177 protein-coding genes and 1 pseudogene (1 of these 178 cut by a window edge) are annotated in these 230,686 nt (G+C 69.3%); 98 read left to right on the forward strand and 80 right to left on the reverse strand.

Translation table 11 applies throughout. The features are described from left to right. The 3 genes from ACN469_RS34515 to ACN469_RS34525 form a co-directional block, all read right to left on the reverse strand. Positions 1-2,854 (reverse strand): helicase HerA domain-containing protein (locus ACN469_RS34515; protein WP_498775052.1); only part of this gene is annotated, 2,854 nt, incomplete at its 3' end. Positions 2,855-2,875: 21 nt separating this feature from the next. After that, the gene (locus tag ACN469_RS34520) at positions 2,876-3,880 is read right to left on the reverse strand and encodes a hypothetical protein (protein WP_498775054.1); all 1,005 of its coding nucleotides are present in this window, start codon (positions 3,878-3,880) and stop codon (positions 2,876-2,878) included. Next, a complete protein-coding gene (locus ACN469_RS34525; protein ID WP_498775056.1) occupies positions 3,867-5,105 on the reverse strand; it encodes an endonuclease domain-containing protein in 1,239 nt (412 codons plus the stop codon). The genes ACN469_RS34520 and ACN469_RS34525 overlap by 14 nt, the downstream gene beginning before the upstream one ends. Positions 5,106-5,384: 279 nt before the next feature. On the opposite strand from ACN469_RS34525, the gene ACN469_RS34530 reads away from it, so the two are divergent. Further along, a complete protein-coding gene (locus ACN469_RS34530; RefSeq protein WP_498775058.1) occupies positions 5,385-6,350 on the forward strand; it encodes an HNH endonuclease in 966 nt (321 codons plus the stop codon). 21 nt (positions 6,351-6,371) lie between these two features. Here ACN469_RS34530 and ACN469_RS34535 read toward each other — a convergent pair whose 3' ends face one another. The 3 genes from ACN469_RS34535 to ACN469_RS34545 all read right to left on the reverse strand — a co-directional run bounded on the left by ACN469_RS34535 (position 6,372) and on the right by ACN469_RS34545 (position 9,401). Beyond that, the gene (locus ACN469_RS34535; protein WP_498775060.1) at positions 6,372-7,571 is read right to left on the reverse strand and encodes a cupin-like domain-containing protein; all 1,200 of its coding nucleotides are present in this window, start codon (positions 7,569-7,571) and stop codon (positions 6,372-6,374) included. A gap of 67 nt (positions 7,572-7,638) precedes the next feature. After that, entirely contained in the window at positions 7,639-8,583 is a 945-nt protein-coding gene (locus ACN469_RS34540; RefSeq protein WP_498775062.1) for an NAD-dependent epimerase/dehydratase family protein, read from the reverse strand. Further along, entirely contained in the window at positions 8,580-9,401 is an 822-nt protein-coding gene (locus ACN469_RS34545; protein ID WP_498775463.1) for a lysophospholipid acyltransferase family protein, read from the reverse strand. Before ACN469_RS34545 ends, ACN469_RS34540 begins: the two co-directional genes overlap by 4 nt. Positions 9,402-9,502: 101 nt before the next feature. On the opposite strand from ACN469_RS34545, the gene ACN469_RS34550 reads away from it, so the two are divergent. The 4 genes from ACN469_RS34550 to ACN469_RS34565 are packed head-to-tail and all read left to right on the forward strand — an operon-like array spanning position 9,503 to position 14,173. Beyond that, positions 9,503-10,453, forward strand: a complete 951-nt coding sequence (locus tag ACN469_RS34550; protein WP_498775064.1) for an ABC transporter ATP-binding protein — start codon at positions 9,503-9,505, stop codon at positions 10,451-10,453. Further along, positions 10,453-11,481, forward strand: a complete 1,029-nt coding sequence (locus ACN469_RS34555) for an ABC transporter permease (RefSeq protein ID WP_498775465.1) — start codon at positions 10,453-10,455, stop codon at positions 11,479-11,481. The genes ACN469_RS34550 and ACN469_RS34555 overlap by 1 nt, the downstream gene beginning before the upstream one ends. Before the next feature lie 10 nt (positions 11,482-11,491). After that, on the forward strand, positions 11,492-12,985 hold the full coding sequence (locus ACN469_RS34560) for a class I SAM-dependent methyltransferase (protein WP_498775066.1): 1,494 nt from the start codon (positions 11,492-11,494) through the stop codon (positions 12,983-12,985). A 21-nt stretch (positions 12,986-13,006) separates the two neighbouring features. After that, complete coding sequence (locus tag ACN469_RS34565) at positions 13,007-14,173, forward strand: aminotransferase class I/II-fold pyridoxal phosphate-dependent enzyme (RefSeq protein ID WP_498775068.1); 1,167 nt, start codon at positions 13,007-13,009, stop codon at positions 14,171-14,173. Positions 14,174-14,175: 2 nt separating this feature from the next. Here the strand turns inward: ACN469_RS34565 and ACN469_RS34570 are convergent, their stop codons facing one another. Together ACN469_RS34570 and ACN469_RS34575 are read right to left on the reverse strand one after the other, a co-directional pair. Then, a complete protein-coding gene (locus ACN469_RS34570; protein WP_498775070.1) occupies positions 14,176-15,144 on the reverse strand; it encodes a fatty acid desaturase in 969 nt (322 codons plus the stop codon). 134 nt (positions 15,145-15,278) lie between these two features. Continuing rightward, a complete protein-coding gene (locus ACN469_RS34575; RefSeq protein ID WP_498775072.1) occupies positions 15,279-16,775 on the reverse strand; it encodes a class I SAM-dependent methyltransferase in 1,497 nt (498 codons plus the stop codon). Between the two features lie 190 nt (positions 16,776-16,965). On the opposite strand from ACN469_RS34575, the gene ACN469_RS34580 reads away from it, so the two are divergent. Genes ACN469_RS34580 through ACN469_RS34590 form a run of 3 tightly spaced genes read left to right on the forward strand, consistent with a single transcriptional unit; the run spans position 16,966 to position 21,122 of the window. Then, positions 16,966-19,011 (forward strand): FtsX-like permease family protein, encoded by a 2,046-nt coding sequence (locus ACN469_RS34580; protein ID WP_498775074.1) that lies wholly within the window; start codon positions 16,966-16,968, stop codon positions 19,009-19,011. 3 nt (positions 19,012-19,014) lie between these two features. Beyond that, positions 19,015-20,319: an ABC transporter permease gene (locus tag ACN469_RS34585; protein ID WP_498775076.1), complete on the forward strand. Its 1,305-nt coding sequence runs from the start codon at positions 19,015-19,017 to the stop codon at positions 20,317-20,319. Next, positions 20,319-21,122 carry an outer membrane lipoprotein-sorting protein gene (locus ACN469_RS34590; RefSeq protein ID WP_498775078.1) on the forward strand — a complete coding sequence of 268 codons (804 nt, stop codon included), beginning with the start codon at positions 20,319-20,321 and terminating at the stop codon, positions 21,120-21,122. Before ACN469_RS34585 ends, ACN469_RS34590 begins: the two co-directional genes overlap by 1 nt. On the opposite strand, the gene ACN469_RS34595 is transcribed toward ACN469_RS34590, so the two are convergent. After that, on the reverse strand, positions 21,088-39,789 hold the full coding sequence (locus tag ACN469_RS34595) for a non-ribosomal peptide synthetase (protein ID WP_498775080.1): 18,702 nt from the start codon (positions 39,787-39,789) through the stop codon (positions 21,088-21,090). The two genes, ACN469_RS34590 and ACN469_RS34595, sit on opposite strands and share 35 nt — an antisense overlap. A 12-nt stretch (positions 39,790-39,801) precedes the next feature. Continuing rightward, the gene (locus tag ACN469_RS34600; RefSeq protein ID WP_498775082.1) at positions 39,802-41,862 is read right to left on the reverse strand and encodes a hypothetical protein; all 2,061 of its coding nucleotides are present in this window, start codon (positions 41,860-41,862) and stop codon (positions 39,802-39,804) included. Between the two features lie 111 nt (positions 41,863-41,973). On the opposite strand from ACN469_RS34600, the gene ACN469_RS34605 reads away from it, so the two are divergent. The 5 genes from ACN469_RS34605 to ACN469_RS34625 all read left to right on the forward strand — a co-directional run bounded on the left by ACN469_RS34605 (position 41,974) and on the right by ACN469_RS34625 (position 47,326). Next, positions 41,974-42,147: a Xan family putative trans-acting RiPP leader peptide gene (locus ACN469_RS34605; protein ID WP_498775084.1), complete on the forward strand. Its 174-nt coding sequence runs from the start codon at positions 41,974-41,976 to the stop codon at positions 42,145-42,147. Continuing rightward, complete coding sequence (locus tag ACN469_RS34610) at positions 42,144-43,160, forward strand: Rieske 2Fe-2S domain-containing protein (protein ID WP_498775086.1); 1,017 nt, start codon at positions 42,144-42,146, stop codon at positions 43,158-43,160. The genes ACN469_RS34605 and ACN469_RS34610 overlap by 4 nt, the downstream gene beginning before the upstream one ends. 56 nt (positions 43,161-43,216) lie before the next feature. Next, the gene (locus ACN469_RS34615) at positions 43,217-44,188 is read left to right on the forward strand and encodes a c-type cytochrome (RefSeq protein WP_498775088.1); all 972 of its coding nucleotides are present in this window, start codon (positions 43,217-43,219) and stop codon (positions 44,186-44,188) included. 100 nt (positions 44,189-44,288) lie between these two features. Then, positions 44,289-46,190, forward strand: coding sequence for a hypothetical protein (locus ACN469_RS34620; RefSeq protein WP_498775090.1), 1,902 nt, complete (start codon positions 44,289-44,291; stop codon positions 46,188-46,190). A 17-nt stretch (positions 46,191-46,207) separates the two neighbouring features. Further along, a complete protein-coding gene (locus ACN469_RS34625) occupies positions 46,208-47,326 on the forward strand; it encodes a hypothetical protein (protein WP_498775091.1) in 1,119 nt (372 codons plus the stop codon). Between the two features lie 30 nt (positions 47,327-47,356). Here ACN469_RS34625 and ACN469_RS34630 read toward each other — a convergent pair whose 3' ends face one another. After that, a complete protein-coding gene (locus ACN469_RS34630) occupies positions 47,357-48,637 on the reverse strand; it encodes a TldD/PmbA family protein (protein WP_498775093.1) in 1,281 nt (426 codons plus the stop codon). A gap of 119 nt (positions 48,638-48,756) precedes the next feature. On the opposite strand from ACN469_RS34630, the gene ACN469_RS34635 reads away from it, so the two are divergent. Next, complete coding sequence (locus ACN469_RS34635) at positions 48,757-50,178, forward strand: metallopeptidase TldD-related protein (RefSeq protein WP_498775095.1); 1,422 nt, start codon at positions 48,757-48,759, stop codon at positions 50,176-50,178. Positions 50,179-50,182: 4 nt separating this feature from the next. Here the strand turns inward: ACN469_RS34635 and ACN469_RS34640 are convergent, their stop codons facing one another. Next, positions 50,183-51,505 carry a cupin-like domain-containing protein gene (locus tag ACN469_RS34640; protein WP_498775097.1) on the reverse strand — a complete coding sequence of 441 codons (1,323 nt, stop codon included), beginning with the start codon at positions 51,503-51,505 and terminating at the stop codon, positions 50,183-50,185. A gap of 194 nt (positions 51,506-51,699) precedes the next feature. Here ACN469_RS34640 and ACN469_RS34645 point away from each other — a divergent pair, with 194 nt between their 5' ends. Both ACN469_RS34645 and ACN469_RS34650 read left to right on the forward strand, forming a co-directional pair. Further along, positions 51,700-52,530 (forward strand): pirin family protein, encoded by an 831-nt coding sequence (locus ACN469_RS34645; protein ID WP_498775099.1) that lies wholly within the window; start codon positions 51,700-51,702, stop codon positions 52,528-52,530. 91 nt (positions 52,531-52,621) lie between these two features. Continuing rightward, on the forward strand, positions 52,622-53,266 hold the full coding sequence (locus ACN469_RS34650) for a hypothetical protein (protein ID WP_498775101.1): 645 nt from the start codon (positions 52,622-52,624) through the stop codon (positions 53,264-53,266). An 18-nt stretch (positions 53,267-53,284) separates the two neighbouring features. On the opposite strand, the gene ACN469_RS34655 is transcribed toward ACN469_RS34650, so the two are convergent. The 3 genes from ACN469_RS34655 to pdxR all read right to left on the reverse strand — a co-directional run bounded on the left by ACN469_RS34655 (position 53,285) and on the right by pdxR (position 55,961). After that, positions 53,285-53,713, reverse strand: a complete 429-nt coding sequence (locus tag ACN469_RS34655) for a 2TM domain-containing protein (protein WP_498775103.1) — start codon at positions 53,711-53,713, stop codon at positions 53,285-53,287. 71 nt (positions 53,714-53,784) lie between these two features. Next, entirely contained in the window at positions 53,785-54,261 is a 477-nt protein-coding gene (locus tag ACN469_RS34660) for a carboxymuconolactone decarboxylase family protein (RefSeq protein WP_498775105.1), read from the reverse strand. Between the two features lie 161 nt (positions 54,262-54,422). Beyond that, positions 54,423-55,961 carry a MocR-like pyridoxine biosynthesis transcription factor PdxR gene (pdxR, locus tag ACN469_RS34665; protein WP_498775107.1) on the reverse strand — a complete coding sequence of 513 codons (1,539 nt, stop codon included), beginning with the start codon at positions 55,959-55,961 and terminating at the stop codon, positions 54,423-54,425. Positions 55,962-56,135: 174 nt separating this feature from the next. Here pdxR and ACN469_RS34670 point away from each other — a divergent pair, with 174 nt between their 5' ends. From ACN469_RS34670 to ACN469_RS34695, 6 genes are all read left to right on the forward strand, one after another. Beyond that, positions 56,136-56,372 (forward strand): TetR/AcrR family transcriptional regulator, encoded by a 237-nt coding sequence (locus ACN469_RS34670; RefSeq protein ID WP_498775109.1) that lies wholly within the window; start codon positions 56,136-56,138, stop codon positions 56,370-56,372. A gap of 350 nt (positions 56,373-56,722) precedes the next feature. Then, positions 56,723-56,929, forward strand: a complete 207-nt coding sequence (locus tag ACN469_RS34675) for a cold-shock protein (RefSeq protein WP_498775111.1) — start codon at positions 56,723-56,725, stop codon at positions 56,927-56,929. Positions 56,930-57,004: 75 nt separating this feature from the next. Beyond that, positions 57,005-57,187: a hypothetical protein gene (locus ACN469_RS34680; RefSeq protein WP_141643683.1), complete on the forward strand. Its 183-nt coding sequence runs from the start codon at positions 57,005-57,007 to the stop codon at positions 57,185-57,187. A 208-nt stretch (positions 57,188-57,395) separates the two neighbouring features. Beyond that, positions 57,396-57,602, forward strand: coding sequence for a cold-shock protein (locus ACN469_RS34685; protein ID WP_498775113.1), 207 nt, complete (start codon positions 57,396-57,398; stop codon positions 57,600-57,602). Between the two features lie 90 nt (positions 57,603-57,692). Then, positions 57,693-58,568, forward strand: coding sequence for an ABC transporter ATP-binding protein (locus ACN469_RS34690; protein ID WP_498775115.1), 876 nt, complete (start codon positions 57,693-57,695; stop codon positions 58,566-58,568). Between the two features lie 20 nt (positions 58,569-58,588). Then, positions 58,589-62,188 carry a M1 family aminopeptidase gene (locus tag ACN469_RS34695; protein WP_498775117.1) on the forward strand — a complete coding sequence of 1,200 codons (3,600 nt, stop codon included), beginning with the start codon at positions 58,589-58,591 and terminating at the stop codon, positions 62,186-62,188. Here ACN469_RS34695 and ACN469_RS34700 read toward each other — a convergent pair. The 3 genes from ACN469_RS34700 to ACN469_RS34710 all read right to left on the reverse strand — a co-directional run bounded on the left by ACN469_RS34700 (position 62,185) and on the right by ACN469_RS34710 (position 65,499). Then, on the reverse strand, positions 62,185-62,949 hold the full coding sequence (locus ACN469_RS34700) for an MBL fold metallo-hydrolase (protein ID WP_498775119.1): 765 nt from the start codon (positions 62,947-62,949) through the stop codon (positions 62,185-62,187). The genes ACN469_RS34695 and ACN469_RS34700 overlap by 4 nt on opposite strands. An 83-nt stretch (positions 62,950-63,032) precedes the next feature. Continuing rightward, positions 63,033-64,709: a long-chain-fatty-acid--CoA ligase gene (locus tag ACN469_RS34705; protein ID WP_498775121.1), complete on the reverse strand. Its 1,677-nt coding sequence runs from the start codon at positions 64,707-64,709 to the stop codon at positions 63,033-63,035. A 145-nt stretch (positions 64,710-64,854) separates the two neighbouring features. After that, positions 64,855-65,499: a helix-turn-helix transcriptional regulator gene (locus ACN469_RS34710; protein ID WP_498775123.1), complete on the reverse strand. Its 645-nt coding sequence runs from the start codon at positions 65,497-65,499 to the stop codon at positions 64,855-64,857. Positions 65,500-65,555: 56 nt separating this feature from the next. Between ACN469_RS34710 and ACN469_RS34715 the strand changes: the two genes are divergently transcribed. The 3 genes from ACN469_RS34715 to ACN469_RS34725 all read left to right on the forward strand — a co-directional run bounded on the left by ACN469_RS34715 (position 65,556) and on the right by ACN469_RS34725 (position 68,986). Continuing rightward, positions 65,556-68,042 (forward strand): DNA polymerase domain-containing protein, encoded by a 2,487-nt coding sequence (locus ACN469_RS34715; RefSeq protein ID WP_498775467.1) that lies wholly within the window; start codon positions 65,556-65,558, stop codon positions 68,040-68,042. 129 nt (positions 68,043-68,171) lie between these two features. Further along, positions 68,172-68,828 (forward strand): trimeric intracellular cation channel family protein, encoded by a 657-nt coding sequence (locus ACN469_RS34720; RefSeq protein ID WP_498775125.1) that lies wholly within the window; start codon positions 68,172-68,174, stop codon positions 68,826-68,828. Positions 68,829-68,833: 5 nt separating this feature from the next. Further along, positions 68,834-68,986, forward strand: coding sequence for a hypothetical protein (locus ACN469_RS34725; RefSeq protein WP_498775127.1), 153 nt, complete (start codon positions 68,834-68,836; stop codon positions 68,984-68,986). 4 nt (positions 68,987-68,990) lie between these two features. Here the strand turns inward: ACN469_RS34725 and ACN469_RS34730 are convergent, their stop codons facing one another. Both ACN469_RS34730 and ACN469_RS34735 read right to left on the reverse strand, forming a co-directional pair. After that, complete coding sequence (locus ACN469_RS34730) at positions 68,991-70,829, reverse strand: hypothetical protein (protein WP_498775129.1); 1,839 nt, start codon at positions 70,827-70,829, stop codon at positions 68,991-68,993. A 4-nt stretch (positions 70,830-70,833) separates the two neighbouring features. Further along, positions 70,834-71,931: a DUF2304 family protein gene (locus ACN469_RS34735; protein WP_498775131.1), complete on the reverse strand. Its 1,098-nt coding sequence runs from the start codon at positions 71,929-71,931 to the stop codon at positions 70,834-70,836. A 328-nt stretch (positions 71,932-72,259) separates the two neighbouring features. Here ACN469_RS34735 and ACN469_RS34740 point away from each other — a divergent pair, with 328 nt between their 5' ends. Then, positions 72,260-73,957 (forward strand): dihydroxyacetone kinase family protein, encoded by a 1,698-nt coding sequence (locus tag ACN469_RS34740; protein WP_498775133.1) that lies wholly within the window; start codon positions 72,260-72,262, stop codon positions 73,955-73,957. Here the strand turns inward: ACN469_RS34740 and ACN469_RS34745 are convergent. Next, positions 73,947-74,942, reverse strand: coding sequence for a hypothetical protein (locus ACN469_RS34745; protein ID WP_498775135.1), 996 nt, complete (start codon positions 74,940-74,942; stop codon positions 73,947-73,949). The genes ACN469_RS34740 and ACN469_RS34745 overlap by 11 nt on opposite strands. A gap of 188 nt (positions 74,943-75,130) precedes the next feature. Between ACN469_RS34745 and ACN469_RS34750 the strand changes: the two genes are divergently transcribed. From ACN469_RS34750 to ACN469_RS34760, 3 genes are all read left to right on the forward strand, one after another. Next, positions 75,131-75,745, forward strand: coding sequence for a hypothetical protein (locus tag ACN469_RS34750; protein WP_498775137.1), 615 nt, complete (start codon positions 75,131-75,133; stop codon positions 75,743-75,745). Positions 75,746-75,887: 142 nt separating this feature from the next. Then, the gene (locus ACN469_RS34755) at positions 75,888-78,002 is read left to right on the forward strand and encodes an endo-1,3-alpha-glucanase family glycosylhydrolase (protein ID WP_498775139.1); all 2,115 of its coding nucleotides are present in this window, start codon (positions 75,888-75,890) and stop codon (positions 78,000-78,002) included. Positions 78,003-78,041: 39 nt separating this feature from the next. Further along, positions 78,042-78,941, forward strand: a complete 900-nt coding sequence (locus ACN469_RS34760) for a WG repeat-containing protein (protein ID WP_498775141.1) — start codon at positions 78,042-78,044, stop codon at positions 78,939-78,941. Positions 78,942-78,948: 7 nt separating this feature from the next. On the opposite strand, the gene ACN469_RS34765 is transcribed toward ACN469_RS34760, so the two are convergent. Continuing rightward, positions 78,949-80,409, reverse strand: a complete 1,461-nt coding sequence (locus ACN469_RS34765) for an RCC1 domain-containing protein (RefSeq protein WP_498775143.1) — start codon at positions 80,407-80,409, stop codon at positions 78,949-78,951. Positions 80,410-80,532: 123 nt separating this feature from the next. Between ACN469_RS34765 and ACN469_RS34770 the strand changes: the two genes are divergently transcribed. The 3 genes from ACN469_RS34770 (at position 80,533) to ACN469_RS34780 (ending at position 83,451) form a co-directional block, all read left to right on the forward strand. Continuing rightward, the gene (locus ACN469_RS34770) at positions 80,533-81,579 is read left to right on the forward strand and encodes a sensor histidine kinase (RefSeq protein ID WP_498775144.1); all 1,047 of its coding nucleotides are present in this window, start codon (positions 80,533-80,535) and stop codon (positions 81,577-81,579) included. Beyond that, the gene (locus ACN469_RS34775; RefSeq protein WP_498775146.1) at positions 81,576-82,361 is read left to right on the forward strand and encodes a LytR/AlgR family response regulator transcription factor; all 786 of its coding nucleotides are present in this window, start codon (positions 81,576-81,578) and stop codon (positions 82,359-82,361) included. The genes ACN469_RS34770 and ACN469_RS34775 overlap by 4 nt, the downstream gene beginning before the upstream one ends. Before the next feature lie 115 nt (positions 82,362-82,476). Further along, positions 82,477-83,451, forward strand: a complete 975-nt coding sequence (locus ACN469_RS34780) for a TolB family protein (RefSeq protein ID WP_498775148.1) — start codon at positions 82,477-82,479, stop codon at positions 83,449-83,451. A gap of 111 nt (positions 83,452-83,562) precedes the next feature. Here ACN469_RS34780 and ACN469_RS34785 read toward each other — a convergent pair whose 3' ends face one another. Then, positions 83,563-84,363: an intradiol ring-cleavage dioxygenase gene (locus ACN469_RS34785; RefSeq protein ID WP_498775150.1), complete on the reverse strand. Its 801-nt coding sequence runs from the start codon at positions 84,361-84,363 to the stop codon at positions 83,563-83,565. A 529-nt stretch (positions 84,364-84,892) separates the two neighbouring features. Here ACN469_RS34785 and ACN469_RS34790 point away from each other — a divergent pair. Both ACN469_RS34790 and ACN469_RS34795 read left to right on the forward strand, forming a co-directional pair. Next, the gene (locus tag ACN469_RS34790) at positions 84,893-86,050 is read left to right on the forward strand and encodes a hypothetical protein (RefSeq protein WP_498775152.1); all 1,158 of its coding nucleotides are present in this window, start codon (positions 84,893-84,895) and stop codon (positions 86,048-86,050) included. Continuing rightward, positions 86,050-86,403: a DUF2019 domain-containing protein gene (locus tag ACN469_RS34795; protein ID WP_498775469.1), complete on the forward strand. Its 354-nt coding sequence runs from the start codon at positions 86,050-86,052 to the stop codon at positions 86,401-86,403. The genes ACN469_RS34790 and ACN469_RS34795 overlap by 1 nt, the downstream gene beginning before the upstream one ends. Before the next feature lie 48 nt (positions 86,404-86,451). On the opposite strand, the gene ACN469_RS34800 is transcribed toward ACN469_RS34795, so the two are convergent. After that, the gene (locus ACN469_RS34800; RefSeq protein WP_498775154.1) at positions 86,452-87,282 is read right to left on the reverse strand and encodes a DUF6597 domain-containing transcriptional factor; all 831 of its coding nucleotides are present in this window, start codon (positions 87,280-87,282) and stop codon (positions 86,452-86,454) included. A gap of 200 nt (positions 87,283-87,482) precedes the next feature. On the opposite strand from ACN469_RS34800, the gene ACN469_RS34805 reads away from it, so the two are divergent. After that, the gene (locus tag ACN469_RS34805) at positions 87,483-87,887 is read left to right on the forward strand and encodes a DUF3224 domain-containing protein (RefSeq protein ID WP_498775156.1); all 405 of its coding nucleotides are present in this window, start codon (positions 87,483-87,485) and stop codon (positions 87,885-87,887) included. Between the two features lie 18 nt (positions 87,888-87,905). On the opposite strand, the gene ACN469_RS34810 is transcribed toward ACN469_RS34805, so the two are convergent. From ACN469_RS34810 to ACN469_RS34825, 4 genes are all read right to left on the reverse strand, one after another. Continuing rightward, complete coding sequence (locus tag ACN469_RS34810; RefSeq protein WP_498775158.1) at positions 87,906-88,505, reverse strand: hypothetical protein; 600 nt, start codon at positions 88,503-88,505, stop codon at positions 87,906-87,908. A 90-nt stretch (positions 88,506-88,595) separates the two neighbouring features. After that, positions 88,596-91,055, reverse strand: a complete 2,460-nt coding sequence (locus ACN469_RS34815; protein ID WP_498775160.1) for an ABC transporter permease — start codon at positions 91,053-91,055, stop codon at positions 88,596-88,598. A gap of 204 nt (positions 91,056-91,259) precedes the next feature. After that, complete coding sequence (locus tag ACN469_RS34820) at positions 91,260-92,135, reverse strand: NAD(P)-dependent oxidoreductase (RefSeq protein ID WP_498775162.1); 876 nt, start codon at positions 92,133-92,135, stop codon at positions 91,260-91,262. A gap of 23 nt (positions 92,136-92,158) precedes the next feature. Continuing rightward, positions 92,159-92,905 (reverse strand): SDR family oxidoreductase, encoded by a 747-nt coding sequence (locus tag ACN469_RS34825; protein ID WP_498775163.1) that lies wholly within the window; start codon positions 92,903-92,905, stop codon positions 92,159-92,161. A 169-nt stretch (positions 92,906-93,074) separates the two neighbouring features. On the opposite strand from ACN469_RS34825, the gene ACN469_RS34830 reads away from it, so the two are divergent. From ACN469_RS34830 to ACN469_RS34850, 5 genes are all read left to right on the forward strand, one after another. Continuing rightward, a complete protein-coding gene (locus ACN469_RS34830; protein WP_498775165.1) occupies positions 93,075-93,887 on the forward strand; it encodes a helix-turn-helix domain-containing protein in 813 nt (270 codons plus the stop codon). A gap of 47 nt (positions 93,888-93,934) precedes the next feature. Beyond that, positions 93,935-94,501 carry a hypothetical protein gene (locus ACN469_RS34835; RefSeq protein WP_498775167.1) on the forward strand — a complete coding sequence of 189 codons (567 nt, stop codon included), beginning with the start codon at positions 93,935-93,937 and terminating at the stop codon, positions 94,499-94,501. Positions 94,502-94,569: 68 nt separating this feature from the next. After that, positions 94,570-95,010 carry a GFA family protein gene (locus tag ACN469_RS34840; protein ID WP_498775169.1) on the forward strand — a complete coding sequence of 147 codons (441 nt, stop codon included), beginning with the start codon at positions 94,570-94,572 and terminating at the stop codon, positions 95,008-95,010. A 150-nt stretch (positions 95,011-95,160) separates the two neighbouring features. After that, a complete protein-coding gene (locus ACN469_RS34845; protein ID WP_498775171.1) occupies positions 95,161-96,024 on the forward strand; it encodes a DUF2381 family protein in 864 nt (287 codons plus the stop codon). After that, positions 96,021-97,817: a serine/threonine protein kinase gene (locus tag ACN469_RS34850; protein WP_498775173.1), complete on the forward strand. Its 1,797-nt coding sequence runs from the start codon at positions 96,021-96,023 to the stop codon at positions 97,815-97,817. Before ACN469_RS34845 ends, ACN469_RS34850 begins: the two co-directional genes overlap by 4 nt. 598 nt (positions 97,818-98,415) lie before the next feature. Here ACN469_RS34850 and ACN469_RS34855 read toward each other — a convergent pair. Continuing rightward, the gene (locus ACN469_RS34855) at positions 98,416-99,045 is read right to left on the reverse strand and encodes a TetR/AcrR family transcriptional regulator C-terminal domain-containing protein (protein ID WP_498775175.1); all 630 of its coding nucleotides are present in this window, start codon (positions 99,043-99,045) and stop codon (positions 98,416-98,418) included. Between the two features lie 67 nt (positions 99,046-99,112). Between ACN469_RS34855 and ACN469_RS34860 the strand changes: the two genes are divergently transcribed. Together ACN469_RS34860 and ACN469_RS34865 are read left to right on the forward strand one after the other, a co-directional pair. Further along, positions 99,113-99,718, forward strand: a complete 606-nt coding sequence (locus tag ACN469_RS34860; protein ID WP_498775177.1) for a peroxiredoxin-like family protein — start codon at positions 99,113-99,115, stop codon at positions 99,716-99,718. 124 nt (positions 99,719-99,842) lie between these two features. Further along, positions 99,843-101,666 carry a M4 family metallopeptidase gene (locus tag ACN469_RS34865; RefSeq protein WP_498775179.1) on the forward strand — a complete coding sequence of 608 codons (1,824 nt, stop codon included), beginning with the start codon at positions 99,843-99,845 and terminating at the stop codon, positions 101,664-101,666. A 20-nt stretch (positions 101,667-101,686) separates the two neighbouring features. Here ACN469_RS34865 and soxR read toward each other — a convergent pair whose 3' ends face one another. Beyond that, positions 101,687-102,172 (reverse strand): redox-sensitive transcriptional activator SoxR, encoded by a 486-nt coding sequence (soxR, locus tag ACN469_RS34870; RefSeq protein ID WP_498775180.1) that lies wholly within the window; start codon positions 102,170-102,172, stop codon positions 101,687-101,689. Positions 102,173-102,311: 139 nt separating this feature from the next. On the opposite strand from soxR, the gene ACN469_RS34875 reads away from it, so the two are divergent. Continuing rightward, complete coding sequence (locus tag ACN469_RS34875) at positions 102,312-103,283, forward strand: zinc-binding dehydrogenase (protein WP_498775182.1); 972 nt, start codon at positions 102,312-102,314, stop codon at positions 103,281-103,283. A 60-nt stretch (positions 103,284-103,343) separates the two neighbouring features. Here the strand turns inward: ACN469_RS34875 and ACN469_RS34880 are convergent, their stop codons facing one another. After that, complete coding sequence (locus tag ACN469_RS34880) at positions 103,344-104,897, reverse strand: DOMON domain-containing protein (RefSeq protein WP_498775184.1); 1,554 nt, start codon at positions 104,895-104,897, stop codon at positions 103,344-103,346. A gap of 277 nt (positions 104,898-105,174) precedes the next feature. Between ACN469_RS34880 and gad the strand changes: the two genes are divergently transcribed. Continuing rightward, entirely contained in the window at positions 105,175-106,566 is a 1,392-nt protein-coding gene (gad, locus tag ACN469_RS34885; RefSeq protein WP_498775186.1) for a glutamate decarboxylase, read from the forward strand. A 174-nt stretch (positions 106,567-106,740) separates the two neighbouring features. On the opposite strand, the gene ACN469_RS34890 is transcribed toward gad, so the two are convergent. Then, the gene (locus ACN469_RS34890) at positions 106,741-108,216 is read right to left on the reverse strand and encodes an MDR family MFS transporter (protein WP_498775188.1); all 1,476 of its coding nucleotides are present in this window, start codon (positions 108,214-108,216) and stop codon (positions 106,741-106,743) included. A gap of 219 nt (positions 108,217-108,435) precedes the next feature. On the opposite strand from ACN469_RS34890, the gene ACN469_RS34895 reads away from it, so the two are divergent. The 8 genes from ACN469_RS34895 (at position 108,436) to ACN469_RS34930 (ending at position 121,348) form a co-directional block, all read left to right on the forward strand. Further along, the gene (locus tag ACN469_RS34895) at positions 108,436-109,074 is read left to right on the forward strand and encodes an SRPBCC family protein (RefSeq protein ID WP_498775190.1); all 639 of its coding nucleotides are present in this window, start codon (positions 108,436-108,438) and stop codon (positions 109,072-109,074) included. A gap of 169 nt (positions 109,075-109,243) precedes the next feature. Next, positions 109,244-111,286, forward strand: coding sequence for an alpha-amylase family glycosyl hydrolase (locus ACN469_RS34900; protein ID WP_498775192.1), 2,043 nt, complete (start codon positions 109,244-109,246; stop codon positions 111,284-111,286). A 137-nt stretch (positions 111,287-111,423) separates the two neighbouring features. Next, positions 111,424-113,892: a carboxylesterase family protein gene (locus tag ACN469_RS34905; protein ID WP_498775194.1), complete on the forward strand. Its 2,469-nt coding sequence runs from the start codon at positions 111,424-111,426 to the stop codon at positions 113,890-113,892. Between the two features lie 126 nt (positions 113,893-114,018). After that, positions 114,019-115,560, forward strand: coding sequence for a fibronectin type III domain-containing protein (locus ACN469_RS34910; RefSeq protein WP_498775196.1), 1,542 nt, complete (start codon positions 114,019-114,021; stop codon positions 115,558-115,560). 62 nt (positions 115,561-115,622) lie between these two features. Continuing rightward, positions 115,623-116,012, forward strand: coding sequence for a BlaI/MecI/CopY family transcriptional regulator (locus ACN469_RS34915; RefSeq protein ID WP_498775198.1), 390 nt, complete (start codon positions 115,623-115,625; stop codon positions 116,010-116,012). Further along, positions 116,009-117,622, forward strand: a complete 1,614-nt coding sequence (locus ACN469_RS34920; protein ID WP_498775200.1) for a M56 family metallopeptidase — start codon at positions 116,009-116,011, stop codon at positions 117,620-117,622. Before ACN469_RS34915 ends, ACN469_RS34920 begins: the two co-directional genes overlap by 4 nt. A gap of 228 nt (positions 117,623-117,850) precedes the next feature. After that, positions 117,851-119,797: an erythromycin esterase family protein gene (locus tag ACN469_RS34925; RefSeq protein WP_498775202.1), complete on the forward strand. Its 1,947-nt coding sequence runs from the start codon at positions 117,851-117,853 to the stop codon at positions 119,795-119,797. A gap of 138 nt (positions 119,798-119,935) precedes the next feature. After that, entirely contained in the window at positions 119,936-121,348 is a 1,413-nt protein-coding gene (locus tag ACN469_RS34930; RefSeq protein ID WP_498775204.1) for a hypothetical protein, read from the forward strand. 63 nt (positions 121,349-121,411) lie between these two features. Here ACN469_RS34930 and ACN469_RS34935 read toward each other — a convergent pair whose 3' ends face one another. From ACN469_RS34935 to ACN469_RS34945, 3 genes are all read right to left on the reverse strand, one after another. Continuing rightward, positions 121,412-122,623, reverse strand: coding sequence for a PAS domain-containing sensor histidine kinase (locus tag ACN469_RS34935; RefSeq protein ID WP_498775206.1), 1,212 nt, complete (start codon positions 122,621-122,623; stop codon positions 121,412-121,414). A 208-nt stretch (positions 122,624-122,831) separates the two neighbouring features. Continuing rightward, the gene (locus ACN469_RS34940; RefSeq protein WP_498775208.1) at positions 122,832-124,580 is read right to left on the reverse strand and encodes an isovaleryl-CoA dehydrogenase; all 1,749 of its coding nucleotides are present in this window, start codon (positions 124,578-124,580) and stop codon (positions 122,832-122,834) included. A gap of 106 nt (positions 124,581-124,686) precedes the next feature. Beyond that, positions 124,687-126,408, reverse strand: a complete 1,722-nt coding sequence (locus tag ACN469_RS34945) for a glycoside hydrolase family 18 protein (protein WP_498775210.1) — start codon at positions 126,406-126,408, stop codon at positions 124,687-124,689. Positions 126,409-126,445: 37 nt separating this feature from the next. Here ACN469_RS34945 and ACN469_RS34950 point away from each other — a divergent pair, with 37 nt between their 5' ends. Then, positions 126,446-126,676 (forward strand): hypothetical protein, encoded by a 231-nt coding sequence (locus ACN469_RS34950; RefSeq protein WP_498775211.1) that lies wholly within the window; start codon positions 126,446-126,448, stop codon positions 126,674-126,676. Positions 126,677-126,820: 144 nt separating this feature from the next. On the opposite strand, the gene ACN469_RS34955 is transcribed toward ACN469_RS34950, so the two are convergent. Next, positions 126,821-127,651, reverse strand: coding sequence for an NIPSNAP family protein (locus tag ACN469_RS34955; RefSeq protein WP_498775213.1), 831 nt, complete (start codon positions 127,649-127,651; stop codon positions 126,821-126,823). Positions 127,652-127,740: 89 nt separating this feature from the next. Beyond that, positions 127,741-128,133 carry a RidA family protein gene (locus ACN469_RS34960; protein WP_498775215.1) on the reverse strand — a complete coding sequence of 131 codons (393 nt, stop codon included), beginning with the start codon at positions 128,131-128,133 and terminating at the stop codon, positions 127,741-127,743. A gap of 197 nt (positions 128,134-128,330) precedes the next feature. Between ACN469_RS34960 and ACN469_RS34965 the strand changes: the two genes are divergently transcribed. Beyond that, positions 128,331-132,242 carry a Kelch repeat-containing protein gene (locus tag ACN469_RS34965; RefSeq protein ID WP_498775217.1) on the forward strand — a complete coding sequence of 1,304 codons (3,912 nt, stop codon included), beginning with the start codon at positions 128,331-128,333 and terminating at the stop codon, positions 132,240-132,242. 47 nt (positions 132,243-132,289) lie between these two features. Further along, entirely contained in the window at positions 132,290-134,047 is a 1,758-nt protein-coding gene (locus tag ACN469_RS34970; protein ID WP_498775218.1) for an OmpA family protein, read from the forward strand. Between the two features lie 312 nt (positions 134,048-134,359). On the opposite strand, the gene ACN469_RS34975 is transcribed toward ACN469_RS34970, so the two are convergent. Then, positions 134,360-136,864 carry a cellulose binding domain-containing protein gene (locus ACN469_RS34975; RefSeq protein WP_498775220.1) on the reverse strand — a complete coding sequence of 835 codons (2,505 nt, stop codon included), beginning with the start codon at positions 136,862-136,864 and terminating at the stop codon, positions 134,360-134,362. Between the two features lie 103 nt (positions 136,865-136,967). Beyond that, the gene (locus tag ACN469_RS34980; RefSeq protein WP_498775222.1) at positions 136,968-137,573 is read right to left on the reverse strand and encodes a LysE family translocator; all 606 of its coding nucleotides are present in this window, start codon (positions 137,571-137,573) and stop codon (positions 136,968-136,970) included. Between the two features lie 121 nt (positions 137,574-137,694). Between ACN469_RS34980 and gcvA the strand changes: the two genes are divergently transcribed. Then, positions 137,695-138,612, forward strand: a complete 918-nt coding sequence (gcvA, locus tag ACN469_RS34985) for a transcriptional regulator GcvA (protein ID WP_498775224.1) — start codon at positions 137,695-137,697, stop codon at positions 138,610-138,612. Between the two features lie 35 nt (positions 138,613-138,647). Further along, positions 138,648-140,168 (forward strand): alpha/beta hydrolase, encoded by a 1,521-nt coding sequence (locus ACN469_RS34990; RefSeq protein WP_498775225.1) that lies wholly within the window; start codon positions 138,648-138,650, stop codon positions 140,166-140,168. A 17-nt stretch (positions 140,169-140,185) separates the two neighbouring features. Here ACN469_RS34990 and ACN469_RS34995 read toward each other — a convergent pair whose 3' ends face one another. Next, positions 140,186-141,685 carry a hypothetical protein gene (locus ACN469_RS34995; protein WP_498775226.1) on the reverse strand — a complete coding sequence of 500 codons (1,500 nt, stop codon included), beginning with the start codon at positions 141,683-141,685 and terminating at the stop codon, positions 140,186-140,188. A 153-nt stretch (positions 141,686-141,838) separates the two neighbouring features. Beyond that, positions 141,839-142,777 carry a LysR family transcriptional regulator gene (locus ACN469_RS35000; protein WP_498775227.1) on the reverse strand — a complete coding sequence of 313 codons (939 nt, stop codon included), beginning with the start codon at positions 142,775-142,777 and terminating at the stop codon, positions 141,839-141,841. 90 nt (positions 142,778-142,867) lie between these two features. Between ACN469_RS35000 and ACN469_RS35005 the strand changes: the two genes are divergently transcribed. Continuing rightward, positions 142,868-143,923, forward strand: coding sequence for an alkene reductase (locus ACN469_RS35005; RefSeq protein WP_498775228.1), 1,056 nt, complete (start codon positions 142,868-142,870; stop codon positions 143,921-143,923). Between the two features lie 19 nt (positions 143,924-143,942). Here the strand turns inward: ACN469_RS35005 and ACN469_RS35010 are convergent, their stop codons facing one another. The 4 genes from ACN469_RS35010 to ACN469_RS35025 form a co-directional block, all read right to left on the reverse strand. Beyond that, complete coding sequence (locus tag ACN469_RS35010) at positions 143,943-145,238, reverse strand: WD40 repeat domain-containing protein (protein WP_498775229.1); 1,296 nt, start codon at positions 145,236-145,238, stop codon at positions 143,943-143,945. Positions 145,239-145,415: 177 nt separating this feature from the next. Then, a complete protein-coding gene (locus tag ACN469_RS35015) occupies positions 145,416-146,165 on the reverse strand; it encodes a DUF2652 domain-containing protein (protein ID WP_498775231.1) in 750 nt (249 codons plus the stop codon). 57 nt (positions 146,166-146,222) lie between these two features. Continuing rightward, positions 146,223-147,281, reverse strand: coding sequence for a fatty acid desaturase (locus tag ACN469_RS35020; RefSeq protein ID WP_498775233.1), 1,059 nt, complete (start codon positions 147,279-147,281; stop codon positions 146,223-146,225). A 283-nt stretch (positions 147,282-147,564) separates the two neighbouring features. Then, a complete protein-coding gene (locus ACN469_RS35025) occupies positions 147,565-149,607 on the reverse strand; it encodes a radical SAM protein (protein ID WP_498775235.1) in 2,043 nt (680 codons plus the stop codon). A gap of 191 nt (positions 149,608-149,798) precedes the next feature. Here ACN469_RS35025 and ACN469_RS35030 point away from each other — a divergent pair, with 191 nt between their 5' ends. The 3 genes from ACN469_RS35030 (at position 149,799) to ACN469_RS35040 (ending at position 153,144) form a co-directional block, all read left to right on the forward strand. Then, entirely contained in the window at positions 149,799-150,842 is a 1,044-nt protein-coding gene (locus tag ACN469_RS35030) for a hypothetical protein (protein ID WP_498775237.1), read from the forward strand. Between the two features lie 189 nt (positions 150,843-151,031). Further along, complete coding sequence (locus tag ACN469_RS35035) at positions 151,032-152,339, forward strand: alpha/beta hydrolase (RefSeq protein ID WP_498775239.1); 1,308 nt, start codon at positions 151,032-151,034, stop codon at positions 152,337-152,339. A 118-nt stretch (positions 152,340-152,457) separates the two neighbouring features. Beyond that, the gene (locus tag ACN469_RS35040) at positions 152,458-153,144 is read left to right on the forward strand and encodes a macro domain-containing protein (RefSeq protein ID WP_498775241.1); all 687 of its coding nucleotides are present in this window, start codon (positions 152,458-152,460) and stop codon (positions 153,142-153,144) included. Positions 153,145-153,159: 15 nt separating this feature from the next. Here ACN469_RS35040 and ACN469_RS35045 read toward each other — a convergent pair whose 3' ends face one another. The 3 genes from ACN469_RS35045 to ACN469_RS35055 form a co-directional block, all read right to left on the reverse strand. Further along, on the reverse strand, positions 153,160-153,903 hold the full coding sequence (locus ACN469_RS35045) for a LytR/AlgR family response regulator transcription factor (protein WP_498775243.1): 744 nt from the start codon (positions 153,901-153,903) through the stop codon (positions 153,160-153,162). After that, positions 153,869-154,987, reverse strand: coding sequence for a sensor histidine kinase (locus tag ACN469_RS35050; RefSeq protein WP_498775245.1), 1,119 nt, complete (start codon positions 154,985-154,987; stop codon positions 153,869-153,871). Before ACN469_RS35050 ends, ACN469_RS35045 begins: the two co-directional genes overlap by 35 nt. Positions 154,988-155,062: 75 nt before the next feature. Beyond that, a complete protein-coding gene (locus ACN469_RS35055) occupies positions 155,063-156,193 on the reverse strand; it encodes a pyridoxal phosphate-dependent aminotransferase (protein WP_498775247.1) in 1,131 nt (376 codons plus the stop codon). Between the two features lie 142 nt (positions 156,194-156,335). Between ACN469_RS35055 and ACN469_RS35060 the strand changes: the two genes are divergently transcribed. Beyond that, positions 156,336-157,235, forward strand: a complete 900-nt coding sequence (locus ACN469_RS35060) for an FAM151A/B family protein (protein ID WP_498775249.1) — start codon at positions 156,336-156,338, stop codon at positions 157,233-157,235. Between the two features lie 63 nt (positions 157,236-157,298). Here the strand turns inward: ACN469_RS35060 and ACN469_RS35065 are convergent, their stop codons facing one another. Further along, on the reverse strand, positions 157,299-158,207 hold the full coding sequence (locus ACN469_RS35065) for a hypothetical protein (RefSeq protein WP_498775251.1): 909 nt from the start codon (positions 158,205-158,207) through the stop codon (positions 157,299-157,301). Positions 158,208-158,370: 163 nt separating this feature from the next. On the opposite strand from ACN469_RS35065, the gene ACN469_RS35070 reads away from it, so the two are divergent. Further along, positions 158,371-159,006 (forward strand): NlpC/P60 family protein, encoded by a 636-nt coding sequence (locus ACN469_RS35070; RefSeq protein ID WP_498775253.1) that lies wholly within the window; start codon positions 158,371-158,373, stop codon positions 159,004-159,006. Here ACN469_RS35070 and ACN469_RS35075 read toward each other — a convergent pair. Together ACN469_RS35075 and ACN469_RS35080 are read right to left on the reverse strand one after the other, a co-directional pair. Next, positions 158,974-160,194, reverse strand: a complete 1,221-nt coding sequence (locus ACN469_RS35075; RefSeq protein WP_498775255.1) for a sensor histidine kinase — start codon at positions 160,192-160,194, stop codon at positions 158,974-158,976. The genes ACN469_RS35070 and ACN469_RS35075 overlap by 33 nt on opposite strands. Continuing rightward, entirely contained in the window at positions 160,178-160,852 is a 675-nt protein-coding gene (locus ACN469_RS35080; RefSeq protein WP_498775257.1) for a response regulator transcription factor, read from the reverse strand. Before ACN469_RS35080 ends, ACN469_RS35075 begins: the two co-directional genes overlap by 17 nt. A 147-nt stretch (positions 160,853-160,999) precedes the next feature. Here ACN469_RS35080 and ACN469_RS35085 point away from each other — a divergent pair, with 147 nt between their 5' ends. Continuing rightward, complete coding sequence (locus ACN469_RS35085; protein WP_498775259.1) at positions 161,000-161,779, forward strand: alpha/beta hydrolase; 780 nt, start codon at positions 161,000-161,002, stop codon at positions 161,777-161,779. On the opposite strand, the gene ACN469_RS35090 is transcribed toward ACN469_RS35085, so the two are convergent. Together ACN469_RS35090 and ACN469_RS35095 are read right to left on the reverse strand one after the other, a co-directional pair. After that, positions 161,766-162,137 carry a type II toxin-antitoxin system PemK/MazF family toxin gene (locus ACN469_RS35090; RefSeq protein ID WP_498775261.1) on the reverse strand — a complete coding sequence of 124 codons (372 nt, stop codon included), beginning with the start codon at positions 162,135-162,137 and terminating at the stop codon, positions 161,766-161,768. The two genes, ACN469_RS35085 and ACN469_RS35090, sit on opposite strands and share 14 nt — an antisense overlap. A 40-nt stretch (positions 162,138-162,177) precedes the next feature. Then, complete coding sequence (locus tag ACN469_RS35095) at positions 162,178-163,638, reverse strand: hypothetical protein (RefSeq protein WP_498775263.1); 1,461 nt, start codon at positions 163,636-163,638, stop codon at positions 162,178-162,180. Between the two features lie 307 nt (positions 163,639-163,945). On the opposite strand from ACN469_RS35095, the gene ACN469_RS35100 reads away from it, so the two are divergent. Both ACN469_RS35100 and ACN469_RS35105 read left to right on the forward strand, forming a co-directional pair. Continuing rightward, positions 163,946-165,382, forward strand: a complete 1,437-nt coding sequence (locus ACN469_RS35100; protein WP_498775265.1) for a tectonin domain-containing protein — start codon at positions 163,946-163,948, stop codon at positions 165,380-165,382. Between the two features lie 92 nt (positions 165,383-165,474). Continuing rightward, complete coding sequence (locus ACN469_RS35105; RefSeq protein WP_498775267.1) at positions 165,475-166,215, forward strand: hypothetical protein; 741 nt, start codon at positions 165,475-165,477, stop codon at positions 166,213-166,215. Between the two features lie 3 nt (positions 166,216-166,218). On the opposite strand, the gene ACN469_RS35110 is transcribed toward ACN469_RS35105, so the two are convergent. Together ACN469_RS35110 and ACN469_RS35115 are read right to left on the reverse strand one after the other, a co-directional pair. After that, positions 166,219-166,947 (reverse strand): hypothetical protein, encoded by a 729-nt coding sequence (locus tag ACN469_RS35110; protein ID WP_498775269.1) that lies wholly within the window; start codon positions 166,945-166,947, stop codon positions 166,219-166,221. Between the two features lie 110 nt (positions 166,948-167,057). Beyond that, positions 167,058-167,627, reverse strand: coding sequence for a cysteine hydrolase family protein (locus ACN469_RS35115; RefSeq protein ID WP_498775271.1), 570 nt, complete (start codon positions 167,625-167,627; stop codon positions 167,058-167,060). 111 nt (positions 167,628-167,738) lie between these two features. On the opposite strand from ACN469_RS35115, the gene ACN469_RS35120 reads away from it, so the two are divergent. Next, the gene (locus ACN469_RS35120; RefSeq protein WP_498775273.1) at positions 167,739-168,722 is read left to right on the forward strand and encodes a GlxA family transcriptional regulator; all 984 of its coding nucleotides are present in this window, start codon (positions 167,739-167,741) and stop codon (positions 168,720-168,722) included. Positions 168,723-168,888: 166 nt separating this feature from the next. Here the strand turns inward: ACN469_RS35120 and ACN469_RS35125 are convergent, their stop codons facing one another. Together ACN469_RS35125 and ACN469_RS35130 are read right to left on the reverse strand one after the other, a co-directional pair. After that, complete coding sequence (locus tag ACN469_RS35125; protein ID WP_498775275.1) at positions 168,889-169,923, reverse strand: hypothetical protein; 1,035 nt, start codon at positions 169,921-169,923, stop codon at positions 168,889-168,891. Between the two features lie 220 nt (positions 169,924-170,143). Then, positions 170,144-170,290 carry a hypothetical protein gene (locus tag ACN469_RS35130; RefSeq protein ID WP_498775277.1) on the reverse strand — a complete coding sequence of 49 codons (147 nt, stop codon included), beginning with the start codon at positions 170,288-170,290 and terminating at the stop codon, positions 170,144-170,146. Here ACN469_RS35130 and ACN469_RS35135 point away from each other — a divergent pair. Continuing rightward, entirely contained in the window at positions 170,277-171,236 is a 960-nt protein-coding gene (locus ACN469_RS35135) for a M91 family zinc metallopeptidase (protein ID WP_498775279.1), read from the forward strand. The genes ACN469_RS35130 and ACN469_RS35135 overlap by 14 nt on opposite strands. Before the next feature lie 42 nt (positions 171,237-171,278). Here the strand turns inward: ACN469_RS35135 and ACN469_RS35140 are convergent, their stop codons facing one another. Beyond that, positions 171,279-173,165: a hybrid sensor histidine kinase/response regulator gene (locus ACN469_RS35140; protein ID WP_498775281.1), complete on the reverse strand. Its 1,887-nt coding sequence runs from the start codon at positions 173,163-173,165 to the stop codon at positions 171,279-171,281. Between the two features lie 411 nt (positions 173,166-173,576). Between ACN469_RS35140 and ACN469_RS35145 the strand changes: the two genes are divergently transcribed. The 3 genes from ACN469_RS35145 (at position 173,577) to ACN469_RS35155 (ending at position 177,301) form a co-directional block, all read left to right on the forward strand. Further along, positions 173,577-174,425, forward strand: coding sequence for a helix-turn-helix domain-containing protein (locus tag ACN469_RS35145; protein ID WP_498775283.1), 849 nt, complete (start codon positions 173,577-173,579; stop codon positions 174,423-174,425). Between the two features lie 75 nt (positions 174,426-174,500). Then, positions 174,501-175,307: a GNAT family N-acetyltransferase gene (locus tag ACN469_RS35150; protein ID WP_498775285.1), complete on the forward strand. Its 807-nt coding sequence runs from the start codon at positions 174,501-174,503 to the stop codon at positions 175,305-175,307. A gap of 143 nt (positions 175,308-175,450) precedes the next feature. Beyond that, a complete protein-coding gene (locus ACN469_RS35155) occupies positions 175,451-177,301 on the forward strand; it encodes a M48 family metallopeptidase (RefSeq protein WP_498775287.1) in 1,851 nt (616 codons plus the stop codon). A gap of 72 nt (positions 177,302-177,373) precedes the next feature. On the opposite strand, the gene ACN469_RS35160 is transcribed toward ACN469_RS35155, so the two are convergent. Together ACN469_RS35160 and ACN469_RS35165 are read right to left on the reverse strand one after the other, a co-directional pair. Continuing rightward, a complete protein-coding gene (locus ACN469_RS35160) occupies positions 177,374-178,699 on the reverse strand; it encodes an IS701 family transposase (RefSeq protein WP_498763318.1) in 1,326 nt (441 codons plus the stop codon). A 167-nt stretch (positions 178,700-178,866) separates the two neighbouring features. Then, a pseudogene (locus tag ACN469_RS35165) lies at positions 178,867-179,574 on the reverse strand (NADPH-dependent F420 reductase); the annotation flags it as partial. Between the two features lie 187 nt (positions 179,575-179,761). Here ACN469_RS35165 and ACN469_RS35170 point away from each other — a divergent pair. Continuing rightward, positions 179,762-181,804 carry a sensor histidine kinase gene (locus ACN469_RS35170; RefSeq protein ID WP_498775289.1) on the forward strand — a complete coding sequence of 681 codons (2,043 nt, stop codon included), beginning with the start codon at positions 179,762-179,764 and terminating at the stop codon, positions 181,802-181,804. Between the two features lie 31 nt (positions 181,805-181,835). On the opposite strand, the gene ACN469_RS35175 is transcribed toward ACN469_RS35170, so the two are convergent. Beyond that, on the reverse strand, positions 181,836-185,576 hold the full coding sequence (locus ACN469_RS35175; RefSeq protein WP_498775290.1) for an RICIN domain-containing protein: 3,741 nt from the start codon (positions 185,574-185,576) through the stop codon (positions 181,836-181,838). Between the two features lie 199 nt (positions 185,577-185,775). On the opposite strand from ACN469_RS35175, the gene ACN469_RS35180 reads away from it, so the two are divergent. Beyond that, positions 185,776-186,372, forward strand: coding sequence for an FHA domain-containing protein (locus ACN469_RS35180; RefSeq protein ID WP_498775292.1), 597 nt, complete (start codon positions 185,776-185,778; stop codon positions 186,370-186,372). A 66-nt stretch (positions 186,373-186,438) separates the two neighbouring features. Here the strand turns inward: ACN469_RS35180 and ACN469_RS35185 are convergent, their stop codons facing one another. The 4 genes from ACN469_RS35185 to ACN469_RS35200 form a co-directional block, all read right to left on the reverse strand. Then, entirely contained in the window at positions 186,439-187,614 is a 1,176-nt protein-coding gene (locus tag ACN469_RS35185) for a 50S ribosomal protein L11 methyltransferase (RefSeq protein ID WP_498775293.1), read from the reverse strand. A 41-nt stretch (positions 187,615-187,655) separates the two neighbouring features. Next, positions 187,656-188,435: a bactofilin family protein gene (locus ACN469_RS35190; RefSeq protein WP_498775295.1), complete on the reverse strand. Its 780-nt coding sequence runs from the start codon at positions 188,433-188,435 to the stop codon at positions 187,656-187,658. Between the two features lie 42 nt (positions 188,436-188,477). Continuing rightward, positions 188,478-189,131 carry a PAQR family membrane homeostasis protein TrhA gene (gene trhA, locus ACN469_RS35195; RefSeq protein ID WP_498775471.1) on the reverse strand — a complete coding sequence of 218 codons (654 nt, stop codon included), beginning with the start codon at positions 189,129-189,131 and terminating at the stop codon, positions 188,478-188,480. A gap of 263 nt (positions 189,132-189,394) precedes the next feature. Beyond that, positions 189,395-189,673, reverse strand: a complete 279-nt coding sequence (locus tag ACN469_RS35200; protein WP_498775297.1) for a hypothetical protein — start codon at positions 189,671-189,673, stop codon at positions 189,395-189,397. 144 nt (positions 189,674-189,817) lie between these two features. Between ACN469_RS35200 and ACN469_RS35205 the strand changes: the two genes are divergently transcribed. Next, positions 189,818-190,246, forward strand: coding sequence for a PaaI family thioesterase (locus tag ACN469_RS35205; RefSeq protein WP_498775299.1), 429 nt, complete (start codon positions 189,818-189,820; stop codon positions 190,244-190,246). A gap of 67 nt (positions 190,247-190,313) precedes the next feature. On the opposite strand, the gene ACN469_RS35210 is transcribed toward ACN469_RS35205, so the two are convergent. Further along, complete coding sequence (locus tag ACN469_RS35210) at positions 190,314-191,270, reverse strand: GlxA family transcriptional regulator (RefSeq protein WP_498775301.1); 957 nt, start codon at positions 191,268-191,270, stop codon at positions 190,314-190,316. Positions 191,271-191,362: 92 nt separating this feature from the next. Here ACN469_RS35210 and ACN469_RS35215 point away from each other — a divergent pair, with 92 nt between their 5' ends. Beyond that, a complete protein-coding gene (locus ACN469_RS35215; RefSeq protein ID WP_498775303.1) occupies positions 191,363-192,205 on the forward strand; it encodes a dienelactone hydrolase family protein in 843 nt (280 codons plus the stop codon). Between the two features lie 239 nt (positions 192,206-192,444). On the opposite strand, the gene ACN469_RS35220 is transcribed toward ACN469_RS35215, so the two are convergent. Next, positions 192,445-193,425, reverse strand: a complete 981-nt coding sequence (locus ACN469_RS35220; protein ID WP_498775305.1) for a hypothetical protein — start codon at positions 193,423-193,425, stop codon at positions 192,445-192,447. A 136-nt stretch (positions 193,426-193,561) separates the two neighbouring features. Here ACN469_RS35220 and ACN469_RS35225 point away from each other — a divergent pair, with 136 nt between their 5' ends. From ACN469_RS35225 to ACN469_RS35260, 8 genes are all read left to right on the forward strand, one after another. Next, positions 193,562-193,930: an ArsR/SmtB family transcription factor gene (locus tag ACN469_RS35225; protein WP_498775307.1), complete on the forward strand. Its 369-nt coding sequence runs from the start codon at positions 193,562-193,564 to the stop codon at positions 193,928-193,930. Then, positions 193,927-194,391, forward strand: a complete 465-nt coding sequence (locus ACN469_RS35230; RefSeq protein ID WP_498775309.1) for an SRPBCC family protein — start codon at positions 193,927-193,929, stop codon at positions 194,389-194,391. The genes ACN469_RS35225 and ACN469_RS35230 overlap by 4 nt, the downstream gene beginning before the upstream one ends. A 16-nt stretch (positions 194,392-194,407) precedes the next feature. Then, positions 194,408-194,968 carry an SMI1/KNR4 family protein gene (locus tag ACN469_RS35235; protein WP_498775311.1) on the forward strand — a complete coding sequence of 187 codons (561 nt, stop codon included), beginning with the start codon at positions 194,408-194,410 and terminating at the stop codon, positions 194,966-194,968. A 289-nt stretch (positions 194,969-195,257) separates the two neighbouring features. Next, positions 195,258-196,373 carry a fatty acid desaturase family protein gene (locus ACN469_RS35240; RefSeq protein WP_498775313.1) on the forward strand — a complete coding sequence of 372 codons (1,116 nt, stop codon included), beginning with the start codon at positions 195,258-195,260 and terminating at the stop codon, positions 196,371-196,373. Further along, positions 196,370-196,741, forward strand: coding sequence for a hypothetical protein (locus ACN469_RS35245; protein ID WP_498775315.1), 372 nt, complete (start codon positions 196,370-196,372; stop codon positions 196,739-196,741). Before ACN469_RS35240 ends, ACN469_RS35245 begins: the two co-directional genes overlap by 4 nt. 218 nt (positions 196,742-196,959) lie before the next feature. Further along, entirely contained in the window at positions 196,960-197,793 is an 834-nt protein-coding gene (locus ACN469_RS35250; protein ID WP_498775316.1) for a hypothetical protein, read from the forward strand. A 73-nt stretch (positions 197,794-197,866) separates the two neighbouring features. Then, positions 197,867-198,247 (forward strand): GFA family protein, encoded by a 381-nt coding sequence (locus ACN469_RS35255; protein WP_498775317.1) that lies wholly within the window; start codon positions 197,867-197,869, stop codon positions 198,245-198,247. Between the two features lie 16 nt (positions 198,248-198,263). Continuing rightward, positions 198,264-200,405: a M28 family peptidase gene (locus ACN469_RS35260; RefSeq protein ID WP_498775319.1), complete on the forward strand. Its 2,142-nt coding sequence runs from the start codon at positions 198,264-198,266 to the stop codon at positions 200,403-200,405. A gap of 14 nt (positions 200,406-200,419) precedes the next feature. On the opposite strand, the gene ACN469_RS35265 is transcribed toward ACN469_RS35260, so the two are convergent. Then, entirely contained in the window at positions 200,420-201,031 is a 612-nt protein-coding gene (locus ACN469_RS35265) for a hypothetical protein (RefSeq protein ID WP_498775321.1), read from the reverse strand. Positions 201,032-201,260: 229 nt separating this feature from the next. On the opposite strand from ACN469_RS35265, the gene ACN469_RS35270 reads away from it, so the two are divergent. From ACN469_RS35270 to ACN469_RS35280, 3 genes are all read left to right on the forward strand, one after another. Then, the gene (locus ACN469_RS35270; RefSeq protein WP_498775323.1) at positions 201,261-203,102 is read left to right on the forward strand and encodes a bifunctional metallophosphatase/5'-nucleotidase; all 1,842 of its coding nucleotides are present in this window, start codon (positions 201,261-201,263) and stop codon (positions 203,100-203,102) included. Positions 203,103-203,462: 360 nt separating this feature from the next. Next, complete coding sequence (locus ACN469_RS35275; RefSeq protein WP_141640366.1) at positions 203,463-203,666, forward strand: cold-shock protein; 204 nt, start codon at positions 203,463-203,465, stop codon at positions 203,664-203,666. Positions 203,667-203,780: 114 nt separating this feature from the next. Next, complete coding sequence (locus ACN469_RS35280) at positions 203,781-204,032, forward strand: DoxX family membrane protein (protein WP_498775325.1); 252 nt, start codon at positions 203,781-203,783, stop codon at positions 204,030-204,032. Here ACN469_RS35280 and ACN469_RS35285 read toward each other — a convergent pair whose 3' ends face one another. Then, entirely contained in the window at positions 204,033-205,244 is a 1,212-nt protein-coding gene (locus ACN469_RS35285; protein ID WP_498775327.1) for an SGNH/GDSL hydrolase family protein, read from the reverse strand. A gap of 161 nt (positions 205,245-205,405) precedes the next feature. Here ACN469_RS35285 and ACN469_RS35290 point away from each other — a divergent pair, with 161 nt between their 5' ends. Beyond that, positions 205,406-207,736 (forward strand): arylsulfatase, encoded by a 2,331-nt coding sequence (locus tag ACN469_RS35290; RefSeq protein WP_498775329.1) that lies wholly within the window; start codon positions 205,406-205,408, stop codon positions 207,734-207,736. A gap of 5 nt (positions 207,737-207,741) precedes the next feature. On the opposite strand, the gene ACN469_RS35295 is transcribed toward ACN469_RS35290, so the two are convergent. Both ACN469_RS35295 and ACN469_RS35300 read right to left on the reverse strand, forming a co-directional pair. After that, positions 207,742-208,434, reverse strand: coding sequence for a RibD family protein (locus tag ACN469_RS35295; RefSeq protein WP_498775331.1), 693 nt, complete (start codon positions 208,432-208,434; stop codon positions 207,742-207,744). A gap of 69 nt (positions 208,435-208,503) precedes the next feature. Beyond that, positions 208,504-209,493 (reverse strand): aldo/keto reductase, encoded by a 990-nt coding sequence (locus ACN469_RS35300; protein ID WP_498775333.1) that lies wholly within the window; start codon positions 209,491-209,493, stop codon positions 208,504-208,506. A gap of 314 nt (positions 209,494-209,807) precedes the next feature. Here ACN469_RS35300 and ACN469_RS35305 point away from each other — a divergent pair, with 314 nt between their 5' ends. After that, complete coding sequence (locus ACN469_RS35305; RefSeq protein ID WP_498775335.1) at positions 209,808-210,284, forward strand: DUF2147 domain-containing protein; 477 nt, start codon at positions 209,808-209,810, stop codon at positions 210,282-210,284. An 85-nt stretch (positions 210,285-210,369) separates the two neighbouring features. Here ACN469_RS35305 and ACN469_RS35310 read toward each other — a convergent pair whose 3' ends face one another. Together ACN469_RS35310 and ACN469_RS35315 are read right to left on the reverse strand one after the other, a co-directional pair. Further along, complete coding sequence (locus tag ACN469_RS35310) at positions 210,370-210,852, reverse strand: (2Fe-2S)-binding protein (protein ID WP_498775337.1); 483 nt, start codon at positions 210,850-210,852, stop codon at positions 210,370-210,372. A gap of 2 nt (positions 210,853-210,854) precedes the next feature. After that, positions 210,855-213,017, reverse strand: a complete 2,163-nt coding sequence (locus ACN469_RS35315; RefSeq protein WP_498775339.1) for a xanthine dehydrogenase family protein molybdopterin-binding subunit — start codon at positions 213,015-213,017, stop codon at positions 210,855-210,857. Positions 213,018-213,315: 298 nt separating this feature from the next. Between ACN469_RS35315 and ACN469_RS35320 the strand changes: the two genes are divergently transcribed. After that, on the forward strand, positions 213,316-213,606 hold the full coding sequence (locus ACN469_RS35320; RefSeq protein WP_498775341.1) for a hypothetical protein: 291 nt from the start codon (positions 213,316-213,318) through the stop codon (positions 213,604-213,606). A 73-nt stretch (positions 213,607-213,679) separates the two neighbouring features. Here ACN469_RS35320 and ACN469_RS35325 read toward each other — a convergent pair whose 3' ends face one another. Continuing rightward, complete coding sequence (locus tag ACN469_RS35325; protein ID WP_498775343.1) at positions 213,680-214,504, reverse strand: NAD(P)H-dependent oxidoreductase; 825 nt, start codon at positions 214,502-214,504, stop codon at positions 213,680-213,682. Next, on the reverse strand, positions 214,501-215,529 hold the full coding sequence (locus ACN469_RS35330; RefSeq protein ID WP_498775345.1) for a zinc-dependent alcohol dehydrogenase family protein: 1,029 nt from the start codon (positions 215,527-215,529) through the stop codon (positions 214,501-214,503). The genes ACN469_RS35325 and ACN469_RS35330 overlap by 4 nt, the downstream gene beginning before the upstream one ends. 74 nt (positions 215,530-215,603) lie before the next feature. Here ACN469_RS35330 and ACN469_RS35335 point away from each other — a divergent pair, with 74 nt between their 5' ends. From ACN469_RS35335 to ACN469_RS35345, 3 genes are all read left to right on the forward strand, one after another. Next, on the forward strand, positions 215,604-215,948 hold the full coding sequence (locus ACN469_RS35335; RefSeq protein WP_498775346.1) for a winged helix-turn-helix transcriptional regulator: 345 nt from the start codon (positions 215,604-215,606) through the stop codon (positions 215,946-215,948). Positions 215,949-216,285: 337 nt separating this feature from the next. Next, positions 216,286-217,656 carry a DOMON domain-containing protein gene (locus tag ACN469_RS35340; protein ID WP_498775348.1) on the forward strand — a complete coding sequence of 457 codons (1,371 nt, stop codon included), beginning with the start codon at positions 216,286-216,288 and terminating at the stop codon, positions 217,654-217,656. Between the two features lie 72 nt (positions 217,657-217,728). Continuing rightward, positions 217,729-219,351, forward strand: a complete 1,623-nt coding sequence (locus ACN469_RS35345) for a Na+/H+ antiporter (RefSeq protein ID WP_498775350.1) — start codon at positions 217,729-217,731, stop codon at positions 219,349-219,351. A 34-nt stretch (positions 219,352-219,385) separates the two neighbouring features. Here ACN469_RS35345 and ACN469_RS35350 read toward each other — a convergent pair whose 3' ends face one another. The 3 genes from ACN469_RS35350 to ACN469_RS35360 form a co-directional block, all read right to left on the reverse strand. Continuing rightward, positions 219,386-220,939 (reverse strand): pectate lyase, encoded by a 1,554-nt coding sequence (locus ACN469_RS35350; RefSeq protein WP_498775352.1) that lies wholly within the window; start codon positions 220,937-220,939, stop codon positions 219,386-219,388. Between the two features lie 18 nt (positions 220,940-220,957). After that, a complete protein-coding gene (locus tag ACN469_RS35355) occupies positions 220,958-222,388 on the reverse strand; it encodes an FAD-dependent oxidoreductase (RefSeq protein WP_498775354.1) in 1,431 nt (476 codons plus the stop codon). Positions 222,389-222,479: 91 nt separating this feature from the next. Further along, entirely contained in the window at positions 222,480-223,187 is a 708-nt protein-coding gene (locus ACN469_RS35360) for a phytanoyl-CoA dioxygenase family protein (protein ID WP_498775356.1), read from the reverse strand. A 136-nt stretch (positions 223,188-223,323) separates the two neighbouring features. Between ACN469_RS35360 and ACN469_RS35365 the strand changes: the two genes are divergently transcribed. Continuing rightward, positions 223,324-224,460: a hypothetical protein gene (locus tag ACN469_RS35365; RefSeq protein WP_498775358.1), complete on the forward strand. Its 1,137-nt coding sequence runs from the start codon at positions 223,324-223,326 to the stop codon at positions 224,458-224,460. Positions 224,461-224,538: 78 nt separating this feature from the next. Here ACN469_RS35365 and ACN469_RS35370 read toward each other — a convergent pair whose 3' ends face one another. Next, positions 224,539-225,297: a 2OG-Fe(II) oxygenase gene (locus tag ACN469_RS35370; protein WP_498775360.1), complete on the reverse strand. Its 759-nt coding sequence runs from the start codon at positions 225,295-225,297 to the stop codon at positions 224,539-224,541. A gap of 171 nt (positions 225,298-225,468) precedes the next feature. On the opposite strand from ACN469_RS35370, the gene ACN469_RS35375 reads away from it, so the two are divergent. Together ACN469_RS35375 and ACN469_RS35380 are read left to right on the forward strand one after the other, a co-directional pair. Next, positions 225,469-226,650: a sensor histidine kinase gene (locus ACN469_RS35375; RefSeq protein WP_498775362.1), complete on the forward strand. Its 1,182-nt coding sequence runs from the start codon at positions 225,469-225,471 to the stop codon at positions 226,648-226,650. Beyond that, positions 226,647-227,453 carry a LytR/AlgR family response regulator transcription factor gene (locus tag ACN469_RS35380; protein ID WP_498775364.1) on the forward strand — a complete coding sequence of 269 codons (807 nt, stop codon included), beginning with the start codon at positions 226,647-226,649 and terminating at the stop codon, positions 227,451-227,453. The genes ACN469_RS35375 and ACN469_RS35380 overlap by 4 nt, the downstream gene beginning before the upstream one ends. A gap of 248 nt (positions 227,454-227,701) precedes the next feature. On the opposite strand, the gene ACN469_RS35385 is transcribed toward ACN469_RS35380, so the two are convergent. Further along, positions 227,702-227,857, reverse strand: a complete 156-nt coding sequence (locus ACN469_RS35385) for a hypothetical protein (RefSeq protein WP_498775366.1) — start codon at positions 227,855-227,857, stop codon at positions 227,702-227,704. Between the two features lie 11 nt (positions 227,858-227,868). On the opposite strand from ACN469_RS35385, the gene ACN469_RS35390 reads away from it, so the two are divergent. The 3 genes from ACN469_RS35390 to ACN469_RS35400 all read left to right on the forward strand — a co-directional run. Beyond that, positions 227,869-228,621, forward strand: a complete 753-nt coding sequence (locus ACN469_RS35390; protein WP_498775367.1) for a LolA-like protein — start codon at positions 227,869-227,871, stop codon at positions 228,619-228,621. A gap of 129 nt (positions 228,622-228,750) precedes the next feature. After that, entirely contained in the window at positions 228,751-230,121 is a 1,371-nt protein-coding gene (locus tag ACN469_RS35395; RefSeq protein ID WP_498775369.1) for a TolC family protein, read from the forward strand. Further along, a protein-coding gene (locus ACN469_RS35400; RefSeq protein ID WP_498775371.1) for an efflux RND transporter periplasmic adaptor subunit crosses the window boundary here: on the forward strand, positions 230,109-230,686 show its 5' portion. 580 nt of this gene lie beyond the right edge of the window; only the first 578 of its 1,158 coding nucleotides appear in the window; its start codon is at positions 230,109-230,111; its stop codon lies off the right edge, out of view. The genes ACN469_RS35395 and ACN469_RS35400 overlap by 13 nt, the downstream gene beginning before the upstream one ends.

Here is a 230,686-nt window from a genome sequence, read left to right on the forward strand (position 1 = left end):
GCTCTTCGGCGGGCAGCGTCTCCATGCCGTGAGGGACGATGGGAATGGCCAGGGGCCTGCCATCCGAGCGCCCCGGCGTGTACAGCGCCACGTCCACGTGCTCGCGCAGCAGCCGGCGACGCTCGCGGAGCACGGCGTCTTCCAGTGGTTCGTTCCAGGACTCGGGGCGGGCGTAGGTGGCGAGGTCGCCCTTCCTGTCCACGAGGATGACGGGGATGCCGCGCAGCAGGAGCTGCTCCAGGATGTTGAGCGCGAGCGTCGTCTTGCCGCTGCCCGAGCCACCCAGGAAGGCACTGTGCCGCGTCAGCTCGGAGGGTTCGAGGGTGATGGGCTGCGTGAGGAGTCCCTCCGAGGCGCCTATCCCCAGCGGGCCCGTGAGGACTTCGCGATGAACCGGAGTGCCGGATGCGGGAGTGACCCGAGGCGCCGTGGGGCCCGATGCGGGAGGGACGCGAGCCACCAGAGTGCCGGACGAGGGAGTGGGGCGAGGCCCCGGAGGGCCGGAGACGGGAGTAGCGCGAGGCACCGGGGGGCCGGAGACGGGAGTAACGCGAGGCACCGAAGTACCGGACGCGGGAGTGGGGCGAGCCTTCGGCGTGAGCCCTCCCGGAACAGAAGGACCAGCGGGCTTCGCGGCGGGGGCGGGCGGACGGGACTCGTGCCCGGTCAACAGCTCACTCACCGCCTTCATGTTCCGTGTGGCGATTTCGGCGGCGTCGTCCACGGAGACGGGGGGCTGGCTCGGCGGGCGCGGTGCGGTGGGAGCACTGGCCGGGCTCGCTGACGCCTTGTCCATGGCGCCACTTGTGGCTTCCGCACGAGGGGGTGGCGCGACGTCCTCGCTTGTGGCGTCGCGAAGCGGCCTGCCGAAGGGAGAAGTCACCGAGTCATTGAAGAGCGTGGTCTGCCTCGGGATGAAACCGTTCTCCGTCCTGGCTCGCGGCGGAGCGGGCGGAGCGGGCACCTCGGCGCTCTTCGTGGTGCGGCTCGTGGGCTCTCCCTCTGTCTTGGGCCGCGCGGGCCCCGTGGGCGGAGGCGGGAGCCCGAGTCGCTCCAGCCCGAGAATGTCGCCCATCGACTTCAATCGCGTGACGGGACGCGCCGTGCGGCTCCACTCCGCGAGGGCCGCCTGTCCCACGTGCTGGGCACGGAAGTCTCGCAGGGCCGACAGGTCCCTCAAGTCGCTGTCGCCGAGGACCACGCGGCGTCCACCCTGGCGGAAGAGCCGTCCCAGTTGCTCTTCCACCACTGTTCCCGTGGTGGAGGGGAACTCGGAGGTTCGGACCAGGACGGGTGTCTTGCCGGCCGCGGCCTTGAGGGCCTCCGCCATCTGTCGACCCAGGTGACCACCCCGCGAGCTGTGCTCACATAGCGCGAGGATGAGCTTGTTGCCCGACGGATGGACGCCGACGTCCAGCAGGTCGTCACCGTTGCGAGTCTTCACCAGGAAGCGGGGCGAGCCGTTCAGCTCCTCGCTGCCCATCTCGATGGCCCAGGCGAGCAGGGCGGTCACATCGGAAGGGTCCTCGGGCAGCTTCTCCTTGTAGGCGGCGCGGAAGTCCGTCCACGCCTGGTCCATGTCGATGGGCCCGGAGCCAGGAGGCGGCTTCACGTCGTTATCGCCCGCGCGCCTGTTGGGAGACGGGAGCGGGAAGGAGTCCGGCAACTGTTGCAGGTCGATGGCGCGTTCGCGATACCGGCGGCACTCGTTGAGGACATCGCGGGCACGCTGTCCACCGAGCGCCTCGAAGCCCTCGGAAGGAATGGGATGAGTCGGGGTGTTGGCGTCGAACGTCACGCCGCGCTGCTCGTAGAGGGAGCGGAGCCTGCGGGTCGCGATGTCTCGCGCGGTGCTTGCGGTGACGGTGCGCTCCAGTGTCACGGGCTCCGGGTCGTTCTCGATGCGATCGACCATTGCGCGCGTGAGCAGGGGTCGCATCTTCTCCCAGTAGTCGGAGAGGCAGCAGACGACGACCACGGCCCTGGGCACCTTGCCCGCGATGGCGGCCAGCGTGTTCATCGCCCGGCGGAACGAGTTCTCCATCTGCGGGCGCTGATCGAAGTCGCTGATGTCCTCGACCTGGTCCACGCAGAGCACCAGTGCATGGCCCAGCGCGCCCATGAGTCGGCCCAGGTGCTCCACCATCCGCGCGGGGCCGTCGTCCGACGTGCGGGGGATGAGCTCTCCAATGACCTTCCGGTCCTCCGTGGAGATCTCCTCGCAGCGCAGCCAGTTGAAGATGCGGCGGTTGATGCGAGGGTCCCTGCGCTGGAAGTAGATGAGCGCGCGCAGCAGGTCCACTTCCACGTTCCGGAAGCGCGCGTCCGCGAGCAGTTCATCCGCGACGGCTCGGACGGTGCCGTGCAGTTCATCGTCTTCGAGGATCTTCTGCTCGTGTTCGATGAGCGGCGCGAAGAGGCTGGTGCACTGGCTCATCAGGGTGTTGGACAGGTGCATCAGGCCGCTGTCGTCGCCCTGGGCCACGTCGTAGGGATGGTCCAGCGAGTCGATGAGGCTGGAGAGGAGGTAGCGGTCGTAGTGCGCGGCATCGACGGTCATCGGCATGTAGCCGGTGAAGCCGCGCTTCTGCCCGTGCGCGTGATTGCGGAAGGCTCGCACGAGGTGCGTCTTCCCGCTGCCGGACTCTCCGAGCAGGAGCAGGAGTTTGCCGGTGTCGGGAGCGGGCGTGGTCGTCGCGCGGTCCAGCAGGCGCTTGAAGGCGCGGCGCGCCGGAGCGTTGAGCGTCTCCACGTCGAACGGGTCGGGTTGCCAGAGGTACTGGCCCTGTTGGACGCCGCTGAAGACCTCTCCGCTGTCGGAGAGGAAGACCTTGAGTCGAGGGTCGCTGGACATGCGCGCTCCTGGAAGGGCGAATCAGACGACGACGAAGTGGAAGCTGGCGCCGTAGGAGCGCACCTCGGACTCGGCGACGTCCGTGGGGTTCATGGCGGAGACGAGGTCGGCGCGAGTCAGGGACAGGCGTTGGGTGCGGTTGGCTTCCAGCAGCGCGGCATCGAAGGCTTCACGGTGGGGCCACTCGGGCTGGAGGGCCTTCCACACGTGGGAGATGAACACCTTGTCGCGGCCGAAACGGCCGGTGGGCAGGGCTCGGGCCACGGAGAGGACGCGGTCGGCGAAGTCCTCCTTGCGAGGTGGCGGTGGCTCCGCGTTCCGGGTCGTCGGCGCGGTGGACACCACTGTGGGAATAGCAGGCTGCTCGGGAAGGAACCATTTGCGCAGGAGGGTGAGGCGCACGGCCTCCGCGTCGGCGCGCGTGGCTCCCGCGACTCGGGCCGTGAGCTGCTCCACGGCCTTGCGAGGGTCCTTCACCTCCGTGCCGAGCAGCTTGCCGAGGAGGTGCGCCTGCACGGCGGCGAGGGAGAAGGGGCGCTCGGTGTCGACGCCGAGCTGACGCCAGAGGAGCCGGTCGCGGAGCTGAGGGAGGGAAGGGTCTCCCGCGCTCACGGCGGGGTACTGTCTGCCGAGCACCGCCGCGCGCACGCCGTCCGCGTCGGCGAGTCGGGTCAGCACGGCCTTGGATGGGGTGAGCTCCAGGCTGTTGGCGAGCAGGTAGGTGGCCTTGAGCTTCTTCCAGGTGAGCCCCTTGGGGAGCTGTTCGAGGCGCAGGAACTGGAGGACGCGGGTGAGGCCGGCGCTGGTCAGCTCCAGGCCGGCTTTGTTCTTCCGGGCCACGAGCTGTTCTTGGAGCAGGTGCTCCAGCACGGAGTCGAGGCGGGTCTTCCACTCGGAGCGGCTGAGGCGGTGTTCCACGAAGGGGCGCAGGGCCTTGTCGAGCTCCGCCCGGGTGCCGGTGCGGTGGGGACGGGGAGCGAGCCAGGTGAGTGCGAGTCCCGCCAACCGGTTGTCAGGGCTGTCCATGCGTTGTCCTCTGTGCGGCGGCTTCCTGCCGCCGGGCGGCCATCAGTGCTTCGATTGTCTTGAGAATCTCTTCGTACCGAGGCACGACGTCTTCTTCAAGGAAGCGAGCGACCCAGTACCCGGCGCGCTGGAGGGCAAGGTCCTTGCGTCTGTCGCGGCGGAAGCGCTCGGGGTCGAGGAAGTGGTGGTAGCCGTCGATCTCCACGGCGAGCCGCAGCTCGCGGCAGAGGAAGTCCACTTCCAGGGGGCGACTGCCATCGCCGAGGTCCAAGGTGGCATTGAGGGCGAAGAGGCCCCGGGTGGCGGGGTGGACCTGGAGAATCTTGTTGTAGAGGAAGCGCTCGGCCTTGCTGCGGGCACGGGCTTCATCTTTCTGGCGAGCGACGTGGACGGCCTGCGCGCTTTCACGAAAGCGTTCGAGGAGGGGCTCGACTTTGGCGTCCTGCGCGTGTGGCCGCGCGGAGGGAGCCTGCTCCGGGGAGGGTGTTCGCGGAGCGAGGGGGGCGGACGTGCTGCTGGGGTCGGGGAGTTCGAGCAGGCCCTCACGCAGCATGGCGAGGGCATGGGTTTCCTTGCGACCACGAGGTTCGCCGAGCGCCTCGGGAGGCAGCATGCAGGCGATGTGAAGCATAGGGGCCGCGGTGCAGAGGGCGGTCGCAGTGCGCAGGCTGCGCGAGTCGGAAGGGGAGACGCGAAGGTGGAGCGCGGGGGCACGGCCCTCGGGGATGAGGCAGAGGAGGGCGTGGAGGAGGCGGAGAGGGTCGCGAGTGATGGCTTCGCGAACCTCGGCGGAGAGTTCGCCGGGCGCAGCAGGCGAAGGGGTTACGAGGAGCTGTCGGCACAAGGCCCAGGTGGCGGGCTCGGAGTGGGGTGGCTCCAATCGCTCGAAGAGGACGTGGCGCTCGTGAGGCGTCTTGCCCTCGAAGTGCAGCTCGCGAGGGGAGAAGGCGCGCTGGGAGAGGACGACGTAGCTCTCAGCGTCGCGCGAGAGGTTGCGCTCGATGGTGAGGGCGGAGGCCCAGGTGGAGACGGTGGTGCGAAGATCTTCGCTTCCCGAGGACGCGGCCTTCAATCCGCTGCGGTGAAGCCATTCATCCCAGAGGAGGCGGGCGCGGTCTTGAGGGCCGACCAGGACGCTCAGCGTGGGGATGCCCTCCGCGCGCCGCCGGGCATGCCGGTCCAGCGAGTCCAGGAGCGCGGTGTCCGCCGGTGACAGCAAGCCCATTCCCCCACGGGTCTCCTGTGATGGACCCGTCGTACTGGGATGGAAGCCTGCTCCTGCATGGATACCGCTGGCAAGCCGGGGGCACAGGCTCCATCCAATGGCGCACAACCTGCGCGGCAGGGTCTGCAACCACCCCTCTCTGTGTGCTCGATTCACGCCCGAGGAAGAAAGACAGGGCGATGTCACGGGTCGTCTCTGCACGAGCCTATTTCACGAATCCTTCAGTACCTTGCCTCAAGACATTCCACTGTCGGGATGGACTCAGGACGTACGTGGCTGGTGCTTTCGTATGGAGAAGAGCGTGGTTACGCGGGTAACGAGGGGTATGCCGACGAGTTGGCGTCGGTCTATCGCTATGACAGCAAAGTCCAGAACCACCTTCAAATCGTCAAAGGGGACCTGCTGATTATCTGCGACAAAAGGCAGGTTCTGGGAGTTGCCAGTATCGAGAGAATCGACGCCGTCGCGGGGACAAAGCTCCAGCGCAAGTGCCCGAAGTGTGGTGCAACTGTCAGCGTTGAGCGGAAGACGCTTCGCCCTCGCTTCAAGTGCGATGCGGGGCACCTGGTCGATGACGTGAACTCCATCAACGCGCCTTGTACCAAGTTCTCTGCTTGGTTTGGTGACACATTCAGAGGCGTCCCTTCGGGTACGCCGATCTCAATTGCACAGGCACGAGCTGCTTGTCGTAAGTTCAATCGGCAGATGGCTATGCAGGAGGTGGTACTTTCTCGATTGAGTGACTCCGCTCCCGGGTTGCTTCCCTTGATTCAGGAGCTTGCTTCACCTGGGCCTGTCCATGGACTCGGTCTCATTGCCGCCGACGCATTGGAGGAGCCCTATGTTCCAAATCATGAGGACGAAAGGGAGCGTGTGTCGCGGGCGATTCGTGCACGTCGAGGGCAGAAAGCCTTCCGGCAGAGTTTGCTCAAGCAGTTCGACAACAAGTGTCTCGTCACGAAATGTCACCTCCTGGATTTGCTGGAAGCGGCGCACATAATTCCCTATCGCGGAGAAAAAGATAATCACGCCTCGAACGGGCTTTTGCTGCGCGCGGACATCCATACTCTCTTCGATCTGGACCTGCTGGGTATCGATCCCGTGACTTTGAAAATCCAGCTCCATCGGCGGGCGAAGGGCATGGGCTACGAAGCCTGGGATGGTGCTGTGCTCGCCTGTGATGCCCGATTGCTGAGCAAGGAGGCACTGCAGGCGCGCTGGAAGCAGTTCCAAATGCGCGCCTGACACATCGGCCCGGGGCCGCGGCTACCGCGGGTCCGGGTCCCCCTGAGGCAGCTCCAGCACATCCGGCATCTCCGCCAGCATGTTGGCGTTCGGGTAGAGCGTGAGCTGTCCCTCCTGTCGCTCCAGGAGTCCCTCAATCCCTCCCGGCGTCGCCTCGAACGGCGTCCCGTGCACCTGGAAGGCGAACGCCTCCCACAACCTGGCCACATGCTCCCGCCAGGAGCGCGGCAGTGCCTGGAACGTCTTCCGTGCCTGCTCCGCCAGCGGTGACGTGTCCCCACCCTCCTCGTTCCCGAACACGCGCCGCCGGAAGATGTCCCGCTCCCGGCTCCGCTCCTCCGGCGTGGCCCTCGCCAGCGCCCGCACTCCCGCCGACAGGTCCTTCCACAGCTCCAACGTCGCCGAGGACGGAATCGTCGTGATGAAGCTGTTCACCATCACATGCATCGCCCCGAACGACTCCACGTGGTGCCACCAGAAGGGCGGAATCAACAGCGCATCCCCGGGCTCGACGACCGCGACACACGCATGCTCCAACGCCGTGCGGAACCGTGGATGCCTCTCCAAATCCAGGTCCAACAACTGCACGCTCGTCGTCGGCGCTCCGCCCCCCAGCACGTCGAACGGCGCGTGGTACATGTTCGCCAGTTGCTCCGGCGGGAACATCGTCACCCGCTTGGTGCCCTCGAACATGCAGATGAAGTTGATGCAGTCGTCGTAGTGCAGGTTCACCACCTGCCCATCCGAACCAATCCAGAACTTGCTCTCCACCCCGAGCGGCTCGGTGAACCGCAGGAAGTCGAAGCGCAGCTTCTCCCGGACGTGCGACTGCTCCAGCATCCCGTTCTGCATGTAGACGTACTCGCCCGTCTCCACCGCCGCCTTCAGGCGCCCCGCGAAGTCCGCGAACGTGCCCTGCTCCGGCATCACCGCCGCCGCCCCATCCGCGTCATTCACCACGAGCTTCGGCCGGTACTGCCCCCGCGACTCCGGCGGCAACACGCAGAAGTAGTGCGTGCGCTCTCCGAGCTGCGCCTCCAGCGCCGCCAGCTTGCCGTCCAACGTCGACCGCGAGCGCAGCTCCCCGAGCAGCCCCGAGTCCTCCAGCAACCCCCGCACGATGACGGGCTCCCGGTAGTGCCACTCCCGGAGCTCCTCCAGCGATGGGCGCTCCAACCTGCGAACCGATGGGGCGGAAAAGGGCAGGGGCTTCAGGGGCATGGGCTCCGACTCGCGGCACGAGGGGGCCTCCACGCTAGCATGTCTCCCCGAGCCCTCCGGAGCACCCCTAGAGCCATCCCCCCGACACGGGCACCGGCGCCGCCTCGCGGTAGATGCGCAGCGTGTCCGCCACGCTGTGCTGGAACTCGAAGCCCGTCGCCTCCAGGAAGCGCCGGTTGTCCACGACGATGGGATAACGCAGGTGGTCCAGCGCCCCCACAGAGAGCCGGGGGAAGCCCGCCCGCCCCAACAGGAACGACAACACCCGCGAAGGCAACGGCACCCCCATGCGCCCCGTCTCCCTCACGATGACCGAGAGCGGAATCGGCGCGGGCCCGGCGATGTTGAAGATGCCCCGCACCTTCTTCTCCAGCGCGAGCTGCAACGCCGTCACCACGTCCTCTTCCTGCATCACATGGAACAGCGGGTCATACCCCAGCACCAGCGGCACCCGTCGGCCCTTCAGGAACGACGCCAGCGTCCCCGTGCCCGGCGCGCCCAGGGTGTACGGCAGCCGCAGCACCCCCGTCGTCACCTCCGGCAGCCGCCACAGCGCCGTGGCCGCGTACAGGTCGGCGGCCACCAGGTCCGCCAGCTCGGGGATGGCCTCCAGCGCGCGCGGTGGTTCGTCCTCGGAGTGGTACAGCGGCGAGTCCGGCGCCGCCCCGTAGAACGTGTGCCGTCCCACGAAGAGCAGCTGCTTCACGCCGTGTGTCGCGCAGTGGTCGAACACCGCCTTGGTGCCGTCCAGGTTGATGCGTCCCCGCTCCGCCCCCGGCACCGTGAAGGCCGTGACGGTGGCCATGTGCACCACCGCCTCCGGACGCCAGCGGCGGAAGACGTCCTCGGCCACGCGCTTGCGCACGTCGCCCCGGAACACCTCGATGCCCGCCTCCTTCGCGTTCTCCCATGGGCGGATGTCCACCCCCGCCACATCGTGGCCGGCGAGCTTCAACCGCAGCGCCAGCTTGCGCGCGATTCCTCCAGAGATACCCGGGATGAGCACCCTCATGGCAGCAGCTTCCTCGCCAGCCCGCGGTCCTGTCGCCCCGCCCGGCCAACCTCGATGAGACCCGCGATGCGCTCCTTCACCTTCGCCACATACCCCTCGATGACGTGGTCGTCCTCGTCCCCGGTGCCGTGGAAGACGAGCGGCTCGCCATAGTGGATCTCCAGCTGCACCGGCAACGGCACCGGGAGCAGGTACGGCGTCAGCGGGATGTACGGCACCCCCAGCAGCTTGCCCAACGTGTACGCGTTGAACACCGTGGGGATGGCCGAGCCACCTCCCAGGAACGCGAAGGGGATGATGGGCGAGCGCGTCTGCAACGCGAGCCGCACGAAGCCCGTGCCGAAGTCCACCAGCGAGTACCGGTCCGGATACAGCTTGGCCGTGCCGCGCGCGCCCTCCGGGAAGATCATCAACAGCCGGTCGTCCTCCAAGAGCCGCTTCGCATGCTCGGGCAGCCCGGTGAACTGGCCGGTGCGGCTGGCCCAGAGGGAGGAGACGGGGAACTTGTGGAGGAAGCGCTCCACCATGCCCTGCGACAGCCGGGGCGGGTCCATCTCCAGCATGGTGGACGTCAGCACCATGGCGCCGTCCACCGCCACGCCGCCGGAGTGGTTGCCCACCAGCATCCCGCGCCCTCGGGCGGGAATGTGGTGGATGCCATGGCAGCGCACCCGGAAGTAATACCGGTAGATGAGCGTGAAGAGGCGCAGCGCGTCCCTCACGTGCCTCTTGGAGATTCCGTACGGGTCCACGCCGTACTCGTTGAACGGCAACTCCAGCCGGTCAACCCGCGCTTCCAATCCGTCGCTCAGGGCCACGGCGCGGGACCGTAGCACCCCCGGGTGAGTCCCGCTGCATTCCGCGCCGAGTGCATTGGGCCAAGACCCCTCCCTGGTCCATACTGCCGCCACATCCCCCCATGACATCCCCAGACGAGCTCGCCATCGAGGTGAAGGGACTGGTCAAACGCTTCGGTGACGTCGTCGCCGTGGACGGCATTGACCTCGACATCCGCCGAGGTGAGTGCGTGGGTCTGCTCGGCCCCAACGGCGCCGGCAAGACGACCACCGTCGAAATCCTCGAGGGACTCCAGGAGCCGACCTCCGGCCACGTGCGCCTGCTCGGTCTGGACTGGAAGCGCTCCGCCACGCAGCTGCGCCAGCGCATCGGCCTGACGCTCCAGGAGACGCGGCTGGTGGAGCACCTCACGGTGGAGGAGACGGTGAAGATGTTCGCCTCCTTCTATCCACGCCCGCTCCCCGTCGAGGAGCTCATTGGAATGGTGCAGCTCGGCGAGAAGCGCGCGGCGCGGGTGGGCAAGCTGTCAGGCGGGCAGCGGCAGCGGCTGGCCCTGGCGCTGGGCCTGGCGGGAGACCCCGACCTGTTCTTCCTGGACGAGCCGACGACGGGCCTGGACCCCCAGTCGCGCCGGGCGCTGTGGGACGTGGTGTCGGCGCTCAAGGCTCGAGGCCGCACGGTGGTGCTGACCACGCACTACATGGACGAGGCCGAGGTGCTGTGCGACAGGCTGGTCATCATCGACAAGGGCCAGGTCATCACGCGCGGGACACCCGGGGACATTATCGCCTCGCTGGGGGCCGAGCAGGTCATCGAGCTGGAGGCGGACCCCGCGCTGGACCTGGAGCGGCTGCGCCCGCTGCCGGCGGTCGTCTCGGCGCAGCGCCACGCGGACCGGCTCTCCCTGCGGGTGAAGGAGCTGCATGTGGCGCTGCCCTCGGTGCTGCGCGAGGTGGAGGCGGCGGGCGCCCGGCTGCGGCACCTGTCCACTCGAAGGCCCACGCTGGATGACGTGTTCATCGGACTGACGGGACGCTCGCTGCGCGAGGGCGTCGAGGAGAAGGCGGCGTGATGGGCTCGTTGGGACAACTGCTGCTGATGCGGCTGCGGGTGTTGTGGCGCCAGCCCGAGGTGCTCTTCTGGACGTTCATCTTCCCCATCGTCACCACGCTGGTGCTGGGGCTGGCCTTCCGCAACGAGTCGCTGTCGCCCGTGCGCGTGGCCGTCACCGATGGGCCGGGGGCCCCGGCGCTGCTCGCCCGGTTGGAGGGGACGCCGGAGCTGGAGGCCCAGGTCCTGGACGCCGCCGAGGCGCGGCGCCTGCTCGCCCGAGGGCGGGTGTCGCTGGTGCTCGTGTCCGGTGGCTCGAGTCCGGAGGCGCTGGTGGACCCCAGCCAGCCCGAGGGCCGCACCGCGCGGCTGCTGGTGTCCCAGGCCCTGGCGCGGGCGCCGGACGCCCCCCGGCTGGAGTCGGTGAAGACGACGCCCGTGTCGGAGCCGGGCAATCGCTACATCGACTTCCTCATCCCCGGGCTGCTCGGCATGTCGCTGATGTCCTCCAGCCTGTGGGCGCTGGCGGTGCCGCTGGTGTCGATGCGCGGCGGCAAGCTGCTCAAGCGCCTGGCGGGCACACCCATGCCCCGCTCGCACTTCTTCCTGGCCTTCCTCCTGGGGCGCACCGTCTTCGCGGTGCTGGAGGTCGCCTTCTTCTGCGTCTTCGCGCGCTGGCTCTTCGGCGTGCCGATGTTCGGCAGCTACTTCGCGTTGCTGGGCGTGGGCCTCTTGGGCGCCATGTGTTTCGCCTCGCTGGCGCTGCTGGTGTCCATCCGGGCGCGCAGCGAGGAGTCGGTGGGTGGCCTCGTCAACCTGGTCTCCATGCCGATGATGTTCCTGTCCGGCGTCTTCTTCGCGTCGGAGAACTTCCCCGGCTGGATGCAGCCGCTCATCCGCGCGCTGCCGTTGACGGCGCTCAATGACTCGCTGCGCTCCATCATGCTGGAAGGCACGTCGCTGATGACGCTGGGAGTGCCCATGGCGGTGCTCGCCGCCTGGACGGTCCTTCCGATGGTCGCCGCGCTGCGCTGGTTCCGCTGGGTCTGAGGGAGAGTCCATGTCGAAGCCCGCCGTGTCACCTGCCTTCGTCCAGCAGCTCAACTTCCTGGCCCGCGACGCGAGCAACGAGTCCGCGGCGCTCCAGGCCGCGTTCTCGCTCGGGTTGCTGGACAGGCTTCCCCGGGGGCCCGGCGCGGTGCCCGTGTCGCTGGAGGCCCTGGCTCGACAGCTGGGTGCGAACTCGCGCGGAGTGCGCTCCGTCATCGAGCCCCTGGTGGGCCTGGGCTTCGTGCGACTGGAGGAGGGGCGGGGCTACGCGCTCGCGGACGCCACGGCGGCCTTCCTCGCGGAGGACTCCTTCACCGCGCGGCTGCGGGACGTCCTTGGCTGGTGGCACGTGACGGCGAAGCTGCCGGAGGCGGTGCGCACCGGTGGCGCGGTGGACGGGCGAGATTTGCTCGGCTGGTACAGCGCGCTGTTCCTTTCGCCCTCGCCGCCCGCGCCTGGCCCCGAGGCGGAGGACTTCCATGACCGCTTCGCGCGCAACTTCGCGCGCACCCAGGCGCTGGTGACGGCGGCCGAGCTGGGCCTGCTGGCGCGCCTGGTGGAGTCGTCCGCGCCGAAGGCCACGCTGGCTGCCGAGCTGGGCGCGCATCCGGAGGGGCTGGGCGTGTTGTTGGGCGTGCTCGCCACGCTGGACGTCACGCGCGAGGAGGACGGGCGCTGGGGCTTCACGGAGTCCGCGGCGCGGATGCTGGATGCGACGAGCCTGCCGTACTTCCAGCGCGCGCTGCCGGCGACGATGGCCTACTGGGAGGCCTTCGGGCACCTGGACGAGGCGGTGCGCGAGCATCGCTTCCGGTTGGACTTGAGGGAGCCCGAGACGGCGCGCCGCATCTACCAGGAGAACGCGTCGCGCATCTCCAGCATCTTCGCCTCGCACCTGCGGCTGAGTCGCAAGGCGGCGGAGCTGGTGGGCTCCATGCGCTCGCTCGCGGGCGCGCGGGTGCTGGACGTGGGCACCGGCTCCGGCGTGTGGGGCGCGGCCTTCGGGCTGGCGGCGCCCACGACGCACGTGACGTACCTGGACTCGCCCCATGTGCTGGACGCGGTGCGCCCGCACCTGACGAAGCTGAAGCTGGAGGCCCGCTCGCGGCTGTGGGAGGGCGACTGCCTCACGGTGGACTACGGCGAGGCGGAGTACGACGTCATCCTCCTGCCGCAAATCATCCCCGCGCTGCCGCCCGAGGCCCTGCCGGGCTTCTTCGCGAAGCTCGCGCGGGCGCTGCGGCCCGGAGGGCTCCTGCTCATCTCGGGCTACCTGCTCACGGACCGGCGGGACGGGCCGCTCGACGCGCTCTACTTCTCGCTGCGGCGCTACGTGTCCAACGAGGGCGACGTGTTGTCCCTGCCTGAGTTCCGCGCGCTGCTGACGCCCGTGGGACTGTCGTCCGCGCGGGGCTTCGACATGCCCATCCAACAGGTGGTCGTGGCTCATCGCGGCGACGTCGCCTGGCCCGTGGTCCCCAGCGCAGCCGTGACGGCCGCGTAAGTCCTCACTTCCGGAGTCGAGATGGAACCGCTGCGTTCATTCTTCATGGAGGACTACCTGGAGGGCTCGCGGTTCACCGCGCGCTACAACCTGGGGGAGTCCGGTGGCCGTCCCGTCACGGTGGGCGAGCTCCTGACGGGCTCGGGGGTGAGTCCCGCCGAGGCGGCGGACGTCTTCCTGTCCACGCTCTTGCGCGACAGTCCCAACTGGGGGCGCGCGGACCTGAGGGATTTGGTGGCCGCCATGCACCCGGGCGCCACGCGGGACAACGTGCTCATCACCACCGGCACCAGCGAGGCGCTGCTGCTGCTGTTCCGCCAGCTGCGTCCGCGCAAGGTGGCGCTGGCGTGGCCCGCGTTCCAGCTCCTCTACGAGCTGCCTATGCAGCAGGGCGCGAAGCTGGTGAAGCTGCCCGTGCGTTGGAATGCCAAGGGCCAGCCGTCCATCGACGCGGGCGAGTGGCTGGAGCGACTGGAGCGTGAGCGTCCGGACGCCGTCATCATCAATACGCCCCACAACCCGAGCGGCCTGGTGCTGGACGCGGGGCTGCTGGACGCGGTGACGGCGTGGGCCGAGGCCAACGGGGCCACGGTGGTGGGCGACGAGCACTACCGGTTCCTGTCCTCGGAGGACGCGGTGCTGGGGGCCACGGTGTGGCGGCCGGGCACGCGCTCGTTCGTCACGGGCTCGTTCATCAAGTGCCTGGGGTGTCCGGGGCTGCGCATCGGCTGGTGCGTGGGCGACACGAAGATGCTGGCGTTGATGCAGAACGAGAAGAACTACACGACGCACACGGTGAACCCGGTGACGGAGTGGATTTCGTACGAAGTCCTCAAGGACCTGCACAGCCCCGCGCTGCACCGCGCGCGTGAGGACTGGCTCCAGAACCGACGCACGCTGGCCGCGTTCCTGGAGCGCTCGCGGGGCGTGTACGGCACCGCGCCGCAGGGGGGCCTCGTCACCTGCATCGGCGTGCGGGACGCCATGGAGCCTGCGGTGTTCTCTGCCCGGTTGGAGGCCCTGGCGGCGGCGGATGTGTTCGTGCTGCCGCTGAGCGCCATGGAGGTCGGCGAGCCCCGCGGCGCGCATCCCCTGGAGCGGGGGCACGGCTTCCGGCTGGGGTTGGGCGCGGCACCGGCGCACTTCGCGGAGGCGCTCGCGGTGATTGAGCGGGCGACGGCCCGGTAGCGCTACCGCAGCAGCGCGGTGAAGGAGTGGTCGCGGGCGGAGTAGTCCGCGTCCTCCAGCAGCATCTGGTGCACGCGGCCCTGGAACGCGGTGGGCACGGCGGGGAACAGGTGGTGCGTCAGGTGGTACTGGTCGTGCCGGGGGAACAGCACCCGGTTGAGCCAGCCCCATGCGAAGATGTGATTGCGCGAGCGGTGGAACTCGTCCGGCGAGCCGATGACGCCCGCGTGGTCCACCGCGTCGGACCAGTAGCGGATGACCTGGTACGGCACCATGTACGGCAGCGCGTAGAAGAGGGCGAACGCCTTCCAGCCGATGCCCCACTGAGCCAGCGCCACCAGTCCCGCGAGGAACGCCCACCGCGTGAGCGTCACCGCCCACGGGTCCGTGCGGTGGAAGAGCACCGGCCGCAGGAAGGCGGGCAGGTGCATCAGCGAAAGGGGCCGCAGCAGATGGTCCTTCACGAACGGCCGGTCCGCCTCCGCGAAGCCGAAGCGGCGCCGGGGCGCGAAGTCCAAATCCTTCTGTGCGTCACCCAGGTGCAGGTGGTGCGTGAAGTGCTCGCGCGTGTACGGCTCCAGCGCTGTCAGGTCGATGACGGCCAGCAGGTGGCCGAAGACGCGGTTGCGGCGCTTGCCGCGCACGAACATGCCGTGACAGGCCTCGTGCAGCATGTTGCCCAGCGCCCGGAAGCGCGTGCCGATGAAGAAGGCGACGAGCGGGTAGACGACCCAACCCGCCACGGGGTGGTCCGCCATCAGCCGCGCCGTGCCCAGGGCCGCCGCCACCGCGAGGCCGACGTGCAGGAGCAGGTGCCCCACGCCCGCCGGCAACGAGTGCGAGTGGTAGCCCAGCGTGGCGACCCGCCGGGCGAACTGGCCGCGCAGCTTCGTGGCGATGGACGCGCCGCGCTCGCCCGTTTCGGGCAAGGCCACGGAGCCAGGACTGTCCATCTTCGGCACGGCGCGCATCAGGACCTTTCAGGGGTCTGACTCGAACGCGAGGGAGGAGCGACGCTAGTCGGGGTATCGCGCCACGAGCAAGCGAGTGGCCCGGATTCGCGGGGGATATGCCCCGAGTGGAAAGCCCGTGACGCGGTGCGTGCTCAGTCCGCCAGCCGCGTGGGCAGGCTGACCCCGGGGCGCGCGGCGAGAATCATCTCCTGCGTGGGCAGGGGGATGCAGACGGACGAGGACAGGCCCACCGCCTCCAGCAGCCGCGCGTACTCGGAGGCGGACAGCAGGTCGCCCTCGTTGGTCATGAACCGACGCAGGCCGAAGTACAGGTGGTCCAGGGGCCCGTCGCGGCGCTCGTTGAGCACGTACTCGGCGATGAGCAGCACGCCGTCGGGCTTGAGCGCCCGGGCCACGCGCGCGAACAGGCCCGGCAGGCTCTCCGGCCTCAGGACGTTGAGCACCTGGGGGAGGATGATGACGTCGAAGGCAGCCTCCCCGAAGTCGTGGGTGAACAAGTCTCCAGGCCAGAAGCGCGCCCGGTCCGCCACCTGGAGCCGTTTCAGGTTGGCGCTCACCTGCTCGAGCACCACCGCCTGGTCGAAGTAGGTGACGTGCGTCGTCGGCGTCGCGCGCGCGAAGGCCGCGCCCCACACGCCGGAGCCCGTGCCGATATCCAGCACCGCCGCGCCCTCCAGCGGGTGCGCGCGAGCGAGCGTGGTGGCCGCCTTGCGACTGAGCTGGAAGTGCGACGCGAAGACCGCCGTAATCTGGTTGGAGTTGTCCGCGTAGAAGCGCCGGCTCACCTCCGGGTCCTTCAGGTCCAGGATGAAGCGCTCCTCGCGCACCGTCTCGCCCAGCCGCCCCAGCGCCTCCGTGTACTGCGCGGACACGCTCAGCGAGCGCACCAGGTACGCCAGCGCCTTGCCGTCCAGCAGCCGTCGCGCCTCCGCGCTCAGCCCGAAGGCCTCGCCCTCCCGCGTCGCGAGGCCCAGCTTCTCCAGCACCTCCACCACGACGCGCAGCCCGGTCGTGCTCAGGTAGGTGGCCGCGCCCAGCTCCGGCAACGTGCGCGGCGCGGACGCGAGCAACTCCAGCAGGCCCAGCCGCCCCGAGGTGATGAGCACCTGCGTGCGCGCGCCGCTCCGGGCGAAGCGGTCGAAGAAGTCCTCCGCCTCCGCGCTGGAGGCGGGCGCGGCGGCCTCGAGGAGCAGCGCGCGGAGGTGTCCAAGCACATCCCAGCGACGTCCCGCGTGCTCCACGGGCTCGCCGTGTTTCACCGCCTCGTCGAGCAGGGCCACCGGGCTCCACCACGCCTGCTCGGCCTGGAGTCGCTGGAGGAAGGCGCTGTCTCGCAGGAACGCCGCGGTGCCTTGCGTCAGGGCGAAGCGCCGCGCGTCAGCGTCCTCCTGCTGGGCGACGTAACCCAGGCACACCAGCAGCTCGAGCAGGGCCCGCAGTCCTCGGGCGGAGGTGCTCGTCGTGGTGGCGAGCGCCTCGACGGAACCTGGAGTGGAGATGCCCTGCACCGGAAGTGCGTCGAAGAGGCCCAGGCGAAGGGAGGCCTGCAGGAGCGCTGACTCGTTGGCGGCGTTGCGCGCCCAGAAATGGAGTGACTGCGCGAGGGAGGGGCTGGGGGAGGCCGTCATGCGCTGTCTCGAAGGAGGGAGGAGGCGGCGTGCAGCTTGGTCTGTCCTTCTTGCGTCGCGCAACCAGCCAGGGCGTATGGCTTGTATCGCTCGAAGGGGTTCTCTATCGTCCGAGGCTCCACGTCCGGTCGAGGACGCCGCCCGCCCCGCCGGGGCGAGTGTGCAGGGTCCGCATCGCGAGGAGTCTCCAGTGACGTTGCTGTCGTTCGCGCTCCAGAGCGTCGTGGCCCGACCTCGGAGCTGGGTGGTGGCCCTGCTGGCGCTCGGCTCAGCGCTGCTGCTCACCCTGGGCTTCGCGATGGTGGCGGGCATCTCCGAGGGCACCCAGCGCAGCGTCATCGAGAGCGGAGCAGGCCACTTCCTCGTCTACAACTCCCAGTCCACCGAGTCCGCCGTGGTGGTGACGGGCCCCACGGGCGCGCCGGTGCTGGTGCCGCTGCCGGACTATTCCGCCACCGAGGCCCGCGTGCGCGAGACGCCCGGGGTGAGCGACGTCGTGCCGCTGGAAGTGGGCATGGGCGCCACGTTCCGCGGCAACTACCTGGACGACAAGCTCTCCACCGCGCGTGCCGTGGCGCGTCAGCCGCCCTCGCCGGAGCGCGATGCCCGGCTGGTGAGGCTGGGGGTGGACCTGCAACGCACGCTGCGGGACGTGGCGCGTGACGCGGACCGGCAAGCGGAGGCCTTCCTCACCGCCGACGAGGCGCGCATGGACCGCGCGGCGCTGGAGGAGGCGACGACGCCCGCCTTCTGGGAGCGCTTCGGAGCCCAGCCGCTCGCCGCGCTCGAGTACCTGGAGAACCACGTCGCCCGGCAGGTGGGCGAGGGCGAGTCCATCGACATCGAGTACCTGGGCAGTGACTTGAACCAGTTCGTCCGCGCCTTCCCGCGCTTCGAACTGGTGACGGGCACGCTGCCGCCCCCGGGACACCGGGGCCTGCTGTTGGGACACGGCCTGTACGAGCAGCGCTTCAAGCTGCCGGTCGCCGCGCGGCTGGACGAGCTGAAGCGGGAGCTGGACCGGGGCGCGTTGCTCGCGGAGGACGAGCGGCTGCGCACGCTGGTGGACCGCGCGTCGGCGGAGCTGCCGGACCTGCTGGCGCGCGTGGACGCGGAGCGCTCGGACGCCGCGAGCGCGGTGCTCACCCGCGTGCTGGGACACCCCGGCGAGGCGGAGGCCCTGTGGCGCGAGTTCCTGAAACTCGATGACGCCAACTTCGCCACCCGTCACCAGCTCTTCTACGCGGAGCTGGCCCCGCTGTTGCCGCTGTACCGCGTGAAGCCCGGGGACACCGTGGTGCTCAAGGGTCTGGACTCGCTCGTCAACGGCGTGCCTCTCAAGGTCTGGGGCACGTACCGCTTCCGGGGGCTCGGCGGAGACGCCAGCCGCGTCAACACTCTCAGCCTCATGGACCTGGTGAGCGCGCGCTACCTGTCGGGCCGCCTGTCGCCGGAGCTGGTGGAGGAGGCGAAGCGCGACGCCCAGTCGCTCGGCCTGGACTTCCTGCCGGAGTCGGAGGTGGACCTGCTCAAGCCGGCCACCGTGGTGGAGGTCGATACGCCGGAGAAGCCCTCGTCGGGGATACCGGACTTCCCGCGCGCCCGCGCGTGGCCGGAGACATTCTCCGCGACCGAGCTGCGCGGAGGCAGCGTGCTCCAGGCGGCCGTGGTGGTGACACCGGAGGCGAACCCGGAGGCGGTGGCCCTGGACGTCGTCCAGCGCGCGACGAGCGCGTCGGTGCCGCTGACGACGGTGGACTGGGAGGCGGCGGGCGGCTTCGTCAGCGAGGTGGTGGGCCTGACGCGGGTGGTGCTGCTCGCGTTCTCCGTCATGTTGTGTCTGTTCGTCGTGCTGGTCTCCGCCGGTACGCTGCTGCTCCTCGCGCAGGAGCGCGTGGGCGAGGTGGGGACGATGCGCGCGGTGGGAATGCAGCGGCGCGACGTGTTCGGCTCGCTGTTGACCGAAGGGCTGCTGCTGGGCGGACTGGGCGCGGGCGTGGGCCTGGCCATCGCGGCGGCGCTGCTGTTCGGGATGATGGGAGACGGCATCGGCGTCACGGACGAGTCCCTCCAGTTCTTCATGGGAGGCCCGGTGCTGATGCCCCGGCTGTCCCTGGGGCAGGGCGCGGCGGTGTGGCTGGGCGTGGTGGGCGTGGTGGTGGTGGCCTCGCTGGTGCCCGCGTGGCGCGGCAGCTCGGTGCCTCCCGCCGTGGCGATGCGAAAGAGGGAGGACTGACCCATGCTCTCCCTCATCCAACTCGCCCTGCGCAACCTCTTCGCCCACCGCGAGCGCGCGCTCCTGCTGCTGGGCATCGCCGCCGCGGCCAGCGGCGTCATCGTCTCCGTGTCGTCGCTGTCGGCCGGAGTGGCCGCGGCTCAGCGCGAGGCCATCACCACGTTCATCAGTGGCGACCTGAATGTCGGTGGCTTCTTCAAGGTGCACCCGGACTCCATCGCGCCGGTGGTGGGCGACGCGGCGAAGGTGCGAAGCGTGCTGGCGACGAACGTCCCGGCGGGCTGCTCCGTGCGCGAGCGTGGCCGCAGCTTCGCGCTGGCGGGCGCGGGTCGTCGACGCACGGGCTCCTTCCTGGTGGGCATGGACGTCGTGAGCGAGCGCGGTGCGATGGAACGCTTCCGCGTGACGTCCGGCAGCCTGGAGTCGCTGACCCGGCCGCGCACCCTGGCCATCTCCACCACGCTGGCCGAGCGCCTCCAGGTGAAGCTGGGCGACCTCGCCACCCTCTTCGCGCAGCCGGTGGGCGGTGGTCGCCGCAACGCGCTGGACGTGGAGGTGGTGGCCATCACCGAGAAGGCGGGCCTCTTGGGTGAGTCCGCGGGCCTGCTCGTCTCCAACGACACGCTGCGCGAGCTGGACGGCTACAAGCCGGGCTCCGCGGGCGTGTTGCAGTTGGTGTGCGGTGACACGCCGGTGGACGTGGACGCGCTGGGCGTCACCCTGCGCGAGTCGCTGCGCGGCGCGGGCTTCGACGTGCTCCCCGCCGCGAACGAGTCCTACGCGGAGAAGCAGATGCCCCTCTTGCGCGAGGGCTGGCGCGGGCAGCGGCTGGACGTCAGCACGTGGGAGGACGAGTCCTCCTTCCTGTCCTTCGTCACCCTGGGCCTGGCGGCGCTGGCGGTGCTGGTGAGCGCGGTGGTGCTGGTGCTGGTGGTGATAGGGCTGTTCGTCGCGCTCAGCGTCGCGGTGCGGGAGCGCACGCGGGAGATTGGCACGCTGCGCGCCATGGGCATGCATCGCCGGAGCGTGGTGGCCCTGTTCCTCATGGAGGGAGTGCTGTTGGGGCTGGTGGGCTCGACGCTGGGGGCCTTGTTCGCCTCGAGCCTGTGTGTGGCGCTGCGCGGCGCGGTGCCGCTGCAGGGTGAGATTTCCAACCTGTTCTTCAGTGGCACGCTGCCCCTGGCGCCCAGCCTGGGCCTGGGCCTGCTGTCGGTGGTGCTCGTCACCGTCGGCGCGGGGCTTGCCACCATCGTTCCGGCGGCGCGTGCCGCTTCGCTGACCCCGCGGTCCGCCATGGAGTCCCTGTGATGCTCACGTCTGTCCGCCGTGTCGCCGTCCTGCTCGCCGTCGTGCTCGCCCCTCTGGCCGGGGCCGAGGAGAAGACCCCGAAGCCGGCGGAGACGAAGGCCGCCCTGTCCGCCGAGGACGTGATTCGTCGGGTGGACGAGCGCATGGCGCTCAAGAGCGACTTCAAGAGCACGGTGCGCCTGCGTGAGAAGCGCAAGGACGGCACGGAGGCGCTCCTGGAGATGTTGGTGTTCCGCCGCGACTCCTCGCGTGACCTGCTCATCTACATCACCAAGCCGCGCAACATGGCGGGTGGCGGATACCTGCGCATCGGCCGCAACCTGTGGGAGTACGACCCGTCCGTGGGCCACTGGCAGCGCACCACATCGCGGGGCAACATCGTCAACACCATCTCCTGCGAGGAGGACTTCGACCGCTCGCACCTGCTGGAGACCTACGAGGTGCAGGACGAGGGCGAGGAGGCGGCGGCGGGCACGAAGTTCCGCAAGCTGCTCCTCAAGGTGCGGCCGGGCATGGAGGCGTCCTTCCCGCAGCTGCGCATCTGGGTGGACCCCGACTTCAACATCGTCAAGCGCGTGGGCTACGCGCCCTCGGGCCGCACCCTGCGCACCGACATCATTCGCGGCTACCAGAAAATCAAGGACCCGGCCGCGGACAACCGGCCGGTGTACCTGATGCGCGAGGTGCTCGAGGTGGAAGAGGCCGAGGGCACCCAGCTCACCGTGCGCTACGACGAGGTGGAGCTGGCGCCGCTCAGCCCCAACATCTTCACGAAGACCTGGTTGGAAGGCCGCTTCCGCTGAGGAGCTGTTCCGCCAGGAGGTCCACTTCTGGCGGGTGAAGCACCGTGGCGTGTTCGCCCTCCAGCTCCACGACGTCCAGGTGCTCGGCGGGGAGGTGGCGCGTCCAACCCAGGAGCGCGTCACCCACCTGCTGACGCAGGGCCCGGCTGGTGAGCAGGCGCGGACGCACCCGAGTCAGGGGGATGCTCCACGCGCGGGCCTGCGGCGTCAGCACCTCGCCCAGCACGCGCCAGATGCGAGCGAAGTCGCTGCCCCGGAAGTGCGGCGCCGCCGTGCCGCGCTCGCGGGCGCGCCAGGCCACGTGCTCCCACTGCTGGGGCCGGGGCATCGTGGACAGCTCCTGCTCCAGCGCCTCGTCCCGCACGCCGAACTCACTGGCCAGCACGAGCACCGGGTCCTCGCTGGAGGACGGCGCCACGGCCTGGATGGCCTCGGCCGTGGCGGTGTCCACCATGCCGAGCAGCTCCACCGTCTCACCCTGGGCCTCCAGCGCGGCGGCGACACCGAGGGCGGGATAGCCGCCGTAGGAGAAGCCCACCAGACGGTAGGGTCCGTGAGGCTGGAGGGCGCGGATGTCCCGGGTGTACGCCTCCACGCGAGCTTCCATCGTCGCGTGGCCGTGGCCCGACGCCAGCGTCTCCGGGGCCTGGATGCCGTAGCAGCGGAAGTGTGGCTCCAGCCGGGGTGCCAGGTCGCGGTAGTGGTGCACCTCGCCGTCGCCCGCGTGGAAGAGGAACAGGAGCGGCGCGTTCTCCGGCACGTGGGGACTCGCCAGCCGCACCGCGCTGGTGCGCCGGGGGCCTTCGCGCATCAGCGCGAGGATGGCTTCGGCCGACTCGCCCAGGGTAGGGCTCTGGAAGAGGGTGGCCAGCGGCAACGGCAGGCCCAGCTCCTCCTCCAGCCGCGCCAGGAGGCGCATGGCCAGGATGGAGTCGCCGCCCAGCGCGAAGAAGTCGTCGCTGGCCTGCACGTCGGTGCGTCCCAGCGCCTCCTTCCACAGCCGTTGCAGCACCATCTCCAGCGTGGTGCGGAAGGGCGTCTCCAGCTTCGAGTCGGAGGAGGACTCGGAAGGCTCCGGAGCCACCATCGCGTCCGGGTCCGGCAGCGCCTTCCGGTCGACCTTGCCGTTGGCGTTGATGGGCAGCGCGTCCATCACCACGAAGCTGGCGGGCACCATGTAGCCGGGGAGCTGGGAGGCGACGTGCTGCCTGAACACGTCGGACCGCGTGACGCCGGGCGCCTGGATATAGGCGCACAGCGACGTCGTGCCCGCGGAGGACACCCGCGCGACGACGACAGCTTCCTGCACCTGGGGCTGGCGTCGCAGGCAGTTTTCAATCTCAGACAGCTCGATGCGGAAGCCGCGAATCTTCACCTGGTGGTCGGCGCGGCCGAGGAAGCGCAGGCGTCCATCCGGCAGCAGTCGGGCCAGGTCACCCGTGTGGTACATGCGCGCGCCGGGCGTGGCCGAGAACGGGTCCGGCAGGAAGCGCTCGGAGGTGAGGTGTGGCGCGAGCAGGTAGCCGCGCGACAGCGCCGCCCCGCCGATGTACACGCGGCCGGGCAGGCCCGGAGGCACCGGCTCCAGGTGCTCGTCCAGCAGGTAGAAGCACACGCGCGGCATGGGCCGGCCGATGGGGAACGTGGCCGCCGTGCCCAGTCCCTCCTCACCGGGGATGTCGCAGGTGGCGGACGTAATGGTGCACTCGGTGGGGCCGTAGACGTTGACCCACGGCGCGTGTCCGCCGCCCACGCGCACCCAGGCCTCGAACGTCTCCTTCTTGAGGACGTCACCGCCCGGAGCGAGCAGCTTCAATCGCGCGGGCACGCGCTGGCCGAGCGCCTCCATCTGCCGAATCCACTCCTCGATGTACGTGGGCGGCAGGCTGATGATGGTGATGCCCGTCTCCTCCAGATACGGCGTCATCGTGTGCGCGGGGACGAGCCCGCTGCGCATCACCACCGTGCCACCCACGGCCAGGGGCGGGTACAGGTCCTCGGCGGCTGCATCGAAGGTGAGCGGCGCGAACTGGAGCATCCGGTCGCCCGCCACCAGCCGGAAGCGCTTGGCGATGGCGACGTTGTGGTTCACCACGGAGCGGTGCTCCACCATGACGCCCTTGGGCTCGCCCGTGGAGCCGGAGGTGAAGACGATGTACGCCGTCTGCGAGTCGAGGACGCGACGCGGCCCGGGCTCCAGGTCATCCGTCACGGACGCGGGCTGGGGCGGAATCTCCACCTCCGCGACGAGCGGCACGTGGGCCGCCAGCACGTTCTCATCCACCCACAGCCGGCGCACCTCGGCGCGCTCCAGCACGTCGCGCTTGCGAGGCTCCGGCCAGTCCGCGTCCAGCGGCACGTACGAGCCGCCCGCCTTGAGGATGCCGAGCAGCACCGCCATGGCCTGCGTGGACGGCTCCATCACCACGCCCACGCGCTCCTCGGGCACCAGTCCCCGCGCGAGCAGGCGCGAGGCCAGCAGGTTGGCGCGGGCGTTGAGCTGGGCATAGCTCCAGGTGACGTCACCGTGCGCGACGGCGGGCGCGTGCGGCGTGCGGCGCACCTGGGCCTCGAAGAGGGTGTGGATGCAGGTGCCCGGCGCGATGTCCTGCGAGGGGCCCGCCAGCGCGGCGAGCACGTCCACGCGCTGGGCCGGTGACAGCATGGACAGCCGGGGCAGCGACACGTCCGGCTCGCGCAGGGCGGAGGCGGCCAGCTGCTCGAAGGCGCGAGCGAAGCGCTCTCCGGTCTCCGGCGTGAAGAGGGCACCGTCCAGGGCGACGAAGCCCGACAGCGCGCCCGCATCGCCGAGGGTGACGCTCACCACCACGTCATACGCGGGGATGACACCGTCGACGTCCAGCTCCGCCACGGACAGGCCCTCCAGCTCGGGCAGGCCGGGACGCTCCGCCTGGAGCAGCGCCTGCGCGAGTCGGGGCGCGGAGCGGTCTCCATCCGGCTGCACCGTGTCCGCGATGCGCTTGAAGGGCACTTCCTGGTGCGTGGTGGCGTGGGCCACGACGTCCCGCACGCGGGCGAGCAGTCCTCGCAGCGACGGCGCGCCAGACACGTCCGTGCAGAGCGGGAGCACGTTGGCGAAGTAGCCCAGCAGCTTCTCCACCTGGGGCGTGGCCCGGCCGGAGAACGGCGTGGCGACGACGACGTGGGCCTGTCCGCTGAGCCGGTGCAGCCACGCCTGCGTCAGCGCGAGCAGGACGCTGAAGGAGGAGACGCCCTCGCTTCGGGCGAGCGAGCGGATGGCGTCCGAGTGCTCCACCGAAAGGGACACCGCCACGGCGCGCATGTTGTCGTTGAGCGCGGGAGCGCGGCGCGGGAAGTCCAGCGGGAGGTCCAGCAGCGGCGGCGCGTTCGCCAGGGCCTGCTTCCAAGACGCCAGCCCGTCTTCGAGTCGCCGCAGTTGTTCCGGCTGTCGCTGCCAGACGGCGTAGTCGGTGTACTGGAGTTCCAGCGGCGCCAGCGCCACGGCGCGTCCGTGGACCGCGGCGTTCCAGGCGGTCGCCAGCTCCTCCGCGAAGGTGCCCAGGCCCACGCCGTCATTCACGGTGTGGCTGAAGGCGAGCACCACGGCGTGGCGCGTGCCCGCCGCGTCCAGCTTCAGCAGCTCGAAGCGATACAGGGGGCCGTGCTCCAGGTCGAAGTGCTCGCGGTCCAGCCGCACCACGGCCTCGCGTGCGGTCTCCAGGGCGTGCACGGCGGACAGGTGCGAGAGGTCCACACGCGTGAGGACCGTGGCGCGCGAGGGCTGGACGCGGACGCGCAGCGCATCGCCGTGCTGGAAGAACGTGGAGCGCAGCGTCTCGTTGCGCTCCACCACGGCCGCGAGGGACTCCTCGAACCGGTCCGCGTCCAGCGCGCCTTCCAGCAGCAGGCCGAGCGTGAGGACATACGGCGGCGCCTGGGGAAGCTGGAGGGCGTACCAGAGCCGCTCCTGGACGAGCGACGGAGGCAGTATCTCCGGCCGGGGGACGACGGTGGGGCCTTCCTGTGACGTGCGAGGCGCCGCGTCGATGAGCGCCGCCACCGAGGTGACGGTGGGGTGTGCGAAGAACGCGGACAGCGGCAGCTCCACGCCGAAGGTCTGGCGCAGTCGGGCCACGACTCGCGTCGCGGACAGGGAGTGGCCGCCGAGTTCGAAGAAGTTCCCGCCGCGGGAGATGGGCTCCACGCCCAGGGCATCCTGGAAGACGCGCGCCACCTGTTGCTCGGTGGCTCCGCGAGGCGCGTCGTCACCCAGCGCGGGCAGTTCCTGTCGGGGCAGCGGCTGCTGGGACAGGGCCTTGCGGTCCACCTTGCGCGACGACGTGAGCGGCAACGCCTCCACGGACACGAAGACGGAGGGAATCAGGTGCTCGGGCAGCCGCTGTCGCAGCCAGGCCCGGAGGGGCTCGGTGGCGAACGCGCCGGAGTCGGTGGAGACGATGAACGCCACCAGTCGCGTGCCGCCTCCCACGTCCTCGCGAGGCACCACGGCGACCTCGCGCACTCCAGGATGGAGCGCGAGCACGGCCTCGATTTCGCCGGGCTCCACGCGCACGCCGCGCACCTTGAGCTGCGTGTCCAGGCGTCCCAGGTATTCGAGCTGCCCGTCCGCGAGCCAGCGCACCCGGTCTCCGGTGCGGTAGAGCCGCTCGCCCGGCGTCAGCGCGAAGGGATGGGGGATGAAGCGCTCGGCGGTCAGGTCCGGACGCTCCAGGTAGCCTCGGGCGAGGCCGACACCGCCGATGTACAGCTCTCCCGGCACGCCCGGGGGCAGCGGCTCCAGGCGCTCGTCGAGCACGAAGAGGTGGGTGTTGGGCCAGGGCGTGCCCACCGTGACGCGAGTCCTCGCGTCCATCGTAGCGCCCGAGGGACGACCCAACCCGGGCCGAGGCGTGACGGTGGCGGCCACGGTGACTTCGGTGGGGCCATACGAGTTGAGCAGCGCGCGGCCCGGGGCCCAGCGGCGGACGACCTCGGCGGACAGCGGCTCACCGCCGGAGACGATGACCTGGAGCGCTTCGAGTCCCACGGGTTCGAGCTGCGCGAGCACCGTCGGGGTGAGGGCGCAGTCGGTGATGCGTTGCTCGCGCAGCAGCGTGCGCAGCGGCAGGTCGGGCAGCAGTCGCTCGCGGGGCGCGAGCACCAGCGTGGCGCCGGAGAGCAGCGTGGAGAAGATCTCCCACACCGAGCCATCGAACGTCGTGGAGGCGAACTGGAGGACTCGACGGCCAGGCTGCAGGCCGTGGGCGTCGAGCGCGGCGAGGGCGGTGTTGCACAAGCCCCGGTGCGTGAGCAGCACGCCCTTGGGCCTGCCCGTGGAGCCCGAGGTGAAGATGACGTACGCGAGCGAGGCCGCGTCCGCGAGGAACGGCAGCCCCTCCACGGGCTTGCGAGAAATCTCCGCCGCGTCGGTGTCGACGTACGCGGACATGATGGCGACGCTGGAGAACAAGTCCCCCAGCGCCTCACGCGTCACCAGCACGCGGGCCCCTGAGTCCACGAGGAGCTGCGCGAGCCGCTCCGGCGGGTGCGCGGGGTCCAACGGCACGTAGGCGCCACCGGCCTTCAGCACGGCGAGCATGGACACGATGAGGTCGGGCGAGCGCTCCAGGCAGAGGGCGACGCGCTCCTCGGGCTCCACGCCCAGCTCCCGCAGGAAGTGGGCGAGCTGGGTGGAGCGCTCGTGCAGCTCCCGGTACGACAGCGTCTGGTCCTCGAAGCAGAGGGCCACCGCGTCGGGCGTGCGGGCGGCTTGCTCGGAGAAACGGCGGACGACGGTGTCGTGTCCGTCGAGAGCGCGCGCGGAGTCGTTGAAGTCGACGAGCACTTGCTGACGCCCGGCCTCGGTGAGCAGCGGCAGCCGGCCGATGGGCGTCTCGGGCGCGAGCAGCGCGGCGCCGAGCAGGCTCACATAGTGCTCCACCATCCGCTCCGCGCTTCCTGCCTCGAACAGCGCGGTGGGGTACTCCAGGTAGAAGCCGAAGTGGTCGCCGTCGGCCTCGGCGGTGAGCATCAGGTCGAAGAGGCTGGCGGCCACGCCGAGTTGCACCGGACGCGTCTTCAGTCCGGTGAACGCATCCGCGAGCGTGCGCGGGCTGGGGCTCAGCTCGAACATCGCCTGGACCAGGGGCGCGTGGGAGAGGCTGCGCTCCACCTGGAGGACGTCCACCACGCGCTCGAAGGGCACTTCCTGGTGGGCGAACGCCTCCAGCGCCGTGGTCTTCGCCTGCTTCAGCAGGGTGAGGAAGGACGCGTCGGGGTCCACCTGGGTGCGCAGCGCGACGGTGTTGATGAACAGGCCGACCAACGGCTCCACGGCGGGATGGACGCGGCCGGACACGGGCGTGCCCACGCTCAGGTCCTGCTGGCCGGTGTACCGGTGGAGCAGGGCGGTGAAGGCCGCATACAGCGCCATGAACGGAGTGACCTGCTGCTCGCGGCACAGCGTGCCCAGGGCCTCGATGAGCGGCGCTGGCAGCGGGTGGTGTCGCGTGAAGGCGCCCTCGTGACTGCGCCCGGGGTGCCGAGGCACATCCGTGGGCAGCTCCAGCACGGTGGGCGCACCGTCCAGCTTGCGCCGCCAGTACTCCAGGTGGACGTCCTGTCGCGCGAGCATGGCCGGCGTGCGCTGCCAGGCTGCGGCGTCCGCGAAGTCGAGCGCGAGGGATGGCAGGGTCGGCGCGCGGTTCTGGACGGAGGCGGCGTAGGCCTCCGCCAGCTCACGCAGCAAGGTGTCCAGGGACAGGCCATCCACCACGATGTGGTGGAACACCAGCAGCAGGACGTGGTGGTCCGGTCCGAGCAGGAACAGGTGGAAGCGATAGAGCGGGCCCGTGTCCAGGCGGAACGGACGCTCTGATTCCTCCTTCAGCCGTCGGGTCAGCGCGACTTCGTCACCACCGGCTTCCGGTGAGAGGTCCTCCCGGTCGAGTACGCGCGGAGGCGCGGGCTGGAGGCTCAGTCGCGGACCGCCCTCGGCGGGGAGGAAGGTGGAGCGCAGCGCGGTGTGTCGCTCCAGCAGGAAGAACAGCGCGGACTCCAGCGCCTCCGCGTCCAGCGGGCCGTGCAGCTCCGTGGCCTCCGGAACGGAGAAGGACGCGGAGTCGGGCTGGAGCTGCTGGAGGAACCACATGCGCTCCTGCGAGAACGACGGCACGGCGAGCGTGTCGTCAGGGCGGTGGGTGGGCTCGGGCAGCGGCAGGGTGCTGCTCGGGGACAGCTCCGAGAGCGCCCGGGCGATTCCCGCGACCGTGGGCGACAGGAAGAGGGCCTTGAGGGGCAGCTCCTGGCCCAGGGCCTGACGGATTCGAGACACCAGTCGTGTGGCGCTCAGCGAGTGGCCACCCAGCGCGAAGAAGTCCGCGTCACGCGACACGTTCTCCACACCCAGGAGCTGCTGGAAGAAGCTCGCCAGCAGTTGTTCCAGCGGGCCTTGCGGCGGCGCGCCGTCGGCTCCGCTCGTGGGCTCGACGTCCGGGAGCGGAAGCTGGGCGAGGGCCCGTCGGTCCACCTTGCCGGAGGGCGTCAGCGGCAGCGCAGCCAGCACGACGAAGGCCGAGGGCACCATCGCCTCGGGGAGCACCGCCTTGAGCGCGGCGCGCGGTGACGCGGCCTCTTCCGTGAGTCCCTCGCGAGCGACCACGTAGGCGATGAGGCGCGCGTCGCCAGGGGACGTCACGCGGGCCAGGACGACGGCGTCACGCACGGCGGGCAGGCGCCGCAGGGCGAGTTCGATCTCCTCCAGCTCGATGCGCTGTCCGCGCACCTTCACCTGGAAGTCGGTGCGGCCCAGGTACTCCAGCGCGCCGTCATTGCGCCAGCGGGCCAGGTCGCCCGTGCGATAGAGGGTGGCGCCGGGCGTGTCGCTGAACGCATCAGGGATGAAGCGCTCGGCGGTGAGCTCCGGACGGCGCCAGTAGCCACGGCCCACCTGGGCGCCGCCGATGAACAGCTCACCCTGCACACCCACGGGGACGGGGTGCCCCGCCGAGTCCAGGACGAGCAGGTGCGTATTCGCCACCGGATGACCGATGGGGGTGCTGGAGCGCGCGTCGCCTCGGCGGCAGTGCCAGTGCGTCACCTCCACCGCTGCTTCGGTGGGGCCGTAGAGGTTGTGGACCTCCGTGGTGGGGAGTCGCTCGTGGGCGCGTCGCACCAGCTCCGAGGACAGGGCCTCGCCACTGCAGACCAGTCGGCGCAGATCCGTCAGGGCCTCCAGGCCGGGCTCCTCCAGGAAGGCGCCGAGCATGGACGGAACGAAGTGCGCGACGGTGATGCGCTCGTCGGACAGGAGCCGCGCGAGGTAGGCGGGCTCGCGGTGTCCCCCGGGCCGCGCCAGCACCAGCCGCGCGCCGACGGTGAGGGGCCAGAAGAGCTCCCAGACGGAGACGTCGAAGCTGGTGGGCGTCTTCTGCAGCACGCTCTCACCGGGCGCGAGCGCGTGGACCTGATGCATCCACGACAGGCGATTGACGACGGCGCGGTGCGCGTTCATCGCCCCCTTGGGGCGGCCGGTGCTGCCGGACGTGAAGATGACGTACGCGAGGGCGTCCGGATGCGGCCTGCTCGCGACGCGTGTGCTCGGAAGTCGGGCGAGTCGGGGTGCCTCGGTGTCGAGCAGGACGGTGTGCCCGGCATGCGGCGGCAGGTGAGGCGCGAGGGCCTGGGTCGTGAGGACGACGGGCGCGCCACCATCCGCGAGCATTCCCGCGAGTCGCTCGGGAGGAAGCTCCGGGTCCAGGGGCATGTAGGCCGCGCCGGACTTGAGGATGCCGAGCAGCGCGACGACGAGGTCCAGCGAGCGCTCCAGGCACACGCCGATGAGCACCTCCGGACCGGCACCGAGAGACTGGAGATGCCACGCGAGCTGATTGGCGCGGGTCTCCAGCGCACCGTAGGTGAGGTGCTGTCCATCGAAGGTCAGCGCGTGCAGCTCGGGCGTGCGCGCGGACTGGTCCTCGATGAGCGACACGAGCGTGGCGCGGGTGTCGAAGGTCTCGCGGGTGTCGTTGAAGTCGCGGAGCACCTGTCGGCGCTCGTGGGTGTCGAGGAGCGAGAGGTGCTCGACCTGACGGCTCGGAGTGGTCAGCGCCTCTTCGAGCAGGTGGACGTAGTGGGACAGCAGCCGCTCGATGGTGGGGGCCTCGAAGAGGTCGGTGCTGTACTGGAAGGACAGCTCGTGGCCCTGGTCGCTCTCGGAGACTGTGAGGGCCAGCTCGAAGAGGGTGTTCTTCCCGTCGACGACGATGGGGCGACTCTGGAGGCCCGGGAAGGCGTCGGCCAGCGTGTTCTCCGCGCGGTCCCAGAAGAAGCCCACCTGGAACAAGGGCGAGTGGCCCAGGCTGCGCTCGACGTGGAGCGCATCGACGATGCGCTCGAAGGGCGCGTCCTGGTGCGTGAAGGCCTCCAGCGCGGTGGTCCGTGTCTGCGCGAGCAGCTCGGTGAAGCTCGTGTCGGGGGCGAAGCGAGTGCGCAGGACGACGGTGTTGGTGAAGAGTCCGACGACGTCTTCCAGCGCGGGGTGCGGACGACCGGAGACGGGCGTACCCACGGACACGTCGTCCTGTCCGGAGTGCCGATGCAGCAACGCGGCGAGCGCCGCGCTCAGGACCATGAAGGGCGTGACGTGGTGCTCGCGGCACACGCGGGTGAGCGCCTGCTCCAGCGAGGGAGACATCCGGTGGAAGCGGCTCAAGGCCCCCGCATCACCGAGGACTGGAGGACGGGGCTTGTCGGTGGGCAGGGACAGCGACGCGGGCGCACCCGCGAGCTGGTGCTTCCAGTAATCGAGGTGGATGTCCTCGCGTTCCCGGACCGAGGGCGCGTGCTGCCACGCGGCCACGTCGGCGTAGTCGAGCGAGGGGCGGGGTAGCGCGGGAGCCTGCTGCTGACCGAGGGCCGCGTAGGCCTGGGACAGCTCGCGCAGGAGGATGTCGATGCTGAGCCCGTCCACGACGAGGTGGTGCAGCACGAGCAGGAGGACATGGTGCTCGGGCGCGAGGCGGAACAGGCGGAAGCGATAGAGCGGCCCCTGCTCCAGTGACATGGGGCGAGTCGCTTCTTCGCGCAGCCGCTGGTGGAGCAAGGGACTGTCGCCATCCGACGCGGGCAGCTCTTCGACGTGGAGCAGCTCCACGGGAATGGAGCCCCGTCGAGGAACCGGTCGTCCGTCCTCAGCGACGAGCGTGGTCCGCAGCACCGGGTGGCGCTCCAGGAGCAACCGCAGCGCGGAATCGAGCGCCAGCACATCCAGTGCGCCGCGCAGCTCCACGGCCTCGGGGATGTTGTAGGCGCGCAGCTCCGGCTGGAGCTGGTGGAGGAACCAGAGGCGCTCCTGAGCGAAGGAGGCGCGAGGAGGGAGTGAGGAAGGAGAGGGGTTGGGGAGAGGAAGAGAAGGAGCGTGGTGCTGGGCGAGTGAGGCGGCGAGCCCGGCGACGGAAGGAGAAGCGAAGAGGGCGGCGAGAGGAAGCTCGACGCCGAAGGCGAGACGGATGCGAGAGACGAGACGGGTGGCGGAGAGGGAGTGGCCGCCGAGGGAGAAGAAGTCAGCGTCGCGAGGGACGACGGAGAGGGAGAGGACGTCGGCGAAGAGTTGGGAGAGGAGGGCCTCTGCCTGGCCACGAGGAGCGGAGTCGGAAGAGGACTCAGCTGCGACAGCGGAGGAGATGTCGAAGGAGGAGAGGGCCGTCCTGTCGACCTTGCCGCTGGTGGTGAAGGGGAGAGAGGGGAGGGAGAGGAAGCGAGAGGGGACGAGGGCTTCTGGGAGAGAGGAAGCCAGCGCGTCGCGAAGAGAGGAGAGAGAGGGGGCGGAGTCGTCGAGGACGAGGAAGGCGACGAGGAAGGTGTCGCGGGAGGGGCGGAAGGGAAGGACAGCGGCCTGACGGACGCCGTGGAGGCGAAGGAGTGCGGCTTCGATTTCTTCGACTTCGACGCGGACGCCGCGGAGTTTGAGCTGGAAGTCGGAGCGGCCGAGGAAGGAGAGGGAGCCGTCGTCATTCCAGCGGGCCCTGTCGCCAGTGTCGTAGAGGCGAGAGCCGGGGGAGGAAGAGAAGGCGTCGGGGATGAAGCGCTGGGCGGTGAGGTGAGGAAGGGAGTGGTAGCCGCGGGCGAGGCAGATGCCGCCGATGAAGAGGTTGCCGGGGACGCCAGGGGGGAGGGGCTGGAGGGAGTCGTCGAGGACGTAGAGGCGGCAGCGAGGAAGAGGGCGGCCGAGGCGTACGGGACGGTGGGGGAGGGAGATTTCGGCGGCGACGTTGATGCTGGCTTCAGTGGGCCCGTAGGTGTTGACGAGGCGGGTGGAAGTCAGGGCGAGAGACTGGACGAGAGAGTCAGGGAGGACTTCGCCGCCGGTGACGAGGACGGAGAGGGAGCGGAAGGCGTCGAAGGCACCGGGCTCCTCGAGAGCGGTGGCGAGGGAGGAGGGGGTGATGACGACGTGGGAGACGCGGTGGCGGAGGATGTCGCCGGAGAGGCCGAGAGGGCCGACGTCGCGGAGGATGACGCGAGCACCCCGGGAGAGGCTGAAGAGAATCTCCTCCTGGTGGATGTCGAAGGAGAGGCTGCCGGAGGCGGCCCAGGTGTGGCCGGGGGCGGTGGAGTAGAGGGAGTCGAAGGCGTCGAAGCAGTGGACGACGTTCTGCTGGGTGGAGAGGACGCCCTTGGGCAGGCCGGTGGAGCCCGAGGTGTAGAGGATGTACGCTAGGTTGTCCGGATGCGCGCGCAGAGGCTCGGCCAGCGCGGCATGTGGCTGCTGCGCGGCGCCCGGCTCGATGATCACAATCCCAAGCTGCGTGCCCTCGAACAGTGAAGGCGAGGAGATGACGAGGCAGGCACGGGACTGCTGAAGCAGCAGTGCGCGGCGTGCCGGCGGATGCGACGGCTCCAGTGGGAGGCACGTCGCGCCCGCGAGGTGGACGGCGAGCAGCGAGACGACAGCCTCGGAGGACCGCTCGACGCAGACGCCGACGACAGCTTCGGGACGGATCCCGAGCGCGGCGAGATGGAACGCGAGGCGCGACGCGCGCGCGTGAAGCTGCGCGAAGGTGAGCGTGGCATCCGGAGCGACGAGCGCGACAGCGTCGGGAGTGCGAGTGAAAGCGGCTTCAAGAATAGAAGCGACAGTGCCGTCTGAGTCGAAGGCACGGTCGGTGGCGTTGAAGTCGAGGAGGACGCGTCGTCGCTCGTCGGCGTCGAGGAGCGAAAGCTCGGAGAGAGGGAGCTGGGGAGCGGAGAGGGTCTGCTCCAACAGGAGGATGAAGTGAGACAGCATCCGCTCGACGGAGGCGTGCTCGAACAGGTCCGTGCGGAACTGGAAGTAGAGCTGGAGGGAAGAGTCAGGCAGCTCGGTGGCGGTGAGCGCGAGGTCGAGCTGGCTGGTGCCGTTGTCGACGAAGACCTGCTGAGAGGACAGGCCGGAGAAGGCGAGCGGCGAGTCGATACGGCGCAGGTCGAACATCACCTGGAACAGCGGCGCGTGGCTCAGGCTGCGCTCGACGTGGAGTGCATCGACGACCCGCTCGAAGGGCACATCCTGGTGGCTGAAGGCGTCGAGCGACGTGCTCCGGACCTGGGCCAGCAGCGCGGCGAAGGTCATCCCCGCCGGGACATGGGTACGCAGGACCAGCGTGTTGAGGAAGAGGCCGACGACATCTTCGGTCGCGGCGAGGGTGCGGCCAGAGACCGGCGTGCCGATGCACAGCTCCCGCTCACCGGAGTAGCGGTGGAGCAGGGTGGCGAAGACGGCATAGAGCGCCATGAACGGCGTCACCTGATGCTGTCGGCACAGGGCCTCCAGGCGCAGGCGGACTTCCCGGGGCAGGACGTGGTGACGTGAGAAGCCGCCCCGGTCCGTGAGGACAGGGGGACGCGGCTTGTCGGTGGGAAGCGCGAGCAACGCTGGGACTTCGGCGAGCTGCTGCTTCCAGTAGTCGAGGTGGACATCCTCGCGAGCGCGAACCTCGGGCGTGCGCTGCCACGCGGAGACATCCGCGTAGGACAGGAGCGGAGTGGGCAGCACCGGAGACCGCTTCTGACTCAGCTCCGAGTATCCCTGTGCCAGCTCCACCAGGAGTCGATCCATGGACAGGCCGTCCACGACGATGTGGTGGATGACCATCAACAGCACATGCTGGTCGACGGCGAGCCTGAACAGGCGGAAGCGATAGAGCGGCCCGTGCTCCAGTGAGAACGGGCGAGCGCTCTCTTCCTCCAGGCGCCGAGTGAGCAACGCACGCAACGACTCTTCACCCCGAGCACCCGTCCGCAAGTCTTCCACGTCGAGCACGCGCGCGGACACGGGCTGGAACTCCATCCGAGGCTGCCCCTCCGACGAGCCGAAGACGACGCGAAGGGACGAGTGCCGCTCCGGCAACAGCCGCAGCGCGGCTGCCAGTGCCTCGGTGTCCAGCGCGCCCGTCAGCTCGAGCGCTTCCGGAATCACATACGCGGCGGAGTCCGGCTGGAGCTGGTGGAGGAACCAGAGGCGCTCCTGAGCGAAGGAGGCGCGAGGAGGGAGTGAGGAAGGAGAGGGGTTGGGGAGAGGAAGAGAAGGAGCGTGGTGCTGGGCGAGTGAGGCGGCGAGCCCGGCGACGGAAGGAGAAGCGAAGAGGGCGGCGAGAGGAAGCTCGACGCCGAAGGCGAGACGGATGCGAGAGACGAGACGGGTGGCGGAGAGGGAGTGGCCGCCGAGGGAGAAGAAGTCAGCGTCGCGAGGGACGACGGAGAGGGAGAGGACGTCAGCGAAGAGTTGGGAGAGGAGGGCCTCTGCCTGGCCACGAGGAGCGGAGTCGGAAGAGGACTCGGCTGCGACAGCGGAGGAGATGTCGAATGAGGAGAGGGCCGTCCTGTCGACCTTGCCGCTGGTGGTGAAGGGAAGGGAAGGGAGGGAGAGGAAGCGAGAGGGGACGAGGGCTTCTGGGAGAGAGGAAGCCAGCGCGTCGCGAAGAGAGGGGAGAGAAGGTGCGGAGTCGTCGAGGACGAGGAAGGCGACGAGGAAGGTGTCGCGGGAGGGGCGGAAGGGGAGGACAGCGGCCTGACGGACGCCGTGGAGGCGAAGGAGTGCGGCTTCGATTTCTTCGACTTCGACGCGGACGCCGCGGAGTTTGAGCTGGAAGTCGGAGCGGCCGAGGAAGGAGAGGGAGCCGTCGTCATTCCAGCGGGCCCTGTCGCCAGTGTCGTAGAGGCGAGAGCCGGGGGAGGAAGAGAAGGCGTCGGGGATGAAGCGCTGGGCGGTGAGGTGAGGAAGGGAGTGGTAGCCGCGGGCGAGGCAGATGCCGCCGATGAAGAGGTTGCCGGGGACGCCCGGGGGGAGGGGCTGGAGGGAGTCGTCGAGGACGTAGAGGCGGCAGCGAGGAAGAGGGCGGCCGAGGCGTACGGGACGGTGGGGGAGGGAGATTTCGGCGGCGACGTTGATGCTGGCTTCAGTGGGCCCGTAGGTGTTGACGAGGCGGGTGGAAGTCAGCGCGAGGGATTGGACGAGAGAGTCAGGGAGGACTTCGCCGCCGGTGACGAGGACGGAGAGGGAGCGGAAGGCGTCGAAGGCACCGGGCTCCTCGAGAGCGGTGGCGAGGGAGGAGGGGGTGATGACGACGTGGGAGACGCGGTGGCGGAGGATGTCGCCAGAGAGGCCGAGAGGGCCGACGTCGCGGAGGATGACGCGAGCACCGCGAGAGAGGCTGAAGAGAATCTCCTCCTGGTGGATGTCGAAGGAGAGGCTGCCGGAGGCGGCCCAGGTGTGGCCGGGGGCGGTGGAGTAGAGGGAGTCGAAGGCGTCGAAGCAGTGGACGACGTTCTGCTGGGTGGAGAGGACGCCCTTGGGCAGGCCGGTGGAGCCCGAGGTGTAGAGGATGTACGCTAGGTTGTCCGGATGCGCGCGTGAGGGCCGCGCGAGCGCCGCATCGGGTCGCAGGGCATCCTGAGGTTGCACGAGCACCGCGTCGATCTGAACGCCCTCAAACAGCGAAGGCGTGGAGACGACGAGGGATGCACGGGACTGCTGAAGCAGCAGCGCTCGGCGCGCAGGCGGATGCGCTGGCTCCAGCGGAAGGCATGCGGCGCCGGTGAGGTGGACGGCGAGCAGCGAGACGACGGCCTCGGAGGAGCGCTCGACGCAGACGCCGACGACGGCCTCGGGACGAGCCCCCAACGCGGCGAGGTGGGATGCGAGCCGCGAGGCCCGCGCGTGAAGCTGCGCGAAGGTGAGCGTGGCGTCGGGGGCCACCAGCGCGACGGCGTCAGGGGTGCGAGCGAAAGCGGCTTCAAGAAGCGAAGCGACAGTGCCGTCGGAGTCGAAAGCCCGGTCGGTGGCGTTGAAGTCGAGGAGGACGCGTCGTCGCTCGTCGGCGTCGAGGAGCGAGAGCTCGGAGAGAGGGAGCTGGGGCGCGGCGAGGGCCTGCTCCAGCAAGAGGACGAAGTGGGACAGCATCCGCTCGACGGAGGCGTGCTCGAACAGGTCCGTGCGGAACTGGAAGAAGAGCTGGAGGGAGGAGTCAGGCAGCTCGGTGGCGGTGAGCGCGAGGTCGAGCTGGCTGGTGCCGTTGTCGACGAAGACGTGCTGGGAGGCCAGGCCGGAGAAGGAGAGAGGCGAGTCGACGCGGCGCAGGTCGAACATCACCTGGAACAGCGGCGCATGACTCAGGCTGCGCTCGACGTGGAGCGCATCGACGACCCGCTCGAAGGGCGCGTGCTGGTGGCTGAACGTCTCCAGTGACGTCGCCCAGACGTGCGCCAGCAGCATGGAGAAGGGCGCGGCTGGCAACAGGTGGGTGCGCAGTACGACTGTGTTGATGAAGAGCCCGACGATGTCCTCGGTGGACTCGTGGCTGCGGCCGGAGACCGGCGTGCCGATGCACAGCTCCTGCTCACCGGAGTAGCGGTGGAGCAGGGTGGCGAAGACGGCATAGAGCGCCATGAACGGCGTCACCTGGTGATGCCGGCACAGGGCTTCCAGGCGCTGGCGGACCTCGCGAGGCAGCACGTGGCGACGCGAGTACGCGCCCCGGTCGGAGAGGACAGGCGGACGAGGCTTGTCGGTGGGGAGCATGAGCATCGCCGGTGCACCGGCGAGCTGTCGCTTCCAGTAGTCGAGGTGGATGTCCTCACGCGCGCGCACTTCGGGCGTGCGCTGCCACGCGGAGACATCCGCGTAGGTCATGGCCACGGGAGTCAGCACGGGCTCACGGCCGTCCTGGAGGGCGGAGTACGTCCGCGCCAGCTCATTCAGGAGGATGCCCATGGACAGGCCATCCACCACCAGGTGGTGAAGCACCAGGAGCAACACGTGCTGCTCGGGGCCGGCGCGGAACAAGCGGAACCGGTACAGCGGCCCGTCTTCCAACGAGAGCGGGCGCGCGGCTTCTTCACTCAGTCGACGCTGGAGCACTGCCTCCGGTGTCCCCGCCTCGCGCGGGAGCCGTGACAAATCTTCCACCGTGAGCACGGGCTCGCGCACCGCGTGGGTGCGCAGGCGCGGGCTGCCCTCGACGGGCGTGAAGGTGACGCGGAGCGCAGCATGGCGCTCCACCATCCGGCGCAGCGTGGCCTCCATCGCGGGCACGCTCAGCACGCCCCGGAACTCCAGCGCGTCGACGACGAGGTACGCCGCCGAGTCGGGCTGAAGCTGCTGGAGGAACCACAGCCGCTCCTGCGCCAGGGACGGCATCGGGACGGCGTCGACGGGAAGCTGCGTGGGGCCCGCCAGGGGCGCTCCGAGCGACGCGGCCTTGGGCCCCAGTGCGCGCGCCAGGGAGGCCACGGTGGCGTGGGAGAACAGCGCGCTCAGCGGCAGCTCCACCCCTACCGCGTGCTGCACGCGCGCCAGCAGTCGCGCCGCGCTCAACGAGTGTCCACCCAGCTCGAAGAAGTCGCTGTCCCGCCCCACCTTCTCCACACCCAGCATCTGCTGGAACAGGCCCGCGAGCAGCATCTCCAGCTCCCCGCGAGGCTCGCCTCCGGGGAGGGCGCCCGACGCATCACCGCGCTCGAGCGGCATCACCCCCAGCGCCCGCCGGTCCACCTTCCCCGAGGTCGTCAGGGGCAAATGGGAGAGCGTCATGAGGACGGAAGGCACCAGGTGCTCGGGGAGCTGCTGGCGCAACCACGCACGCAGGGCCGTGTTGACGCGGGCCGCATCCAGGCTCCCGTCCGGGACGATGAAGGCCACCAGCGACAGCTCTCCCGCCGTCACCTCGCGCGCGAGCACCGCGACTTCGCGGACCTCGGGGTGGCGCGCGAGCAGGGCTTCGACTTCACCCGGCTCCACGCGCATGCCTCGCACCTTCACCTGGGAGTCGGCGCGGCCCAGGTATTCGAGCTCTCCGTCCGTCGTCCACCGCGCCAGGTCTCCCGTGCGGTACAGTCGCGCGCCTGGGGTGTGGCTGAAGGGATGGGGCAGGAAGCGCTCCGCCGTCAGGTCCGGACGGCCCAGGTAGCCACGGGCCACGCCCACGCCGCCGACATACAGCTCTCCGGCCACTCCGGGGGGCAGCGGCTCCAGCGCTTCGTCCAGTACGTAGAGCCGCGTGTTGGGCCACGGCGTGCCCAGGGTGATGGCGCCCGGTACCACCGCGTGCGGAGTGATGGCGGCACAGACGGTGACCTCCGTCGGGCCGTAGGCGTTGAGCATCCGACGCCCCTCGCCCCAGCGCTCGGCCACGGCGATGGGCAGGGCCTCGCCCGCGGAGATGACGGTGCGCAACCCCTCCAGTCCCTCGGTCTCCAGCTGCGCGAGCACGGACGGCGTGAGGGTGACGGCGGTGACGGCGCGCTCACGCAGCAGCGAACGCAGCGGCGCGTCGGGGAGCAGCCGCTCCTGGGGCGCGAGCACCAGCGTCGCGCCCGCGAGCAGCGTGGCGAAGACCTCGCACACGGAGGCATCGAAGGTCATCGACGCGAACTGGAGCACCCGGTCCTCTGGCCGGAAGCCATGCGCCTGGACCGCGGCCAAGGCCGTATTGCGCAGGCCCGCGTGCGGCACCAGGACACCCTTGGGGCGCCCCGTGGAGCCGGACGTATAGATGACGTACGCGAGGTGCTCCGGCGTGGCCACCGCGTCCAGCCGCCCCACGGGCAGGTGCGCATACGCCGGCTGGGGGCCCTCCAGCTCCACCAGCATCTCGCCCCGCAGCGGCAGCTCGTCCATCACCCGCTGATGCGCGAGCACCACCGGCGCACCGCTGTCGGAGAGCATGAAGCCCTGGCGCTCGGGGGGATGCGCCGGGTCCAACGGAACGAACGCGCCTCCCGCCTTGAGGATGCCCAGCATCCCCACCACCTGCTCCACCGAGCGCTCCGCGCACAGCGCCACGCGCGTCTCCGGCCCCACGCTCAGCGAGCGAAGGTGACGCGCGAGCCGGTTGGCGCGCTCATCCAGCTCCCGGTACGTCAGCCGCGTGCCCTCGAAGTCGAGCGCCGTCGCGTCGGGCGCACGGTCCACCTGCTGCTCGAAGCAGGCCACCACCGTGTCGCCGCCCTCGAACTCCCGCTCGGAGGTGTTGAAGGTGAAGAGCACCCGCTGGCGCTCCTCGTCGGAGAGGACGGGGCGCGGTCCGGGCTCGCGCGCGGGAGCGTGCTCGAGCAGTGGGGCTCCGGGCGCGGCGACGGAGTCGACAGGGGGAACCTTCCGTCCTTGCTGGCTGGGGGAGGCCGGGGCGGAATCGTCGGGAGCTGTCATGGGGGGTAGGGCTCAGAGCCTGAGGCGAACGTTGATGCCCGCGCGGAACAGCCCCATGTCCACCGGGGCACCGGGGGCCACGGTGGGGTCGGGCTGGAAGCGGAACTCTCCGCCGCGCTCTCCGAAGGGAACTTCCACGAAGGCCGCGACCGTCACGTCACGCAGCCGGGATGCATTGATGTCCAGCCGGACGACGTAGGAGGGGTCTCCCACGTTGCCCAGCAAGGTGAGCGTTGTCGTCGGCTCGTAGATGTTGCGCGCGGTGACTGCGATCTGCGCCATGCCGTAGAAGCGGCCGAAGTAGAGCGGCTGGAAGTCGCCGACGGTCTGCACCCACGTGAGCAGCTCGCGGTCATCGCTGCCCAGCTGGTTGTAGAAACCCTCCAGGCGCACCACCGTCTTGAAGGTGTCCGCCACCCGCAGCTCGGCCTGCACACCGCCGCTGGCCTGCACCTGCAGCCCGTCCAGCGCCCGCACCTGGAAGCCGCCGTCCGCCGCGCGCTCCCACGTGGCCACGTCCGCGCCATGCACCAGCGCGACCTCCGTGTTGAAGTCCAGCCGACCCAGGCCCAGCGAGTAGTCCAGGCCATAGCGCGGACGACGTCCCTCATAGAACGAGCCCGTCGCCGCCAGCTCGCTGGTCCCCAGCGCGATCTCCGCGCGCACCGCGCCGCCGTAGCGCACGCGGTCTTCGTCCTCCAACCCGCCCACCCCGTTCGTCGGGTCCACCAGGTCCGCGGTGCCGATGATCCACAGGTTGGCGGCCATGGCCTCCCACGGCACGTTGACCTTCACCATGTCCACGCCGGGCCTCAAGTCGTAGAGGAACAGCGGGTCTGGATTTCGCGCGCGCAGGAAGTCGGTGGTGTTCCAAATCTTGGAGCTGCCCCACTTGATGTGCTGACGGCCCGCGGTGATGAAGACGTGGTCGAAGAGGCCGAAGTAGATCCACAGCCGGTCCAGGCTCGTCACGGGCGTGGAGAGCAGCGGGTCCAGCGGGTCGTACGCCATCCGGCCCACCGCGAAGCTGCGCAGCCCGTCGAACGGCTTGAAGTCCAGGTACACGTCCAGCAGCGCCGGGAAGAACGGGTCCACGCCCGTCTTCGCGCTCAGCGCCCGGTTGGCGCCGGACACCTCCGCGCGCTGCAGATAGAAGCCGCCCACCGTGAGCAGCTCCGGCACCTTGAGGAAGGCGGAGGGGTGCAGCGGGTCCTCCACCGCGGCCTCCTCCGTCACCGGCTGGGGTCCTTCGCCCGGCACCGAGGGGCCCGACGTGACCGCCGTCCCCATGTCCGCCACCACCACGGGCCGCAGCGAGATGTCCACGTCATCGGACGCGGAGGGGAGCGGTGCTCTGTCCTCGCCTTCGCCGTCGACGGTGGGCACCGCCAGCGCCAGGCTCGCGACGGCGGGCTGGTTCGCGGTGTCGGAAGCCGGCTCCGCGAAGGCCTCCACGGTGTTGCCGTCGGCGGTCTCGGTGTCGTCCTCCGCGTCGGTGCCGGACGCGGACACGGTGTCGCCCGACGCGTCCGCGCTCCGCCCGCCGTCGCTCCCCGAGCCCAGCTCCAACGGCGGCTCCACGCTGGAGGAGAGCGCGAGGCGTGCCCGGACGGGCCGCTCATAGGTCAGCGCGCGCACGTCGCTGCCCGTGAAGAACACCGCCAGGCCGCGCGAGGGATAGTGGAAGTACAGCGTGGTGTCCGCCGTGGCCTTCACCAGATAGCAGGGCTTCTTGCTCCGGCCGACCTTGGGACACGCGGCGCCGAACTGCTTCTCCAGCGCGGCGCGCGTGGGCGGCCGGGTGGGAAAGACATCGATGCGCTGGAGCCGCCTCGTGCGTGTATCAACCGTGAAGCGCGCGTGCTTCGTGCCCGCCGGTGAGGACTGGCCCTGATAGTCGAGCACCAGCGCGCCGTCTTCACGACGTCTTGCGTCGGGCTCGCCGAACAGGATTCGCAGCTGCGACTCCGTCGTGGCGCCGGGTCTTGCTTTCTTCCAGGGCTCCGCGTGGGCCGTGCCATGAAGCAGACACAACATGGCCACGATGCGCACGACGGAGGGGGCAGGGGGCATGGATGAACGCAGTGTAGTGGCGTTGTGACAGGTGAGGAAAGCCACGGTGGGTTGACATTCCCCTAGCGTTCCCCCGACCATCCGTCTCCCCTGTGTAGTGGAGGCCATCCCATGGCGTCGGAAGAGGCTGCTCAGTCCCCATCCGAATTGGCTGCTACAGAAGTATCCACACCGACTCCCGCCGAGGCGGTGTCCGCGGCTCCCGAGAAGCTCGACGAGATAGAGGAGATCGACTTCCTCCTCGAGGAAATCGAAAGCAAGATCGCCCCGCTCGCCCTGGCATGAGCGCGGCCCACGAGGTCCGCCCGTACCGGGAGGCTTTCGCCCCGTACTGGCATCCGGTGGCGTACTCCCACGAGCTGCGGGAAGCGCCTCTTCCAGCCCGGCTGCTGGAGACGGACCTGGTCCTCTGGCGCACCGGCTCGGGTGTCGCGGCCTCCCAGCGCTACTGCGCGCATCGTGGCGCGGACCTCTGCTCGGGCTCCATCACCCCCGACGGCCTTCGCTGCGCGTTCCACGGCTGGACGTACGGCGAGAGCGGGCGCTGCGTCCGGATTCCCTCTCAACCCCAGACGCCCATCCCGGAGCGGGCCCGGCTCGCGACGTTTCATGCCGCGGAGCGGCATGGCCTGGTCTGGGTCTGTCTTTCACCCGAGCCCGCCGCGCCATTGCCAGAGTGGCCGGAGCTGTCGGACACGACGGCGGTGGCCACGGTACCGCTGCCTCGCCTGGACTGGGATATCGCCGCCGGCCGCATGGTGGAGATCGTCCTGGACGTGGCCCACCTCTCCTTCGTGCACGAGGGCACGTTCGGCAACCCGGACCAGCCCGAGGTGCCGGCCTACGACGTGGAGAAGCGTCCGGACGGACTCTCCGCGCGGATTGTGTACCCCGCGCTGGCGCCCGGCGTCGGTGGAGGGCCGCCCCGGGTGGACCGGACCACGCTCACCTATGACGTGACGTTCCCGTTCGCCGCGCGGCTGTCCTTCAAGCCGACCCTCTTCTATCCGCACACCGTCTATGCGGTGGCCTCGCCCTGGTCCGAGGAGAAGATGCAGTGCTTCTACTTCGCCTCGTACCACCCGAGGATCCGCAACTTCGCGGACGTGTTCGTGAAGTCGGAGTCGGCCATCCTGGAGCAGGACCGCCGCATCGCCGAGGGACAGCGTCCGCGCGCGCACCCGCTGGACTTCGCGGGCGAGGTCCTGGTGAAGGCGGACCGGCTCCCCATTGAATACCGTCGGGCCCTCACGGCCCTGCGCTCGGGCCGTCCGCTGGACGGGCCCCACCTGGAATAGGAACGGGAGCCACTCGCGTGAACGCAGGGCGTCGAAGCTGGGGGTGGAGTGTGTCCGTGGTGCTGCTCGTCGCCGGGGCGGCCTGTCGTCAAAGAGAAGAGGCGCCCAAGGCGCCACCTCCAGCACCGCCCGAGGTCGCCGCGAAGCCGGTGGCGCCTCCCACGCCTCCCCCCGCGCCTCCGGTGGTGGTGCCCGCGTCGGCGGACCCGGCGCTCGTGGCCCGGGGCCGGTATCTGGCGGAGTCGGTGCTCGGGTGCGTCGGCTGCCACACCGAGCGTGACTACGGCCGCTTCGGAGGGCCGGTGTCCGGGCCGGTGCTGGCGGGCGCGTGCTTCGGCGAGGAGTGGGAGATGCCGGGCACCCTGTGCGCGCCCAACATCACCTCGGACCCCGAGCACGGCGTGGGGCGTTGGACGGACGAGCAGCTGATGCGCACCCTGCGTGAGGGCTACGGCCGTGACGGACGGACGCTGTTTCCCATGATGCCGTACATGGAGTGGCGCACCACCCTGTCGGACGGTGACGCCCGGGCCGTGGTGGCCTGGATGCGCACGGTGCCCGCGGTGGCCCGCGCCACGCCCCCCTCCAAGCTTCTCCCGGAGGTGGTGGCGGACATCAAGGACCTGGCCGCGCCCCTGCCCGGCCCCGTCGCCGAGCCCGCGGCGGACCCCATCGCCCGGGGCCGCTACCTGGCGACCGTGGCCCAGTGCGCCTTCTGCCACGCCAGCGCGGACGAGGAGCCGAAGCCCTTCGCCGGAGGCCGCGCCGCCCCCACCCCCTTCGGAGCGGAGCCCGTCCCGTCCCTGCTCCCCGGCGGGCCCGTCATGAAGGGGCTGGACGAGGACGCCTTCGTCGCCCGTTTCTCCGCCTTCAAGGATTTGGGCGCCGCCCCCAGCCGCAAGGGCCAGGTCAACAAGCTGGCCATGCCCTGGCAGGCCTTCGCCTCCATGAAAGAGGAGGACCTGCGCGCCCTGTACCGCTTCCTGGGGACCCAGGGACCCCCGCCGCGACGTACCAGCGGCCGGTGATTGGCGCGGCGCTTTCTGAGAAAGTAGGATACACGCCTTGCCCTACACCGCCCCCTGTTCTCGGTGATCCGGGCCGGACTCGAACCCCATGACACTGTCCTTGAAAAAGCTGGTCCTGATGCTCCCGGTGTTGGCGGTCGCCTCGGGGTGCAACCTGTTCGACACGGCAGACACGGAAGGAACCCGTGGCCGCGGTGCTCGCGCGTTCGACCCGTACGACAGCTCCGCCTCCGGGGCCATCTCGCTGTCCCTGCTCTGGTTCAAGGGCTGCGCCATCCTCCCCACGGGCGAGCCCGTGACGAAGGGGGAGCTGAGCCTGCCGGCGTATCCGGACACCTGCTTCAACCTCAATGACGGTTACCCCAAGCCGACGCGGCCCTCCGCGCCCCGGCCGCCCGAGGCGCGGATGCTCGTGTCGGCGGGCGAGCTGTACTTCCTGCGGGAGTTCTCCGCGATGGACGTGGCGCTCGCCCGCTTCGAGGACGCGAATGACCGCCGCACCCCCGCGGCGTGGATGCGCAAGGAGTCCATCTTCAAGGACCTGGACTGGTCCAACCTGTCCTCGGGCCGTGACTCGTGGAAGCGCCTGGAGCCGGGCACCTACCAGCGGGAGACCTTCTACGACAACGCCGCGTGGATGATCTCCAACGACGACACCTTCCTCTTGGAGGTCCTGGACGCGGACAACAACGTGCGCCTGAGCCAGTCGTACTCGCGCTCGGACTTCCTCGCGGAGAGCGCCATCACGGGCCGCACCCGCGCGAGCTTCACGGTGACGGGCCTGCAGCGCCCGCTGTTCCCGGGGGACCCGACGCCGCGCCTGGCGCCTGGCTACGATGCGCTCGAGTACGCGTCCGCGGTGAAGGTCTCGCTGGCCAACTCCACCAACCCCTTCAAGTCCTTCACCATGCCGGAAATCGCGGGCGAGGGCGTCATCCGCGTCACCTGGAGCCAGCTGCCCAAGCAGCCCTTCCTCTTCCCCATCCAGTTCCAGGCCGCCAGGGACCGGGTCCCCACCTGCTTCAAGCTGGGGCCGGATGGGCTGGCCACCGACGAGCCCACGCCCTGCGGCTTCGGCCTCAAGCAGAAGGTGCAGGTGGCCCGTCCCGCCAACGGCAACTTCTTCACGGGCGGCGAGACGGTGGACTTCGTCGTGTCGCTCCAGGATGGCGATGGCAACGGCCTGCATCCGCGCGACTCCATGCCCTCCTTCTTCGACTACATGCTCGAGGGCTCCAACGGCCTGGCCTACTTCAACGAGTTCATGCTGCTGACGTGGCGTGACAGCAGCGCGTCCGAGTCCGGCTTCAAGGTCGTGGGGCCTCTTCAGGATTTGCAGGTCGTCAACGGCAGCTACGAGCCCACGCAGTACTTCTCGTACCCGAGCACCAGCGAGCCGCAGTTCTTCGTGCCGCCGGACATCCAGGCCATCGCGGGAGGCATGGAGGTGCGGCCCACCACGCGCTACACCGTGCCGCTGCCGCCGGACGCGAAGCCGGGCACCTACGCCATCCTCGTGAAGGGCCACCGCAACTTCGAGGGCGAGCGCCTCAACCGGTTGGACCCGTTCTTCTTCCAGGTGGGGCAGACCCAGCCCACCACGTACGCGGGGCGCGTGGGCAACTGCCAGGTGTGCCACAACGGCGTCAGCTCGCTGAGCAACCTGCACCACGGCGTGTCCGTGGACCACGTGGAGACGTGCAAGGTGTGCCACTACGACGAGAGCGTCGGGCACGTGTCGGACTTCATGCACCGCATCCACATCAACTCGCGCAAGTACGCGCAGAACAAGGGTGACTGCACCCTGTGCCACCTGACGCGGGAGAGCACGCTGCGCCCCAGCCTCATCGCCTGCGCTGGCTGCCACCCGGGCACCCACGGCACGGAGTACTTCGACCTGCCGTTCCAGGAACTCAACTCCCCCCCCAATGCGTATGGCAACTGCGCCAACGCCTGCCACGTGACGACGGCTCCGGCCGAGCACGTGCTGCCCGCGCGCTGAGCCCCGAGAGGACCGCGATGAAGATTCGCTCCCTTGCCACCAGCTTCCTGCTCTGTGCCACCGTCGGCGGCTGCACTGACTCCGACCCGCCCGCCATTCCGCGAATCGACGAGGCGCCCGTCGTCGACCTGCCCGCGCGCACGACGAACATCTCCGGCGTGGTGTTCGACCCGGAGGGGTACTTCTTCACGTTCATGATGCTCCCGGAGGAGGAAGCCGAGGGCGCTCTGCCCGGCGTCTTCAACGGGCCCTACGTGGGGATTCCGGCCATCGTCGGTGGCCAGGTGACGCTCGCCGCTCCAGGCGGTGGTGACCTGGTGGCGTCGCCCGCGTCGTTCCTCGGCTCGTGGCAGGTGCTCGGCGCTCCCGCCAGCGACACGACGACGTACATCGCGTCCGCGACGCCTCCGGCGGAGGGCGTGTTCTTCGACCCGACCGCGCCCGTGCAGCTCCCGGAGGGCACCTACTACCCCACCACCTTCGTGCGGCCCATCCTCACGAATGTCACCCAGTGCTACGGCCAGTCCGCGCTGCTGGTGGGCAACGCGGGGGCGCTGGACGCGGTGGCCCAGCACCTGACGGCGGGGGGCACTCCGACGACGGTGGAGGACCTGCTGGACCCCGCGAAGACGGGAGGCGTCGCGCTGCTGTGGGTGCACCAGCCCAGCTTCCTCGCGGACCTCTTCCTGCTGCCCGCGGACAGCGTGGCGGGCGAGACTACCGCAGGTCAGCTCATCGCCCTGGACTGGGCGCCTCCGGAAGGTCTGCCGGGCCAGTCGCCCATGGGCTTCATGGCGCTGCCGGACCCGCTGAGCATGGTGGGCTACTTCGCGCTCGTCTTCCCTCCCAACGCCACCGAGCCGGTGACGGTCTCCTTCACGGACACCTTCGAGCTGCCTCCGGGAGAGGAGCCGGACCCCGAGGCTCCGCCCCGGCCGTTCCTGATTCCGCCCCTGACGGTGGAGCCGCGCGCGGGTGTCGTCACCGTGCAGCGCACGTTCGGGCAGTTCGCTCCGCCGGAGCCGGGCGAGGGCCCGCCCGACGAGGGTGGCGGCCTGGAAGACCCGGGCCCGCCGGAGCCGGAGCCCACGTGGGCGTGCTACGCGCCGCCGATGGACGGGCCTCCGGAAGAGTAGTCAGGCGGTGCCGCCGCCGGCCCCGGGCATTCAGGCCCCGGGCCGGACGTGCAGCCCGCGAAAGCGGACCGAGGGCTGTCCGAAGGACACGGGCAGCGGTCCATGGTCCAGCTTGCGGCACCCGCGCGTGGCGAAGAGGTTGCGCGCGTCGGAGCCCACGCCGTCGATGGCGGCCAGCGCAGTGAGCCCGTTGCCCGCGAGGATGCCGGGGCCCACGCGAGCTCCCAGGCGCCCGTCGCGAATCTCTCGCGCCTCGATGATGTGGAAGCTGAAGTCGCCCGACAGCAGGTCCATGTGCCGGGGGGTGAGGTGCTGCACCAGCAGTCCGTGCGACAGCCCCGCCAGCAGCGACTCCAGGTCTCCTTGATGGGGCTCCACGCGGGTGTGGGCCATGCGCGGCAGGGGCGGATGGCGGAAGTCCACGCGCCGGCCATGCCCATTGGGCGTGAGTCCCAGCGCGCGGGCGCTGCGCGTGTCCAGCAGGGGTGACGCGACGACACCTTCGCGCAGCAAGGGCACGGCGCGCGCCGCGTGGCCCTCGTCGTCCCAGGCGAAGCCGAGCGCGCCTTGTCCATCCGTCGGGTCATCCGAGACGGAGAGCCAGGGCTCGGCCACGCGCTGTCCCAGGCGATGGGCGAGGAACGAGCCGCCGCGCGCGACGACGTCTCCTTCCAGCGGGTGGCCGCACACCTCGTGGAAGAAGCACCCGGAGGCCGCGCCCGGAGGGAAGAGGATGGGGAGCGTGGCCGTGGGACAGGGCACGGCGGGCGTCGTCTCGCGCAGCTCGCGCACCAGCGCGTCCACCCAGGCCTCCAGCGAGGGCAGGGCCGCGTGCAGGTGAGTGGCCTCGGGGTGGCTGACGCAGCGCCACGTGTCGAACCGGGGGCCACCGGCCTCGCCGTGGAAGGCCTTCACTTCCAGCAGGGCATGGCGGGTGTGCTCTTCCACGAGCCGCTCGGGATGGGCGAAGAGCGTCCAGCGGTCGACCTCGCGCAGCGTCACGTCGAGATGGGCCGCGCCCGCCGCACGGGCGACGTCCACCAGCCGCCGCACCACGTCTTCGCGCAGGTTCGCGCCGCCCGTGAGGACAGGGGGCCGGGCCAGTGGCGCGCGGGCCCGCTCGAGGACCTCGCCGGGGAGCAGGCCGGGCGGAGGCGTGTCACCGGTCAGCTCCGCCCAGGTGTACTCGCCGTGTCCGGACACCTCACGGCGCGCGCAGACGCCGCGCTCGAGTGTCGTGGGCACCACGCGAGGACCGGAGCGGAGGTGGAGTACGTCGGAGACCTCGCGCCGCTCCACGAACCAATCCAAGACGAGGGGCTCCTTCATCCGTGCATGCGACGAGACTCGTCTCCCTTCTTATCACGGGGCTCGGGGGGACCAGGGGCGGGCGGGCAGGGGCCTTCCGAGATGAGGCATGATGGCCACACGTGAGCGAGTGGCGCGACAGGAGTCCGGGCGAGGAGCGGGTGGTCGAAGGGCCTCCCGAGGACAGGTCGCCTCGGGGTTGGAGCCTCGCGGCCCGGGCGTTGCTGGAGCGTGTGTCACGGCACCGGGGCTGGCGCGGCTCGGAGCTGCTTCTGGTTTCTTCCGAGCGGCTGTCGCTGGAGCTGGACGTGCGCTCGGGCTCGTTCGTCTCCAGCCGGGGACAGGGCTTGTCGGCGTCCGCCCGTGTCTGGACGGAGCAGGGCGTGGGGGGAGCGTCGGCGCCCGTGGCGACGGTGGCGGACCTGGAGCGGTTGCTCGGGGCCGCGGCGGACCTTGTGAGCAGCCGTGCTCCCGCGGCCCTTCCTGCCCCTTGCGTGGGGGGACAGGCTCCGTCGGCTGAGTGGCGCTCCGAGGTGTCGCTCGCTCGCGCGAAGACTCGCGCGGAGCGTGTGGCGCGAGAGGCGGTGCCGCCGGGAGTCCTGGTGCAGGCGCTGGTCGTAACGCAGCGCTCCGCGGGGGCCTTGCTCGTGAGGAGTGATGGCTCCGAGTCGTTCTGGCGGGACGACGGTGCGGACACCTTCCTTCGCTGTGAGACCTCGCGCGGTGCGCTGGTGGATGCCGTGGCCGCGCCGCTCGCGCTGGAGGCGGGACAGGAGGACCTGGGGCCGCTGCGTGCACGACAGGAGGCCGCGGTGGGCGCCCTGGAGCGCGAGGACCTGGGGCCGCTGCGTGCACGACTCGAGGACGCTGTGGGGGCGCTAGAGGGGCCGCTGGCGCGCGCGGACCTGTCGCTGCCGCTGGTGTTGCGTCCCTCGGTGGCCGCGCCGCTGGTGGCGGGACTTGCCTGGCTGTTGCGCGGGGACGTGGCGGGAGCGACTCCCGCGCTGGTTCGCGCCGTGGGCCGCAAGCTGTTTCCCTCGCTGCTGACCGTGGTGGATGACCCGCTGGACGTGAGGGGCACGCGGCGTCGCGGCGTGGATGACGAAGGGCGGCCTGCGCGAGTGCTGCGACTCGTCGACGAGGGTCGGCTCATGGGCTTCCTCCATTCGGAGGAGACGGCCGCGCGCCTGGGTGTCGAGCCGACGGGCCGGGGCTTTCGCGAGGGCGTGTCGTCCGCGTCGCCCATGCCGCTCAACCTGTGTGTCCTTCCGCGCGAGGACGCGCTGCCCGCCGACTACACGGAGCTGGTGGCGCGCGTGGAGACCTTCACCACGATGGCGACGCCGGGCACGGTGTCGCTCATCGCGGGAGGCTGGGAGGTCCGAGGAGGCAGAAGGGTGCGTCGGGTGACGCCGCTGGAGCTGGACCTTCCGGTGCTGGAGACGTTCCGAGGACTGCGCGGCGTGGGCGCGGACCTGACGTTCTTCCCCTCCGCCGAGGGCTGCGGCACGCCGACGTTGGTGCTGCCGCCTCCTCGCGGTTAGCGACTCAGCGCTTGCGCGAGGACACGTGCCGCCACACCGCACGCCACCGCGCCAGGTCGTCGAGCAGCGCGCGCACGCCCGCACGGGGGAACGCTCGCGGAGGCAGTCGCCGGAAGAAGTCCTCCTCCAGCGTCCCGACATCCCGAGGCCGCCCGGCGTTGAGCGTGTCCACCATCGCCTCGATTCGCCGCCGTGCCGCGGGTGCCGCGCGCAGCGTCCGCGAATACCCATTGGCGGCCACGAGCACCTGCCCCTCGCTCAAGGGCACGGTGACGATGGGCCGCGAAGGGCTCGCCACCACCTTGTCCTCGAGCGCCAGCGGCGCGAGCGCGCGAGCCTCGGGCGGTGGCCCGTCCAGCGCCCCGTTGGTCAGGAAGCGCACCCAGCCCTCGGTGAGCGCGTCCTTCGTCGCGCGCAGCCCCTTGCCCCGCCCCTGCTTGCCGAGCGCGGCGCTCACCGGTGCCGGCAGCGCCCAACCCCCGCGCCGAGGCAGCTCCGCGTGGCGCAGGCTGCCGGGCCACGGCTGCTCGGGCGCGCGGTCCAGGAACATGGGCGCTCGGAAGTTGACGCCCAGCGAGGCGGCGATGGTGAGCCCCTTGCTCGGCTCGGAGCGGTGCCAGTACGAGGCCGGCCAGTACATGAAGTCCCCCGCGCCCGCCTCCAGGAAGCGCGCCTGGGCCATCACCTGTCGCGCGTCCTCCGCGTCGCGCAACGTCACGCCATGCGGCCTGTCCTTCAGCCCCTCATCCGCGTGAGGCGCCACCTCCGGCCGCGAGGCGAGCTTCTCCAGCGGCCAGAAGCTCATCCTCCGCCGCCCCTGGATGACGAAGTAGAAGACGTGCAGGTCGTCCTTGTGGATGCCGAAGGGCGTGTGGCGGTAGTTGCCCAGGAACAGCGCGGAGTCCGCTCCACCCAGCGGCACGCCGAGCGCCCCGTGAAACCCCGACAGGAAGGTGCGCATCTGGAGCCAGTGACTCCAGTGGTGGCTCTGCGTGTTGCTCAGCACGAGCCCGAAGCGTCGCCCCTGGAGCTGATGCTCCATCCGCCGCTCATACCCGTCGACCGAGCCGTCCTCCGCCGTGGGCAGGTAGCGCGCCAGCGAGACGGCCGCGAAGACCTCCGGGGGGCCCTCCGCCGTCGCCTCGTTCTCCACGTAGAAGCGCACCGGCAACATCGCTTCGCCCTGGCGGTAGCGCACGCCGACGTCGACGAGGGCCTCGAAGATCTCCGCGGGGGACGGGAAGTGCGTGGGGAACAGGCCCGGAAACACCGTGGGCTCCCGGTCCCAGTGCTCGCGGGCGAAGCGCGTCCAGAAGGCACGAGGCAAGGTGAGGGACGGTTCAACCGGGGGTGCGGTGGAGGCTCGTGCCATTGGGTCGGGGGGATGCGCGAGGGGAAGAGTGGGTGATACTAGCATCCAGCGTTCCGGGCCCACGAAGACGCGGGCTCGCGCGGAGGAGATTCGAGATGGGGACGGATTCATCGTCTACGGCACGAGCGGCTTCCTCGGAGGAGCGTGGCGTGGTTGCGCTGTGGCCCGCGAAGCAGACGGAGCTCGTGGGTGACTCGCGGGTGCTGCGAGCACTTCCCCGCGTGGAACTGCGACGCGTGGGGCCCTTCGTCTTCTGCGACCAGTTCGGCCCTTCGCCCGCCGTGCCCGGTGCCATGGCCGTGCCGCCCCATCCCCACGTGGGCCTCCAGACGGTGACGTACCTCTTCTCCGGCGCCATCCGTCATCGGGACTCGGTGGGCTCGGTGCAGGACATCCACCCGGGCGACGTGAATTGGATGACCGCGGGACGCGGCATCGTCCACGCGGAAGACGTGGACTCCAGCCCCGGCGCCGCGCCGCTGCACGGCATCCAGACGTGGGTCGCCCTGCCTCGCGCGCAGCGCCAGACGGACCCCGCCTTCGAGCACTTCCCCGCGTCACGCCTGCCGCTCCTGGAGCGCGAGGGCGCGCGCGTGCGGGTCCTCGCGGGACGGCTCGGCGAGGCCGTCTCCCCTGTGCCCGCCTTCCATCCGCTGACGTACCTGGACGTCGAACTGGAGGCGGGCGCCTCCATCTCCCTGCCGGTGGAGTCCACCCACGCGTTGGCCGTCTACGTCGCCGAGGGTGACGTGGCCGTGGGCCAGACGTCCGTGGACAAGGGCGTGCTCGCGCACCTGGACGAGGGCGCGTCCACGCTGTCGCTGCGCTCGGTGGGGGGAGGCCGGGTGATGGTGTTCGGCGGCGAGCCTCTGCCGGACCCTCTCGTCATCTGGTGGAACTTCGTGGTGGACAGCGTCGCGGAGGGCCGGGCGCGCCTCGCGGACTGGGAGGCTGGACGTTTCCCACCGCTCGCTCCCTGAGCGTCCCTGGCGCCGAGCCCTCGTACCCGAGGGCCGAGGCCCCGTGACACGAATCCGGTGCATGCTGCGCCCCGCACTCGGGAGGACACGGATGTCGGGTCAGTCGTTGGCGATGAAGCTGCTGGAAGGCGCGAGGGAGTGGGCGAAGCGGCTGCCGTCCGCGCTGTCTGGAGACATCGCCGTGGACGTGGGGAGCAAGCGGCTGCGGCTGTCCCATGTGCGCGTGGAGACGGTGGTGCGTCAGCTCCTGGTCAAGGTGAAGCACCTGGAACTGCGCCATTGGGAGGCGCGACCGGAGCTGTACGACATCCGCCTGTCCGTGAAGGGCTGGAAGCTGCGTGTCGAGACGACGCTGGAGCGCGTGGAGTTCGCCTCGGGGCGCTATCGGCTCTGGCTGCGCACGCCGGGGCGCGTGGAGCTGGAGGAGTCGCGGGGCGCGTCGTCGCTGGTGATGGGGGTGTTGCGCGCGGGGGCGGGACGCGCCGCGGTGCGCGCCCTCGCCGAGCGACTGCTGCCCCCAGGAATGCGCTGGGACGGTCAGGTGCTCCAGGTGGAGGGCCGCCTTCCCCCCGAGGGCGTGCTGTCCGCGAAGCTCTTCGAGAATGCCTCGCTCGCGATGAGCGTGGAGCACGTGGAGGAGGGCCTGTGGCTGGGCGCGGAGGCGTGGCCCGGCTTGTTGGATTTGCTTCAGGCCGTGTTCGGCACGGAGCTGCCGCGCACGCCCCCGGGGACGTGAGCCGCCGCCCTCTCGCGGCTATTCGTCGTCCTCCACCTTCAGCTCGCGTTTGGCCATCTCCATCACCGTGGCCATGGCATGGAACGCCAGCCCCATGCCCCAGCCCAGCGCGGGCCAGTGCACCCACCAGCCAGGGCCGGAGAAGAGGTCTATCAGCGTGAGCCCGCCGATGACGATGGTGTAGCTGAGGCCGTGCGTCGCGAGGCCCAGCAGCTCCTTGCGGTCCTTGCGCTGGCTCTGCTCCTTCTGGGCGCGGGAGACCAGGGCGACCTCCACGGCCGCCTCGCTCAGGCCCATCTCCCGCGCCATGGCGAGCACTTCCTCACGCGTCAGCGTCCGCGCCGGCTCGCGACTCGCGAGCGCATGAGCGCTGGCCTCGCGGATGATCTCCGCGGCCTCCCGCTCCGTGAAGTGCGTGGGTGGAGCTTTCTGTCGGGTGTCCGCCATGAGCCACGACAGTAGTGCTTCGCCCGGGCTCGCGTCGATACGCCCGGGCGGCGTCGCGAACGGCGTGGACCTCAGCCTGCCTTGTGCGCCGACTTCGGCGGCTGATAGGCGCCGGGCACCGAGCGCGCGGCGATGGCCAGCCGGTTCCATGCGTTGATGGTGGCCACGGCGGCGGTGAGGTCCGCCAGCTCCTTGTCGGTGAAGTGCGGCTTCACCGCTTCGTACACGGCCGCGGACACATGGCCGTCATGCAAGTTGGTGACGGCCTCCGTCCAGGCCAGGGCCGCGCGCTCGCGCGCCGAGTAGTAGGGGCTCTCCTCCCACGCATCCAGCCCATAGAGGCGCTGCTCCGTCTCTCCAATGGCACGCAGGTCCTTCCAGTGCATGTCGATGCAGTACGCGCAGCCGTTGAGCTGCGAGGCGCGCAGCTTGATGAGGTGCAGCAGGCCCACCTCCAGTCCGCACTGGTGCAGGTACTTCTCCAGCCCCATCATCGCGGTGAAGATGCCAGGGGCGAGCTTCGCGGTATCGAAACGCTGTGCTTCCATGGTCTTTGTCTCCTTCGGGGAGGGACCTGGTGTCCCCCGTCGCTGAGGCGTGAAGTAACCGGGAGGCCCACGACGCGCGAGGGCCACTCGCTCACCAGTCGATGGTGCCACTTCAGTCCCGCGCGGGGGCCACTTCCTGGCGAGACGCGTCGAGGCTCTGTTCAGCGCAGGGCGCGCGCGAGCAGGCGCACACCCTCTTCGATTTCCTTCTCGGGCACACACGCGTAGCCGAGCAGGAGCGCCCCGGGGCCCGTGGACCGCGTCCGGAAGGCGGACAGGGGCTGCGTCATCACCCCGGCCTCGATGCCGCGCGCGGCGGCCTCGCGGTCATCCACGCCCTCTGGCAGCCAGCCCACCAGGTGCATGCCCGTGTGGAGGGGTGACACGTCCAGCCGCCCGCGCAGCTCGCGACGGGCTGCCGCCACGAGGGCCTCCTGTCGGTCGCCGTACAGCACGCGCATGCGGCGCACGTGGCGGCTGAAGTGGCCGCCGTCGAGGAAGTCCGCGAGCACCGCCTGCTCGACGACGGGCGTGTGGCCATCGGCGAAGCGGCGCGCCGCGCTGAAGACCTCCACCAGCGACTCCGGCACCACCAGGTAGCCCACCCGCAGCGCAGGGGACACCACCTTGCTGAACGTGCCGATGTAGATGACCCGCGCGTCCGGAGAGAGCCCCTGGAGCGCGGGCAGCGGCCGGCCCACGTAGCGGAACTCGCTGTCGTAGTCGTCCTCGACAATCCACGCGTCGGAGCGCGCGGCCCACGTGAGCAGCGCCTGCCGCCGCGCCTCGCTCATCGCCACGCCCAGCGGGAAGTGGTGGGCCGGGGTGACGATGGCCAGCCGCGCGTCGGGCCGCAGCCGCATGCCCGCCTCCACGTCCAGGCCCTCGGCGTCCACCGGCACCGGCACCAGCGTGGCACCCGCGGCGACGAGCGCGCCCCGGCTCGCGAAGTAGCCCGGGTCCTCCACCCACGCGGCGTCGCCCGGGTCCAGCAGCACCTGCGCCGCCAGGCTCATCGCCTGCTGCGCGCCGTTGACGATGATGACCTGCTCGGGGACACACCGCACGCCGCGCGAGGTGGCCAGGTAGTCCGCGACGGCGCGCCGCAGAGGGGGATGGCCCGCGGGCTCCGCGCGCTTGAGCAGGTCCCCCCACGAGCGCCGCCAGCGCGTGTGCAGCAGCCGTCCCCACAAGTCGCTCGGGAACGAGTCCACCGACGGCGTGCCCATGCGGAACGCCATCCGACTGGCGGAGATGCCCGGCGCGGTGATGCGCAAGTCGGGCAGGCGCGCCACCGCGAGTCCACGCTGGGAGATGCCCGGTGTGTGCTTGGGCCCGGCCACCGGCGCCCGGGCGTGTCGCGAGGCATGCAGCCGCTCCGGCAACTCCCTCGCCACATACGTGCCCGAGCCTGGCTGGCCCACCAGATAGCCCTCCGACAAGAGCCGCGAGTACGCGTTGAGCACCGTGTTGCGCGACAGCTCCAGCTGCTCCGCCAGCGCGCGCGTGGACAGCAACTGCACACCAGGCCCGAGCCGCCCGGCGACGATGGCCGCGCGCAGCGCCTCCACCAACTGCGTCTGCAGCGAGCCGCCCGCGGTGGCGTCCAACACCAGCGACGTGGCCGCCATGACCGCCGGCCGCTTCCGGGGCCTCGGCTTGCGGGCTGCTCCCTTCGCGCCGGAGTTCGAGGGCGTCATGGCCCGCGCGCCCCCCTCGGCCCGGGGGGAGATGATTCACCCCGGTGATGTTTGGAATCACGAGCCATCACTGTTGGAAACGTCCGCAAGCAGGTTACGTGACGGCCGTAGCGCGATTCGCGGCCAGAGTCCGCCCTGGGCCGGGCCGCCTGAAGGAAGAGAAGGGGGAACGTCATGCTGGGGTGGCCCTGGTTTCACCTCATCGTCGCGCCGCCGCGCGCGGGAATCGAGGAGGGAATGCGCGCGCGGCTGCTGCGCGTGGCCGAGCAGCTCGTCCGGGAGCAGGGATGGGAGGCGCTGACGCTGGCGGCCGTGGCCCGGAACGCGCACGTGGGACGCGGGACTCCGCGCTACCACTTCGGTGGCAAGCGTGGGCTGATGGACGCGCTCACGGCCGCGACTCGCCGTTGAGTCCTTCACAATCGGGGTGGACGCCGCGCCCGAGCCCGGGCATGACGGGGCCGCCCATGGGGTCAGGATGTCGCGAGGTGTTGCCCGCCTGCCCGAGGGGGACTCCGACAGAGGCCAGATGCGGGGTCTTCTCGCCTTCCGGAATACAGCGGGTGGGAGCGCCCACCGTTAAACTGAAACGAGAATTGTTCGGGTAGCTCGTGCGTTGTTCCGCGCGGGGTTGGGGTAGGTTGGTTTTTCGAGGCCTGGATGTGATGACAGAGGCCTCCTATCAGGCTAGAGGCAGTCCGGCACCTCAGGTTTTGGGGTGAAAGGCGGCCTTGAATGCCGCAAGACGAAAGAAGACGCATATGGCGACTGGTTCCGTGAAGTGGTTCAACGACGCGAAGGGCTTTGGCTTCATCGCGCAGGATAATGGCGGCCCTGACGTGTTCTGCCACCACACCGCCATCCAGGCGGACGGCTTCCGGACCCTGGCCGAGGGTCAAAAGGTTGAGTTCAACGTGGAGAAGGGGCCCAAGGGACTTCAGGCCTCGAACGTCCGCCCGATCGGCTGAGCGCGTCCGCTCCAGCACTCATGCCCGGTCTCCTTTTGAGTGAGGTCGGGCTTTTGCTTTCAGGAGGGAGGCGACATGCAAGGAAGGTCGACGAAGCGTCAGAAAGAGCAGGCGCGCAAGCAGCATCAGCAGGAAAAGGATGCCAAGCGCGAGCAGCGCAAGAAGGACAAGGGGGATAAGACGCCCCGCCAGCCTGGTGAAGTGGACCCGGACATCGCGGACATCATTCCCGGTCCGCAGCCGGTCGTGGAGTACTAGGTCCCCACCGTTGTCGGGCCCACCACGAAGCACCGTGGTGGGCCTTGTCGTATCCAGGGTGACGTCCTGGGTTCCCCGAAAGCTCACCGGTGGATAGTCGGGAACGTCGCCCGTCGACAGGGGCTTCGGGTCCGGGCTACGCGTCGTCCCCCATGCCACTTTCCGGGCATGTGGCGACGCAAGGGTCGCGACAGGGAGGATGCCTCGTATGGCGACGGGTACCGTGAAGTGGTTCAACGACGCGAAGGGCTTCGGGTTTCTCGCGCAGGATGACGGTGGCGCGGACGTGTTCTGCCACCACACCGCCATCCAGTCAGAGGGGCACCGCAGCTTGAGGGACGGGCAGAAGGTGGAGTTCGACGTGCAGAAGGGGCCCAAGGGACTTCAGGCCTCGAACGTCCGTCCACTCGACTGACCCAGGGCCTGTCCGCCCCACGGCGCTGCAATCGCGCGGGGAGCCGGAGCGTAACAAGGCGGTCATCCCTTCCGCCCCACCGCGCTCCCCATGCTGCGAATCTCCGCTGTCTCGAAGTCGTATCCCAACGGGGTTCGAGCCCTTCAGGGCGTCGACCTGACCATCGAACGAGGACTCTTCGGCCTGCTCGGGCCGAACGGCGCGGGCAAGTCCACGCTGATGCGCATCCTCGCCACGCTCCAGGAGCCTGACTCCGGGCAGGTGGTCTTCGACGGACTGGACGTGCTCGCCCAGCCGCAGGCGCACCGGCGGCACCTGGGCTACCTGCCCCAGGACTTCGGCGTGTACCCGGGCGTGTCAGCGGTGGAGCTGCTCAACCACCTGGGCCTGCTCAAGGGCCTGACGCGCGCGAAGGAGCGCCGGGAGCAGGTGGATGCGCTGCTGCACCTGACCAACCTCCATGCCCACCGCAAGAAGGCCGTGAGCGGCTTCTCCGGTGGCATGCGGCAGCGCTTCGGCATCGCCCAGGCGCTCCTGGGCAGCCCCCGGCTGCTCATCGTGGACGAGCCCACCGCGGGCCTGGACCCCGAGGAGCGCCAGCGCTTCCACAACCTGCTGGGTGAGGTGGGGGAGCACGTGGTGGTGCTGCTCTCCACGCACATCGTCGAGGACGTGCGCCAGCTGTGTCCGCGCATGGCCATCCTCTGCGACGGGCGGGTGCTGTGCGAGGGCGCGCCCGAGGCGCTGGTGGCCTCCCTGGAAGGGCGGGTGTGGCGCAAGACGGTGGAGAAGGGGACGGTGGAGCGCTACCGCGCCGCCTTCCCCGTTCTCTCCACGCAGCTGCAGGCGGGCCGTACGCGTGTGCACGTGCTCGCGGACTCCCGGCCGGAGGAGGGCTTCGAGCCGGTGGCGCCCGACCTCGAGGACGTCTACTTCTCCACGCTGTCCCACCGACGCGCGGCGTAGGGCAAGGACAAGGGCACCGCATGCTCCGGGGCATCCTCCACTTCGAGTGGCGCTACCAGACGCGCCAGGCCGTCTTCTTCGCCGCGTCCGCGTTCTTCCTCGGGCTGGGCGTCCTGTTCGTCTCCACCGGCTACGGCGGTGATGGCCTCCACGTGAACTCGCCGTACAGCGTGGCGCAGTCGCTGGGCCTGTTGTCGCTCACGTCGCTCTTCGTGCTGGGCATCTTCTGCGCGAACACCGTGCAGCGCGACGCCGAGCACCGGATGACGGAGCTGCTCTACACCACGTCCGTCACGCAGCGGGACTACCTGCTCGGCCGCTTCCTGGGGGCGCTCCTGGCGACGCTCGCGGTGTTCGCCGTGGCGGCGCTGGCGCTGATGGTGTCGCCGTTCCTGGTGGCGGTGGCGCCCGAGCGGCTGGGGCCCTTGAGTGTCGCGAGCTACCTGTGGGCGATGCTGGTGCTCGTGGTGCCCAACGTCGTGTTCGCCGCGTCGCTGCTGTTCGCCATCTCCGCGCTGTCGCGCAGCACGCTGGCCAGCTACGTCGGCGGCATCCTCGTGTATGCGCTCTACATCGTCGGCGCCATGTGGGCGGACTCGCCGCTGATGGCGGGCGCGACGCCGCAGACGCCGGAGGCCCTGGCGCGCGCGGCGCTGTTGGACCCCTTCGGCCTGTCCGCCTTCTTCGAGCAGACGCGCTACTGGACGGAAGCCGAGCGCAACACGCGGCTGCTCTCGCTTACGGGCAACCTGCTCTGGAACCGGCTCCTGTGGCTCGGCGTCGCCGCGTGCGTGCTGGCGGTGGTCCACTGGCGCTTCTCCTTCCGGAGCGCGGCGGTGAAGCCCCGACGCGACGAGCGCTCCCCGGAGCCCGTGTCCACGGCGGCTGGCGCGTACCGGCCCGTCGAGGTCGAGGCGTCAGCGGGTGGCTCGACGTGGGCGGTGCTGGGCTCCGCGACGCGGCTGGAGCTGCGGCACCTCTTGCGGAGCTGGCCCTTCCTGGCGTTGCTGGCGCTGTGGCTGTTCATGGTCGGCATGGAAATCGTGACGGGGGCGGGGCGGGGCGAGTACGGCACGCGCCGCATCCCGACGACGGGCCGGGTGCTGGAGAGCATCTGGACGCCGCTGACCCAGCTCGGCACCCTGGTGCTCATCTACTTCGGCGCGGAGCTGGCGTGGCGGGAGCGCATGGCGCGCTTCGACGCGCTCCTCGACGCCACGCCTGTCTCCAGCGTCGTCTTCGTCGTGTCCAAGCTCGCGGCGCTGGTGGCGCTGGTGGGCATCTTGACTGGGGCGCCCATGGTGCTGGGCGTGCTCTTCCAATGCGCGCGCGGCCACCAGCTCCTGGAGCCGGGGCTCTACCTGTCGCTGTTCTACTTCGCGGGCCTGCCGCTGGTGCTGTTCGCGGTGGCGGTGTTGTTCATCCAGACGGTGAGCCCGCATCGGTATGTGGGCATGGTGCTGTGCCTGCTGCTGGCCATCGTCGCGAGCCAGGGCGCGGGCTGGGGGCTGGAGCATCCGCTGACGCGCTTCGGCGCGGCGCCGGAGATGTCCCACTCGGACCTGAATGGCCATGGGCCGATGGCCGCGTCCTTCACCGCCTTCATGGTGTACTGGAGCGCCTTCGCCAGCCTGCTGGCCCTTCTCACGTGGGGCCTGTGGCGGCGCGGACTGGAGCCCCGGCTGGTGACTCGGCTCCAGGCGCTGCCGTCGCGGTGGGGGCGCGGGGGGCTGGCCGTCGCGGTGGCCTGTGGCGCGGTGCTGGTGGTCATGGGCGGGCTCATCCTCCACGACACCTACGGCCTGAATGGCTACGAGTCCCGCGACACCTTCTCCGCGTGGCAGGCTGACTACGAGCGCGCGTACAAAGTCCACGAGGCGCTTCCGCTCCCCAGCATCATCGCCGTGAAGTCCGCGGTGGACCTGTTCCCGGAGGAGGGGCGCTACCGCGTCACCGGGACGTACCGGCTGGAGAACCGGACGTTGTCGCCCATCGACACGCTGTGGGTCGCCGTGCCGAGGAGCGCGCGGCCCGTGTCGCTGGCGCTGCGCGGCGCGGAGCAGGTGGCCCATGACGAGCGCTTCGGCATGTACCGCTTCAAGCTGGGGACGCCGCTGCTTCCGGGCGACGTGTCGGAGCTGTCCTTCGATGTCACGCGCGAGGAGCGGGGCGTGAAGGCGGGGGACTTCGAGCTGTCGCTGGTGGAGAACGGCTCCTTCATCCGGCAGACGGAGGCGTTCCCCACGCTGGGCTACCGACGGACGTACGAGATGGGCAACCCGGCGCGGCGGAGGGAGTTCGGCCTGCCGGAGACTCCGAGGATTCCTCCGCTGGACGAGAGCGGCGCCCCTCCCGCGCCGTCGCCCCAGCTGTGGCACACCCTGGACGTCACGGTGTCCACGATGGAAGACCAGACGGCGATTGCGCCGGGGACGCTGCGCAAGGAGTGGCGCGAGGGAGGACGGCGCTACTTCCACTATGTAGTGGACCGGCCGATGACGCCGATGTTCGCCATCGTCTCCGCGCGCTATGCCGTGGAGAAGACGCGGCACCAGGGCGTCGACGTGGAGGTGTATTACCACCCCGCGCACCCCTACAACGTGAAGGCCATCCTGACGGCGATGACGCGCTCGCTCGACGACTTCGGCGCGCGCTTCCATCGCTATCCGGACACGCAGCTGCGCGTCGTGGAGATTCCCTCGTACTGGGGCTTCGGCGCGCTGGCGATGAGCCAGGTCATCTACTTCGTGGAGGACCGGGGCTTCCTCACCGACATGAAGGGGACGGACGCGGTGGACCTGGTGACGCGGCGCACGGCGCACGAGGTGGCGCACCAGTGGTGGGGCCACATGCTGGACCCGGCCACCGTGGAAGGCGCGACGATGCTGGTGGAGTCGCTGACCAAGTACTCCGAGCAGCGGGTGCTGGCGGGGCTGCACGGAGAGCGCTCGCTCTTGCCCGTGTTGGCGTTCGACCGGGACCGCTACCTCGTGGGGCGCGCGGAGGAGCTGGAGCGGGAGCCACCGCTCTACAAGGGCGCGGGCCAGTCGTACCTCTACTACGGCAAGGGCGCGCTGGTGATGAACGCGCTGCGGGACTTGCTGGGCGAGGCGAAGCTGGACGCGGCGCTTCGCCACCTGCTGCACGCGCAGTCGCGTGAGAACTCGCTGACGACGTTGGACCTGCTGGACGCGCTGCACGCGGAGGCGTCCGCCGAGCAGGAGGTCCTCGTCGACCAGTGGCTCAAGGAAGTCGTCTTGTATGACCTGAAGGTGGAGTCCGCCACGGTGGAGGCACAGGCGGATGGACGCTTCCGGGTGACGGCCCGGGTGGCGACGTCCAAGCAGTCGCGCCGTGGGAGCGAGGACGTTCCCCTGCCCATGGACGAAGCCCTGGACGTCGCCGTCTACGCCGAGTCCCCGCGAGATGGCTCCGAGGAGGACGCCCCGCTGCACGTCGAGCGGCTGCGCTTCCAGGGGATGTCCTCGGAGGTGTCCTTCGTGGTGGACCAGCGCCCGACGTACGTCGGGGTCGACCCGTTCTTCCTGCGAATCGAACGAGAGCGCGGCGACAACTTCCGCAAGCTGGACGCGCGGCGGGAGGCGTCTGCGTCGCGTTAGTCGAGCACGGTCCGCTCGCCCGGGGTGAGCCACTTCACCCGGGCGTCCAGGCCCGCCTCGGCGAACACCTGACGCGCCTGCTCGGGCTTCTGCCGGAAGTGGCTCCAGCCGGAGTAGTGCACGGGGATGATGCGCGGGGCGTTCAGCGCGTTCGCCGCGATGACAGCCTCCTTCGCGTCGAAGGTGTAGCGAAGCGGGCCGGTGAGGGAGAAGCCCACGCTGCCCAGGTGCAGGAAGGCGGTGTGGATGCGGAACCGCCGGGCCACCTCCGCGACGCCGTCGAACCATACGGTGTCCCCGGAGATGTAGACGGGGCCGGGAAGCGCGTCTCCCTCCAGCACGAAGCCCACCACGTGGCCGACGATGGGCAGCGAGCCCGGAGGCCCATGTCGCGCGGGCGTCGCGGTGACACGCAGGTCTCCGATGCGCGTGGACTCGAAGGGCTTGAGGCCCGTGAGGCTCGGGTGCTGGAGCCTTCGCGCCGCCGCGTGCGTCGTCACCACCTGAGCCGCATGCGGGAGCAGCGCCCGGCCCGCGTCATCCAGGTTGTCCGCGTGCTGGTCATGGCTGATGAGCACCGCGTCCAGCTTCCCCAGCTTCTCCACGGGCAGCGCGGAGGTGTCCAGGCGGCGCGAGCTGGTGCCCCAGCCGAAGTTGTACTTGCGCCCCGGGGCGTCGAACACCGGGTCCGTGAGGATGCGGAGCGGCCCGATTTCGAGGAGCAGCGTCGCGGTGCTGATGTGGGTCGCGGCGAAGGGCATGGCCCATGATGCCTGAAACCCGCCTGCGACGACGACCGGAGCGGCGAGGATGCCGCTCCGGCCGACGTGACGTCACCTGGAACTCAGGCGACCTTCTTCTCGCGCAGCTCGCGCCGCAGAATCTTGCCGACGTTCGTCTTCGGCAGGTCCGTGCGGAACTCGATGTGCTTGGGGCGCTTGTAGCCGGTGAGCTGCTCACGGCAGAAGTCCATCAACTGGGCCTCCGTGAGCGACGGGTCCTTCTTCACCACGAAGAGCTTCACCACCTCGCCGGAGTGCTCGTCGGGGATGCCCACCGCCGCCACTTCCAGCACGCCGGGGTGCATGGCCACCACACCCTCGACCTCGTTCGGGTACACGTTGAAGCCGGACACCAGAATCATGTCCTTCTTGCGGTCGACGATTTTGGTGTGGCCGCGCTCGTCCATGATGCCGATGTCGCCGGAGCGGAAGAAGCCGTCGGCGAACATGACCTTCTCCGTCTCGTCCGGACGGTTCCAGTAGCCGGCCATGACCTGCGGCCCGCGGATACAGATTTCGCCCGACTCGCCCATCGGAACGTCGTTACCGTCCTCGTCGCGGATGGCGATTTCAGTGCCGGGGACCGGCAGGCCGATGGTGCCCGAGTACTCCGTGGCGATGGGCGTGTTGCTGGTGGCCACCGGAGACGTCTCCGACAGACCGTAGCCCTCGATGAGCGGCACGCGCGTGGCGGCGAACCACTTGTCCGCCACCGCCTTCTGCACCGCCATGCCTCCGCCGTTGGAGACCATCAGCTGGGAGAAGTCGAGCTTGCTGAAGTCCGGGTGGTTGACCAGCGCGTTGTAGAGCGTGTTCACCGCCGGGAGGATGTGGAACGGCTGCTCCGACAGCGTCTTGATGAACGCCGGGATGTCGCGCGGGTTGGGGATGAGCACGTTCATCGCGCCCATGCGCATGCCCATCAGGCCGCACACGGTGAGCGCGAAGATGTGGTACATCGGCAGCGCGCAGATGATGTTCGCCTGCTCGATGTTCCGGCCCTTCATCGCGGGCTGGAGCCACGCCTCCACCTGCAGCAGGTTGGCGATGACGTTGCGGTGCAGCAGCATCGCGCCCTTCGACACACCCGTCGTGCCACCCGTGTACTGCAGGAACGCGATGTCATCCCGCGTCGTGGTGGCGGGGGTGAGCGTGCGCGTGCCACCCTCGGCCAGCACCTGCTTGAAGCTGGTCGCCCGCGGAAGCTGGAACGCGGGCACCATCTTCTTGACCTTGCGCACCACGAAGTTGACCAGCGTGCCCTTGAAGCCGCCCAACAGGTCGCCCATCGTCGCGACGACGACGTGCCGCACCGGCGTCTTCTCCAGCACCGCCTGCAGGGTGACCGCGAAGTTCTCCAGGATGAAGATGGCCTGCGCTCCGCTGTCCTTGAGCTGGTACTCCAGCTCGCGCGGCGTGTAGAGCGGATTGATGTTCACCACGATGTAGCCGGCGCGCAGGATCGCGGCGATGCACACCGGATACTGCAACACGTTGGGCATCATGATGGCGACGGTGGCGCCCTTCTCCAGGCCCCGTGACTGGAGCCACGCGCCAACGCGCCGCGACAACGCGTCCAGCTCCCGGTACGTGATGAACTTGCCCATGCACTTGAAGGCGGGCCGGTCCGCGTACTTCGTGAAGGACTCTTCCAGCAGGTGCGTCAGCGTCGGGTACTGCCGGTCATCGATTTCCGCCGGAACTCCAGGCGGGTAGTGCTTCAACCAGGGCTTCTCCATCGGGCTCGCCTCCAAGGCGCGTGTCGTTGATGGGTTGGGGGACGCGGATGGTATCCCGATTGCGCACAAGTCCGACCCCTCGCGCGAAGGATGTTCGTTGTCTGCCTTTGCCGCGCTGCGGCATGGACGTGCGCGACGAGCGTCGTCAGGTGCCGAAGGCGCGCGTGACTTCTGCCTGGACGATGCGGTCCACGCGGTAGTGCCTGCGCTCGCCGCTGCTCACGTCGAGTGCGTCCAGGCGAGTCTCGTGCCGGTCCATCACCACCGAGACGATTCGCACCTCTCGCGTGGTTTCCAGGAAGTTGCCGTCGACGTAGGTGATGCGCAGGGGCTGCTGCTCGAACCAGGCGCGCTCAATCGCCGCTCGGACGGACGCCTTGCTCGGCAGCGACGGCACCCCGAGGAAGGACAGCTCCTTGAGCCTGTCGAGCAGCTCGCGCTGCGCGGACGTGGAGAGGGCCGCCCGCACCTTGTCCAGCGCCGACTCCAGCGTCCCAGTGAAGGGCAACAGCCGCATGTCGATGGCGAAGCGCCCCAGCGCCACCAGCAGCGCCGCCTCCCGCGCCGTGAAGTTCACCGGCGGTAGGCTGTAGCTGCGGTCCAACGCGTACCCGCCGCCCCGCCCGCGCTCCGCGGCCACTGGCAATGACGCGGCGCGCAATGTATCGAGGTCCCGGTAGATGGTGCGCACGGTGACGCCGAAGCGCTCCGCCAGGGTCTCCGCCGTCACGCCGGTGCGGCGGCCTCGGAGGTACTCAGCGAGGGCGAAGAGTCGCTCGGTGCGTTGCATGGGGGGTGTTAACTGACATACCGCTGACACCCGTGAGCGGCAAGCTGTGGGGCATGATGAGCGGCATGGTGGAGGACGAGTGGCTGTGGGGCTGGGACGCGACACCGGGCATCGTCTCGGTGTGGGCGGAGCCCGACGGCCGCGCCTTCGTCTGGCGGCGGATTCCTGGGACGGGGGAGCTGGTGCGCGAGGACGTGCGCTTCCGGCCCTGGCTGGTGCTCTCCCATCTGGAAGACCTGGACCACCTGGGCGCGCGGCTCCGGCCGGAGCGCGAGGGCTATGCGCCGGGCCGGGTGACGTTCCAGGAACTGTCGGGGCCGGGGGCGCTGCGCTTCCTCGTTCGCGGGGAGGATGGGCGGGCGCTGGCGGCGGACGTGCTGCAAGGCGCGTCGCGGCGGCTGGGGCGTGCGTACTCCAACCTGCGGGACCTGGGCTCGGGCACGGTGCTGTCGCTTCCGCCCGAGGAGCAGTACCTCACGGCCTCGGGGCGGACGTACTTCCGGGGGCTGGGCTTCGACGAGCTGCACCGGCTCCAGTTCGACCTGGAGACCACGGGGTTGGACCCGAGCAGGGACCGCATCTTCCTCATCGCGCTGCGCGGGCCGAAGGGCGAGACGGAGGTGCTGGAGGCCCACGGCCCGGGTGAGGCCGCGGAGGCGGACCTGCTGCGCCGCCTCGTCGAGCGGGTGCGGGTGCTGGACCCGGACGTCATCGAGAACCACAACCTGCACGGCTTCGACCTGCCCTTCGTCGCGCGGCGCGCGAAGCTGCTCAACGTGCCCGTGTCGCTGGGGCGCGCGGGAGGCCCTGGGCTGCGTCACCGGCCCTCGGCGCGAGGCTCGGCGCTGGGGCGAGGCGCTGAGCGCAACGCGGACTCGATGCGGCGCGCGCGCTACACGGTGCCCGGGCGCGAGTTCATCGACACGATGGACGCGGTGCTGCGGCACGACTTCTCCGCGCGCGACTTGCCGGGCCACGGGCTCAAGGCCGTCGCGCGGCACTTCGGCATCGCAGGCCCGGCGCGCGAGTACATCCCTGGCGCGCGGGTGCACGAGGTCTTCCAGACGGACCCGGAGCGCGTGCGGCGCTATGCGCGCGACGACGTGGGCGAAGCGGAGGGCCTGGCGCGGCTGTTGGGGGGCGCGGCCTTCGCGCTCGCGCGCATGGCGCCCCGCCGCTATGAGCGACTGGCGGACGCGGGCGCGGCCACCGGTGTGTTGGACCCATTGCTGGTCCGGGCGTACCTGCGCACGGGGGCGGCGCTCCCCGCGCACGAGGAGGGAGATGGCACGTCGCACAGCGGCGCGGCGCTCCACCTGTTCGCCACCGGAGTGGCCCGGCGCGTGGTGAAGGCCGACGTGGCCAGCCTCTATCCGTCGCTGATGCGCGAGTACCGCATCGGCCCGAAGCGGGACAGGCTGGGCGCGCTGCTGGCGATGGTGGACCGGCTGGTGGACCAGCGGCTCGCGGCGAAGCAGCGGGCGCGCGCTGCGGCGCCGGGCTCGTCCGAGCGACACGAGAACGAGGCGCTCTCCGCGGCGATGAAGCTCGTCGTGAACTCGGCCTATGGCTACCTGGGCGCCTCCGGGCTGACGCGCTTCTCGGACGTGCACGCGGCCAACGAGGTGACGAGGCGCGGGCGTGCGGTGCTGGCGCTGTTGTGTCGCGAGCTGGACCGCCGGGGTGTCACGTTGCTGGAGGCGGACACGGACGGCGTGTACTTCGCGGTGCCGGAGGACTGGCGCGAGGAGGATGAGCGCCGCGTGGTGTCGGAGGTCGCCGCGCTGCTGCCCCAGCGAGTCCAGCTCGAGTTCGACGGGCGCTACGCGGCCATGCTCTCGCACGAACCGAAGAACTACGCGCTCCAGTCCTTCGACGGGAAGTTGCATCTCCGGGGCGTAGCCTTCCGCTCCAGCCGCGCCGAGCCCTTCGGTGAGGCCTTCCTGCGCCGCGCGCTGCGGTGCCTGCTGGCCGGGGACGTGGCGGGAGTGCGGGAGGCGTACGTCTCCACGGTGATGGCGCTGCGCCGGCGTCAGGTGCCGACGATGGAGCTGACCGCGCACGTGCGGCTGACGAAGGACTCCGCGCAGTACGGCGCGTTACGCGAGCGTCGGCGCGAGTTGCCCTACGAGGCCATGCTCGCGGCTGGCAGGAAGACCTGGGCCTCTGGTGAGTACATCCGCGTCTACCGCGCGGTGGGGGGGCGGGCGGGGCTGTTGCCGGAGCCGGAGCCGGATGACATCGGCGGAGGGCCCGCGGACGCGGTGGAGGCGCCGCGTGACTACGACGTCGAATACTACGTGCGGCTCTTGAAGGAGACGTTCGCCGCGAGGCTGGAGCGGGGGCTGACGCCGCTCGACTTCTCCACGGTCTTCGACGACCCGGGCCAGCCGTCGCTCTTCACGCCGTCGCTCGCGGAATCGAAGCCCATCCTCACCGTGGTGGCGGAGCCGCCGGAGGACGAGGCGCCGGGGGACGAGGCGCCGGAGGCGGCGCGGGCGGACGAGTCACTTGAAGGTCCCCTGGGCCTGGGTGACGCCTGACGTTCGAGTGTGCCGCGCTGTTCAGAAGCCGGCCTCTCGATGCGCGGGGGCGTTGAATCCGTGAGGGCCGTGCTGCACAGCTGACGCGTCCGGAGGGCCAGGTCCACGTGGCTCCGGTGGGGGAATGGGATGCGGCCCGCATCGATGGTCGACGCACCAGCTCGCGGCATGTCGCTGATGCTCCTGACGGCGGGAGACCTGGCCGGTACCCTTGTCTTCGCGGTCGAGGGCGCGCTGACGGCGGCGCGGGCGGGGCTCGACGTCTTCGGTGTGCTGGTGCTCGCGTTCGCCACCGCGCTGGGAGGCGGGCTCGTGCGTGACGTGCTCCTCGGCGCGGTGCCACCGCTGGCGATTCGCGATTGGCGCTATGCGACGACCGCGTTCGGCGGCGGCGTGCTGGTGGTGCTGGTGAGCGGCCCCATGGGGCACGTCCCTCCCACGCTGTTGCTGGCGCTGGACGCGGCGGGGCTCGCCCTCTTCACGGTGACGGGCGCGAGCAAGGCGCTCTCCTTGGGCGCGCCCGCGCTGACGGCCTTGTTGCTGGGCGCGATGACGGGAGTCGGGGGAGGAACGATTCGAGACCTGCTGTTGGCGCGAGTCCCGCTGGTGCTGCGCGCGGATGTGTACGCGGTGGCGGCGCTCGTGGGGGCGGGTGTGCTGCTCGTGGCCAGGCGGGTGGGCGCGCCCGCCGTGCTCGCGGCGAGCCTGGGGGCCATGGCCTGCTTTGGCTTGCGGATGCTGGCGGTCCTCCAGCACTGGCGGCTGCCCTCCGTGCCGGGCCCCTGAGAGGGGTGCGGCATCAGGAGTGCCTCGTCGCCCGCTACACCCACGACGTGGAGAAGACGGCCGAAGGGTGGCGCGTCCAGAGGGCCCTCCTGGACCGCGTCCACTACCGGGGCAACCCGCTGGGCCTGGAGATGGTGAAGGGGAAGCGGCTGACGTAGGTCGCTACGTCCCGGACTGCTTCGGCTCGCAGATGTGGCAGAGCCGAAATGGTCGCTGAGCATCCCATCGCGCGGGGTAGTCCTCGCAGCGCTTCTCCGCCTTGGCGTCCAGCGCCCGCGCGACGTCCAGCAGCGTGCCGCCATTGGTTGCCTTCGTGTCGGCCAGTTCCTGGAAGTCGCGCTCCGTCGCGTACCAGAACACGCACAGGCCAGGGCCCTGCTTCACCAGGCCGTGGAGGTACTGCTCCCAGCCGAACCTCAGCGCGTCCTCGCCCGTCGTCGTGCGCAGCCCCGCGTTCATGAAGTTCATCAGCGGCCAGTTCGCGGACACGAGCCCACCGAAGTCGGCGTGCTCTCGCGTGAGCGTCGCTTGGATTCGGCTCCAGCCCTCGCGGTCCGCCAGCGGCATGAGCGCGCGCCAGGGTGCCTTGCCGGACCTGCGCTCCTGGAAGCTCTCCTCATAGGGCGCGATGGCCTTGTGCAGGTTGAACACGCCGACGCCGACCAGGACCGCCAGCGGCACGAGGCCCGCGTGAGCCGGGCTCCCCTGGCGTCGTGCCCACCGCGAGAGCGCCTGGGCCAGCAACACGGAGACCAGGACCAGCGTCGCGCACAGCACCAGCACAGCACCGTGCAGGTGGTACTTGATGAGGTAGTACTCCCGACTCGTCACGAACCCGAGGCAGAGGAGTTGCACCAGGCCGCTCACGGCGCCGAAGAGGCCCGCATACCGCGCCAGGCGTGTTCCGGTGTCGCCCAGGCCCAGCCCCATGAGCCTCGCCGCGAGCGGGAGCAGCAGCAGTCCCAAGGCCAGCACCCACTGTCCCCGCAGCATCGCGTGGAAGCGGGGGGCGACGATGCCTCCCGTCACCGGAATCAGCGGGAGCAGCTTCCAATAGGCGAAGAGGGCCGCGAGCCCCAATCCGACGGCCAGGACGCGCAGCGCAATCCGGGCGCGCCGTGCATGGAGCACGCCCGTGGACTCGACGCCCGCCAGCACCGCACTGACGAGGAGCACGTCGCCCAGGTTGAGCCCGTAGGTGTAGCGGTGGAGGACGACGGCGAACAGCAGGGCTCCGATGCGCGCAAGCCGCGAGGTGAAGAACCCGAAGAGCACCCACCCCAGCAGCGTGGGCACCAGACCGAACAGATGGGCGTAGAAGCCCTCGGCCTGATGGTAGTGGAGCACAGGGAAGAGGATGGACGTCGCCGCCAGCAGTCCCGCGAGAAACAGCCACGGCGCCGCGCGCGTGCCCGGCACTCCCGCTTCCTCCTGACGGTGGGTCATCGCCAGGAGCGCCGCGAGCATGCAGAGCGTCAGCAGGAAGGGGATGGCGTAGAACCCCGCCCGGAACGACTCGAAGGCGTTGAAGCCGAGGAAGACCTCCAGCCAGTGCGTGAAGGCGTAGAACGACACGAACCGCTGGTAGGCGTCCGGAGCGCTCTCGACGAACGCGCGCCGGAGCGCGACGTGATTGCCCGCGTCTCCACCACCCATGGACATGAAGCCGTCGAAGGCGGGGGTGTGGAGCATTTGGAAGGTCGCCACCATGAGGACCCCCAGCACCAACAGCGCAGGGAGGACTTGCCACCCGCGCCTCACCCGGAGCCCTCTCTCCAGCGAGGCAAGGACCACGCCACCCGCGAGCAGGGTGATCGCCAGCCCCAGGGATGCGGTGATGCCCAGGCCCAGCGCCGCGCGGAGGACACCGGACATCAGCAGCGCCATCGCGGGCACCAGCGTCAGCACCAGCCACGTAGCCGGGCCGGGGGACTCGGAGGGCGCGCCGGGGGTGTCGAGGCTGCTCAGCGCCCGGGTGAGCCGCTCGCGAAACGTCGCCATCCGCTCAGCCTCCCACCAGCGAGCGGACGCGCAGCCCCAGCAGCGCGGTGGTGACCTTGACCATGAACCGGATGCTCTTCAGTCCGCTCAAGCTGGAGACGCCCTGGGTGCGCGGTGTCATCTCCACCAGGACCTCCTCGATGCGCAGGCCGCGGAGGGCGAGCAGCGCGATGGACTCGGGCTCTGGATATTCGTCCGGCATCGCGCGCAGCAGTTCCTGCACGGCCCGCCGCGAGTAGACACGGAAGCCGGAGGTCGGGTCGCTCACTCGCGCCTGCCGGCCGTACAGCCCCAGCACGAGCGTGACGAGCATTCCTCCCGTGCGCCGCAGCGGGGTGGTGCTCCGCAGGGGATTGGACACCGCGTTGGCCGTGGGCTCTGGCGCCACGAAGCGTGAGCCGATGATGAGGTCCGCGCCCCGCTGACGGGCGAGCGCCACCAGCCGGGGAATCTCCTCGATGGGGTGCTGCCCGTCGGAGTCGCATTGAACGACATGGTCCGCGTCCAGGGTCCGCGCGAGCTTGAAGCCCGTCAAGAGCGCCCCGGCCACGCCGACGTTGGTGCTGTGGGTGACGTGGCCCTGAGGCGCGAGCGTGGCGAGCAGGCGGGGCGTGTCGTCCAGGGAGCCATCGTCCACCACGCAGAATGCGAAGCGCGCCTCACCGGTGCTCCGGGCCTCGAGCGCGGTGAGCCGGGGGAGCACCTCCGGCAGCGAGCCGGCCTCGTTGAAGCAGGGCAGGAGGACGAGCACCTTGCAGCCCTCGCCAGCGAGGTGCCGTGCGGCCTCCTTGGAAAACTGCTGGGCGGCGAAGCTGGTGGTGAGCTCGACAATCTGCCGGGAGAAGCGCCGGTTCTCCGCCTGCTGCTCCACCATCTGGAAGAACAGGAACATCATCATTCCGCCGAGCACGAAGTTGCTGACGAGCTCGATGCCCAGCACCCGGATGACGGGACGGAACAGGTCGGGATTGATGACGGTGGTCAGCAGGAACAGCGCCACTAACCACCAGATGAGCGAGTTCCTCGCGGGAAGCCGATGCCCGAACTGGGAGAAGAGGATGGTGAAGAATCCCGCGGTCAGCAGGATGACGAGAAAGGACATGCGCTCCCCGAGCCCTAGCTAGGTCCCTCCAGCCCGGCCCGGCAAGCGATTTCTGCCAGGTGAGAGAGGAGGGGGCTCGGACGCTGTCGGACGACCCGTTTCGCGGGCGCGGTCCGTATGGCGACCTGGAGCCACTTGTATCTGAGTGACCGTCTTCGCCGCCGAGGGCCTGTACGTGCATCGAGGAGCCGAGCCGAGCCTCCGTCCCTTCGAAGACGTTTCCGACGCGGACCCCGCTGTCGCGCCTCTGCTCCCGACACCCTGTCGGGACGCCCATGCTTTACTCCCGCCGTTCAGGCTGGCCTCCGCGGCCAAGGAGCAGGAACCGGTGAAGAAGCTCGTCAATGAGCCCAGGGCCGTCGTGAGGCAGATGCTGGAGGGATTCGTCGCGCTCGCTCCGGGGCAGGTGTTGCTCGACGACGAGACGGTGGTCATCCGCGCCGACACGCCGGCCGACCCTCGGCGGCGCAAGGTCTCCGTCATCTCCGGTGGCGGCAGCGGGCATGAGCCTGCGCACGCGGGCTACGTCGGCGCGGGCATGCTCGACGCGGCGGTGGCGGGTGACGTGTTCACCTCACCCAGCACGGACGCCGTGCTCGCCGCCATTCGCGCGGTGTCAGGCCCCTCGGGCTCGCTCCTCGTGGTGAAGAACTACACCGGTGACCGGCTCAACTTCGGCCTCGCCGCCGAGTTGGCCCGCGCGGAAGGCATCCCCGTGGAGGTCGTCGTGGTCGCCGATGACGTCGCCCTGCGCGACACCGTCGAGCCCGCGCGACGTCGCGGCATCGCTGGCACCGTCCTGGTCCACAAGGTGGCGGGCGCCGCGGCGGCGGCGGGCCTGTCCCTGAACGACGTGCTCCGTGAAGCGCAGGCGGCCTCGGCGGAGCTGGGCACCATGGGCGTCGCGCTCGGCCCGTGCACCGTGCCGGCGGCGGGCCGTCCCGGCTTCACCCTGGGCGACGATGAAATCGAGCTGGGCCTGGGCATCCATGGAGAGCAGGGCGTGAAGCGCGCCCCGCTCCAGTCCGCCGATGCCCTGGTGGAGTCGCTGCTCTCCACCATCCTGGAGGACCGGAGCTTCGGAGCCAGCACCCGCGTGGCCCTGCTCGTCAACGGACTGGGCGGCACGCCCCCCATGGAGCTGGCCATCGTCACGCGCCGCGCCCTCACGCTCCTTCGCGAGCGCGGCCTGCGTGTGGAGCGCGCGTGGACCGGGACGTTCCTCTCCGCGCTGGAGATGCCGGGCTGCTCGCTGTCCGTGCTGAAGCTGGATGACGCGCGCCTGGGCTGGCTCGACGCGAAGACCACCGCGCCCGCTTGGGGAGGAGAGGGCCGGCTCGCACCCGAGCGGCCCGCCCGGCCCGTCGCCGCCACGCCGCCCGCGCCTCTCACCCAGGAGCCTCGCCTGCCTGGAATGGAGCGCGTACGGGACGCGGCGCTCGCCGTCGCCACCGCCTTCGAGGCGAGTGAAGCCCGCCTCACCGAACTCGACAGCGCGGCGGGAGACGGGGACCTGGGCCTCAGTCTGTCGCGCGGCGCGGCGGCGATTCGTGCCCTGCCCGAGTCCTCGTGGACGAATCCCTCACGCGCGCTCACGGCCATCGGCGATGCCCTGAGGCGCGCCATCGGCGGGAGCTCCGGGCCGTTCTACGCCACCGCGCTGTTGCGCGCCGCGCGCCGGCTCTCCGAGGGCGCCACCGATGCTCCTGTCTGGGCGGACGCGTTCGTCCTCGCCGTCGACGCGGTGGCGCAGCTCGGCGGGGCTCGGCCTGGAGACCGCACCATGCTCGATGCGCTCAAGCCCGCCGCCGACGCCTTCGCGCGAGAGGTGCAGGCCGGAAGGCCGACCGCCGAAGCCTGGGCCGCGACGGTGCGCGAGGGAGAGCAGGGGGCGGAGGCCACCGCGCGCATGCAGCCTCGGCTCGGACGCGCCAGCTACCTGGGGAGCAGGGCGCTCGGGGTGCCCGATGCGGGCGCTGCCGCCGTCGTCGTCTGGCTGAAGGCGCTCACGCCCTTCATCGGATGAGCGACGGAGTGTTGCCCTTCGCCGGAGTCTGCTCCGGCGGGTTGCTGACGGGCCGGATGACCGCGCTGGGACGACGCGGCGGACGCCAGCCGAGCGACACCCGCAGATAGGGCGCCGGGCCCGTGGACTGGAGCATCCCCAGCTCCACCCGCTCCCGGTCCTTGTCGAGCAACGCATAGTCGTTCAGCAAGTCGAGCCCGATGGACGAGCTGACCCAGAGATTCCCGCTGCCCAGGCGCGCGTTCACCGTGGGGCCGAAGCGCAGCGCCGTCTCCCGGATGTAGTGCGGCTTGGGGCCCTGCTCGTCATACGGGATGCGGGAGCGGAAGACCTGCTGGTCGAACATGCCGGTGATGCCCAGCTCCAGTCCGTCGCCCAGCTTGTACAGCATGGCGAGTCGGGGCAGGCCCACCTCCAGGATGTACGGCCCCTTGCGGTACGCGAAGGCCAGCATGGGGACGACAGGCGTGGCGTCGAACGGATACAGCGCCACCAGGCCGAACGTCAGCCTCACGTCCGGGTCTCCACCAATCAGGTAGTTCGCCATGGCGAAGCCCACCCACGAGGTGTCCAACCCGAAGTCGAAGGAGCTCTTGAAGTCCGTGCGAGTGTTCGCCACCGCGCCCGTTATCAACATCCACCGGGGCGCGAGCGGACGAATCAGCGTGAGTCCGAGCTGGAAGCGATGGAACTGCCTGCCCAGCTCCTCCTCGGACACATTCGCCAGGGGGCCATGCTGCTCCAGCCCCATGAAGCGCGTCTCGTAGCCGAAGGAGGGTACGAGCACCGTGCGGCCCAGGAACACGGGCGGGAGGGGGATGCGCAGGTCCAGCTGCCTGCGCTCATCCAGCCTGCCGCCTTGTGAGCCAATCTCGGTGCCGCGCGCGAAGGTGACGCCAACGTAGGCCCGGTCCTCCGTCGTCTGTGCACTCGCGGCGAAGGCGAAGAGCAGCGCGCAGGCGAGGAGCGCTCCCTGGGCGGCCACGCCCCGAGCACTCACGCTCCCGAGAGTCGCAACCCACCGGACAGTCCTGGTCGATGCCACGCAGACCTCACACCGTTTTCCCGGCCGAGTCCCCAGTATACCCGGAGCCGGGCGGCCGAGGTCTCCCAGGGAGGTTCGTTCAGGACATTTCGCTCGTCAGCTCCCGGGTGGACTTCTAGCCTGCGAACATGACGCTCTTCGAAAAGTTGCTGCAGGAAGGCTCGCTTCACGACCAGGCTGGCTCGGCCGCCAGGCGGGCCGCGCTCAAGGCGAAGCTGTCGCCCTCCGCTGAAGTGAAGCAGGTGGCCAAGGACCTGACCATCTCCGAGGGCCAGGACCAGACCTTCGACGCGAAGAGCGTCACGGTGAACGGCAACCTCATCCTCGAGGACCAGGGTCGCCTGCTCGTCGCGGGAGACCTGGTGGTGGAGGGCAACATCATCCACGAGGGCTTCGACTACTCGCTGCTCTTCGTCGGAGGCTCGCTCAAGGCGCACAACCTGCTCGTCCACGGAGAGATTGTCGTGCTGGGGGACTTCTCCGTCCAGGGTGTGGCGTGGACCTACTACAACGACTACTCGTCCTACGCCGACACGTTGTCCGCCAGGCTCGTCGTCTCGGATGACCGCGATGACGCCATCGACAAGGTGCGCGCGGACCATCACCTCATCGGCCACTCCAGCGAGATTGGCCCCCAGCTGAGCAAGCTGCTCGCCAAGGGACTGGTCGATGAAGAGGGCGAGTGGTCCTACACCACGCTCGCGAAGAAGCTGAAGAAGAAGGAAGCGTTGCTGCTGCCGTGACGTGAGCGCTCCGACGTGTCCCGCAGCTCAATGACTTGCAGGAAAAACGCGAAAGCGTGCGCCATCCGGAGACCTCCCGTGTCCCGAGGGTAACCCCCTCGCCCTTCGTCCCCCCGGACGAGGGGCACCTCGAGGTCGTCCGATGCGCATCGCCATGGATTTCTCCAGGGCGCGGCTTGCCGCGTTCCTGTTAGCGCCCCTGCTCTCGATATCCTGCGCGGGAGGTGTTCCGGACGAGTCGCTTCCCGCCGAGGACGGAGCACCCGAGGCGGGCGTGCTCCCCTCGGCGCCGGGCGCGGACCTGGCTGTTGCCGTGGCGCCCTCGCTGGCGACGGTGCTCGTCGCGCCGGGCGCTTCGTGGCGCTACCTGGACACGGGCGTGGACCTGGGCACGGCGTGGACGGCGACGGGGTTCGCGGACGAGGCCTGGGCGGCGGGAGCCTCGCCGCTGGGCTACGCGGAGACGGACCTGGCCACGTCGGTCTCCTACGGCGCCAACGCCGCCAACAAGCACATCACCACGTACTTCCGGCACAGCTTCACCGTCGCGGACCCGGCGCGCGTCAGCGAGCTGCTGGTGCGGCTGCAGCGGGATGACGGAGCGATTGTCTATCTGAATGGCACGGAGGTCTTCCGTAGCAACCTGCCCTCGGGAGCGGTGGGCTACCGCACGCTGGCGCCCGCCACCATCGCGGTGCCCGCCGAGGAGCTGACGTGGGTGAGTCAGGGCATCGACGTGGCGGCGCTGCGCACGGGGACGAACGTCCTCGCGGTGGAGCTTCACCAGTCCGCGGCAAACACATCCGATGCGCGCTTCAACCTGGAGCTGAGCGCCGCGCTGGCGCCCGCGCCGACGCCCATCTCCGCGTGCTACCCGTTCGACATGCCCAAGACGGCGGCGCTGCGCGCGGCGTCGAAGAAGGTCTTCGGTTTCTATTACCCCATCTTCCCCATCTCCATCGACAACGCGCAGCCCGCGTCGGACTACTGGACGGGCTGGATGACGCCCGAGTCGCGCAATGGTGAGTACGCCAACATCGGCGGACTGATGCGGGACAGGCCATTGCCCAGAGCCCCCTGGGCCGACAGCGCGTGGCGGCAGCGTGACTTCGAGACGGAGGTGCGCCGCGCGATTGCCTCCGGCATGGATGGCTTCCTCTACGAGCACCCGTACCGCGTCTCGTCGGACACACGGAACAACCAGCTCACCGTCATGCTCGCTGCTGCGGCGGCGGTGGACCCGGAGTTCCGCATCGTCCTCAGCCCGGACTTCCCCACCGAGGCGACGGGCACCACGGACGGACTGGTGTCGATGATTGCCTCCGTGGCCAGCCACCCGTCCGTGCACAAGCTCGATGGCGCCATCGTCCTGGCCACCTTCAACCCCGAGCGCAAGTCCGTGGCCTGGTGGACGGAGTTGAAGACGCGACTCGCGGCGCAGGGCATCCAGGTCACCTACTGGCCGCTCCTCTCGTACACGGGCGACGTGACGAAGTACGCGGAGTGGAACAACCTGGTGACGGGCTTCTCCACCTGGGGCGAGCGCACCGCGCAGTCCGGGGAGAACATGCGCCGCTGGAGCGTGGAGTCGCACCGTCGCGGCAAGCTGTGGATGTCCCCTGTCGCGTTCGAGGACGTGCGCCACAAGCTCACGGACAGCGAGAACAGCAGCCGCGTGTACTGGGAGGCGCAGAACAGCCTGGCGTTCCGTACGCAGTTCGAGAAGGCGATGGAGGGCGACGCGGACTGGATTACGTTGCTCACGCTGACGGACTACGGCGAGTCGTGGATGACGGCGTCCCAGGAGCGCGGCTACGTCATCATGGATTGGATTGCGTACTACACGACCTGGTTCAAGACGGGGCAGCGACCCACCATCGTCCGCGACACGCTCTATTACACACACCGTCGGCACCGGACGGACGCGCCCTTCAACGCCGCGAAGCAGACGGCGCGCGCCATGAAGCTGCGGGGCGGGGTCGCCGCGTCCAACCAGGTGGAGCTGCTCGCCTTCCTGAAGGAGCCGGGCCGCCTGGTCATCACCCAGGGCGCCGACGTGCGCACGCTGGACGTGACGAGCGCGGGAGTAACGGCCTTTCATGCGCCGCTGGTGCCCGGTACCACGCCTGTCTTCGAGCTCCAGCGCGGCGGTGTCACCGTGCAGCGCCTGGAGAGCAAGACGCCCATCCTCGCGCAAACCGTCTACCAGGACTTCATGTATCACGCGGGCGGCGGGCGCTCCTGCACGCGTCCGTGAGCGTCGACGCGCGAGGGGCCGGACAGTAGGGTCCCTGGCGTGAAAACACGTTACGGCTTCATCGACACGAAGGGGGAGCTGGTCATCCCCAGCCCCCATGGCACGCCCTTCACCTTCAATGAAGGCCAGGCCCGCATGCCCGCCGGTGATGGCTGGGTCTTCATCGACGTGAAGGGCCAGCCCACGCTGAAGGTGAAGCGCGCCTTCACCGGCTTCAGCGATGGCATGGCCCTGACGGATGAGGGCTTCATCGACGTGAAAGGCGAGCTCGTGTTGCCGGTGGAGTTCAAGGCGAACTTCACGAAGTACGTCGTGGCCGGGGCCACCTATGTGAACGTGGGGCGCTTCGGCTCGGGGCTCGCGCCGGTGATGCGCGCGGGGGCGAAGGCCTCTGACTCGTACATCAACCGGAAGGGCGAGGTGGTGCTGGACGGGTTCGGCGGCGGGCTCGCCCGGCCCTTCGTCGACGGCAAGGCGCACGTCGTCTTGAAGAAGAGCCCCGCGGGCGAGCAGAGCCGGCTCATCGACCCCAAGGGCCAGTGTCTCGCCAGCTTCGACTTCAAGACGATGGGCCGCTTCTCGGACGGGCTGGTGCTGGTCGTGACGGGCAAGAAGTTCGGCTTCGTGGACGAGTCCGGCGCCTGGGCGCTGGAGCCTGGCTTCGCGAACTGGGACGAGAGCCTGACGGAGTGCGCGTTTCGCGAGGGGCTCGCTCCCGTGAAGGTGAAGGGTGTCTATGGCTTCATCGACCGGAAGGGGGCCGTGGTCATCGAGCCCCGCTTCCAGGCGGTGAATGGCGCGTTCTCGGAAGGGCTGGCGGCCGTGAAGCAGGACGGGAAGTTCGGTTACCTGCGCCCGGACGGAAGCTGGGCGGTGACACCCCGCTTCGCCTCCGCCCAGCCCTTCTCCCACGGCCTGGCCGTGGTGCTGAACGACTGACGGCGAGCTACAGCGACGGCGTGTCAGTGCCCGTGGTCAGCAGGTGCGCGGGCACGGGCACGGCGGTCGCCACATTCCAGCTGTCTGGCCGGCCCGCGACGTTACCGGTGGGCCGCACGCCATTGCCGAGCACACCCGTCTTGTTGCGGCCCCAGGAGTAGATGGTGCCGTCCGTCGCGGTGGCGTAGCCGTAGAAGGACTGCGCGGTGTTGTGCAAGGCCTTGAAGGTGACGCCTGGGGCAACGGGCACGGGACGGAAGACCATCTTCTGGTAGTTGGACCAGTCCCAGCTGTACGGCGTGTGGTAGGTGGCGAAGTCCAGCATCGCTCCGTTGCCGACCTCGCCCATCGCGCTGTCGCCCCAGCCCCACAGCGAGCCGTCATCCAGAATCACGTGCGTGGCATGGCCACACGCGGACACGTGGACGATTTTGCGCGAGCCGAACTCGGGGAACGACAACTGGACCGGGGTGGCCCTGGTAATCCAACCACCATTCGGATTGCCGATGCCCAGGAAGGTGCCCTGGATGCCCCAACCCCACATGCTCCCGTTCTCGTCCAGCGCCACGGCCCAGCGGCTGCCACCCGCGGCGAGCTCCGTCACCTTGACGGGGATGTTGAGTGAGTTCGCCTGCGCATAGCCCGCGAAATTGCCCGTGCCCAGGTTCTCCGCGGCGTTGCTTCCGCCCCACGCCCACGCCTTGCCGGTGTCATCGAGCGCGAAGATGCTGCTGTCGTTCGTGGTGAAGCTCTTGATGCGCACGCCCTGCGGCAGCGGGACTCGCGTGGGCCGGGTGATGTTGCGCTGCGCCTGGTTTCCGTCTCCCGCGATGCCCAGCGTGTTGCCAATCGCCGTGCCGCTCATGCCCCAGACCCAGACGGAGCCGTCTGCCTTCAGCGCCATGTTGAACAGCAGCGCGCTGCGCACCGCGATGACGTTGTCGAACGTCGCGCCGGTGGAGTCCTGGAGGATGAGGTACGGCTGGCCGTTGTTCGGCGTCGTCGTGCGGTTGGGATAATCATTCGTGGTGCCGTCGCCTCGCTGACCGTAGAGGTTCTGTCCGAAGGTCCAGACGCGGCCCTGGACGTCGAGCGCGAGGCTCTGGAAGCCGCCGCCCGCCACGTCCTTGAAGAGCAGCCCCTGGGGCAGGGCGATGTCGATGGGAGGGACCTGGTTGTACGGATTGGAGTGGCCCACGCCGAGCTGCCCCGCGCGGTTGGAGCCGATGCCCCGCACGCGACCATCCACCAGATAGAACGCCTGGTACTCGGCGGTGGCGATGCGAGTCAGCCCCGCGAGGCTGTCACCCGCGTCGAGCGGGCCCGCGTCCTGTGTCCCCGCATCGCTGAGGGCCTCCTGGCCGGACTCCTCGCTCGGCGGTTCCTCCCTTCCTGAGTCATCCGACGACCCGGAGCACCCCATGAGGACCACCGCGAGGGAGATAAAGAGCGTGCGTGATAGTGACATGTGGCTATTGTTACTGAATTGCCTGAAGTTCGCCAAAACCAGTTGCCGGCTGCGAGCCTGCCCTCCAGAGGGGGAGCTGGGGGTGGGTGTGAAAGCCGGCGCGAGTCCGTGTACCTTGAGGGCATGTCACGCGGACGCGGTTGGATGTTGTGGGTGGCGGCCTTTGCCTACTGGACCTTGCAGGGGCTGGCGGCCTCCAGTGAGGCGCACTCCGTCCGGGGCGTGTCCTGGAGTCACGCGCTGCTCACGGATGGCTTTGCCACCGCGCTGTGGGCGCCCATCACCGTCGCCGTCGTGTACTTCGGCCTGCGCTTCCCCTTCGAGCGGCGTCGCTGGCACTCACGCCTGGCGCTGCACGTGGGAGGCGCGCTCGCGGTCTCGTTCTTCCGGGCCACCGTCATCTACTCGCTGGACCCGTACTTCCGCTGGTACGACTCGCCGCCCGCCTACTCGGCCGTCCTGGAGCACGCGCTGCTCTACAACCCGTTCATCTACCTGACGCTCCTGGGCGTGGCGCACGCCATCTACTACGCGGAGCAGGTCCGGCTGCGGGACACCCAGCTCGCCCGCGCGCAGCTCCACGTCCTCAAGTCCCAGCTCCACCCGCACTTCCTCTTCAACACGCTCAACTCCATCTCCGCCCTGGTGCACAGGGACCCGATGGGCAGCGAGCGGATGATTGCCCGGCTCAGCGACTTGCTGCGGGGCACGCTGGACGCGGCGGGCCGGGAGGAGGTGACGCTGCGGGACGAGCTGCGCACGCTCCAGCTCTACCTGGACATCCAGGGCGTGCGCTTCACGGACCGGCTCCAGGTGAAGCACGAAATCGAGCAGGACACCCTGGGCGCTCACGTGCCGCACCTGTTGCTCCAGCCGCTGGTGGAGAACGCCATCCAGCACGGCATCGCCCCGCGCTCCGCTCCGGGCACGGTGACGGTGTCCGCCCGGCGTGAAGGTCCGGCGCTGCTCTTGGAGGTCCGTGACGACGGCGTCGGCCTGCGCGAGTCGACGGCCCCGAAGGCCTCGGGGAGCGGCAAGGGCCTGTGGATTACACGGGAGCGGCTGGTTCAACTCTACGGCCCGGACCATCGGCTGGAGCTGCGGGGGCGCTCGGAGGGCGGGGCGCTGGTGTCCCTGGCCATTCCCTTCAGGACGGAGCCCGCGACATGACCGCGCCCATCCGCGTGCTCATCGTCGACGATGAGCCCCTGGCTCGGGAGCGGTTGAAGGAGCTGCTCGCGGACGAGTCGGACATCGCGGTCATCGGCGAGTGTCGCGACGGCGTCGAGGCCATCGCCGCCATTGGCAAGGAGCGCCCGGACCTGGTGCTGCTGGACGTGCAGATGCCGGAGCCTGACGGCTTCGGCGTGCTGCGCGCGGTGGCCCAGGAGCAGCAGCCGGCGGTCATCTTCGTGACGGCGCATCGGGACTTCGCGGTGCAGGCGTTCGAGGCCAACGCGCTCGACTACCTGCTCAAGCCCTTCGACAGGGAGCGCTTCCGCGTCAGCCTCTCGCGGGTGCGCGAGCGCCGCCGTACCGGGGCGACGGAGCTGGACGCGGACCTCATCGAGCGGCTCGATTCGCTGTCGCAGCGCCTGCCTCCCGCGTCGGAGCCCTACGCGACGAAGCTGGTGGCGAAGGTGGGCTGGCGGATGCGTTTCCTGCGCGTGGAGGACATCGACTACCTGGAGTCGGAGGGGAACTACGTCTCCGTCCACCTGGGCAAGCAGTCGTACCTGGCGCGCGAGACGATGAACGCGCTGGAGGCGAAGCTGGACCCGAAGGACTTCGTGCGCGCGCACCGCTCGCTCATCGTCCGGGTGGACCGCATCGAGGAGGTGGAGCCGCTGCCTCCGGGCGAGTTCGTGCTGACACTGCGGGATGGGACGAAGCTGACGTCGGGCCGGAGCTACCGCGCCAGGCTCCAGCGGGCGTTGGACCTGCCCTCCTGAGCGGGGGTGGGGCGGCGCTTCCACCGTTCGCCCCAGGACCTCCACCGTTCGTCACAACTCCATCGCGAGGCTCGGGAGGTCGGGCGACTGTGTCTCCATCACAAGGAGACGCCGCATGAATCGATTCATCCCTGGGAAGTCGTGGTCTTTGGGCCTCTTCGTCGCCATGTCTTCCATGACGATGGCGTGCGCCGCGCAGGAGCCGGAGTCCGTCAAGGTGGCGGAGGCGCTCGGTGCGCGAGAGGTGTCCAGCGAGTCGCTGCGGTTCCTGAGCTGCCCCGCGGGCGGCAGCATCTTCGCTCCGGGCGAGGTCTCCCTTCCGGACCGCTCGGAGTACCGGCTCACGCTCTCCTCGGACGGCAACACCGCGTACTACCACGTGGATGCGGCGGAGGCGCCGTTCCAGGCCATCTACGAGACGCGCAAGGTGAACGGCCACTTCACCCCCGGGCAGTTGGTGTCCTTCTCCGGCACGTACCTGGATACGGACCCGTTCCTCTCGCCGGATGGCGGCTCGTTGTTCTTCTCGTCCACCCGTCCTGTGACGGGCACCGAGGAGCGCGCGGACTCGGACCTGTGGGTGGTGCACAAGCAGGCGAATGGCAGCTGGGGGACGCCGCGGCACCTGGGGCCCAACGTGAACTCGGACCGCCAGGAGCTCTACGTCAGCGCGACTCGTGACGGGACGGTGTACTTCGCCAGCGGCACGTTCGACTCGGACTTCAACATCTACCGCGCGGAGCGCCGCGGCCCTGGTTATGCGCCCGCGGAGAAGTTGGGGACTGGCGTCAACAGCCCGGACTACTGGGAGTACAACTCGCACATCTCCGCGGATGGGCGCGTGCTCATCTTCGCCTCGCTCAACCGTCCGGAGGGCTACGGCCTGGGGGACCTGTACGCGAGCATCAACATCGGGGGGCGCTTCACCAAGGCGGTCAACCTGGGGCCTGCGGTGAACACGGAGAAGGACGAGTTCCATCCGTCGCTGAGCGTGGACGGGCGTCACCTCTACTTCGTACGGCAGACGTGGAACCCGTTCGTGCCGTCGGACTTCTACGGGCTCGACACCTTGTGCTTGTTGTTCCAGTGACGGCCAGGGAGCCCGCCACCCGGGGCGGCGCTCTCTCGACGTGAAGCAAGGCGAGGCGGGGGGGTGGCGCAGGGGCGCTCCACGCTCGCCTCGCTGTTTCATTGGGGGGACTCAGCCCGCGATGCCCACCACGAGGCTGACGGCGTAGCCGTCCGTGACGTTGCCCGTCACCGTGGCGACCTGGGTGGAGGAGCCATCGCGGAAGACGTTGTCGGTGGCGAGGGTGACCTGGCTCAGGTTGGTGATGCTCCGCGAGTAGCCGGTGGTGGCGAAGACCTCGTCACAGGCGGCCTTGGGCATCGCCAGTTGCGAGGTGGCCAGCTTGTTCGAGGACGACGTGGCCGAGCCCAGGTTCGGGTACACCTCGAAGTGGATGTGCGGCCAGCGTCCGCTGTAGCAGGCGGGGAAGATGCTGGCGAAGGTGACCTTGCCCTCGGCGTCCGTCTCCTGCACACCGCGCAGATAGTTCTCGCTGGTGATTCCCTGGGAGTACAGCGAGTACAGGCCATCCCGGTCGCAGTGCCACAGATAGACGGCGCGGCCTAGGAGCGGAGCACAGTTGTTGTTGGTGTCGACGAGGGTGATTGTCACCGTGATGGGGACGCCCTGCGCGACGGCGCTCGCGCCCGCGAAGCTGGAGCGGATATCGGAGCGGACGATGCCGGACAGCAGCAGGGCATTGGGACCGTTGGAGCCGTCGGCGGGATAGGGGCCCGCTGTCTCCTCGGGGATTCGCGAGCAGCTCGACGGGTCTCCCGGGTCCTCGTTCGAATCGTCGTCGCCACAGCCGAGCAATGGAAGAAGGCTGGCGCCGGCCATCCAGCGCAGCACCTGGCGCCGGCCCGCGTTCGCCGTCAGGATGCGCAGGTCCTGCTGGAGCCCCTGGTGGTGGCTCTGCTCTTCGTCACTCATGTGTCCTCCCCTGTGGACCATCCACGGTAGCGGCGAGGTCTTAAGGGATTCCGAAGCCGCCTCTCCGGGGCGGGCAGGCCTGCCGTGGACCACTGAACGCCCGTGGGAGGTAGCCTTCGTCTTCTGTCGTGAACTGCGCGAGGCAAGCGCGCGGCCCGTGACGTTGAATCAGAAGCGATTGCTGTCTCTTGCATCCGATCTTGTCAGACAGCGATGCCAGCATTCGCGCCGCTTGCCTTCCGAAGTGAAGGCATCGGGGTGAAAGATGCGTGCTTGCCGCTGGATGCTCTGCGCCGCTCTCTTCTTCATGGGATGTGCTGGAGTTGAACCCTCGACTCGTAGGGGGGCGTTCCATCAGCGCTCCGCACTGGTCGGGGGGAGGGGAACGGAAGAGTCCTCCAGGGAGGCTCGGTTTTCCCGGGGGCAGAGCAGTGATGCGTTTGATGCACTGCTTCGCGGCGCGGGACTGGAGGATCGAGACGAGCTACCCGTGCCGGGCAGTTCGCTCACTCCAACGTACGCGGCGCGAATGCTGTCGACTCTGATAGATAAGGACGTGACGCTGGGGCAGTTCCCGGCACGCGTCGCGGTGGGCTTCATGCTGCGCGAGGTGCTGGACGCAGGCGAAGTGCCGCGTGCTGAGCTGGTGCGGCGCGTGGGGCGATTCACGCAACTGGCGGTCCTCCGTCCCGACGGTTGCCTCGCGTGGGTGCGCAGCGGGCAGACACAGCAGCGCGTGGGCGTCGTGGAGTGGAAGGACGGTGCCTTCCGAGCGGGCCAGTTCGAGCTGGGCGTCTTCTACTCGGGCAAGGGAGGTGTCTTCCGGCAACTGAACGCACGCCTGGAGGAGACGGGAGGAGGCGCCTTCGCGGACGTCCACGATGATGCGGACTACGTGAGCCGCACGCTGGACGGAGCCGAAGAGGCGTTCGTTGGGCTGGCCTTGGCGGTGGGGCAGTTCTTCTCCACGTCCCCGTCCGATAATCTCGCCGCGCTGAAGCAGATGCCGGCTGCGGTGGCAGCGCTGCTGGCCACATCGCCCGAGTACCTGGAACACTTCCGGTACATGACGCGCGGTGAGCAGGTACAGGCCGTCTCCAAGCTGGTGACGAACCTCATCGCCACCTGGGGCACGGCGTCGGCTGCAACCCGCACGCTGCATGGGACAACGCTCGTTTCGGCTGAAGTGCCGGTGCTGTCGCTCTCAGCCCATGGCGCGCTCGTCATGGGGCGCGTGGCTGTACCGGTAGGCCGCGCTGCGGCTGTGCTGAGCGGTGGGCCCGGAGCGGCCATCATCATCCGGCGGGTTGGAGACGAGGCAGCGGGGACGGGGACCTCAGGCGCGGGGGTGCCTTCATCGTCAAGTGGCATCAAGTCCTACTCGTCGTTCAAGTCCTTCAAGCGTGCAATGGGGCCGGCTGGACCGGGCAAGGAGTGGCATCACATTGTCGAGCAGACCGACGGTAACGTAGGAAGGTTTGGTCCGAAGGCGCTTCACAACACGGAGAACATCGTCGGGCTCGACAAGGACCTTCACTCACGCATCAGTGCGTTCTATTCCTCCAAGAGATTCGACATCACGAGCACGACGAAGACGGTAAGAGAATGGCTGAGCACGCAGCCGTTCGACGCTCAGCGAGATTTCGGTCTGCGGGCCATCGAGAAGGTAAGGAAAGGGGACTGGTGATGGAGCTTGAAGCACTTGTGGCGCAGTTCGCCCAGAACATCGCCGCGCAGACGGATTGCATCCTGCGAGGGGACTCCAAGTCCGGCAACAAGCACGCGGACAAGGCATTCGCCGCATTCTCGAAGTTGCGCGAGCGGGGAGACACTGGCCGAGATGCGCTGGCTGTCCTGTTCACTGCGCCTCGGATGGATGTCCGCGTGACCGCGGCGGCCTTCTTGTTGCGGCACAAGACCGTTGAAGCGAAGGCTGTTCTCGAGGAGGCCTCCAAGGGAGAAGGCATGGCTGCGCTGGGGGCGCAGCAGACGCTCAAGAACTGGGAGAGCGGAACCTGGGCTCTTGACCTGGCGGAGTAGAGGTGAGGCTGCCCGAGGTCGGATGCCGGGTGACGACGGCCCGGGCTCCTACCGCGAGGCGCGCTTCCCACGCGCCGCTGCGGCCTGGAGGGCGTACTGCCCAGGTGCGCGGCCCACGAGCGCCTTGAAGTCCCGGATGAAGTGGGACTGGTCGAAGTAGCCGAGCTGGAGCGCCAGGCTCGCCATGTCGGGGACGTCCGGTCGCGCGAGCTGCTCGGCGGCCTCATGCAGGCGGTAGCGCTTGATGACCCACTTGGGGCTCACGCCCACCGCCGCGCTGAATCTCCGCTGGAGGTTGCGCGGCTCCATCCCCGCGAGCCCGGCCACCTGCTCCATCCGCGTGAGGGACGTGTCCACCGCGAGCCGCTCCACCAAATCCCTCAACCTGGCAATGGGCTCGGGCATGTGTGGCATTCGGGGCCGCAGGAAGTCCTCGGCCAGCGTCATGCACCGCCGCACGTCTGGCTCCGCGAGGATGGCGTCCTTGAGCACGACGCCCTCCCTTCCGAACACGGAGCGCAGGCTCACCGCGCGGTCGGTGAGCCGCGACAGCGGGGCCTTGAACCAAGGCTGGAAGGCGGCGGGACGGAACTTGATGCCGAACACGCGGGACTGACCCTGCAGCCTGCGGCGGAACCGGCGCGACTGCACACCCATGATGCGCGACTGTCCCCGCTCGAACACCACATGCACGCACGGGTGCGGCAGGGTCTCCGCCAGCAGCGGTGGCTCCCCACGCAAGTCCCAGCTCACCGTCCAGAAGTGCTGGACGAAGGCCTCCAGATCAGGCGAGGGCGCGAAGCGCTCGTGGGTCGTCCTGCCCGCGGGCGCGGGGCGCTGAAGGACGCCACGGGGCGCATCGATGCGAGGGCGGCTCACCGGCGCGCATTTTGTCGGCGTGTCGCGTTTTTGCAATCGGCGGTGAGCAGGCCCCTGTATTCGGTGGGCCACTCGATGAGGGGCCATCCATGATGAAGGCCAGAACGATGATGTGGACGTGGGTGCTCGGCGCCGTGCTCGCGCAGGGATGCGCGGGCAGTCAGACAACGGTTTCCCCACGGACAAGGAGCGAGACGAACATGACGAAGCGTGTGCAGGGACCTTTCGACATCAAGATGAAGCCCCTGGCGCCGGACGAAGGCGCGGCGGCGTCGCCCTTCGGACGGATGTCCATCGACAAGCGGTACCACGGCGACCTGGAGGGCACGGGCGTGGGCCAGATGCTCGGGACGATGGATGACGGCCAGTCGGGCGCCTACGTCGCGCTGGAGCGCGTCACCGGCAGCCTCCAGGGCCGCAAGGGCAGCTTCTCCATCCATCACACCGGCCGCATGACGCGCGGCGCGCCCGACCTCACCATCCTCGTCGTCCCCGACTCCGGAACCGACGAGCTCAAGGGGCTCACCGGCTCCATGCAGATTCAAATCGACGAGAAGGGCGGCCACACCTACGTGTTCGAGTACGCCCTCCCGGACGCGCCCTGAGTCCCGGGCCTGGGCCGCTCAGCGCAGGACGGAGCGGCCCGCCTTCAGCTCTTGATGGAGCGCATCACCGAGGATCACCTGTCCATCCTCGCTGAGGATGTGGGGCTGGAGCACCGTCGCGAAGTCGCCGATGACGGCCTCCGGCTTCACCTCCCGCCAGGACTCGTCGTCTGAGATGAGCAGGCCCACCTCAAGCGCGCCGAACTCCACCTGGTGCCCATCTTCGATGAGCACCTTCGCGCTGAGCTTCCCGCTCACGCTCAAGGTGTCCTCGTCGAAGGAGTTGGCGTAGAGCACATTCTCCACCTCGAGGTTGCCCGTCACGCGCACCTCAGAGCCGCAGACCATGTCCCGCGCGCGCAGATGCCCCAGGACGTACAGCTTGGAGAAGTCATCCTCGTTGTAGAACTGGTCCGCGAGGCAGCCCGTCACCGTCAGGTTCCCCACGACGATGACGACTTCGTTGGGCTCCAGCTCCAAGTCCCCCTCGAACGTGAGGTCACTCTGGCGCAGCATGAACAGGAGGTCCTCATCGCCCTCGCTGAACGGCGTGTCGAGGAGGCTCTCCAGAATCATGTTCGCGCGAGCGCCGTCGATGGGGTCGAAGTTGTCAGCCATGCGAGGCAATCTAACGATCGCCCCCGGGGCCTCAAGCGCCCCGCGCCGTCACATCCTTCCAGGGCCGGGTGAGTGCTGGAGATTCAGCGCTTACTCACTTCGCAGGGCCACTTGCGGATCCACCCGGGTGGCCCGGTGCGCGGGCAACCAGGTGGCCAGCAGGGCCACGAAGGCCACCAGCAGCGACAGCGAGCCGAAGACGACGGGGTCCGTGGCGCTGACACCGAACAGCAGGCTGGACAGCACGCGCGTCAGTCCCCACGCCCCCACGAGCCCCAGCGCGACACCGCCGAGCGCCAGTCGCAGGCCCTGACCCAGCACCATGCGCAGCACGTCCGAGGGCTGGGCACCCAGCGCCATCCGGATTCCAATCTCCCGCGTGCGCTGCCGCGCCGTGTACGCCATGACGCCGGACAGGCCCACGCTGGCGAGCAGCAGGGACAGCACGGCGAACACCGCCACGAGCACGGACACGAAGCGAGGCCGCGCGGTGGACTCCGTCACGCGCTGCTCCATCGTCCGCGTCACGCCCACGGGCAGGTCCTTGTCCAGCGACGCCACGACGGCGCGCACCGAGGCGGCGAGCGCCATCGGCTCGCCCTCCGTCCGGGCGACGAAGGACATGAGGAAGAGGGAGCGCTGGAGCGCGGGCAGGTACGCCTCCGGCCGCGTCTCCTGGGTGGGGCCGTCGTACCGCACGTCGCCCACCACGCCCACCACCGTGAGCCAGGGCGAGTCCGCATCACCCACGCGAATCCGCTGGCCCACCGGGTCTCTGTTCGGGAAGTGGAGCCGTGCGGCCGTCTCGTTCAACATCACCACGGGCTGTGACTCGCGCGTGTCGGTGCTCAGCACGTCACGCCCCTGGCGCACGGGGATGCCCAGCGACTCGAAGTAGCCGGGGGTGACGACCTGGAAGCCCACGTTCGTGCGCTCCTCGGGAGACGGCGTCGGACGTCCCTCGATGTCCAGGGCGAACCAGATGCTGGCACCTCCCAACGGAAGGTCCGTCACCGCGCCCGCGCTCCGCACTCCCGGAAGCGCCGACACGTGCTCCGCCACCTGCTGGAAGAAGGCCCCCTGGCGCGCCTCGTCCGGGTACTTCTCCTTCGGCAGCGCCAGGGACCACGTGAGCACGGACTCCTGGCGGAAGCCCGGGTCCACGTCCTGCAAGCGCCACAGGCTGCGCAGCAACAGGCCCGCGCCGATGAGCAGCACCACCGCCAGCGCCACCTCTCCCACCACCAGCGCGCCGCGCGAGCGACCGCCGCCCACGAGCTTGCCGCCACCCGTCTGTCGCAGCACGCCATCGAGGTCCGGACGCGAGGCCTGGAGCGCGGGCAGCAGGCCGAAGAGGACGCCCGTGCCCAGCGCCATGCTCAGCGCGAAGGCCAGCACCCGTCCGTCCACGCGAACCTCGTCGAGCCGGGGCAGCTCCGCGGGCACCAGACTCAGCAGGCTGTCCATCCCCCAGACGGTGATGAGCAGGCCCAGCGCGCCCGCGAGCAGGCCGAGCAGCACGCTCTCCGTGAGGAGCTGTCGCATCATCCGCCCGCGTCCCGCGCCGAGCGCCGCGCGCACCGCCATCTCCTGACGCCGCGCGGATGCGCGCACCAGGAAGAGGTTGGCCACGTTCGCACAGGCGATGGCCATGACGAGTCCCACCGCCGCCAGCAGCACCCACAGCACCGGTCGCACGTCGCCGAGAATCTGCTCGCGCAGCGGCACCAGGATGATGCCGGAGTGGAGGTTGCTCTCGGGGTATGCCTGCTCCAACCGCTGGGCGACGGCGCTCATCACCGCGCTCGCGCGCTCCATCGTCACGCCGGGCTTCAGCCGCCCGAGCACGCGCAGGTAGGTGGTGCTCCGGGACTGGCTGAGGTCCAGCGTCCAATCCGAGCCGAGCTGGGGAATGTCGTGCGAGGGCGCGGGGAGCCAGAGCTCGGGTGCATCCGCGGGCGTGGACGCCGTCGGTCCGATGTTGGGAAGCGTGAAGCGCTCCGGCATCACCCCGACGACCTGGTAGCCCCGGTCATCAAGGCGCACGTCACGACCGATGATGCGCGGGTCCGCGCCGAAGCGGCGCTTCCACAGCGCGTGGCTCAGCACCACGACGTGGCGAGGCCCTGTCTCCCCGGCGACGGGCTGGAACGCGCTGCCCAGCACCGCCGGCACTCCGAGCACCTGGAAGTAGTTGGTGGACACGCTGGCGCCGCGCAGGCGCTCGGGCGTGCCATCGCCCGACAGGCTGACGCTCACGTGGGAGAACGCCGCGAGCTGCTCGAACACGTCGCCCTGTGCACGCCAGTCGAGGAAGTTGGCGGGCGCCACGGTCCACCGAGGGGTGCTCGGTGAGCGCGTCCAGGCCAGCACCAGCCGGTCCTGCTCGGGGAAGGGCAGGGGCGACAGCAGCACCGCGTTGACCACGCTGAAGATGGCGGTGTTCGCCGCGATGCTCAGCGCCAGCGTGAGCACCGCGACGACGGTGAACGCCGGATGCCTGGCGAGCATCCTCAGTGCGAGGCGAAGGTCTTGGGTGATGTCGGACAAGGCCCCTCCGGGGCGAAGGCTGCGGCCCTGCTCGACGAAGCAAGGGCCGCGCCATCCCTCTACCAGAGAGCGCGTCGAGTGAAGGCCCGGGCTCGCCCGGTGTCGGGTTGCCCGACCCTGGGAAGTGGCTTCCCAGTTCCGGAACACCGCTCGGAGGGCCCACCGCCCTGTCCACGGGCCCGCGAGCACTCCGCCGCGCGACGCTCAGCGCAGGAAGCGGGTGAGGACCGCGAAGTCGTCCTGGCCGTGTCCCGCCTTCAAGGCCGCCTGGATGAGGGCGTCCATGGCTCGGGGAATGCCGTCGTGGATGCCGCGCTCCTTGCACAGGTCCAGCAGGTGCTGGAACGCGACGTTGTGCGTCTCCAGCGTCGCCAGGGTCGCCTCGTCGGCGCCCAGCGTGTCCCGTTGGACGCGGGCGAACACGTCCGCCTCGGCGCCATCCACGACAGGGGCGAGGGCCTTGGCGAACGTCGCCAACGTCGCGAGCGAGAGCTTCTCCGCGCGGCTGATGGCCACGGCCTGCAGCACGCCGAACAGGGAGCCCCACATCTGGACGAGCAGCGCGCTGTCGAGCGCGGACGCATGGCCCACGTCCTCACCCACGTGCTGCGTGTTGCCGCCGAGCGCGAGCAGCGTGGTCCGGTGTTTCTCGAACAGCGCGGTGGGGCCCGCGTACAGGAGGGTGCCCTCGGGCAGGCCGATGAAGTCCGGGGTGCCCATGATGGCGCCGTCCAGGTAGTCGATGCCGTGCCGCCCCGCCCAGTCCGCCTGCTCGCGCGCGAGGGCAGGGGAGCCGGACGTCAACTGCACGAGCAGCTTGCCGCGCAGCTCCCGCGTCACCTCGTCCTGACGGAGCAGGTGGTCGCTGGTGTCGTAGTCATTCACGTTCACCACGACGAGGTCGGCGCTGTGCACCGCGTCTCGCACGCTCTCCGCGATGCGCGCGCCCAGCGAGGCGAGAGGCTCGACGCGGGCCCGCGTGCGATTCCAGACCGTCGTCGCATGTCCGCTCTTGAGGAAGGCCTTGATGAGGGCGGAGCCCATGCGGCCGGCGCCGATGACACTGATGGAAGGCTTCATGTTCGTGTGTCTCCTGTCTCGAATCAGAGCTGCGAGAGGCCGCCGTCGACGGGCAGCTCCGCGCCGGTGGTGAACGTCGCCTCGAAGCCGAGGAACAGCGCCGCGCGCGCCACCTCCTCCGCGGAGCCGATGCGCTTCATGGGGGTGATGTGCTCGCCCTCCTTCTCGAAGGCGGCCACCTCCTCGGGCGTCGCGCCGTGGACCCCCATCGTGGGCGTCCGCGTGAAGCCGGGGCTCAGCGCGTTGACGCGGATGCCTCGGGGCAGCAGCTCCGCGCCGAGCACTCGCACGAAGGACCGGACCGCCGCCTTCGCGCCCGAATAGGCGCTCATGCCCGGCGCACCGGACTCGTCCGCCACCGAGGTGGTGAAGACGAACGCCCCGCCTTCGCGGACGTGAGGCGCCAGCCGCTGCGCGGTGAAGAACGCGCCCTTGGTGTTGATGCCGAAGGTCTCGTCGTACTCGGCCTCCGTCACCTGCTCGAAGGGGCGCAGCCTCGCGTAGCCGGCGTTGATGAGGACGAAGTCGACCGCGCCCAGCGTCTCCTTCACGCGTGAGGCCAGCGCCTCGATGTCGCGAAGGCTCGCCGTGTCGGAGCGCACCACGTGTGCCCGGGGGCCCAGCTCCTTTCGCGCCGCGTCCAGGCCCTGCTCGTTGCGCCCGGTGAGCAGCACCTCCGCGCCCTCCGCGAGCAGCGCCTTCACCGTCGCGAGCCCGATGCCCGCCGTCCCCCCGGTGACCACCGCTTTCTTCCCTGAATACCTGCCCATGTGCATGACTCCGGACCGCCTGGTTGGAGGCGTGGCCGCGCGGCGAGCGTCACCGCACGGCCACCTCGTGTTGGATGTGGGAAAGGAATACCGACGGCCCTCGCGCGGGTCGCGCACGCGCGGATGTTTCGGGAGCACGAAAAGCCGGTGGCCCCTATATTCGGGGGCCATGAGCGAGCACGCCCGACGACGTCCTCGAATCAGCCTCGGTGTCGAGATGCGGGTGACGACCGTGGGCGACGTGCTGCACGCCGCCAGCGCGGACCACTTCATCAGCATCCACTCAGGCAAGCCCGTCCGGGTGGCCTGTCACTCCAGCCGCATCCAGTCGCTGCGCACGCGCGGGGATTTGAACCTGATGCCCGCGGGCGTGTCCGACACCTGGGTGGAGGACGACGCGAGCACCGCCGTGGACCTGCGGCTGCCCCACTCGCTCTTGCGGATGGCCGCCGAGGACATGGGGTTGGATCCGGACCGGGTGGGGCTGGAGGAGCGCCACCACTTCCGGGACGAGCAGATAGAGCACATCGCCTGGGCGCTGGAGGCGGAGTACCGCGCGGACTTCCCCAACGGGCTGCTCTATCGGGAGAGCCTGGGCCTGGCGCTCGCCGCGCGGCTGCTGGCCCGGTACCGGACCGAGGCCGAGGTGCGCGGAGGCCTTGCCGCGCCCCAGCTCCAGCGAGTCACGGAGTACGTGGAGACGCACCTGGAGGAGGACCTCTCCCTCGCGTCCCTGGCCCGCGTGGCGGGTGTCAGCGCGTCGCACTTCAAGACACTCTTCAAGCGGTCCACGGGGCTGCCCGCCCACGAGTACGTGATTCAGCGACGGGTGGAGCGAGCTCGCACCCTGCTGCTGCGCGGGGAGCTGCCCACGGGACAGGTCGCCCTGGAGGCGGGCTTCTCCCACCAGAGCCACATGGCCCGGTGCATGCGTCGAGTCCTGGGAGTGACACCGGGCGCCATCGTCCGCTCGCGCGCATGATTCCGCGTTGCCCGTGACGTGGGGCGCGGCGTAGAGCCGTGTCCACCATGTCAGAGACGCCCAGCACGCGAATGCTCGCCCTGTTCCAGGCGAATGAGATCCACTTCGACTCCGCCGAGGACGCCTGGGCGCGCGCCGAACACCTCTCCCCCCTGTTGGGGTGGCTGACGGCACAGTTCCCCGATGAAGGGGCCTTCCAGACCTGCGCGGAGTGGCTGCGCCAGTGCGCCGAGCGCATCCCGGACGCGAAGCCCGCGGCGAAGCGGTTCGCCCAGGCCCGCTCGGGGGAGCATCCCCGGCAGGCGCACCTCGTCGCGAGCCAGCTGGGGGACCTTCGCAACGCGTCGGTTCTGGCCAGGAAGCCCGTCGCCGCCGCGTTCGCCGACGCCGCCAGCCACCTCGCGGAGGTGTGGGCCGCGGTGACGACGGGTGAAGTCGACGAGGAGACGGAGCCCTTCTCGCGGGCCAGGCAGGCCTCCCAGGCCATGGTGGCGGCCTGGCTTGGACATCAGGGCCTGGATTCCAAGGACAGCCCCTCGCGTCGGAAGGCCCAGGGGGAGCTGCTCGACCTCCTGCGTCAGGCCCGAACTTCGAGGGCCCTCGCGGAAACCTGACATACTCCTGTCACTGACAGGGTTCATAACTCCCTCCATCCACACGCCGCACCGAGGAGAACCCCGCCATGAGCGAGACCGCCCCCCAGAAGTCCCCCACCCTCAAGACGTACGCCGGCGGCTGTCACTGCGGCGCCGTGCGCTTCGAGGCCGAGTTCGACCTCGCGGCGCCGGTGAACCGCTGCAACTGCACGGTCTGCACCAAGATGGGCGGCACGACGACCTCGGTTCCGCCCAGCCAGTTCCGTGTCACCAAGGGAGAGAGCGAGACGGGCGAGTACCGGGTGGGTGACAGCCCCAACTACCGCCGCTTCTGCAAGCACTGCGGCGTCCAGTGCTACGGCGGTGGCTTCGTCGAGGAGATGGGCGGCCACTTCCGCTCCATCAACCTGGGCTGCCTCGACGACGTGGACGTCTCCAAGCTCACCGTCCAGTACTGGGATGGCCGCTACGACAACTGGCAGGCCGGCCCGAGCAACCAGCCGTTCCCGTTGCGCGCCACCGCCTGAGTCGTCACTCCGAGCGTGTCGCCCACGGGGAGGGTGACACGCTCGCGCGGGCCCGCGTCAGCGGCGGGCCACCGTCTCTCCCTTTGGGAAAGAGCCCCACTCCGTGCATGTCCGCGATGGTAGCCTTCCCATCTGGGAGGTCATGCACTCTTGCTCCAACTGTACAGATTGGCTCTCGCGCTCGCGCTCGCGTGGGGAGCTGTCGCGCGAGCCCAGCCGGCCACGGGGGCTCGCGTTGAGCGGAAGCGCTCGGTGACGATCGCCAGCACGCCCGTCGAACCGCTGCCCGTTGTCCATGTGGCGGGGGACACCCCGACGTTGTTCCTCTTCTCTTCACCCATCCAGAAGAAGACGCTGACCTTCGATGAGTCCCGGGTCCGCGTCCTGGATGCGGGTGACCGCTCCGTCATCGTTCAGCCCGTGGCCAACCTTGGTGCCGGTGAACGTCAGGAACTCGGAGTCTTCTTCGCCGACGGTCGAGCGCCAGCACGGGCCACCTTCGTCCTCGTGACCGACCCGGCCGACGTGGACTCTCGCATCGATGTGCAACGCCCGGAGCCGGATGCGACCTGCCAGCCCGTGGCCCAAGCACCAGCACCGAAGCCGGAAGACTTCGTGCTGCTTGGCTACGTGGACGACACGGGAGTCACAGCGGTCAGCCTCGACGGAAAGATTGATGCTGGGAAGGGGCTTGGGTGGCACTCGGTCGTGGCCTTTCGTGGCAAGGATTGGATTCTGGCGGACGTGAACCTCTGGAACAGCTCCGACCGACCCTGGACACCACGCGAGGCGGTATTCGTGGGGCCCGTGGGCGCTCCTCTGCAGGGGCGGTTCGTATTGGCGGCGCGCGGTGCGATTCCTCCTGGCGGGGCTCGACGCGTCCTGGCGGTCGTGGAAGTGCCAAAGACGAAAGTGAATCTCGTCTTCACGCTGGAAGTGCGCGGGGATGAAGGACGTCATCTCACGATTCCGGACGTCCGCTTCCCGAAGCCCGTTTCGAGGGGCTCTCAATGACCGCGACACTGATTCATGCCCCGTCCGGTTCGTCGATTGATGGATGGCAGGTCTCCAAGGCGCTCGGCGACGGAGGCTTCGCGTTCGTCTTCCTTGGCGAAAAGAATGGCAGGCACCATGCCATCAAGGTGGCTCAGCACCGGGAGTCCAGCGGCGACCTCAAGCAGACCCATGCCCGGACGCTGCGTGAGTTGACGGCGCTGCTCATGCTGGACCATCCGAACATCGTCCGGCCGCAAGGACATGGCTTCGCGGAGAGTGGAAACCTCTACCTCGCGCTCGACTACGTGGATGGCTGGACGCTCGCGGAGTGGGCGGAGCGAAAGCACCCGACCTTTCGCGAAGTCCTCGGGGTCTTCGAGAAAATCGCGGGTGCGTTGTCGTACATGCACAGCCGAGGCATCCTGCATCGTGACCTGAAGCTGTCCAACGTGCTCATCCGGAAGAGCGACGGCGAACCCGTCATCATCGACTTCGGTTGCGCGACCTATACCCTCGCCGAAGACCTGACGGACGTGGGCCTCCCTCCGGGTACGGAACGCTATCGCGCGCCGGAGCAGTTCAAATTCCTGCGTGAGCGCAAGGACGAGCACCGGGCCCGTTACGCGTTTCAGGTCGCCGACGAAATCTTCGCGGTCGGCGTCATGCTCCATGAGCTGTTGACGGACGCGCGCCCGACGGAGGTTCGTCCGCGCTTCGACTTGAACAACCCGGCCTTGCCGCCGCCGTCGCCGCGGTTGGCGAATTCGCGGGTTCCAGAGGCACTGAGCGATCTCGTCGAGGACCTCCTGACCATGGACCCCACGAACCGTCCGGTCGACACCGAGGTGCTGCGTCGCGAACTGGCTGAACTCCGGGTTGAGCACTCCACCGAATACGACGTGTCGTGCCATCCGCCCTCCGAAAAACGTCGCGGCGGGCCGGCGCTCCTGGCGACGCCAGCCACCCCTCATCCCCTTGAGCAGCACGTCGCCCTGTTCGAGCGTCCACGAGGGTGGGGCAAGTGGAGCGTGGGGCTCGCCGGTATTGTCGCGCTCATCGTCGCCGCGATCTTCTTGCGCTCCTCCGCCGTCGTTCCCGGGCTCCCGGCCGAGTCGCGCGTCGCCGACAGCCCGCGCTCTCCCTCCACCGCCCATTCCGCACCGCCCAAGACAGCCGCTCCTGCTATGTCACCGCCTGACTCTTCGCCCGTGACAGACCCGGGACAGGCACCCCCCGTTGTTCCGCAGGAAGGATCCGCCTTGAAGACCCCCTCACCCGAAGTCCCGTCCCAAGGACGCGAGCCTCGCATGACGAAGAAGTCTGTTGCCGCTGTCGAGTGTGCCTCGTTGTCGCTCGTCGCGGCGCTGGCGGCGGGTTGTCCTGGTGCCCAGCTCCGGCCCGAGGCCTTCACCTGCCCGGTTGGAGCGCAAGAGGCCATGCGGGAGCAACTCCACTGGGATGAGGGAGACCGATTCGCGCTCGTCCTCGACGACCGTCAGGCGAGGACGAATGTGTGGTGGACACCTGGCACGGAGGTGGTGGGAATTGTCCCGGGCCTCATTGAGGACGACTATCAGGCGACACGCGCCCCTAAAGGGACACGCTTTTATGGAAAGGCTTACTACCTGTCCGACAAGATGGGGCGCGTAGATGGGCCGAAGCTCGTCATCCGGTATGACCGCGTGAAGCTCCCGGGGCAGGACGAGTACCCCATCTGCTTCGTGCATACGGGGACTGTCGAAGAAGTCAGGGACGGCAAGGTGATGGCGGCCAATCTGGGTTCTGGAAAGGTCGTGGATCGCTGGCCCTGAGTGGTCCCGGGCCAACGTAGCGGGTAGGTGCTTGATTCCGGCCCCATCCTCTCCAACTCGACACAACCTCATAGGGTTGTTCAATCATTGCCTGTCTCATAGGTAACATGGCTCCCGGCGCGTCGGTTCGGGTGCCGGGGTGAGAGGAGGACAGGGCCTGTCGGCAAGTGAGTTCAGGCTTCCACGAGGGGCGATTCTCTTCACGTCGGGCGGCTTCCAGTACGAGTTCCGCGACGATCTGGGCGAGAGGTCCACCACGGCCTGCGCCTCCTGCTGGCACGGCGGCGGACTCTAGAAGGCCGCATCCGGGGGAAGGTGCTGCTCAAGGCCGTGGGCGTGCCAAAGTTGCGGGAGCTGCCGCGCTTCAAGAGATCGCGGCCGAAGCTCGAGGAGCAGGTGCGCATCGAGAGGGTAGAAGACCTGGGCACCCTCATCGTCCCGACGTAGGAGCACTTCACCGTGGCCAACCCCGACTGGCGCGGAGGGTGCACGAGTTGCTGGCCAGGGCTGGCCTCATGCGGCCCGTTGCATCCTGACTGACGCGGCCCCACGCCTCCCTCATGGAATGACGGGACACAGCCGCTCGCGCGGGCCCGCGTCAGCGGCGGGCCACCGTCTCCTCCATCCCACGCAAGATGAGCTCCAGGCTGCGTCGGAACTCCTCCTCGGCGGTCATTCGCTGGGCGCGCCGCGCGGTCTCCCGGAGCAGGGGATAGGTGGCGACGTCCAGCTCCGCGAGCGCGGCGGTGCCCTCGCCCGACAGCGAGCCCAGGTGCGTCAACTGGACGGCGCCGAACACGTAGCTCACCAGCGTGCGGAACGCGATGACACGCGCGGTGCCGTCGAAGCCAGCCTCGGTCAGCAATCCCAGCAGCGCCTCGGCCCACGCGAGCGTTCCTGTCGTGGAGTGGCGGCGGGTGAGCAGGAGGGGCGCGACGGCGGGGTGCTGGACCACCGCCTCCCGCACGCGCGTCATCAGGCCCATCACCCGCGTCGTCCACTTCGCGCTCGACGAGGGCGCCGGAGGCTTGATGTCGCGCATCACCGCGTCCACCACCAGCGACTCCAGCGCCTCGCGGCCCTCGACGTAGCGATACAGCGACATGGTGCCCATGCCGAGCGCGCTCGCCACGGAGCGCATCGTCAGCGCGTCCAGCCCCTCCCGGTCGATGACGGTGAGCGCGGCGGCGGCGATGCCTGACGGAGTGAGCGAGCGGGGACGGGGCATTCGGTTGACAGCGTAAGGGGCACCTTCTTAGTTTAGGAGTACAACGTACGCCTACGCTGGAGGAGAGATGTCAGCACGTCCCGAAGGTCGGAAGTGGTCCGTGGGGGACAGGTTCACCGCGAGGGAGCTGGAGACGATTTCCGGCGGGACGGTCCGCATCCCCGAGCCGGGCCTGACGGTGCACCTCCAGTTCCGGCGCTTCGCCGGGTGCCCCATCTGCCACCTGCACCTGCGCTCCCTGGCGCGGCGGCACGAGGAGCTGAAGGCGGCGGGGCTGCGAGAGGTCATCGTCTTCCACTCGAGCGCTGAGGAGCTGCGCACCTATGAGGGAGCCCTCCCATTCGCCGTCGTGGGTGATCCCCAGCGGCGGCTCTATGTGGAGTACGGCGTCGAGGCCGCCCCCCGGGCGCTGCTGGACCCTCGGGTCTGGGGCGGGCTCGTCCGGGCGCTCGTCAACGGCTTCGGGGACTTCTTCACGGGACGGCACCCAGCGCCGCCGGTGCTCCCTGCGGGAGGTCGGCTGGGGCTCCCCGCGGACTTCCTCATTGGCGGTGATGGGGAAATCCTGGCCGTGAAGTACGGCGAGCATGCGGACGACCAGTGGTCCGTGGACGAGCTGCTGGCCCTGGTTCGAACCGCTCCCACGCGTCTTCAACCCCTCCCCGCGCAATGATTCCAGGGGGTTGCCAGCACCGACGCGAAGTGTGTGCGTTTTCCTCCCACGGAGACACAACCCGGGCTCGCAAGAATCGAGAATACCTACGTAAGCCGCACTTCAACCTCTGGGCACCCCCACCATGAAGATTCGCGCCGACCTCCCGAAGCTTCCCGTCACGCGTACCTCTGACTCGCGGCCCGCCGCCGCCACCGAGGTGAAGAACAAGGCCGTGGGCTTCGCGGAGGGCTCCACGTTCGAGGCGCCGGTGCGTCCCGCGCAGGTGAAGCCGGCTGCCCCGCTGGCCCCGCCGGTGAAGTCCGGCCCGGTGGCCCTGGACAGCGAGGCGAGCAAGGCCGCCATCCAGACGACGGTGGACTTCCTCCAGAAGCAGGGCGCGCCCACCGTCTCTCAGCTGCTGGCCGGCAGGCCGGGCGTCAACGCCTCGGACTTCGCGCCGCGCGCGGTGGAGAAGGACGACCTGGGCATGACGCACGTGCGCATGGACCGCAAGAACGAGGGCGTGCGCGTCTTCGGCGAGCAGGTGGTGAGCCACCTGGCGGCGGACGGCAAGGTGGACAGCGTCACCGGTGACGTGGCGACCATCCCCGCGGGCCTGGGCAAGAGCCCCACGAAGCTGTCCTCGCAGGACGCGCTGGCCGTGGCCCAGAAGGAGTTCGGCGGCGCGACGGACCGCAAGCCCGTCACCGAGCGCGTCATCTTCAAGGACGCCAGCGGCGAGTACCGCGCCGCGTACCACGTGCAGCTGAGCAACACGACGGACGTGGGCCCGGGCAAGGACCCGCGCCGCATGAACTACCTGGTCGACGCGAACACCGGCAAGGTGATGGAGCAGTACAACCAGATGGGCGGCGTGGGGAACCACGCGCATGGCGCCGACCACGCGCACGCGAAGAAGCCCTCGCTCGTGGCCACCGAGCCCACCACGCCGGGCGCGGAGCCCACCACGGGAAAGAAGGACGACACCACCCAGTACAGCGGCAAGGTGGAGATCGGCAGCACGAAGACGGCGGATGGAAAGTACTCGCTGGAGGACACGACGCGCGGCGGCGGCGTGGTGACGCGTGACGCGCTCAACCGCGACCCGGACACCGACTGGACGACCAACGGCCCCATCACCGACGACAACAACGTCTGGGGCGAGAAGACCGACTCCGCGCGCAACAAGGACGCGGTGGACGCGCAGTACGGCGCGCAGGCGACGTACGACTTCTACAAGGAAGTGCTCGGCCGCGACTCCATCGACGGCAAGGGCGAGAAGCTCATCTCCGACGTGCATGTGGGCAAGGACTTCGCCAACGCCTTCTGGGACGGCGAGAAGATGAACTACGGCGACGGCGACGGCGACCAGTTCGGCTCGCTCACCACGCTGGACATCGCGGGCCACGAAATCACCCACGGCCTCACCGAGCGCACCGCGGGCCTCGAGTACCGCAACGAGTCGGGCGCCCTCAACGAGGCGTTCAGCGACATCATGGGCGTGGGCGTGGAGTGGCACGCCAGCCAGACGAACGACGCGGTGAAGTTCGACTGGACGGTGGGCGAGGACACGTTCACCCCGAACAACGGCGACCCCACCGACGGCCTGCGTGACTTGAGCGACCCGTCCAGCGACGGCATGTCGCCGGACCACTACTCCAAGCGCTACAAGGGCACGCAGGACAACGGCGGCGTGCACATCAACTCGGGCATCGCCAACAACGCCTTCTATCTGCTGTCCGAGGGCGGCAAGAACCGCACCTCCGGCACCGAGGTGAAGGACGGCATCGGCATCGAGAAGGGCCTGAAGATCTACTCCCGCGCGCTGAGCTTCTACATGACGCCGCAGACCAACTTCGCCCAGGCGAAGGAGGCCACGCACAAGGCGGCGCAGGACCTCTACGGCAAGGACTCCGTCGAGGCCGCGAAGGTGCTGGAGAGCTGGGCCGCGGTGGGCGTGAAGTAGTCCGCCCCCCGAAGTGGGCTTCATCGCTCCTGGGTCGGTGGCTCGTGTTTCGGAGCCCTGACCCAGAAGCGCGGACCGGGCCCCTGTGCGGCGGCCCGGTCTCCTGGATTCACGTAGCGGCAGCGGTCCAATGAGAGACAGCCGCAGCCGATGCACCCCGTCAGCCCCGCCTTGAGCCGCTCGAGCTCGGCGATGCGCTCGTCGATTCGCTGACTCCACGTTCCAGACAGCCGGGCCCAGTCCTGTCGGCTGGGGACAGTGTCGACGGGCAACCTGGCGAGCTCCCGGCCGACCTCTTCGAGGCTGAGGCCCACGCGCTGGGCGAAGACGATGAACGCCACGCGCCGGATGACGGGCCGGGCGAAGCGTCGGTGTCGCGCGGAGGTCCGCTCGGAGCGGATGAGTCCGCGCTCCTCGTAGAAGCGCAGCGCGGAGGTCGCGACGCCAGTGCGCCGGGCCAGCTCTCCAATGGTGAGCAACGCGTCCATGCCTGGATATGCGCGCACTTCGCCTTGACTTCAAGTGCACTTGAAGTCGCAGATTGACGGGCATGCATCGTTCGAGTCACGGGCGGGCAGGCGGGCGGGACATGGGGTCCCGCCGCCTTCCTTCGCCGTGCCCGCACGGCCATGGAGGGTGAAACGCATGCGCGCAATCCAGGTGGCGAGGTTCGGCGGTCCGGAGGTGTTGGAGCCCCGTGAGGTCCCCGAGCCGAAGCCCGGGGCCGACGAGGTCCTCATCGACGTCTCCTTCGCGGACATCATCTTCGTCGAGACGCAGATTCGGAGCGGCTGGGGACGTGAGTTCTTCAAGGTCTCTCCGCCCTACGTGCCGGGCTTCGGCGTGGGTGGGACGGTGCGCGCGGTGGGGGCGGGCGTGGACCCTGGCTGGGTGGGCCGGCGGGTCATCGCCAACACGGAGCAGCACGGAGGTTATGCGGAGCGCGCTGTCGTGTCGGCGCGGAAGATGGTCGCGGTGCCGGACGGACTGGAGCTGCGCGACGCGACGGCGCTCCGGTCCGATGGGCCCACCGCGCTGGGGCTGATGGAGAAGGCGGCGATTCGCCCGGGACAGTGGGTGCTCGTCACCGCGGCGGGGGGAGGGATGGGCGTGCTGCTGGTGCAGCTCGCGCACGCGGCCGGAGCGCGGGTCATCGGCGCGGCTCGGGGTGAGCGGAAGCTGGAGCTCATCCGTCAGCTCGGCGCCGACGTCGTGGTGGACTACTCCCAGCCGGGCTGGGCACAGAAGGTGATGGACGCCACGGACGGGCGGGGCGCGGACGTGGTCTTCGACGGCGCAGGTGGTGAGCTGGGCCGGGCGGCCTTTGGTGTGACAGCGCACGGCGGGCAGTTCTCCGCGCATGGCGCGCCCGCGGGCGGGTTCACCGAAATCGACACGGCCGAGGCGGAGCGGCGGCACATCTCGGTGCGAGGCATTCAGCAGGTCCAGTTCCCCCTGCCGGAGCGCCAGCGGCTGACGGAGCAGACGCTGGCGTTGGCCGTGGCGGGGAAGCTGCGGCCGGTCATCGGGCAGACCTTCCCCCTGGAGCAGGCGGGGGAGGCCCATGCCGCGCTCACGTCCCGGGGCGTCACCGGCAGGACGCTGCTGCTGATGTGAGCCGTGGGCCCAAGATGGCGGAGGCTGCGTGGTGATGACGCAGCAGCCCCCTCCCTCGCGTCAGTACCCGCTGCCGGAGCGGCGGTACTCGGTGATGCTCGGCGGGTACTCGGTCCAGAAGCGCAGCGTGCCGTCGTGCCCCATCAACGTCTCCTGCTTGCCTCGTGCATCCGCGTCCGAGACCGCGAGCGAGAAGGCGGAAGCCCCGCGTGATTTCTCCACGTTGAGGTCCGCCAAGGGAAGCGTGAGCGTCACCTCGTAGCCCTGCGGACGCTTGCGCCAGGTGCCCTGGATGGAAGGAAGCACCGTGTTCGCCTCTCCCGTCCAGTCACGCGCCTCGACCTTTCCTCCCGCCGCGAGCAGTACGCCCATCTTGAGGGGGAGAGAGGGCGAGCCGGAAGGCCGGGGCACGGTGACCTCCAGGTGGTCCGAATGCAGGCCCGTGCCCTTCCCGAAAGGAACCACCTTGTCATCGTGCACCTCGGCGAAGAGGGTGACCGCCTCTCCCGAACGGGCCAGTCGCCACGCGAACGCCAGGTCGGCCGAGCCCTTCCAGGCAGCAAGCCCCCAGGTGACGTGAGCACTCGTATACGCCTGGACCGTGGGAGCCAGCGCGAGCGCGGCCTTGGCGGACCCCGCGAACCTCACGGGATAGGGCTCGCTCCCATTGACGACCGCGCCCACGGTGTCGGGGAAGCCCATGTATCCCGGCCGGGTACGGGAGAGGTCTTCCATGGGTTCCGTCGAGCCGCGCGCGCCCACGGGCCCGGAGAACACATAGGTCGTGGGTGTCACCCTGACCAAGGTCGCGGCTTCGTTGATCTCGACGAACTGGACGTCGTCTCCTTTCACCATGACGCCACAGAACGGGCCCTCGACTTCGGGCGTCGGCTTCGCGGAGGACTCCTCATGCCCGGCGTCGGGCGCGGACTCGGGCTTTGACCCCGTGAGCAGGAGAAGGCACATTCCGTCCCCGCAGGCGGAGTCCACCGGATGGAAGGTCACGTTCGTGGGACACAGGGCACGGGCCCTAGCGAGGAGTTCGTCACTCACGCCCCGTGGCTCGGGCGGCTTCGGGGCGACGGATGGGTTCACGCGCCGCGCGCCAGGCGTCGTCCACTTCGGCGTCGGGGCCGTCGCCTGGGTGAAACGCGTGCCATCCCGGGACACCTTCAGGACCGTCCGAGAGACCTCGGTCGGGTCCATGCCATTGTCGACAACGTCGTAGTGCTCGTTTCTGTCCCGGGAGACGACCTCGACGTGCTCCGCGTCGATGAAGCGCGGGGTGCTCTCTGTCCAGGGGTCGAGCGGATGCGTCGCCCCCAGGAACTTCCCCTCAAGGTCCGACAGCACCACGAACCTGTTCGTGCAGAGCGCGTAGAAGCACTGTTCCAACACCTCGACGACGAGCCACGAACAGAAGGAGCCTTCGCAGGAGGTTCGCTTCGCCGTGCCCGGCAGATTCAGGGTCTGGATGGGGCCCTCGACCAGGACCGTGCCCGTCAGGAGGGGGGGCTCGTCAGAGGCCGCCAGGGCCGCCGTGCTCCCGAGCCCCAGACAGAGCGACAGGGCGAGGAGGCCCGACGAGAGGGGCGCGCGGCGTGAGGCATTCATTCGGTTCACCTTCATACTCCGCGAGATTGCAGGCGGCATGCCGTGTCTCGCCCCCATTTCCACGGCTCCACCGCGGCGAAAACGCGGCTCCAGGGCCACGAGGCGAGGGCCTCCAGACGCACTCCCTCCCGTCGCGAACGACAACCCGCATCCTCCAGGTGGAGCGGGCGGCTGCCCGTCGGCCTGCCCCTCTCCTGGAGACGACGCCCTTCCGGGCGGGTGACGCCATCTCACGTCCGAGTGCCGCGTTCACCGTGCACCGCCGCGAGGAGAACACATGCCCCTGCATGGCAAAGATGAAGTCCGGGACCGCCTGAACGATGACGTCTACGCCTCGCCGGACCTGTCCGTCCCGATGCCGAAGTATCGCATCCCGGATGAAGAGCACAGCGCCGAGCATGCCTACGCCGTCGTGCACGACGAGCTGCTGCTGGACGGCAACTCCCGGCAGAACCTGGCCACCTTCTGCCAGACCTGGTCCGAGCCGCAGGTGCACAAGCTCATGGACGAGTGCCTCGACAAGAACATGATTGATAAGGACGAGTACCCGCAGACCGCCGAAATCGAGACGCGCTGCGTGAACATGCTCGCCGACCTGTGGCACGCGCCGCACGCGTCCACCGCCATGGGCTGCTCCACCACCGGCTCCAGCGAGGCGGCGATGCTGGGCGGGCTCGCGCTCAAGTGGCGCTGGCGCAAGCGGCGCGAGGCGGAAGGCAAGCCCACCGACAAGCCCAACCTTATCTGCGGGCCGGTGCAGATCTGCTGGCATAAGTTCGCGCGCTACTTCGACGTGGAGCTGCGCCAGGTGCCGCTGGCCCAGGGCCGCATGGTGATGACGCCCGAGGAGGTGCTCAAGCTGTGCGACGAGAACACCATCGGCGTCGTGCCCACGCTGGGCGTCACCTTCAACCTGCTCTATGAGCCGGTGCAGGAGATCGCCGCCGCGCTGGATGGGCTCCAGAAGCGCACCGGGCTGGACATCCCCATCCACGTGGACGCGGCCAGCGGCGGCTTCCTGGCGCCCTTCATCCACCAGGACGTCGTCTGGGACTTCAAGCTGCCGCGCGTGAAGTCCATCAACGCCTCCGGCCACAAGTTCGGCCTCACGCCACTGGGTTGCGGCTGGGTGGTGTGGCGCGACAAGGAGGACCTGCCCGAGGAACTCATCTTCCGCGTGGACTACCTGGGCGGCGACATGCCGACCTTCGCGCTGAACTTCTCGCGGCCGGGCGGGCAGATTGTCATCCAGTACTACAACTTCCTCCGGCTGGGGCGGGAGGGCTACCGGCGCTTGCAGCAGTCGTGTTCCGACACGGCGAATGTCATCGCGAAGGCCATTGAACAGATTGGCCTGTTCGACATCGTCTACGACGGCCGGGGCGGCGTGCCCGGAGTGTGCTGGAAGCTGAAGGACGGCGTGAATCCAGGCTTCACCCTCTACGACCTGGCGGACCGGCTGCGTGAGCGCGGCTGGCTGGTGCCCGCGTACCCCATGCCCGCCAACCTCCAGGACCTGGTGGTGCAGCGCGTGCTGGTGCGCCACGGCGTCAGCAGGGACCTGGCCACGCTGCTGGTGACGGACCTCATTGCCTGCATCGAGCACTTCAAGCGCCACCCGGTGAGCGCGCCGATGACGCGGGAAGAGGCGTCCGGCTACCACCACTGAGCGCACTGTCGCCGTGAGAGGCGGGAGCGTGTCCATGCGGGCGCGCTCCCGTCTTTCCCTCGACCGCGCGTCGTCGTCTCGCCGTCGCCGCCCCGGCGCGACTCGAGGCGCTGGAGCTGTCCTGGGTGACGGAGCCCGTCCCCGCGACTTCGCGCGGGGGGAGGGCCTGGCGCTTCAGTGCTGAACGACGGCGGTGGCCTCGGCGGCGACGGGCGTGCCGGCGTTGCGCTGGACGCGGGGGAAGAACAAGCCCGCGACGAAGGCGCCCACCGCGAAGAGGCAGATGAGCCAGAAGTTGATGGTCAGCCCCGACGTCAGCGCGCCACTCAGGGCCTTCATCATCGCCTCCGGAATGGCGGCGTGGCTCCGCTCGGGACTGAGCAGCGCGTTGGCGGCCTCGACGGGAATCGTCGGGTCCTCCAGCAGGCGCGACACCATCACCCCGCCCATCAGCCCCACGCCCAGCACGCCGCCGATGGTGCGGAAGAACATGTTGCTGGCGGTCGCCACGCCGCGCAGCTCCCAGCCCACGCTCGTCTGCACCGCGATGAGCAGCGCCGTGGACGCGAAGCCCAGGCCGACGCCGAACAGCGCCATCGACACCTGGAGCGCGAAGAGGGGCGCGTCCTGCTTGAGCAAGAGCGCCATCAGCACCGTGCCCACCACCGTCAGCCCCAGGCCGCCGACGATGAGCGGCCGGAAGCCGGTGCGCAAGAGCAGCTTCCCCGCGAACACGGCCGCGAGCGGCCAGCCGACAATCATCGGCGTAATCATCCCACCCGCCGTCGTGGGCGAGCTGCCCAGCACCGCCTGCACGTACAGCGGCACGTACGTCGTCGCGCCGAACATCGCCGCGGAGAAGAGCGCTCCGGCCACCGAGGAGATGGCGATGGCGGGGTGCTTGAAGAGCGTCATCGGGATGACGGGCGCGGGCGCCCGACGCTCCACCTGCACGAAGGCCACCAGCAACACCAGCGCGGCCGGCAGCGCCCACAGGTTCATGCCCACGCCCTGCACGCCGAAGAGCAGCGCCACCACGCCCGCACACAGGAGCGCCGCGCCCGCATAGTCCAGTTGCTGCGGCTTGTGCTGCACCTGCTCGTGGAAGAAGGCGACGATGAGCGCGAAGGTGAGCATCCCCACCGGCACGTTGATGAAGAAAATCCAGTGCCAGCTCAGGTACTTCACGATGAGCCCGCCGGTGACGGGACCCACCAGTCCCGCCACGCCCCACACCGCGCTGAAGGCGCCCTGCACCCGGGCCCGCTCCTCCATCGTGTACAGGTCTCCAATGATGGTGAGCGCCACCGGCTGGATGGCCCCCGCACCCAGACCCTGGAGCGTCCGGAAGGCGATGAGCAGGCCCATGGTCGACGCCAGCCCGCTGGCGATGGAGCCCGCGAGGAACAGCCCGATGCCGAACAGGATGATGGGCTTGCGACCGTACAGGTCCGCCAGCTTCCCGTAGATGGGCACGGTGATGGTGGAGGACAGCATGTACGCGGTGAAGACCCACGCGTAGCTCTGGATGCCACCCAGCTCCCCCACCACGGTGGGCATCGCGGTGGACACGACTGTCACCTCCAGGGCCGCCATGAAGAGACTCAGGGCCAGGGCCACGGTGGTGAGGGGACGGTGGGTATTTCTCATGGTGTCCGGCGTCGAAGAGGCCGCCCACTTTTAATGGGAGCCCTCCGGAGGTGCCAGCATCAATCATTCCGCGTACTTGGAAAGACCAGGAAAATCGCAAACGCCATGTCGATCTAAGGGGTCCTCATTCGTCGCCGCTGCAGAGCGGCGATTGAGCGCTCGGCGCATGGCCCGGGGGGGCCCGACGTATCCATTCCTTTTGAACGTCCGGGAGTTTTCATGAAGAGGACATCAGGCATCGTCTCGGTGGTCGCCGTCGTCGTGTTGTTCGTCGCCATCGGCCAGCGACCCGGAACGTTCCGTGTCGAGCGCAGCGCCACCATCCAGGCACCCGCCGAGGTCGTCTTCGCGCTGGTGAACGACTTCCAACACTGGGAGCAGTGGTCGCCCTGGTGGAAGCTGGAGCCCACCCAGCAGGTCTCCCTCGCGGGCGCGTCCTCGGGCGTGGGCGCCATCTATGAGTGGCGGGGCCAGCGGACGGGCTCGGGGCGGATGGAAATCGTGGAGAGCCGCCCGAACACCTACGTGCGAATCCGGCTCGACTTCACCGTGCCCATGCGGGCCACCAACACCACCGAGTACCTGCTCACCCCCACCGAGGAGGGTGTGACGCTGACGTGGGTGATGTCCGGGGAGAACACCTTCGCCGGCAAGGCGCTCCAGCTCTTCGCCAGCATGGACGAGGTGATGGGCCGGGACTTCGAGCAGGGCCTCGCCGACCTCAAGAGCGTGGCGGAGTCCCGTCGCGGCGGCTCCGCGCCCTCCGTGGGCGAGGCCGGGTTTCACGGAGACGCCCTGAACCGCGATGCGGCCCCGGACGTCGTCGTCGCCCGGGACGCGCACTACCGGCACGAGTAGGACCCGTCCCAGATGTGGGGCGCGCCAGTAGCAGCCATGAATAACGTGTTTTTGTTTTCAGGTTGATGCCGTTTCAGAGGGCTCCAGCGGCAGCTGTCACATGCTTCAAGCAACCTTGAGGATGTGTGCTCGATACTGATTCTGGATTTCTCCAGACAACGGCCGAGCCATGCCCACCCGGATTCCCCCACCGAGCCGTCCCGCTTCTTCCTCCACGTCCCGCTCCACCGAGTCCGAGTCGCCGCGTCCCGCGTCCAGCGGGAAGGCGGCTGGCGCGCGCGGACCGGCGGTGAAGGACTTCTTCGACGACGTCCGGCAGACGCGCAACGCGGAGGCGCGGCGTGCTCCGGCGGACCATGGGCCCGTGGGAAGGGACGTCGTCCGCAAGGATGGGAGCCTCGTCGCCGAGCTGCCCCGGCCCACCGCGGTCCCCATGCCGTCCCAGCCCTCCAGTCGCCCGGGCATGGGCGCCATCCCCTATGACGGAGGGACGACGTTCCGCGTGTGGGCGCCCAATGCCCAGCGGATGCAGGTGGCCGGTGACTTCAGCAACTGGGAGTCTGTGGAGCTCCAGCGCGAGCCGAGCGGCAACTTCTCCCTGGACGTCCCCGGCGCGAAGGCCGGCGAGCAGTACCAGTACGTCATCCAGGGCAAACACGGCGACTGGCGTTGGAAGGGAGACCCGCGCGCCAACGACGTGACGAACTCCACGGGCAACTCCGTCATCGTCGACCACAAGTCCTACGCGTGGAAGCACGACTGGGAGTTCAAGATGCCGGCCTGGAACGAGGCGGTCATCTACGAGATGCATGTGGGCACGTTCAACGACTCGCCCGGCTGGGGCCCCGGCAACTGGCAGAGCGCCATCGACAAGCTGGACCACCTGAAGGACCTGGGCATCAACGTCGTGGAGTTGATGCCCTCGGCCGAGTTCGCCGCCGACTTCAGCTGGGGCTACAACCCCGCCTTCCCCAACGCGCCGGAGAGCGCCTACGGCAGCCCCGAGGACCTCAAGCGCTTCGTCGACGAGGCGCACAAGCGCGGCATCGGCGTGGTGATGGACGTCGTCTACAACCACCTGGGGCCCAGTGACTTGCCTCACTGGGACTTCGACGGCGAGACGTACGGCAAGGGCGGCAGCTACTTCTACACGGACTGGCGCGCGAAGACGCCCTGGGGTGACACGCGTCCGGACTACGGCCGCCCCGAGGTGCGCGACTACCTGCGCGACAACGCGATGATGTGGCTGCGCGACTACCACATGGACGGCCTGCGGCTGGATGCCACCAAGGAGATTCGCCAGGCCAGCGGCGCGGACAACCCGCAGGGCTGGCAGCTGCTCCGGGACATCAACGACGCCGTCAACCGCGAGTTCCCCCAGAAGCTCATCATCGCGGAGGACCTGGGCAACGAGGGTGGCCTCACGCATCCGGATGGCGCCAACTTCGACAGCCAGTGGGACTCCAACTTCGTGCACCCCGTGCGCACGGCGCTGACGGCCTTCTCCGACGCGGACCGCGACATGAACGCCGTCGCCCGCGCGATTGGCTTCAAATACAACGGCAATGCCACCCAGCGTGTCATCTACACGGAGAGCCACGACGAGGTGGCCAATGGCAAGCAGCGGCTGCCCAGTGAAGTGGGCGGGTGGGACTCCGGTGGCTACCACGCCAAGAAGCGCTCGCTCATCGGCGCCGCGCTGACGATGACCAGCCCTGGCATTCCCATGATTTTCCAGGGCCAGGAGTTCCTTGAGGACGGCCACTTCCAGGACGGCGACCCGCTGGACTGGCAGAAGAAGGAGTCCTTCGCCGGCATCAACCAGTCCTACACGGACCTCATCAAGCTCCGGCGCAACTGGAACGACAACACCGCGGGCCTGCGTGGAGAGAACGTCAACGTCCACCACGTGAACAACGACGACAAGGTCATCGCCTTCCACCGCTGGGACAAGGGTGGGCCGGGCGACGACACCATCGTCGTGGTCAACTTCGGCGGCAAGCAGCTCTCCAACTACGAGCTGGGCCTGCCCTCCGACGGCACGTGGAAGGTGCGCTACAACAGCGACTGGAAGGGCTACTCGGGCGACTTCGGCAACGCCCAGAGCTTCGACGTGGGCGGCAAGTGGAACGGCAAGGACGGCCTTCCCGCCAGCGGCTCGCTCAACGACCTGGGCCCCTACAGCGTCGTCATCCTGTCGCGGGACAAGTAGGCCTCTATCCGGCTCGGGTTCTCACGTTTCAATACGGTGGCATGTGCAGCGGTGTCGCATGAGTCCGCATAGCTGTAAATCTGGAACTCATCGCTAAAGCAGAATGTCATGATGGTTCCCCCAGGAGGGTTTCCATCATGATTTTCTCTCGCCGGGCCGTGCCCGGGCTTCGCGGTATCGCGGTGGGTCTCACGTTGTTTCAGGTGTTGTGCGCGGCTCAAGCAGTGGCCGCCGAGCGACGGTTCCTGATTGATTTCGGCGCGGACATCTACACGACCCCTGGCTGGAACAACGTCACGGTGGGCCATGCGGGGACGACGCTGAACAACCTGGTCGACTCGGCGGGTGTCTCGTCCGGGTTGACGCTCCAGATAACGGACTCCTTCTGGCAGGGCTGGACGGGGGCCAACAACGGCAACGGCACCCTCAGCAGCACGCTCTATCCGGTGACGGCGACGCAGGACTCGCAGTTCATCGGTAACCACATGGGCACGCTGGATGATGTGGCGAAGGTGCGCGTCTCCGGGCTCGCGGTGAACGGGACGTACTCCGTGCGCCTCTTCGGCTCCCGCGTCACCGACGACCTCACGTCGGACCGGACGACGGTGTTCACCATCGGCGCCCAGTCGGTGGAGCTGCAGGCTCGCAACAACGTGAATGGCGTCGCCGAGCTCACGGGCCTCGCCCCATCGGGTGGCGCGCTGGAAGTCACGGTGTCGCTCAAGCCGGGCGCCATCTACGGCTACCTGGGCGTCCTGGAGCTCATCGAGCACGACGGCGTGGTGGTGAACCGTCCCCCTGTGCCCAACGCCGGCGCGGACCGCTCCGTGCCGCTGCCCACCAACACCGTGGCCCTCCAGCAGTCGGGCACGGACCCGGAGGGGCAGGCCATCACCTATCTGTGGACGCAGGTCTCCGGCCCCAACACAGCGCGCCTCTACCAGAGCCCGTGGAGCCCGCTCGTCGCGAGCAACCTGGTGCAGGGCACCTACGTCTTCCGCCTCACCGCCACCGACAGCGAGGGCGCCAGCGCCACCGATGACGTGAGCGTGTCCGTGGTGCCGAGCACCGGCACGGGCTCGCCCTCCCAGCGCACCCTCACCCAGAAGGCCGTCACGGCCAACAGCAAGGTCATCCAGTATTACGAGTCGCTGCCACGGGGCTACAACACGGACCCCAATCGCAAGTGGCCGCTCATCGTCTACCACCACGGCCTGGGCCAGCGTGGCAGCACCCCGGAGAGCCTGCCCGTCATCCTGGGCACCAGCATCCCCGTGGAGACGGGCGCGCAGCTCGAGTACGTCCACAACGGCGTGACGGAGTCCTTCATCGTCCTGCAGCCGCAGCTCCACGAGTCCTATGGTGACTGGCAGGACTTCTTCACCCAGGCCATGCTCGACACGGCCCGCACGAATCTCCGCGTCGACCCGGACCGCGTCTACCTGGTGGGCTACTCGCTGGGCGCCTTCCAGACGTGGACCTTCCCGCAGCGCTCGGACGCGAACGCGCTCCAGGTCGCCGCCATTGCCCCGGTGGCCGGTGGCCGCGTGCACACCGCGGGCGGCGTGTCGCAGCTCTGCCGGCTGGCGAACCAGAAAGTCGCCGTGTGGGCGTTCCACGCGGTGGATGACCAGACGGTCGGCGTGGGGACGACGGATGGCGCGGTGAACGGCCTCAATGCCTGCGCACCGGCTCCGAGCCCGGCCCCCAAGTACACGCGCTACGCGGATGGGGACCACTGGGTCATCGGCCGCGCGGTGAACCCGACGGCGCCGGAGGCCTCCAATCTCTACCAGTGGCTGCTGAAGCAGCGCCGCAACGCGCCGCCCGTCACCTCCACGCCCCGGACGCTCACCACGCGCTCCACCACCGTGCCCAAGCTCTACAACACCACCCTCGGCTACTACGAGTCGCTGCCCCCCGGGTACAACGTGGACCCGAACCGCCAGTGGCCGCTCCTCGTCTTCCTCCACGGCCTGGGCCAGCGCGGCAACGGCACGACGGAGCTGTCCAAGGTGCTGGAGATCGCGCTGCCGCAGAAGATTCAGCAGGGCGCGCAGCTCGAGTACGTCGTCAACGGGGTGACAGACTCGTTCGTGGTGCTGATGCCCCAGATTTCGGCGAGCACCTCCGGGTGGCACCCGTACCACGTGGAGCGGATGCTCGACCTGGCGCTGGCCAATCACCGCATCGACCCCAAGCGCATCTACCTGACGGGCCTGTCGCTCGGAGGCTTCGGCACCACGGCCTTCACGGACTTCTCCCTGGCGAACTCCCAGCGCATCGCGGCGATTGCTCCCACGGATGGCGCTCACTACGGCGATGTCGTCTGGGCGCCAGACCTGGGCAACGTCCCCACCAACACCTGCTACATCGCCCAGGCGGGTGTGAAGACCTGGATGTTCTACGGCGCGGGGGACACCTCCTGGGGCTGGACGGCCTCGCAGTTCGTGGACCGGCTCAACGCCTGCACGCCCGCGCCCGCGCTCCAGGTCTCCGCCTATGCCGGTGTCGGCCATGAGGCTTATGGGCGCGCGTACGAGACGGGGGCCGCCTGGCATACCCCGAACCTCTACGAGTGGCTGTTGGCCCAGCGTCGTCCCTAGCCCGCGGTCTCTCTCGAGGACGCGCCCCGCAGCGGCACCGTGGGGCGCGTCTCGTCACTTGAGCGACAAGGAGCAGGAACCCGTGGGCAATGTCGTGCCCGCCTCGCATCCGGCACAACCGTCGGCATGGTGGGAAACACGTTGGTGGTGGTGGCGCGTCCGGAGTGGGTGTCGGGCGGAAGACCTTCGTGGTCGACCTTCAAGGTGACGTTGCTGAACCTGTCGGACGAGGTGGTGGTCAATCCCGTCATCACGTTCCGGGTGGGGGCGGAGCAGGTCATCCAGAACAACTACGGCCTGGTCTGGACCCGGAGCGGGGAGGTGGTGTCCGGCACCCTCGTGTCCGAGCGCAACGTCATCCCTCCGCGCGCCGTGAGGGAGTTCCGACTGTCGGTGCAGGGTGATGCACACGGCCCGCTCCCTCGCGACTTCACCGTCGACGGGAGGCTCGCCGACGCTCCGCTCGACACCGAGCCACCGACGACCCCCAAGCGGGTGCGCGCCACGCTGGTGGGCTCCCGGCTCGTCACCGTTGGATGGGATGCCTCCACGGACAACGTCGCCGTCGCGGGCTATCGCGTGACGTACTCGAAAGTGGGCGACGACGGCGTGCCCCGGACCCTCACGACGACGCGGCCGTCCATCACCTTGATGGGCCTGACGGCGGGGAGCGAGTACCGGGTCTGCGTGGTGGCGCTGGACGTGTCCGACAACGCCTCGGCGCCTTCGGACGCGGTGAAGGTCCGCACGGCGGCGGCGCTGCCGGACGCGGGGGACTGGGACGTGCCCCGCGCCCTCGTGGTGGACTACACGGCGTGGCCCACGCCTCGCGTGTCCGAGTACGGAAGGGAGCCCGGCCTGGATGGCTTCTTCCTCGGCTTCCTCGTCGCGCAGCCCGGCGGTGACAGGGCGGTGACGTGGGGCGGGAGCGCCACGCTCGTGGACTCGGAGGATGGTCAGACGTATGCGGGGGACGCCACGGTCTCCGACTACGGCAAGCGGGATTTGGAGTCCTTCCGTCGCGGCGGCGGCACGGTGGTGCTGTCCTTCGGTGGCGCGTCGAACGTGCCCCTCGAAGTGGTGGAGACGGACGTGGCGAGGCTCGTCGCGACCTACGCGGCCGTCCTGCGCAACTACGGCGTGCGCCACCTGGACTTCGACTTCGAGGGCGCCTTCCTCCACGACGACGCGAGCCAGGAGCGCCACCTCGCGGCCATGTCCCAGCTGCGCGCCGTCCATCCCACGCTGAAGCTCTCCTACACACTGCCCGCTGACGGCGCGCCGGGCGCGCTGGCCGGTTTCAACGACGGGGGCGTGCGCTTCCTCCAGAAGCTGTCCTCCGCGGGCATCGAGCCAGCGCTCATCCAGGGCCTGCTGATGGAGTTCGGACCGTCGGCGCCCGCGGACTCCCTCGAGTGCTGTCTGCACGCGCTGCGGGGCATGCACGCGCATGTCGCGGCGGCCTTCCCTCAGTGGGATTCAGGCAAGGTGTGGCGGCGGCTGGGCGCCTGTCCCCTGTTCGGCCGAGGCCACCACCTCAATGGCAGGCAGTTCACCCTGGAGCACCAGCGCGGCCTCATGGCCTTCGCTCGCGAGCATGACCTGGGCTGCGTGTCGGGCTGGGGACTGGGTGCGCAAAAACCCGGCACGGTGCCCTTCACGCGGTAGCGCCGTGATGAAGTACGACGCTCGTCGTTGACAACATACGATTAGAGTCGTACTTTGGCTGCATGACAACGGATGCCATTCCCACGGAAGTGGAGCTCGCCATCCTTGGTGTGCTCTGGAAGCGCGGTCCCAGCACCGTGCGAGACGTGCACGAGGCGCTCGGGCGTGAAGACGGCAAGAGCGCGGGCTACACCACCACGCTCAAGCAGCTCCAGGTGATGTCGGCCAAGGGGCTGGTGAGCCGTGACGAGAGCTCGCGCAGCCACGTGTACGCCGCGAGCGTCGCGGAGGCCCGCACCAAGCGCCAGCTGGTGAAGGACCTGCTGGACCGCGTCTTCGGTGGCTCCTCGGGCGCGCTCGCCGTGCAGGCGCTGTCGCTCAAGCCCGCCTCGAAGGAAGAGCTGGCGGACCTGCGCCGGCTGCTGGACGCGGACAAGGGGGACAAGCGATGAGCCCCGCCTGGCTGATGGAAGAGGGTGGGCGCGCGCTGGCCCTGTGGCTGGCCCACGGCGTGTGGCAGACGAGCGTCGTCGTCCTGGTCGCGGGCGCCGCGCTGTGGTTGCTGCGGCACCGCTCGGCGCGGGCGCGTTACGCCGTGGGGTGTCTGGCTTTGGCCGCGTTGGTGCTCTCGCCCGTGGCCACGCTGCTGCTGTCGTCGCCAGCCTCCGCCCCCGTGGCTCAAGCATTGATTGCGGCGGGGAGTGAGCGCCCGGCGTCCATCGTCGAGGACTCCCGGAGGCTCGCGGGAGGCGTGTTTCCGAGCCCGTCCTCCCGGGCGATGCGGGAGCCGGAGCCGGAGGCCTCGCTCACGCGCTGGCCCCTGGTGTTGGGAGGGCTCTGGTTCGGCGGCGCATGTGTGGCGCTGCTGCGCCTGGCCCTCGGGTGGCGGCGGCTGACGCGGCGGCTGGTCCAGCCCGCGACGCCCGCCTCCTCGTCGCTGCACCTGCTGGTGTCGCATGTCGCCGGGCAACTGGGCCTGCGTCGCGCGGTGAAGGTGCTGGAGTCCGCCTTCGCGCCGTCTCCGCTGGTGCTGGGCGTGGTGCGCCCGGTGCTCGTGCTCCCGCGGGGCATGCGTGAGCGGCTCTCCCCAGCGCAGCTGGAGGCGGTGCTGGCGCACGAGCTGACCCACGTGCGACGCCACGACATTGTCGTCAACTTCGTGCAGTCCCTGGTGGAGGTGCTGTTCTTCTTCCACCCCGCGGCCCGCTGGCTGTCCGCCCAGGTGCGGCTGGAGCGCGAGCACTGCTGTGATGACGCGGCGGTCGGCTTCTGCGGCAACGCGCGGGTGTACTCCAGCGCGCTCCTGGGGTTGGAGGAGCTGCGGCAGGAGGGGCCGGTGGTGGCGCTGGGCGCGGGCACGCAGCCGCTGGCGGAGCGCGTGCGGCGGCTGCTCGGGCAGGCGCCGAGGCGGGAGGTGCCTCGCAAGGCGCGACTGGCGGGGCGCGTCGGCGTGGTGCTCGCGGTGCTGGTGGTCTCCGGCGCGGCCTGGGCGTGGGAGGTGCCCGAGCCGCTGTCCACACCCGCTCATGCGAAGACCGGGCTCTCGGCGGCGGTGTGCTCGCGCTCCGTCTACCCGAAGGACTTCACCGCCACCCTGACCCACAAGAACGATGGGAGAACCCTCCGCCACCGCCTCTCCGTCTCCCGCTGTGGCCGCATCCGCCTGGAGTCCGAGGATGGACGCTCCCCGATGGTGCTGCTCTATGACGTCACCACGCATGAGTGGGTGTCCCTGGACATGAGGGCGCGCGACTACGCCCTGCTCCCCACTCGAGCAGACCAGGGGCTTCCGCTGCACCTTCCGGACGGCTGCCTGGCGAGCCAGAAGGACTGCCAGCTCCAGGGGGAGGAGGTCGTGGAGGGGCGCCGCGCGCGCCGCTGGCGCCGCGTCCATGCGCCGCACGACACGATGACGCAGTGGGTGGACGCGGAGCTGGGCTACGCCATCCGCGAGGAGTCCGACCTCTTCGGCTCCCTGCGCGTCTCCAACATCCAGTTCGTCGAACACGACGCCGCGCGCTTTGTCATCCCGAGCGACTTCCAGGAAGACCTCTCGCCGTAGCGTTCGCCGTCGTCGGTCCGTGACACCCGGAGACAGAGGCGTGGGAGCGTGGCTCCCCGCTTCGGCTCCGCTCCCACCCGAGCACGTGAGCGCCGCCCTCCGGTGAGCGCGTCGATGCCAGGTGGGCGCAGCTCCCCTCCATTCCGAGGTCCCTTCACGGCGGATGTGCCGGGCCTCCCAGGTCCGGTGCGTCCCGGCCGAGCACCCGTCGTCCACCCCGAGGTCCGCGTGAAACTCCTTCGTCTGCTGTGGCTCGTGCTCCCCCTCGCGTGCGCTGGCTCCGGCGCTCCGCGCGTCCTATCCGCCTCGGCCGCTCCCGTCGACAAGGTGGCCCCCGCCGTGACGACCGCCTCCGTGGCGGGCCAGGTACAGAGCGCCACGCATTCGCCCGTGGCGGGTGCCGTGGTCGCGCTCATTCCCGCGAGTGCGGCCTGGAATCCTGACCGCTCGCCTCCAGCGGCCCGGATGCGCACGGGGCTGGATGGACGCTTCCACTTCGACGGCCTGCCTCCTGGCGAGTACGGCCTCACCGTCAGCGCGACCGGCCACGAGGCGGCCTTCCTCCTGGACGTGAAGCTCGCGGCGGGCGAAGCCCCGCGTCGGCTCGAGGTGGTGCTCGCCCCGGCCACGCATGTCATGCGGGGCAACGTGAAGGTGGAGTCGGGGACGCCCGCCGCGGGTGCCTGGCTGCATGTGGCCCGCTACAGCGACTTCGAGGGCGACGTGCTCTACGTCCAGACGGACGCGCGAGGGGACTATGAGGTGGCCCTGCCCGTCGGCGGATATGGTGCGGCCGTCATCCTCGAGGGCTTCATCACCGCGGGTCGCGCGCTGGAAATCACGGCCGACAGGTCGGTGACGGACGCGGACTTCACCCTGCGGACGCTGCCCCTGGAATCGCCTCCCCCTCCGGAGGTCGTGTCGTGGGTGAAGCAGTCCTTGGTGCCGCTCACCACGGTGGAGGCGGGTCATGGGTTCGCCGACCTGCAACCGCTGAAGCCGTGGCTCAGCGGGGCTCGCGTCGTCGCGCTGGGCGAGGCGACCCACGGCACCCGCGAGTTCTTCCAGCTCAAGCACCGGTTGCTGGAGTTCCTGGCGACGGAGCTGGGCTTCACCGTCTTCGCCATCGAAGCCAGCTTTGGACAGGCGCTCGCGCTCAACGAGTACGTCCTCACCGGCAAGGGCGACCCGGCGAAGGGACTCGCCGGCCTGGTCTTCTGGACCTGGGACACCGAGGAGGTGCTGGCCCTCATCCGGTGGATGCGTGCCTACAACGCCGACCCGCGCCACCCGAGGAAGCTCAAGTTCCACGGCGTGGACATTCAGCACACCGCCGCCTCCGCGCGGGCTCTCGTCGCCTTCTTCGAGAAGGAGGACCCCGCCTTCCACCAGCGCCTGCTCGGGCCCATGGCGCCGTTCCTCGAGGAGGTGCAGGGCCGTGAGATGCTCCAGGTGGAGACCGGGAAGACGCTCGCCGGACTCGTCGCGGATATCGAAGCCCGCTTGCGACGACTGCCCACCGGGAGGCGCGCGGAGAAGGCCCACGCCCTGGTGGCGCGCCACGCGCGGGTGCTCGGTCAGTTCGCCGAAGTCATCATGGCCCGGAATTCCAGCGATGGCCTCAGGGACCAGGCGATGGCGGAGAACGCGCGCTGGATTCTGGAGCACGAAGGTCCGGAGGCCCGGATGGTGCTCTGGGCGCACAACGGCCACGTCGCCACCGCGGACCACGGCGGGTCGTTGTCCATGGGCCAGCACCTGCGCGAGGCCCTGGGCTCCCAGATGTATGTCTTTGGCTTTGCCTTCAACCAGGGCTCCTTCCAGGCCGTGTACCTGCCGAGCGAGCCGAACGAGCCGCGAAGGGGCGTCATCCCCCATACCGTCCCGCCCGCGGAAATCGGCTGGCTCGATGGAACCCTCGCGCAGGCCCAGGTGTCCGCGTTCGCCCTGGATTTGCGAAGCCTTCCCCAGGGCAGCAGCGTGTCTGATTTCTTCGTGCAGCCCCGTTACACGCGCAATTACGGGGCCGTCTTCAGCAAGGACATCGAGCCCCGGGCCGTCCGGGCCGCCGGGGCGTATGACGGGCTGCTCTTCGTGGACCACACGCAGGCGGCAATCCCCACGCCCACGGGACGGCGCCTTCCTCCGGGACAGCAGGCCCAGGGCGCTCCCTGAGCGGGACGTTCTGTCGCCATGTCTCGCTTTTCGTAAGACATTCCCGGGGCACCTCCGTTGATGCGGTGAGTGGAGCCGTCGCGGCTCCGGTCCGGCGTGCCTGTCGCGCGCCGGTCCTCATCAACGGGAGTCGGAATCATGTTGAAGAAGGTCGTTGTCTCGTGGGTCCTCCTGGTGAGCGGTGTGTCCCTGCTCGCCGCATGTGACAGTGCGCCGAAGAAGGTGGAGGTCATCGACTCGCACGGTCCTCCTGGCACGGTGGTGCTGCTCATCGAGCGTGAGGGCGGCGAGGGCCCCTACGTGGAGGGGACGCAGGAGCGCTTCAAGGTCACCGCCACGGGGGAGTCCTTCAAGGCGGTGCGCTGGAGCGCCGACGCGGGCCTGGTCGCGGCCGAGGCGGAGAGCGTGACCTGGACGCTGCCGGAGGAGGGGACCGCGTCGCTGTCCGTCTCGGTGGAGACGACGTCGGGGAAGACGGCGGAGGGCTCGTTCAACTTCAACGTGGTGGCCGCCGCTGTCGCGCCGGGGACGACGATTGACGCGGGGCCGGACGTGACAGGCGTGCTCTGCGAGCTGGCCTTCGACAACTCCGGCAAGGGGCACCTCGTCTACACGAACGAGACGCACAAGGGCCTGTGGTACGCGACCTGGGACGGCACGACGTGGACCACGGAGCAGATTGACGGCCCGGGCTTCAACAACGGTGGCACCTACGTCTTGAACTGGAACATCGCCCTGACGCTGGATGTGGCGAGCGGGACGCCGCACGTCGTCTACCTCAAGGGCCCCGGCCTGCCTGGCACGACGGCCGCGAACTGGCGGATGACCTATGCCACGCGCGTCAGCGGAAGCTGGGTCCGCGAGGAGGTGGACCCCGCCAACCGCACGTCCTACACGCGCGTGAGCGTGGCGCTCAATCCGAACCAGGGCCTGCAGCCCGTCGTCGTCTTCAGCGATGGCTCGCTCGGGACGGGGGTCCGTGTCGCCACCCGGACGGCGCCTGGCACCTGGGGCATCGCGCAGCACAACACCGCGATTCTCATGGGCGACGTCAACTTCGACGCCTCGGGCTCGCTGTACATCCCCTACAGCCCGGGCTCCGGCACGGAGTCCTACGTGGGCGTGCGGCCCGGCGCGGCCTCGGACATCTTCCAACTGGAGGGCGTGAACCGGAACAACACCCTGTGGCTCTCCACGGTCTGGGGACCGAGCCAGCACCTGATGCTCCTGTCGAGTGGCGCCCTCGACGGCACCAGGAGCGCCCTGCAGGACCTCACGGTGAAGGCGCCCTTCACGACCAGCACCCTGGTGGCCTCGCCGGTGGACTTCGAGAACGACGCGAACGACCTGACCTACGGCGGGGGCAAGCTCTTCATCGCCCAGCGCCATGGGACGACGCTGGAACTCATCACCCCGGATGCGCGGGGCTTCTGGACGTATACCCAGCTGGGCACGGTGCAGGAGGGCTCGCGTCCGAGCGTGGCGGTGCGCCCCACGAACGGCACGCCGCATGTCTGCTACCAGCGCGACGGCAAGGTGAGCTTCCAGTAGGCCTGGCTGCGGGATGCACCGGACGCCCGCCTCGACTCGGGAGGCTGGCGCTCCGGGCCTCGCTCAGGCCTGGGGAATCGACGTCGGGTGGCCCGACGTCAGCGCGGTCCTGGGCACCCGGAAGGTGAAGACCGAGCCGCGCCCCGGCTCGCTCTCCACGTGGATGCTCCCGCCGTGGGCCTCGACAATCTGGTGGGTGATGAAGAGGCCCAGGCCCATGCCTCCGTAGTTGCGCTCGGAGACGGCGCGCACGAAGCGCTCGAAGATGCGCTGCTGCTGCGTGGGGGCGATGCCGATGCCCTCGTCCCGCACGGTGAAGGTCGCCACCGCGTCATCGGCGCTCACGCTCAAGTGGATGGGCTTGCCCGCGCCATACTTGATGGCGTTGGTGAGCAGGTTCGTCACGGCCTGGTCCATCCGCCGCCGGTCCCACATCCCCTCCACGCTGGTGGGCGCCTCGACGTCCAGGCGACACCCCGCGGCGGCGGCCTGGGCGCCGTAGCGAGCCGCCACGTCGCGCACCAGGGCCGCCAGGTCCATGCGCGCGGGCTCCAGCGGGAGCCGGCTCACGTTGATGCGCGACACATCCAGCAGGTCGTCGATGAGGTCAGCGAGCTTTCGCACCTGCCCGCTCGCCGCGGCCAGCTCTCGGGCCAGCCGTCCGTCCGCCATGAGCGCCTCGGGGTTGCTCTCGGCGATGCGGCGCATGGCGGACAGCTTCAACTGGAGGGGCGTGAGCGGCGTCTTCAGCTCGTGCGAGGCCACGGACAGGAACTCGTCGCGGGCGAGCAGCGCCTCGCGCAGCCGCTCCAGCTCGCGCGTCTCCTCGGCGTGCTTGCGCTGGGTGAAGTCCCTCGTCACCTTGCCGAAGCCGCGCAGCTCCCCCGTCTCGTCGAAGAGGGCGGTGATGACGACGTTGGCCCAGAACCGCGTCCCGTCCTTGCGGATGCGCCAGCCCTCGTCCTCGAACTTGCCCAGCCGGATGGCGGACTCCAGCTCCCACGCGGGCTTGCCCCAGGCCACGTCCTCCGGCGGGTAGAAGACGCTGAAGTGCTGGCCCAGGATTTCGTCGGCCAGGTAGCCCTTGATGCGCTCCGCCCCCGCGTTCCAGCTCGCGATGTGTCCACGCACGTCCAGCGTCAGGATGGCGTAGTCCGTGACGCTCGAGATGAGCAGCCGGAGCTGGTCCTCCGTGTCCCGGTTGGAGTGCCCGCCCCGCGAGTAGGTGATGCCTCCGCTACCGGAGTTCAGGAGGTGGTCGTGGTCGTCGCCCAAGGTGCCCTTCTTCCAGCCACTTAGGAGAACACGTCAGTGTTGTCTTGCAAGCAGGTGTCTCGCGCTTTCGTCCAGTAGACGAAGGCTCCTCCCCCCGGGGGGCGGTGGACGGGTCGGAAGCCTTCCTGCCCGGCGGTGTGGGTCGGGACGGAGGGTGAGGGCAGGCGAGGGGGCCCGCCTCCCCCCAGGGAGCGGGCCCGGGGCGGCCTCAGCCCGCCGCGCCTTCACTGAAGGCCCGCTCGATGAGCGCCTTCATCGGAGCGTGGGCGGGCAGGGTGCCGAAGCAGTTGCCGTGCGCGCCGCCGAGCCGGGACTCGCAGAAGGCGTCGGCGACCTGGCTGTTGCCCGCGCGCAGGAGCAGGGAGGCCTGGAGCGCCAGGGCCAGCCGCTCGACGACGAAGCGCGAGCGCGTCTCCAGCGTGGCCGTGTCCGAGAAGTCCTTGGCGATGCGCGCCAGCTCCGCGTCGAGCGCGGGGTGCCCGCCCTGGGCCGCCATCAGCTCCTGGAACAGGGCCTCGCGGCTGGCGGGCTCGCGGGTGGCCGCGCGCAGCACGTCCAGGCACTGGATGTTGCCGCTGCCCTCCCAGATGGAGTTCAGCGGCGCCTGCCGGTACAGCCGCGCCAGGTTGGCCTCCTCCACGTAGCCGGCGCCCCCCAGGCACTCTTGCGCCTCGTTGACGAAGGTGGGGGCGCGCTTGCACACCCAATACTTGCCCACGGCGGTGGCCATGCGGGCGAAGGCGGCCTCGCGCTCGTCGCGGTGGCTTGCGTCCACGGCGCGGGACACGCGCGCCGTCAGCACGGTGTGGGCCTCCGACTCGAGCGCCAGGTCCGCGAGCACGTTCATCATCAGCGGCTGCTCGATGAGCCGCCGGCCGAACGCCTTGCGGTGCCGCGTGTGGTGGATGGCCTGCACCAGCGCCTGTCGCATCAGGCTGCTGGAGCCAATCATGCAGTCCTGGCGCGTGAGGGCCACCATCTCCAGGATGGTCGCCACGCCCCGGCCTTCCTCGCCGACCATGAAGGCCACCGCGCCCTGGAACTCCACCTCCGAGCTGGCGTTGCTCCAGTCGCCCAGCTTGTCCTTGAGCCGCTGGATGCGGATGGCGTTGCGGGTGCCCTCCGGCGTGAAGCGCGGCAGGAGGAAGCACGACAGGCCGCCCTCGGCCTGGGCCAGGACGAAGAAGGCGTCGCTCATGGGCGCGGAGAAGAAGAACTTGTGCCCCACCAGCGCGTAGGGGTTGCCCGCCCCCCGCGCGCCCAGTTGATGCGCGCGCGTGCTGTTGCTGCGCACGTCGGAGCCGCCCTGCTTCTCCGTCATGCCCATGCCGATGGTGACGCCCTTCTTCTGCTCGGCGGGCTGGAAGCGCGAGTCGTACGACGTGGACGTGACGAGCGGCAGCCACTTCTCCGCCAGCCCCGCGTGCGCCCGGAACGTGGGCACGCACGCGTACGTCATCGTCAGCGGACAGCTGGTCCCCTGGTCGGCCTGGTTGTGCAGATAGGAGAGCGCCATGCGCGCGACGTGGGCACCCACGGTCTTCTCATGGCGCCACGCGAAGTTGGGGATGCCATGGGCGACGGCCGCCTCCATGATGCGGTGGTAGGCCGGATGGAACTCCACCTCGTCCAGCCGGTTGCCATAGCGGTCGAAGGGCTTGAACTTCGGCTTGTTCTCGTTGGCGGTGAAGCCCAGCTGCATCAGCTCGCCGCCCACCAGCGGGCCGTACTTCGCGATGTCCGCCTCCGCCCAGCTTCCACCCTCGCGCTCCACGGCCTCGCGCAGCGGGAGGTCTGTCTTCCAGGCGTCGTAGACCAGGGGGGGCGCCTGATTGGTGACTTCATGGGTGACGAAGGTCGTCGCGAGGGGGTCGGAAGAACTCATGGTGCGAGGATAGGCGAGCGCCCCAGGCTCCGCGAGCGCGACGTCCGCGCCGGACTTTTCACTGGAAGTCACGCACCTGTTCGGGAGGGCAGCGAGGCCCGGACAGGCCGGGGAGACGCTCACGGTGCGGGCCAGGGAGGACGATGAGTTGCCTCCCTGGGCGCCGCGATTCCATGGGCTAGGGGAGGAAGGCGTCCTTCACCGCGTCGAGCGGAGGATTGGCGCCCGTCTCCGGGTTGGTGCAGCCCTGGTTGATGCTCCAGATGATGGTGCCGCCGAAGCCGTTGGCGCGCGCCCAGGCGCCCTTGGCGGCAATCGCTTGCGGCGAGTCATAGGAGATCCAGCGCACGGTGCCATCCACCACCGGCGTAGTGAAGGTGACGTAGCTGGACTGCGCCGTGGCGTCCCAGTGGTACGTCCCGCCCATGGCCGACAGCTCGAGGATGCGCGCGTAGGTGAAGTCATTGTCGCTGCCCACGTAGTCGGACCAGTCCGTATAGGGTTGATAGGGACCGGTGATGTGGCGCCAGGCCATGCCATAGAACGGCATCCCCATGCCCAGCCTGGTCTTGGGGATTCCCGCGCCCACCCAGGCATTCAGGCTGGCCTCCACCGAGGTGGGGTGGGTGCCCGACTCCCCCATCAGCGCGGAGGAGTACCAGGACGTCCACCCGCCCCAGGGGCCCGTCATCTCGTAGGTCATGACGTTCATCTGGTCCAGGTACGGCACCAGGTTGACGAACCACGGGTCGGCGTCCTCGGGGAAGTTGGCGTTGACCCAGCCCATGGGGAAGGTGAGGAGCATGTCGGGCCGGGCCGCTCGCAGCTCCCTCACCAGCGCGAGCAGGGAGGGCTTGTCGGCGGGCTCCACCGGCTCCCAATTGAGGTCCAGGCCGTCGTAACCGAAGCTGTCCACGGCGGCCAGGAGGTTGCGCACGAAGCGGGCGCGGTTGGCATTGGACGCGGCGCCCACCCAACCCGCGTGCTCTCCGGAGCCGCCCACCATGATGAGCGCCTTGCGGCCGGCCGCGTGGGCGCGGGTGGCCAGGGTGCGTGCGATTGCGGGGCCGTTGTCATTGTCGAACTGGGTGTTCACCGTGCCGTTGGGATTGGGGGTGACGCGGCCGACCATGATGTGGGTCAGCGCGCTGAAGTCCACCTTCTCCGGGGGATAGAGGTCCGCGTTCCAGCCGGTGTAGTAGCCCGACACCCACAGGCCGCTTCCGGGCGGGGCGGTGACCCTGACGGGCGCCGTCGCGGACCTGGTGGGGTCCGCGACGCTGGTGGCGACCACGTGGTACGTGCCCACCTGCCTGGGCGCGGTGTAGCGGCCCGAGGGGGTGATGGAACCGCCCGCGGCCCCCTCGCGGATGGACCAGGTCACCGCCGTGTTCGTGCTCCCTGTCACCGTGGCGATGAAGGTCCTGGACGTCCCTCCGGTCATGGAGAGAGAGGCGGGGTTGAGGGAGACCGTCACGGCGGATGGGACGCTCAGGCCCTCCACGCGCAAGGCATCGAAGTAGAGCGTGGGCAGCGTTACGCCTCGCCCTTCCTGGAGCAGCAGGCCCTTGATTCGTGCGCCCGGAGGCGCGAGCGCGGAGAGCGGCACGTTGCAGGTCACCCAGGCATGGGCCTGGATGTGTCCCCCCGTGCAGCGAGGCCCCAGGTCCGTGCCGGCGGTCAGCGCGTCATCCGCGAGGGCTCGGACCTTGACCACCGCGCCCGTCCCGGCCGTTCCGCCGTGCACGCGCAGGGTGAACACGGCGCTGGAGTCGGCGACGCGGGAGGGCGTGTAGAAGAACAGGGCCTCCTCGGCGCCCATCGTCGCGGAGATGGAGTACTGCCCTTCCGACACCGGCGAGGTGGCCACCAGGGAATGTGTCGTCCAGGAGGCGTTCATCCAGGGCGACGCCATGGCGTCGCGGTAGATCCAACTCGTGGCGAACGCGCCAGTCCCCGACGAGGCGGAAGGCTCCGGCTCCGTCGCGCCCGCACCTCCGCTCCAGGACAAGACCATCCCCAAGGCCATCCAACCCACCCACCGCGACATCATGTCTGCTCCTCGCGAGGCGCATCCGGCACCGCGCTCGCCGCATCTCGGGCGTGGCGGAAGTCCGGAGCCTCGAAGCCTGTCCGGGATGGACCGGCTCCAGGGCAAGCTGGGGTGATGCGTCCCCGTCGGCAAAGCCCGACGCGGGTCCCTGACGAAACACGCGAATCGACACTCCGTGGAGAGCTTGTCTGAAGGGACTAAGGTCAATCCCTTACATGCTCGGCCCGGGGCCATGGGCCAGGTCGCCGCACGTGAGGCTTCAGCGCGGCAGCGAGCGGGGCGTGGGCTCCAGCACCAGGGACTCGGGTGCGGCTTTCAGGTGCTGGAGCAGGGCGGGGCGCACGGTGTCCGTCCACCGCCGCGAGCCGGCCAGGCGCTCGACGTGGGCCAGGTACTTCGCCCGGCTCGAGAACACCGTGAACGCGACGAGCACATGTTCTCCCTCGCGCACGGGGAGGGCGGGGAAGGTGTTCGGCGCGTACTCCGTCTGGAACAGGGCGAGCGGCGCGCCACCCGTCTCGCGCAGGACGGGCACGAGCTGTTGCTCGACGAAGCGCAGGAACCCGGCGTCCACGGGAGCGTCACGGTGGAGCATCGTGACGAGGACGACGGAGTCCGGTGCCGGGTGGGGGCCCTTGTCGGGCCGTTGGGCGCTCGGCGGGGGGAACCCTCGACCTCCGGTGAGAGGACGCAACAGCAGCACATTCGTCGCGTCCAGCATCGTCGCGTTGGCAGCCTCGCGGTGGGCCTTCCACACGGGCCCTCCGTAGAAGCGCTTCAAGGTCTGCTCGCGCGACACCATGTCCGGGAAGCCGCGCAGCCAGACGAAGCGCTCGGGCCGCGCCGAGTCACGGAACTGTCCGACGAGGCGGGCACCCTCGGCTTCCTGGCTCTCGATGAACTCGCGCTCGAACAGGTCGATGAGGACGTCGCGCTGGCCTGGTCGCAACGTGTACTGCCGCAGCTCCAGCACGGCACAGCAATCAGCGGATGCGGGCTTCACGGCGGTGGCTCCTGACGGTGGCGCCGGTGGGAGCGCGCTCGCCTTCCACGTGAGCAGGAGCAGCAGTGTGAAGAGCAGGGGTCGCATCGGGCCTCCGGTAGCGGGTATCGGAGGCACCGTACGGGTCATCTAGGTCAGTTCCGGTCCTGATTCGGACCGTGGAGACCTCATCTGTCTCAGGGCACGTAGGCGATGCAGTCGATCTCCACCAGCAGCCCGGCCTCGGGGAGCGCTGATACCTGCACGGTGGTGCGGGCGGGACGGTGCCCGGCGAACACGCGCTCATAGACGGCGTTCATCCGGGGGAAGTCCTTCATGTCGACAAGGAACACCCCACAGCGCAGGACGTGCTGGAGGCTGGAGCCGCCGGCCACCAGGATGCGCTCCAGGTTGCGGAGGACCTGCTCCGTCTGCGCCTCGATTCCCTCCGCCTGCTTCCCGGTGGCGGGGTCCGTGGCCGCCTGTCCGGAGACCAGCAGCAACGAGTCGAGCCGCATGCCCGGAGAGTAGGGGCCCACGGGCTTCGGCAGTCCAGGCGCGGTGATGGGCTGGTGCTTCGTCGCGGTCATGTGTCCCTCCAAAAAAATCCAATGAGGCCGCAGCCTGCCACTGTGTCCAAACCCCTGGCGTCCCTTTTTCGGGGCGTCGGCCAGGACCCGGTGGGGTGAAAGCGTGATACAGCCCGATGCAACACGCGCACGCTCGCCAGTCGTGGAGTCCCCCGCGCGTCAGCCCATGCCACATGTATGGGTGTGGAGGGTGACAGATGCAGTCGAGATGCGTCTCGCAACGCTTGGTCGTGGTGCTCTGCTGTGCCTTCGTCGCCGCGTGCGAATCGAAGCGCGACCTGCCGGACTCGGAGGAAGCTGTCGCCCTGGCACGGGCCTACTTCCCGGAGCTGGCCACGGAGGCGGCGCCGTCGAAGGTCTACTCCTCCTCGGAGGTCCCCCTCACCGTCACGGATTTCCGCGCACTCACGTCGCGGCTCTCCGAGCACGGGGCGCTGGAGTTGACGACGCGGGGTCTGCTCTTCCGCATCGAGCAGGGGGCTGGAGCCGATGACGCCGGTGCCTTGCGCCGCGAGCGCTCGGTGTCGTTCGCGGGCCCGCGCCACTTCTGGTTCCCGGTGGGTGACTCCGCCGAGGTGAGCCAGGGTTGGCGTTCCTCGCGGCTGGAGGAGGCCTGGGTGGTGGATGGCTCCGAGCCGCTCCACCGCGCGGAGTACCACGTCACGTTGCCGCCCTCGGTGACGCGCCTGCGGGACCTGGGCGAGTACGTGGAGTTCCTCGACACCGACGGGCAGCCCGTCCTGCGCTTCCACCCGTCCGAGGTGCGCGATGCGCGGGGCGAGTCCCGACGTGGTGCCACGCGACTGTCGGGCGTGCGCGCGTCCTCGCTCGCGAACGTGTTCGACGTCGAGGGTGTTCGCGTGAGTCTCGTCACCGAAGTGGCGCTCGCCGGACTCGCCGCGCCGCTGGTGGTGGACCCGGGCTGGTCGTCGACGGCCAGCCTGGCGACCGCGAGAGCGCAGCACGCCTCGCTGCTCCTGACGGACGGCACCGTCCTCGTGGCGGGTGGTGTCAACAGGTTGGGCTTCGTGACCACGGCGGAGCGGTACGACCCGGAGCGGGGGACGTGGGCGTCCGCTGGAAGCCCTGGCATCCAGGGCAATGTCGCCGTGGGAGTGATGCTGCCCACGGGACGGCCGCTGGTGCTGACGGACGGCAGTCTGACAGGGCGCATCTACGATGCCCAGACGAACACCTGGGCCGCCACGGGAGCGATGGCCGCGACGCGCAGCCTGCCGACCGTCACCGTCCTGAATACGGGCAAGGTGCTCGTCGCGGGTGGCTCCAACCTGGCGACCGCGGAGCTCTACGATTCCGCGACCAACACCTTCACCCCCACGGCGTCCATGGCGGTCGTCCACCGTGCCCACCCGGCCGTGTTGCTGAGGGATGGACGGGTGCTGGTGGTGAGCGGCTTCAGCAATGTCATTCCGGGCGAGGTCCCCGAGTCCGAGCTGTATGACCCGGTCTCCGAGACCTGGTCTCTCGCGGCGCCTGTCCTGGTCCCCCGGCACTACGCGACGGGGACCCTGCTTCCGGATGGACGGGTGCTGCTCGTGGGCGGCTTCACGGGGGGAGGGGTCACCACCCACGCGGAACTCTATGACCCCGTGTCCAACACCTGGACCGCCACGGGAGCGCTCACCCATCCGCGCAATGGACACACCGCCACGCTGCTTCCCAACGGCAAGGTGCTCGTCCAGGGCGGCGCGGACTCGGCCCGCAATACCCAGCCTGTCTCGGAGCTGTATGACCCCGCGACGGGGATCTGGAGTCCGGCCGGGACGATGGCGGTGGGGCGTGAGAACCTGGTGGCGACGCTGCTGCCCTCGGGGCAGGTGCTGGCCAACGGCGGTTACTCCTCCAACCCGAGCCTCACCTTCTACGCCAACGCCGATGTCTATGAGGCGTCCAGCGATGTCTGGGCTCCCGCGGGCAATCTCGCGCAGGGCCGCGCTTCCAGGGCGTCCCTGCTGTTGCCCACGGGGCAGGTGCTGGTGGCGGGGGGCCGCGGCGCTGGGGGCCCGCTCGCGACGGCGGAGCGCTACACGCGCGCGAGCAACACCTGGGCGCCCGCCGCGCCCCTGGCGACGGCGCGCGAGCGGGCCACGATGAGCCTGCTGCAGTCGGGTCGGGTGCTCGTCGTCGGCGGTGCCAATGGCGGAGGAGCGCTGGCCTCAGCCGAGCAGTATGACGCCACGGCCAACACCTGGACGTCGGCGGGCTCGATGGCCACGGCCCGGGATGGCCATACGGCGACGGTGCTCGGCTCGGGTCAGGTGTTCGTGGTGGGAGGCGCGGGCTCGGCGTCAGCGGAGCGGTATGACCCGGCAACCAATGCCTGGAGCGCCGCCGCGTCGGCCGCCACTCCACGCTCGGGGCACGCCTCCGTGTTGCTCAACGACGGCCGTGTCCTCGTGGCGGGTGGTCAGAACGCGGGCGCGCTGCTGGCCTCCGCGGAGCTGTACGACCCGACCACCAACACCTGGGCTCCGGCAGCGAGCCTCGCGCAGGGACGCGAGTCCTTCACGCTGACGTTGTTGTCCTCGGGTCGCGTGCTGGCGTCGGCGGGCTCCACGCTCGCGGCGGAGCTGGCGTCGGCGGAGCTGTATGACCCGGTCTCCAACACCTGGACTCCGGCGGGCTCGCTCACGGGGCCGCGCGCCTTCCACTCCGCGGCGCTGCTGCCGTCGGGCCGCGTGCTCGTCGCGGGAGGCCAGGGACCTGGAGGCGCGGTGCTCACCACCGCGGAGCTGTACGACGGCACGACGAACACCTGGAAGCCCGCGACCAACCTCGGTGGGCCCCGGGCGCGCTTCGCCGCCGTGGTGCTGCCCACGAGCGAGGTGCTCGTGCTGGGTGGTGAGTCCGTGGCCAACGCCTTGATGGCGAGCGCCGAGCTGTATGAAGACACAGGGGCGCAGCCCGCCTGGCGTCCGGTGGTGACGGGACCGGACGAGGTGCTTCGTGCGTGCTCCGTCTACTTCACCGGCACGGGGTTCCGAGGTATCTCCGGTGCCAGCTCGAGCGACTACAAGGACTCCTCGACGGACTTCCCGCTGGTGCGGCTGCAGCGCGTGGAGGGCGGTCAGCTCTGGAGCCTGCCGGGGATGGACCTGTCCCCCACGGGCGTGAGGGTGACCATTCCGGCCAGCACGACGCCCGGCACCTATGCGCTGTCCGTCTTCGCCAACGCGATTGGAGGCGGACGGCTGGTGACGGTGCTGCAGAACACCGCGCCGGTGGCCCAGGCCGTGGCGGTGTCCACGGTGGACGGAGAACCTGTCAACGTGACGCTGATGGCGACGGATGCCGAGGCGGGCCCGCCGCTGAACTTCGTCATCGTCACCCCTCCCGCGAATGGAACGCTGAGCGGAGCGCCGCCCGACGTCGTGTACACGCCGAATCCGGGTTACGTGGGGCCGGACAGCTTCTCGTTCCTGGCTCGGGATTGCGGTCTGGAAAGCAATGTCTCCACGGTGACGGTGGACGTGGCAGGGCGCCCGGTGCCGACCATCACCTGTCCGGCGGACGCGGTGGCGGAGGCCCAGGATGCGTCGGGGGCCGAGGTGACGTATGCGCCCGCGACGTTGACGGGCTGGAGTCTGCCGCCTCCGGTGGTGACGTACTCGTCGCCGTCAGGCAGCAGGTTCGCGCTGGGGGAGACGCCCGTCACGGTGACGGCGGCGGACTCGGCGGGGAATCAGGCCACGTGTACGTTCCGGGTGACGGTGCGGGACACGACGGCTCCGCCGTTGACCTGTCCTGACAACGTCCGGGTGCGCTTGAACGAACCGGGTGGCGCGCAGGTGACGTACACGCTGCCCACGGCGACGGACTCCGTCTCTGGACCGGCGACCGTCACGGCGTCGCCTGAGTCGGGCTCGCGCTTCTCGCCGGGCCAGACGCGCGTCACCGTCACCGCGACGGATGGCGCGGGGAACTCGGCGCAGTGCACGTTCGAGGTCTCCGTGCAGGCCCAGGTGGTCTCGATTGCGGGAGGTGGTTGTCAGTCCTCGGGGGGCGGCGCGAACGCGGCGCTCGTCGTGCTGTCGGTGCTCGCCGTGTGGGCAGGCCGCCGTCGCGGCCGGGAGCGAGTCACCCCGTGAGCCTCCTGAATCCTCTCATTCGACTCTTCAGCTCGAAGGACCTTCCCTTGCGTGAATCGGCACGGACTTGTGTGCTCGTCGCGGCCCTGGTCGCCACGGGCGCCTCGGCGCAGACGCTCTCCAGCCCCCTGGTGGCGTTCGACGCGGAGCGCTTGCGTCTCAGCCCCGCCGCCACGGACTCGTTGATGGTGGACACGGGCCGGGTGCTCTCGGAAGGAGGTTATCGGCTCAGCCTCCTCGCCAACTACGAGCGCGGCATCCTCGTGTTGGAGGGCACTGACGGGAGCGAGCGCTCCATCATCCACTACCGGACCTCGGCGTGGCTCATGGGCGCGTGGTCTCCGGTGGACCGGTTGGAGGTCTCCGCCCGGTTGCCTGTCATCATCTCGCAGGGTGGGCACGGCGCGAACATGCTGGAGGGTGTCGCGGAGCCCTCGTCCTCGGGGCTCGGGACGCCCGAGGTGGGTGCGCGCTACTCGCTGATGCGGCGCGAGGAAGGTGCGCCGTTGTCCCTCGCGGTGGGGCTCGACGTGGGGCTCCCGGGTGGACGGGCGAGCGCCTTCGGACGCCAGGAGCACTGGGCGGGGCTTCAGTTCTCGCCTCGTGTTTCGCTCGGTCGCGAGGTGGGCATGTTCGCGCTGGGCGCGAGCGTGGGTGCGCGAATCCGGTCCACGGAAGTAGAGCCGGGCCGCGACGTGGGCACGGAGCTGGAGCAGTCCGTGGTGGTGGCGACCCGTGGTGATGGCCTGCGCGCCGAGCTGGCCTTGCAGGTGGCGGAGTCGCTGGTGCATCCGGACGTGGCGGTGGAGTTGCTCGGAGGTGTGCGGTTGCCCATCGGCCTGGGCTTCGAGCTGAACGCGCTCGCCGGGCATGGCTTCACGGACATCCCGGGGACGCCCTCGTGGCGCGTGGGCGCGGGAATCGCGTGGGCGCACAACCCGCCGCGCGAGGACGTCTGCCAGGGCGGACGCAAGCACACGCCCGAGCAGTGCCCGGACTCGGATGACGACGGTGACTCCGTGCTCAACAAGTCGGACCGCTGCCCGCTGGAGGCGGGGTCGCCTGACAACGCCGGCTGCCCGGACCGCGACTCGGATGGCGATGGTGTCGTGGACCGGCTGGACAAGTGCCCGAACGAGGCGGGGAGCGCGGAGACGAACGGCTGCCCTGACTCGGACGGAGACGGCGTGCCGGATGCCGAGGACAAGTGCCCGAACGAGAAGGGCACCGCGGAGAATCAGGGATGCCCCGCGCCCGCGAAGGACACGGATGGCGACGGCGTGCCGGACTCCGAGGACAACTGCCCGGACGAGAAGGGTACGGCGGAGAACCAGGGTTGCCCCGCGCCAGCGAAGGACTCGGATGGCGACGGCGTGCCGGATGACACCGACAAGTGCCCGAAGGAGAAGGGCACCGTGGAGAGCCAGGGCTGCCCCGAGCCGGTGAAGGCGCCGACGGAGGAGCGGCTCTCGCTGGCGGACCGTCGCATCACCTTCCAGGTGGGCCTCGCCCAGATTGAGGGTGACGGCGCGAAGATGCTCGACGAGATCGCCGAGCAGCTGAAGGCGCGGCCCGGCGTCGCGGTGCGCATCGAGGGGCACACGGACAACACGGGTCCAGAGGACCTCAACCGCACGTTGAGCCAGGACCGCGCGGAGGCCGTGCGCGCCTACCTCATCCGCCGAGGTGTCGAAGGCTCGCGATTGGAGGCCCGGGGTTACGGTCCGGCGCAGCCCATCGCGTCGAACGACACGCCGGAAGGACGCAGCGAGAACCGCCGCGTGGAGTTCATCATCAAGCGGTGAGCCGGTGCGCAGGGCGTCGCGGGGCCCTGTGCCCCGCGACCCGCTGAGGCTGAGCAGTCCATGTGCTGCTCAGCCCCCAGCGGACCGTGAGGAGGCGGGATGGACCGGTTGGACGCGTGGAGCGGCGCAGCTTCACGGTGGCCGCCCAGGACCTGGAGCTGCCGCGCTCGACGGCCACGCAGGTCATCAAGCAGTGTGGATGTCCATGGCACGCTGGCCCGGCACTTCGTGCTGCCCGCGCTGCCCACGTTCCTGGCTGAATACCCGAACCTGAAGGGCCCGGTCTGGACGAGCACCGGGCCCAAGCCCGCATTACTCGCAGGGGTTGCCGTTCAGCGTGCAGTTGAAGGGCTGCCCCAGCCCGGTGGTCGTGAAGCCGAACTCCTTGCTCGCGCCCGCCTTGATGACGGTGTTGTGGCTGACGGGAAGGAACGTGTAGTGGTTCCCGTTGCGAGTCATCGTGGAGGAGAACGGGTTCTGCGCCGTCGTCCCAGCCGGCAAATCGAACTCCAGCTGCCACCCGCTGACGTTCGTCGTGCCCAGGTTCTCCACGGTGTACCGGCCCGTGTAGCCATTGGACCACGTGGAGGTGATGGCGAAGTGGGCCACGAGCCCGGAGGCCGCCGCCGGAGCCGTGGTCGCGAGGACCGCCGCGCTCGGCACCGACACGTTGCCCGCCGCATCCCGCGCGGTGACGGTGAAGGAGTACGCCGTGGCCGGGCTCAACCCCAGCAACGTCACCCCCAGGCCCGCCGTGGTGGCGGCCACGTTGCCGCCGAGCCAGACGGAGTAGCCCGTGACGCCCCGATTGTCGGTGGCGGCGTCCCAGGCCAGGGTGACGCTCGTGGACGTCACCGCCGTCACGCGGAGATTCGCGGGCGCGCTCGGCGGCGTGGTGTCGGGAGGAGGCGGCGCACCGACGCTGATGAGGAACAGCGAGGGCGCCGTGTCCGTCCGCGTCGTGTCCACGCCGTGTCCGCCGGAGTAGTCGAGCGTCTCCGCGTGCGCCCAGTCGGCGATGGGCGTGCCGTTGATGTCCAGGTGCTTGTACGCCGCGCCGGACCAGCCGAACTGGTAGACGCGCGAGGGCTCGGAATAGAAGTCGGCGTACGGGGCCGTGTCATTGCCCACCTGCTTGCGCAGGACGTTGTTGAAGAAGACGTTCTGCGGCCCCGTCGCGCCGGACCACTTCACCGCCTTCTTCCCGGCGCCCCACCAGATGGGATACCAGTTCGAGTCATCCGGGCCGCCGCCGCCTTCCTCGCCGCAGTGGGCGTTGCAGTTGCCGGAGCGGTGCGCGTACGGGACGGCGCTGGTGTTGCGCTCGAAGAGGTTCCTCCGCTCCCAGCCACCGTGAAGGTTGAGGTCGGAGTCGAAGTCGTTGCCGATGACGACGTTGTCGGACGCGGACCACTGGAAGGTGAAGTGCCGCAGGTTTCGCGACGTGTTGCCGGCGTAGAGCGAGTCCCACACGCGGGAGCCTCGGAAGTAGCCGTTGCCGCCCTTGCCCTTGTTCCACGCGCCGTCGAACACGTTGTCGACAATCTGGAGGTTCTTCGCCTCCTCCGTGACGATGGGATGCGAGCCTGTCATCTCCGCGCGGATGCCTCGCACCCACGAGTCCGCGGCCCACTTGAAGACGATGCCGTGCATCTCGTACGCGGGCGCCAGGTTGCCGTAGTTGTGGAGCGCGGCCGACGCGCTCACGCCCGGTACCTCCTGCGTGAAGTACAGGTTCTCGATGCCGACGCCGACGATGGGGTCGACGAGCGGAGCCGCCTTGGAGTCGTACACCGTGCCGTCGATGGAGGCCGAGCCGTCCGACGTCGAAGTCACCGGCACGTCGTATTCCAGCGGCTTGTCCAGGGTGAGCGTCCTGTTGCCCGAGTCCACGGCGACGATGCGGAAGATTTGCTGACGCATGTGCAGGTTGGACAGCGCGTGCGCGGTGGGAAGCGCCTGCTGCTCCGCGTAGAAGGCGCGCGAGTTGGCGGCGCGGATGTTGACGAGCCTGCCCGCGGCCAGTGCGGAGGAGTTGGCCGCCAGGTACACCACCGTGTCGCCAGTGCGCGCGGCGAAGCCCGTCTCGCCCGGCTTCGCGCGGAGCTTCACGCCGACCTTCCAGTGGACATTCGCGGTGCCTTCGAAGATGTCGGCGCGGTTGACGGGGGCGGTCTGGTAGTCGTCGTCGTACGACGTGTGGACCTGGCGCGACTGCACCCGGAACAGGCCCCGTCCCGGCCACAGCCAGCCGCCCTTGCCCTCGCCGTGCGTCATGCCGTCCTCGTCCCAGTCGCCTCCGTCCGACGTCAGCGTGTCGTAGCGGGTGTTCACATCGGGGCGGAACACCAGCTTCGTGCCCGTCACCGGCGAGGCGCCCGCGCCCCGGATGATGAGGTAGTTGGCGTCCACGCCGAGCTCGCGGGAGACGTCGAGCTGACCCGCGGGCAGTGAGAGCAGGGACAGCTTCGTGAACGACGCGCCAGGTGAGCACACCGTGCGCAGGTGGTCGATGGCGGCCTGAAGGCCCGCCGTGTCGTCCACGCCGTCGTTCGGAATCACGCCGTGGTTCGTCGCCAGCTCCGCCGGTGTCACCCGGCACGTGGCGTCCGGATTGATGTCTGCTTCACCTGGCAGGTTCTGTCCGCCCCGGTAGCCCGCCTTGGACCAGTCCGGCAGCCCGGCGATGGGCGCCCGCCGATTCGACGGCGACAGGTCGAGCACCCCCTGGGACCACGTCGGCGTCGAGCCCAGGACCGCCACAGAGGAAAACGTCAACAACACCAACCGGAACAGGCCGGCTCTTCGAGTGAGCATGAACATCTCCAGTCGCGGATGTCTGTGTGGCGAGTGTTTCGCCACTGATACGGATTTATCCGAGAATAACTGGATATGCTCGAATAACAGGTCGAGGTGCGACTCACGCGACGGCCACGTAGGCGGCGACGGCGACCATGCAGGCGCCGAACGTCCATCCCTGGATGCGCAGGGCGCGCTCGGAGCGGAAGCGTCCCAGGATGAGCTTCCCTCCGTAGACCCAGGGGAAGTGGCACGCCACGCAGACGACGAGGAAGGCCGCGGTGAGCTGCGCGGCCTGAGAGAGCATGCCTCCCTCCGGGTTCAGGAACTGGGAGAACATCACCACGATCATCGAGTGAATCTTGGGGTTGAGGGCCACGGTGACGAGTCCCTCGACGAAGCCGAGCCGCTCCGGTTCAGCCGTCGCTCCGGCGGGCGCGCTGGTGGAGCGGAGGAAGCCCCACGCGAGGTAGAGCAGGTACGCGACGCTGCACCAGCGCAGGATGTCGTGCAGCGCGGGAATGCCTTGCAGCACGCGTCCCAGCCCCAGGCCGTAGAGCAGGCAGAGGCCGACGTTGGCCACCTCGAAGCCCGTCCAGAAGGGCAGCGAGCCCCGGATGCCGAAGCGTCCGCCCGCGGTGGCGAGCACCGTGTTGCCGGGCCCGGGGCTGAAGACCATCGGCACGGTGTAGCCCAGGAACATCACCCACACTTCAGCGGGAATCATGGCGAAAGCCCCCACGCGCCCGCGTGGTGGTGATGGGGCGCGAGCCACCACACAAACTCCATTTCGAGTCGGGCACCCAGCGAGCTATCCTCGCGCGCTCGATAAAGGGAGCTCATCGAGCATGCGCCGCATTCCACCGCTCGGCGCCCTGCGGGCCTTCGAGGCAGGGGCGCGACACCTGAGCTTCACCCGCGCCGCCACGGAGCTGCGCGTCACCCAGGCGGCCATCAGTCATCAGGTGCGCCAACTGGAGGACTGGCTCGGAGTCTCCCTCTTCGACCGCCGGGGCCACGCGCTGACGCTGACGGCGAAGGGCCAGGCGTACCTGCGCGAGCTGACGCCCGTGTTCGAGCGCCTGTCGGACGCGACCACTCGACTGTACGAGGCGGAGCAGGGGCCCCTGCGCCTCACCGTGCTGCCCTCGTTCGCTTCGTCCTGGCTCCTTCCTCGCCTGGAGGGCTTTCGTCGACTCCATCCGGACATCGAGCTGCACCTGAGCAGCGCGTCAGAGCTGTGGGACTTCCTCGACGACCGCTTCGACGTGGGCATCCGCTCCGGGCTGGGGCGGTGGACGGGCTTGAAGGCGGAGCAGCTCGCGCCGGAGGTGCTCGCGCCCGTGTGCAGTCCCGCGCTCGCCAGAAAGCTGCGCTCACCGTCGGACCTGGGGAAGGTGCGGCTCCTCCATGACACGCCGAAAGACGGGTGGCGCCGCTGGCTGGATTCGGCCGGCGTCGACGGCGTGGACACCGCGAAGGGCTTCGCGTTCAACGATGCGGGGCTGGTGCTCCAGGCCGCGCGGCAAGGGGATGGCGTGGCGCTCGGGCGATTGCTGCTCGCCGCGGATGACCTGAAGGCGGGGCGGCTGGTCCAGCCCTTCGCCCAGGTCCTCCCCAACGACTTCGGCTACTGGCTGGTCCACCCCCGGCCCCTGTCGAGCCGCCGGGATGTCGTCGCGTTCAAGACGTGGCTGCTCGCCGAGGCCCGGACCACGTCGAAGGCCCTGGGGCTCCTGCCCGAGGTCGCGCGACGCCGGGAGTAAACCGCCCAGCGCTCGGTTACCCTCACTCGGAGGAAATGACCCTGCGCCTCGATAAGACATCTTCCGTTGTAGCTGTCATCTGGTTGCTGGTGCTTACCCCGCAGGCCCGCGCCACCGATACGGTGGGGATTCGCGAGGCGGGGGAGCTGGTGGTGGAGACCGGCACGACGAAGACGCCGTCCGGTGAGACGCTTCGCTACGAGCTGGGCACCTTCTACGTCCCGGAGAACCGGACCGCGAAGCGAAGTCGCATCATCGGCATCGGGTTCGCGCGCATCCGCGCGGCGAAGCCCACGGGTGCTCCGCCGGTGTTCATCCTCCCGGGTGGGCCCGCGCGCTCGTATCTCAACGCCTTCACGGACCACGACGACGCGGCGAAGAGCCAGCTCGAGGGAATCCTCCCCTACCGGGCCGTGGGAGACGTGGTGGTGGTGGACCAACGGGGCTACTCGCCGCGCGGAGAAATCCTGACGGTTCCCCGGCGGACGCAGCCTCTGGAGCAGCCTCGCTCGCTGGCCGCGGATGCGGAGGCGATGGTGACGCTGGCCCAGGACGCGGTGGCGGCCCACCCCGACAAGGACCTGTCCGGCTACAACGTGGTCGAGTACGCGGAGGACGTGAAGGCGCTGAGCCAGGCGCTCGGCTACCGGCGGATTTCGTTGTCGGGACAGAGCTTCGGCTCGCAGTGGAGCCTGGCGGTGATGAGGCTGCACCCGGACCTCGTGGCGCGGGCGCTGCTCTCGGGCATCGAGCCGCTCGACAACAGCCATGACCTGCCGTCGCACATCTTCGCGTCCCTCCAGCGCATCGCCTGGGACGCGGACCGCGCTCCGGCGCTCCAGCCCTACCTGCCCCGGGGCGGAGTGATGGCGGCCTTGCGCGCGGTGCGGGAGCGCCTCGCTGCCGGGCCCATCGAGGTCACTGTCCAGGACGCGAAGACGGGGACGGCGCGAACGGTGGCGCTCGGCCTGGAGGACTTCCAGGGCTCACTGCTCCGGCCCGCGGCGTCCTGGCCCGCCTTCGTCCTCTCCCTGTACTACCGCCGCTATGACGACTGGGCGCGCGAGGTCCTCGCGGAGCGCCAGGACGTCGAGTCACCCGTCCGGCTCATCGCGCCACTGATTGACAGCAGTCTCGCCGTGTCCGCCGAGCGCCGACACCTGCTCAAGACGGACGCGGGGCTGGAGCTGCTGGGCGCCGTCGACTTCGACGCGCTGATGGCCTCCGAGGAGGCGTGGCCGACGCCCGATATCGGAGATGCGGTGCGCCTCCCGGTGCCGAGCCCGATTCCCGTGCTCATGTTCCACGGGGACTGGGACACCTCGACGCCCCTCGACAACGCGCTGGGCCTGCTGCCGTACTTCGCCAACGGCCGCGTCATCCAGGTCCACCGAGGCGCGCACCACACGCGAGCCCCTGTCTTCGCGAAGTACCCGGAGCTGCTGACCCAGGTGGTGAAGTTCCTCAAGACGGGCGACACCCGCAAGCTCCCGGTGCGCGTGGAGTTGCCCGTGCCCACCTTCCAGCCGCCGTCATTTCCTCCGCCCGGGCAGTGAGGGTTCAAGGTGCGCGGCTACTTCGTGGAAGCCACTCCCGGAGCGCAGTGGATGCCCACGGGCGTGGACCAGAGCTGGTATTCGCCCGTCTCGTCGCTCGCGAAGAAGTAGGCGCGCGAGCCCAGCCGCGCGAAGCCGTCCGGCGACGAGCCCCAGGGGCCGGGGTTGATGTCCGCGAGCTGGCCCGTGGTCGCAGGGGTACCTCGGGTGAGCCAGGGCTCGGTGTACAGGCCATCCTGCGAGGCGCTGAAGAAGACAGCGCCCTCACCCGTGGCGAAGAGGGATGAGCTGGACTCGTCGCTCAAGTCGAGCGGGTGATGGAGCAACTGCGTTCCGGTCGCCGTTCCATCCGTCGCCCACAGCGACACGTCCCGAGGCGCGGGGCTGCTGCCGCCAATGGCCATGGTGAAGTAGAGCTTTCCTCCGGAGACCGTCGTCCGCTGGAGGTAGGGCGTCGCGTCCGGCAGGTTCGCGTACAGGTTGGGCAGGGTGGTGATGCGCGTCTTGCCTCCGCCGGTCAGGGAGACGCGCTCGACATGCAGCCGCTTCGCGTCCGTCGACTGCGTGGCCAGGTAGACGGACGAGCCCAGCACGCCCACCAGACCCGTGGACCTGCCGAACGACTCCAGCCGGACGGTCCCCGCCGAGGTGCCATCCGTCTTCCACACCTCGTCGTTGGGCCCATCGTCCAGCACGAACAGCCCCAGGTTCCCCGCCTGCGCCACGTGGTGGACGTAGGTGCTGCGCGCGTCCAGCTTCTTGACGGCGAACGTCCCGGACGTGGTGCCGTCGGTGCGCCAGAGCGTGGTGCCATGGGACTCCGACGACACGAACAGGTGCAGCGCCGCGCCCACCTTCAACGAAGTGAAGCGGACCTCGACCTCCGACGGCAGGACAGCCACTCGGAAGGTGCCAGCGTCGGTGCCATCCGAGCGCCAGACCTCGCGGCGCATGAACGTCGGTGCGGGAACCGACACGTTGCGCACGAAGACGAGCAGCCCGTTGAGTGAGGTGAGGTGCTGCAGGTAGACGCCCTCCATGCCGGGTACCAGCTCCTTGACGAGCCGGGTTCCGCTCTCCGTTCCATTGCTGACCCACAGCTCGTTTCCGGTGGCGGTGTCATCCAGCTCGAAGAAGACCCGGTCGCCCACGGCCACCAGTCCGCCCAGGCGGGGTGGGCCGCGCATGGAGGGTGGAAAGGTCCTCACGCGCGTGGTGCCGGATGACGTTCCATCCGTGCGCCAGAGGACGGCACCGCCGTCTTGAAAGTTGGTGCCGAAGTAGAGTGCCCCATTCGCATGGACGAGCTGGTCAGTCCCCATGACCTGTCCACTGATGATGACGGGGCCCGTGCCCGGGGGCGTGATGACCTTCAGGCGCGAGGTGACTCCGGCCGGACAGGCCCATTGATTGACGTCGCGTCCCTCCGCGCCCGGCTGCGTCCCTTCGGTGCTAGGGGAAACTCCGCACCCCGCGAGTCCCAGCCCCAACAGGGCCCACCCATGTCTTGCCCGCATGTCGTCTCCTCCCCGGCCCGGCCCGAAAAAAGGCACGGGAGGGTGGGGTGCCTGACCTGGACTGCCAACGCGTGCTGGGGGGAGGGGCGCGCGTTCACGAACAGCCGTCCCCCGCGCCACGTCTCCGCCGAGAAGACACTCGCCGCGAGGTGCTCAGCGCGAGGGCGTTGGTGGCTTCATCGACCAGGGTGACGACTTGAAGTGCTCGGTGAGCAGCTCCAGCAAGGTGCGCACGGCCGGCGACACGTGACGGGCGCTCGGGTACACGGCGTAGAGGGGCATGGGAGGTGGGGCGAAGCGCCGGAGCACCTCGCGCAGTGCTCCGGAGGTCACCGCGGCGGCGGAGTGGAGATGGGGGAGCCGCGCGAGGCCCACGTCGGCCAGGGCGAGGGGGACCAGCACCTGGAAGCTGTTGACCGCGACGCTCGGGACGATGGTCACCGAGAACGGCTTCTTGTCTCCCTGGAAGGTCCACGTCGTCGGCGCGGAGGAGCCGGTCATCGCCAGGCAGCGGTGCTTCGTGAGCTCCCGAGGCTCCTTGGGTGTGCCCGCGCGACGCAGATAGGCGGGGCTCGCGAACACCCCCAGCTGCTGGGGCACGCCGAGGCGTCGGACGACGAGGCGTGAGTCGTCCATGGGACCGACGCGGACCGCGAGGTCGTAGCCCTCCTCGACCAGGTTCACGCGTCGGTCGGTGAGGTCGACCTCCAGCTTCACCTCGGGATAGCGGGTGGCATAGACGGCGAGCAGGCTGCCGAGCAGGTTCTGCCCCATCTCGAAGGGCAGCGTCATCCGCAGGCGCCCGCTCGGGTGGGCCTGGAGCTTGCCGACCACGGACTCGGCATCACGCAAGGCGGCGATGGCCGGGGCGACCTCTCGCTGATAGCTGGCGCCGATGTCGGTCAGCGTCAGGCTGCGCGTGGTCCGGGCGAAGAGTCGGGCGCCCAGGTACTCCTCCAGCGCCGCCACCTGCTGACTGAGCGTCGACTTGGGGATGCCCAGCTTGCGCGCGGCGCCCCGGAAGCTGCCCTGCTCGGCGACCTCCAGGAAGGCGATGACGGTGTTGGGGTCCGCCTGACCGATTGTCCGCATGGGCGGACAGTACTTCCCAAATCATTCGATTGGCCATGACGCGGCGAAGGCGCACATTCCCACGTGTCACCCCCCGCCAGGAGCGGACTCATGAACCTCTTCTCTTCCTATCGTCTCGGCCCCATCGAACTCGCCAACCGCGTCGTGATGGCGCCGATGACGCGCAGCCGGGCGACGGGCGCGCTGCCCAACGAGCTCATGCGCGAGTACTACACGCAGCGCGCCTCCGCTGGACTCATCATCACCGAGGGCATCGCGCCGTCTCCGAACGCGCTGGGTTATGCCCGCATCCCCGGCCTCTTCTCCCAGGCGCAGGTCGAAGGGTGGCGCGCCATCACCGCGAGCGTCCATGCCGCGGGCGGGCGCATCTTCGCCCAACTCATGCACACCGGGCGCATCGGGCACCCGAACAACCTGCCCGCCAACGCCCGCATCCTCGCCCCGAGCGCCGTGCGTCCCGAGGGCACCATGTACACGGACCAGGCGGGGCCACAGCCGTATCCGTCACCGGAGGCGATGAGCGAGGCGGACCTCCGCTCGACGCTCCAGGAGTGGGTCCAGGCGGCGCGCAATGCCATCGCCGCGGGCTTCGACGGAATCGAGCTGCATGGCGCCAACGGCTATCTGCTGGAGCAGTTCCTCCACCCGCACACCAACCGCCGCGAGGACTCCTACGGCGGCGGCGCGCGCAACCGCGCTCGCTTCGTCGCGGAGGTGGCGAAGGCCACGGCGGACGCCATCGGCGCGGAGCGTGTGGGCATCCGGCTGTCGCCCTTCAACACGTTCAACGACCTCCCCGCGCACGACGGAGTCCAGGAGCAGTACACGGTGCTGGCGCAAGAGCTGCGCGGCCTGCTCTACGTGCACCTGGTCGCGAGCGCCGAGCCGGGCTTCCCCGCGACGGCGGCGGCCATCCGCCAGACATTCGGCGGGCCGCTCCTCCTCAACGGTGGCTTCACCGGTGACAGCGCGCGGGCGGCGCTGGAGGCGGGGAGCGCGGACTTGATTGCCTTCGGCCGGCCCTTCATCGCCAACCCGGACCTGGTCGCGCGCCTGAAGGGCGGCTCCGAGCTCGCGGCCCCGGACTTCCAGCGGCTCTACACGCCGGGCGCGGAAGGCTACGTGGACTACCCCGCGCTGCGCTGACCTGGCGCCCGGGGGCGGCTCACCAGGCCGCGCCGCTCAGGCTGCTCTCTCGGAGCAGGCCCTCGGGCAGCACCGTCAGGAAGCGGCGGGCCGCCGGGTGCCACGCCGTGGGCACCACGGTGGGGTCCTGGTGGAGCTGCTCGCCCGTCTCCACGTCCCACACGGAGGTGCCCCGGTCCTTCGCGCTCGCGAGCAGCAGGTTCCCATCACACCTGAACTCGCCGCGCGGCCCGGGGAACCAGCGCACCAGCCTCCCGGTCTCCACGTCGTGGAGCATCGCGGCGTCGAGCAGCTTGTCGGCGTCACCCCCGAAGCCCCAGAAGGCGAGGGTGCGCGGACCCACGAAGCAGCGCGGGCCATCCCAGTGGTAGGTGCACTCGCGCAGGTGCTTCAGCGAGGAGCCGTCCTCCGACTCCCACACGTTCTCGTGGACCCAGCGCCGCAGGGAGAAGGTCGTCAGGATGCCCAGCGGGTGCCAGACCCAGCCATCATCCACGAGCCAGGCCTCGTCCGGAGAGACCGTCAGGCCGCAGTGGAAGTAGTCGCGCTCGTGGCGGGGCATGGGCTCACCGGGCTTGCCTCGCCCCCCGGGCGCTCGCGCCGTCAGCAGCTCTCCCGTGGCGGGGTCCGACAGGTCCAGCCGATTCCAGGCCGTCGCGTGGGCGAGGAGCGTCCGCGTGCCGTCACGGAAGAAGGCCACGGGGAACTCGCAGCGCGTCTCATGGTACGAGCCCCGGTCCAGCGACATCGTCACCTTGCCGGAGGCCAGCTCCAGCACGAGGCCCCTGGCGCCGAGCCGATTCACCACCGCGGCGTAGCGCCCACAGGGCGAGACGTGCAGGGCCAGCGTGGCGGAGAGGTCGAGCGTCGCCGCGCCCACGGACCCGAGCCGCGTGAGCGAGTCTTCATCGAGGTCGAGGCGGAGCAGCTCGCCTTGCGCGTTCACCGCGAGCCACTGGGAGCCCGGTGTGGAGCCCAGCGCGGTGACGGCTTGAAGTGACTGGCCCGCGAGCTGGGGGAGTGAGTGCTCCCGGTGCTCGAAGTGGAGCGCCGTGGCCCGGGTGCGCACCTCGGGGCGTCCGATGATGCCCATCAAGGAGGAGCTGCGTCCCAGCCTCACATGCTGGCAGTCCGTGCAGACGCTCCTGAACTGCTGGCCGGGCAGGGCCACCCGCGCGCAGTCCTCGCAGAGCAGGTCGGGGTGGACGCCCTGGCCCTTGAAGCGGACGTAGTGGCCCGCGTCATCGTCCTCCAGGAGGTGGACACACCAGTGTCCCGCGTGGGGTGCGGCATGGCCACAGGCGAGCTGGTTCATCGGCTTCCTCCTTGAGCTCCTCCAGCAGCCAGGACGAGCGGAGGGCTCAAGTTCCAGGCATGAAGGAAAGCTTCACGACCGGTCCCGGGTGCCTTCCGTCTCGCGAGAAGCTGTTCGGCAAGGTACCCGAGGAAGCCCGACTCCGCATCCGACGCGAGAGCAGGTTCGCGAGTTCGTTCAGGAGCGCGGAGGAGGCAAGGCCGCTGCCTCGTGGGCGTCGACAATCTCGACGTTGCGGAAGTCCTGGCAGGGCTTCTGGAAGCCGAGCACGTACTTGAGCGAGCGCGCCTCCTGCGTCAGCTTGTGCCACCACCTGCGAAGCCAGTTGGGGCCAGGCGCCGCGGGCAGCTCCTCGCCGCTCACGTTCAGGTCGAGGTAGTGCGTGGCCGTGCGGCCCAGGCCCTCGAACTCATGCTCCAGTCCCAGCGTGTGCTGACGCAGCTCCGGTGTGAGCCGCTGGTGCACCGAGTCGGTCATCAGCACGTACTCGGACACCGGGACGTCGTTCTTCAGCATCCGGTGCACGAGGATGACGTCGACGCCCGCGAGCTCCGTGAGGTGCTTCACGCGCTGGAAGGCGACCTCGCCCGAGTGCGCCACGAACTTGAGCGTCAGGGCGCCCACCTGCATGCACCCGTCGCACTTGCACATGCGGTCGACGATGAGCCGCTCGCGCCGGGCGACGAAGGCGCGGCGGAGGTTCGCGACCTGCCGGGCGAAGGCGGAGCAGTCGTCTCCGACGGCGTAGAAGAACGCCGCGTCCCCTTCGAGCTTCGCGAGCTTCAGCTTGCCGGAGGCGTCGATGAGGGCCTCGAGCAGCTGCGCCACCGTGTCTTGCGCGTGCGCGAGCGTGAACCGGTGGTGCTTCATGAAGCGGGTGTAGCCGCCGATGTCCGCGATGAGCAGCAGCGCCTTCTCTGTCGCCATTCGTGCCTCAGCGTATCGCAGGGGTGGCATGCAGCCCACCCCGTGCCCGCGGGACGCCTATCCGCTCACGACGACGGGGGCCTTGGCCTTCTTCTGCTTCTCCGCCCAGGGCAGGTAGTGCTGCTCCATGAACTCCTGCTTGAAGTCCCGGTACGAGCTGATGGCCCCCAGCCAGGACCCGCCGCGGATGAAGTGCCAGGCGGGGTCGAACTGGTAGGACAGGAAGCCCGCGCGGGCGCCGTGCGGGTACAGGTGGTGGTTGTTGTGCCACTCGCCCGTGATGAGTCCCGGCCAGAGCTGGTTGATGGACTGGTCCTTCATGTTGAAGTCCACGCCGTCGCGGCGGCGGTCCTTCCCGCCTCCGTGCCCGTCGTAGTTGAACGTCCGCACGCCCACGGCCCACACGCCGGACCAGCCGAAGAGCGCCAGCGCCAGCCCATGTCCGCCGATGAGGAAGAAGAGGCCGTACCAGACCGCCCAGTTCGCCAGGAAGTGCGCCACCGTCCAGGCGGGGTGACAGAGCGAGCCCCACTTCTGGTACTGCTCATAGCTGTTCACGTGGACGCCCGTGTGCTCCACCAGCTTGCGCAGCTGCGAGTAGTCCTTGGGGCTCAAGTCCCTGCGGATGCCCTGGTGGTTCACGTCCGCCAGGAAGCAATAGAGCCAGCCCGCCTTCGCGTTGTACGGGTCCCCCGGCTGCTCCACCTTGGCGTGGTGCACGTGGTGGGAAACGACATACGCCTCTTCCGAAATCGTCTTCACCACCAGGTTGCGGCACAGCTCCCGGAAGAAGGCGTTCTTGAACTGGAACGCCCGGTGCGTCGAGTAGCGGTGGTACCAGATGGTGCCGTGCGTCCCCAGAATCACCATGCTGTAGATGAAGCCGGCCAGCAGCAGCCACCAGCTGAAGTGGTGGGTGAAGAAGAGCGCCAGTGGGATGCCGAATCCCAGCGTCGTGACCCACGCGATGAGCGCCAGCCAGTTCTTCCGCGTGCGAAAGATGTTCAGGCGCGCAAAGAACTCCGAGAAGATCTCCCGATGCGTCGGCACATAGAGCGCGCCGTTCTTTTCGTAGCCGTAGCTCGGAGGGTCGAGGATGCGGTCCAGAAATGACATGAGTTCCCTGAGCAGGCGGCGGGGACGCGTGAAGTGGCGCGGAGTTTCTCATGAAACTCCGGTGGCGGCGCGAAGTGCTACCCGACATTTCTGACGCAAAATGACAGGGAGGCTCCACGTGGGCGGAACAATGGGCTCCCAACGGAGTGAAACGGGGCTCGACGTCGGGCGAATCCTGGCGGTCCCCGTCGACCCCGCCTCCTGCTTGGAGCGCGGGTGTGAGTGTGAAGCGCTTGTCTGCTCGCTCGCGCTCCTCGGGCAGCGGCGGGGGTAGGGGCCGTCGCTACCGTCGACGGAGCTCTTCGTCCACGTCCTCGCGGAGGCGGTGCAGGGCCTCCGCGAGCGGGTTGTTCGAGTTCACCCGAATCCAGGCGCGCAGGCCCAGCACGGCTTCCAGCTCGACGAGCGCCTTCAGCACCCGTCCAGGTTCCAGGGTGTGGACCTGGACCGAGAGGGTGTCGTTCCAGGTCGTCGTCTCCACACGGTCATCCGCTGTCAGGTACGGGCGAAGGTGCGGGACGACGTCGGGCGGTCCGCGCTTCGGCTGCGTGAAGTGGCCCCTCACGATGACGCGTTGGCTGGTGAGCATGAGCGCGGTGCCACCCTGGCGCTGGGCGAGGTACCCGAGGCGGGGCCCGAAGTGGTCCTCTTCCAGCAGGACGTGCGGGCCCGCCACGGTGACGTCGCCGCTCAGGTCCTTCGCATACCGCGCCGCCGCCTCCGCGGTCTTGAAGAGGACCCACAGGCGCAGCCGCCCCGAGTGAGGGCCGCGCGCGGCGATGCGCTGCTCGAGGCGAACGTCCTTGGGCACGTCCACCAGCTCCGCCGCCACCGCCGCGCCGTGCTCCTGGGCGAGCGCCTTCAGCTTCGCCACCTCGGTGCCTAGGGACTCCTCCTGGTCAGGGATGCCCCAGAAGTCGACGAGCCCGTGGAGCTGGTTCGCATGGCGGATGAAGGGGCCGAGCTGCTCCTTCTCCAGCACCCGCTCCAAGGCGCCGAGGGAAGAGGCGTCCTTCACGCCGAACGCGGTCGCCAGCGCGAGCTGACAGTGGCCGTGAATCTCCGAGTGGACCATGCGCCCCTTGCGCTTCCACAGGAGGGTCCGCAGCGCGGGGAAGTCGTCCCCCAGCGTCATGTCCGTGTACAGCATCACCACGCGGCCCATGGAGGTCATCACCTCCGGCGCGTGCTCCTCCTCTCCCACCGAAATGCCTTCCGCCGCGAGCAGCTGCTTCCATCGCTCGGGGTATTCGCGTCCCGACTTCCAGTCTGGCAGGAGCGTGTCGAGGTACGCGGTGGCCTCGTCGGTGGTCTCGAAGCGGCCCACGAGCACGCAGTCGCCGCTGTTGTTTCCGGAGAACCCTCGCCACACGCGAACGCCGTCGGACAGCGCCTCCGCCCGAGGTGTCCCCGCGCGTGCACAGCCCGCCAGCGGCGACGGCGCGGACAGCACGTCTTGTCGCCCGTTCCAGCCCGCGAGCACGTCCTCCGCCGAGGTGATGGGGAGTCCCCCGCCCTGGAACGAACACGCCTTCAGCCGCCGGTCCGACGTCAGGGTGATGAAGTCGAGCCCCGCGCCACAGTCGCCGCCGAAGAGCCGGGGGACCTCCGTCAGCGTGTCCCCGAAGCAGACCGACAGGCGCGTGCGCAGCGGACTCTCCGCGAGCACCTCCGTGAGCCGCGCTTCGTCCGAAACACTGAGTCGGAGCTTCGCGTCGCTGCCCACGTAGCGCAGGAGCGCGGCATCGCGACAGCCCAGCGCATGCAGCGTCCGGAGCTGCGCGGGCAGCGTGGGCAACCGCTCCGGCGTCGCCAGGATGTTCACCCCGAACGTCTGCCCCGAGCGCGCGAGCCGCCCGACGCTCGTCTCCCAGTCGTTGTCGTCATAGAGCGACACGCGGACTTCGCCCAGGTGGGGTGCGAGCTTCGCGAGGCGCTCGTCGGAGAGCAGCGTCCCATTGGTGGTGAAGTGGATGGCGAGCGACGTCTCGTTCGACAGCCGGCGCACCAGCTCATCGAATCCGCGAAACGCCAGGGGCTCGCCTCCGCCGAAGGCGACCTCCAGCGTGCCCGCGCGAGCCAGCCCCGCGAGCACGTCGAACGCCGAGTCCACCGTCCACTCGCTCCGCGCTTCCAGCTCTCTCGAGCAGAAGGTGCACGCGAGGTTGCACGCGTTGGTGATGCCGAAGAGGACCAGCCGGGGCGCCCTTCGCCGCAGGTGTCGCGTGGGAGGCGCGTCGACGCGGAGATTCGTGCCCGTCTTCCGGTGGAACCAGAGGAGGGCGCCATCGAGCGCGTGCGGGCGCCAGTCGGATTGCGGCTGCATGAAATGACCTCGAAATCGCGGCGCCGACGCAGCTTGTCATGATCTGCCCCACACCCCGCAAACCCCTGGAATCATGGGAAGTCCGCAGGTGAGGCCAGGGCTCCCAGCCTACAAGAAACAACCCGGGTTCCGGGCCCGATAACTCCTGAGTCAGCCGCAGTCCGGGCAGCCCACACCCCGAGGTCGCTCCCATGGGTTTCAGGATCCCCAGCTTCAACGACGTTCGGAAGACGGTGACGAACACCGTCAACGACGTGAAGAACACGGTCGTCGACAAGGCGACCGACGTGAAGAACACGGTCGTCGACACGACCAAGGACGTGAAGAAGGCCGTCGTCGACACGAGCAAGGACGTGTTCGAGGACGTGAAGCACAACCCCGTCACGGACGCGTTCAAGAAGGCCATCACCGACCCGAAGGACCTGGCCCGCGACGTGTTCCAGACGGGCCTGCGCACGGCCTACCACGGTGTGCAGAAGGTGCTGCCGGAGGGCGCGGCCGACCAGCTCGTGAAGGCGGCCGAGGGCGGCATGGATGGCCTGGCCAAGACGTCCGAGCTGCTCCTCGGCAAGGACTCCTCCGTCACCCAGAGCCTGAAGACGCTGGGCAAGGTGGACCTGGAGGGCATCACCCGGACGACGGACCCGGTGACGGGGCAGAAGCTCCAGGGTGACTGGCCCAAGCTGTGGGGCACCTGGCTGCTCGAGGAGAAGCCCAAGGACCTGGGCACCTGGGACAAGGACAAGAATGGCACCGAGCGCGTCACCGTGCGCGACAACGCGTACACCGAGGACCTGGCGGGCCGGCCCCACCAGCAGCAGGTGACCGAAGAGTTCTTCAAGATGTACCCGAACCCGCAGGTGGGCGACGTGTTCCCTCCCGCGAACCCCACCAAGGAGCAGAACGACAAGGCCCTGTACCGCTTCACGGGCCCGGGCACCGACGAGAAGAGCAAGGAGAAGTACACCTCGCTGGAGTGGTTCATCGGCTCGTACCGCACGGAGGTGAAGTGCACCGGCATCGACGAGAAGACCGGCAAGCCGAACCTCTCGTACGAAGTCGTGAACAACTCCCACATGGAGTCCGGCACCCGCGTGCCGGCGAGCTTCCAGGAGAAGGGCCTGCCTCCGGCGCTCGTGCAGGACCGCCAGCGTGAGACGGGCCTGGGCGTCGGTGGTGACTGGGTTCAGCGCTACCAGTGGACCAGCAACGGCGTGGACAACCCCACGAAGTAGCCCCATCCCCGGTCGTTGACGAAGGCCCGGTGGTCGCTCCCAAGCGGCCCCGGGCCTTCTGTTTTTCACGCAGGGACGTGGTGACTTCCCACGTCACACCGCGTCACTCTGTTTTTCCCATGCGTCAGGAAACATTTTCGGCCGATTCGCGAAGATGTAGGTATCCCCCCTTCAACACGAGGCGCTGTCATGGCCGGTATCTCCTCTGTGAACAGCAGCGCCGCCGAGTCCGCCCGTCGTCGAGCGGAGGCAGCGCGCGTCGCGGCCCAGCAGCAGCAGACGGCGACTCCGACCAAGCCGAAGGCGAAGCCGGTGGAGCAGGTCTCCGCGTACGAGGGGCCTCGCAAGACGGGCGCGGAGAAGCTCACGGGCGAGAAGACCCAGCCCGCCGCGAAGGGGCCGCTGGACAGCGCGCCCGCGGACCCGAAGGCGCGCGCGGGGTGGTGGAAGCAGCTCTCCCCCACGGAGCAGATGCAGGCGGTCAGCTCGGACCCCAAGAAGGTCGGCTCCATGGATGGCCTGCCGGCCTCCGTGCGCGACACCGCGAACCGCACGCAGCTCAAGAACGAAATCGCGCAGCTCAGCGCGGAGAAGTCGCCGTCGAAGGAGCAGCAGCGCCAGCTCGAGAACGCTCGGGCCGTGCAGACGCAGCTGGACCGGACGGCGAAGGAGGCGGGCTCCGCGCAGCTGCTCGTCTATGACTCCACCTTCGTGAAGGGCGAGGGCCGCGCGGCCATCGTCGCCGGCAACCTGGACACCGCGAAGCACGTGTCAGTGAGTGTGCCGGGCCTGAACTCGGACGTGCGCGGCTACATGGACAACATCACCAGCGACGCGCTCAAGCTGCACGAGGCCTCGGGCACGGCGCACGGTGAGGTCGCGACGGTGGCCTGGATGGGCTACGACGCGCCGGGCTTCCAGAACGTGGCGTCCGACAACGCCGCGGAGAATGGCGCGAAGCTGCTGGCCGCCGACGTGGCCGGCATCCGCGCCAGCCGCGAGGGCAACCAGCCGCACCTGACTGTGATTGGCCACAGCTATGGCAGCACCACCGCCTCCATCGCCGCCGACAAGAATGGCCTCCAGGCGGATGACCTGGTGCTCATCGGCAGCCCTGGCGCTGGCAGCGCCAAGTCGGTGAAGGACTACGACGGCGCGCTCGCCAACGGGCACGTGTGGTCCGGCTCGGCCAGCCGCGACGTGGTGTCCTGGCTCAATGGCAGCAACCTGCCCGGCGACCCGCTGGGGCAGGACCCGTCCGAGAACAAGTTCGGCGCCAACCGGTTCACCGCGGAGGCGAAGGACCGCGGGGACAAGAGCAACATGGGCGACCACTCCAAGTATTACAACGAGGGCTCCGAGTCCCTGGCCAACATCGCGGACATCGTCACGGGGAACTACGGGGGCGTGGACCGGGCCCAGCAGCGCTACGGCGAGCATGACTGGTGGAAGGGCAACCGCGTCATCGACCCCGAGTCGAAGCGCGCCGTGGAGTGAGCCGGATGTAGAGCGGGCCCAGGGGCCCCTCCACCGGAATCCAATACAACTATTTCGCGGGACCGGCCGGAGCACTGGCGGGTCCCGCTTGTCTTGAGTGGGCCTTGGAAGGTCGTGCATGCGCTTGTCGAACGTGGTGCTGAAGAGCCCTGACGTGGGCTCGCGGTTGTCGTCTGTCGAAGTCATGCAGGGCAGTCTGGTGAACGGGCGGGAGCGGGTGCTCGTCAACGCGTCCAACACGAATGGTCAGCTCGGCTCGGGAGTCTCCGGCGCCATCCGCCGCGCGTGTGGTGGCGCGGGCTTCCAGGAGCACATCCTCACGGCGCTGAACGCGCGCTTCGGCGGGCCCATGGCGCCGGGCGAGGTGCTGGTGACGGAGGCGGGCGCGCACCCCACGGCGAAGTGGGTGGCCCACGTCGCGGTGATGGACTACCGCGAGGGCATTCACGGGGGCTCATTCCCGGACACGCAGCGCATCCGCGAGGCGTGCGCGCGGCTGTGGGAGGCGCTGGAGCAGTTGGACGAAGCGGACCTCTCCGTCGCCATGGTGGCGCTGGGGGCCGGCACGGGAGGGCTCTCGCTGCGAGAGTCGGTGGAGCTGGCGTGCTCCACGCTGGGCGAGCACCTGCGAGCGCGTGAGCACTCGCGGCTCGGGCGCGTGGTGTTCTACGGCTACAACCTGCCGGAGTACATCGCCACCGTGGACGTCGTCTCTCGCCACTTCGAGCTGCCGGAGGGCTCGGTGTCGCGGGAGGTGCTGGACTTCGTGGAGCGCGGTCGCGAGCAGGAGCGGCGCGGCAGGTAGTCGCCTTCGCCCGCGCTAACCGAACTTCTCGCGCAGCGCCGACGCGTGGCTCCGGCTCAGTGGCAGCGGGGCCTCCAGGCCGCGCAGGTAGACGTCACCGCCTCCGCTCAGGCCCCGGTCCACGCGCTCGACGAAGGTGAGGTTGACCAGCGCGGAGCGGTGGATGCGCGCGAAGGTCCGCTCCGGCAGTCGCAGCTCCCACTCCTTCAAGGGGCGCGGTGACAAGGTGACGTGTCCGTCCGCCGTGACGAGCTCCACGTAGTCGCCCGCGCCGCGAAGACAGACGAGCTGCTCCACCCGCACGAAGCGCGACTTCGCGCCGTTCTCCAGGAACAGCACGTCCGCCTCGGTGAGCTTCTGGCGGGTGGGGCCCTGCGCGGGCGCGGGCTTGCCCTGCTCCCGGGCCACCAGCTTCTCCACGGCCCTCGCCAGCCGGTCCGGATGCACGGGCTTGAGCAGGTAGTCGAGCGCGTTGACCTCGAATGCCCGCAGCGCGTGCGTGTCGTGGGCCGTGACGAAAATCACCTGGAAGGGCCGCTCGGGCAGGCGGGCGAGCAGCTCGAAGCCGCCCTCTCCGGGCATCTGCACGTCCAGGAACAGCAGCTCCGGTTGCAGCTCCTCGATTCGCGCCAGCGCGGACGTCACGCTGTCCGCCTCACCGACGACCTTCACGTGGGGCGACGACGACAGCAGCTCGCGCAGCTCGACTCGGGCGAGCCGCTCGTCATCCACGAGCAACGCGCGCAGGGGCAGCGTCATGCGATTCCTCGGCGAGTATGGGGGTCCATTCCATGGCGGGCAGCTCGACGACGATGTGGACCCAGCCGTCCGTCTCCGACGTCTCCAGCTTCGCGCGCTCCGCGTAGAGCTGGGCCAGCCGCTCGCGCACGTTGCGCAGGCCGGTGCCCGTGCCCTGGGGCCCCAGCTCGCGCGTCGCGGGCGCCCACGTACCGGTGTTGTCCACCTGGATGCGCAGCACGTCCCGCACCCGCGTCACCTGTACGCGCACTCGCACGGGCAGGACTCCGGAGGCCATGCCGTGCTTCACCGCGTTGTCCACCAGCGGCTGGATGAGGAACGCGGGCACGGTGAGCTGCTCGGTGCCGGGCTCCACGGAGAGGCTCGCGTCCAGCTTCTCCTCGAAGCGCACCGACTCGATGCTCAGATAGCTGCGCACCATGGACAGCTCCTCCTCCAGCGGGACATGCGGGAAGTCCCCCTTCTGGAGTGAGAAGCGCAGGAAGTCCGCCATCTCCGTCACCATGCGCTTCGCACGGGCCGGGTCCTCTCCGATGAGGGCTCGCACGGAGGTGAGCGCGTTGAACAGGAAGTGCGGGTGCATCTGGTGCCGCAGGGACGCGAGCCGGGCCTCCTGCGCGAGGGTGTCCGCGCGCAGGGCGCGCTCTCGCTCCTCCTGCCAGGCGCGGGCGTGCTTGATTCCGAAGTAGAGCCCGCTCCAGCCCAGCAGCGTGACGCCGTACTCCAGCGAGAGCCGGGGAAGCGACAGCTGGTTCCGATGCCAGTCGTACGTGGGATAGAGCCAGACGGCCCACACCTCACCCAGCACCGCCCAGAGGACTCCGAACGCCGCGCTGGTGACCATGGCCCAGAGCGTCTGCCGCCGGAAGGTGCTCGGGAAGAGGGGCCGGTAGAGCAGCCTCATCACGCTGGTGAGCGCCAGCCCGTACAGCGCGCGGTGCGCCTTGGCCACCACCAGGTGCAGCGCGCCGCCATCCACGTTCATGGCGGGATAGAAGGTGATGATGAGCAGGACGGCGTAGAGCCCCCAGCCCCCCAGCTGCAACGTCCAGAAGGCCGGCGCGGGGGCCGGGCGGTGTTTCATGCGCGGCAACCTACCAGAGTGCACTCGGCCCGACGACACGGGCGCGGAGGGACACGAGGGCCTGTCTGGCTGCCCTCACGTCTTCAACATGCCGAGCAGGAGCGGGCCGAACGCGCGCATCTCCTCCACCGTGCCCAGCGTCAGGCGCAGGGCCGACACGTCCGCGGAGATGGGGACGTTCGGAGTCGTCGTCAGATGGAAGCCATGGGGCGCGAAGCGCACGGGCAGGTCCAGCTGCTTCGCGGTGAGCGGTATCCAGAGGAAGTTCCCGTGGCCCCCGACGTACTTCATCCCCAGCTCGTCCAGTACGCGCGTCGTGACCTTGCGGGACTCGGCGGTGAGCTTGCGCATGCGCGCGAGGAAGAGCGGGTCCTGGAGACTGGCCAGCGCGGCCATGAGGGCCGTGGGGTTGGGCAGGGCCATCCGCAGCTCCGACAGCCGCTTGACGACGGGGGGCTGGGCCAGGGCGTAGCCCACGCGCATGCCCGCCAGGCCGTAAATCTTGGAGAAGGAGCGGGTGATGATGACGTTCCGACCCGCGCGCACCAGGTCCACCATGGACTGGCCCGGCGCCGGCTCCAGGTAGTTCAGATACACCTCGTCCACCAGCACGGTGGCGCGAGGTGCCACCGCCTCGCAGAAGGCGCGCAGGCGCACCGGGTCGACGACGGTGCCCGTGGGGTTGTTGGGATTGCATACGGAGACGAGCTTCGTGTCCGCGCCCACGCGGGCCTCCATCGCCTCCAGGTCATGCGTCAGCGCGGCGTCCAGGGGGACGCGGTGCGCCTTGCCTCCGACGCGCTCGGCATAGTCGGCGACGACGGGGAAGCTTGGCCTGGCGCACACGACGCTGCCTCCGCCCGTCACGTACTCGGCCGTGACGAGCGTCAGGGCCTCGAAGGAGCCGGCGGTGACGAGGACGTGCTCCGGCGTCAGGCCCTCTTGCTCGGCGATGAGGCGCGTGAGGGCGGCGATGCTGTCGGACGAGGCGTAGCGGCTGCTGAGGTGGAGCGACTCGCGGATGGCCCGCTGGGCGCCCTCACAGGGGCCGTAGCGGTTCTCGTTGAAGAAGAGGCGGATGGGGTCCTCGCGCGGAGCGCGCCGGGGGGCGGCGGCCTGGGCGAGCTGGGGTCGGAGCGCGAGTCCCGCGGTGGTCGCCGCGGCACCAGCGAGGAGGGCCCTGCGGGTGGGAAGGAAGAGGGACACGTTCGATTCTCCCGGCGCTGAAGGGGTGTGGGGCTCAGCGCGAGGCGGATGTTAGGGCTTTACGCGGTGCGTGATGGCTTGCATGCCATTCCAAGCACCTTTCCCCGCCATTCCCCGACAATTGAGAATCGGAGGTCGCACCATGCCTTTTGAGCACGGCGGTCGGATTGGTCCCAGGGTCGTCCCGCTCCCCAAGCCGCCCCCTCCGCCCCCGGCGGCCGAAGCGAAGGCTGTCGCTCCGGCGCCCACGCCCAAGGGCCACTCCCAGACGGACAGCTTCCAGGCGAACACCGCCAGCGTGAAGTCCGCCGAGTCCTCCACGCCGGTGGACACCACCTGGTCCAAGGGCCAGCCGCTCTCCGAGGCGCGCAACGCGCATCGCACCAACACGAAGGACGAGTTCGAGGCCGCGCTGAACAGCGGCGCGAACTGGTTCGAGGGGGACATCCGGAAGGAGATCAACAACGACACTCCGGAGATGCGCCACGACAAGGGCCACGAGGATGGAGACAACCTCACGCTCAACGAGTGGCTGACGATGGGCAAGGAGTCCGGGCGCGGCCTCAAGCTCGACATCAAGGAGGGCGACCAGATTCCGGCCGTCCTCGACGAGCTGGAGAAGGTGGGCATCTCCGAGGACAAGCTGATGCTCAACCTGGGCTTCGGGGATATGGAGAAGTACGGCGCCCAGATTCGCGAGCGCTTCCCCAATGCCATCCTCGCCATCAACCCGCCCACGGATGGACAGGTGAAGGCGGGGGACGCACAGAAGATGGTCGACCTGGCGAAGGAGCTGGGCGGGCCCGTCACCTTCGTGGTGCGTCACGACAAGCTGAGCGACGAGGCCATCAAGACCTTCCTGCCCGCCGGCACCGTCTCGGTGTGGGGCGAGTCGAAGGACCCGGTGAAGGCCGCCGAGGACCTGAAGGCCCGAGGCGTCAACGGGATGATCGACATCGCCGGGCCCCATGGGAACAACTGGGGTGACGCGGCCAGCGCGGTGAAGAACTGGTTCAAGACCGGCTGGGACAAGGTGTTCTAGCCAGCGGGGGCAAGCACGCTGATGCTGGGGCCGCGACCCCTGAGCGGACTTGACCCCGAGAGCTTAGACCAGCACCTGCCACTGTCCCGCCGAGATCAACCCCACGCTGCGCCCGGCGAACGACCCGATGCCATCGGACCCGGAGCGCAGCACGACGAACTCGTTCCGCCGTCGGCTCGGAATCTTCAGCGGACGCAGGGCTCCTCCCTCGAAGACGTCGATGCCTCCCAGGTGTGCCAGGTAGAGCGTCGCGCCGTCCGCGGCGATGCCTGTGTAGTCGTGCTCCAGTTCGGGCGCCGAGAACGCCTGCCATTTGTTCGCGGAGCCGATCCACAGCGTCGCGTTGTCGCCAGCAATCGCGTAGCGCCCCCTCGGCAGGCGGCACGCGCAGTTCAGACTGGAGTCGCCGGTCAGCGGCAGCTTGTGCCAGGCCTTGCCATCGAAGCGCGCGCCATGGCCATCGGAGGTCACCGCGATCATGTCGGCGGCGGAGGGGCCCGCGATGTCTTCGATGGTCAAGTCCTCGCCGTCAATCGTCAGCCGGGGCCGCGCCTTGAACCGGTCGCCGACGAGTTGGTAGACCTGCCCCACCGAACCGGCGCAGACGAGGTCCTTGCCGAGCAGGCGCAGTCGCCGCAATGGCCCCAGGTCCTCGACAGCGGGATTCGAGAAGCTCCGCCGTGACTGCTCGAGCTCCGCGGCCGAGGTCGCCCCACGCCAGTCGAAGCGGATGACCGTCCCGTTCTCTCCGAGCACGTAGCCGGGCCCCTTCGCCGCCGCGTCAATCGATACGGCGGCGTCACCGGTGAAGCTGAACGCCAGCTCGAGGCCGTCACGCACGACGATGACGCGGCTCTTCGGGGTGTCGTCATCGTCGCCAACGGTGCAGGCCAGCAGCATCGCGCCAGACGCCGGGTTGGCGCCTTCCTGGATGTAGTCCTGGCGCTTCAAGGCCTTGGGAAACGGGTTCATCTCTCGACCCTAACTGGCGTGCCTCTTCGCTCAAAGAGATGTCCGTGGCCCTGGGACGTGAGACGCTCCGGTCATGTCCTTCAAGAGCAAGGGATTCGGCGCGAGCTTGCGTGGGTTTGTCTCGCGAAGGGCCCTGTCTACAGGGCTGGGATTGAGCCTCTGCGTGCTCGCCCTGCCCGGCGTGGTGCATGCACAGGCGGAGTCGTCTCCGACGTCCGGTGGCACCTTTCCCAGGGAGCGCTTCGTGCTCGCCGCGCGGGAGGTGTTGGGCGTGCCCTACGTGCTGGGCGGGCGCCTGCGTGAAGGTGGAGCGGGGCTCGATTGCCAGGGCGTGTTGTTCTATGCCGCCGAGCGCGTGGGGAGCTGCGGCTGGAAGTCGTTCTCCGTACTGCCCACGGTGGCGGTGCCCTCGGCGGAGCTGGGCGCTTCGGTGTCGGGCTTCTCGCCCGTGGCCTCCACTTCGCTCGACGTGACTCGGCTTCTTCCCGGCGACGTGCTGTGGCTGGTGGGGTTCGACGCCAATCCGGCCGAGTCCTCCATCGGCGAGCTCTCAGGTCGCCCCGTCTGGGTCTGGCATACCGGGCTCTACAGCGGAAACGGGCGATGGATTGTCGGTGACCACTTCGCGGGCAAGGTGGTGGAGGTGGACCTGGTGGCCTACTTGAAGGAACACGCGGACACCTACTCCGGCCTGGTCGTGACTCGAATGGAGCAAGGTCCCCGTCCCGGTCGCTGTCGCCAACATGCGCCCATGCGGAAGCCGCCATCACGCTCCGCGCGGCCCAACGGAAGGCCATGAGAGCCGCACCAGCGTCCCGTGCGGCTCCAGGGGCTGGATGGACAGCTCCCATGAGAACCGACGCGCCAGCCGCTCCACGAGCGACAGGCCGACACCGAAGCCCGCGTGCTCGGGCTCGACCCGGCCGAAGCCCACGCCCGTGTCGCGGATGCTCCAGCTCCCGGGCTCAACCTGGATGACGATGCGCCCCTGGCTCGTGTAGTCGAGCGCGTTCTTGATGAGGTTGCCCAGCATCACCCGCGCCACGGCTCCCGGGAGTGGCGCGAGGACCTCGCCTTCGGCCTCGATGACCAGCTCCACGCCGTCATGTCGGCGACGGTCTCCATACAGCGCAGCCATCTCCCGGGTGATGCCCACCAGTCCGCACGTTTCGTCGGAGCGGCCCGCGCGGGCCAGCCAGAGGATGCCCTCGGTCAACAGGCCCATGTGACGCACCGCCTGACGCAGCCGCTCGAAAGCCTCCCTGTCCGACGGCGGGTCCAGCTCCAGTATCTCCACCGCGCCCTGGGCCACGGCCAGGGGCGTGCGCAGCTCATGGCTCGCATCGCGGTTGAAGGCTCGCTCGCGCTCCAGCAGCTCCTGGATGCGGAGGTCCCGGGCACGCAGGGCCGCCGCGAGCGTGTGCACCTCGGCGATGCCTCCGCCTTCTTCCGGGCGCGGAGTCACGTCCGCCTGCACCCGCGACACCAACTGCTCCAGGGGGCGACTGAGCCGCCTCGCGACGAAGCGGGAGAGCAGCGCGGCGCCCAGCAGGGCCAGCAGGGCGCTGGTCACCAGCAGTCCGGCCGTCCGCTGGAGATGGCGGGTGGTGCTCGTCAGCTCCGTGGTGTCGAAGACCACGTAGCGCGTGAGCCCCTGGTCCGCGTCCGGGCGCACCGCGACATGGAAGTGGCCATGGTCCCGGGTGAAGACCTCGCGCTCGCTCCGCGGAGCGTTCTTCGGCAGCGACTCCTGGATCCACGGTGGCAGGCTGGCGTGGCCCACATAGGTCGTCATGCTGGACGGGACGACGCTGGCTTCGCCCGGGCGCCGGTCCGCCTCGGTGGCCACGAGCCGGTCGAAGATGGCGTCCTCCAGGTCGTAGCTGAAGACGGTGAAGAACGCCCCCATCAGCAGGAGCGCGAGCACCGCGGACAGCGTCATGGCGCCCAGCAGGAGGCCTCGGACCGACCTAGTCTTGGGGCGCATCCAGGCTGTAGCCCTCGTTGCGTCGGGTGGTGATGGAGGGACTCATCCCCAGCTCCGCGAGCGCGCCTCGCAGGGCATAGACATGGGTGCGCAGCGCGCTCGACTCCGGTGCCTCGTCACCCCAGAGCTGGTGGGCCAGCTTCTCCGTGGAGACGGGCTTGGGCGCGGCCTCCATAAGCAGCTTCAGGATGATGGCCTCCGTCCTGTTGAGGCGCACGCTGCGCTCGCCCATTCGCGTGAAGCCGGTGTCGGGCTCCAGGGTGAGGGCCCCCACCGTCAGCCGTCGTCCACTCGGAGGAACGGGGCGCCGCGCCAGGGCTTCCAGGCGCAGGCGCAGCTCCCGCAGCGAGAACGGCTTCACGAGGTAGTCATCCGCGCCCGCGCGAAACCCCTCCTCCTTGTCCTCCAGGGTGTCCCGCGCGGTCAGCATCAGGATGGGGACCAGTCGGGGTGCGAGCTGTCGGTAGCGCTGACACAGCTCGATGCCGTTCAGGCCCGGCAGCATCAGGTCCAGGACGATGACGTCGTACTCATGGCCCAGCGCGAGCGTGAGTCCCTGCGGCCCGGTGGCGGCGAAGTCCAACTGGAAGTCCGCTCCCAGAAACCGGGCGATGTTCGCCTGGAGGTCGCGGTTGTCTTCGACGATGAGCACTCGCATGGGGATGCCCGGGCGGGCAGGGGCCTTGGAAGGAGAGGACCACAGGTTACCAGTCGCCGCGTCAACCGGAGGTCAACCTGGCGTTGACGTGTGGCTGACGTCGGAAACCGCAAGGTGGCGGGGCCTCTCACTCCAAGGAATCCCGACATGACTCGCCTGCTCTCGCTGTGCCTGCTGCTGCTGTCCGCCTCCCTGGCCCACGCCGCCGACCCGGTGGCGCCGCTGGAGGTTCGCGGCGCGGATGGAGAACGCATCCCCACCGTGGTGCTGGAGCCCGAGGGCGGCGCGGCGAACCCGCCGGTGGCCATCCTCCTGCACGGCCTCACCCGCAAGAAGGAGGACTGGCTGTCGGACGCGGCCCCCACGCACGGCGGGGTGTTGAAGGACCAACTGCTGCGGGCCGGGTACCGCGTCTATCTCCTGGATGCGCGACGGCACGGGGAGCGGGCGACCCCCGAGGCGAAGCCGGGAGCGCTCGCCAAGCAGGCTCACAAGGGTGAGCCCGGGCCGTATGTGGCGATGATCTCCGACACCCTCAAGGACGCCCACGTGCTGCTCACCGCCGTGCTGGCGAAGGGAAGGCCGCCTCGGGTGCTCGTCGCCGGGTACAGCATGGGCGCCCAGGTGGCGCTGCTGCTCGCGGCGCGTGAGCCCCGCGTCACCCACCTCATCACGATGGTGCCGCCTCAAATCGACCCGACGATGGAGGAGATTGCCCCCTCGCTGCACATGGCGCGGATCCACCAGGACTGGCTGCTGCTGACGGCGAACCAGGATGACTTCGCTCCTGTCGCGGACAGCAAGGCGCTGTTCGACGCGGCTCCGTCCCGCCGCAAGACGCACAAGACCTTTGACAGTGGCCATGCGCTCCCGCGCGAGTACCTGGACGAAGTGAGCCGCTGGCTGCGGCGGGTCAGCGGCCGTTGAAGAACGCGGCCTGTTGAAAGCGCAGGCCCGCGAGGACCTGCTCCACCCGCTGCGCGGAGAGGGTGCCGATGAACTCTCCCAGCCGTGTCTTCTCCACGGAGGACACCTGGGACACGACGAGGACGCTGTGCTTGGGCAGGTTGCCTTCACCCACGTCGAGGAGCACGTTGCCCGGCTCGTTCGCGCGCTTCAGGTTGGACGTCAGCGCGCAGACGACCACGGTGTGGATGCGCGAGTGGTTGAAGACATCCTCCTGAATCACCAGGTGGGGATGCACGATGGGGGGAATCGACCCGCGCGCTTCATCGGGCTCCATCCAATAGAGGTCGCCTCGGTGGAGGGGCCGTGGCTCTTGCATGGCGTCCTTGTATCCCTCCCGGTGGAGCGCTGTCCTTGCTTCAGTTCAGGCGCGCGAGCAAGGCGGACAGCTCACCCGTGAGCTTCGGAGACTTGAGCGCGCTCTTGAGGAGGCGGGTGATGGGCTCGCGCTCGTCGGGCGTCGCGGCGCTCAGTCGAGGCGCCCACTGCGTGCCCAGCTCCTCGGCGAGCTTCCGTTGAGGGCCGGGGTGCGCGAGCAGCCAGACGCGCAGCTCGGCGACGAGCGCCGAGTCGGGGACTGTCGGCGCGGGCTTCACTTCGACGCCCGGCTGGGTTCGTCCGTTCAAGACCGCGTCGAGGTGGTCCCAGGCGTCGAGCAGACTCCAGGCACCCTGCGTCCCCGCGCCGGTGTGGGCGCACAGGGTGAGCACGCGCTCCACGTTGCTCTCCGTCCGGTCCGACAGCGCGAGCGCCGCGGCACGCGCGAGGATTCGCCCGCGTCCTTCGGGAGCCACAAGGTCGATGGCGCGCTCCGTCCACCCCTCCTGTGAGACTTGTCGCAGCAGCTCCCGCGAGCCACTCGCTCCCGCCTGCAACGCGTCCATCGCGGAGCGGAGCCCCTCGCCGCCCAGCGTTCGGCCGCCAGCACGTTCGAGGGCCCAACCCATGACCTTTCCACGCTCAGCATCTTCGAGTCGTGCCGCGAGCTGTCCCGGACCCGGGTAGTCCCACGGCCATGCCACGCCTTGTGAAATCAGGTCGAAGGGAATGCCGGGACGTCCCTTGCGCCGGTCCTGCCGCACGCCCTCCAGGACCCGCTGGAGCAGCGCGGTGTCGCGCGTGCCGCTCGTGACGCGTCGCCAGTCGGCATCGAGGCGCTCCCACTTGAGCGCGCCCCTGGCGATGCGCGCCTCGGCCGCCGCGAGCGCCGAGGCTTGCAGGGCCTCGAAGGGCTCCGTGTCGGAGCGGGGAGGGGACATCCCTTGTTCGAGCACCTCGCGCGGCACGCTCCGCCACCGGGCTTCGATGTCCTGGAGTCTCGCGGCGAGCCAGGAGTGAACGTCGGGGGAGGCGAGCGGCAGCGGCTCGGTGGGTCCCACCGGTTGGGTGCAGACGACGTCTTGATGGTACTGGCCGACGCTCGGGCCCTTCGCGCTCGCGAAGCGGGCATCGAGCGCCCATGCGGGCTCGAGGTCGCGCTCCGTGGTGAACAGCAGCCACTGCTCCGCACAGGGCACGCCGTTGAGCTCGGCCAGCTCCAGGTGACGGTCGTGCTCGTCGAGCAGTCGCACGTCGCTCAGCAGGCGCAGCCCTGGGAGTGTCTCACCGTCCGCGGACTCCACGGGACGGGCCCACACGATGCCGCGTGCCTGGAGCAGCTCACGCAAGTCGCCGCTCAGCTCGAACCCGCGTCGCCAGAACGCGGCCTCGTACCGTTCGAGGTGCTCGCGCGAGAGTGGCTCGCCGCCATGAAGTGCGCCGAGCCCCGCATGTGTCTGGCGCGCGCTCCACGCATCCCACAGCTCGACGATTCGCGACATGGTGCGCTCTCTCCGGGTCCACCTTGGAGCGATGTCCGGCTTGCCCCAGCCACCGAGCTTCGCCGCCGAGGCCCTCTGGACGCCACGGGGAAGTGGGCGGGGAGAAGTGCATGTGGTCAAGCCCGGGCCCTCGCCGTGTTCCGTCGCGCTGACACGTCAACGGACACGTCAAGAACCCGCGGGGCGACTCCTGACACACCTGACGCACGGTTCAGTCAGGCCGCGCTCCCCTGGAGTGGTGACTGGCCTGGTTGTTGCTCTCGCGCCATGCGCAGCCATTGCTTCCCCCGAAAGCGATACGCCTCCCATGAAACCAGCTCTGAAGTTCGCGAACCTCGTGGCCCTGTGTGTGGGCTTGATGTCCGTCACCGCCGGCTTCCCCGCGCAAGCCCAGCCGCTCCCCGCGATTGCCCAGGTCCCGCCGAGCCCCCCTCCCGCGCTCCCCGCCGGCACCAAGGTGACCTGTACGCAGGGCCCCGGCACGGGGGCCGCTTCCACCACGTGTCCGGTGCTCAAGTACGACGGCTACACGTACTGGGCGCTCAGCTATGGCGACAACCGTATCGGCATGGTCATCGCCGCGTATGACGCCACGGGCGCGCTCGCGGCGCAGTGGGAGAAGCCGGGTGCCCGCTATGTGTATGGCATCACCGTGAACCCCGCGAACAAGACGGTGACGTTCGCCGGTCAGACGGACGCGAAGATAACGATGACCTGGGATGAGCTGGTGCCGCCCCCCGTGGTCGTCCTGGTTCCTCCCGCGCCGACGCCGGCGATTCCCCCGGGGATGAAGGTGACGTGCACGCAGGGGCCCGGCACGGGGGCTGCCGCCGCCACCTGTCCGGTCATCAAGTGGAAGGGCCACACCGTCTGGGCCTACAGCTACACGGACAACCGCGTGAGCATGGGCATCGTCGTGTACGACGCCCTGGGCAGGATTGTGGCGCAGTGGGAGAAGCCGGGTGCGCGGTATGTGTATGGCATCACCGTGAACACCACGGACAAGACGGTGACGTTCGCCGGGCAGACGGACGCGAAGATCACCATGAAGTGGAGCGACTTGCTGGCGGCTCCGGCGCCGCAGTGGGTGCTCCAGCCGGGGCCCCAGGGCGCGACGCTCAAGCAGATCTCCGTGGGCAGCGCGAACGCGGTCTGGGGGCTCGACACCGCGGGCTTCAACTGGAAGTGGACGGGCGCGGCCTGGCAGAAGATGGGCGGCACGGTGACGAACATCTCCACCGCCTCGGACGGGACGCTGTGGGCCACCAATCCGCCGGACTCGCTGCGCGTGCTGAAGTGGGACGCGACGGGCAACAAGTGGACCTGGAACATGCCCACGGGCATGAAGCAGGTCACCGCCATCAACGCCACCACGGCCTGGGGCCTGGACAACGGTGGCTCGCTGTTCCGGTGGACGGGCTCCGCGTGGGAGAAGAAGGGCTGCTGCGTCAGCCAGCTCTCCGTGGGCGCGGATGGCGAGCTGTGGGCGACCAACCCCCCGGACTCCAACCGCGTGCTTCGCTGGGACGGCACGAAGTGGACCTGGAACATCCCCGCCGGCATGACGTTCGTGTCCGTGGGCAACGCGAAGAACATCTGGGCGCTGGATGGCTCGGACCAGGTCTACCAGTGGAGCGGGACGGCCTGGCAGAAGGTGCCCGGCGCGCTGCGCAACATCTCCGCCGCGGGGGATGGCTCCGTGTGGGGACTCAACGCGCAGGGCCTCGTCTACAAGTGGCAGTGACGGACGGGTAGGGCGCGTGGGCGAGTTTCACGCGCGAGGGAACGGATGGACGGGCCGGGGGTGTCTCTTCGAGTCATCCCTGGAGGCCCACCTTGCTGTCCCTGATGTTGCTGAGCCTGCTGGCCGTGCCTCCCGTGACGGCCTTGGAGGTCGAGGTCTTCGTCCCGCTGTGTGACAACGCCTTGATTCAATGCGGCCGTGCACCGGCGGGTGCCCCTCGCGCCCTGGAGACGAACCTGTACTGGGGCGCGATGTACGGCGCGGAGCGGTTCCTCTCGCGGGCCCCGGGATTCAAGGTGGTGGGTCGCGAGGCGGGGCCAGCGGACTCCGCGGTGCTGCGTGTGTTGGTCCTGGAGCGGACCGCCGCCAAGGGAGAGCGTCCCGTGCGACTGCGGCTCCACGCCTATGCGGGCGACCGGATTGACACCGCGCTGGAGGACTTCCTGCGTGCGGCGGCGGGCGCGAGCAAGGCCGACCTGCTGGTGTGGGCCGGACATGACCGGCTGATGGACCGCGCGCCTCCCCAGGTGGAGTCACCGCCGGGTGCCGCGCCCCGGCCCGTCGTCGTCCTGGCCTGCATGAGTGAGCAGTACTTCGGCCCGGTGCTGAAGACGCTGGGCGCGAGCCCTGTCGCGCTCACGCGAACGTTGATGGCGCCCGAGGCCTATCTCCTGGAGGCGCTGGCCGCCACGGTGGCGCGGCATGGGCCCACGGAGGCCACGGCCATGCGCACCGCGCTCGTGGAGGCCTATGCGCGCTATCAACGCATCTCCCACCGCTCCGCCAGCTCGGTCTTCTCCAAGGCGCCACGGTCGGGTGCCGCGCCTCCGTGATGTTCACGACCTCCAGGCGGGCCGGACTCCCATGGCCCCGAGGAGCAGCGCGGTCAGCGCGGCGGGAACCCCGGCGTACAGCGGCGCGGCGAGGGCCTCCGGGCCTCCGTTGAGCAGCCAGGGGAGGTCCAGCAGGAAGAGGAGGACGCTCGCGGTCGCGAGCAGCATCAGCGCGCGAAGGTCCTCGGGGCGGCTCTCCTCGTTGGCGACCAGCTTGACGGCGCGCCAGAAAGTCACACCACCGAGCAGCCCGACCATCAGATTGGAGACGGGCGGGAAGTCGTAGTGGTTCCTGAGGAAGTTCGCCAGGACGTGAGCGATGAGCCCCATCACCAGGGCCGCGATGCCGCCGAGCGCGGTGAGCGTGGCGGAGAGGGGGACCAGCCAGCGCGGGAGACGTGGGCGCCGGGCGCGAGCGAAGGACAAGTCCTCCTCGGACACCTCGCGTGCCTCGGGCACATCGAGTGAGAGCAGCGCCTGCACCGCGAGCTTCCGACACGAGTCCCCACGGCGGTCGCGCACCTGCGTCAGCGCCCTGGATTGCAGCAGCCCCAGCAGGACCTCGCCCAGCTCGGGGGGCCCGCCCTGCTCCATGACCTCTCGCAGCCGCGCGCTTAGCGTCTCCACGTCGAGCGTGGCTTCACCTCGCTGCGCGAGCAGCGCCTGTTCGACGAGCCCGCGCAGGGTCGCCACCTGCATCGTCGCGAAGTCAGACAGTCCTGGCGCGTTCACGGCGGCATCCTACGCGAAGCACTCCTTCCCCATCATCCCTCGGTGGAGTGCCCAGCTCATCCCCGAGAGTCATTCGAGGGCCCGCCGAGTGCCGCGGGCCCTGTCTTGCTTCAGCGCCCGGCCTGGGCCAGGAACTCCGCCGTCGGTACGATGCGGGCGTAGCCCATGCCGAGCGCGGCGAGGAACGCGGCGTGGACGTGCGGCGCGGAGACGTGCTGGCCGTTGAACTCCAGGGCACGGGCCGCGCAGGCATCCGGGAGCACCGTGACGGCGTAGCCCAGGTCCGCCGCCGCGCGCACCGTGGCGTCCACGCACATGAGCGTCATCATCCCGGTGACGACCAGGTGCTTGACGCCCAGCGCCCGCAGGCGCTCCTGGAGGTCCGTCTCCCGGAAGCTGTTGGGGAAGTGCTTGAGCACCACCGCCTCGCCGGGCCGGGGCTCGACGCGGGAGTGAAGCTGCGCCCCCGGCGTCCCCGGCAGGAAGAACGTCGCCCCCGGCTGCGGTGACTCGTGGCGGACGTGGATGACCGGCACCCCCCGCTCGCGGAAGAAGTCGAGCGCCGCCCGGGCCTGGGTGGCCGCCGCGTCGGCGCCGTCCTGCTCGAACCGACCTCCGGGGAAGTAGTCATTCTGGATGTCGATGAGCAGCAGCGCGGCGTTCTCAAGGGGCTTGTCCATGGGTGTTCTCCTCCAGCGGGTTGTCGTCCGTTCCCTGGCTGAATATCCAGACGCCGCTTCCGACAGGAGTGCTCGGATTGACAAAGTCCGGGCGGAAACCGACAAGCGCACATGGCCGCCAGGTCCTCGTCACTCCACATCGCGGTGCTGGCCCTGGAGGGCTGCGTGGCCTCCAGCGTGACGGGCCCGCTGGACGTGTTCGCCATGGCGAACCTCCTGAGCCGCCAGCAGGGCCGCGCCGAGCCCTTCACGGCCGAGCTGGTGGCCGCTCGCGCCGGCCCCGTCCGGAGCTTCCACGGCCTGGAGCTGGCCGCCGCGCGGGTGCCTGCCTCCACCGAGCGCTTCGACGTCGTCTTCGTCCCCGCCGTCATCGGCGACCTGGAGGGCAGCGTGGCCGAGCGCTCCACGGCGGACTGGCTGGCGGGACAGCACGCGCGAGGCTCCACGCTGGCGGCGGTGTGCGCGGGGGCCTTCCTGCTCGCGAAGACGGGCCTCTTGGATGGGCGCGAGGCCACCACCCACTGGGGCCTCGCCCAGGACTTCGTGGCGCGCTATCCGCGCGTGGCGCTCAAGCCGGAGCTGCTCCTGGTGGACCACGGCGACGTGCTCACCGCGGGCGGCGTGACGGCCTACCTGGACCTCTGCCTGCACCTGGTGGCGAAGCACGCCTCGCCGGAGCTGGCGGCGCTCTGCGCGAAGATGCTCCTGGTGGAGCCCGGCCGCAGGTTCCAGGCCCCCTACGCCGTGCAGGCCGTGCCCCGGGGCCACGGGGACGAGGCCGTGCTGCGCGCGCAGGAGTGGCTGGAGGCCCACCACGCTGGCCCGGTGAGCCTGGAGGGCGCGGCCGTGGCGGCGAGCCTGGGGGAGCGCACGTTGCTGCGCCGCTTCCGCAAGGCCACGGGCGACACCCCGCTGGATTACGTCCAGCGCCTGCGCATCGAGGCCGCCCGGCACCTGCTGGAGACCACCCACCGCACCGTGGAGGACATCTCCCAGGCCGTGGGCTACGCGGAGACCACCTCGTTCCGCCGCCGCTTCAAGGCCCGCACGGGCCTGACGCCGGACGCCTACCGTCGGCGCTTCGCCTTGCGCTGAGCCGGGGCGTCCCTACGTTCCTCGAGAAGCAGTCCTCGCAATCCTGACACCCCGTTGTCAGCGAGGTGTTCGCTCGCGCTCGCTGCTGGCGAAGCGCTGACGGGCGGCGACCTCCGGCTGTCCCGCGGAGTCGAAGCTCCTCCAGGACAGCCGGGGCGGCGGGCCGCTACTCGACGGAGGCGACCTTGTCGTCCTTGTCGAACGTGACCTTCACCTTGGCCAGCTTGTTCTTCCAGTAGGTCCAGACGGTGGAGTTGAACGAAGGCGTCTCGTGCGGAGGAGGCGGCCCCCACGCCATGCGCACGGCGGCGCGGGACATGCCGGTCACCACCTCCGACGCGGAGACCTTCTTGCGGTCCTCCGCCGACAGCGTCTCGAGCTTGGGGGCCTGGTCCTCGGGGGCGAACGCGGCCTGGAACAGCGCCCAGGTGTCAGCGCCCGAGCGCTCGTCGTTCTCGAACACGAACTCCTTGCCCGTCTCCACGACCTTGAACTTCACCTTCGAGCTGCCCTTGTCCAGCACCTCCACCCGGGTGTTGAACGGGAGGATGGGGCCCTTGAGGTAGTTCACCCACGACAAGGTCTCCCCTTCGAAGTGGAAGTTCGCCGTCGCGTGGTGGAAGACCTTCTCCGTGGGAGCGGGCGCCGGGGCGGGCGCGGGCGCCGGCTCGCCTCCGAACGAAACCACCTTGCCGTCGGCATCGAAGACCACCTCGAACGTGGAGAACTTCGAGCTCCAGTAGGTCCACGTCTTGCTCTCCAGCGACAGCGTCCGGTGCGGCGGCGGCGGGCCCACCGTCAGCAGCACCGCGTCCCGGGACATGCCCTTGGCCAGCTCACCCGCCTTGACCTGCTTCTGCTCCTCCGGCGAGAGCGCGGCGATGCGCGCCGCGGGGTCCTTCGCCGAGAAGAAGGAGGGGAACAGCGCGACGGCGTCCTTGCCCAGGCTCTTGTGCGAGACGAACTTGAACTCCGCCCCCGAGTCGACCACCCGGCAGCGCACCTCGTCGTCGCTCCGCTTGAGGACCTCCACCTTCGTCCCCACGGGGAGCGACAGGCCCTTGCCGCGATAGTTCACCGCGGAGAGCTGGTTCTTGTTGAGCAGGAGGTTGGCCTGGGAGAACAGCACCTCGGCCTGGGCGGTCAGGGTCGTCAGCAGTCCCACTGCGAGCAGGGTGCTGAGCGCGTTCTTGCGATTCATGCGGTGGATGAGCCTTGGGTGAAAGAGGGCGTGCTTCTAGGCGTCCCTCCCGGGCTTTGCCAGCCTGGAGGGCGCCGCGCCTGATGACGGCAGTCATCAGCCCCTTGTTCACGGTCATCAGCGGAGGCTCCCGGCATCTCCCCGCGCTCCGTGGAACCTCTTGAAATCAGGACGCTCCAGGGCTGCTCCGCGCCACGAGGAGGCTGGCACGCTGGATGCTCTAGGGAGCCTCGTCATCAACTTCCTGTCCCGAGGCGATCCCCATGAAGCTCCGCTCGAAGCCGTCTTCTGTTTTCTCCTCGTCCTCCTCCTCTTCGTCCTCCCGCTCCCGGAGCAACAGCGCGCCCCCGAAGATGGAGACGAGCACGCCCAAGGCTCCGGAGAAGACGCCCGCGAAGACGCCGGAGAAGAGCCCGACGCAGAAGACGGAGTCGGCCGGCAAGCCGCCTTCCCAGCCGCGCCCGTCGCCCACGGAGCTCCAGGACGGCAAGAACAACCTCAAGCCTGCGGACTACGGCGTGGTGCACCCGGACCTCCAGGGCATCCGGACCCGCCGCGACAGCAAGCAGACGGGCGCGGACTTCGCCGACTTCACGCAGGACGCCCGCGCCTCCACGCACCGGCTGACGAGCAAGCCCGAGGGCGGCCGGATGATGACGGAGCTCAATGACCGGACCTCCCAGGTGAACCCCGGCGCCATCGGCACCCAGCGCAACCCGCTGACGGTGGCGGACCTCTACTCGGGCCGCAATGCCTCGATGCCCATGTCGCACGTGCCTCGCAATGACGGCACCTACGCGTCCTCCCGCCCCGCGTACCGCTACGAAGGCCAGCCCGGCGCGGGCACGGCCAGCCGCATCAACTACAACGAGGCCGACCCGAGCCAGCAGCGCTTCAACAGCCTGGGCCACGAGTCGGTCCACGCCTGGCGCGCGTCCAACGGCGTGCAGGTGAGCCCGCTGGCGGCCAGCAAGCACAACGACGCGGACGTCTTCAAGCGCCACCCCGCGTACTCGACGGACATGAAGGAGACCGTCGAGGACCGCCTGCGCCTGCGCGAGGAGTTCGAGACGGTCGGCCTGAAGCCCACGCCGCACACGCCCGCGGGCTGGGCCCCCACCGAGAACAAGATTCGCGCGGAGCACGGACTGCCGGCCCGCCAGGACTACTCGGGCATGCGGCCGGACGGGAAGAACTCCAACGACAACAACTTCAACGACTACGACGCGGGCTCGGACAACCGGAACCGGTTCCAGAAGATGCTCGGCACGCCGTCGCCCTTCGGGAAGATTGTCGGCGACCTCGAGGGCTGAGTCAGAAGGCCCGGCCTTTCCTGGTGAAGGGCCGCGGCCTCTCTAGCGCGGCGCGGAGCTGCGCGTGTGGCGGGGCAGGCTCACGATGAACGTGGTGCCCTTGCCCTGCTCGGACCGCACCTCGATGTGTCCGCCGTGTGCGTCGACAATCGACTTCACGATGAACAGGCCCAGCCCCACGCTGCGCCCCGCCTTGTCCACCGTGTCCGTGCCCCGCTGGAAGGGCTGGAAGAGGGCGGGGAGCTGGTCGGCGGGGATGGGCTCGCCCTCGTTGTGCACGCTGAACGTGACGTGTTCGCGGTCTCCCCGGGCGGCGACGCGGACGGGCGCGCCGGGCTCGCCATACTTGAGGGCATTCGTCACCAGGTTCTGGAGCACCTGGGCGAGCCGGTCTCCGTCCCACAGGCCCAGCCCGTCGCCGCTCATCTCCAGGATGACCCGGGCGGAGGGGTTGGCGGCCTCCACCTCGTCCACCATGGCGCGCAGCAGGGAGTGGAGGTCCGTGGGGTTGCACTCAATCCGGATGCCGCCGCCCATTCGGGCCTGCGTGAAGTCCAGGAGCTCATTCACCATCCGCACCGCGCGGGAGGCGGAGGACTGGATGCGCGCCGCTGTCTTCCGGACATTCGCATCCAACCCGTCCTGCTGATTCAGCCGGGCCGCCCCCATCAAGATGGCGCCCAGGGGATTGCGCAGGTCGTGGCTCACGATGCCGAGGAGCTGCTGCTCGAACTCCGCCTGCTCCCGCTGTTGCTGGCCTGAACGCTCGCGCTCCTTCGCCAGCCTCCGCTCCGCGGTGATGTCCTGGAGGAGCGCGACGTAGCCCCCCGCGGGCTGCCCCACCTCCCGGTGCGCGATGAAGGTCACCCTCACGTCGCGCGTGCCGCCCAGCCGGTAGGGCACGTCATGTTGCTCGAACGAGAGGTCCTCTCCCGCCAACCCGCGCTTCACGAAGGGCCCGAGCACCTCGTACGCGGCCTCCCCGATGACCTCCCGGATGGACCTGCCCCGGAGGCTGTCCTGCGCGATTCCGAACCAGTCCTCGTACGCCTTGTTGACCCGACCGTAGGTCTCATCCGGGCCGACATACGAGACGAGCACGGGAATCGCGTCGAGCAGGATGCGCAGCTCGGCCTCGCTGGCACGGACCTTCGCGTCGAGGGCCTCGTTGCGTTGCCGCGTCTTGCTCTGCTCGGTGACGTCCCGGAAGACGAGCACGACGCCCGTCAGGTCGTTGGCGCCCACGCGGATGGGGGCGGCGATGTCCTCGATGGGGACCTCCGAGCCGTCCTTGCGCAAGAGCAGCGTGTGCCCGACGAGCCCCTGGGCCGCGCCGCGCGTGAGGACGCGGCCGACGGGGTCATCGACGAGGGTCCGCGTGGCGGCGTCGACGAGACGGAAGACCTCCGCCACGGGGCGCTGGCGCGCCTCGGCGTCACTCCAGCCGGTGACTCGCTCCGCCACGGGATTGAGGAAGGTGATGCGCCCGGCCCGGTCCGTGGTGATGACCGCGTCGCCGATGCTGGAGAGCGTCGTGGCCAGATACGCCTCGCGCTCGCGCAGCTCTTGTCCCTGGGCGCGGATGCGCAGGAGGCTGCCCACTCGCGCGAGCAGCTCCGCGTCGTCGTAGGGCTTGGAGACGTAGTCGCTGGCCCCGGCCCGCAGGCCCTCCGTGAAGTCCGCGTGGGCGCCCCGCGCGGAGAGAATCAGGATGGGCAGCCTGACGTCATCGTAGTGCTCGCGCACGTAGCGGCACGCATCCAGTCCGGAGACGCCCGGCAACTGCCAGTCCAGCAGGAGCACGTCGGGAGGAAGACCCTGGGTGAGCCGCTCGAGCATCGCCTCGGCGTCGCGGAAGGTCTCGACCGCGTGGTGCTTGGACAGGAGCGCGCGGGCCCGCTCCAACTGCGTGGGGCTGTCATCGACCATCCACACACGCGCTGACTCAGCCCCGGGCGGGGATGCACTCGCGGGGGAGGAGCCGTGGAGAGGTGGGTTCACGAGTGCGCGGGGAGGGGCGGGTGCGGCGAAAAGAAGGGGCGGCGAATGCGTTGCGTAGCATGGATGGCAGGGGGCCGCGCAGCCGAGACGTTCCTCGGTGAACTCGTGCACTGATGGTGGGACGTCCAGCTCGTCTGGCCACCCTTCGTTCAGGCTCCCATGGAGTGCTTTCGGGGCGTCTTCCCCGCTGCCCGATGATGGGATGCGAGGTGGCCCCGCGCAACCTGGGTCCCTGTGTTCACGAATCTGGACATACGCTGGGGTCCTCCCTGGAGGTCGACGCTTGAAAGTCAGGGTTGTGGACATCGTGCTTCCAATCGCCTCGAGCTGGAGCGTCACGTGACAGGACCCGCGAAGCGGCTGGAGCCCCTGGCCTCGGTGGCGTGGCAGGGCGTGGGCGTGGCCCTCTACCGGCACCAACAGGTGCGCACGGTGGAGCACCAGCATCCAGAGTTGCAGCTGCTCATGCCGTTGGTGCGTCGGCCCATCCAGGGGCGCTGGCAGCCCACCGGGCGTCCGGTGGACCTGCGCGTGGCGTGCGAGGAGGTCGGCGTCGTCAGCCCCGACTTGCCCCATGCCTTCGCGTGGGCTGAGGGTGCACAGGTGGTCTCCTTCTTCCTGCACCCGGAGCGGCTCGCGGCGCTCTCCGGAGAGCCCGGCGCGGGGAGCGGGCTGAGGGCCGTGGGGTCCTCATGTCTGAGAGACCCGGTGCTGCGGGAGCTGCTGCGCGCCAGTGGAGAGGCGCTGCACGACGGCCTGACGCCCGCCCGGTTGGAGCTGGAGGCGCTGGCCACGGTGGTGGGGTTGCGGTTGCTGCGACTGGATGGACAGCGGCGGCGCGGCGGACCGAAGGCGGTAGGCCTCGCGACCTGGCAGCTTCGCCGCGTCACCGACTTCGTGGAGGCGAACCTGGACGGCGCGCTGGGGCTGGAGCCGCTGGCGGGCGTGGTGGGGCTGAGTCCGTCCCACTTCGCCCGGAGCTTCAAGCGAGCGACGGGGAGCACGCCGCACCGCTTCGTCCTGACGCGCCGACTGGAGCGGGCCCGGGAGCTGCTCACCACCACGGCGCTTCCGCTGGGAGAGGTGGCGCAGGCCACCGGCTTCTCCAGCCAGAGCCACTTCACGGCGCTGTTCCGTGCCCGCCATGGCGCGACCCCCGCGCGCTTCCGGGGCGCGAGGCGGGCGTGAAGGAGCGCACGATTGTGACAAGCGGCGCCGGAAGCCGATAGACGTCGCCGCCCGTCGTGGATGAGGGTGCGCGCCATGCAGCCTTCTTCTTCACCGTCACGCCTGGTCGTGGACGCTCAGCTCACCCGTCGCCTGGAGTTGGCCCAGGCCGCGCAGAATCGCGGCGCCACGCCGCCCTCCGGTGTCCTCGAGGTCGCGGGGGGACTGGCCCTCTTCAACGGCCCGGACTCGCCCCTCACCCAGGCGCTCGCGTTGGGACTGGATGGGCCCGTCAGCGCCGAGGACCTGGACCGGGTGGAGTCTCATCTGGGCCAGGGCGGCGGCGTGCTCCAGATAGACCTGCTGCCCTTCGCCCATCACACGCTGGCCCAGGGGCTGGCGCAGCGGGGCTACCAGGTGGGCGAGTTCCAGCAGGTGCTCGTGCGTGCGTTGCCGGGACACCCCACGCCGCCGACGGTCGCGGACGTTCGTCCCCTCCGCCCTGGCGAAGCGGAGGTCTTCTCGCGCACGGTGGCCCAGGCCTTCCTTGGACGCGAGGAGGTGTCGGAGACCGAGGCCTCGCTCATGTTGGGCACGGCGACGATGCCCGGCACCACCTGCTTCCTCGCGCTGGTGGACGGGGAGCCGGCGGGCGGCGGCACCGTGGCCCTGCATGACGGCGTGGCGACGCTGTCGGGGACGGGGGTGTGTGAGCGCTTCCGTGGCAGGGGGCTGCAGCAGGAGTTGATTTCGGCGCGACTGGCGTGGGCCCTTCGCCAGGAGTGCACGTTGGCGGCGAGCAGCACCCTGCCCGCCAGCGCGTCGCAGCGGAACATGGAGCGCATGGGGTTCTCCATCGCGTACCCCAAGGTGGTGATGATGCGGCGGCCTCCAGGCGCTTAGCGCACGGCGCGGCGCGCACGTCGCCGCTGTCGTCGGGGTCAAAAGGAAGCTCGCGAAATCCCGGGTTGCCAGGCACGGTGCGAGCCACGCTGGGATGGCGGGCGGGAGCCCACCCGTGCGTAAGATTGTGGGCTCCCATTCCTATGCGCCCTACGACGACCGCCCCCGGCTTCCTGCGCAGCTACGTGCTGCCCGCTCTCTGGCTCTTCGCCCTTCCTCTCTTCGGCCTGTGGTTCACCGGCCACGCCACGTCGAGCTTCGACGGGGACGTGCTCGAGGCCATCGAGGGGCAGGTGTCCAAGGACGCCGAACTCACCGAGGAGCAGCGCGCCGAGACGCTGGCCTTCTTCCGCGCCGTTCCCGCCTCGGTGGCCTGCGTGGGGACGGACGAGGAGCTGGCGAACTTCCGCGGCAGCCTCGGTGAGGCGTGCTCGGACGCGCGGCAGTTCGATTGGCTGCACACCCTGGCGTTGAGCCTGCTGGGGTTGGGGCTCGTCACCACCGTGATTGCCCTGCTGTGTGGCCTGGCCGCGTTCGTGTCGCGGCCGTTCCAGTTCATCAGCTTCGTCGTGGGGTGGAACGTGCTGCGCGTCACGGGCGCGCTCCAGGCGATTGGGCAAGGAGGCCTGGCGGTGTGGCTGTCCTATTGGGTGACGGCGCTCTGGTTCAATCGCTACTCACCCAAGCTCATCGGCGTGGTGGGAATCCTCGCCGCGATGGCCATCTTCTTCGTCGTGGTCGCCATCTTCCGCCGCCCGTCCATGGACTTCGAGGTGGAGGCGGAGGTGCTGGAGGAGTCCAAGGCCCCGGAGCTCTGGGCGCACGTGCGCCGGATGTGCGCGCGGCTCGATACGCCCCCGCCGGACCACATCCTCGCGGGCATCGACGCGAACTTCTTCGTCACGGAGAGCGAGGTGCGCGTCAGCGGCCAGACGCTCTCCGGCCGGACGCTCTACGTGAGCCTGTCGCTCTTGCGCCTCCTGGAGCAGTCGGAGGCAGACGCGGTGCTCGCGCACGAGATGGGACACCTGCTGGGCGGGGACACGGGCCACGGCAAGCGGCTGGCGCCGATGCTCGCGCACTTCTCCCAGTACCTCCAGACGCTGCACGACGGCGGCCTGACGCGGCCCATCTACCACTTCATGCTGGCGTACCGCGGGCTCTTCGAGCTGTCCTTGGGCAAGAGCCGGCGCGAGAGCGAGCTGGCCGCGGACCGCCTCGCGGCGGGCCTCACCTCCGGTCGGGATATCGCCCGCTCGCTGGTGAAGGTGGGGGCGTACGCGGGCTTCCGGGACCGCGTGGAGTCGGACCTCTTCTCCCGCGACGAGCGGCAGCAGTCGGTGGCCATCGCCCGGCGCGTCGCGCTCGGCTTCGCGGACTACGCGCAGTCGGATGCCGTGCATGGGGACCTGCACGGGTCCGTGACGCCGCATCCTTTCGACTCCCACCCTCCGCTCTCCGCGCGGCTGGAGAACGTGAAGGCGCGGCTGGAGCCGTCGGACATGGCGCAGGTGCTGCTGGAGCCCGTGACGTTCTCCTGGGTGAGCACCATTCAAGAGGCGGAGGCCATCGAGGCGCGGCTGTGGGGCGTCTACGAGTCGCGCTTCTCGGAGGCGCATGACCTGGTGCTCGCGTACCGCTACGTGCCGTCCAACGACGAGGAGCGGCAGCACGTGGAGCGGCACTTCCCGCCGCTGTCCTTCGAGGGCAAGGAGGCCGGGTACGAGGCTCGGCTGGACTTCGCCGAGGTGACCTGCCCGGAGTGGGAGGCGCCCGTGCTGCTCGCGGACGTGACTCACGCCGCCACGGCGGACCGCATGTTCAAGAAGTACCTGGACCTGCAGGTGACGGGGGAGGGGCGGTCGAAGGAGAAGCGCTCCGTCTGCTTGAGCAAGCTGAAGGACCCGGACGCGTTGTTGCGAGCCTTCGAGCACTACCTGGGGCGCTGCAGGTCCATGAAGGAGCACCAGGCTCGCTCACGGCAGGCCGCCTGACGTCGTCGGCGACGCGGGCGGCCCTCTGACTCGACTTTCGCTCTTTTGTGGCGAAGGGGCGAGCGCTGCGGTCTACGCGGCGCGCCCCTGGGGCAGCGTGGCGCGGGAGGCGGCGCGTAAGTTGGCGCGAAGTCGACGCGGCGAGTGCCAGCGGGCACGGGCCAGGGTAGCTTGAGCCAATCGCAGGACATCCGCGAAGCTGACAGTGGCCTTGGTGGTGTACCAGGGTCGCATAGGCAACTTCAGTTGCTGCCAGCTGGCGGCCAGCTCCAGGTACCAGAGGACGAGCAGGGTGTAACTCAAGCCCGCGAAGGGAGCGGTGCGCAGCACGGCCAGGCGGCGGCGGGCACGCGAGTCGGCGAAGCCAAGCAGCTGTTTCAAGTCTCGGAAAAGCACTTCGATGCTCCACCGGAAGGCATACCGTTCCACTACTTGGAGGGCCGTGAGGGAGGCGTCGGTGCAGAAGAAGACGCGCAGGGGGCGGCTGCCGCCCGTCATCCGCACGACGACGACCTTGAGCATCCGCTCACCGGCAGCACTCTTCCAGCGGGCCACCACCTCCTTGCAGTCCACCTGCTGCGACTGGCCGTAGAGAAAGGCCGTCAGCCGCTGCCAGGGGAGCGCGGCATCCCGGGCGAGGGCCTGGGGCTTGGGTACCGTCACGTCGCGTGTCAGCCACCGGCCCGTCTTCGGCGAGCGGCACCGGTGAGTGCGCGGGCGAGTCAGCACTGCGTCTGGGCGCATGGCGCCGACGAAGACGAGCCGTTGCGGCAACTGCTTGAGCACGGTGCTGCACGAGTAGGCCTCGTCTGCGGCAAGCTCCACGGGAGCCGTGGGCAGCCAGCTGAGGACACGCTCCACCAGCTCTCGGCCCAGCTGCGTCTTCTTGCGGTGCGCAATGCCTTTCTTCTGGCACTCGGCCTGGGTGCGGTAGAGCCGAAAGAGGATGGGCAGCGCCCAGGGGCGCGAAGCGAAGGGCACCTGCACCAGCACCGCCAGCGTCACCCAGACGTGGCCGAAGCAGAAGACGTGCACACCTCGGGTGGAGTGCACCGCATCCAGGTGGCTGCCCAGCCCGAACACCTTCGGCCCTTTGTGGCTGCACAGGGTGTCGTCGAGCACCAGTCGCAGGGGCCCCAGGGCCGAAAGCTTCAGCAGCAGGAGTCGGCCCACTTCGTCCGCACTCCAGCGAGCCCGGGAGAAGAAGCGATGGAAGGCCGCGTGGTGCTGCACGCCCGAGACACCCGCGGCCACCAGCGCCTCGGTGACCGCGTGCGTGCCGCCACTGCACACCCAGCCGGCGAACAGCACCAGGAAGCGCAGGAACGAGGGCTCGGTGAAGGCGGGCCGAACCAGCTGCAAGACTCGCAACAGTGCATACAAATGGGAGGCGGCCATCGGGAGACCTCGAAGGTGCTGGTGGAGGCGTGTCTTGCCGGACACCTCTCTCAGCTGGCCTCGATGGCCGCTCTTCTCCTACCCTCAGCCCCTTCTCCCCTCGCCCCCCTGCTTGGGCCTCCCGGCCCAAAAGGGCGAAAGTCGAGTCTGACTCCACCCGTTCTGGCTCAGCCCTTGGGCTGGGCCGAGAAGTACGCCTTGACCGCGTCATCCGCGGCCTTGCGGTACTCCGGGATGCGGCTCCGCTCGGCCTTCGCGAGCGCCTCCTTCAGCTGGCGCGCGTCGAAGTCCTGGGTGTAGGCGGGCGTGCCCGGCTGATGCCGCCAGGACTCGTCGAGCCCGCCCACGTCGACCGGGTCGAACCCCAACTCGTCCACCAGCCGCATGACCTTGGCGCGCGCCTCCGCCGGGTCGCCGGAGACAGGCAGCGCGACGCGCCCCGGGGTGCCCTTCGGCGTGCCCTTCTCCGCCAGGGACTTGAAGTAGATGTTATTGAACACCTTGATGACCGGCCGCCCGAGCTGGTCGCCGACCCACGTGCTCTCGGTCCGTGCCGAGGTGAGCGCGGGGATGTCGCCGTCGCGGGACGGGTAGTAGTTGCCGGTGTCGATGACGACCACGTCGGCGGGGACGTCCTTGAAGAGGTCCTTGGGCAGGTCCGCCACCGCGCGCTGGGGGATGGTGACGACGACCACCTCGTTACCCTTCGCGGCCCGCTCGACGGTACCGGCGGTGGCGCCAGTCTCGGCCGCCAGCTCTCGCAGCGTGTCCGGTCCGCGCGAGTTGGCGAGCACGACCTGATGACCCAGCTTCACCCACTTCCGCGCCAGCGCCGAGCCAATGTAACCCGCGCCAATGATGCCAATCTTCATGTGTGACTCCGATTGATAGGGAGCGGCGAGGCGGGGGCCCCGCTACCCGGCCCTGGTGATAACTCCCCCCGAGCGGGCGCGCCCGTTAGAGAAGAGGGCCCATGGGCTTGCCTGGTCTCGCGGAGTTGTTTCATGCGAGGGAGGGATGCTCTAGAACCCGGCCCCTCGGCATGACCCGGGAGTTCAATACGTGAAGGCGGAGGCGCTGTTCAGCGGGACCGGGGAGATGGCCACCCGGATGCGTGAGCTGGACTGGTCCGCTACGCCCGTGGGGCCCGTGGAGCGCTGGCCCGGATCGTTGCAGACGCTGGTGAAGACCCTGCTCCACTCCCGCCACCCCATGTTCCTCTGGTGGGGACCGGAGCTCATCCAGTTCTACAACGACGCCTATGTGCCCAGCTTCGGCCGGGGCAAGCACCCCGCGGCGCTGGGTCGACCTGGCCGGGAGACGTGGCCTGAAATCTGGCCCATCATCGGTCCGCAAATCGAAGACGTGATGCGCGAGGGGAAGGCCAGCTGGAACGAGGACCAGCTCGTCCCCATCTTCCGCAACGGTCGCATCGAAGAGGTCTATTGGACCTATGGCTACTCGCCGGTCTTCGACGAGGCCGGGAGGATTCAGGGCACGCTGGTGGTCTGCACCGAGACCACCGGGCGCATCTTCAGTGAGCGCGCCCAGCGGCGCGGCGAGGAGCGCTTGCGCCGCGTCGTGGAGGCCTCCGGCGCGGGCACCTGGGAGCTGGAGGTCGGCCCCGGGACAATGACCGCGGATGCGCGGATGACCGCGCTCTTCGGGCTGCCGGAGCAGGCGGAGTACCGCCTCGCCCAGGTCCTGGAGCGCATCCACCCCGACGACGTCGCAGCGGTGCGCACGAGCATCGACGCCGCGCTCGCGGGCGAGACGCAGGGGCAGTACCTGCAAGAGCACCGGGTGGTGGCCACGGCTGGCGCCCGGCCCCGCTGGGTCGAGGCGCGGGGGCAGGTCTCCTTCGACGCGGCGGGAAGGGCCACCCGGTTCATCGGGACGTCGCTCGACATCAGCGAGCGGAAGTGGGCGGAGGAGGAGGGCCAGCGCGCGCGCCAGGAGCTCCAGAGCTTCCTGCTACAGGCGCCGCTCGGCATCGCCATCCTCAGCGGGCCGCGCCACGTCTACACCTTCGTGAACGCCCCCTTCATGTCCATGCTGTTCGGTGGGCGGCCCGTCACGCACCTGCTGAACCGGTCCGTGCGGGAGGCGCTGCCGGAGCTGGAGGGGCAGGGGTTCTACGAAATACTCGACGGCGTCTATCAGACGGGCCGGAGCTTCCACGGCACGAAGCTGCGCGCCTCCATGGTGCAGGCCGACGGGGTCACCCGGGAGATGTTCATCAACTTCACCTATCAGGCGAAGCGGGACGCGTCCGGGAAGGTGGATGGCATCCTGGCGGTCATCTACGAGGTGACGGACCAGGTCAACGAGCAGCAGGAGATTGAGCAGCTCGCGGACAACCTCCGCGCGGCCATCGTGGCCCGGGACATCTTCCTCGGGGTCGCCTCGCACGAGCTCAACACGCCGCTGACCACGCTCAAGCTCCAGACGCAGATGACCCAGCGCGTCTTCTCGCGACAGGGCCTCTCCGCGTTCTCGCCCGCGCGTTTCGAGAGTCTGCTCGACACCACGCTCATCCAGGTGGACCGCCTGGGGCGCCTGGTCAATGACATGCTCGACGTGTCGCGCATCAGCACCGGGAAGCTGACGGTGATTCGGGTGGAGACGGACCTGTCGGAGCTGGTGCGGGAGGTGCTTGCCCGCTTCTCTCCCCAGTTCGAGGCGGCGGGCATCCTGCTGGAGCAGCGGCTCGAGGAGGGCCTCCGGGCGCCGCTGGACGCCGCGCGAATCGAGCAGGTGCTGACGAACTTCATCATCAACGCCATCAAGTACGCGCCCGGCAAGCCGGTGCACGCGACGCTGGAGCAGCGGGGGCGCTGGGTGAAGTTCAGCCTCCGGGATGAAGGCCGCGGCATCCCCGCCGACCAGCACGAGCGCATCTTCGTCCGCTTCGAGCGCGCGACGTCCGCGAGCGAGTCCAGCGGCCTGGGGTTCGGGCTCTACATCTCCAAGCAGCTCATCCTGGAGCATGGCGGAAGGATTGCCGTCGAGAGCGCCCCTGGCGCGGGGGCCACGTTCAGCTTCGAGCTGCCCCGGGACGCGAAGGAAGGCCCCGGGCTGATGGGCCGGAGCGCGAGGGACTGAGGGCAGGCGTCCCAGCCCCCCGCGCCAGGGCTCACTCCGTCGCGCGCAGGCGCCACAGCTGCGATGCGTCGCTCGTCACTTCCGTCCGGACGCGGAGCTGCTCTCCCACCGGGCCGCGCGTGAGGTACAGCTTGTGCGGCACCTTGGGCGAGCCGGTGAAGTTGTAGAGCTTGTTCGCCTCGCTGCCCACGGTGCTCACACACCAGAGGATTTCGAGGTTCTGCGGTTGGTAGTACGTCAACGCGACGACGTCGTTGTCCTGGGGAGTGCCGACGGGAGAGTCCGCGCTGAGGTAGCCCGTGCCATTGAAGAGATAGCCACACGGGTCCGTGCCCAGGCTGCCCGCCTTGATGAAGTCGAAGACCTGGTTCTCACTCGTGTTGTCCGGGTAGAGGATGATGGGCGTGTGCTCCAGGATGCCGCCGCCCTCCACGTCCACGACGAGGTCCGTCCCGGATTGAGGCGGGTGGCTGACAATCTCCTCCTGGTCATCGGCGTCCGCCAGGGATTGGAGGAACCAGCGCTGCGCGAAGGCCATCGCCGGAGACTCGTCCAGGCCACTCACCGTGTGCAGGGAGCCGCCGCCCAGCCATGACGTCATCACCTGCCCGGTGACGAAGTTGCGGAGGATGTAGGAGTCGTCCGGCTGGAGCTCCGGGCGCCAGAGCTGGTCGTCCACGCGCTCGTGCCACTGCACGAGGATGGCGTTGGCCGCGCTGCCCTGCTGCCCCAGGTACTGGTGGCTGTTGCCGTTCTGGAGGCGGTAGTAGCCGGGGTGCGCGTCCTCGCGGCGCAGGTGCCACTGCTGGTTCAGCCCGTGCTGGTACGGGTACTCGATGATGGGCACGCCGTGGTTGGTGGAGTTGCCATTGACGTCCAAGACCCGGCCAGACCAGGCGCTGCGCACCACGGCCACGGCGGGCAGCTCCGGGTCATCCGGCCCGTCCGGCTCCTCGGGCGCGCCACCTCCCGCGCGGAAGTTGTGGCTGTAGACCACGGGTTGGTGGTCCGAGTTCTGGATGCCATGCACCGCGCCCCCGAAGATGCGCGGCACCTGGTGGTTGGGGCCCACCGCGTAGTCCAGGGTGCTGGTGGGGGTGGGCGTGCCCTGGGTGGGGCCCGAGGGGTCCAGGACGTGGTACTGCCCGAGCGGCAGGGCATTGCGAAGGCTGTTGGGGTCGCGGTTGAAGTCACCCAGCGCGACCCAGTCGTAGCCCTGGCCTCCGTTGGCCGCGGCCATGCGCGCGCGAATCGCCTGGATGAGCCCCGAGGCGTCGGGGCCGTTGGGGGAAATCGCGTGGAGGGAGAAGTAGACGGTGTTCCCCAGCCGGATGCCCAGCGCGGGGCGCAGCACCGGGCCTCCCCAGTTGATGGGGGGCATCACCACGAAGACCTCGTCGGCCTCCTCCTGACTGGCCAGGGCCAGGTTGACGCGGTGGCCGTTGGGGTCGGTGTTCAACCAATACAGATAGGACTGGGGCCGCAGCTGCGAGCCGAAGAGGCGGTACTGAACCACGTCCGGCTGGGCATTCGCCGCGTTGGTGTAGTCGTTCTGTGCGAAGCGCTGAATCTCCGCGGTGAGCACGCTCGGAGGCGGAATCCCGGCCTCCTGGATGGCGACGACGTCCGCGTTGACGCCCCGGTTCGACGCCAGCAGGCCCGCGAGGTCGGAGACGTACTTGCTCTCGTAGGGGCCGTTCTGTCCCGTGCCCGCGCCCTGCATGTTCCACGTCGCCACGGTGCCCGTGCGTGCGCGGGACACGAGGATGACGGGCGCGTCCTTGAGCAGGAACAGGGACGGGAAGACAGGCTGCGAGACGGTGGCGACGCCCCGGGCCTGGGAGTAGTCCAGCGACTCCCGCCCCGTCCAATCCGCGATGGGGACGCCGCCCTGGGACAGGTGGAGGAACTGACGGGGATTCGCCGGGTTCGAGCCGAACATGAACACCGTCTCGGAGAGGGTCTCCTCCGGCGTGGAGTACGGCGTGTAGGGCAGGTACGGACCGCCCTGCGTGGTCTGCTTGATGAGCGTGTTGTTGCGGAAGACGTTCTGCGGACCGGAGGAGCCCGCCCACTTGATGGCCTTGGGGCCGGTGGCCCACCACACGGGATACCAGGTGCCGGCATCCACCTGCCCGCCTTCACCTCCGCAGTTCGCGGTGCAGCTGGCGGAGCGGTGCTCGTACGGCACCCGGACGAGGTTGCCCTCGAAGAGGTTGTAGCGCTCCCAGCCGCCGTGCAGGTTCAGGTCCGAGTCCAGGTTGTTGCGGAAGGCCACGTTGCCACTGGAGGACCACTGGAAGGTGAAGTGCCGCAGGTTGCGGCTGGTGTTGAAGGCATACAGCGAATTCCACACCCGGCTGCCCCGCAGATAGCCATTGCCGCCCTTGCCCTTGTTCCAGGCGCCGTCGAAGCTGTTGTCCTGCACCTGGAGGTTCAGGGCCACCTCCGTCACCAGCGGGTGGGAGCCTGTCATCTTCGCGTTGAGGCCCCGCACCCAGCCGTCCGCCGCCCACTTGAACAGGATGCCGTGCATGGCGTACTCGGGCGCCAGGTTGCCGTAGTTGTGGACCGCGCTCTCTGGCGCCAGGGAGTAGGTGCCGCCTCCCAGCCGGGGCAGGCCACTCACGTCCTGCGTGTAGGAGAAGTCCTCGAAGCCCACCCCCACCACCATGCGCAGCGCAGTCACCTTGCTGGCGAACGCCTCGTTGCCGATGAGCGCGGAGCCATCCGACGTGGAGTCCACGGGCACGTCGAACTCCAGCGGCCGGTCGATGGTGACCGTCTTCGCCCCCGTGTCGAGCCCGACGATGCGGAACACCTGCTGCCGCATGTGCAGGTCCTCCATCAGGGCCTCGCCCGCTGTGCCAATCTGCTGCTGCGCGTAGAAGTTCCGGCTGTTCGCGGCGCCCACCCACAGGTACCCGCCCACGGCGAAGCGCGACATGTTCGCGTTGGACACCAACTGGATGACGCGGTGGCCCTCGCGCGCCGCGTAGCCCGCGTCCCCCGCCTTGCCCGCGACCTTCACGCCGGAGGCCCAGTGCTGGTTGATGGAGCCCTCGAACAAGTCCTTGCGGTTGGCGGGCGCGGAGGCGTGCTCGTCCTGATAGCGCGTGGCGAGCTCCCGCGTCTGGACGCGGAACATCGCCCGGCCCGGCCATATCCACCCGCCCTTGCCGGTGTCTCCTCCGGTGCCCCAGGACATCGTCAGCGGCTCCCAGCGGCCTCCATCGGTGCTGAGCGTGTCGTAGCGGGTGTTCGTGTCGGGCCGGAACACCAGCTCCGTGCCGCCGACGCCGGAGCCCTGCCCTCGAATCAGCAGGTAGTCCGCGTCCACGTACACCTGCCGGCTGAGGTCGATTCGCCCCGCGGGCAGCGCAATCAATGACAGCGCATTGAAGTTCGCCGAAGGCGAGCAGTTCGCCTTGAGGGTGTTGATGGCGGCCTGGAGCCCCGAGGTGTCGTCGACGCCGTCATCCGGCACCACCCCGTGGTAGGTCGCCAGCTCCTCGGGGGTGAGGACGCAGTGTGCATTCGCGGTGACGTCCCCGCTGGACGGCAGGTCCTGTCCTCCTCGGAAGCCCGCACGGCTCCAGTCGGGAAGTCCCGCCAGTTGCATGACCCGGTTGTGGAAGGACAGCGTTGGATGGACAACGGCGTCCTCGTTGGCGCCCGACGCCAGCGAAGGCAGGAGGAGGAGCAACAGGGACAGCGCGGTCTGCGCCGGGCAGGACCTTGTCCTGTCTGGGAAAGGATCGACACGCTTCATGGAATCACTCTCATGACGAGTCTTCTAATGCGCTCGCCCCGTGGGAACTACCCCAACGCGGGGTAGGGGGAATCCCTCGGATGGGTGAGAGAGATTCTCCTGGGGTCCGCTCTGTTCGGAATCTTCCGCTTCTGTGATTGCCTCACGATAGGATTCGAGCACTGACGCGAGGGCATCCTCGAACGGGAGAGGTGAGAGCATGGCCGCGGTGATTCTGGAAGCCCGCTGTGTGGCCCCCTTCGTCGTCCGCGTGCGCTTCAGCGACGGGCAGGAGGGTGAGGCGAGCCTCAAGCCGTGCCTCTTCGAGTGGGAGCCCGCGCGAGTCCCCGACCTGACTCCCCAGCTGCGCGACTGGCTGCGCTCGCCGGAGAACTTCGAGACCGTCCGCGTGGACCCCGGGTCAGGCACGCTGGCGTGGGGAGACGCGCGGCCGTTCAATGCGTCCGTGGTGTACTGGCGGGTGGAGCAATACCGGATGAAGGTGACCGTCCGCACGAAGGAGGGCGCGGTGCTCTCCACGCTGCGACTGGGGGGACGGCACGAGGTCTGGTCCAAGCCGCTCACGGTGGGGCGGGCGGACACCAACGTCATCGTCGTGGACCAGGAAGGCGTGGCCGCGCGCCAGGTCCAGGTGACGGTGGGCGGAGGTCACCACCCCTGCTACTTCATCGAGGCGGTGGAGGGCGTGACGACGGTCGGTGTGAACCGGTTGGAGACGCCCGGTCAGCGCTGTCGCGTCTCCGCGCGGGAGCCGCTGGTGCTGGGGTTGGGCGGGTGCCTTGTGGACATCGACTGAAGTCGAGCCCCAGGGGCTGCTCGCGGACCCGGGGCGGAGCACCCCGAGTCCCGGCCCGGACACGGACTACGGCGTCACGGGGGTGAGGCAGTAGAGCGTGGTCGTCTCGCGCGAGCGCGCCATGTGCAGCGGGTCCGAGGTGTCCTTGGCCTTGGAGTGCCGTGCCGCTGTCGACTTGCTCCACTTCACCGTCAGGCCGCACCGGGTGAACTGCTCCTGGAGCCAGCCCGACGGGCGCAGCCCCAGCAGCTCCGCCAGGTCCGACATGAGGAGCACCCCTTCACCTCCCGGGGCGAGCGCGGCGGGGAGTCCCTCGAGGAAGCGCCGCAGGAACTGGCTGTCCTCGTCGAACACCGCGCGGTCCACGCGGTTCTTCGGGGGCTCGGGAATCCAGGGCGGGTTGCAAACCACGAGGTCCGCCTTCCCCTCGGGGAACAGGTCGGTCTCGCTCACCTGGAAGGACTTGCGCAGCCCCAGCCGCTCCGCGTTCTCCCGAGCGCAGGCCACGGCGCGGGAGTCACAGTCCGTCGCCTGCACGGAGGCGGCGCCTCGCTGGAGGAGGAGGAAGGAGAGGACCCCCGTCCCCGTGCCCACGTCGAACACGCGCTGGCCCTTCAGCATGGGGAGCCAGAGCAGCAGCTCGATGTAGTCGGTGCGCGTGGGCAGGTACACGCCGTAGTGCGGGTGGATGAGACCGGTGAGGCCGGGCACCGCCAGGCCCTTTCGCCGCCACTCCGCGGCCCCGAGCATGCCGAGCAGCTGCTTGAGGGGGACCACGGTGAACTCCGTCTCGGGCTTGCCCCAGACCTGTCGGCACGCCAGGTCCACGTCCGGTGCCCGCGCGAGCGCGAGCCGGTAGTCGCGGTCCAGCGACACGACGATGCGCGACAGCGTCTCGTGCTCCAGTTGCCGAGCGCGGCGCTCGGCCCGGAAGGCCTCCAACGGCGTGCGGGCGTTCGACGCTCGCTCGAGCCTGCGACCCAGCGCGCCCAGCAGCTGCTTCGCGTTGTGGAAGTCGCCCGAGTACAGCAGGAACTCGCCATTGCGGACCCGCTTGAGCGCCGTGTCCGCGCTGAGCCGGTCATTCACCGCGTGCAGCCGGGCGGGCGAGGGCTCGTCGCTCTCCGAGCGCCAGGTGAACGGGGCTCCAACAGGCAGAGGGGTCGCGGGGGCGACCGGGGCGACGGGAGCGACGGGGGCCGGTCCCTTGGGCGGGGGGGCGGTTCGGGGGGGACGGGGCATTGGACCCGAGGGGGTAGCACGTCCGCGCCCCACCGTCGCGGTCACTTCTTTCGACGCCTGGGGGCCGGCTGGGCCAGCGCGGGGTGACCCCGGCGGATGAACGCCGTGAGCTTCTCCACGTCGATGGCGTCGATCCACGGCGCGTCGGGGTCGGCCTCCTCGCCTTCTTCGTCCTCGAAGACCTCGTCGGCGAAGACCTTCAGCAGCTTGGGCGAGAGGGCGTCGCGGACGCGCGGGTCCGTCTCCTCGATGAACGCGTGCGGCTGGGCGCTCTTGATGTGCTTCGCGTCGCCGGTGACGAGTCGGGCCTTCACGCCGCCGTGCACCTTCACCGCGTGATAGTTCGTGTAGACGAAGGGCGCGCGGACGTCGCCGAACACCTCGCAGCAGGCGTCGTTGTCGACGAACAGGATGGACTGGCTGGCGACGAGGTCCCCCTGCACTTCGAGGAACCCGGTGGTGATGATGTCCCGGGCCTTCAGCGAGCCGGTGACGATGACGACCGACTCCGGGTCGAGCGAGTCCTCGTAGCGCCCCTTCACGGTGAGGTCGCCTTCGACGATGAGGAGGCCGATTCGAGGCCGGCGCCCTGTGACCAGCTCTTCGAGGGTGACGCGGCCCACATGGTGGAGGATGTCGCTGTCGGCGCGGTCGCCCGCGGCGCGCTGCTCGATGAAGCGCTTCGCGGAGCGCAGCGTGCTGGACTTCGCGAACTTCCCACGGGCGTGCTTCTTCAGCAGCGCCAGCGCCGACGGCTCAGTGAGGGTCCCCGCGCTGAAGCGCAGGGCCTTCGGGAACAGGTGTTTCTTCGTGCCCATCATGTCTCCACGATACCGCACTGGGACCCCATCCCGATGCGGAGCCTACGCCCCCGCGGCGCGCACCAGCCTCAGCACGACGACGAAGTGGAGCAGCGCGCCGACGATGGTCAGGGCGTGGAACAGCTCGTGATAACCGAAGACGCCGGGGCGGAAGTCAGGGCGTTTCAAGGCGTAGGCGAGGGCCCCGGAGGTATAGGCGACGCCGCCCAGGAGGATGAGCACCAGCTCCACGCCGCCGAGCGCCGCGCGCACCTCGGGGAGATAGGGCACCAGCGTCCAGCCCACGGCGATGGCGAGGGCGGCGGTGAGCACCTTGGGGGCATGGGCCCAGAACAGTGACTTCACGACGCCCAGGAGCGCGCCGCACCAGATGGCGAGCAGCAGGCTGTCGCCCGCGGCGCCGGAGAGTCCAATCAGGGCGATGGGGGTGTAGGTGCCGGCGATGAGGATGAAGATGGAGGCGTGGTCCATCTTCCGCATCCAGGCGCGGGCGCGCACGGACCAGTCCACGCGGTGGTAGGTGGCGCTGACCGAGAACAGCACGACGAGGCTGACGGCATACAGCCCGGCGGCGGTGGCGGTCCGGAGCGTGGGCGCCATGGAGACCAGCACCGCACCGGCGCCGAGCGCGCCCACGGCCGCGAACTGGTGCAGCACGCCGCGCAGCTTCGGCTTCTCGACGGCCTCGGTGGTCAGGACAGGCCCCCGGCATCCACGAAGCGGGCGCTGGAGGACCGCGCGAGGAGGCCAGGTTTCTCCAGCAGCGCGAGGGCACCGCTTCCGTGTCGTGAGGAGGATGCTGCAAAGCCCATGGCGCGGTGCGTGATGAACATGGGCACATCAGAAGCACAGGTGGCTGGTCGGAAGCGAGTGGCGCATCCAGCGCACCTGAACGCGAGTCGATTCCGCGTAGGGGAAGGTGGTCCCTCGTCACCGCCGTGTGACGGTGGCCCCCAGGTTCACCAGAACTGCCACGTCAACACGGTGGTGATGCCATTGGTCGAGCACACCAGCTCATCGACGTCGGTGCCCCGGCAGCACGGCTTGCGGCTGTAGAGCGGCGAGCAGGTCTGCCCGTGGTAGGGGCTGCACGAGGGCAGTCCGCTGCACGCTTCGAGCTGGGAGACCGTTCCAGCCTCCTCGGGCACGGCATCGGACGCGACATCCGGCGACGGCTCACCGCAGGCCAGCAAAGAGAGGCATGAGAGCGCCACCACCACCGCAAGCGAAAGCTTCATGGGAAGTTCCAATGCAGGACCGCGGGTGTGGGTCGGGTCCTAACATGGTTCTCTCGAGCCCCGGCTGAGATGGTTGCGGATGAGTCCTGACCCTTCCGGTGATTTCGTCACGTTTCACCGGCGTATTTCCCGCAGACTCGGGGGATGGCGACCCAGCAAGAAATCGAGGCCTTCATCACCGCCGAGTTTCCGCAGACTCGGGCGCGGATTCTGGCGGTCGGGGACAAGTCCGCCACCGTGGCGCATGAGGTCGGTGTCGCGGAGCTGAGGCCCGGAGGGACGGTGTCAGGCCCGGTGCTGATGGCCACCGCCGACGTGGCGCTCTACGTCGCGATTCTGGGCGAAATCGGCATCGTCCCGCTCACCGTGACGACGAGCTTGAGCTTCAACTTCATGCGGAAGCCCTCTGCTGACAGGCGAATCATCGGGGTGTGCAAGCTGCTGAAGCTGGGGAGGACATTGGCGGTGGGCGAGGTGTCGCTCTACTCCGAAGGACTGCCGGAGCCCGTGGCCCACGCGGTGGGGACCTACGCGATTCCACCCGCGGACCGGAGCGGCGGCGCGGGCTCCTGAGCCAGGCGGGCGGAGTGAAGACGTCCAGGCCAGCGTGTCGACGAAGCGCCTGTCTGGACGGTCTGTTTCACCGCACCGAGCGCAGCGCGCGTGGCGAGCCTCCGCCGAGCTTCTTCATCAGCCGCCGAAGTGTGCCCGCGTCCTGGTAACCGACCTCGGCCGCGACGTCGTCGACGCTCAGGTGGGTCGCCTGAAGGAGCGCCTGGGCGCGTCGCACCTTGACGCTGTGGACAAGCGCGAGGGGACTGCGGCCTGTCGCGCGTCGCACGTGGCGCGACAAGGTCCGCTCCGTCATGCCGAGGCGTGAGGCGAGCTCGGCGACCCCGGGAGGATTCGGGAAGCGCGCCTCCAGCTCCGAGGTGATGCGCGCAATCAGCACGTCTCCGTTCGCGAGCAGCTCCGGTGCGATGAACTTCGCCTGGGCCTGCCTTCCGTCGAGCAGCATGGTGCGCGCGAGGAGGTCCACCAGTCGCGCGCCACAGCGCTCGCGAAGCAGGTGCAGCATGAGGTCAGTCTGCGCGAAGGCGGCCCCGGCCGTGATGATGGGGCCATCCGCGCAGACCATCGCGTTCGAGTCGACCCGGCATTGCTCTTCCAGTTCGGAGAGAAGGCCCGCGAGCCACCAGGTGGTGGTGGCTCGGCGGCCGATGAGGACTCCCGCTTGTTGCAGCAGGAAGACGGCGGTGCACGAGGCGGCGACACGTCCCCCGCGCGAGACGTGACGGGCGATGGCCTTCGAGAGCTTCGTGGCATCCGGTCTCCCGAGGCGAGCGCGCACGGCGGCGGCGTTCGTCATTCCGAGTCCAGGGATGACCCAGGTCGTCTCGTCATCGCGGGCCATCGTGCGCAGGCGCGACGTCTCGATGCTCACGCGCTCCGTGAGGGGGACCTGCCCACCTCCGACCGAGCACACCTCGAACCGCAGCGACTTCGCCCCCAGGGAGCGCGCGGCCCGCAGCATGTCGAGTGTCGCCGCGACGCTCGTGGCGAAGGCTCCTTCCATGACGATGATGGTGAAGGACATGGTGTCTGAATCTGCCTGAAAAACGTCATTTCCGACACTGGCGGCCTCGGGTGGCCCGGTGGTCTCTTGCTGGCGAAAGGATGGGAACGCCCATGACGACCCGAGCCGTGCCGGCCGCGCGCAATCTCGAAGAGGACGATGCCCTGGAGGACTTTCAGCCCCGCGAAGTCACCCTGCGCGAGGAGACGCGGAAGGTCTACACGGCAGGGGAGGGCCCGGCGGTCATCGTGATGGCGGAGATGCCAGGAATCAGTCCGCGAGTCGCCCGCTTCGCCCGCTGGGTGCGGGACGCCGGCTTCACCGTGTGGATGCCGAGCCTGTTCGGTCGTGACGGCGGAGTGCCCACCGCGAAGGAGGGGAAGGCCATCTTCGAGCGCGCGTGCATCAGCAAGGAGTTCCGGGCGCTCGGAGCGAACCAGTCCAGTCCCATCACGGTGTGGTTGAGGGCGCTGGCCGCCCAGGCGCATGTGGAGTGCGGAGGCCCGGGAGTGGGCGCGGTGGGGATGTGCTTCACGGGCAACTTCGCGCTGTCGATGATGCTGGAGAAGGCGGTGTTGGCTCCGGTGCTGTCACAGCCGTCACTGCCGCTCGACGAGCCTGGGGGCGTGAACATCGCTCCGGAGGAACTGGAGCGCGTGCGGCAACGGCTGGTGGACGAAGACCTGACTGTCCTGGCCTATCGCTTCCAGGGCGATTCCTTCTGTCGCGCGGAGCGCTTCGCCGCCTATCAGCGCGCGCTCGGAGAACGTTTCCAGGCGAGAGTGCTCCCAGACAGCGCCGCGGGACCGAAGTCCGAGCGTCCCGACGACTTCTTCCGGTTCATCCCAACACCGCACAGCGTGCTGACCGTCCACTTCGTCGACGAGGAGCACGCGCCCACCGCCGCGGTGAGAGACGAAATCCTGGCGTTCCTCCGACGACGGCTCCTGGCGTAGCAAGCGCACGTCATCGCGAGGCGCACGCCACCCGTGCGAGGAGCGAAGCCCGCGTGCTCCTCGGGTGCCAGTCCTTCACGAGGCGGGAGTGCTCATTCCACGCCGCCAGGATGAGCGGGTTTGTTGAATCACCAGGCGGACTGGTGCGAGCGGAGCCGCCAGCCCGTGCGCTGGCGGGAGCGGTCTCCGCTCGCGCTACAGCGAGTCTCCCCGGAAACCTTCGGGCGACCTCGCTCACCTCACTTCGCCGGAGCAGGTGGTGGTGGTTTTTCGGCGACGACCGAGACCACGCCCTGCTCCTGCTGGAGCGTGTGCGTGCTGCCGATGGCGAAGCGCTGGAACTCCTCCAGCGTCTTCGGCGAGTACGTGACGGGAGCCTGTTCTTCGCCCTGGAGGACCACCGTGTAGCTCGTGCTGCGCGAGTTCCGCTCCTGTCCACCCCGGGGCAGGGGCTTGGGCGGACGCAGTTCCTCAGCGGACGGCCAGCGCGTCTCGAGCGTCTTCCCGTTCGCCTTCACGCTCCGGTCCTCTCTCCACTCCCACTCCTTCCACGAGAACCACGCTGCCTCACGGGGCACGCTCCGATAGCGCGGCTCCTTGCGCGAGCGCCGCTCGTCGACGTACTTCGGCTCCTTGTCTCGGTCGGTCTCCGTGGTGTAACCGGACTGCTTGCGCTCCGTGTAGTAGACGGTCTCGTAGCCAGCGCGCACCCGCTCGTCGTGGTGATGGCGCTGTCCCAGGGACTTCACCTGGAGGGCGTCCGAGGGGCGATCCTCGGTGAAGCCCTCGTGGTCCACCTGGTGGCGACGCTCCACCGTCACGGTGTGCTCCCAGGCGACCTCCTTGACCTGGAGGCGCCTTGTCCACTCGGGGACTCGCTTGAGCCCCCTATCGATGGGCCCCGACGTCTCCGGCCCGGTGCCCATCCTCCACATGGGGCAGCAGCACACGAAGAACACCACGATGGGGGTCAGGAGGATGCAACCGAGCCGGGACTTCTTCTTCGCTGTCGGAGCCGGGGGCGCGTCTTGTGTGGCGGGGCTCGGAGGGGGCGAGGCGCCGCAGTTCTTGCAGCCGCCGTCCAGGGCGCGCTGGTCGCTCTCGCAGTAGGCGCAGCGCCAGTGGGGATCGGCGGTAGCCATTCGCAGCAGCGCCGCGTCTGTCACCGTCACCGCCGAGGCCGTGTCCTCCGGCATCTCGTCAATATGCCGCTCCGACATTCGTGGTTTCACCTCTCGGGTGGGTACCGCGAGGCTGCCTTATAACATGGGCGACGCGGAAGCCGCGCTCAGGTCTGAACCATACACTGAAGCGACTGCTTGACCATTGTGGAATGGCCTGCCAATACTGAAGTAGATGCTTCAGCATTCCTCCCTGGACCAGGTCTTTCACGCGCTGGCGGACCCGACGCGGCGGGCGATGGTCGAACGTCTCGCCGCTGGCCCGGTGTCGGTCAGTGACCTGGCCGCGCCGTTTCCGGTGTCGCTGTCGGCCATCGGCCAGCATGTCAATCTGCTCGAATCGAGCGGGCTCGTTCGCACCACGAAGGTGGGGCGGGTGCGCACGGTGGAGCTGGCGCCGGACGTACTGGCCGCCGCCGAGCAGTGGTTCGCGAGTCACCGCTCGCGCTGGGAGCGTCGTCTGGACCGGCTCGGCTCGCTGCTCATGGAGCCGGACGAAGAACCCGCCCCCCCGCCGAAGTCACCTCGGAGAAAAAAGTCATGACCCCGCCCGTCATCCACAAGAGCTTCACCCTCGAGCGCACCTATCCCACGTCGCCGGCGCGGGTCTTCCTGGCCATGTCGGACCCGCGCAAGAAGCGCCGCTGGTTCGCGGAGGGCGAGGGGTTCATCGTCGACAGCTACTCGCTCGACTTCAAGGTGGGCGGCTTCGAGCGCACGCGCTTTCGCTTCGGTGACGGCCCGGAGATGACCAACGACTGTGTCTACCTGGACATCGTCGAGAACACGCGCCTGGTCTTCGCCTACTCCATGACGCTCGGTGGCGCGCCCATGTCGTCGTCCCTGGGCTCGATGGAGTTCATCCCGGTGCCCGCGGGGACGTTGCTGCGCCTCACCGAGCACACGGCCTTCGTCGATGGCAACGACGGCTCGGAAGGGCGCCGGGAGGGCACTCGCGAGCTGCTCGAGAGTCTGGCCAGGGAGCTCGACGCGCATCCCGAGTAGAGGCGCGCCGGAGCTCGTGGCGCGGCTGTCGGGTGCGCGGACCCAGGCGGTGGTCATCGAGGGCGCGCGGGCGACCCTCGCGGAGCTGGAGGCCACCGAGCGCGCGCTGGGGTTCTCACTCCCCCCGTCGTTCGCGGCGTTCCTGCTCGAAGTGGGCGCTGTCTCCTTCCTGAACCCGTGGCACGACGCCACCACCTCCGTCGGGTGGTTGGTCGCGGCGAGCGCCTCTCTCGAAGCCGACGTCGCCTTGAGCGCCGAGCGCTTCCTCCAAGCCACTGCGCGGGAGGGCATCACCTTGGACCCGAAGGCCCCGAGACACCTGTTGCACGTGTGTGAAGAGCAGGGCGGAGAGGCGGTCTTCGCGCTCTGCTCACGGCGAGACGCCGCTGGAGACGCGCCCGTGTTCCTGCGCCACCATGACGAGCCGGAGGCGCTGTACCACCCGTCCTCTGATTTCCGACAGTGGTTCGGCGAGCGTCTGGTCCGCCTGAGGGAGGAGCTCCAGACGCCACGACGGCCCCCTTCGCGGGGGCGGTCGTCGCTGGCCAACCTGGCGGACTACGTCGAGCGCGGCTGAAGGGCAGGGCGCCCCGGCGCGGAGATGCAGGGGAAGGTGGCAGCCCACAGAGGCCCACTGGGGGCGCGACGTTGGCTTCAAGGCTTCGCTGGGGAATCGAGGGGGCGTTTCTGTTCTGCGGCGGGCCCTGGCGCTGGGGCGGCGGGCCTGCGTGCTTCGTGGGGGGTGCGAGGCCGGAACAGTTCGTGGGGTCGATGTGTTACATGGACCTTCGGTACCAGGCAGGCGATGGCCGCGGCGGGCTCCTCCCAGCGCGACTCCAGACTCCACCGATGGTGCCCCTGGCGGCGTGGTGAAGGGCGGGTGGACGTTGTCGCACGCGACGAAGGCGAAGTTTCTCGAGTCGGGGCCCTTTCTCCAGGACTTACAGGCGCGGGTGGAGCTCTACCTGGGAGCAAGCGGGCGTTCGCCCCGTGACCTGCCCTGGATGTACGCGAAGACGGTGGTCATCCTGGCGTGGTTCGCGGCCTCCTACGCGTGGCTCGTCTTCGGTGCCACGGGCCCCTGGGGCGTGGTCGCCGGGTGCCTGTCGCTGGGGCTGGCCATCGCGGGCGTGGGGTTCAGCGTCCAGCATGACGCCAACCACGGAAGTTATTCCGCGCATCGCGGCATCAATCAGTTTCTGGGCGGAACGCTCGACGCCATCGGCGGCTCCTCCTACGTGTGGGGCTGGAAGCACAACATCTTTCATCACAGCCATACGAACGTGGTCGGCCTGGACGAGGACATCGACATCCAGCCGTTCTGCCGGTTGGCGCCGGGGCAGAAGCTGAGGGCGGGGCATCGCTTCCAGTACACCTATATCTGGCTGCTCTACGGGCTGCTGACCCTCAAGTGGCACTTCGTGGACGACCTCAAGGACTTGTTCAACGGGCGCGTGGGGCGGCAGAAGATGCCGCGCCCCAACCGGCGGAAGCTGGCGGGCGCCGTGGGTGGCAAGCTCCTGTTCTATGGCTGGTCCCTCGTGGTGCCGAGCTTCTTCCACCCGCTCTGGCAGGTCGCGCTGTGCCATGTGTTCACCTCGTTCGTGCTCGGGCTGACGCTGGCCACGGTGTTCCAGATGGCCCACTGCGTGGAGGAAGCGGACTTCTCCCTGCCGCCGGAGGGCGGGGCCACCTTTCCTCGCGACTGGGCCACGCACCAGGTCTCGTCGACGGTGGACTTCGCGCGGGGCAACCCGCTGGTGAGCTGGTATCTGGGAGGGCTGAACTTTCAGGTGGAGCACCACCTCTTCCCCAGGGTGTGTCACCTGCACTACCCGGCGCTCTCTCGCATCGTCGAGGAGACATGCCGGGAGCACGGCATCCGCTACCGTGCGAACGAGAGCGTCGGTGCGGCATTGAAGAGCCACGTGCGGTGGCTCAAGCGGATGGGGCAGCCTGTTGCCATCGAGGGCGCGGTATGAATGACGAGACAGAGAAGGTGCGGTACGGGCGGGCGCAGAAGTTCAGGCTTTCACCCAAGGGCACGGAAGCCGTGGCGGCGTATACCGTCATGATTGAAGCGGCGAAGTCCGGCAGTGGCCGAGCCCAGTTCGACGCGGCCCGCGCCACCTGGGGTGCGTCGCTCGGGCTCGCCGCGGAGGACGGGCTCTTTCTGGTGGAGTTCGAGGCCGGCGGGAGGACCGTCTCCGAGGCGACGCAGAGCCTGGAGGGCTGTGACATCTCCGCGAAGGTCGTGAAGGAGGCCGTCGACCGGCTGTTGAAGTGCGGCATGCTGGAGCCGCTGCCCGCACCTCCGCCGAAGGCCGCTCCACCCCGTCGCTACTGGTAGGCGGGGCGGGGGGCCGTCAACCAGAGGCCCCCTGCATGCGGGGTGGATGAAGGAGTCGCGCCAGCCCATGCGGGCGCGTCTTGCGGGCTGAGGTCGTGACCCGCAACCTGTCTTGGATTGTTGGGGACCCCTCTCTTCCTGGCGTTGTTTGCATTGTGATTGCCATCAGGAAGCTGCGTGGTGATGTTTGGCATCCCATCGCGAAGGAGGGGATGTCCATGCAGAATCTTCTGGAGCTCATTGGTGAGGCCGCGCCGTATGTGCGGGCGTACGACGTGGTCGCCGACAATGGCGTCGTCCACGCCAGGTTCAAGCCGGAGCAGGAGCGTTACGCCGAGACGACGTTGATGAGCTGTTCCGAGGCGCTGCGCTCCATGGGCATCCATGGCACGCTGGTGTGCGCCGCGGCCAATCCTCGCAAGGTCAAGCACTACTATCTGGCCACCCGGGCGGAGGTGCGGGTGCTCCCGGTCCAGGCCTCCCATGCGGACGTCTTCCATTGTGAGGGGCGGTTGGTCCGGATGGACTCGTCACAGCGGTTTCCCGTCTACACGGCGGCCATGACGGGCTTCACGAGCGGCGGCGAGCGGTACGTGGACGCGGAGGCGGACTACGTGGCCTTTGATGAGCAGCAGTTCGTGTCGGTCAAGGGCGCGGATGACACCCCGATGGCCGCGTGGACTTCCGGGCGGCCCAGTCCGTACGAGCGCCCTGTGTCGCCGATGCGGATGGAGTGGGTTCGGCCCGGGGAGGCCCTGCGCGCCACCCTGGGCGAGCTGCGCCACGAGGACTTCGCGGGCCACTTCCCCCTGCGGGCCCTGTGTCCCGTGTCCATCCTGGGCGGACACGCGTGCACGTTGCCGTGCCACTTCCCTGGCTTCGAGGCGTATCAAATCACCCGGTGCTTGCTCACCTGCAGGTCCGCGTCGCGGCCGGGAGAGCCCGTGGACCTGACGTGCGTCGCGGAAGGGGCGGGCCGCTTCGTGGTCACCGCCCTCGATGCGCGCGGGAAGGTCCTGTCCACCTTCTACATCGATGCAAGACCGGGGTGAGTCCCGGCGGAGCTTCGCCTATCCTCGGGCGAAGCTCGGCTCGCCATGACGACGCCGACGAAAGGGGCACGTCATGCACAGAGGATCCTGCCTTTGCGGCGCCATCCGGTTCGAGGTGACGGGCGACCTGCCGCCACCCGATGCCTGTCATTGCACCCAATGCCGCAAGCAATCAGGGCACTTCTGGGCGTCCACCGACGTCCCCCGCGCCGCGGTGACCCTCCACGGCGCCGACAAGGTCACCTGGTTCCGCTCCTCCGAGAAGGTGCGGCGGGGGTTCTGCTCCACCTGCGGGTCGGTGCTCTTCTGGGACCCCATCCACAGGGACTTCATGGGCATCGCGATGGGTGCCTTCGACGCGCCCACCGACACCCGGCTCGCCAAGCACATCTTCGTGGCCAGCAAGGGTGACTACTACGAGCTGGTGGACGGGCTGCCCCAGAACGCGCGATAGGGCCCTCGAGCCCCCCATGCGCCTCTTCCCGCACCCCTTCGCCGCTCTCGTCGTCCTCGCCACGCTCAGCGCCGCCGCCCAGGTGCCCTCGTCTCCGGTGGGGCCCGTGTCGCCCACCACCGGGCTGGTGCTGCGCGACGACGTGGTGCGCGCCCTCATTCACGAGAGCTCCGGTGACCGCATCCACGATGGGGTGCAGCGGCTGGCCCTGCTCGCTCGCGACAACCTGGGGGGCTACACCGAGGCCGCCGTGTGGACGAAGGCCGCCGCCGAAGCCGTGGGGCTGAAGGACGTGCGCCTGGAGCCGATGAAGGAAGGCCCCCAGTGGCGCGTCACCCGGGGCGAGCTGTGGGTGGCCGGTCCTCACCGCTACAGGGTCACCTCCCATGCGGACCTGCCCATGTCGCTCGCGGTGAAGAGCGGCAGCTTCGAGGGCGCCGACCTGGAGCTGGTCGACGTGGGCACCGGCACCCAGGATGCGGAGTACGCGGGCAAGGACCTGAAGGGCAAGGTGGCGCTCACGCGCGGCCATCCCACCGCCACCCTGCGCAGGGCGGTGGCGAAGCTCGGCGCGGTGGGGGTCGTCTCCTCCTACTCGACGCCGCCCTGGAACATGCCCCACCGCCTGGACGGAGACTTTCCGGACCAGGTGGGCTGGGCCATCGTCCCGCCGGGGCTGGTGCCCGAGGGCCGGCCGGCGCCGTTCTTGTTCATGGTCTCGGACCGTCAGGGCCGCGAGCTGCGCGCCCAGCTGCTGACGGGCCCGGTGAAGGTGGACGTGAACGTCGCCACCGAGCTGTACCCGGGGCACTACAGTATCGTCAGTGGAGTCATCCCCGGCACGCGCGCGGGCGAGGAGGTCGTCCTCACCGCGCACCTGGACCACTACAAGCCCGGCGCGGATGACAACGCCTCCGGCGCGGCCACGTTGCTGGAGCTGGTGCGCACGTACACCACGCTCATCCGCCAGGGCGTGCTGCCTCCTCCCGTGCGCACCGTGCGCGTGCTGTGGCTGCCGGAGTTCGAGGGCACCCGGGAGTGGTTCTCCCTCCACGGCGCCGACCCCGTTCGGCGGGTGGCCCACTTCAACTTCGACATGCTCGGCGCGAGCCTGTCGCGCGCCCACTCGCGCTTCCTGGTGTCCTATACGCCGGACTGGAATGGCAGCTTCGTGAACGCCGTGTCGGAGTCCACCGTGGCCTTCATGAACCGCTTCAACGGGGTGACGTATCCGCCCCGGAAGGACTTCCGCATCGGCTCGGTCACCGGCTCGAGGGACCCATTGGATGCGCACCTGGACCGGTACAGCCGGGGCTCGGACCACCAGCTCTTCAACGACCACGGCATCCCGGGCGTGGCCTTCTCCACCTGGCCCGACGACAGCTACCACACCAGCGCGGACCGGCCGGAGCTCGTGGACCCCACGCAGCTCCACCGCGCCGCCTTCGCGGGACTGGCCTCCATCACCGTCGCGGCCTGGGCGGAAGGGCCGGGTGCCCTGGACCTGGCGCGACTGGTGGCGGTGCACGGCGTGCGGCGCGTGGCGGAGGACGAGTTCAGGGCCCGGAGGGATATGGCGGCGGCTCCCGCCACCGGTGTCTCCTCCACGCACCGGCTGGCCCGCGCAGTGGTGCGCGCCGCCTACCAGCGAGAGCGCGACGCCCTCCGCTCCTGTGTGCCGCTGGGCGCGCCGGCCAAGGCCGTGAAGGCCATGACCCAGGCGCTGGAGACGGCGGAGGCCCAGGCCATGGAGCGACTCGACGCGGACGGCAAGGCGCGCGGAGTGTCCCTGAAAGAGCCCGCGCCCACCGAGGCGGAGCGCCGTGCCCGCGCCTTCGTCCCTCGCCGCGTGAAGGGACAGGAGCTGGCGTCCTTCGACGAGCTGGTGGGACAGGCAGCCCCCGAGGACCAGCCTCGCGTGGCCACCGTGCAGGCCGCGCTGCGCGAGGCGACCTCCGCCATGCGAGAGCGCGGCGAGGGCGAGCTGCGCTTCTACCAACTGCCGGATGCACTCGCGAGCTACGCCGATGGCAGGCGCTCCGTGGCGGACATCCGCGACGCGGCCTATGCCGAGTACGGCCACGTCTTCCCCGTGGAGGCCCTGCTGGACCTCTTCGGGCTGCTGGAGCGGGGCGGCATCATGACGAGCGCCCGCTGAGCCTTCGGGGCGGCCTACAGGGAGAGGCGCTTGCTGGTGAAGGTCATCCCCGGCATGCCAACCTCCTGGAGCCACTTGGGCGGGGGCTCGGCGATGAGCGCGGCGGCCATCGTCTCGAGCCACTGCGTGAAGGACTCGAAGTCCGGCTTCGCATCCGCCGGATTCAGCCAGGCCCCGGTCGCGAGCACCTTGGCGCGAGGCTGGTCCTGATGGTGGTAGTAGATGGGGTACTCGCCATTCGCGCCGGGCGCGCTCACGTCGAAGCACCACACGGCCTCGCCATCCGCCTCCGCGAAGCCGACCAGATGGTTGGTGGAGAGGTCGACGCCCTCGTCGATGGTCACTCCCTCTGGCAGGTGGACCAGGTCCTCGTTCGCTCCGCCGAGCGCGTCCGCGTCATAGAGGCTGAACCCCAGCTCCCGTCCCGCCGCCGCGACGTGCCGCGTGGCCGCGCGCAAGCCCGCGCTCAGGGCTTCGCGATAGCTGGGAGGAGGGGCCCATTCAATGGCGCCGAAGTGAGGCGTGACTGTCTCCACCAGCGACTCAGGCTCGACCGGAGCCCCGGTCTTCACCTTCACGGACTTCGCCTGGCGCAGCGCTTCGATAATCGCGGGGACGTGTTTCATTCGCGCGGAAGCTACGCGCGACCTGGATGGAAACCAACCACGACGGGATACCCAAGGAGCTTCGTCCGGCAATGCTGCTCGCGCGAGTGCAGTGTCGGAAACTTCGCGTCGTGCTGGAGTCGAATTCCTTGCAGCCTGACAGATGGGTGGGAGACGTCAGAGGGAGCCGCTAGGGTCGCTCGCGCTGGGTGTTTCGCCCCGGCTTTTACCCTTCAGTAGAGGTCTCCTGATGCGTTTGACTGTCCTGCGGCGCGCGCTGCGCACCGCCTCCTGTTGTCTCGTGGGTGCCTGCTCGCTGCTGACCGCGTGTGATTCCAACGACAGCCCGCCCCCCACTCCGCGAGACACCTCGCCGCGCACGCTGACGCTGCTGCAGACGAGCGACCTGCACACCAACATCTTCCCGTGGGACTACTTCACCGGGAAGCCCGACGCGAAGCGCGGCGTCGCCAAGGTGGCCACGCTCATCAAGCAGGCGCGGGAGAAGAACCCGGACTGCACGCTGCTCGTCGACACCGGCGACACCATCCAGGGCACGCCGCTCGGCACCTACTATGCCCTCGTGGACAACACGCCCCGGCACCCCATGGCCGCCGCGATGAGCGAGCTGGGCTATGCGGCCATGGCCGTGGGCAACCACGAGTTCAACTACGGCCTCGACGTGCTCAACAAGTTCAAGAGCGAGGTCAACTTCCCCCTGCTCGGCGCCAACGTGCGCAACAGCGTGGATGGCTCCGAGGCCTTCACGCCGTACGTGCTCACCAAGGTGTGCGACGTGACGGTCGGCATCCTCGGCCTGGTGACGCCCGGCGTGGCGACGTGGGAGCGCGCGGAGAACATCCCCGGCCTGCGCTTCGACAACCCGCTGGAGACGGCGAAGGCCTATGTGCCGAAGATGAAGGCGGCCGGCGCGGATGTGGTGGTGGTGGCCATCCACGGCGGCCCGGACCGGCAGCCCGTCGGCAGCGCGAGCAACCCCGACTCGTGGCTCGCCGACTACGCGGATGACTCGAAGTGGGCGGACCGGGGCAACCTGCCGCACGAGAACGAGGCCGTGCAGATTGCCCAGGGCGTGGCCGACGTGGACGTGCTCCTCACCGGACACACCCACCAGCCCATCCCGAAGATGCTGCTCAAGAACCCCGCGGGCCGCGAGGTCCTCCTCACCCAGCCCAACCGCTGGGGCAGTCACCTGGCGGACGTCCAACTCCAGGTCGCCTGGAACGGAGAGCGGTGGGTAGTGGACGCCCACGACGCCCGGCTCCACGTCGTGGACGACCAGGTGGCGGCGGATGCCGCCGTCACGCAGGCGACCCAGCGCTACCACGACACCACGGTCGCCTATGTGAACCAGAAGATCGGCACCACCACCGCGGCCTTCCCAGGCGGCTTCGCCGGGCGCTACGTGGACAGCCCGCTGGGGGACCTCATCAACACCGTCCAGGAGGAGGCCGCGCGCGAGGCCGGCTTCAACGTGGACCTGTCCCTGGCCGCGCTCTTCACCAACGATGGCGCGCTGCCGGCCGGTGACGTCACCCTGCGCGACGCCTACAGCATCTACATCTACGACAACACGCTGTACGTGATGGAGATCAACGGCTCCATCCTCCGGCGCGCGCTGGAGCTGAACACCCTCTACTTCGCCACGCTGGATGCGAACAACCTGCCCGCCAGGCCCGAGGGCGCCAAGGCCACCTCGCCCGTGGTCGCCGACTACAACTGGGACCTCTACTCGCGCATCGACTACGGCTACGACCTCACGAAGCCCGCCGGCTCCCGGCTCACGCACCTGCGCTTCCAGGGCGCGGAGGTCACCGACGACCAGGTCTTCATCGTCGCCATCAACAACTACCGGGCCGGTGGCGGAGGCGGGTACTCCATGTTCAAGGAGGGCCGCGTGCTGTGGACCTCCGCGGACGGCGTGCGCGACTACGTCGCTCGCTACCTCCAGTCCCACCAGGGCCTGGCGCCGGGGGCGGTGAACACCTGCAACTTCTCGCTCGTCCCGGACCTCTACACCCCGTACTACGCGGCCTCGCTCGGCGCCGCGAAGTGTGCACCCGTGAACTGAAGGCCGGGACTTCACGCCGGGCCACCGGGGGCGGGCGCTGGCGGCCCTGCACGCTCGCTCCCTCAGTGGGTTCCAGGGCAGCCGACCTCCCGCGCCGCGAAAACACGCTGCGCGTACGAGTAATCCCTGGCTGGCGGTGCTATCGGACCGTAGGGAATAGAAAGCCCCGTTGATACTGGAATCATTGTCCTACGGCGTCATACGGTCCTGGCGGGTTCGGGGCGCAAAGTGCGACGGATCTCGTGCGTGGGGGTGGACATCTTCCAAGCCGGATGCTTAGGCTGTGCCGTCTTGTAGGGTTGATACTCTGTGGGGCCGGACGGCGACTCTCCCTGTCCGCGATGAAAGAAGAACAAGGCAATGGCAACCGGTACCGTGAAGTGGTTCAACGATGCGAAGGGCTTCGGCTTCATCACCCAGGACGGCGGGGGCGAGGACCTGTTCTGCCACCACACGTCCATCCAGGCGGACGGCTTCCGCTCCCTGGCCGAAGGCCAGAAGGTGGAGTTCGATGTCGCCCGGGGCCCCAAGGGCCTGCAGGCTCAGAACGTTCGCCCGATCTAAGCCCATCGTCATCCTGACGACTTCGTGATTCACCCAGAAGGTCCGATCCATCAAGGGTCGGGCCTTCTGCATTTTCAGGGTCCGTGCCCTGGCTGGCAGGAGCTCCCCCGCGAGGTGGAGGAAGCCCGCCTGGCTCCGGCCCCGGTGCCGGGTCCCTCGCTAGGGACCGCCAGTAAGCTCGCCAGCCTGTTTCCTCCTCCGCCCCCGTCGACGCGGGCCAGCCTGGGGCTGCTGCTGCTCCGCCTCGTCGTCGGCGTCGCCTTCATGGAGCACGGCTGGTCGAAGATTCAGGACCCGTTCAACTGGATGGGGGCCAGGACCTCCACGCCGGGAACCTTCCAGGCACTGGCGGCCCGGGGCCGGTGACTAAGGTCGCACGACTGCCTCGATGAACTGGCGCAGCTCCTCCGCCATCTTGAGGTGCGTGGCGGCGGATGGGTGCCAGTCCTCGCCGACCCCGTCGAGCTCGGGCGCCTGCTCGGCCATCTCATGGCGATACACCCGGACATCGCCCTGCCGCTGTCGCTCGGTGACGAGCTCGGTGAGCCATTGCCCGACATGGACCGATGACGGCTCGCCCGTCCCTTCGGCTTCCTTGTGGCCGTCCGTCATGCTGCCCAGCGTGCAGATGATGTGGGCTTGGGGGTGCAGCGTCCGGAGGCGCTGGAGGAACGCGCGGTACGCCGACTTGAACGCGGCTTCGTCCGGAAGGTACCGAGGCGTGCCGTAGCCGGCGAACGTGTCGTTGGTGCCGGCGTTGACGACAATCACGTCGGGCGACTCGCGGGAGAAGTCCCAGGGCACGGCATGGTCCGGGACGGCCAGCTCGTAGAGGGCCGGAATCAATCCAGCGGTGGATGCATCCAGGTTGCGATAGACGCCTCGGCCCGAATAGCAGACGAGGATGGGCTCCGCGTCCAGCGCCATGGCCGTGAGCCAGCCATAGCTTCGTCGGGGATTCTGGTTCGCGGAGGTGAAGGTCGGCGCACTCCAGGGCGGTGTCTGGGGGATGACGGAGACCTCGCTGCCGTAGCCACAGGTGATGGAGTCTCCGATGAACTCCATCAACGGCTTCGTGCGCGCGGGCGGCTCCCTCAACTCGCCATGGACCTCCAGCGCCACCAGCTCGCTGGAGCCCACCGAGGACTCGGTGCGCTTGACGAGCTCCACCGTGTGCGGCCCCAGGGGCAGGCCGGTGGCGAGCACATACGTGGGCTGGTGCCGGTACACGGCGAGTGGCTGGGGCGCCGCGCCGTCAATCGAGACATCGAAGTAGTTGGTCCCCACCTCGCCGCCCAGGCCCGCGTCGTGCAATCGCATCCGCAGGGCGTCTCCCCAGAAGCTCGCGCGAACCGTCACCCCGGGATGGGAGAAGACGACGCCGGTGGCGGAGCGGTACGTCCGCCCGGTGTAGTGCACCCGGGCGTCCGTGGCCGGAACGCTCACCCACGTCAGGGAGGGGGTGGGCACGGGCGTGGGCGTCCCGCAGGCGGCCACCGTCAGGCCGACGCCGAGGACCAGGCCCAGCAGGCCAGGGGGCCGCCGGGCCGCGCTTCCAGGGGAGACAGGCGGGCTCATCCACATGCCCGCCATTCGTACCACGGAGCAGGGAAGCCGGGCTGGGGCGAGCAGGCTCGCGGTGGAGCACGCTTGTTGCCGCCCCTGCTCCCTGGTCACAGCCTCTCCTCCAGGGACTGACGTCCGTGGCAGCGGCTTCGACGTCTCGCGAGGGCCCTCTCATGACTTCCAGGAAACACAAGTCACGCAATCCCGACCGGACGCTCCTGCCTCCGCCGACGCAGCCCGCCTTCGGTGGGAAGGTGGGGGAGACCTACCAGGACTCCGTGCCTGACTGGACGCCCGCGCTGCCACTGGCCGCGCCGGAGGGCGCGCCGAACGTGCTCATCATCCTCCTGGATGACGTGGGCTTCGGTCAGCTCGGTTGTTACGGCGGCCCCATCGACACGCCGAACCTCGACAAGCTCGCGAGCACCGGGCTTCGGTACAACAACTTCCACACGACGGCGCTCTGCTCTCCGTCGCGCGCGGCATTGCTCACCGGCCGCAACCACCACTCCGTGGGGCTCGCCGCCATCACCGAGGCGGCCACGGGGTTTCCTGGCAGCTATGGCTCCATTCCGAAGAGCGCCGCCACGGTGGCGGAGGTGCTGAAGCAGAATGGCTACAACACGATGGCCCTGGGGAAATGGCACCTCACCCCGTACACCGCGTACACCGCCGCCGGGCCGTTCGACCGCTGGCCGGTGGCCATGGGCTTCGAGAAGTTCTACGGCTTCCTCGGAGGCGAGACGGACCAGTGGGCGCCCTTGCTGGTGCAGGACAACCAGTTCATCGATGCGCCCACTCGCCCGGGATATCACCTGACCGAGGACCTGGTGGACCGGACCATCACCTACCTCCGGGACCAGCAGCAGGCGAACACGGGCCGTCCCTTCTTCACCTACCTCGCGCTCGGGGCCTGCCACGCCCCGCTCCATGCGCCCAAGGAGTTCATCGACAAGTACCGCGGCCGGTTCGCGCAGGGCTGGGACAAGGTCCGCGAGGAGGTGCTCGCGCGGCAGAAGGCGCTGGGCATCCTCCCCGCGAGCGCGAAGCTGACCCCGAGAGACCCCTCCGTCCCCGCATGGACCGCCTTGAGCGAGGCGCAGCGGACGGTGTACTGCCGGCTGCAGGAGGCCTTCGCGGGGATGCTCGACCATGCCGACCACCACATCGGTCGGCTGCTCGCGGCGCTCGACGAGCTGTCGCTGCGTGACAACACACTCATCCTGGTGGCCTCCGACAACGGGGCGTCACAAGAGGGACTTCAGGACGGTGTCACCAACACCGACCGCTTCCGCAACTTCACGCCCGAGAGCGTCGAGGAGATGTCCCTGCTCCTGGACCAGATTGGCGGTCCTCGGACGGACCCGCTGTATCCCATGGGCTGGTCCCTGGCCGGAAACGCCCCCTTCAAGAAGTGGAAGCAGGACACGCACATGGGGGGCAACACGGATGCCCTCATCGTCTCCTGGCCCGCGAGGATTCGGGAGGGTGGGGCGATTCGCAATCAGTATCACCACATCATCGATGTCGTGCCGACGCTGCTCGAGGTGAGCGGTCTGCCGGAGCCCATGTCTGTCAATGGCGTCAAGCAGATGCCCGTGCAGGGGGTGAGCTTCGCCTACACGTTCGAGGACGCCAAGGCGAAGACTCGCAAGCAGGTGCAGTACTACGAGATGCTGGGCAGTCGCGCCCTCTGGGCCGACGGCTGGACGGCCGTGGCCTGGCACAAGAAGGGCACGTCCTGGGCGGAGGACCGCTGGGAGCTGTATCACACCGACGTCGACACGACGGAGTACGAGGACCTGGCCGCGAAGCACCCCGAGAAGCTCCGGCAATTGATTGCAATGTGGGAGGTCGAGGCCAGCAAGTACCACGTCAGGCCGCTCGACGACCGGCGCTATGAGCGCGCGGCGGACCCGGGGCGCCCTGTCGCGGCCCTGCCCCGGGAGCGCTACACGTTCTACTCGGGCACCTCGAACCTGCACCCGCTGGCGGGGCCCGCGCTGCTGGGCAGGCCTCACACCATCACCGCCCACGCCTCCATCCCGGACACTGGCGCCGAAGGCGTGCTGGCGTGTGCGGGCGGGGAGTTCGGTGGGTGGAGCCTGTTCCTCCAGGAAGGCCGGCTCCACTACGTCCACAACTACCTCAAGATGGAGGAGTACCTCGTGTCGTCGGCCCGGGTGGTTGCTCCCGGTCCGCACCGGCTGAGCGCGCGGTTCACCCCGACGGGCAAGAGCCTCAAGCCGGACTTCTTCACCGGCGATGTGCTCCTGCTGGTGGACGATGAGCCGGTGGGCGAGCTGAAGGGCCTCAAGACAGGCGCGATGTACAGCGCCATGACGGGCTACGGCTTGCTCATCGGGCGCAACACGGGCACGGCGGTGAGCCCCCGGTACGAGGTGCCGTTCTCTTTCACGGGACGCCTGGAGAAGGTCGTGGTGGACGTGAAGGGAGAACGCGACGCGGAGGGGGAGCTGCGGCTCGCGTTCTCCCAGGAGTGAGCAGGTCAGCGCTTCGGCTTGTAGCGCAGCCAGACCAGGTCTCCCGCGCGCTGCTCCAGGGAGACCAGCTTGAGGTGGCGGACGGGGCCCTTGCCCTTGCTCGCATCGAAGAGCGAGGGAGTGCCGATGGAGCCATCCGCGATGGGCGCGACGAGCACGCTCAGCTCGTCGATGAGGTCCGCGGCCAGGAAGGAGCCGTTGATCTTCCCGCCGCCCTCCAGGAGCAGCTTCTTGATGCCGAACTCCTCGCGGAGCTTCTCCAGCACCCGTCGGAGGTTCAGCTTCGCCTTGCCGCCAAACAAGTAGGAGATGCCCCGGGCCTGAAGGAAGGCCAGGTAGTCATCGGAGACCTGCTCGGTGAGGACGGCAATCACATGCTCCTCATCGATGGAGCCGGACTTCCAGGTGAGCTTGCCAGACGGGTCCAGCGCGATGGCGTAGGACCCGGCATCGCGTCGCGCGATGAAGTCCTTCCTGGGAATCGGCGGTGCCCCCTTGCGTGAAGGAACCCGCGCCTTCCCGGCGTAGGGCTCCATCGAAATCCTGCCAATCATCCACGCCTCCGCGTCGAACGTCTCGGCCGTGCGCTCGTACTCGGCCAGCGTCCGTGGGGAGAGCTTCCAGTCCTTGGTGACGATGCGCCCGTCGACAGATGGGACCATGTGGCAAATCACATACGGACGTTTCGCTTCACGCATCAACGGTGTCCTCGGGAAGGTGGCGGTCGGCAGGGTAGCGTGATTCCAGCGAGGCTGGCGGCGCGTGGCTCAACGTCCCGTCGTCTTCTCCAGCGTGTCGGGGTAGCGGGCGCCCTGCACGGTGATTTTCGACGCCGTGTCGGTGAGCTCCTGGAGGTCCTGCGTCGTCAGCACCAGCTCGGCCGCGCCCAGGTTCTCGCTCAGCCGGTGCGGCTTGGTGGTGCCGGGGATGGGGACGATCCACGGCTTCTGTGCGAGCAGCCACGCGAGGGCAATCTGCGCGGGCGTCGCTTTCTTCCTGGCGGCGACCTTGTTGAGCAGGTCGACCATGGCCTGATTCGCCTTGCGCGCCTCGGCGGTGAAGCGCGGGACGATGTTGCGGAAGTCGTCCTGGGCGAACGAGGTCGTCTCGTCGATCTTCCCGGTCAGGAAGCCCTTGCCCAGCGGGCTGAAGGGCACGAAGCCGATGCCCAGCTCCTCGAGCGTCGGCAGCAGCTCCTCCTCGGGCTTCCTCCACCAGAGCGAGTACTCGCTCTGCAGCGCCGTCACCGGCTGGACTGCGTGCGCGCGACGCACGGTCTGCACGCCCGCCTCGGAGAGCCCGAAGTGCTTCACCTTGCCCTCGCGAATCAGGTCCTTCACCGCGCCCGCGACGTCCTCGATGGGCACGTTCGGGTCCACGCGGTGCTGGTAGAAGAGGTCGATGGCCTCGACCTTGAGCCGCTTGAGCGACGCCTCGGCGACCTGCTTGATGTGCTCGGGCCGGCTGTTCATTCCGGCCTGCTTTCCGTTCGCATCGAGCTCGAACCCGAACTTGGTGGCGATGGCCACCTGCTTGCGAAATGGCGCCAGGGCCTCGCCCACGAGCTCCTCGTTCGTGTACGGGCCGTAGACCTCGGCGGTGTCGAAGAACGTGACGCCCTTCTCGACGGCCGCGCGGATGAGCGCGATGCCTTGCTCCCGGTCCACCGCGGGGCCGTAGCCGAAGCTCATGCCCATGCACCCGAGGCCCAGGGCCGAGACCTCCAGGTCGCTCTTTCCAAGTCTGCGCTTCTGCATGGCTCTTCCTTCCTGGGTTGATGTCACCCACTAGAAGTAAGGCTCGCCCTCCTCTCGGGACCAGGGCCCGTGGGTCCATGGGCTTGTAAGCCCTGCTTGAAGATGGGCGAGGGCACCGCGTGGGCCTCGAACCGGGTGGGCCTACCCTGAGAGTGCGGGTGGGCCGTGCATGCCGCGGGGCGGCACATTCGAGCACCTCACAGATTTCCAGGAGGGGCTGCCTGCCGGCACAGCGGTGGAGTACAAACGGCCTGATGGGACGCTTGAGCGCAAGCCCCCTCTGATGTGAGCCCCGCGCAGAAGGACCTCAAGACATGAACGCAACCCGATGGTTCGGACTCGCTTCCCTGACCCTGATGATTGCCTCGAGCGCCCTGGCCGAGGACAAGGCCCCCGCCGCCGCCGAGGCGAACGCCGCCGTCGGACGGTGGACGACCATCGATGACGAGACCAAGAAGCCCAAGTCGGTCATCGTCATCTCCGAGGAGAACGGCAAGCTCGTCGGCAAAATCGAGAAGCTCTTCCGCGACCCCAAGGAAGAGCAGAACCCGGTCTGTGACAAGTGCCAGGGCACGCTGAAGGACCAGCCCATCATCGGGATGACCATCCTGCGCGACCTGAAGAAGGACGACGACGAGTGGAACGGTGGCACCATCCTCGACCCGGCGAACGGCAAGACCTACAAGTGCAAGATCGCCGTCGAGGACGGTGGCAAGAAGCTGAAGGTCCGCGGCTACGTCGGCATGTCGCTGCTCGGCCGCACCCAGCACTGGGTCCGCGCCACGGAGTAGCTCGTCGCCTCGTGTGCCCGGGTGGACTCCCCGTTGACAGAGGGGAGTCCACGCCACGAGGCGCGCGAGTCAGCGGTTTCCGTGGTCACCCACCGACGCCCGCTCCACTTCGCAGCAGCAGGGCCGCGCGTTTGATGGCGGCGCGGATGCGGACATAGGTGCCGCAGCGGCAGACGTTCTCACTCATGGCGGCGTCGATGTCCGCGTCGGTCGGGTGGGCGTTCTTCCGCAGCAGCGCCACGGCGGCCATGATCTGCCCCGGCTGGCAGAAGCCACACTGGGCCACGTCCTCGTCAATCCAGGCTTGCTGCACGGGGTGCAGTCCCTGGGCGCCCAGTCCCTCGATGGTCATCACCTCGTGGCCGGAGAGGTTGCCCACGGGGTGGATGCAGGGGCGGAAGGCCTCGCCGTCCAGGTGGCTGGTGCACGCGCCGCACACGCCCACGCCGCAGCCGTACTTGGGGCCCCTGACGCCCAGCACGTCGCGGAGGACCCACAGCAGGGGCAGGTCCGAGGGCGTCTCCACCGTCACCGTCTGACCATTGAGGATGAATTGATGGGCCAGCATGGTCAGACTCCCTCGTCGAGGATGGGGAAGCGGGTGGGCATCGTGCCGGTGGCGCGGGCAATCGCGTTGGCCAGGGCCGCCGCGGCGCTGGGATAGCCGAGCTCTCCCACGCCGCCCACGCGGTCATCCGAGCGGACCAGATGCACCTGGATGTCGGAGGGGACGTGCTTCATCCGCAGCCAGCGGTAGTCCGCGAAGCTGCCCTCGCGCACCGCGCCCGAGTCGATGTGGAGCCCCGCGCTCAACGTGGTGGACATCGCGTCCACCGCGGCGCCCTGGAGCTGGGCTTCGATGCCCTTGGGGTTGATGGGCAGTCCGACGTCCGCTGCGATGACCACGCGCAGCACCCGGGGCGTCCCGCTGGTGACGTCCACCTCGATGAGGTGCGCGATGGCGCTCTCCCACTCCTCGAGCACCGCGACGCCCTGGGCGACCCCGGGCGGCAGGGCTCGGCCCCACTGACCCACCGATACGACCTTGTCCAGGACCGCCTTGAGCCTGCTGTTGGAGGAGAGCCGTGAGCGACGCAGGGCCACCGGGTCGACCTGGAGCTCGCGGGCGAGCTGGTCGACGAAGACCTCGTTGGCCACGCCCACCTGGCTGGTGAACACCGAGCGGAAGGAGGCGGTGGGAATCGGGATGGGGACTTCGCGCAGCTCGTGGCTCGCGAGGCCGAACCGGTAGGGGATGCGCTGGGAGAGGGCGAAGAACACGGCGCTCGTCGCGTCGGGGAGGGCCTCTCCGAGCAGCGCGGTGAGGACATCACCAAAGCCGTGAGGAAGCTCCACGGTGGGAATGGCGGCGCGGTGGTGCCAGCCGAGGATGCTTCCTCCCAGGCCCAGGTGCGCGAGGATGCGGTGGTGGCTGGCGGGCCGGAAGTGGCCGTGGCGCATGTCGTCGTTGCGGCTCCACATCAGCTTCACCGGCCGACCGAGGGCGCGTGAGACGAGCGCGGCTTCCACGGCGGCCTGATTGAAGAACCTGCGGCCGAAGCCGCCACCGGCCCGGGTGACATGCACCGTGACTCGCTGGGGCGTGAGGTCCCAGCCGAGCGCCCTGGCGACCTCGCGCTGTGCGTACTTGGGGTCCTGTGCCCCCAGCCAGACCTCGGCGCGCGTGCCCTGCACCTGGGCCAGACAGCTCTGTGTCTCCATGGGCGCGTGCGCGAGGTAGGGGAAGTCGAAGCGTCCTTCCACGGTCCGCGTCGTCAGCAGCGGGGGCAGGGGACGGGGGCCTATCGCATCACGCAGGCGGGAGCGGATGTCGACGTCGGACAGCGTGCTGGCCGGGCCTGGAGTCCAGGAGACCTGGAGGGCGTCACGCGCCGCGAACGCCTGCGCGAAGGTCTGCGCCACCACCGCCACGCCCGAGGCCAGGGGCACCACGCCGACCACGCCCGGCATCGTCCGGGCCACGCTGTCGCTGAAGGACTGGACCGTACCGCGCAGCGTGGGAGGTCGCGCCACCACCGTGGGCAGCGCCCCGGGCAGGTCCAGGTCCAGGGCGTAGCGCGCCGCACCGGTGACGATGTCCAGCGCGTCGATACGACCCGTGGGCCGACCGACGACGGTGTACTGGCTCTCCGGCTTGGGTTGCGAGGAGACCAGGGGCAGCAGCACGCGCGCGGCATCCTCCGCCAGCTCGCCGTAGCCGAGCCGCCGGCCGTCGGGAGCGCGCACCTCGCCCTGGGCGGTGGTGAGCGTGGGGGCGAGCACCCGCCAGCGGAGCGACGCGGCGGTGACGAGCCGCGCGCGGGCTGCCGCTGCGGCGGAGCGAAGCGGGCCCGTCAGATAGCGCATCGTCGAGGACAGCCCGGTGAGCTGGATGAGAAAGCGCGGGTCCGCGTCGGCGCTGCGCACGTCGACCGCGTCGAGCGCCACGTCCAGCTCCTCCGCGACGAGCATGGCCACGGCCGTGGTGATGCCCTGGCCCATCTCGGTGCGAGGCAGCGTGGTGACGACCCGCCCATCGAGCTGGAGGGCGATGTAGAGACTGAGCGGAGTCTCCGCCGCCGTCACCGGCACTTCCGCCGCGTCCGCCGCAGGTACGTCGAGCCCCAACCGCGCGGCAATCATCAGCGTCGGAGAGGCCACCACCCAGGTCAGGAACCCGCGCCGTCCCAACCCGCCAGGAGCCGCCGTGTCCGATTCGAGCGCATCTGCCATGGCCAAAGCATGACACACGCAGAGGACGTGTCCCAAGCGGTCCCGGCTCCACCTTCATGGGCTGACAGGCACTGCCGTTCGAACGGCGACACCTGTCTGGAGTCTCTTGGCGGAGGTGTCGGGCGCGCGATGCAATCGCTCAGGTTGGATTCGGTTTCAGGGGATGATTGTCAAACGGTGGGCGGTGATACATCGGGTGTATTTTTCCATGGATGGGAGCCTGCGCTACCTGGACGCCGGACACAGGGGCTTGCTAGGGTTGCATTTGTCATATCGATACTTTTTCAAGGAGCACACGATGATGCTGTCCCGTTGGGTTGTGGGGCTGTCCGCGCTGTTGGCCTGCGCTTGCGGTGGACCGCCCCCCGAGCAGTCGTCGGAGGGTGAAGCCGCCGCCGACGTGAGCACGGTGGAGCAGCACGCGGAGCCGCCCGGTGGTGGGACGCGCTATGGCGAGCACCGGACCTATTACACCAGCGCGGCCAAGACGACCTGGGCGGGCGCGTGGCACTACGACTGTGAGGGGTACATCACGCAGTCGGGCCAGGTGACGGCGTACTACACCGACATCCGGTTCATCTGCTCGTAGTCCCTTGGCCAACGCGTGGGAGCGCATGAGCGCGCTCCACGCGGGGGTCCGCTCAACCTGGCCACCACCCTCCTCAGCGTCGGTCCAGGGCTGGCTCCGATGACAGCGGGACGAGCTCTCCTGGCGCGTGCACGTGGATGCGCGTGCCCGAGGCTCCCTGGCCGAGGCCGGGCTTCAGCACCTGCTGGCCATCGTAGTGACCACCATTCTGCCTGCGGAACGCAATGGGCGCGTCCGTGAACAAGCCGTCCAGCCGTGCCTTGAACGCCTCCGCGACCGGGTGCCACTCCTCGGATTGCAGGCGGTCGACCTGATACGCGGTGAAGGGCGGCAGCACCTCCATGCCGGGATAGAAGAGCACCCCGTGCTGGATGGGGAAGAGGAGGTCGTCCAAGGCTCCGTTGACGCCACGCTCGGAGTAGTGCGGCGCGCGTCCGCCCATGGTGACGGACAGCATGGCGCGGCGGCCCGCCAGCGTGCCCTCTCCATAGCGGTCGCCCCAGCGCTCGCCGTCATGCACCCCCACGCCATAGGCGAAGCCGGCGGCGAAGACGCGGTCGACCCAGCCCTTCATGATGGCGGGCATCGAGAACCACCACAGCGGGAACTGGAAGATGACGGCCTGGGCCCAGCGCAGCTTCTCCTGCTCGGCCACGATGTCCGGACTCTGCGAGCCGTCGGCGAAGGCACCCTTCGAGGCCAGTCGATACGTCAGCTTCTCTCCCGCCTGGTGGTGGAGGAAGTCGCCGCCATCGGCCGTTGCCTTCCAGTCCATGGCGTAGAGGTCGGAGACGCGCACCGCATGGCCCCGCGCGGTGAGGTGGCTCACGGCGAGGTCCTTCAGTGCGCCATTGAGCGAGCGTGGCTCCGGGTGGGCATAGACAATCAGGACGTTCATGGGGCGCTCCTGGTGGCGGTGGTCACGACGACCTTGCCCAGGTGCTGTCCGCTCGCGAGGTGCTCCCAGGCGGCGCGCGCCTCGTCGAAGGGGAACACGCGGTCGATGACGGGCCGGATGCCGGTGCGCTCCAGCGCCGCGACGAAGCGCTCGAACATCGACACCGAACCCAAGTAGACGCCGTGCACCGTTTGCCGCCGGTGGAAGACCGAGTGCAGGTTCACCTCGCCGCGCCCACCGGTGAGCACGCCGAGCATGCTCATCGAGCCGCCGTAGCGCAGCGCCTGGGAAGACTGGTCGAAGGTGGCCTGGCCTCCGACGTCGACCACGAGGTCCACGCCGTGCCCTCCGGTGAGCGCCTTCGCCCGCTCGCCCCACTTCGCATCGGCCCGGTAGTCGATGACCTCCTCGGCGCCGAGCTCGCGCAGCCGCGCCGCCTTGTCCGCGCTGCTCGACGTCATCAGCACGCGCGCACCCGAGGCCTTCGCCAGCTGCAACGCGAACACCGAGACGCCGCCCGAGCCCTGGAGCAGCACCGTCTCACCCGGCCTGAGCGAGGTGACCTCGAACAGCGCCTGCCACGCCGTCAGCCCGGCGCACGGGAGCGTCGCCGCTTCTTCGAACGAGTACCCTGCGGGCATTCGCACCCAGCTGTGCTCGGGCAGCACCACCTCTTCGCGGAGCATGCCGTCCGCCCCCGAGCCGCCGAGCGCGCTGGCGTGGTGCGCGTCGCTCAGCTCCCCGTCGACCCAGTGGGGGAAGAAGTTGGCCATCACCCGGTCGCCCACCTTCCAACGCGTGACGCCCGCGCCGACCTCGATGACCTCGCCCGCGCCATCGGAGACGGGCACGCGCGGTGCCTGGAGGCTCTTCTCCGCGCCCTTCGCGATGAGCACGTCGCGATAGTTGAGCGACACCGCGCCCACGCGCACCTTCACGTCCCGCTCGCCCACGCCCGGTGAAGGACGCTCGGCCTTCGCGAGTGCATCGAATCCCGGCCTCGGCCGCAGTTCCCATGTCTTCATGGTGCAGACGTACGATTCAGGTTATTTCTTCGCAAGTACGCACAAGTTTGGTGAGTACGCACAAAAAGGGAACCATGGCCCGGAAACGTGACGACGACTCGAAGACGAACTGCGCCGTGGAAGCGTCCCTCGGGGTCATCGGTGGACGGTGGAAGGGTGTGGTGCTGTACTGGCTGCTCAAGGGGACTCACCGCTTCGGTGAGCTGCGCAAGCGGTTGCCGAACTGCAGCCAGCGCATGCTCACGTTGCAGCTGCGAGAGCTCGAAGAGGACGGGCTGGTGAAGCGCACCGTCTATGCCGAGGTGCCGCCGCGCGTGGAGTATGAGCTGACCGCCTTCGGCCGCTCCCTCGAACCGGTGCTGATGGGGCTGCGGGAGTGGGGGGAGAAGTACAAGCGCCGATTGCTGCGCGTGGCGTGAGGACGCCGTGAGGCCCGCGCTGAGTCCCACGCACCACACGGCGTGGCCCGGGGACCGCGTCTGGCCGCCCCTGGGGCCCTGGCTCCCGGATTCGTGCTCGGCATCCTCCATGCAATGGTGGGGCGGGCACGACAGAGGAACGATGAACGACCCGACCCCCGCATCCCGACGAACGAACGAAGCTCCACGCGGCCGCGGTCCATGCTCCCTGGGCGTACTGCTCCTGGCCTCCTGTCTGGGATTGGACTCCCTGGCCCAGGCACGACCGGACGACGTCGGGCCGCTTCCCGAGGGAAAAGTCCTGGTCGAGGGCAGCCTGGACGCGGGGCCAGACCTGATGGGTTCGGCCAGTCGCGTGGCGTGCGAGGGCCGCTTCTGTCTGTGGAGAATCGTCGAGGAGCTCGGTCCCTGCGCGGCCTATCGGTGCTCGAACGAGTGGATGTATCTCACGGACCGCTCGGGCCGGACGCTGGGGGCGACTCTCTCGCTCGCCAGGACGGGAGAGGTGTCCCTGCGGTTTCTCGACCCGACCCACGTCGAACTCTTGTTCTGGGATGATGCGCAGCGGATGTTTCCACCCGTCATCGACAACGGCGTGGACTCGACGCGCGCGGAGCGCTCCCTCCTGGAGGTGTCACAGGATGGGAAGAAGTTCACGTCTGTCGCTTCCCCTGGCCGGGAGGGGACGCAGCCCGTCGCGCCGACGGAGGGACCGAAGGTCGCCCTCCCGAAGCCACTCCCCAGAATGCCTGTCGGCAAGAAGCTCCTCGCTCGCGCCCGGGCGCTGTGCCCCTCGGAGGAGCCGCTCCATCCCCGTGACTACGTCTGCCGGGACGGGACGTGTCTGCTCGTCCTTGCCCAGGAAGAGGAGGCCCGTGAGGCGGAATCATCCATCAACCCGCCGTTCTGCTTCCTGCAGGTGACGGGAGGCAACCTCCGCCCCGTCGCCATCTCCACGGACGCGACCCTCGTCGCCATCAGGCCCTTCGAGTACGTGTTCTCCGCCGGTCTGGGTCCCTACGGTTCGTATGAGGAGGTGGAGGCGATCTCCCGCCTCCATCCAGGACGCATGAGCTTCGTCGACACGACGGGCCTGCATGTCCAAGGGGCCAGCCGTTATCCCGTGCGGGAGGCGAAGACCGTCGAGGCCGCGCGAGGCATCGCCCCCACGGTCCATGCCTCGACGCCGGTCCACATCCCCTGGGGACAGAAGACCTGGCGGGACAGCGATGACCTGTCGCTCGCATGGCAGTTGTTCCGGGTGGGGAAGACGCTGCGGCTGCATGTCGAGGTGCTCGACGACCAGGTCGTTCCCCTGGGCGAGGCGGCCGGCATCCACTCGGACCACCTGGAGCTGAGCGTGGCGGCCCATGATGCCCATGGCAATGCGTCCGAGCCGCGCAAGCTGGGCATCCTGCTCGCGGCGGACGGGAAGGTGGAGACGCGGCGGTGGACGAAGTCGGAGGACCTGCCTACCGCCTCCGCCCATGGCACCTGGCAGCGCACCGAGCGGGGCTACACGGTGGACCTCACCCTGCCGGTCGAGGTGTCGGAGGGGCAGGAGTCCCCGCGCACCGCGCACGTCTCAGTGATGGTCTCCGACGCGGACGCTCGGAAGCGCCAGGAGACGTTGATGGGGCACTCGGGCACGCTTCACTTCTGGAAGGAATACCCTCCGACCATCGACGAGTACCGGACGCACCCGTGAGCGCCGCTTGTGCGGCCGCATGCGGGGAGCGCAAGGTGTGGGCCCGGAAAGGTCCACGGCGCCTCATTCCGCATGCACGTCTTCGAAATCATCATCGCGCTGCTGCTCGCGGGAGCGGGCCTCACGGTGCTGTCGCGTCGCATCGGGACTCCCTATCCGGCGATGGTGGCGCTCGCCGGAGCGGGCCTGGCGCTCGTCCCCGGCACGCCGACGCTCCATTTGGACCCGGAGCTGGCGCTCACGCTCTTTGTCGCCCCCGTGCTGCTCGATGCCGCGTTCGATGCGTCTCCTCGCGACCTCCGGGCCAACTGGCGGGCCGTCACGGGGCTCGCCATCGGGGCTGTCGGGCTCACGGTCCTCGTGGTCGCGGTGGTGGCGCGCCTGCTGGTGCCGGACATGTCCTGGGCCGTCGCCATCGCGCTCGGGGCCATCGTGGCGCCTCCCGACGCGGCGGCGGCGACGACGGTGCTCAAGCAGCTCCGCCCGCCGCATCAACTCCTCGTCATCCTGGAGGGTGAGAGCCTCTTCAACGACGCGAGCGCGCTGCTGGTGTACCGCCTCGCCGTCGGGGCGGCGCTCGCGGGGACACTGTCACCGGCCAGCGCCGTACCCTTGCTGCTGGTCGTCACGGTGGGCAGCGTGGCGCTCGGGTTCGTGTTGTCGCATGTGGTCCTCCGCGTGAACGCGCGCATTCACGACGTCGCCACGGCCGTGGTCGTCCAGTTCTGCGGGACGTTCGCTGTCTGGATGCTCGCGGAGCGGCTCCACCTCTCTGGCATCCTCACCGTCGTCGTCTTCGCGATGTTCCTGGCCCGGCGGGCCGCGGAGGTCGTCCCGGCGCGCGTCCGCCTCCCGTCCTACGCGGTCTGGGACTTCGCGGTGTATGCGCTGAACGTGCTCGCCTTCATCCTGGTGGGCTTCCAGTTGAAGGAGATTCTCCTTCGCCTCGATTCCCCCACGTTGTTCAAGTACGCCGGGGTCGCGGCGGCCGTGTGTGTCGCGACGATGGCCGCGCGCATCGTCTGGGTCTCGGCTGCCGCGGCGCTGGGCCGGTGGCTGCGCCGTCCGAAGTCGAAGGACGCGCCTGGGCGGCATGATGGAGTCAGCCTGTCCAGGCGCGCCGCGGTGGTCGCCGGGTGGTGCGGCATGCGAGGGATTGTGACGCTCGCGGCGGCGCTGGCGTTGCCGACAGGCGGGGCGGGCGGGCCGGCGTTTCCTCACCGTGACCTGGTCTTGTTCACGGCGTTCTTCGTCGTGCTCGGGACGCTCGTCGTCCAGGGGATGACGCTCCGCCCGCTCATCAACCTGCTCCACCTGGAGGATGACGGCTCGGTGGAGCGCGAGGTCCAGCTCGCCCGTGTCGAGACGTTGCGCGCCGCGCTGGACGCCACGGCCGCGCGGCCCGGTGAGGAGCTGTCGAGTCTGCTGCGCAGGCGCTACGAGGTCCTCCTCCGGCGCGCCGAGGCGGACCGCGCCAGTGGTGACACCGCGCTGCCCGGAGGCGCCTCGGGTGACGGTCGTGCCTCGGATGCCGAAGCGGACATCGTGCGTCAGGTCACCTCGGCCGAGCGGCAGCGGCTCCTCGCGCTGAGGGCGGACGGCACCATCGGAGATGCGGCCTTCCAACGCATCGAGCAGGAACTCGACCTGGAGGAGCTGGAGTTGCAGCAGCTCACGGGCATGCAACCGCCGTGAGGCGGGCCGAGTCCCGGATGCCCGACCACGCGCTTCAGTAGTTCCAGGCGATGCAGTCGGTCGTCGTGCGCGTGACGAATTCGGCCAGGGTGCGCAGGTTCCGGACGAACGTGCTCGTGTCGAGATAGTCACCCGGCGTGGCGCCGCTTCGCGGGCCACTCGGGCTGTACGTCGTGAGCCACTTCTCGTTGTTCACCGTCGCGTCGACGGCCTGCGCCGTGTCGGCGCGGAGCTGCTGGCACGTGCGCTTCATCACCGTCGTGTCGCTCGCCAGCCGGTTGTACTCCGCGCGGATGGCGGCGAGCTGGGAGGGGACCTCCCAACCGTAGTTCTGGTAGGTCGGCGGGGCCTGGGAGAACCGGACCGGGTAGCCGCCGGGCTTCACCGTGAAGAAGCCGAGGTTGGCTGGCGAGGTGTCGTCGAGCTCGATGTAGCGGTGGATGAGCGTGTCGTTCGCATGGTCGACGGACTCCAGGTAGGCGAGCGCGGTGGCGACGGCGTCGCGGTTCGCCGGCACGCTCGGGTCGAGCTGGTAGAGGCGAAGCAGCGCCCACATGACGTCCTGGCTCTCCTGGCCGGTGATGGCCGGAACCTCCCAGTTGCGCGCCCAGCGCGGCTGCATCTGGATGTCGTACTGCTGCGCCCAGGCGGGCTGGGGTTGGGGCATCTGTGCCCGGCGAAGGAAGCCGCCGAAGGCGGTGCGCATGGCCTGATAGGTCGCGGCTCGCGCGGGATAGATGTCCTGGGCCCAGTACAGCATCTCCACGAAGGCCGTCGCGAGGTTGTCGTTCAGCGTCGGGTCATCCCAGTACTCGTGGGGGTAGCTGTTCGCGTAGCAGTGGGCGAGGCCACATGAGGTCCCGATGGAGGGTGGGTAGCTGGCCGTGAGCGCCGGCCGCGCTGCGACGGGACCCGTGAAGCCCTGGGGGAAGCCGCCATGCGTCGGGAACTGCGAGGTCTCCACCCGCGCGCGGGCGTAGGACGAGGCGTCGGAGATGTCCGTGTTCGCGAACCCGAGGAGCTGGTCGGCGCGCATCATCGCGATGAGCGCGTTCTGGGTGGTCTGGTCGTCGTAGGTCGTTGTCGTGCAGCCGCCGCAGCCGCAGCTCGCCGTGGTGTGGCGGTAGCACGCCTTCAACGTCGGAGTCGCCTTGAAGTCCGCGTAGAGCCGCCAGCCTCCCGACTTGACCTGTCCATGACGCAGCGCCATCGCCGCGTCCGTCGCGTAGGTCTTGAGTGCCGGCGTGGCCGGGTCGGCGAGGGCGGCTTCGACGAACGCGACCACCACGTCCGAGGTGCCGGGCGACTGAATCATGATCTGCTCATCGTCGAGCTGGATGTCGCCCCAGCGCTCGCTCAGGTTGTTGGCATTGTGATGCCACGCATACCCGCCGTGGCGCGCCACCTGGTCGTGGAAATACTTCGCCGCGTTCCGCATCCGGCCGAGCGCCTTCGCGCGGAGCGGAGTCGTGGCCGCTTGCGCTGCCTCTCCTGGCCGTGACGCTTCACCCTCCAGCTCGGGGTCCATCGGTGTGCAGGCGAACATCGAGAGGAGGGGGAAGAGCACGAGCGAGGAGAGTCTTCTCATGCGTGCCACGCTAGCGGATCACGTCTTGTGCGGCGAGGTGCTCGGGATGGCGGGCGCCGGAGGCGGCGGTCGTGTCTCGGTATTCGCCAGCCGTTGGAGGGGCTGCACGAGCGACCTGGCCCCATGGGCCAGCACGGGCAGGGCCACGGAGGGCTGGAGCACCGCTCCCAGTCCCGTCTGGAGGTGCAGCACCCGGTTGAACTGGCGATGGACGCCCGCGTCGCTCGACATCCGCTCCATCAGCCGTCGGACGTACCAGTGCAGCGCGCCCAGGCCGGGCACCCGCTTGCCCGTGGACTGGGTGTACTGAAGGTCCATGCTCGTGCTCAGGAACCACGGCAACCGGATGACTTCGGCGAGTCCCTGGCGAAAGCGTCGGGCGAAGCCGGTGAGTGCTCCGAGACGGGAGTGCTCTTGCAGGCAGGTGTCCAGGAGCTCCGCGCCCAATCCCGCCACGGACATGCCCTGGCCGAAGATGGGATTGAAGGCACAGGCCGCGTCGCCCAGCACGGCCAGCCCCTCCGGGAAGCGCGACAGTCTTTCGTAGTGGCGCCAGCGGCTGTCCATCACCTTGTGCCGGGTGAGGGGCCCCAGGGGCCGGGCCTCCCGCAGATAGCCATACAAGTCCGGGCGGCTCAGCGAGCGGGCGAACTCGAGGAACCCCTCGGGCTCGGTGGGCGCGTGGTCTCCGAAGTAGCCATTGAGGGTGACCAGCCACCTGCCACCCTCCACGCTGGAGATGAAGCCCGCGCGCCAGGTCGAAGGCGGTCGCGGGTAGAGCATGAGCGCCTTCCAATCGTGCTGGAAGTGAGGAGGAGGCTCGAAGAGTCCCGAGGTGTAGGCGAGGTCCACCTGGACCTGTTCCTCCTCCGGGCGCGCATGGCCGAGCGCCTCGAGCCACTGCGGCATGCGCGAGCCCCGGCCGCTGGCATCCACGACGAGGTCCGCGTCCCACTGTTCTTCGCCTTGGGCGCTCTTCACCCGCACGCCCGTGATGCGATGCTGGCGCTCATCGGTGAGCAGGCCCTCGATGGAGCAGCCCTCGCGGACCTCCACGTTGGCCAGCGCCTTCACCCGGCACGAGACACTCCACTCCAGCAGGGTGCGCGTGCAGATGAGCAGGGGAATGCCGCTGGTGTAGCGCAGCTTCCAGACGCCAAAGTGATGCCAGGCGACGTCGCGACTCGAGTCGATGAGCTCGGCGCCTTGGGTCTGGAGCTGCTCGAACAGTCCTGGAAAGTACCGGTCGAGGATGCGGCGGCCCGTATCCAGCAACACGTGAAGGTGGGGCCCCTGTGGGACGCCTTTTCGTGGGACGGGCCCCTCCGCCCGGAGGTCCCGCTCCACGAGGATGACCCGCTCGAAGTGGTCCGCGAGGACCCGCGCGGCGAGCAGTCCCGCCATGCTGCCCCCAATGACCACGGCACCGCCGAATCCGCGTCCAGTCATGTTCAAGCTCCCTGGGTGATGGGACCGCGCTCCGCCTCGAGCCAGACGCGGGGCATACCAATACATGGGGCTGACATCCTGGCAGTGGGGGTCAGACCTTCCAGCGCCATTCGAGCCCGTCGGGCAGCGCGGCGGCGGCGAACTCGAGGTGAAGGACGCGTCGGTGGCCGGGCTTCCTGGCGGGTGACGAGGCGTGAAGCAGCAGCGGATGGAACGCGAGTACATCGCCTCGTCGCGCGAGGCACGTCACAGCGGGGATGCGCGCCTTCCTATCCTCGATGTCCGCCTCGCTGAGTCGCCCCTGGAGGTGGGTGCCGGGCAGGACGCGCACGGGCCCGTTCTCCTCGTCGCAGTCGTCGAGGTGGATTCGCAGGGCCAGCATGCGGGTGAGCAGGGCGTCCGGCGCGAGCGCGTGGGTGACGCCTTCCTTGTGGGTCCACGGTCCGAAGCCCGGTGTCTCACGCCGCTCGCGCAGGGCGATGGTGAGGTCCTGGTGCCAGCGCACCTTCCAGTTGGCGTCGGGCGTCTTGTCGAAGAGCAGGGCCCGCGCCACGAAGCAGTCCTCGCCGAGCACCCCTTGCGCCAGCGAGCGGACCCCCGCGCCCTGGGACGCGGCGGTGACGACGGCCGGCACGTCGAGGACGTTGCGTTGGCCTCCTCGCCTGTGTGTGGACTCGTCGCCGCTCGAGGGAGGAAAGGCCCGCTCCAGCATCGCGAGCAGCTCCGTCGATGCGGCCTGGGGCATGAGCGCGACGCCGTCGTGCCGGAGGCTCTCGGTGAAGGTCTCTCGCCGGTCCATGAGGCCAGCCAGCCATAGCTCCGCGACGCTGTCCAGGGAGGCGCGACGCCCTGGGCGGAGTGGAGCGCCGTGCACCTTCCCCCTCGCTCGTCTTTGGCGCATCGCCGCTCTACACTGCCTCCTCCCTGGAGGTTGGATGCATCCGAAGAGACTTCACCGGTTACCCTCGACCGCGGTGTTCGCGTGGGTCGTGGGGTTCGCGCTCGCCTGCTCCGTGGGTTGCTCAGGCGATGACGAGTCAGGCGTGGACGTTCCCAACCCGCTGACCAACCCCAAGGATGGTCCCCCCGCTGGCAATCCGAACGCTGAAGCCACGTGCGCCGTTCCGGCCGAGGCGGGCCTCGCCAATGTCTCCAAGCCCACCACCGTCGTCGGGACGGGGACGCCCGCGAGTTGCACCAGCGCGGCCTTCATCGACGCCGTGGCCCGGGGCGGGGTCATCACCTTCGACTGTGGTCCGGAGCCGGTGACCCTCACGCTCGACAGGACGGCGAAGGTCTTCAACGACAAGGGACCGGACATCGTCATCGACGGCAAGGGGCTGGTGACGCTCAGCGGCGCTGGCAAGCACCGCATCCTGTACATGAACACCTGCGACCAGAAGCAGGTGTGGACGACCTCTCACTGCCAGAACCAAGACCATCCTCGACTGACGCTCCAGAACCTCACCTTCGTGGATGCCAGCTCAAAGACGGAGTCGGAGTTCGACGGAGGGGGAGCGGTCTGGGTGCGCGGCGGACGGGTGAAGGTCATCAACTCCCGCTTCTTCAACAACGCGTGCGCGGATGTGGGGCCTGACGTCGGCGGTGGCGCGCTTCGAGTGTTCAGCCAGTACAACAACCTGCCCGTCTTCGTGGTGAACACGACCTTCGGTGGCAAGCAGGGCTACGGCGGGGTCGGCTCCAACGGTGGCGGCATCAGCAGCATCGGCGTGTCGTGGACCCTCATCAACAGCCTCTTCTCCCACAACCGGGCCATCGGCAACGGCGCGAATCCCGCCAGGGAAGGCACTCCCGGCGGCGGCAGCGGCGGCGCCATCTACAACGATGGCAACACGATGACGCTGTCACTCTGCGGCACGCGAATCGAGCACAACGAAGTCAACGCCCATGGCAGCGCCATCTTCTTCGTCAGCAATGACCATTCGGGCGACATCCGCATCGACCGCTCGGTCATCCAGAACAACCGGGGTGGCTCCTGGTACGTGACCTATCCCCAGATATCCAATCACTCGGATACGCCCATCGCTGTCACGAACTCCACGATTGAGTGACGGGCGCTTCGGACAGACCGCCGCGCGCGCTCTGCATCTCCCAGTGTCCTCCCTGGTAGGGAAGCACTCCGCGGCGAGCTAGGGACGCGGCGGCGCCCAGATGGCGCTGTGGGCCTCCGGCGCGTCGGGTGATTCCTGCGCGGTGTAGAAGTAGGCGGCGATGGCCGCGCGCCCCCGCCCCTCGGGACACTCCAGCGGGGCGGGGTGGCCGTGCCAGTGAGTGTCGCCGTGGGCCATCACGACCAGGCGATCCAACAGCGGCGCGATGCGTGTCTCGCACCGGGAGAGGTCGGCGCTCCACAGCTCGAGGTCACCGCCCCAGGCGGACTCCCAGCCGGGGTTCAGGTAGTAGAGGACAGTGAGCCGCCGCGAGAGCGCACGGAAGCGGTCGCGGTTGAAGTCGGCGTGCAGCGCGAGGTGGCCCCCGCGCAACGTGAGGTGCAGCCCCGCGCCTCGGAAGTGTGGGTCCGCGATGAGCCCCTGCACGCCGGTGAGCGTCTCCAGGAAGTCGATGAACGACATGCTGGAGAACTCGGACAGCAGGTGCCGGAGCGCTCCGGGCACATCCTCGAACGCCTTGCGCTGAAGCTGCCCCAGTCGTGCCGCCTGTTCCGGGTGGTCGCGGCGCTTCCAGGTGGCCTCGGTCGCTCCCGGGAAGACCTCGGCCAGTCCGGACGCCAGCGGCTCCCCCAGGAGGCCGTCGATGACGACGTGGGGATGCGGCCGAGCGGCGCCGTAGCGGTCGCGATGGGCCAGCGCGAGCGCGCGCAACGCTGTCCGGCTGAGAAAGAAGCCAGGCCCCCGCAGCGGGCCTTCATCGAGGGTTGCGACGCTCACGAGTTTCTCCTCCACTACCACAGGCCTCGAGCGCCGACGCGCCGCCTGCCAGCCGACCAGGATTCCCGCCTCCCTGGCAAGGCTGCAAGCAGGCCCGTTCGCTGCACGCCGGAGCCCATTGGCTGCTCCCGCTCGGACGGGGCCTGGGTTCGGGCGTAGAATCCACGGGCCGTGGAATCCACCTCTCCCGCCGCGAGCTCCGTCTTGTTGTCCTCCGCCGCGACCCTCCGGCCGGCTCCCTCCGCGTCCGCGCTGCTCCAGCTCGTGCGCGGCCTGCCGTGGTTGATGCTCATCTTCGCAGTGCCGGGCATCATCACCGCGAGCCACACGTGGTTCTACGCCCAGGCCAAGGACCCCACGTACCCCTTCGCCCGGGCGCTGGTGATGCAGGTGCCGCCCTGGCAGTACTGGGCGTTCGTCACGCCGCTCATCCTCACGCTGGGACGGCGCTTTCGCCTGGAGCGAGGTGTCTGGCCCCGCAGCCTCGCCGTCCACCTGACCGCCCTCGCCGCGGTCATGGTCCCCTACGCGACGCTCATCTACTTCCTCTCCCGGGCCGTGGGAGAGAAGTTGGTCAGCGACGGCTCCCTGGGCCAGCTCCTGCCCCTGCTGATGGCCAAGTACGTCGTCACGAGCCTGCTCGTCTACGGCGTCATCGTCGCCATCGGCTCCGCCGTCGAGTACCACCGCCGCTACCGCGAGGGCGAGCTGGCCCAGTCCCAGCTCGAGACGCGCCTGGTCCACGCGCAGCTCGATGCCCTGCGTGCCCAGCTCCACCCGCACTTCCTCTTCAACACGCTCAACGCCATCTCCGTCCTCGTGCGCAAGCAGGACACCGCGGGCTCCATCCGCATGCTCACCGGTGTCAGCGAGCTGCTGCGCATGGCGCTCAACAGCACCGGTCGCCAGCTCGTTCCCTTCCACGAGGACCTCGACTTCCTGGAGCGCTACCTCGACATCGAGCAGACCCGGTTCCAGGACCGGCTCCAGGTGGTGCGCGCCATCGACTCCGCCACGCTTGGCGCGCTCGTGCCCAGTCTCATCCTCCAGCCGCTGGTGGAGAACGCCATCAAGCACGGCCTCGCCACCCGCTCCGGTGCTGGACGCGTGGAGCTGCGCGCCTCTCGCGAAGGTGCGCGGCTGGTGCTGGAGGTGCTCGACGATGGTCCTGGGCTGGTTCCTGGCTGGGACCGTCATGACGGCTGCATCGGCGTCGCCAACGTGCGTGCCCGCCTGAACCAGCTCTACGGAGCAGTCCACGTCTTCACGCTGGAGAACCGCGCCGGGGGCGGCGTGCGTGCCCGTCTGGAGTTACCCTTCCAGGCCGCTTCGGCAGAGGCGCTCGCGACATGAACGCCGCCGTCGCCATCCGCACGCTCGTCGTGGATGACGAGCCCCTGGCTCGCGAGGGACTGCGCCTGTTGTTGGCCACGGACCCGGATGTCAGCGTGGTGGGCGAGGCCGGCAATGGGCCGGAGGCCGTGCGCCTCATCCGAGAGCAGCGGCCGGACCTGGTCCTGCTGGACGTCCAGATGCCGGAGCTCAACGGCTTCGAGGTGCTAGCCCATCTGGCCCCTGGCGAGGTGCCCGCGGTCATCTTCGTCACCGCGTATGACCGCTACGCCCTGCGCGCCTTCGATATCCACGCGCTCGACTATCTCCTCAAGCCCTTCCGCGACGAGCGTTTTCACGACGCCATCGGTCGCGCGAAGGCCCAGATTCGCCTCGCGCGGATGTCTGACCTCAGCCATCGGCTGATGTCCGTGCTCTCCACCTACGGCGAGCGCGAAGGCGCGCCTGCTCCGGCGCCCGCTCCCGCGCCGACCGAGCGGTGGGTGCGCCGGCTCGCCATCCGCGACTCGGGCCGGGTGGTGTTCCTCGACGTGGACGAAATCGAATACATCGAGGCCGCCGACTACTACGTGCAGATTCACGCGGGCGGGAAGGCCTACCTCCACCGCGAGACGATGCAGGGCCTGGAGGCGCGGCTGGACCCGGAGCGCTTCATGCGCATCCACCGCTCGGCCATCGTCAACTCGAGCCGCATCCGTGAGCTGCGCAGCGAGGGCCGCAGGGACCTCGTCGTGGTGCTCACCGGCGGCATGGAGTTGCGCGTCGCTCGCAGCCACCGCGAGAAGTTCCAGCACCTGCGCTGAGCCGCGAGGCTCGCGGCTCAGACACCTCTCCCGTCGCACGAGCCTGGTGGCCCGTTCGCTGCCCCCGTCATGTGCCGTGGCGCGGCGGTGTGTCGTCGTGCCCCTGGTGGCCCCGTTCGCTGCCCCCCGTCACGTGTCGTGGCTCAGCGGCGCGTCGTGCCCCTGGTGGCCCGTTGGCTGCCCTCGTCACGTGCCGTGGCTCGGCGGTGCGTCGTCGTGCCCTTGGTCGCCCGTTCTCCGCAACTCCGTCACGTGCCGTGGCGCGGCGGTGTGTCGTCGTGCTCCGCATGGCCCGTTCGCCGCACGGTGGTGCCGGTTCGCCGCATGTCCGTCCCCACCGGCTGAACACTCCGCCCGCGCAGCACCCGCGCGGGCACTGTGCCTTCCGTCACCCAGTCACCCACGGAGGCACTCCATGCCGCGCAGGTCTCTTGTTTCCTCGTTGCTCGCCCTCGGTTTGACGTTCACCCCCGCCCTCGCCACCGCTGGTGAAGGTGCCGAATGCACCCAGGGCAAGTTGTCGCTCCAGACGGTTGTCGACAAGCACCTCAAGGCCCTGGGCGGCAAGGAGCGGCTCAAGGCCGCGAAGTCCTACCAGTTCACCGTCGTCGCCACGGAGGGCGACACCGTCACCACCACCACCGTTCGGCGTGCCCGCCCCAACTTCGTGCGCCACGACACGGTCACCAACGGAGCCCCGGTCACCAAGCTGTTCGACGGAAACCAGCTCTGGATGGTGGAGGGCTCGGCCGCGCCTCGACGGGTGGAAGGGGAGAAGCACAAGGCGATGGCCGAGGGGGCGTTCTTCGACGACGCCCTGCTGGACCCGAAGTCCCGGGGCGTCGCGCTGGCGATGGACGGCATGGAGGAGGTGAACGGCGCTCCCTCGTTCAAGCTGGTCCTCACCCGTGGCTCCACCACCGAGGTCCGCTTCATCGACCAGAAGTCCTTCCTGGAGGTGCGCCGCACCTACGCGGGAATCCACGAGGGCAAGCCGTATAACAAGGCCATCACCTACTCCGACTTCCGCACCGTGGACGGCATCACGGTGAGCCACCGCCTGACGTGGGAGGGCGATGGCCAGCACGGTGAGAAGGTCGTCCAGAACGCCCGCTACGACGCGCCCGTCGACGCGTCCGTCTTCAAGCTGGCTCCCCCGCGCAGCTGAGTCGTGCCTCATGCCCGTGCTCCCGAGGGTGCGCTCCGCGCTCTCGGGAGTGTCCATCCGGGAACCCACCTGGGAAGCGGTGCGCGCGACTCCGCGCGGTGACTCCTTTCCTTCAACCACGTCTGGCGTATGGCAACCTCTTCCGTCCTGCTTCTCGCGCTCGTCGCCGCGTCGGTTCAGTCCGAGCCCCCTCCCGTCGTCGTCCCACCCAGGGTGGAGGACGCGATGCTCGCCCCTGTCTCGCCCGCCACGCAGCGGGTGAAGACCTGGGACGAAGCGCTGGCCCTGGTGCGCGAGCGGTCCACGGACCTGCGCGGCATGGAAGCCGGAGTGCGGCGCGCGAGTGGTCGGTGGCGCCAGGCGCTGTCGGCCCTGCTGCCCAACGCACGCGCCCAGGCCAGCGTCGCCCTGGACGTGCTCAACCCCGACACGCCCGCGGTGGTGAACCCGGGGCTGGGGACAGGCGCTGGTGCGAGCGGGCGCACGCCCACGGTGCCGCTGGGCACCGTCACCGCGACGTTGACGCAGTCGCTGGTGGACGTGGGCGCGTGGCGAGGGCTGTCGTCGGCCCGGGCCTCGGAGGCGGGCGCGGTGGCGAGCCTCCAGGACGTACGGCGTCGCCTCGCGCTGGGATTGGCGCAGGCGCTGGTGGCCACCGTGGCCGCCGAGCGCGCCGCCGAAATCAACCGCGTGGGCTTGCGGCGGGCCCTGGAGAGCGAGGCCCTCACCCAGCGCATCTTCGAGCTGGGCGCGGGCACCCCCTTGGACGTGGTGCGAGTGAGTCAGGACGTGGCGGTGGCGCGGGGTGTGCTCATCGCGGGCGACGAGCAGCTGCGTCAGGCACGTGAGTCGCTGGGGCTCTCGCTGGGCTTCGGCCACGCGGTGGGGGTCGACCCGTCCTTCAACCTCCAGGGATTGGTGGAGCAGACGCGCCAGGACTGCGCGCCGCTGGAGCACCTGGACGCGCGGGCGGATTTGCTGGCGGCGCGAGCACAGGTGGAGTCCGCGCGCGACAGCCGGCGTCAGGCCTCCGCGGGCTACCTGCCCACGCTGGGCGTCTCCAGCACCCTCTTCGGTCTCACCACAGCCCCGGGCTTCGGCCGGTTCGCGACCTGGAACGTCGCCGCCGTGCTGTCGGTGCCCCTCTGGGAAGGTGGCGGACGCGAGGGTCAGGTGCGTGAGCGCACGGGCGTGGAGGAGCAGGCCGCGGCGGCACTGGAGAGCGCGCATCGCGATGTGACGCTGGAAGTGGCCCAGGCGCGGCGCGGCGTGGAGGTCGCCGAGGCGCTGGTGACGACGGCGGTCGAGTCGAGAGCGCTCGCGGAGCGGACCGACAAGCTCACCCGCCGTTCCTTTGAAGTGGGCCGTGGCAGCAGCCTCGAGCTGGTGCAGAGCGGAGCGGCCCTTCGCCAGGCGGAGCTGAACCTGGTGCTGCGTGAATTCGAGCGGGTCCAGGCACGCCTGGCCGCATTCCTGACGGAGGCCCGGTGCGACTGGTGAAGCGGGTGCGCCCCCTTGAGGCGCTGAAGAAGTCAGTGGTGCGTGTGGTGGTGCTGGCGGCGGTGGCTGGGTGCTCGGCGCAGAAGGCGGCCCCCGTGGCTCCTCCGCCTCGCGAGGTGGAGGTGGTGGTCCTGGCGCCCCAGCAAGTGCGGGACACCAGCGAGTACCTCGGCTCACTGCTGTCGCGGCGGAGTGTCACGGTGCTGCCGCAGGTGGCGGGCTCCGTGCGCCGCATCCCCGTGCGCCCCGGCCAGCAGGTGGAGGAAGGCGCGCCGCTGGTGGAGGTGGACGCGAGGGAGGAGTCGGCCGCGCTCGACAGCGCCCAGGCCCAGCTCAGCTCATCACAAGTGAACCTGGAGCTTTCGCGCCGCACCCTGACCCGCACGGAGGCGCTCCATGGAGAAGGCCTCGCGAGCGACCAGGAGCTGGAGGGCGCCCGAGCCCAGGTGCAGGCCGCCGAGGCCGCCGCGCGCTCCTCCGCCGCGCAGGTGACGCAGCGCCAGGTGCAGCTCCAGCTCAACGTGGTGCGTGCTCCCTTCGCCGGCACCGTGGGTGATGTGCTGGT

Source organism: Corallococcus terminator (assembly GCF_049194865.1).
Taxonomy (GTDB): Bacteria; Myxococcota; Myxococcia; order Myxococcales; family Myxococcaceae; genus Myxococcus; species Myxococcus terminator_A.

Excerpts from the sequence above, each read along its gene's own strand:
- ACN469_RS34810 (WP_498775158.1), bottom strand. The coding sequence starts at position 88,505 with ATGGCTGACAACTTCGACCCCATCGACGGCGCTCGCGCGAACATGATT.
- ACN469_RS35220 (WP_498775305.1), bottom strand. The coding sequence starts at position 193,425 with ATGTCGGAGCGGCATATTGACGAGATGCCGGAGGACACGGCCTCGGCG.
- ACN469_RS34795 (WP_498775469.1), top strand. The coding sequence starts at position 86,050 with ATGGAGCTTGAAGCACTTGTGGCGCAGTTCGCCCAGAACATCGCCGCG.
- ACN469_RS34730 (WP_498775129.1), bottom strand. The coding sequence starts at position 70,829 with ATGGCGACGTTTCGCGAGCGGCTCACCCGGGCGCTGAGCAGCCTCGAC.
- ACN469_RS34655 (WP_498775103.1), bottom strand. The coding sequence starts at position 53,713 with ATGGCGGACACCCGACAGAAAGCTCCACCCACGCACTTCACGGAGCGG.
- ACN469_RS34775 (WP_498775146.1), top strand. The coding sequence starts at position 81,576 with ATGACCGCGCCCATCCGCGTGCTCATCGTCGACGATGAGCCCCTGGCT.
- ACN469_RS35025 (WP_498775235.1), bottom strand. The coding sequence starts at position 149,607 with ATGCAGCCGCAATCCGACTGGCGCCCGCACGCGCTCGATGGCGCCCTC.
- ACN469_RS34890 (WP_498775188.1), bottom strand. The coding sequence starts at position 108,216 with ATGAGAAATACCCACCGTCCCCTCACCACCGTGGCCCTGGCCCTGAGT.
- ACN469_RS34550 (WP_498775064.1), top strand. The coding sequence starts at position 9,503 with ATGACATCCCCAGACGAGCTCGCCATCGAGGTGAAGGGACTGGTCAAA.
- ACN469_RS34605 (WP_498775084.1), top strand. The coding sequence starts at position 41,974 with ATGGCGTCGGAAGAGGCTGCTCAGTCCCCATCCGAATTGGCTGCTACA.
- ACN469_RS34695 (WP_498775117.1), top strand. The coding sequence starts at position 58,589 with ATGCTCCGGGGCATCCTCCACTTCGAGTGGCGCTACCAGACGCGCCAG.
- ACN469_RS34520 (WP_498775054.1), bottom strand. The coding sequence starts at position 3,880 with ATGGACAGCCCTGACAACCGGTTGGCGGGACTCGCACTCACCTGGCTC.
- ACN469_RS35175 (WP_498775290.1), bottom strand. The coding sequence starts at position 185,576 with ATGAAGCGTGTCGATCCTTTCCCAGACAGGACAAGGTCCTGCCCGGCG.
- ACN469_RS35015 (WP_498775231.1), bottom strand. The coding sequence starts at position 146,165 with ATGGCGACAGAGAAGGCGCTGCTGCTCATCGCGGACATCGGCGGCTAC.
- ACN469_RS35050 (WP_498775245.1), bottom strand. The coding sequence starts at position 154,987 with ATGAAACACCGCCCGGCCCCCGCGCCGGCCTTCTGGACGTTGCAGCTG.
- ACN469_RS34780 (WP_498775148.1), top strand. The coding sequence starts at position 82,477 with ATGAATCGATTCATCCCTGGGAAGTCGTGGTCTTTGGGCCTCTTCGTC.
- ACN469_RS35150 (WP_498775285.1), top strand. The coding sequence starts at position 174,501 with ATGCAGCCTTCTTCTTCACCGTCACGCCTGGTCGTGGACGCTCAGCTC.
- ACN469_RS34790 (WP_498775152.1), top strand. The coding sequence starts at position 84,893 with ATGCTGTCGACTCTGATAGATAAGGACGTGACGCTGGGGCAGTTCCCG.
- ACN469_RS34585 (WP_498775076.1), top strand. The coding sequence starts at position 19,015 with ATGCTCTCCCTCATCCAACTCGCCCTGCGCAACCTCTTCGCCCACCGC.
- ACN469_RS34855 (WP_498775175.1), bottom strand. The coding sequence starts at position 99,045 with ATGCCCCGTCCCCGCTCGCTCACTCCGTCAGGCATCGCCGCCGCCGCG.
- ACN469_RS35265 (WP_498775321.1), bottom strand. The coding sequence starts at position 201,031 with ATGAAACACGTCCCCGCGATTATCGAAGCGCTGCGCCAGGCGAAGTCC.
- ACN469_RS34715 (WP_498775467.1), top strand. The coding sequence starts at position 65,556 with ATGAGCGGCATGGTGGAGGACGAGTGGCTGTGGGGCTGGGACGCGACA.
- ACN469_RS35245 (WP_498775315.1), top strand. The coding sequence starts at position 196,370 with ATGAATGACGAGACAGAGAAGGTGCGGTACGGGCGGGCGCAGAAGTTC.
- ACN469_RS35270 (WP_498775323.1), top strand. The coding sequence starts at position 201,261 with ATGCGTTTGACTGTCCTGCGGCGCGCGCTGCGCACCGCCTCCTGTTGT.
- ACN469_RS34670 (WP_498775109.1), top strand. The coding sequence starts at position 56,136 with ATGCTGGGGTGGCCCTGGTTTCACCTCATCGTCGCGCCGCCGCGCGCG.
- ACN469_RS34625 (WP_498775091.1), top strand. The coding sequence starts at position 46,208 with ATGAAGATTCGCTCCCTTGCCACCAGCTTCCTGCTCTGTGCCACCGTC.
- ACN469_RS35305 (WP_498775335.1), top strand. The coding sequence starts at position 209,808 with ATGAACGCAACCCGATGGTTCGGACTCGCTTCCCTGACCCTGATGATT.
- ACN469_RS34875 (WP_498775182.1), top strand. The coding sequence starts at position 102,312 with ATGCGCGCAATCCAGGTGGCGAGGTTCGGCGGTCCGGAGGTGTTGGAG.
- ACN469_RS35285 (WP_498775327.1), bottom strand. The coding sequence starts at position 205,244 with ATGAGCCCGCCTGTCTCCCCTGGAAGCGCGGCCCGGCGGCCCCCTGGC.
- ACN469_RS35065 (WP_498775251.1), bottom strand. The coding sequence starts at position 158,207 with ATGAACCCGTTTCCCAAGGCCTTGAAGCGCCAGGACTACATCCAGGAA.
- ACN469_RS35090 (WP_498775261.1), bottom strand. The coding sequence starts at position 162,137 with ATGCAAGAGCCACGGCCCCTCCACCGAGGCGACCTCTATTGGATGGAG.
- ACN469_RS34960 (WP_498775215.1), bottom strand. The coding sequence starts at position 128,133 with ATGACCGCGACGAAGCACCAGCCCATCACCGCGCCTGGACTGCCGAAG.
- ACN469_RS35315 (WP_498775339.1), bottom strand. The coding sequence starts at position 213,017 with ATGGCAGATGCGCTCGAATCGGACACGGCGGCTCCTGGCGGGTTGGGA.
- ACN469_RS34975 (WP_498775220.1), bottom strand. The coding sequence starts at position 136,864 with ATGCTCACTCGAAGAGCCGGCCTGTTCCGGTTGGTGTTGTTGACGTTT.
- ACN469_RS35205 (WP_498775299.1), top strand. The coding sequence starts at position 189,818 with ATGGCGACCCAGCAAGAAATCGAGGCCTTCATCACCGCCGAGTTTCCG.
- ACN469_RS34785 (WP_498775150.1), bottom strand. The coding sequence starts at position 84,363 with ATGAGTGACGAAGAGCAGAGCCACCACCAGGGGCTCCAGCAGGACCTG.
- gcvA (WP_498775224.1), top strand. The coding sequence starts at position 137,695 with ATGCGCCGCATTCCACCGCTCGGCGCCCTGCGGGCCTTCGAGGCAGGG.
- ACN469_RS34860 (WP_498775177.1), top strand. The coding sequence starts at position 99,113 with ATGTCAGCACGTCCCGAAGGTCGGAAGTGGTCCGTGGGGGACAGGTTC.
- ACN469_RS34570 (WP_498775070.1), bottom strand. The coding sequence starts at position 15,144 with ATGCGCGCCGTGCCGAAGATGGACAGTCCTGGCTCCGTGGCCTTGCCC.
- ACN469_RS35000 (WP_498775227.1), bottom strand. The coding sequence starts at position 142,777 with ATGCGGACAATCGGTCAGGCGGACCCCAACACCGTCATCGCCTTCCTG.
- ACN469_RS34680 (WP_141643683.1), top strand. The coding sequence starts at position 57,005 with ATGCAAGGAAGGTCGACGAAGCGTCAGAAAGAGCAGGCGCGCAAGCAG.
- ACN469_RS34735 (WP_498775131.1), bottom strand. The coding sequence starts at position 71,931 with ATGTCCTTTCTCGTCATCCTGCTGACCGCGGGATTCTTCACCATCCTC.
- ACN469_RS34915 (WP_498775198.1), top strand. The coding sequence starts at position 115,623 with ATGACAACGGATGCCATTCCCACGGAAGTGGAGCTCGCCATCCTTGGT.
- ACN469_RS35290 (WP_498775329.1), top strand. The coding sequence starts at position 205,406 with ATGACTTCCAGGAAACACAAGTCACGCAATCCCGACCGGACGCTCCTG.
- ACN469_RS34770 (WP_498775144.1), top strand. The coding sequence starts at position 80,533 with ATGTCACGCGGACGCGGTTGGATGTTGTGGGTGGCGGCCTTTGCCTAC.
- ACN469_RS34990 (WP_498775225.1), top strand. The coding sequence starts at position 138,648 with ATGACCCTGCGCCTCGATAAGACATCTTCCGTTGTAGCTGTCATCTGG.
- ACN469_RS35325 (WP_498775343.1), bottom strand. The coding sequence starts at position 214,504 with ATGAACGTCCTGATTGTCTATGCCCACCCGGAGCCACGCTCGCTCAAT.
- ACN469_RS35200 (WP_498775297.1), bottom strand. The coding sequence starts at position 189,673 with ATGAAGCTTTCGCTTGCGGTGGTGGTGGCGCTCTCATGCCTCTCTTTG.
- ACN469_RS34700 (WP_498775119.1), bottom strand. The coding sequence starts at position 62,949 with ATGCCCTTCGCCGCGACCCACATCAGCACCGCGACGCTGCTCCTCGAA.
- ACN469_RS35155 (WP_498775287.1), top strand. The coding sequence starts at position 175,451 with ATGCGCCCTACGACGACCGCCCCCGGCTTCCTGCGCAGCTACGTGCTG.
- ACN469_RS34710 (WP_498775123.1), bottom strand. The coding sequence starts at position 65,499 with ATGCAACGCACCGAGCGACTCTTCGCCCTCGCTGAGTACCTCCGAGGC.
- ACN469_RS34880 (WP_498775184.1), bottom strand. The coding sequence starts at position 104,897 with ATGAATGCCTCACGCCGCGCGCCCCTCTCGTCGGGCCTCCTCGCCCTG.
- ACN469_RS34965 (WP_498775217.1), top strand. The coding sequence starts at position 128,331 with ATGCAGTCGAGATGCGTCTCGCAACGCTTGGTCGTGGTGCTCTGCTGT.
- ACN469_RS34910 (WP_498775196.1), top strand. The coding sequence starts at position 114,019 with ATGGTGGGAAACACGTTGGTGGTGGTGGCGCGTCCGGAGTGGGTGTCG.
- ACN469_RS34930 (WP_498775204.1), top strand. The coding sequence starts at position 119,936 with ATGTTGAAGAAGGTCGTTGTCTCGTGGGTCCTCCTGGTGAGCGGTGTG.
- ACN469_RS35020 (WP_498775233.1), bottom strand. The coding sequence starts at position 147,281 with ATGTCATTTCTGGACCGCATCCTCGACCCTCCGAGCTACGGCTACGAA.
- ACN469_RS35255 (WP_498775317.1), top strand. The coding sequence starts at position 197,867 with ATGCACAGAGGATCCTGCCTTTGCGGCGCCATCCGGTTCGAGGTGACG.
- ACN469_RS35390 (WP_498775367.1), top strand. The coding sequence starts at position 227,869 with ATGCCGCGCAGGTCTCTTGTTTCCTCGTTGCTCGCCCTCGGTTTGACG.
- ACN469_RS35030 (WP_498775237.1), top strand. The coding sequence starts at position 149,799 with ATGGGTTTCAGGATCCCCAGCTTCAACGACGTTCGGAAGACGGTGACG.
- ACN469_RS34690 (WP_498775115.1), top strand. The coding sequence starts at position 57,693 with ATGCTGCGAATCTCCGCTGTCTCGAAGTCGTATCCCAACGGGGTTCGA.
- ACN469_RS35190 (WP_498775295.1), bottom strand. The coding sequence starts at position 188,435 with ATGATGGGCACGAAGAAACACCTGTTCCCGAAGGCCCTGCGCTTCAGC.
- ACN469_RS34675 (WP_498775111.1), top strand. The coding sequence starts at position 56,723 with ATGGCGACTGGTTCCGTGAAGTGGTTCAACGACGCGAAGGGCTTTGGC.
- gad (WP_498775186.1), top strand. The coding sequence starts at position 105,175 with ATGCCCCTGCATGGCAAAGATGAAGTCCGGGACCGCCTGAACGATGAC.
- ACN469_RS34560 (WP_498775066.1), top strand. The coding sequence starts at position 11,492 with ATGTCGAAGCCCGCCGTGTCACCTGCCTTCGTCCAGCAGCTCAACTTC.
- ACN469_RS34805 (WP_498775156.1), top strand. The coding sequence starts at position 87,483 with ATGACGAAGCGTGTGCAGGGACCTTTCGACATCAAGATGAAGCCCCTG.
- ACN469_RS35075 (WP_498775255.1), bottom strand. The coding sequence starts at position 160,194 with ATGCGCCCCAAGACTAGGTCGGTCCGAGGCCTCCTGCTGGGCGCCATG.
- ACN469_RS34750 (WP_498775137.1), top strand. The coding sequence starts at position 75,131 with ATGACGCTCTTCGAAAAGTTGCTGCAGGAAGGCTCGCTTCACGACCAG.
- ACN469_RS35140 (WP_498775281.1), bottom strand. The coding sequence starts at position 173,165 with ATGGTCGATGACAGCCCCACGCAGTTGGAGCGGGCCCGCGCGCTCCTG.
- ACN469_RS34840 (WP_498775169.1), top strand. The coding sequence starts at position 94,570 with ATGAGCGAGACCGCCCCCCAGAAGTCCCCCACCCTCAAGACGTACGCC.
- ACN469_RS35340 (WP_498775348.1), top strand. The coding sequence starts at position 216,286 with ATGGGTTCGGCCAGTCGCGTGGCGTGCGAGGGCCGCTTCTGTCTGTGG.
- ACN469_RS35135 (WP_498775279.1), top strand. The coding sequence starts at position 170,277 with ATGGAGACGAGCACGCCCAAGGCTCCGGAGAAGACGCCCGCGAAGACG.
- ACN469_RS34765 (WP_498775143.1), bottom strand. The coding sequence starts at position 80,409 with ATGTCACTATCACGCACGCTCTTTATCTCCCTCGCGGTGGTCCTCATG.
- ACN469_RS35005 (WP_498775228.1), top strand. The coding sequence starts at position 142,868 with ATGAACCTCTTCTCTTCCTATCGTCTCGGCCCCATCGAACTCGCCAAC.
- ACN469_RS34995 (WP_498775226.1), bottom strand. The coding sequence starts at position 141,685 with ATGCGGGCAAGACATGGGTGGGCCCTGTTGGGGCTGGGACTCGCGGGG.
- ACN469_RS35225 (WP_498775307.1), top strand. The coding sequence starts at position 193,562 with ATGCTTCAGCATTCCTCCCTGGACCAGGTCTTTCACGCGCTGGCGGAC.
- ACN469_RS35045 (WP_498775243.1), bottom strand. The coding sequence starts at position 153,903 with ATGACGCTGCCCCTGCGCGCGTTGCTCGTGGATGACGAGCGGCTCGCC.
- ACN469_RS35320 (WP_498775341.1), top strand. The coding sequence starts at position 213,316 with ATGATGCTGTCCCGTTGGGTTGTGGGGCTGTCCGCGCTGTTGGCCTGC.
- ACN469_RS34685 (WP_498775113.1), top strand. The coding sequence starts at position 57,396 with ATGGCGACGGGTACCGTGAAGTGGTTCAACGACGCGAAGGGCTTCGGG.
- ACN469_RS34920 (WP_498775200.1), top strand. The coding sequence starts at position 116,009 with ATGAGCCCCGCCTGGCTGATGGAAGAGGGTGGGCGCGCGCTGGCCCTG.
- ACN469_RS35260 (WP_498775319.1), top strand. The coding sequence starts at position 198,264 with ATGCGCCTCTTCCCGCACCCCTTCGCCGCTCTCGTCGTCCTCGCCACG.
- ACN469_RS35125 (WP_498775275.1), bottom strand. The coding sequence starts at position 169,923 with ATGAATCGCAAGAACGCGCTCAGCACCCTGCTCGCAGTGGGACTGCTG.
- ACN469_RS34755 (WP_498775139.1), top strand. The coding sequence starts at position 75,888 with ATGCGCATCGCCATGGATTTCTCCAGGGCGCGGCTTGCCGCGTTCCTG.
- ACN469_RS35035 (WP_498775239.1), top strand. The coding sequence starts at position 151,032 with ATGGCCGGTATCTCCTCTGTGAACAGCAGCGCCGCCGAGTCCGCCCGT.
- ACN469_RS34565 (WP_498775068.1), top strand. The coding sequence starts at position 13,007 with ATGGAACCGCTGCGTTCATTCTTCATGGAGGACTACCTGGAGGGCTCG.
- ACN469_RS35185 (WP_498775293.1), bottom strand. The coding sequence starts at position 187,614 with ATGCCCCGTCCCCCCCGAACCGCCCCCCCGCCCAAGGGACCGGCCCCC.
- ACN469_RS35100 (WP_498775265.1), top strand. The coding sequence starts at position 163,946 with ATGAAACCAGCTCTGAAGTTCGCGAACCTCGTGGCCCTGTGTGTGGGC.
- ACN469_RS35010 (WP_498775229.1), bottom strand. The coding sequence starts at position 145,238 with ATGAACCAGCTCGCCTGTGGCCATGCCGCACCCCACGCGGGACACTGG.
- ACN469_RS34865 (WP_498775179.1), top strand. The coding sequence starts at position 99,843 with ATGAAGATTCGCGCCGACCTCCCGAAGCTTCCCGTCACGCGTACCTCT.
- ACN469_RS35180 (WP_498775292.1), top strand. The coding sequence starts at position 185,776 with ATGGCCGCGGTGATTCTGGAAGCCCGCTGTGTGGCCCCCTTCGTCGTC.
- ACN469_RS35345 (WP_498775350.1), top strand. The coding sequence starts at position 217,729 with ATGCACGTCTTCGAAATCATCATCGCGCTGCTGCTCGCGGGAGCGGGC.
- ACN469_RS35250 (WP_498775316.1), top strand. The coding sequence starts at position 196,960 with ATGCAGAATCTTCTGGAGCTCATTGGTGAGGCCGCGCCGTATGTGCGG.
- ACN469_RS35060 (WP_498775249.1), top strand. The coding sequence starts at position 156,336 with ATGCCTTTTGAGCACGGCGGTCGGATTGGTCCCAGGGTCGTCCCGCTC.
- ACN469_RS34900 (WP_498775192.1), top strand. The coding sequence starts at position 109,244 with ATGCCCACCCGGATTCCCCCACCGAGCCGTCCCGCTTCTTCCTCCACG.
- ACN469_RS35365 (WP_498775358.1), top strand. The coding sequence starts at position 223,324 with ATGCATCCGAAGAGACTTCACCGGTTACCCTCGACCGCGGTGTTCGCG.
- ACN469_RS34980 (WP_498775222.1), bottom strand. The coding sequence starts at position 137,573 with ATGATTCCCGCTGAAGTGTGGGTGATGTTCCTGGGCTACACCGTGCCG.
- ACN469_RS35355 (WP_498775354.1), bottom strand. The coding sequence starts at position 222,388 with ATGACTGGACGCGGATTCGGCGGTGCCGTGGTCATTGGGGGCAGCATG.
- ACN469_RS34660 (WP_498775105.1), bottom strand. The coding sequence starts at position 54,261 with ATGGAAGCACAGCGTTTCGATACCGCGAAGCTCGCCCCTGGCATCTTC.
- ACN469_RS34525 (WP_498775056.1), bottom strand. The coding sequence starts at position 5,105 with ATGGGCTTGCTGTCACCGGCGGACACCGCGCTCCTGGACTCGCTGGAC.
- ACN469_RS35230 (WP_498775309.1), top strand. The coding sequence starts at position 193,927 with ATGACCCCGCCCGTCATCCACAAGAGCTTCACCCTCGAGCGCACCTAT.
- ACN469_RS34610 (WP_498775086.1), top strand. The coding sequence starts at position 42,144 with ATGAGCGCGGCCCACGAGGTCCGCCCGTACCGGGAGGCTTTCGCCCCG.
- ACN469_RS34945 (WP_498775210.1), bottom strand. The coding sequence starts at position 126,408 with ATGAACGCCTCCTGGACGACACATTCCCTGGTGGCCACCTCGCCGGTG.
- ACN469_RS35160 (WP_498763318.1), bottom strand. The coding sequence starts at position 178,699 with ATGGCCGCCTCCCATTTGTATGCACTGTTGCGAGTCTTGCAGCTGGTT.
- ACN469_RS35210 (WP_498775301.1), bottom strand. The coding sequence starts at position 191,270 with ATGTCCTTCACCATCATCGTCATGGAAGGAGCCTTCGCCACGAGCGTC.
- ACN469_RS34905 (WP_498775194.1), top strand. The coding sequence starts at position 111,424 with ATGATTTTCTCTCGCCGGGCCGTGCCCGGGCTTCGCGGTATCGCGGTG.
- ACN469_RS35295 (WP_498775331.1), bottom strand. The coding sequence starts at position 208,434 with ATGCGTGAAGCGAAACGTCCGTATGTGATTTGCCACATGGTCCCATCT.
- ACN469_RS34595 (WP_498775080.1), bottom strand. The coding sequence starts at position 39,789 with ATGACAGCTCCCGACGATTCCGCCCCGGCCTCCCCCAGCCAGCAAGGA.
- ACN469_RS34590 (WP_498775078.1), top strand. The coding sequence starts at position 20,319 with ATGCTCACGTCTGTCCGCCGTGTCGCCGTCCTGCTCGCCGTCGTGCTC.
- ACN469_RS35395 (WP_498775369.1), top strand. The coding sequence starts at position 228,751 with ATGGCAACCTCTTCCGTCCTGCTTCTCGCGCTCGTCGCCGCGTCGGTT.
- ACN469_RS35080 (WP_498775257.1), bottom strand. The coding sequence starts at position 160,852 with ATGCGAGTGCTCATCGTCGAAGACAACCGCGACCTCCAGGCGAACATC.
- ACN469_RS35380 (WP_498775364.1), top strand. The coding sequence starts at position 226,647 with ATGAACGCCGCCGTCGCCATCCGCACGCTCGTCGTGGATGACGAGCCC.
- ACN469_RS34650 (WP_498775101.1), top strand. The coding sequence starts at position 52,622 with ATGTCGGGTCAGTCGTTGGCGATGAAGCTGCTGGAAGGCGCGAGGGAG.
- ACN469_RS35335 (WP_498775346.1), top strand. The coding sequence starts at position 215,604 with ATGGCCCGGAAACGTGACGACGACTCGAAGACGAACTGCGCCGTGGAA.
- ACN469_RS34835 (WP_498775167.1), top strand. The coding sequence starts at position 93,935 with ATGTCAGAGACGCCCAGCACGCGAATGCTCGCCCTGTTCCAGGCGAAT.
- pdxR (WP_498775107.1), bottom strand. The coding sequence starts at position 55,961 with ATGACGCCCTCGAACTCCGGCGCGAAGGGAGCAGCCCGCAAGCCGAGG.
- ACN469_RS35330 (WP_498775345.1), bottom strand. The coding sequence starts at position 215,529 with ATGAAGACATGGGAACTGCGGCCGAGGCCGGGATTCGATGCACTCGCG.
- ACN469_RS34575 (WP_498775072.1), bottom strand. The coding sequence starts at position 16,775 with ATGACGGCCTCCCCCAGCCCCTCCCTCGCGCAGTCACTCCATTTCTGG.
- ACN469_RS35300 (WP_498775333.1), bottom strand. The coding sequence starts at position 209,493 with ATGCAGAAGCGCAGACTTGGAAAGAGCGACCTGGAGGTCTCGGCCCTG.
- ACN469_RS34535 (WP_498775060.1), bottom strand. The coding sequence starts at position 7,571 with ATGCCCCTGAAGCCCCTGCCCTTTTCCGCCCCATCGGTTCGCAGGTTG.
- ACN469_RS34720 (WP_498775125.1), top strand. The coding sequence starts at position 68,172 with ATGCGGCCCGCATCGATGGTCGACGCACCAGCTCGCGGCATGTCGCTG.
- ACN469_RS35115 (WP_498775271.1), bottom strand. The coding sequence starts at position 167,627 with ATGGACAAGCCCCTTGAGAACGCCGCGCTGCTGCTCATCGACATCCAG.
- ACN469_RS34540 (WP_498775062.1), bottom strand. The coding sequence starts at position 8,583 with ATGAGGGTGCTCATCCCGGGTATCTCTGGAGGAATCGCGCGCAAGCTG.
- ACN469_RS34895 (WP_498775190.1), top strand. The coding sequence starts at position 108,436 with ATGAAGAGGACATCAGGCATCGTCTCGGTGGTCGCCGTCGTCGTGTTG.
- ACN469_RS35350 (WP_498775352.1), bottom strand. The coding sequence starts at position 220,939 with ATGAGAAGACTCTCCTCGCTCGTGCTCTTCCCCCTCCTCTCGATGTTC.
- ACN469_RS34820 (WP_498775162.1), bottom strand. The coding sequence starts at position 92,135 with ATGAAGCCTTCCATCAGTGTCATCGGCGCCGGCCGCATGGGCTCCGCC.
- ACN469_RS35120 (WP_498775273.1), top strand. The coding sequence starts at position 167,739 with ATGGCCGCCAGGTCCTCGTCACTCCACATCGCGGTGCTGGCCCTGGAG.
- ACN469_RS34705 (WP_498775121.1), bottom strand. The coding sequence starts at position 64,709 with ATGGAGAAGCCCTGGTTGAAGCACTACCCGCCTGGAGTTCCGGCGGAA.
- ACN469_RS35360 (WP_498775356.1), bottom strand. The coding sequence starts at position 223,187 with ATGGACCGGCGAGAGACCTTCACCGAGAGCCTCCGGCACGACGGCGTC.
- ACN469_RS35040 (WP_498775241.1), top strand. The coding sequence starts at position 152,458 with ATGCGCTTGTCGAACGTGGTGCTGAAGAGCCCTGACGTGGGCTCGCGG.
- ACN469_RS35095 (WP_498775263.1), bottom strand. The coding sequence starts at position 163,638 with ATGTCGCGAATCGTCGAGCTGTGGGATGCGTGGAGCGCGCGCCAGACA.
- ACN469_RS34850 (WP_498775173.1), top strand. The coding sequence starts at position 96,021 with ATGACCGCGACACTGATTCATGCCCCGTCCGGTTCGTCGATTGATGGA.
- ACN469_RS34600 (WP_498775082.1), bottom strand. The coding sequence starts at position 41,862 with ATGCCCCCTGCCCCCTCCGTCGTGCGCATCGTGGCCATGTTGTGTCTG.
- ACN469_RS34830 (WP_498775165.1), top strand. The coding sequence starts at position 93,075 with ATGAGCGAGCACGCCCGACGACGTCCTCGAATCAGCCTCGGTGTCGAG.
- ACN469_RS34825 (WP_498775163.1), bottom strand. The coding sequence starts at position 92,905 with ATGGGCAGGTATTCAGGGAAGAAAGCGGTGGTCACCGGGGGGACGGCG.
- ACN469_RS35310 (WP_498775337.1), bottom strand. The coding sequence starts at position 210,852 with ATGCTGGCCCATCAATTCATCCTCAATGGTCAGACGGTGACGGTGGAG.
- ACN469_RS35085 (WP_498775259.1), top strand. The coding sequence starts at position 161,000 with ATGACTCGCCTGCTCTCGCTGTGCCTGCTGCTGCTGTCCGCCTCCCTG.
- ACN469_RS35275 (WP_141640366.1), top strand. The coding sequence starts at position 203,463 with ATGGCAACCGGTACCGTGAAGTGGTTCAACGATGCGAAGGGCTTCGGC.
- ACN469_RS34955 (WP_498775213.1), bottom strand. The coding sequence starts at position 127,651 with ATGCGACCCCTGCTCTTCACACTGCTGCTCCTGCTCACGTGGAAGGCG.
- ACN469_RS34555 (WP_498775465.1), top strand. The coding sequence starts at position 10,453 with ATGGGCTCGTTGGGACAACTGCTGCTGATGCGGCTGCGGGTGTTGTGG.
- ACN469_RS35215 (WP_498775303.1), top strand. The coding sequence starts at position 191,363 with ATGACGACCCGAGCCGTGCCGGCCGCGCGCAATCTCGAAGAGGACGAT.